Source organism: Enterobacter cloacae complex sp. R_G8 (assembly GCF_024599795.1).
GTDB classification, from domain to species: Bacteria; Pseudomonadota; Gammaproteobacteria; order Enterobacterales; family Enterobacteriaceae; genus Enterobacter; species Enterobacter dissolvens.
The window spans coordinates 1950190-2177216 of the sequence record NZ_CP102246.1 but is presented as its reverse complement, the minus strand read 5'-3'; the positions used below and the strand labels follow the sequence as shown (position 1 = coordinate 2177216).

General features: G+C 55.1%; 225 protein-coding genes, 3 tRNA genes and 4 pseudogenes (2 of these 232 only partly in view). 89 read left to right on the top strand and 143 right to left on the bottom strand.

Annotation, left to right across the window (positions count from 1 at the left end; translation table 11 throughout):
* Positions 1-77: the 5' portion of a hypothetical protein gene (locus NQ842_RS23395; protein ID WP_373692672.1), read on the bottom strand. The gene continues 82 nt to the left of window position 1, outside the view; the window shows 77 of its 159 coding nt (coding positions 1-77); it begins with the start codon at positions 75-77; its stop codon lies beyond the left edge, outside the window.
* Between the two features lie 314 nt (positions 78-391).
* On the opposite strand from NQ842_RS23395, the gene manX reads away from it, so the two are divergent.
* The 5 genes from manX (at position 392) to mntP (ending at position 4547) form a co-directional block, all read left to right on the top strand.
* Complete coding sequence (gene manX, locus NQ842_RS10345; RefSeq protein ID WP_257256805.1) at positions 392-1357, top strand: PTS mannose transporter subunit IIAB; 966 nt, start codon at positions 392-394, stop codon at positions 1355-1357.
* Between the two features lie 47 nt (positions 1358-1404).
* Entirely contained in the window at positions 1405-2205 is an 801-nt protein-coding gene (manY, locus tag NQ842_RS10340; RefSeq protein ID WP_003859914.1) for a PTS mannose transporter subunit IIC, read from the top strand.
* A gap of 12 nt (positions 2206-2217) precedes the next feature.
* A complete protein-coding gene (locus NQ842_RS10335; protein WP_006175979.1) occupies positions 2218-3069 on the top strand; it encodes a PTS mannose transporter subunit IID in 852 nt (283 codons plus the stop codon).
* A gap of 54 nt (positions 3070-3123) precedes the next feature.
* Positions 3124-3582: a DUF986 family protein gene (locus tag NQ842_RS10330; RefSeq protein ID WP_014832369.1), complete on the top strand. Its 459-nt coding sequence runs from the start codon at positions 3124-3126 to the stop codon at positions 3580-3582.
* 398 nt (positions 3583-3980) lie between these two features.
* Positions 3981-4547 carry a manganese efflux pump MntP gene (gene mntP / locus NQ842_RS10325; protein ID WP_047360894.1) on the top strand — a complete coding sequence of 189 codons (567 nt, stop codon included), beginning with the start codon at positions 3981-3983 and terminating at the stop codon, positions 4545-4547.
* Here mntP and rlmA read toward each other — a convergent pair.
* From rlmA to mgrB, 7 genes and pseudogenes are all read right to left on the bottom strand, one after another.
* Positions 4544-5359 carry a 23S rRNA (guanine(745)-N(1))-methyltransferase gene (gene rlmA / locus NQ842_RS10320; protein ID WP_014832371.1) on the bottom strand — a complete coding sequence of 272 codons (816 nt, stop codon included), beginning with the start codon at positions 5357-5359 and terminating at the stop codon, positions 4544-4546. The two genes, mntP and rlmA, sit on opposite strands and share 4 nt — an antisense overlap.
* Before the next feature lie 67 nt (positions 5360-5426).
* Positions 5427-7127: a peptidoglycan glycosyltransferase FtsI gene (gene ftsI, locus NQ842_RS10315; RefSeq protein ID WP_047360896.1), complete on the bottom strand. Its 1701-nt coding sequence runs from the start codon at positions 7125-7127 to the stop codon at positions 5427-5429.
* Between the two features lie 238 nt (positions 7128-7365).
* The gene (cspE, locus tag NQ842_RS10310) at positions 7366-7575 is read right to left on the bottom strand and encodes a transcription antiterminator/RNA stability regulator CspE (protein WP_001062678.1); all 210 of its coding nucleotides are present in this window, start codon (positions 7573-7575) and stop codon (positions 7366-7368) included.
* 12 nt (positions 7576-7587) lie between these two features.
* Positions 7588-7732: pseudogene (locus NQ842_RS10305) on the bottom strand (DUF2627 domain-containing protein).
* Between the two features lie 525 nt (positions 7733-8257).
* Positions 8258-9247, bottom strand: coding sequence for an MBL fold metallo-hydrolase (locus NQ842_RS10300; protein ID WP_096927423.1), 990 nt, complete (start codon positions 9245-9247; stop codon positions 8258-8260).
* A gap of 23 nt (positions 9248-9270) precedes the next feature.
* Positions 9271-9561 (bottom strand): YebO family protein, encoded by a 291-nt coding sequence (locus NQ842_RS10295; protein ID WP_047360898.1) that lies wholly within the window; start codon positions 9559-9561, stop codon positions 9271-9273.
* A 74-nt stretch (positions 9562-9635) separates the two neighbouring features.
* Complete coding sequence (gene mgrB / locus NQ842_RS10290) at positions 9636-9779, bottom strand: PhoP/PhoQ regulator MgrB (RefSeq protein ID WP_013096124.1); 144 nt, start codon at positions 9777-9779, stop codon at positions 9636-9638.
* A 159-nt stretch (positions 9780-9938) separates the two neighbouring features.
* Here mgrB and NQ842_RS10285 point away from each other — a divergent pair, with 159 nt between their 5' ends.
* Positions 9939-10178 (top strand): YobH family protein, encoded by a 240-nt coding sequence (locus NQ842_RS10285; protein WP_013096123.1) that lies wholly within the window; start codon positions 9939-9941, stop codon positions 10176-10178.
* Between the two features lie 66 nt (positions 10179-10244).
* On the opposite strand, the gene kdgR is transcribed toward NQ842_RS10285, so the two are convergent.
* Positions 10245-11036: a DNA-binding transcriptional regulator KdgR gene (gene kdgR, locus NQ842_RS10280; RefSeq protein WP_014832375.1), complete on the bottom strand. Its 792-nt coding sequence runs from the start codon at positions 11034-11036 to the stop codon at positions 10245-10247.
* Positions 11037-11214: 178 nt separating this feature from the next.
* Here kdgR and NQ842_RS10275 point away from each other — a divergent pair, with 178 nt between their 5' ends.
* Entirely contained in the window at positions 11215-12588 is a 1374-nt protein-coding gene (locus NQ842_RS10275) for an MFS transporter (protein ID WP_014832376.1), read from the top strand.
* A 51-nt stretch (positions 12589-12639) separates the two neighbouring features.
* Here the strand turns inward: NQ842_RS10275 and htpX are convergent, their stop codons facing one another.
* The 4 genes from htpX to NQ842_RS10255 all read right to left on the bottom strand — a co-directional run bounded on the left by htpX (position 12640) and on the right by NQ842_RS10255 (position 17063).
* Positions 12640-13521, bottom strand: coding sequence for a protease HtpX (gene htpX / locus NQ842_RS10270; protein WP_010432647.1), 882 nt, complete (start codon positions 13519-13521; stop codon positions 12640-12642).
* A 193-nt stretch (positions 13522-13714) separates the two neighbouring features.
* On the bottom strand, positions 13715-15763 hold the full coding sequence (gene prc, locus NQ842_RS10265) for a carboxy terminal-processing peptidase (RefSeq protein ID WP_047360899.1): 2049 nt from the start codon (positions 15761-15763) through the stop codon (positions 13715-13717).
* A 19-nt stretch (positions 15764-15782) separates the two neighbouring features.
* Positions 15783-16469 carry an RNA chaperone ProQ gene (gene proQ / locus NQ842_RS10260; protein WP_014832378.1) on the bottom strand — a complete coding sequence of 229 codons (687 nt, stop codon included), beginning with the start codon at positions 16467-16469 and terminating at the stop codon, positions 15783-15785.
* A gap of 96 nt (positions 16470-16565) precedes the next feature.
* The gene (locus NQ842_RS10255; protein WP_047360901.1) at positions 16566-17063 is read right to left on the bottom strand and encodes a GAF domain-containing protein; all 498 of its coding nucleotides are present in this window, start codon (positions 17061-17063) and stop codon (positions 16566-16568) included.
* A 132-nt stretch (positions 17064-17195) separates the two neighbouring features.
* Here NQ842_RS10255 and yebS point away from each other — a divergent pair, with 132 nt between their 5' ends.
* From yebS to NQ842_RS10235, 4 genes are all read left to right on the top strand, one after another.
* Positions 17196-18479 carry a membrane integrity lipid transport subunit YebS gene (gene yebS, locus NQ842_RS10250; protein ID WP_014832380.1) on the top strand — a complete coding sequence of 428 codons (1284 nt, stop codon included), beginning with the start codon at positions 17196-17198 and terminating at the stop codon, positions 18477-18479.
* Positions 18448-21081, top strand: coding sequence for a PqiB family protein (locus tag NQ842_RS10245; protein WP_046888043.1), 2634 nt, complete (start codon positions 18448-18450; stop codon positions 21079-21081). Before yebS ends, NQ842_RS10245 begins: the two co-directional genes overlap by 32 nt.
* Positions 21082-21157: 76 nt before the next feature.
* Positions 21158-22600 carry a 16S rRNA (cytosine(1407)-C(5))-methyltransferase RsmF gene (gene rsmF, locus NQ842_RS10240; RefSeq protein WP_125364650.1) on the top strand — a complete coding sequence of 481 codons (1443 nt, stop codon included), beginning with the start codon at positions 21158-21160 and terminating at the stop codon, positions 22598-22600.
* 105 nt (positions 22601-22705) lie between these two features.
* Positions 22706-22945 (top strand): YebV family protein, encoded by a 240-nt coding sequence (locus tag NQ842_RS10235; protein ID WP_046888041.1) that lies wholly within the window; start codon positions 22706-22708, stop codon positions 22943-22945.
* Positions 22946-22978: 33 nt separating this feature from the next.
* Here the strand turns inward: NQ842_RS10235 and pphA are convergent, their stop codons facing one another.
* Entirely contained in the window at positions 22979-23623 is a 645-nt protein-coding gene (pphA, locus tag NQ842_RS10230) for a protein-serine/threonine phosphatase (RefSeq protein WP_125364651.1), read from the bottom strand.
* A 167-nt stretch (positions 23624-23790) separates the two neighbouring features.
* On the opposite strand from pphA, the gene NQ842_RS10225 reads away from it, so the two are divergent.
* Positions 23791-24723: a VirK/YbjX family protein gene (locus tag NQ842_RS10225; protein WP_257256804.1), complete on the top strand. Its 933-nt coding sequence runs from the start codon at positions 23791-23793 to the stop codon at positions 24721-24723.
* A gap of 683 nt (positions 24724-25406) precedes the next feature.
* A complete protein-coding gene (locus NQ842_RS10220) occupies positions 25407-26522 on the top strand; it encodes an acyltransferase (RefSeq protein WP_176216289.1) in 1116 nt (371 codons plus the stop codon).
* 759 nt (positions 26523-27281) lie between these two features.
* Here NQ842_RS10220 and NQ842_RS10210 read toward each other — a convergent pair.
* From NQ842_RS10210 to yobA, 3 genes are read right to left on the bottom strand one after another with little or no spacing between them, the layout of a single operon-like run.
* Positions 27282-27620: a YebY family protein gene (locus NQ842_RS10210; protein WP_014832387.1), complete on the bottom strand. Its 339-nt coding sequence runs from the start codon at positions 27618-27620 to the stop codon at positions 27282-27284.
* Between the two features lie 16 nt (positions 27621-27636).
* Complete coding sequence (gene copD / locus NQ842_RS10205) at positions 27637-28506, bottom strand: copper homeostasis membrane protein CopD (protein ID WP_063426239.1); 870 nt, start codon at positions 28504-28506, stop codon at positions 27637-27639.
* 1 nt (position 28507) lies between these two features.
* Positions 28508-28879 carry a CopC domain-containing protein YobA gene (yobA, locus tag NQ842_RS10200; RefSeq protein WP_182382049.1) on the bottom strand — a complete coding sequence of 124 codons (372 nt, stop codon included), beginning with the start codon at positions 28877-28879 and terminating at the stop codon, positions 28508-28510.
* Positions 28880-29016: 137 nt separating this feature from the next.
* On the opposite strand from yobA, the gene NQ842_RS10195 reads away from it, so the two are divergent.
* The 3 genes from NQ842_RS10195 to exoX all read left to right on the top strand — a co-directional run bounded on the left by NQ842_RS10195 (position 29017) and on the right by exoX (position 30693).
* Entirely contained in the window at positions 29017-29247 is a 231-nt protein-coding gene (locus tag NQ842_RS10195) for a DNA polymerase III subunit theta (protein ID WP_013096102.1), read from the top strand.
* A gap of 109 nt (positions 29248-29356) precedes the next feature.
* Positions 29357-30007, top strand: a complete 651-nt coding sequence (locus NQ842_RS10190; RefSeq protein ID WP_047360910.1) for a carbon-nitrogen hydrolase family protein — start codon at positions 29357-29359, stop codon at positions 30005-30007.
* A 23-nt stretch (positions 30008-30030) separates the two neighbouring features.
* The gene (exoX, locus tag NQ842_RS10185) at positions 30031-30693 is read left to right on the top strand and encodes an exodeoxyribonuclease X (RefSeq protein ID WP_013096100.1); all 663 of its coding nucleotides are present in this window, start codon (positions 30031-30033) and stop codon (positions 30691-30693) included.
* Here exoX and ptrB read toward each other — a convergent pair.
* Positions 30690-32750 (bottom strand): oligopeptidase B, encoded by a 2061-nt coding sequence (gene ptrB, locus NQ842_RS10180; RefSeq protein ID WP_047360911.1) that lies wholly within the window; start codon positions 32748-32750, stop codon positions 30690-30692. The two genes, exoX and ptrB, sit on opposite strands and share 4 nt — an antisense overlap.
* A gap of 85 nt (positions 32751-32835) precedes the next feature.
* On the bottom strand, positions 32836-33486 hold the full coding sequence (locus NQ842_RS10175; RefSeq protein WP_257256803.1) for a tellurite resistance TerB family protein: 651 nt from the start codon (positions 33484-33486) through the stop codon (positions 32836-32838).
* Positions 33487-33656: 170 nt separating this feature from the next.
* On the opposite strand from NQ842_RS10175, the gene purT reads away from it, so the two are divergent.
* The gene (gene purT, locus NQ842_RS10170; RefSeq protein WP_257256802.1) at positions 33657-34835 is read left to right on the top strand and encodes a formate-dependent phosphoribosylglycinamide formyltransferase; all 1179 of its coding nucleotides are present in this window, start codon (positions 33657-33659) and stop codon (positions 34833-34835) included.
* A gap of 41 nt (positions 34836-34876) precedes the next feature.
* On the opposite strand, the gene NQ842_RS10165 is transcribed toward purT, so the two are convergent.
* From NQ842_RS10165 to zwf, 3 genes are all read right to left on the bottom strand, one after another.
* Positions 34877-35518 carry a bifunctional 4-hydroxy-2-oxoglutarate aldolase/2-dehydro-3-deoxy-phosphogluconate aldolase gene (locus NQ842_RS10165; RefSeq protein WP_014832394.1) on the bottom strand — a complete coding sequence of 214 codons (642 nt, stop codon included), beginning with the start codon at positions 35516-35518 and terminating at the stop codon, positions 34877-34879.
* A 39-nt stretch (positions 35519-35557) separates the two neighbouring features.
* Entirely contained in the window at positions 35558-37369 is a 1812-nt protein-coding gene (gene edd / locus NQ842_RS10160; protein ID WP_046888030.1) for a phosphogluconate dehydratase, read from the bottom strand.
* Between the two features lie 234 nt (positions 37370-37603).
* Positions 37604-39079: a glucose-6-phosphate dehydrogenase gene (gene zwf / locus NQ842_RS10155; RefSeq protein ID WP_014832396.1), complete on the bottom strand. Its 1476-nt coding sequence runs from the start codon at positions 39077-39079 to the stop codon at positions 37604-37606.
* A gap of 357 nt (positions 39080-39436) precedes the next feature.
* On the opposite strand from zwf, the gene NQ842_RS10150 reads away from it, so the two are divergent.
* Positions 39437-40306, top strand: a complete 870-nt coding sequence (locus NQ842_RS10150) for a MurR/RpiR family transcriptional regulator (RefSeq protein WP_014832397.1) — start codon at positions 39437-39439, stop codon at positions 40304-40306.
* A 140-nt stretch (positions 40307-40446) separates the two neighbouring features.
* Complete coding sequence (gene pyk, locus NQ842_RS10145) at positions 40447-41889, top strand: pyruvate kinase (protein ID WP_013096092.1); 1443 nt, start codon at positions 40447-40449, stop codon at positions 41887-41889.
* Between the two features lie 40 nt (positions 41890-41929).
* Here pyk and lpxM read toward each other — a convergent pair whose 3' ends face one another.
* The 3 genes from lpxM to znuA all read right to left on the bottom strand — a co-directional run bounded on the left by lpxM (position 41930) and on the right by znuA (position 45301).
* Positions 41930-42901: a lauroyl-Kdo(2)-lipid IV(A) myristoyltransferase gene (gene lpxM / locus NQ842_RS10140; RefSeq protein ID WP_014832398.1), complete on the bottom strand. Its 972-nt coding sequence runs from the start codon at positions 42899-42901 to the stop codon at positions 41930-41932.
* A gap of 120 nt (positions 42902-43021) precedes the next feature.
* The gene (mepM, locus tag NQ842_RS10135; protein ID WP_257256801.1) at positions 43022-44341 is read right to left on the bottom strand and encodes a murein DD-endopeptidase MepM; all 1320 of its coding nucleotides are present in this window, start codon (positions 44339-44341) and stop codon (positions 43022-43024) included.
* A 15-nt stretch (positions 44342-44356) separates the two neighbouring features.
* Positions 44357-45301, bottom strand: a complete 945-nt coding sequence (gene znuA / locus NQ842_RS10130) for a zinc ABC transporter substrate-binding protein ZnuA (protein ID WP_257256800.1) — start codon at positions 45299-45301, stop codon at positions 44357-44359.
* Between the two features lie 77 nt (positions 45302-45378).
* Here znuA and znuC point away from each other — a divergent pair, with 77 nt between their 5' ends.
* Together znuC and znuB are read left to right on the top strand one after the other, a co-directional pair.
* Positions 45379-46134, top strand: coding sequence for a zinc ABC transporter ATP-binding protein ZnuC (gene znuC, locus NQ842_RS10125; protein ID WP_014832401.1), 756 nt, complete (start codon positions 45379-45381; stop codon positions 46132-46134).
* Positions 46131-46916: a zinc ABC transporter permease subunit ZnuB gene (znuB, locus tag NQ842_RS10120; RefSeq protein WP_046888027.1), complete on the top strand. Its 786-nt coding sequence runs from the start codon at positions 46131-46133 to the stop codon at positions 46914-46916. Before znuC ends, znuB begins: the two co-directional genes overlap by 4 nt.
* 58 nt (positions 46917-46974) lie before the next feature.
* Here the strand turns inward: znuB and ruvB are convergent, their stop codons facing one another.
* From ruvB to aspS, 6 genes are all read right to left on the bottom strand, one after another.
* On the bottom strand, positions 46975-47985 hold the full coding sequence (gene ruvB / locus NQ842_RS10115; protein WP_013096086.1) for a Holliday junction branch migration DNA helicase RuvB: 1011 nt from the start codon (positions 47983-47985) through the stop codon (positions 46975-46977).
* An 8-nt stretch (positions 47986-47993) separates the two neighbouring features.
* Positions 47994-48608 carry a Holliday junction branch migration protein RuvA gene (gene ruvA, locus NQ842_RS10110; protein ID WP_014832403.1) on the bottom strand — a complete coding sequence of 205 codons (615 nt, stop codon included), beginning with the start codon at positions 48606-48608 and terminating at the stop codon, positions 47994-47996.
* 81 nt (positions 48609-48689) lie between these two features.
* On the bottom strand, positions 48690-49211 hold the full coding sequence (gene ruvC, locus NQ842_RS10105; RefSeq protein WP_014832404.1) for a crossover junction endodeoxyribonuclease RuvC: 522 nt from the start codon (positions 49209-49211) through the stop codon (positions 48690-48692).
* A gap of 34 nt (positions 49212-49245) precedes the next feature.
* On the bottom strand, positions 49246-49986 hold the full coding sequence (locus NQ842_RS10100; RefSeq protein WP_008500447.1) for a YebC/PmpR family DNA-binding transcriptional regulator: 741 nt from the start codon (positions 49984-49986) through the stop codon (positions 49246-49248).
* A gap of 27 nt (positions 49987-50013) precedes the next feature.
* Positions 50014-50457: a dihydroneopterin triphosphate diphosphatase gene (gene nudB / locus NQ842_RS10095; protein ID WP_014832405.1), complete on the bottom strand. Its 444-nt coding sequence runs from the start codon at positions 50455-50457 to the stop codon at positions 50014-50016.
* Position 50458: 1 nt separating this feature from the next.
* Positions 50459-52231, bottom strand: a complete 1773-nt coding sequence (gene aspS, locus NQ842_RS10090) for an aspartate--tRNA ligase (RefSeq protein ID WP_014832406.1) — start codon at positions 52229-52231, stop codon at positions 50459-50461.
* 263 nt (positions 52232-52494) lie between these two features.
* Here aspS and NQ842_RS10085 point away from each other — a divergent pair, with 263 nt between their 5' ends.
* From NQ842_RS10085 to cmoB, 5 genes are read left to right on the top strand one after another with little or no spacing between them, the layout of a single operon-like run.
* Positions 52495-53061 (top strand): hydrolase, encoded by a 567-nt coding sequence (locus NQ842_RS10085; protein WP_257256798.1) that lies wholly within the window; start codon positions 52495-52497, stop codon positions 53059-53061.
* Complete coding sequence (locus NQ842_RS10080) at positions 53058-53876, top strand: DUF72 domain-containing protein (RefSeq protein WP_046888025.1); 819 nt, start codon at positions 53058-53060, stop codon at positions 53874-53876. Before NQ842_RS10085 ends, NQ842_RS10080 begins: the two co-directional genes overlap by 4 nt.
* A gap of 50 nt (positions 53877-53926) precedes the next feature.
* Positions 53927-54322 carry an MAPEG family protein gene (locus tag NQ842_RS10075; protein WP_013096077.1) on the top strand — a complete coding sequence of 132 codons (396 nt, stop codon included), beginning with the start codon at positions 53927-53929 and terminating at the stop codon, positions 54320-54322.
* A gap of 40 nt (positions 54323-54362) precedes the next feature.
* Positions 54363-55106, top strand: coding sequence for a carboxy-S-adenosyl-L-methionine synthase CmoA (gene cmoA / locus NQ842_RS10070; RefSeq protein ID WP_013096076.1), 744 nt, complete (start codon positions 54363-54365; stop codon positions 55104-55106).
* Complete coding sequence (gene cmoB, locus NQ842_RS10065) at positions 55103-56074, top strand: tRNA 5-methoxyuridine(34)/uridine 5-oxyacetic acid(34) synthase CmoB (RefSeq protein ID WP_014832409.1); 972 nt, start codon at positions 55103-55105, stop codon at positions 56072-56074. The genes cmoA and cmoB overlap by 4 nt, the downstream gene beginning before the upstream one ends.
* 204 nt (positions 56075-56278) lie before the next feature.
* Here the strand turns inward: cmoB and cutC are convergent, their stop codons facing one another.
* Complete coding sequence (cutC, locus tag NQ842_RS10060) at positions 56279-57022, bottom strand: copper homeostasis protein CutC (protein WP_182382038.1); 744 nt, start codon at positions 57020-57022, stop codon at positions 56279-56281.
* Positions 57023-57100: 78 nt separating this feature from the next.
* Entirely contained in the window at positions 57101-57661 is a 561-nt protein-coding gene (locus tag NQ842_RS10055; RefSeq protein WP_050860134.1) for a VOC family protein, read from the bottom strand.
* A gap of 239 nt (positions 57662-57900) precedes the next feature.
* On the opposite strand from NQ842_RS10055, the gene argS reads away from it, so the two are divergent.
* Complete coding sequence (gene argS / locus NQ842_RS10050; RefSeq protein WP_248059755.1) at positions 57901-59634, top strand: arginine--tRNA ligase; 1734 nt, start codon at positions 57901-57903, stop codon at positions 59632-59634.
* Positions 59635-59673: 39 nt separating this feature from the next.
* Here argS and NQ842_RS10045 read toward each other — a convergent pair whose 3' ends face one another.
* The 16 genes from NQ842_RS10045 to NQ842_RS09970 all read right to left on the bottom strand — a co-directional run bounded on the left by NQ842_RS10045 (position 59674) and on the right by NQ842_RS09970 (position 78041).
* On the bottom strand, positions 59674-60813 hold the full coding sequence (locus tag NQ842_RS10045; protein ID WP_063412860.1) for a glycoside hydrolase family 105 protein: 1140 nt from the start codon (positions 60811-60813) through the stop codon (positions 59674-59676).
* Between the two features lie 4 nt (positions 60814-60817).
* Positions 60818-62401 carry an MFS transporter gene (locus NQ842_RS10040; protein WP_047360931.1) on the bottom strand — a complete coding sequence of 528 codons (1584 nt, stop codon included), beginning with the start codon at positions 62399-62401 and terminating at the stop codon, positions 60818-60820.
* A gap of 259 nt (positions 62402-62660) precedes the next feature.
* A complete protein-coding gene (locus tag NQ842_RS10035) occupies positions 62661-63053 on the bottom strand; it encodes a flagellar protein FlhE (RefSeq protein ID WP_014832416.1) in 393 nt (130 codons plus the stop codon).
* Entirely contained in the window at positions 63053-65131 is a 2079-nt protein-coding gene (gene flhA, locus NQ842_RS10030) for a flagellar biosynthesis protein FlhA (RefSeq protein WP_014832417.1), read from the bottom strand. Before flhA (NQ842_RS10030) ends, NQ842_RS10035 begins: the two co-directional genes overlap by 1 nt.
* Positions 65124-66272: a flagellar biosynthesis protein FlhB gene (gene flhB / locus NQ842_RS10025; protein WP_013096066.1), complete on the bottom strand. Its 1149-nt coding sequence runs from the start codon at positions 66270-66272 to the stop codon at positions 65124-65126. Before flhB (NQ842_RS10025) ends, flhA (NQ842_RS10030) begins: the two co-directional genes overlap by 8 nt.
* A 145-nt stretch (positions 66273-66417) precedes the next feature.
* On the bottom strand, positions 66418-67062 hold the full coding sequence (gene cheZ / locus NQ842_RS10020) for a protein phosphatase CheZ (RefSeq protein ID WP_013096065.1): 645 nt from the start codon (positions 67060-67062) through the stop codon (positions 66418-66420).
* A 10-nt stretch (positions 67063-67072) separates the two neighbouring features.
* A complete protein-coding gene (gene cheY / locus NQ842_RS10015) occupies positions 67073-67462 on the bottom strand; it encodes a chemotaxis response regulator CheY (protein WP_008500431.1) in 390 nt (129 codons plus the stop codon).
* 17 nt (positions 67463-67479) lie between these two features.
* A complete protein-coding gene (locus NQ842_RS10010) occupies positions 67480-68529 on the bottom strand; it encodes a chemotaxis response regulator protein-glutamate methylesterase (protein ID WP_014832418.1) in 1050 nt (349 codons plus the stop codon).
* On the bottom strand, positions 68526-69392 hold the full coding sequence (cheR, locus tag NQ842_RS10005; RefSeq protein WP_014170664.1) for a protein-glutamate O-methyltransferase CheR: 867 nt from the start codon (positions 69390-69392) through the stop codon (positions 68526-68528). The genes NQ842_RS10010 and cheR overlap by 4 nt, the downstream gene beginning before the upstream one ends.
* Before the next feature lie 19 nt (positions 69393-69411).
* On the bottom strand, positions 69412-71013 hold the full coding sequence (tap, locus tag NQ842_RS10000) for a methyl-accepting chemotaxis protein IV (protein WP_046888020.1): 1602 nt from the start codon (positions 71011-71013) through the stop codon (positions 69412-69414).
* Positions 71014-71057: 44 nt separating this feature from the next.
* The gene (gene tar / locus NQ842_RS09995) at positions 71058-72725 is read right to left on the bottom strand and encodes a methyl-accepting chemotaxis protein II (protein ID WP_257256796.1); all 1668 of its coding nucleotides are present in this window, start codon (positions 72723-72725) and stop codon (positions 71058-71060) included.
* Positions 72726-72810: 85 nt separating this feature from the next.
* On the bottom strand, positions 72811-73773 hold the full coding sequence (locus tag NQ842_RS09990; RefSeq protein ID WP_257256795.1) for a spore coat U domain-containing protein: 963 nt from the start codon (positions 73771-73773) through the stop codon (positions 72811-72813).
* Complete coding sequence (locus NQ842_RS09985; protein ID WP_046888018.1) at positions 73770-76154, bottom strand: fimbria/pilus outer membrane usher protein; 2385 nt, start codon at positions 76152-76154, stop codon at positions 73770-73772. Before NQ842_RS09985 ends, NQ842_RS09990 begins: the two co-directional genes overlap by 4 nt.
* A complete protein-coding gene (locus NQ842_RS09980; RefSeq protein WP_014832423.1) occupies positions 76130-76891 on the bottom strand; it encodes a molecular chaperone in 762 nt (253 codons plus the stop codon). Before NQ842_RS09980 ends, NQ842_RS09985 begins: the two co-directional genes overlap by 25 nt.
* A 16-nt stretch (positions 76892-76907) precedes the next feature.
* Complete coding sequence (locus NQ842_RS09975; RefSeq protein ID WP_046888016.1) at positions 76908-77456, bottom strand: spore coat U domain-containing protein; 549 nt, start codon at positions 77454-77456, stop codon at positions 76908-76910.
* Positions 77457-77468: 12 nt separating this feature from the next.
* Positions 77469-78041, bottom strand: a complete 573-nt coding sequence (locus tag NQ842_RS09970) for a spore coat protein U domain-containing protein (RefSeq protein WP_046888015.1) — start codon at positions 78039-78041, stop codon at positions 77469-77471.
* Positions 78042-78470: 429 nt separating this feature from the next.
* Between NQ842_RS09970 and NQ842_RS09965 the strand changes: the two genes are divergently transcribed.
* The gene (locus NQ842_RS09965) at positions 78471-79730 is read left to right on the top strand and encodes a dicarboxylate/amino acid:cation symporter (RefSeq protein WP_047360936.1); all 1260 of its coding nucleotides are present in this window, start codon (positions 78471-78473) and stop codon (positions 79728-79730) included.
* 104 nt (positions 79731-79834) lie between these two features.
* Here NQ842_RS09965 and cheW read toward each other — a convergent pair whose 3' ends face one another.
* From cheW to flhD (NQ842_RS09935), 6 genes are all read right to left on the bottom strand, one after another.
* The gene (gene cheW / locus NQ842_RS09960) at positions 79835-80338 is read right to left on the bottom strand and encodes a chemotaxis protein CheW (protein WP_013096054.1); all 504 of its coding nucleotides are present in this window, start codon (positions 80336-80338) and stop codon (positions 79835-79837) included.
* A 19-nt stretch (positions 80339-80357) separates the two neighbouring features.
* Complete coding sequence (gene cheA, locus NQ842_RS09955; RefSeq protein WP_118282866.1) at positions 80358-82394, bottom strand: chemotaxis protein CheA; 2037 nt, start codon at positions 82392-82394, stop codon at positions 80358-80360.
* A 4-nt stretch (positions 82395-82398) separates the two neighbouring features.
* Entirely contained in the window at positions 82399-83328 is a 930-nt protein-coding gene (motB, locus tag NQ842_RS09950; protein WP_014832428.1) for a flagellar motor protein MotB, read from the bottom strand.
* Complete coding sequence (gene motA / locus NQ842_RS09945; protein ID WP_008500417.1) at positions 83325-84212, bottom strand: flagellar motor stator protein MotA; 888 nt, start codon at positions 84210-84212, stop codon at positions 83325-83327. The genes motB (NQ842_RS09950) and motA (NQ842_RS09945) overlap by 4 nt, the downstream gene beginning before the upstream one ends.
* 123 nt (positions 84213-84335) lie before the next feature.
* Entirely contained in the window at positions 84336-84914 is a 579-nt protein-coding gene (gene flhC, locus NQ842_RS09940) for a flagellar transcriptional regulator FlhC (RefSeq protein WP_013096051.1), read from the bottom strand.
* Positions 84915-84916: 2 nt separating this feature from the next.
* Positions 84917-85267: a flagellar transcriptional regulator FlhD gene (flhD, locus tag NQ842_RS09935; RefSeq protein ID WP_013096050.1), complete on the bottom strand. Its 351-nt coding sequence runs from the start codon at positions 85265-85267 to the stop codon at positions 84917-84919.
* Between the two features lie 796 nt (positions 85268-86063).
* On the opposite strand from flhD (NQ842_RS09935), the gene uspC reads away from it, so the two are divergent.
* Positions 86064-86492 (top strand): universal stress protein UspC, encoded by a 429-nt coding sequence (gene uspC, locus NQ842_RS09930; RefSeq protein ID WP_014832429.1) that lies wholly within the window; start codon positions 86064-86066, stop codon positions 86490-86492.
* A gap of 15 nt (positions 86493-86507) precedes the next feature.
* On the opposite strand, the gene otsA is transcribed toward uspC, so the two are convergent.
* The 5 genes from otsA to araF form a co-directional block, all read right to left on the bottom strand.
* Entirely contained in the window at positions 86508-87932 is a 1425-nt protein-coding gene (otsA, locus tag NQ842_RS09925) for an alpha,alpha-trehalose-phosphate synthase (RefSeq protein WP_014832430.1), read from the bottom strand.
* Complete coding sequence (otsB, locus tag NQ842_RS09920; RefSeq protein ID WP_046888011.1) at positions 87907-88710, bottom strand: trehalose-phosphatase; 804 nt, start codon at positions 88708-88710, stop codon at positions 87907-87909. Before otsB ends, otsA begins: the two co-directional genes overlap by 26 nt.
* 176 nt (positions 88711-88886) lie before the next feature.
* Positions 88887-89867, bottom strand: coding sequence for an arabinose ABC transporter permease AraH (gene araH / locus NQ842_RS09915; protein ID WP_014832432.1), 981 nt, complete (start codon positions 89865-89867; stop codon positions 88887-88889).
* A gap of 14 nt (positions 89868-89881) precedes the next feature.
* Positions 89882-91396 carry an L-arabinose ABC transporter ATP-binding protein AraG gene (gene araG, locus NQ842_RS09910; RefSeq protein ID WP_013096045.1) on the bottom strand — a complete coding sequence of 505 codons (1515 nt, stop codon included), beginning with the start codon at positions 91394-91396 and terminating at the stop codon, positions 89882-89884.
* A 71-nt stretch (positions 91397-91467) separates the two neighbouring features.
* Positions 91468-92457: an arabinose ABC transporter substrate-binding protein AraF gene (araF, locus tag NQ842_RS09905; protein ID WP_014832433.1), complete on the bottom strand. Its 990-nt coding sequence runs from the start codon at positions 92455-92457 to the stop codon at positions 91468-91470.
* A 799-nt stretch (positions 92458-93256) separates the two neighbouring features.
* Here araF and NQ842_RS09900 point away from each other — a divergent pair.
* Entirely contained in the window at positions 93257-93760 is a 504-nt protein-coding gene (locus tag NQ842_RS09900) for a non-heme ferritin-like protein (RefSeq protein ID WP_014832434.1), read from the top strand.
* A 156-nt stretch (positions 93761-93916) separates the two neighbouring features.
* Positions 93917-95260, top strand: coding sequence for an anaerobic C4-dicarboxylate transporter (locus NQ842_RS09895; RefSeq protein WP_163280447.1), 1344 nt, complete (start codon positions 93917-93919; stop codon positions 95258-95260).
* Between the two features lie 48 nt (positions 95261-95308).
* Here the strand turns inward: NQ842_RS09895 and NQ842_RS09890 are convergent, their stop codons facing one another.
* The 3 genes from NQ842_RS09890 to NQ842_RS09880 form a co-directional block, all read right to left on the bottom strand.
* Entirely contained in the window at positions 95309-95560 is a 252-nt protein-coding gene (locus NQ842_RS09890; RefSeq protein WP_014832436.1) for a DUF2766 family protein, read from the bottom strand.
* A 107-nt stretch (positions 95561-95667) separates the two neighbouring features.
* On the bottom strand, positions 95668-95751 hold the full coding sequence (gene azuC, locus NQ842_RS09885) for a stress response protein AzuC (RefSeq protein WP_014832437.1): 84 nt from the start codon (positions 95749-95751) through the stop codon (positions 95668-95670).
* Positions 95752-95874: 123 nt separating this feature from the next.
* On the bottom strand, positions 95875-96513 hold the full coding sequence (locus NQ842_RS09880; RefSeq protein ID WP_014832438.1) for an RpiB/LacA/LacB family sugar-phosphate isomerase: 639 nt from the start codon (positions 96511-96513) through the stop codon (positions 95875-95877).
* Between the two features lie 255 nt (positions 96514-96768).
* Here NQ842_RS09880 and NQ842_RS09875 point away from each other — a divergent pair, with 255 nt between their 5' ends.
* Together NQ842_RS09875 and ftnA are read left to right on the top strand one after the other, a co-directional pair.
* Positions 96769-97107 carry a YecR-like lipofamily protein gene (locus NQ842_RS09875; protein ID WP_257256794.1) on the top strand — a complete coding sequence of 113 codons (339 nt, stop codon included), beginning with the start codon at positions 96769-96771 and terminating at the stop codon, positions 97105-97107.
* A 195-nt stretch (positions 97108-97302) separates the two neighbouring features.
* Positions 97303-97800: a non-heme ferritin gene (ftnA, locus tag NQ842_RS09870; protein ID WP_014832440.1), complete on the top strand. Its 498-nt coding sequence runs from the start codon at positions 97303-97305 to the stop codon at positions 97798-97800.
* 36 nt (positions 97801-97836) lie between these two features.
* Here ftnA and NQ842_RS09865 read toward each other — a convergent pair whose 3' ends face one another.
* Entirely contained in the window at positions 97837-98178 is a 342-nt protein-coding gene (locus tag NQ842_RS09865; RefSeq protein ID WP_063411525.1) for a hypothetical protein, read from the bottom strand.
* Positions 98179-98426: 248 nt separating this feature from the next.
* Between NQ842_RS09865 and tyrP the strand changes: the two genes are divergently transcribed.
* Positions 98427-99638, top strand: coding sequence for a tyrosine transporter TyrP (tyrP, locus tag NQ842_RS09860; protein ID WP_257256793.1), 1212 nt, complete (start codon positions 98427-98429; stop codon positions 99636-99638).
* A gap of 33 nt (positions 99639-99671) precedes the next feature.
* On the opposite strand, the gene NQ842_RS09855 is transcribed toward tyrP, so the two are convergent.
* The gene (locus tag NQ842_RS09855; RefSeq protein WP_014832443.1) at positions 99672-100340 is read right to left on the bottom strand and encodes a YecA family protein; all 669 of its coding nucleotides are present in this window, start codon (positions 100338-100340) and stop codon (positions 99672-99674) included.
* A gap of 424 nt (positions 100341-100764) precedes the next feature.
* Between NQ842_RS09855 and NQ842_RS09850 the strand changes: the two genes are divergently transcribed.
* The 5 genes from NQ842_RS09850 to NQ842_RS09830 all read left to right on the top strand — a co-directional run bounded on the left by NQ842_RS09850 (position 100765) and on the right by NQ842_RS09830 (position 105771).
* The gene (locus NQ842_RS09850) at positions 100765-101886 is read left to right on the top strand and encodes a branched-chain amino acid ABC transporter substrate-binding protein (protein ID WP_014832444.1); all 1122 of its coding nucleotides are present in this window, start codon (positions 100765-100767) and stop codon (positions 101884-101886) included.
* A gap of 99 nt (positions 101887-101985) precedes the next feature.
* Positions 101986-102900 carry a branched-chain amino acid ABC transporter permease gene (locus NQ842_RS09845; protein WP_014832445.1) on the top strand — a complete coding sequence of 305 codons (915 nt, stop codon included), beginning with the start codon at positions 101986-101988 and terminating at the stop codon, positions 102898-102900.
* 11 nt (positions 102901-102911) lie between these two features.
* Positions 102912-104186, top strand: a complete 1275-nt coding sequence (livM, locus tag NQ842_RS09840; RefSeq protein WP_257256792.1) for a high-affinity branched-chain amino acid ABC transporter permease LivM — start codon at positions 102912-102914, stop codon at positions 104184-104186.
* Positions 104183-105058 (top strand): ATP-binding cassette domain-containing protein, encoded by an 876-nt coding sequence (locus NQ842_RS09835; RefSeq protein WP_257256791.1) that lies wholly within the window; start codon positions 104183-104185, stop codon positions 105056-105058. Before livM ends, NQ842_RS09835 begins: the two co-directional genes overlap by 4 nt.
* Positions 105055-105771, top strand: a complete 717-nt coding sequence (locus tag NQ842_RS09830; RefSeq protein WP_014832448.1) for an ABC transporter ATP-binding protein — start codon at positions 105055-105057, stop codon at positions 105769-105771. Before NQ842_RS09835 ends, NQ842_RS09830 begins: the two co-directional genes overlap by 4 nt.
* An 82-nt stretch (positions 105772-105853) precedes the next feature.
* Here the strand turns inward: NQ842_RS09830 and NQ842_RS09825 are convergent.
* The 6 genes from NQ842_RS09825 to uvrY form a co-directional block, all read right to left on the bottom strand.
* Positions 105854-105940: transfer RNA gene (locus NQ842_RS09825), tRNA-Leu, on the bottom strand.
* 11 nt (positions 105941-105951) lie between these two features.
* A tRNA-Cys gene (locus NQ842_RS09820) sits at positions 105952-106025 on the bottom strand.
* Between the two features lie 46 nt (positions 106026-106071).
* Positions 106072-106147: transfer RNA gene (locus NQ842_RS09815), tRNA-Gly, on the bottom strand.
* Between the two features lie 152 nt (positions 106148-106299).
* The gene (pgsA, locus tag NQ842_RS09810; RefSeq protein WP_046888002.1) at positions 106300-106848 is read right to left on the bottom strand and encodes a CDP-diacylglycerol--glycerol-3-phosphate 3-phosphatidyltransferase; all 549 of its coding nucleotides are present in this window, start codon (positions 106846-106848) and stop codon (positions 106300-106302) included.
* 56 nt (positions 106849-106904) lie between these two features.
* Positions 106905-108737: an excinuclease ABC subunit UvrC gene (gene uvrC / locus NQ842_RS09805; RefSeq protein WP_013096027.1), complete on the bottom strand. Its 1833-nt coding sequence runs from the start codon at positions 108735-108737 to the stop codon at positions 106905-106907.
* Entirely contained in the window at positions 108734-109390 is a 657-nt protein-coding gene (gene uvrY / locus NQ842_RS09800) for a UvrY/SirA/GacA family response regulator transcription factor (protein WP_013096026.1), read from the bottom strand. The genes uvrC and uvrY overlap by 4 nt, the downstream gene beginning before the upstream one ends.
* 467 nt (positions 109391-109857) lie before the next feature.
* Here uvrY and NQ842_RS09795 point away from each other — a divergent pair, with 467 nt between their 5' ends.
* Positions 109858-110082, top strand: a complete 225-nt coding sequence (locus tag NQ842_RS09795; protein WP_014832453.1) for a DUF2594 family protein — start codon at positions 109858-109860, stop codon at positions 110080-110082.
* 65 nt (positions 110083-110147) lie between these two features.
* On the opposite strand, the gene sdiA is transcribed toward NQ842_RS09795, so the two are convergent.
* The 16 genes from sdiA to NQ842_RS09715 all read right to left on the bottom strand — a co-directional run bounded on the left by sdiA (position 110148) and on the right by NQ842_RS09715 (position 126743).
* Positions 110148-110870 (bottom strand): transcriptional regulator SdiA, encoded by a 723-nt coding sequence (gene sdiA / locus NQ842_RS09790; protein WP_014832454.1) that lies wholly within the window; start codon positions 110868-110870, stop codon positions 110148-110150.
* Between the two features lie 221 nt (positions 110871-111091).
* Complete coding sequence (gene tcyN / locus NQ842_RS09785) at positions 111092-111844, bottom strand: L-cystine ABC transporter ATP-binding protein TcyN (protein ID WP_047360947.1); 753 nt, start codon at positions 111842-111844, stop codon at positions 111092-111094.
* The gene (gene tcyL, locus NQ842_RS09780; RefSeq protein ID WP_013096022.1) at positions 111841-112509 is read right to left on the bottom strand and encodes a cystine ABC transporter permease; all 669 of its coding nucleotides are present in this window, start codon (positions 112507-112509) and stop codon (positions 111841-111843) included. The genes tcyN and tcyL overlap by 4 nt, the downstream gene beginning before the upstream one ends.
* A 21-nt stretch (positions 112510-112530) precedes the next feature.
* Positions 112531-113517 carry a D-cysteine desulfhydrase gene (dcyD, locus tag NQ842_RS09775; RefSeq protein ID WP_014832456.1) on the bottom strand — a complete coding sequence of 329 codons (987 nt, stop codon included), beginning with the start codon at positions 113515-113517 and terminating at the stop codon, positions 112531-112533.
* Between the two features lie 107 nt (positions 113518-113624).
* Entirely contained in the window at positions 113625-114425 is an 801-nt protein-coding gene (gene tcyJ, locus NQ842_RS09770) for a cystine ABC transporter substrate-binding protein (protein WP_014832457.1), read from the bottom strand.
* Between the two features lie 86 nt (positions 114426-114511).
* On the bottom strand, positions 114512-115063 hold the full coding sequence (gene fliZ, locus NQ842_RS09765) for a flagella biosynthesis regulatory protein FliZ (RefSeq protein ID WP_014832458.1): 552 nt from the start codon (positions 115061-115063) through the stop codon (positions 114512-114514).
* Between the two features lie 54 nt (positions 115064-115117).
* On the bottom strand, positions 115118-115837 hold the full coding sequence (locus tag NQ842_RS09760) for an RNA polymerase sigma factor FliA (protein WP_013096018.1): 720 nt from the start codon (positions 115835-115837) through the stop codon (positions 115118-115120).
* Positions 115838-115986: 149 nt separating this feature from the next.
* Positions 115987-116724, bottom strand: coding sequence for a bifunctional 2-polyprenyl-6-hydroxyphenol methylase/3-demethylubiquinol 3-O-methyltransferase UbiG (locus NQ842_RS09755; RefSeq protein ID WP_046887999.1), 738 nt, complete (start codon positions 116722-116724; stop codon positions 115987-115989).
* A complete protein-coding gene (locus tag NQ842_RS09750; RefSeq protein ID WP_063411531.1) occupies positions 116721-117173 on the bottom strand; it encodes an N-acetyltransferase in 453 nt (150 codons plus the stop codon). The genes NQ842_RS09755 and NQ842_RS09750 overlap by 4 nt, the downstream gene beginning before the upstream one ends.
* Complete coding sequence (locus NQ842_RS09745) at positions 117170-118135, bottom strand: hypothetical protein (RefSeq protein WP_063426108.1); 966 nt, start codon at positions 118133-118135, stop codon at positions 117170-117172. The genes NQ842_RS09750 and NQ842_RS09745 overlap by 4 nt, the downstream gene beginning before the upstream one ends.
* Positions 118129-119091 (bottom strand): glycosylase, encoded by a 963-nt coding sequence (locus NQ842_RS09740; protein WP_047360951.1) that lies wholly within the window; start codon positions 119089-119091, stop codon positions 118129-118131. Before NQ842_RS09740 ends, NQ842_RS09745 begins: the two co-directional genes overlap by 7 nt.
* A gap of 1 nt (position 119092) precedes the next feature.
* Positions 119093-119791 carry a WbqC family protein gene (locus NQ842_RS09735; protein ID WP_046887995.1) on the bottom strand — a complete coding sequence of 233 codons (699 nt, stop codon included), beginning with the start codon at positions 119789-119791 and terminating at the stop codon, positions 119093-119095.
* 12 nt (positions 119792-119803) lie between these two features.
* Positions 119804-120958: a DegT/DnrJ/EryC1/StrS aminotransferase family protein gene (locus NQ842_RS09730; RefSeq protein ID WP_050860085.1), complete on the bottom strand. Its 1155-nt coding sequence runs from the start codon at positions 120956-120958 to the stop codon at positions 119804-119806.
* A gap of 3 nt (positions 120959-120961) precedes the next feature.
* Positions 120962-124297, bottom strand: coding sequence for a bifunctional class I SAM-dependent methyltransferase/glycosyltransferase (locus NQ842_RS09725; RefSeq protein ID WP_257256790.1), 3336 nt, complete (start codon positions 124295-124297; stop codon positions 120962-120964).
* Positions 124298-124324: 27 nt separating this feature from the next.
* Positions 124325-125743 carry a hypothetical protein gene (locus NQ842_RS09720; protein WP_257256789.1) on the bottom strand — a complete coding sequence of 473 codons (1419 nt, stop codon included), beginning with the start codon at positions 125741-125743 and terminating at the stop codon, positions 124325-124327.
* A gap of 163 nt (positions 125744-125906) precedes the next feature.
* A complete protein-coding gene (locus NQ842_RS09715) occupies positions 125907-126743 on the bottom strand; it encodes a flagellin (protein WP_014832468.1) in 837 nt (278 codons plus the stop codon).
* Between the two features lie 380 nt (positions 126744-127123).
* On the opposite strand from NQ842_RS09715, the gene fliD (NQ842_RS09710) reads away from it, so the two are divergent.
* Genes fliD (NQ842_RS09710) through amyA form a run of 4 tightly spaced genes read left to right on the top strand, consistent with a single transcriptional unit; the run spans position 127124 to position 130915 of the window.
* On the top strand, positions 127124-128575 hold the full coding sequence (fliD, locus tag NQ842_RS09710) for a flagellar filament capping protein FliD (RefSeq protein ID WP_014832469.1): 1452 nt from the start codon (positions 127124-127126) through the stop codon (positions 128573-128575).
* Between the two features lie 15 nt (positions 128576-128590).
* Positions 128591-129001 carry a flagellar export chaperone FliS gene (fliS, locus tag NQ842_RS09705; protein WP_014832470.1) on the top strand — a complete coding sequence of 137 codons (411 nt, stop codon included), beginning with the start codon at positions 128591-128593 and terminating at the stop codon, positions 128999-129001.
* Positions 129001-129375, top strand: a complete 375-nt coding sequence (fliT, locus tag NQ842_RS09700; RefSeq protein WP_014832471.1) for a flagella biosynthesis regulatory protein FliT — start codon at positions 129001-129003, stop codon at positions 129373-129375. The genes fliS (NQ842_RS09705) and fliT (NQ842_RS09700) overlap by 1 nt, the downstream gene beginning before the upstream one ends.
* A 52-nt stretch (positions 129376-129427) precedes the next feature.
* Complete coding sequence (gene amyA, locus NQ842_RS09695; RefSeq protein WP_096927447.1) at positions 129428-130915, top strand: alpha-amylase; 1488 nt, start codon at positions 129428-129430, stop codon at positions 130913-130915.
* A gap of 388 nt (positions 130916-131303) precedes the next feature.
* Here the strand turns inward: amyA and yedD are convergent, their stop codons facing one another.
* Positions 131304-131717, bottom strand: a complete 414-nt coding sequence (yedD, locus tag NQ842_RS09690; protein ID WP_014832473.1) for a lipoprotein YedD — start codon at positions 131715-131717, stop codon at positions 131304-131306.
* A 75-nt stretch (positions 131718-131792) separates the two neighbouring features.
* A complete protein-coding gene (fliE, locus tag NQ842_RS09685) occupies positions 131793-132107 on the bottom strand; it encodes a flagellar hook-basal body complex protein FliE (protein ID WP_014832474.1) in 315 nt (104 codons plus the stop codon).
* Between the two features lie 228 nt (positions 132108-132335).
* Between fliE (NQ842_RS09685) and fliF (NQ842_RS09680) the strand changes: the two genes are divergently transcribed.
* From fliF (NQ842_RS09680) to rcsA, 14 genes and pseudogenes are all read left to right on the top strand, one after another.
* Positions 132336-134015: a flagellar basal-body MS-ring/collar protein FliF gene (gene fliF / locus NQ842_RS09680; protein WP_014832475.1), complete on the top strand. Its 1680-nt coding sequence runs from the start codon at positions 132336-132338 to the stop codon at positions 134013-134015.
* Entirely contained in the window at positions 134008-135006 is a 999-nt protein-coding gene (gene fliG / locus NQ842_RS09675; protein ID WP_014832476.1) for a flagellar motor switch protein FliG, read from the top strand. The genes fliF (NQ842_RS09680) and fliG (NQ842_RS09675) overlap by 8 nt, the downstream gene beginning before the upstream one ends.
* Entirely contained in the window at positions 134999-135709 is a 711-nt protein-coding gene (gene fliH / locus NQ842_RS09670) for a flagellar assembly protein FliH (RefSeq protein ID WP_047360956.1), read from the top strand. The genes fliG (NQ842_RS09675) and fliH overlap by 8 nt, the downstream gene beginning before the upstream one ends.
* Positions 135709-137079: a flagellar protein export ATPase FliI gene (gene fliI / locus NQ842_RS09665; RefSeq protein ID WP_014832478.1), complete on the top strand. Its 1371-nt coding sequence runs from the start codon at positions 135709-135711 to the stop codon at positions 137077-137079. Before fliH ends, fliI (NQ842_RS09665) begins: the two co-directional genes overlap by 1 nt.
* 21 nt (positions 137080-137100) lie before the next feature.
* Complete coding sequence (gene fliJ / locus NQ842_RS09660) at positions 137101-137544, top strand: flagellar export protein FliJ (RefSeq protein WP_013097733.1); 444 nt, start codon at positions 137101-137103, stop codon at positions 137542-137544.
* Positions 137541-138776, top strand: a complete 1236-nt coding sequence (gene fliK / locus NQ842_RS09655) for a flagellar hook length control protein FliK (protein WP_192544496.1) — start codon at positions 137541-137543, stop codon at positions 138774-138776. The genes fliJ (NQ842_RS09660) and fliK overlap by 4 nt, the downstream gene beginning before the upstream one ends.
* Before the next feature lie 106 nt (positions 138777-138882).
* Positions 138883-139353 carry a flagellar basal body-associated protein FliL gene (gene fliL / locus NQ842_RS09650; protein ID WP_014832480.1) on the top strand — a complete coding sequence of 157 codons (471 nt, stop codon included), beginning with the start codon at positions 138883-138885 and terminating at the stop codon, positions 139351-139353.
* Positions 139354-139357: 4 nt separating this feature from the next.
* Positions 139358-140362 (top strand): flagellar motor switch protein FliM, encoded by a 1005-nt coding sequence (gene fliM, locus NQ842_RS09645; RefSeq protein ID WP_014832481.1) that lies wholly within the window; start codon positions 139358-139360, stop codon positions 140360-140362.
* Entirely contained in the window at positions 140359-140772 is a 414-nt protein-coding gene (gene fliN / locus NQ842_RS09640; protein ID WP_008500318.1) for a flagellar motor switch protein FliN, read from the top strand. Before fliM (NQ842_RS09645) ends, fliN (NQ842_RS09640) begins: the two co-directional genes overlap by 4 nt.
* A 2-nt stretch (positions 140773-140774) precedes the next feature.
* Positions 140775-141149 carry a flagellar biosynthetic protein FliO gene (gene fliO / locus NQ842_RS09635; RefSeq protein WP_013097737.1) on the top strand — a complete coding sequence of 125 codons (375 nt, stop codon included), beginning with the start codon at positions 140775-140777 and terminating at the stop codon, positions 141147-141149.
* A complete protein-coding gene (gene fliP, locus NQ842_RS09630; RefSeq protein ID WP_013097738.1) occupies positions 141149-141886 on the top strand; it encodes a flagellar type III secretion system pore protein FliP in 738 nt (245 codons plus the stop codon). Before fliO (NQ842_RS09635) ends, fliP (NQ842_RS09630) begins: the two co-directional genes overlap by 1 nt.
* A gap of 10 nt (positions 141887-141896) precedes the next feature.
* A complete protein-coding gene (gene fliQ / locus NQ842_RS09625; RefSeq protein WP_008500315.1) occupies positions 141897-142166 on the top strand; it encodes a flagellar biosynthesis protein FliQ in 270 nt (89 codons plus the stop codon).
* A gap of 7 nt (positions 142167-142173) precedes the next feature.
* Positions 142174-142975, top strand: a pseudogene (gene fliR / locus NQ842_RS09620) (flagellar biosynthetic protein FliR).
* 279 nt (positions 142976-143254) lie between these two features.
* The gene (gene rcsA / locus NQ842_RS09615) at positions 143255-143878 is read left to right on the top strand and encodes a transcriptional regulator RcsA (protein ID WP_013097740.1); all 624 of its coding nucleotides are present in this window, start codon (positions 143255-143257) and stop codon (positions 143876-143878) included.
* A gap of 100 nt (positions 143879-143978) precedes the next feature.
* On the opposite strand, the gene dsrB is transcribed toward rcsA, so the two are convergent.
* Positions 143979-144167 carry a protein DsrB gene (gene dsrB / locus NQ842_RS09610; RefSeq protein WP_013097741.1) on the bottom strand — a complete coding sequence of 63 codons (189 nt, stop codon included), beginning with the start codon at positions 144165-144167 and terminating at the stop codon, positions 143979-143981.
* Positions 144168-144418: 251 nt separating this feature from the next.
* Here dsrB and yodD point away from each other — a divergent pair, with 251 nt between their 5' ends.
* Positions 144419-144646: a YodD family peroxide/acid resistance protein gene (gene yodD / locus NQ842_RS09605; RefSeq protein WP_013097742.1), complete on the top strand. Its 228-nt coding sequence runs from the start codon at positions 144419-144421 to the stop codon at positions 144644-144646.
* A 299-nt stretch (positions 144647-144945) separates the two neighbouring features.
* Positions 144946-145746: a mannosyl-3-phosphoglycerate phosphatase-related protein gene (locus NQ842_RS09600; RefSeq protein ID WP_050861359.1), complete on the top strand. Its 801-nt coding sequence runs from the start codon at positions 144946-144948 to the stop codon at positions 145744-145746.
* On the opposite strand, the gene dgcQ is transcribed toward NQ842_RS09600, so the two are convergent.
* The 3 genes from dgcQ to NQ842_RS09585 form a co-directional block, all read right to left on the bottom strand.
* The gene (gene dgcQ, locus NQ842_RS09595) at positions 145731-147431 is read right to left on the bottom strand and encodes a cellulose biosynthesis regulator diguanylate cyclase DgcQ (protein ID WP_047360961.1); all 1701 of its coding nucleotides are present in this window, start codon (positions 147429-147431) and stop codon (positions 145731-145733) included. The genes NQ842_RS09600 and dgcQ overlap by 16 nt on opposite strands.
* Positions 147432-147504: 73 nt before the next feature.
* Positions 147505-147687: a YodC family protein gene (locus NQ842_RS09590; RefSeq protein ID WP_014832486.1), complete on the bottom strand. Its 183-nt coding sequence runs from the start codon at positions 147685-147687 to the stop codon at positions 147505-147507.
* 78 nt (positions 147688-147765) lie between these two features.
* On the bottom strand, positions 147766-148683 hold the full coding sequence (locus NQ842_RS09585) for a DUF808 domain-containing protein (RefSeq protein WP_014832487.1): 918 nt from the start codon (positions 148681-148683) through the stop codon (positions 147766-147768).
* 172 nt (positions 148684-148855) lie between these two features.
* Between NQ842_RS09585 and yedA the strand changes: the two genes are divergently transcribed.
* Complete coding sequence (yedA, locus tag NQ842_RS09580) at positions 148856-149770, top strand: drug/metabolite exporter YedA (protein ID WP_014832488.1); 915 nt, start codon at positions 148856-148858, stop codon at positions 149768-149770.
* On the opposite strand, the gene NQ842_RS09575 is transcribed toward yedA, so the two are convergent.
* The 4 genes from NQ842_RS09575 to drpB form a co-directional block, all read right to left on the bottom strand.
* Positions 149730-150233, bottom strand: coding sequence for a very short patch repair endonuclease (locus NQ842_RS09575; protein WP_014832489.1), 504 nt, complete (start codon positions 150231-150233; stop codon positions 149730-149732). The genes yedA and NQ842_RS09575 overlap by 41 nt on opposite strands.
* Positions 150214-151629, bottom strand: coding sequence for a DNA cytosine methyltransferase (locus NQ842_RS09570; protein ID WP_063425890.1), 1416 nt, complete (start codon positions 151627-151629; stop codon positions 150214-150216). The genes NQ842_RS09575 and NQ842_RS09570 overlap by 20 nt, the downstream gene beginning before the upstream one ends.
* Before the next feature lie 61 nt (positions 151630-151690).
* The gene (locus NQ842_RS09565; protein WP_125364630.1) at positions 151691-152392 is read right to left on the bottom strand and encodes a phosphohydrolase; all 702 of its coding nucleotides are present in this window, start codon (positions 152390-152392) and stop codon (positions 151691-151693) included.
* A gap of 51 nt (positions 152393-152443) precedes the next feature.
* Positions 152444-152713: a cell division protein DrpB gene (gene drpB, locus NQ842_RS09560; protein WP_014832492.1), complete on the bottom strand. Its 270-nt coding sequence runs from the start codon at positions 152711-152713 to the stop codon at positions 152444-152446.
* Positions 152714-153145: 432 nt separating this feature from the next.
* On the opposite strand from drpB, the gene NQ842_RS09555 reads away from it, so the two are divergent.
* Positions 153146-154219, top strand: a complete 1074-nt coding sequence (locus tag NQ842_RS09555) for a porin (protein ID WP_257256787.1) — start codon at positions 153146-153148, stop codon at positions 154217-154219.
* Positions 154220-154275: 56 nt separating this feature from the next.
* On the opposite strand, the gene NQ842_RS09550 is transcribed toward NQ842_RS09555, so the two are convergent.
* A complete protein-coding gene (locus NQ842_RS09550) occupies positions 154276-155139 on the bottom strand; it encodes an N-acetylmuramic acid 6-phosphate etherase (protein WP_083021064.1) in 864 nt (287 codons plus the stop codon).
* 163 nt (positions 155140-155302) lie between these two features.
* Here NQ842_RS09550 and NQ842_RS09545 point away from each other — a divergent pair, with 163 nt between their 5' ends.
* The gene (locus NQ842_RS09545) at positions 155303-156919 is read left to right on the top strand and encodes a sensor histidine kinase (RefSeq protein WP_046888988.1); all 1617 of its coding nucleotides are present in this window, start codon (positions 155303-155305) and stop codon (positions 156917-156919) included.
* A complete protein-coding gene (gene dcuR / locus NQ842_RS09540) occupies positions 156916-157635 on the top strand; it encodes a two-component system response regulator DcuR (RefSeq protein WP_046888987.1) in 720 nt (239 codons plus the stop codon). The genes NQ842_RS09545 and dcuR overlap by 4 nt, the downstream gene beginning before the upstream one ends.
* On the opposite strand, the pseudogene NQ842_RS09535 reads toward dcuR, so the two are convergent.
* Both NQ842_RS09535 and NQ842_RS09530 read right to left on the bottom strand, forming a co-directional pair.
* Positions 157616-158476, bottom strand: a pseudogene (locus NQ842_RS09535) (FAD:protein FMN transferase); the annotation flags it as partial. The gene dcuR and the pseudogene NQ842_RS09535 overlap by 20 nt on opposite strands.
* 196 nt (positions 158477-158672) lie before the next feature.
* Positions 158673-161455 (bottom strand): annotated as a pseudogene (locus tag NQ842_RS09530) (flavocytochrome c).
* Between the two features lie 608 nt (positions 161456-162063).
* On the opposite strand from NQ842_RS09530, the gene NQ842_RS09525 reads away from it, so the two are divergent.
* The gene (locus NQ842_RS09525) at positions 162064-163572 is read left to right on the top strand and encodes an anion permease (RefSeq protein WP_257256786.1); all 1509 of its coding nucleotides are present in this window, start codon (positions 162064-162066) and stop codon (positions 163570-163572) included.
* 55 nt (positions 163573-163627) lie between these two features.
* Positions 163628-165277 (top strand): class I fumarate hydratase FumA, encoded by a 1650-nt coding sequence (gene fumA, locus NQ842_RS09520; RefSeq protein ID WP_014832500.1) that lies wholly within the window; start codon positions 163628-163630, stop codon positions 165275-165277.
* Here fumA and NQ842_RS09515 read toward each other — a convergent pair.
* Positions 165266-166174 (bottom strand): LysR family transcriptional regulator, encoded by a 909-nt coding sequence (locus NQ842_RS09515; RefSeq protein ID WP_257256921.1) that lies wholly within the window; start codon positions 166172-166174, stop codon positions 165266-165268. The genes fumA and NQ842_RS09515 overlap by 12 nt on opposite strands.
* 88 nt (positions 166175-166262) lie before the next feature.
* Here NQ842_RS09515 and NQ842_RS09510 point away from each other — a divergent pair, with 88 nt between their 5' ends.
* The 3 genes from NQ842_RS09510 to NQ842_RS09500 all read left to right on the top strand — a co-directional run bounded on the left by NQ842_RS09510 (position 166263) and on the right by NQ842_RS09500 (position 169992).
* On the top strand, positions 166263-167561 hold the full coding sequence (locus NQ842_RS09510; RefSeq protein ID WP_257256785.1) for a serine hydrolase: 1299 nt from the start codon (positions 166263-166265) through the stop codon (positions 167559-167561).
* Between the two features lie 339 nt (positions 167562-167900).
* Positions 167901-169199, top strand: a complete 1299-nt coding sequence (locus NQ842_RS09505) for an MFS transporter (RefSeq protein ID WP_257256784.1) — start codon at positions 167901-167903, stop codon at positions 169197-169199.
* A gap of 1 nt (position 169200) precedes the next feature.
* On the top strand, positions 169201-169992 hold the full coding sequence (locus NQ842_RS09500) for a substrate-binding domain-containing protein (RefSeq protein ID WP_373371739.1): 792 nt from the start codon (positions 169201-169203) through the stop codon (positions 169990-169992).
* On the opposite strand, the gene NQ842_RS09495 is transcribed toward NQ842_RS09500, so the two are convergent.
* From NQ842_RS09495 to flgB, 20 genes are all read right to left on the bottom strand, one after another.
* On the bottom strand, positions 169964-170866 hold the full coding sequence (locus NQ842_RS09495; protein WP_014832505.1) for a LysR family transcriptional regulator: 903 nt from the start codon (positions 170864-170866) through the stop codon (positions 169964-169966). The two genes, NQ842_RS09500 and NQ842_RS09495, sit on opposite strands and share 29 nt — an antisense overlap.
* Positions 170867-170967: 101 nt before the next feature.
* Positions 170968-171489, bottom strand: coding sequence for a chemotaxis protein CheW (locus NQ842_RS09490; RefSeq protein ID WP_014832506.1), 522 nt, complete (start codon positions 171487-171489; stop codon positions 170968-170970).
* Complete coding sequence (cheA, locus tag NQ842_RS09485) at positions 171486-173423, bottom strand: chemotaxis protein CheA (RefSeq protein WP_257256783.1); 1938 nt, start codon at positions 173421-173423, stop codon at positions 171486-171488. The genes NQ842_RS09490 and cheA (NQ842_RS09485) overlap by 4 nt, the downstream gene beginning before the upstream one ends.
* Positions 173410-174315, bottom strand: coding sequence for a flagellar motor protein MotB (gene motB / locus NQ842_RS09480; protein ID WP_257256782.1), 906 nt, complete (start codon positions 174313-174315; stop codon positions 173410-173412). The genes cheA (NQ842_RS09485) and motB (NQ842_RS09480) overlap by 14 nt, the downstream gene beginning before the upstream one ends.
* Positions 174312-175208, bottom strand: coding sequence for a flagellar motor stator protein MotA (motA, locus tag NQ842_RS09475; protein ID WP_257256781.1), 897 nt, complete (start codon positions 175206-175208; stop codon positions 174312-174314). Before motA (NQ842_RS09475) ends, motB (NQ842_RS09480) begins: the two co-directional genes overlap by 4 nt.
* A gap of 84 nt (positions 175209-175292) precedes the next feature.
* Positions 175293-175868 (bottom strand): flagellar transcriptional regulator FlhC, encoded by a 576-nt coding sequence (gene flhC / locus NQ842_RS09470; protein ID WP_257256780.1) that lies wholly within the window; start codon positions 175866-175868, stop codon positions 175293-175295.
* Positions 175869-175870: 2 nt separating this feature from the next.
* Positions 175871-176221 carry a flagellar transcriptional regulator FlhD gene (gene flhD / locus NQ842_RS09465; RefSeq protein ID WP_013097770.1) on the bottom strand — a complete coding sequence of 117 codons (351 nt, stop codon included), beginning with the start codon at positions 176219-176221 and terminating at the stop codon, positions 175871-175873.
* A gap of 350 nt (positions 176222-176571) precedes the next feature.
* Positions 176572-177297 carry an RNA polymerase sigma factor FliA gene (gene fliA / locus NQ842_RS09460; protein WP_257256779.1) on the bottom strand — a complete coding sequence of 242 codons (726 nt, stop codon included), beginning with the start codon at positions 177295-177297 and terminating at the stop codon, positions 176572-176574.
* Positions 177298-177455: 158 nt separating this feature from the next.
* Positions 177456-179081, bottom strand: a complete 1626-nt coding sequence (locus NQ842_RS09455) for a methyl-accepting chemotaxis protein (RefSeq protein ID WP_063425925.1) — start codon at positions 179079-179081, stop codon at positions 177456-177458.
* A gap of 51 nt (positions 179082-179132) precedes the next feature.
* Positions 179133-180044, bottom strand: a complete 912-nt coding sequence (flgL, locus tag NQ842_RS09450) for a flagellar hook-associated protein FlgL (RefSeq protein ID WP_063412392.1) — start codon at positions 180042-180044, stop codon at positions 179133-179135.
* Positions 180045-180054: 10 nt separating this feature from the next.
* Positions 180055-181692: a flagellar hook-associated protein FlgK gene (gene flgK / locus NQ842_RS09445; protein WP_257256778.1), complete on the bottom strand. Its 1638-nt coding sequence runs from the start codon at positions 181690-181692 to the stop codon at positions 180055-180057.
* A 93-nt stretch (positions 181693-181785) separates the two neighbouring features.
* A complete protein-coding gene (gene flgJ / locus NQ842_RS09440; protein ID WP_257256777.1) occupies positions 181786-182712 on the bottom strand; it encodes a flagellar assembly peptidoglycan hydrolase FlgJ in 927 nt (308 codons plus the stop codon).
* Positions 182712-183839: a flagellar basal body P-ring protein FlgI gene (locus NQ842_RS09435; protein WP_043951663.1), complete on the bottom strand. Its 1128-nt coding sequence runs from the start codon at positions 183837-183839 to the stop codon at positions 182712-182714. Before NQ842_RS09435 ends, flgJ begins: the two co-directional genes overlap by 1 nt.
* A gap of 1 nt (position 183840) precedes the next feature.
* Positions 183841-184527, bottom strand: a complete 687-nt coding sequence (locus NQ842_RS09430) for a flagellar basal body L-ring protein FlgH (RefSeq protein ID WP_014832517.1) — start codon at positions 184525-184527, stop codon at positions 183841-183843.
* 62 nt (positions 184528-184589) lie between these two features.
* On the bottom strand, positions 184590-185372 hold the full coding sequence (gene flgG / locus NQ842_RS09425) for a flagellar basal-body rod protein FlgG (protein ID WP_063412396.1): 783 nt from the start codon (positions 185370-185372) through the stop codon (positions 184590-184592).
* Positions 185373-185391: 19 nt separating this feature from the next.
* Positions 185392-186129 (bottom strand): flagellar basal body rod protein FlgF, encoded by a 738-nt coding sequence (locus NQ842_RS09420; RefSeq protein ID WP_014832519.1) that lies wholly within the window; start codon positions 186127-186129, stop codon positions 185392-185394.
* Between the two features lie 9 nt (positions 186130-186138).
* Positions 186139-187326: a flagellar hook protein FlgE gene (flgE, locus tag NQ842_RS09415; protein WP_257256776.1), complete on the bottom strand. Its 1188-nt coding sequence runs from the start codon at positions 187324-187326 to the stop codon at positions 186139-186141.
* Positions 187327-187352: 26 nt separating this feature from the next.
* Positions 187353-188060, bottom strand: coding sequence for a flagellar hook assembly protein FlgD (locus NQ842_RS09410; RefSeq protein WP_163280580.1), 708 nt, complete (start codon positions 188058-188060; stop codon positions 187353-187355).
* An 8-nt stretch (positions 188061-188068) separates the two neighbouring features.
* Complete coding sequence (flgC, locus tag NQ842_RS09405) at positions 188069-188473, bottom strand: flagellar basal body rod protein FlgC (RefSeq protein WP_014832522.1); 405 nt, start codon at positions 188471-188473, stop codon at positions 188069-188071.
* A gap of 6 nt (positions 188474-188479) precedes the next feature.
* Entirely contained in the window at positions 188480-188890 is a 411-nt protein-coding gene (gene flgB / locus NQ842_RS09400; protein ID WP_014832523.1) for a flagellar basal body rod protein FlgB, read from the bottom strand.
* A gap of 248 nt (positions 188891-189138) precedes the next feature.
* Between flgB and flgA the strand changes: the two genes are divergently transcribed.
* From flgA to NQ842_RS09385, 3 genes are all read left to right on the top strand, one after another.
* Positions 189139-189837, top strand: a complete 699-nt coding sequence (flgA, locus tag NQ842_RS09395; protein WP_118282889.1) for a flagellar basal body P-ring formation chaperone FlgA — start codon at positions 189139-189141, stop codon at positions 189835-189837.
* Between the two features lie 69 nt (positions 189838-189906).
* Positions 189907-190200 carry a flagellar biosynthesis anti-sigma factor FlgM gene (gene flgM / locus NQ842_RS09390; protein WP_014832525.1) on the top strand — a complete coding sequence of 98 codons (294 nt, stop codon included), beginning with the start codon at positions 189907-189909 and terminating at the stop codon, positions 190198-190200.
* Between the two features lie 17 nt (positions 190201-190217).
* Positions 190218-190661, top strand: coding sequence for a flagella synthesis protein FlgN (locus NQ842_RS09385; protein ID WP_118282890.1), 444 nt, complete (start codon positions 190218-190220; stop codon positions 190659-190661).
* A gap of 142 nt (positions 190662-190803) precedes the next feature.
* Here NQ842_RS09385 and fliT (NQ842_RS09380) read toward each other — a convergent pair whose 3' ends face one another.
* Genes fliT (NQ842_RS09380) through fliD (NQ842_RS09370) form a run of 3 tightly spaced genes read right to left on the bottom strand, consistent with a single transcriptional unit; the run spans position 190804 to position 193081 of the window.
* A complete protein-coding gene (gene fliT / locus NQ842_RS09380; protein ID WP_063425949.1) occupies positions 190804-191124 on the bottom strand; it encodes a flagellar protein FliT in 321 nt (106 codons plus the stop codon).
* A complete protein-coding gene (gene fliS / locus NQ842_RS09375; protein ID WP_045292589.1) occupies positions 191117-191524 on the bottom strand; it encodes a flagellar export chaperone FliS in 408 nt (135 codons plus the stop codon). Before fliS (NQ842_RS09375) ends, fliT (NQ842_RS09380) begins: the two co-directional genes overlap by 8 nt.
* A 45-nt stretch (positions 191525-191569) precedes the next feature.
* Complete coding sequence (gene fliD, locus NQ842_RS09370) at positions 191570-193081, bottom strand: flagellar filament capping protein FliD (RefSeq protein WP_063425951.1); 1512 nt, start codon at positions 193079-193081, stop codon at positions 191570-191572.
* 300 nt (positions 193082-193381) lie between these two features.
* On the opposite strand from fliD (NQ842_RS09370), the gene NQ842_RS09365 reads away from it, so the two are divergent.
* Entirely contained in the window at positions 193382-194860 is a 1479-nt protein-coding gene (locus tag NQ842_RS09365) for a flagellin (protein WP_063425953.1), read from the top strand.
* A gap of 208 nt (positions 194861-195068) precedes the next feature.
* A complete protein-coding gene (locus NQ842_RS09360; protein ID WP_063425956.1) occupies positions 195069-196586 on the top strand; it encodes a flagellin in 1518 nt (505 codons plus the stop codon).
* Positions 196587-196770: 184 nt separating this feature from the next.
* Here the strand turns inward: NQ842_RS09360 and NQ842_RS09355 are convergent, their stop codons facing one another.
* The 3 genes from NQ842_RS09355 to NQ842_RS09345 form a co-directional block, all read right to left on the bottom strand.
* Entirely contained in the window at positions 196771-196917 is a 147-nt protein-coding gene (locus tag NQ842_RS09355; protein ID WP_182447881.1) for a hypothetical protein, read from the bottom strand.
* 392 nt (positions 196918-197309) lie between these two features.
* On the bottom strand, positions 197310-198473 hold the full coding sequence (locus tag NQ842_RS09350; protein WP_118282891.1) for a methyl-accepting chemotaxis protein: 1164 nt from the start codon (positions 198471-198473) through the stop codon (positions 197310-197312).
* A 112-nt stretch (positions 198474-198585) separates the two neighbouring features.
* A complete protein-coding gene (locus NQ842_RS09345) occupies positions 198586-199077 on the bottom strand; it encodes a DoxX family protein (RefSeq protein WP_063412770.1) in 492 nt (163 codons plus the stop codon).
* 456 nt (positions 199078-199533) lie between these two features.
* Here NQ842_RS09345 and NQ842_RS09340 point away from each other — a divergent pair, with 456 nt between their 5' ends.
* Both NQ842_RS09340 and NQ842_RS09335 read left to right on the top strand, forming a co-directional pair.
* The gene (locus NQ842_RS09340; protein WP_118282892.1) at positions 199534-200346 is read left to right on the top strand and encodes a transcriptional regulator; all 813 of its coding nucleotides are present in this window, start codon (positions 199534-199536) and stop codon (positions 200344-200346) included.
* Positions 200312-200836, top strand: a complete 525-nt coding sequence (locus NQ842_RS09335) for a hypothetical protein (RefSeq protein ID WP_014832534.1) — start codon at positions 200312-200314, stop codon at positions 200834-200836. The genes NQ842_RS09340 and NQ842_RS09335 overlap by 35 nt, the downstream gene beginning before the upstream one ends.
* A 3-nt stretch (positions 200837-200839) precedes the next feature.
* On the opposite strand, the gene fliR (NQ842_RS09330) is transcribed toward NQ842_RS09335, so the two are convergent.
* From fliR (NQ842_RS09330) to fliF (NQ842_RS09270), 13 genes are all read right to left on the bottom strand, one after another.
* A complete protein-coding gene (fliR, locus tag NQ842_RS09330; RefSeq protein WP_257256775.1) occupies positions 200840-201619 on the bottom strand; it encodes a flagellar biosynthetic protein FliR in 780 nt (259 codons plus the stop codon).
* Entirely contained in the window at positions 201619-201888 is a 270-nt protein-coding gene (gene fliQ, locus NQ842_RS09325) for a flagellar biosynthesis protein FliQ (RefSeq protein WP_014832536.1), read from the bottom strand. The genes fliR (NQ842_RS09330) and fliQ (NQ842_RS09325) overlap by 1 nt, the downstream gene beginning before the upstream one ends.
* A 9-nt stretch (positions 201889-201897) precedes the next feature.
* Positions 201898-202596, bottom strand: coding sequence for a flagellar type III secretion system pore protein FliP (gene fliP / locus NQ842_RS09320; RefSeq protein ID WP_063412776.1), 699 nt, complete (start codon positions 202594-202596; stop codon positions 201898-201900).
* A gap of 29 nt (positions 202597-202625) precedes the next feature.
* A complete protein-coding gene (gene fliO, locus NQ842_RS09315) occupies positions 202626-202997 on the bottom strand; it encodes a flagellar biosynthetic protein FliO (protein WP_063412766.1) in 372 nt (123 codons plus the stop codon).
* Entirely contained in the window at positions 202997-203380 is a 384-nt protein-coding gene (gene fliN / locus NQ842_RS09310) for a flagellar motor switch protein FliN (protein ID WP_014832539.1), read from the bottom strand. Before fliN (NQ842_RS09310) ends, fliO (NQ842_RS09315) begins: the two co-directional genes overlap by 1 nt.
* A gap of 7 nt (positions 203381-203387) precedes the next feature.
* Positions 203388-204380 carry a flagellar motor switch protein FliM gene (gene fliM, locus NQ842_RS09305; RefSeq protein WP_257256774.1) on the bottom strand — a complete coding sequence of 331 codons (993 nt, stop codon included), beginning with the start codon at positions 204378-204380 and terminating at the stop codon, positions 203388-203390.
* A 5-nt stretch (positions 204381-204385) separates the two neighbouring features.
* On the bottom strand, positions 204386-204892 hold the full coding sequence (locus tag NQ842_RS09300; protein WP_257256773.1) for a flagellar basal body-associated FliL family protein: 507 nt from the start codon (positions 204890-204892) through the stop codon (positions 204386-204388).
* A 129-nt stretch (positions 204893-205021) separates the two neighbouring features.
* Positions 205022-206083, bottom strand: a complete 1062-nt coding sequence (locus NQ842_RS09295; RefSeq protein ID WP_257256772.1) for a flagellar hook-length control protein FliK — start codon at positions 206081-206083, stop codon at positions 205022-205024.
* On the bottom strand, positions 206080-206529 hold the full coding sequence (gene fliJ / locus NQ842_RS09290) for a flagellar export protein FliJ (RefSeq protein ID WP_046888404.1): 450 nt from the start codon (positions 206527-206529) through the stop codon (positions 206080-206082). The genes NQ842_RS09295 and fliJ (NQ842_RS09290) overlap by 4 nt, the downstream gene beginning before the upstream one ends.
* Before the next feature lie 12 nt (positions 206530-206541).
* Positions 206542-207906 (bottom strand): flagellar protein export ATPase FliI, encoded by a 1365-nt coding sequence (gene fliI, locus NQ842_RS09285; protein WP_083021039.1) that lies wholly within the window; start codon positions 207904-207906, stop codon positions 206542-206544.
* The gene (locus tag NQ842_RS09280) at positions 207903-208607 is read right to left on the bottom strand and encodes a flagellar assembly protein FliH (protein ID WP_257256771.1); all 705 of its coding nucleotides are present in this window, start codon (positions 208605-208607) and stop codon (positions 207903-207905) included. The genes fliI (NQ842_RS09285) and NQ842_RS09280 overlap by 4 nt, the downstream gene beginning before the upstream one ends.
* On the bottom strand, positions 208594-209580 hold the full coding sequence (gene fliG / locus NQ842_RS09275) for a flagellar motor switch protein FliG (RefSeq protein ID WP_257256770.1): 987 nt from the start codon (positions 209578-209580) through the stop codon (positions 208594-208596). Before fliG (NQ842_RS09275) ends, NQ842_RS09280 begins: the two co-directional genes overlap by 14 nt.
* On the bottom strand, positions 209580-211259 hold the full coding sequence (gene fliF, locus NQ842_RS09270) for a flagellar basal-body MS-ring/collar protein FliF (protein WP_050860224.1): 1680 nt from the start codon (positions 211257-211259) through the stop codon (positions 209580-209582). The genes fliG (NQ842_RS09275) and fliF (NQ842_RS09270) overlap by 1 nt, the downstream gene beginning before the upstream one ends.
* A 265-nt stretch (positions 211260-211524) precedes the next feature.
* Here fliF (NQ842_RS09270) and fliE (NQ842_RS09265) point away from each other — a divergent pair, with 265 nt between their 5' ends.
* From fliE (NQ842_RS09265) to NQ842_RS09230, 8 genes are read left to right on the top strand one after another with little or no spacing between them, the layout of a single operon-like run.
* Positions 211525-211848, top strand: coding sequence for a flagellar hook-basal body complex protein FliE (gene fliE / locus NQ842_RS09265; protein WP_046888399.1), 324 nt, complete (start codon positions 211525-211527; stop codon positions 211846-211848).
* 16 nt (positions 211849-211864) lie between these two features.
* The gene (locus tag NQ842_RS09260) at positions 211865-212719 is read left to right on the top strand and encodes a CheR family methyltransferase (RefSeq protein WP_248059796.1); all 855 of its coding nucleotides are present in this window, start codon (positions 211865-211867) and stop codon (positions 212717-212719) included.
* Entirely contained in the window at positions 212716-213792 is a 1077-nt protein-coding gene (locus NQ842_RS09255; RefSeq protein WP_014832550.1) for a chemotaxis response regulator protein-glutamate methylesterase, read from the top strand. Before NQ842_RS09260 ends, NQ842_RS09255 begins: the two co-directional genes overlap by 4 nt.
* Entirely contained in the window at positions 213782-214168 is a 387-nt protein-coding gene (gene cheY / locus NQ842_RS09250) for a chemotaxis response regulator CheY (protein WP_050860226.1), read from the top strand. Before NQ842_RS09255 ends, cheY (NQ842_RS09250) begins: the two co-directional genes overlap by 11 nt.
* Before the next feature lie 5 nt (positions 214169-214173).
* Entirely contained in the window at positions 214174-214812 is a 639-nt protein-coding gene (gene cheZ, locus NQ842_RS09245) for a protein phosphatase CheZ (RefSeq protein ID WP_257256769.1), read from the top strand.
* 18 nt (positions 214813-214830) lie between these two features.
* Complete coding sequence (gene flhB, locus NQ842_RS09240; protein ID WP_014832553.1) at positions 214831-215976, top strand: flagellar biosynthesis protein FlhB; 1146 nt, start codon at positions 214831-214833, stop codon at positions 215974-215976.
* Positions 215976-218069 carry a flagellar biosynthesis protein FlhA gene (flhA, locus tag NQ842_RS09235; RefSeq protein ID WP_083021035.1) on the top strand — a complete coding sequence of 698 codons (2094 nt, stop codon included), beginning with the start codon at positions 215976-215978 and terminating at the stop codon, positions 218067-218069. The genes flhB (NQ842_RS09240) and flhA (NQ842_RS09235) overlap by 1 nt, the downstream gene beginning before the upstream one ends.
* The gene (locus NQ842_RS09230) at positions 218066-218473 is read left to right on the top strand and encodes a flagellar protein FlhE (RefSeq protein ID WP_014832555.1); all 408 of its coding nucleotides are present in this window, start codon (positions 218066-218068) and stop codon (positions 218471-218473) included. The genes flhA (NQ842_RS09235) and NQ842_RS09230 overlap by 4 nt, the downstream gene beginning before the upstream one ends.
* A gap of 37 nt (positions 218474-218510) precedes the next feature.
* Here the strand turns inward: NQ842_RS09230 and NQ842_RS09225 are convergent, their stop codons facing one another.
* Positions 218511-219167, bottom strand: a complete 657-nt coding sequence (locus NQ842_RS09225) for a class I SAM-dependent methyltransferase (protein WP_257256768.1) — start codon at positions 219165-219167, stop codon at positions 218511-218513.
* A gap of 54 nt (positions 219168-219221) precedes the next feature.
* Positions 219222-220427, bottom strand: a complete 1206-nt coding sequence (gene traF / locus NQ842_RS09220) for a conjugal transfer protein TraF (protein ID WP_257256767.1) — start codon at positions 220425-220427, stop codon at positions 219222-219224.
* Between the two features lie 278 nt (positions 220428-220705).
* Here traF and NQ842_RS09215 point away from each other — a divergent pair, with 278 nt between their 5' ends.
* The gene (locus NQ842_RS09215; protein WP_014832558.1) at positions 220706-221248 is read left to right on the top strand and encodes a chorismate mutase; all 543 of its coding nucleotides are present in this window, start codon (positions 220706-220708) and stop codon (positions 221246-221248) included.
* A 228-nt stretch (positions 221249-221476) separates the two neighbouring features.
* Positions 221477-222274: a DgsA anti-repressor MtfA gene (mtfA, locus tag NQ842_RS09210; protein ID WP_046888392.1), complete on the top strand. Its 798-nt coding sequence runs from the start codon at positions 221477-221479 to the stop codon at positions 222272-222274.
* Here the strand turns inward: mtfA and NQ842_RS09205 are convergent.
* Positions 222271-223482: an MFS transporter gene (locus NQ842_RS09205; protein ID WP_192544489.1), complete on the bottom strand. Its 1212-nt coding sequence runs from the start codon at positions 223480-223482 to the stop codon at positions 222271-222273. The genes mtfA and NQ842_RS09205 overlap by 4 nt on opposite strands.
* A gap of 138 nt (positions 223483-223620) precedes the next feature.
* Here NQ842_RS09205 and NQ842_RS09200 point away from each other — a divergent pair, with 138 nt between their 5' ends.
* The 3 genes in view from NQ842_RS09200 to iucC are tightly spaced (each overlapping or abutting the next) and all read left to right on the top strand, a layout consistent with a single transcriptional unit that may run on beyond the window.
* On the top strand, positions 223621-225363 hold the full coding sequence (locus tag NQ842_RS09200; protein ID WP_257256766.1) for an IucA/IucC family siderophore biosynthesis protein: 1743 nt from the start codon (positions 223621-223623) through the stop codon (positions 225361-225363).
* The gene (locus NQ842_RS09195; protein ID WP_257256765.1) at positions 225363-226310 is read left to right on the top strand and encodes a GNAT family N-acetyltransferase; all 948 of its coding nucleotides are present in this window, start codon (positions 225363-225365) and stop codon (positions 226308-226310) included. The genes NQ842_RS09200 and NQ842_RS09195 overlap by 1 nt, the downstream gene beginning before the upstream one ends.
* Positions 226307-227027: the 5' end (the start) of an aerobactin synthase IucC gene (gene iucC / locus NQ842_RS09190; RefSeq protein ID WP_306672649.1), read on the top strand. Its footprint extends 1022 nt past the window's final position; the window shows 721 of its 1743 coding nt (coding positions 1-721); the start codon lies at positions 226307-226309; its stop codon lies beyond the right edge, outside the window. The genes NQ842_RS09195 and iucC overlap by 4 nt, the downstream gene beginning before the upstream one ends.

Here is a 227027-nt window from a genome sequence, read left to right as displayed (position 1 = left end):
GTCGATACGTGACGAGGATCGCCGGTGAAAAAGGCGCGAAGTGGCCTGGTAGATGACTGACGTCGGTGACGGTCCATATAGTGGGCTGTAGCCCTATACTCCTGATCATTTAAACGGAGGCTAAACATATCAGAGACAATAGGTTTTTAGCAAAGATTTACGTTCCTTTGCAAAAACGCGAAAAGGCGAAATATGTGTTGAGTAATTTCTGATTTTCGAAACCTAAATTACGGATCTTCATCACATAAATTATTTTTTCACTATCTAAAATAATTCGCGGAAGTCTTAGCTTTTTAACTCTAACCCTTATCTGAATCGATTCGGTTCGCCAATACGATTCTCAGTACGTCTGTCTGGCAGACGTATTAATGATAATAAAAGGAGGTAGCAAGTGACCATTGCTATTGTCATAGGCACACATGGTTGGGCTGCAGAGCAGCTACTCAAAACAGCAGAGATGCTGTTGGGCGGGCAGGAAAACGTCGGCTGGATCGATTTCGTTCCCGGTGAAAACGCCGAGACGCTGATTGAGAAATACACGGCTCAACTGTCGAAGCTGGATACCAGCAAAGGCGTGCTGTTTCTCGTTGATACATGGGGAGGCAGTCCGTTCAACGCTGCCAGCCGCATTGTCGTCGATAAAGAGCACTATGAAGTTGTCGCAGGGGTCAATATCCCGATGCTGGTGGAAACCTTCATGGCACGCGACGACAATCCGGGTTTTGATGAGCTGGTCGCCCTGGCTGTCGAAACCGGCCGCGAAGGCGTGAAAGCACTGAAGGCGCAGCCGGTTGAGAAACCCGCGCCGGTAGCTGCCGCAGCGCCAAAAGCCGCAACACCCGCAAAACCCATGGGCCCGAACGATTACATGGTTATCGGCCTTGCGCGTATCGATGACCGTTTGATCCATGGTCAGGTGGCCACGCGCTGGACAAAAGAGACCAACGTTCGACGCATTATCGTGGTCAGCGACGAAGTAGCCGCCGACACAGTGCGTAAAACTCTCCTCACCCAGGTTGCTCCTCCGGGCGTTACCGCGCACGTGGTGGATGTCGCCAAGATGATCCGCGTTTACAACAACCCGAAATATGCCGGTGAACGCGTCATGCTTCTGTTCACTAACCCGACAGACGTCGAGCGCATTGTTGAAGGCGGCGTGAAAATCACCTCCGTTAACATTGGTGGTATGGCTTTCCGTCAGGGCAAAACGCAGGTCAACAACGCGATTTCAGTCGATGCGAAGGATATCGAGGCATTCAACAAGCTGAATGCTCGCGGTATTGAACTGGAAGCCCGTAAGGTTTCCACGGACCCGAAACTGAAAATGATGGATTTGATCGGCAAAGTTGGGAAATAAGCCCGCGCCGGTTTTTCACATAAAGCTTATGCAATAGGAGAAGTACAATGGAGATTACCACTCTTCAGATTGTGCTGGTGTTCATCGTCGCGTGTATTGCGGGTATGGAATCCGTACTTGATGAATTTCAGTTCCACCGTCCTCTGGTGGCCTGTACGCTGATTGGTGCCGTTCTCGGTGATATGAAAACCGGTATCATCATCGGTGGTACCCTGGAAATGATCGCCCTCGGCTGGATGAACATCGGTGCGGCAGTTGCGCCCGATGCCGCGCTGGCGTCCATTATTTCGACCGTGCTGGTTATTGCCGGTCATCAAAGCATTGGTGCCGGTATCGCACTGGCTATTCCGCTGGCCGCAGCAGGCCAGGTACTGACCATTATCGTTCGTACTATCACCGTGGCTTTCCAGCATGCGGCGGATAAGGCGGCCGAAAACGGCAATCTTACGGCGCTCTCCTGGATCCACGTCTCGTCCCTGTTCCTGCAGGCGATGCGTATCGCTATTCCGGCCGTTATCGTCGCTATCTCCGTGGGGACCAGCGAAGTTCAGGGCATGCTCAACGCGATCCCTGAAGTGGTTACCAGCGGTCTGAACATCGCCGGTGGTATGATCGTGGTGGTCGGTTATGCGATGGTCATCAACATGATGCGCGCAGGCTACCTGATGCCATTCTTCTACCTGGGCTTCGTGACCGCCGCCTTCACCAACTTCAACCTGGTTGCTCTCGGTGTGATTGGTGCGGTGATGGCGATTCTCTACATCCAGCTCAGCCCGAAATATAACCGCGTTGCGGGTGCCCCAGCGCAGGCTGCTGGCAATAACGATCTCGATAACGAACTGGACTAACAGGTGAGCGAAATGGTTGATATGACTAAAACTACCCCTGAGAAGAAACTCACTCCGGGTGATATTCGTGGCGTGTTCATCCGTTCTAACCTGTTTCAGGGTTCATGGAACTTCGAACGTATGCAGGCCCTGGGCTTCTGCTTCTCCATGGTACCGGCGATCAAACGCCTCTATCCGGAGAACAACGAAGCACGTCGTCAGGCGATTAAGCGTCACCTGGAATTCTTTAACACCCATCCTTACGTAGCAGCTCCGGTTCTGGGCGTTACCCTGGCGATGGAAGAGCAGCGTGCAAACGGCGCAGAGATTGACGATGGTGCCATCAACGGTATCAAAGTCGGTCTGATGGGGCCGCTGGCAGGTGTAGGTGACCCGATCTTCTGGGGTACGGTTCGCCCGGTCTTTGCCGCGCTGGGGGCGGGTATCGCGATGAGCGGCAGCCTGCTCGGTCCACTGCTGTTTTTCATCCTGTTCAATGCGGTGCGCCTGCTGACCCGTTACTACGGCGTGGCGTACGGTTACCGTAAAGGGGTGGATATCGTTAAAGATATGGGCGGTGGCTTCCTGCAAAAACTGACTGAGGGGGCGTCAATCCTCGGCCTGTTTGTGATGGGGGCACTGGTTAACAAGTGGACGCACGTGAACATCCCACTGGTGGTTTCGACCATCACCGGACAGGATGGGCAAACCCGTGTCACTACCGTGCAGACCATCCTCGACCAGCTGATGCCAGGCCTGGTGCCGCTGCTGCTGACCTTCGCCTGTATGTGGCTGCTGCGTAAGAAAGTCAACCCACTGTGGATCATCGTTGGCTTCTTCGTCATCGGTATCGCGGGCTACGCTGTCGGCCTGCTGGGTCTGTAAGAACGTGCATTAACTGCCGGGGGCTTGCCCCCGGTTTTTTTATCTGGAGGATGAATGACTGTCACGGATATCGTACTGGTTTTGTTTATTGTTGCCCTTCTTGCTTACGCCATCTATGACGAGTTCATCATGCCCCGCCGCCACGGCGAGACGCTGCTCACCCTTCCCCTTTTGCGACGCGGGCGCGTTGATGCGTTTATCTTCGCGGGCCTCGTTGCCATTCTTATTTACAATAACGTGACCAGTCATGGTGCAATATTAACCACATGGTTATTATGTGCGCTGGCATTAATGGCGATCTACCTGTTCTGGATCCGCGTGCCCAAAATCATTTTTAAAAGCCGCGGATTTTTCTTTGCCAATGTATGGATAGAATATAACCGCATTAAAGAGATGAATTTATCCGAAGATGGCGTGCTGGTCATGCAATTAGAACAGCGCCGCCTGCTTATCCGGGTTAAAAATATTGATGACCTGGAAAAGATATACAAATTACTCCTTAAAACTCAATAAGTTAAAATTATAGCATTGGCTATATTTTGTGTTTCTTTTCGCGTACACAATATAGCCAGAGCTATATTCCGTTCTTTAATTTACCTCTATTTATTAACGATATATTCACGCTTAAATCTAAATGAAAATCGTTATCAACAACCCAATAAAATAATAGCCCACCGTTGTTGTTTTATATTCTCAAAATATGTTAAGGTTGCGCCCGTCGTTGGGGAGTAGCTAATTTCCTGTTCGCAGGAAATGTACGTGTCAACATACTCGTTGAAAAACGTGGCGCGTACGGATCGTTTTCCGCACAGTGTGGGCGAGACGGTCAGGCGAGACCATAGATACATCAACTGCTGTTTACTGGGGGCAGTGATGTGTCATATGGATATCCTCCCGGTCTGGACGCTTGTATGAATATCTCCGCCACACTTCTTCTCGCTTTCGGCATGTCCATGGATGCTTTCGCGGCTTCCATCGGTAAAGGCGCCACTCTGCACAAACCCAAATTTTCTGAAGCGCTGCGCACAGGTCTGATATTCGGTGCTATCGAAACGCTAACGCCGCTTATCGGCTGGGGCCTGGGTATGCTGGCCAGCCAGCTGGTGCTGGAGTGGAACCACTGGATAGCATTTGTCCTGCTGGTGTTCCTCGGCGGACGAATGGTGATTGAAGGGTTTCGTGGTAGCAGCGAGGAAGATGAAGAGCCTCTGCACCGCCACGGTTTCTGGCTGCTGGTCACCACCGCGATTGCCACCAGCCTTGATGCCATGGCCGTCGGTGTTGGCCTGGCCTTCCTGCAGGTGAATATTATTGCCACCGCGCTGGCCATCGGTTGCGCCACACTGATCATGTCCACCCTGGGAATGATGGTTGGCCGCTTTATCGGCCCGCTGCTGGGTAAGCGAGCCGAGATCCTGGGCGGGATCGTGTTAATCGGCATTGGTGCCCAAATTCTCTGGGCACACTTCGCCGCTTAGTCTTCGCGCTGCCAGCAGTGGATGCTGAAATCCGTCTGGCAGCGAAATGTTGAGTGCGCCGCCAACGTCTCCCACACAGCCGGTTTTGCCCGCCATGCAAACGGCGTCATTTGCAGCAACGCCACGGCCTCATTCCCTTTCAGGTCCATCTCATACGCGACGGTATGTTCCTGCCTGAGCACAAAACCAGCCAATTGTTCTGAATGGGGGGCATGCAGGCGAACATCGTCATAAATCAGCCCTTTCAGCTCCATCAGGTGACGTGGGCCAGGCGTGACGGTTATCACCCATCCACCGGGTTTCACCACCCGCGCCAGTTCCTCTGCCTTGCAGGGAGCATAAATACGCACGACGGCATCCATGCTGGCATCATCAAACGGCAGCCGGTGGCTCGACGCCACACAGAACATCACCGCCGCATAGCGTTTAGCCGCGGCGCGAATCGCCACTTTCGACACATCCAGCCCCATCGTTTGAGCGCCCTTCTCGCGCGCAATCTCCGCAAACCTTGCGGTGTAATACCCTTCCCCGCAGCCGATATCCAGCAAAGCCGACGCATTATCCGCGAGATTTTCACCGAGCAGCTGCGCGACGGTTTCCCGGAGTGGCTGATAGTGCCCGGCATCCAGAAATGCGCGGCGCGCCTGCATCATCTCAGCGCTGTCGCCCGGATCGCGGGAGCGTTTATGCTGCACCGGCAGAAGATTCACATACCCTTCTTTCGCCATATCAAACTGATGTCCCTGCGGACACGCATAACTTTTCTCAGAACGCGTCAGGCGCGCGTGACAAAGGGGGCAACTGAAGGGCATGACAACTCCGGGGCATAAACCAAAGGGCGAAGTGTACCGCTATTCGCCCCGTTATAAAACGTCAGGGTTATCGCATGACGATAAGGTGGCCGGAATCCGCCGGCAGGCCATCCGGTTTCACGTTCTCCAGGCGCAGCACATTCCCCATGATCTCACTGAAAACGGGCGCTGAAACGGCCCCCCCATAATAGGCTCCGTTCTGCGGATCGTTTATGACCACCACCAGTGCAAAACGCGGGTCGCTGGCAGGGGCAACGCCTGCGGTATAGGCGACATATTTATCGACGTACTTGCCACTGTCATCAATCTTCTTCGCTGTACCGGTTTTGACCGCCACACGGTAATCCCGTACCGCGGCTTTAACCCCTCCGCCGCCCGGAAGCGCCACGCTTTCCATCATGTGTTCCACTTCATGCGCGATCTCTTCTGGCATGACTCTGTGGCCTATCACCGGCGGGTCGATACGGGTGATTGAGAGCGGACGCTCCAGCCCATACCCTCCGATGGTGGCGTAGACGTGCGCCAGCTGAAGTGGTGTCACCATCAGGCCGTAGCCGAAAGCAAACGTTGCCCTGTCAAGTTGACTCCAGAATTTACGCTGCGGCAGTAGCCCTGAGCTTTCTCCCGTTAAACCAAGTCCGGTATTTGTGCCAAAGCCAAAATTCCGGTAGGTGTCGATAAGATGCTGGATGGGCATTGCCAGAGAGAGACGGGATACGCCGGTGTCGCTCGATTTTTGCAGGATCCCGGTCATCGTCAGTTCCGGGTAGTAACCCACATCGCGGATACGGTGACCGTCAAGGATATACGGATGGGTATCAATGACGCTGTCTGGCTGGACCAGGCCCTGCTGTAATGCCGTCATCAGGACCAGCGGTTTGACGGTAGAGCCGGGTTCGAAGGTATCGCTAATCGCACGATTACGGAAATCGTTTAACGTTGCACCTTCACGGTTGTTAGGGTTGAAATCGGGGTAGCTCGCCATGGCGAGTATTTCCCCGGTGGGGATATTGATCAGTACCGATGCACCCGACTCGGCTTTATTCCAGGCCACCGCATTATCAAGCGCATCCTCGGTAATGGTTTGTAGCCGCTCGTCAATGCTCAACTGGATATTATGTGCGGGTACCGGCGCCACTTCCGTCAGGTTTTCCACCACGTGCCCATAGCGGTCTTCCCTCACCTGCCTGACTCCGGCCTTACCCATAAGTTGCGCGTTGAAACTCTTCTCTACGCCTTCAATGCCCTGACCATCAATATTGGTGAAACCAATAAGGTTTGCGGCCACATGACCTGCCGGATAGAAACGGCGGGACTCATCACGCAAATTGATACCCGGCAAATTCAGTTTATCGATCCACTGCGCCTGAGCAGGATCGACTTGCCGGGCAAGATAGATGAATCGCCCCTGCGGATTACTGTTAATGCGCGATGCCAGCGTGCTGAGGGAGAGATGCAGCGCACTGGCCAGCGCCTGCCAGCGGTCATCAAACCCAACACCACCTTTCGCCAGCACTGTTTTGGGGTCTGCCCACACGGCTCTGACAGGCACACTCACCGCCAGTGGTCGGCCTTCACGATCCATGATCATCCCGCGCGGGGCATCAATCGCCACCTCACGCAGCGATCGCATATCTTCCTGCTTCACCAGATTGTCAGGTTTAATAATTTGCAGCCAGGCAACGCGCCCGAGCAAAAATGCAAGACTACAAAAAATAGCAAAACAGAGCAGCGCAAACCGCGCCGGGGTGAAACTCCCGGCACTCATTATTATTTTCTTCTTCACCTGAACCCCAGGACTGTTAAACAACGCCCTGATTTAACGGGAAAAGCCGCTGTGATGGGGGGAAAACAGTGCTAATAATGTCGTAGCTTTGCAACAAGTTACTAACAGGGGAAAGAGATAGTAATATTTTGAAAGATAAGGCATATAAAAAAGCCCCGCGATAAGCGAGGCTTTATGTCTGAGAGTGAAGTGCTACGCGCTTCAGTCAGCAGCGGTTCGATCAGATAGCCGTTACGTTAACTGCAGCTGGGCCTTTCTGGCCGTCCTGAATTTCGAACTCAACGTTCTGGCCTTCAGCCAGAGTTTTGAAGCCGTTACCCTGGATTGCAGAGAAGTGTACGAACACGTCTTTGCTGCCGTCAGCAGGAGTAATGAAACCAAAACCTTTAGACTCGTTGAACCACTTAACTTGACCTTTAATCTTTGCCATTTGCAAAATTCCTTAGAGTGTTTTCTTAGCCCGCAGGCATTGACTGAGATAAAACTGAGACATTACTGCTTGAGGCACTAATATAAGGTTCGGCAGAGAAGCGGTATTCAACGACAACGTGTTTACTCAGGACTTCTTTACTGAAAATGCCACACATAAACAGAACTGTACCTCGTTTGACCCAAAACGTGTTATCACACACTATGTTTAATATGGCAAGCCATTTTTAAACATGTCTCGATCCGCCGCACAAATTCGAACACTGACTGTAAGGATTTGCACAATTATGCGCACCACTTCCAGGCAGGCTCACGTCCTTATACAGACTCAACGTTGCTTTCACACCCGCTGTAATCTAAGACTTTTTTAACATAGCTCAATCATTACAATGCGTCCAGCAACCTACGAAAGAAAGCCGGAAACAGTGATTGATTTAGAACATTTTGTGAAAAGTTATGCTCAAATCATTGTAACGCGGCTGTATTGTTACAAACAAAATACACTGCTAATAAACCCGGCTCAACTGGGTTAAAAATCACCAGATAATAAAAACGTTATGCACCAAAATAATGAAATTTTTATGACTCTGCCTCAAAAGAAGGCAAGCAAAACGTTTCGATAAAAATAAAAAATGCGTGAGTGGCTTTAATAGCAGAATATATGCAACAAATCGTCGCTTCGCTTACAAGGATAAATATTCACCAATTTTCAGTATCCTGAAGGAATTATTAACCGGTGCTAAATTAACAAGCGCGTCAGTTAACTCTCTGACGGGTTCATCAAGGGATTCATCCGCCAGTTCAAACACGCCCCAGTGGATGGGAAACGCTAACGGGCTACCCAGTTGCTGCCACAAAGCGACAGCAGACTGCGGATCCATGTGGTGTACCGCCATGAACCATCTTGGTGCATAGGCGCCAACCGGCAACGCGGCGGCGTCAATTTTTCCCAGCCGTTCCGGGATCAAAAGCAGCTCCGGGGTATAACCCGTATCGCCGCTAAACCAGAAACGTCGTTGACGACCTTCAAAGACCCAGCCACACCACAGGGAGCGATTGCGGTTCCAGAATGTTCGCATACTCCAGTGCTGTGCCGGCACGGCGGTCAGGGTTATCCCCTGCCAGGTGATACTCTGCCACCAGTCGAGCTCAACAATGCGCCTTGCTCCCCGGCGGCGAAACCACTGTGCAAGACCTAACGGCACGAAGAAACTGACGTCCGGAAAGCGCTTCAGGATACGGCGAATGGTCGCGTGATCAAGGTGATCGTAATGATTGTGGGAGATAACCACTGCATCAAGCTGCGTGAGTTGTTCCACAGAGAGAGCGGGAGGCGTTCTGCGCAAGGGGCCCAGGAACGGTACGGGAGAGGCGCGCCGGGAAAACACCGGGTCGGTGAGAAGAGTATTGCCGCCCATTTGCAGCAGCATACTCGCATGCCCCAGCCACCATACCCCATCTTCAAGGGGTTGATTTAGCGCGACAGGTTGCCACCACTGGTGGATAAACGCCTCATAACCGAGTGCCGGAGGTTTAGGCAAACCGGCCTCTTTACGCGCTTTACGCCAGCGATCAAGGTCACCGGGCTGATGCCCACCAGGTTGGGTATTCTGAAAACCGTTCGGGGTGTGGTGTTTCAGGGAGGGGTCATACCAGGGATTTTTCCAGACCACAACCGCCTCCCAGGACAGAAAGATTAACGCTCAGCCACCAGACGGATAAAATCGTCTTTGTCGTCGCTCTCTTCGGCGACGGTTTCTTTTGCCGCGTCTTTCTCTTCCGGTTCGTTAGCCTCGCACAGTCGGCGTAACAGCGCATTCTGACGCTTTTGCTGATCGAGCAGCGCTTCCAGCAGTTCGATCTGCTCGTTAGTCCGTGAGCTCGCGCGGTTCACGAAAAACCAGATGACGAGCCCCACCACCAGAACAATGACAGAGACCATCAGGGATGCCATATTCATCAGCCCTGAATTCAGTAACTCACCCATTTCACCACCTCAATAAAAAAACGCATTTTACCACTGGCGCGAAGGAAGGAAATCACCTTAAGAAAAAATGCCTGTTACCACGGAATAAACTTATTGATTGCGCAAACGCCGCTAAAAAACTGTACATCCTGATCGCACATCACATTGATCGTCTGCGTCCACAACACCACGCATGCAATCAGCACGATAACCAGAATTACCCAGCGTATTTTTTTCACTCCACACTCCGTCTTAACATCTGTTGCATACAGGTTATCACGGTTATCTTAAACAAGGACTAACTGTAACGCCTGTAAGCCCTTTTCAGAATCATGCACTTGTTTCATAGAGTAAACCGTTTAGTCTTGAGGCATGACAACAAAGATAAAGAGGCAATGATGCATTTAATCATTCGAACAATTATTGCACTGGCCGTAGTCTGGATTGGCCTTTTGTTAACCGGATATGGTGTGCTTGTGGGAAGCACCGAAAACGCTGCTGGATTAGGCATCCAGTGTAAATACCTGACCGCACAGGGAATGAGCACAGCACAGTACCTGCATTCTGATAGTGGGATCATCGGTTTAACCAACTGTCCGGTCCTGCGTAAAACCTCCGTCGTCATTGATAATGGTTAATGACCCTTTTTTACAACTGATAAAAAAACGCCGCAATGTCTGCGGCGTTTTTCATGCTAAGGGCAATTAAAACGGATATTCGTTATAGCCCATCTGCTCAGAAATCTTACGCGCGGCGGTATGGAGAATAGCAACATACTCATGCAGACGCTCTTCTGAAAAGCGCAGCGTCGGGAAGGAGATACTCAGGCCCGCAATCACCACACCGAAGCGGTCGAATACCGGCACACCAATACAGCGCAGCCCTTCTTCCTGCTCTTCGTTATCTTCGCCGTAGCCCTGCTCACGTACCTTATCGAGCACCGTTAACAGTTCATCCGTGCTGGTGATAGTACGCTGAGTGCTACGTTTATACTCCACACCATCGAGGATCTGCTTCACTTCTTCACGATCGCGCCATGCCAGCAGCACTTTACCGATAGCGGTACTGTACAGCGGATTGCGGCGACCAATGCGGGAATACATGCGCAGGTTATACATTGAGTCAATTTTATGGATGTAAACGATGCTGTCTTCATCCAGCGCCCCCAGGTGAATGGTCTCTTTAGTCAGGCGAGAGAGCTCACGCATCTGGATATCTGCACTACGAACCAGGTCAACGTTTTGCAGCGCACGGGCGCCTAATTCGAACAGTTTTAGCGTCAGAGAATACTTTTCAGACTCGCCTTCCTGTGCGACATAACCCAGTGACTTCATGGTTTGCAAAAAGCGATAAACGGTGCTTTTCGACATCATCACACGCTGCGACAATTCTGTAATACCAATTTCACGCTCTTCTCCGAGCGCCTGCAGGATGCCAAACACCTTCAGCACGGAAGAAACAGAATCGGGTTGTTTATCCAAATCTGCAATTGCCATTCATCACCTCATAGAGAGTGTTTTATAAAAATCAGAACCGGTTTTTATTATAAATTCCCGTCATGCTACCTGCAATCAATCCGCGTTTACTTCGTTACAAATCTGCGACATAAAGCGCTGTTAACGGTGCTAAAATAGTTACCTTGAGAATAATTTCACACTGAGCTATTTATTCACCATGGAAAAAAAACTGCCCGATGGTCTGCCTTTACCCCAGCGGTATGGCGCTATCGCTACGATTATCATCGGTATTTCGATGGCCGTACTCGACGGCGCAATTGCCAATGTTGCCCTGCCCACCATTGCCAGCGATCTGCATGCCTCACCCGCCAGCTCTATCTGGATCGTTAACGCCTATCAGATAGCGATCGTGGTGTCATTGCTCTCTTTCTCTTTTCTGGGGGATATGTTCGGCTACCGACGGGTCTATCAGTGCGGGCTGGCGGTGTTTACCCTGACCTCGCTGTTCTGTGCCCTCTCTGATTCGCTGCATACTCTGACGCTGGCACGCATTGCGCAGGGTTTTGGTGGTGCGGCACTGATGAGTGTCAATACCGCATTGATCCGCTTAATTTATCCCCAACGTCATCTGGGACGGGGAATGGGGATTAACTCCTTCATTGTGGCAGTATCTTCGGCGGCCGGGCCGACAATTGCGGCGGCCATACTGTCTGTCGCCTCATGGCAATGGCTGTTCGCCATCAATGTACCGCTGGGTATTATTGCCCTCTTCTTTGCCCTGCGCTATCTGCCGGGGAACGGCCCCAGAAGCATCATGCCCCGTTTTGACATCGCCAGTGCGGTGATGAATGCGCTGACCTTTGGCCTGCTGATTACAGCCCTGAGCGGCTTTGCGCAGGGTCAGTCCATTTGGCTGACCGCCACAGAAATCGCAGCCCTGCTGGTGATTGGCGTCTTCTTCGTTCGCCGCCAGCTCTCGTTACCGGTGCCGTTACTGCCCGTCGATCTGTTACGCATTCCCCTGTTTTCACTCTCAATATGCACGTCAATTTGTTCGTTCTGCGCCCAGATGCTGGCCCTTGTCTCTCTGCCTTTTTTCCTGCAGAGCGTAATAGGACGTTCTGAAGTGGAGACCGGACTCCTGCTCACCCCGTGGCCGCTGGCGACGATGGTGATGGCACCGCTGGCAGGTTATCTCATAGAGCGCGTACATGCAGGATTACTGGGCGCGCTGGGGCTGGCGGTGATGGCGGCAGGCCTGTTTGCGCTGGCACTGCTTCCATCGTCACCCACAGATCTGGATATTATCTGGCGCATGATCCTCTGCGGAGCCGGTTTTGGCCTGTTCCAGTCGCCGAATAATCACACCATTATCACCTCCGCACCGCGCCATCGCAGCGGAGGAGCCAGTGGCATGTTGGGTACCGCTCGCCTGCTGGGACAAAGCACCGGTGCGGCACTGGTCGCCCTGATGTTTAACCTCGCCGGGCAAAACGGTAATCACCTTGCGCTCATTACCGCAGGCACACTGGCCACCCTTGCCGCGATCGTCAGCGGCCTGCGCGTCACTCAGCCCAGCGTGCAGGCATAAAAAAAGCCGGGTGGAGTTGCCTCCAGCCCGGCTCATGTTCAACCTTCAGTGTTACTTCAGGTATTCCCCGCTACGCAGCGCTTCAATACGTTTATCCAGCGGCGGGTGAGACATAAACAGCTCGCTCAACGATTTTGATTTACCGTTGATGCAGAATGCCATCATGCTGTTCGCTTCCTGCGGCTCGTAGCTGGTTTTCAGACGCTGCAGGGCAGCAATCATCTTCTCACGACCTACCAGTTTCGCAGAGCCGGCATCCGCGTGGAATTCACGGTGACGGGAGAACCACATGGTGATGATGCTGGCCAGAATGCCGAACACCAGCTCCAGAACCATCGATACCGCGAAGTAGATCAGCGGGTTACCGTTGCTCTCTTCACCTTCATCGCGGTTACCCCCCATAAAGCCAGCCGCAATCTGTGCCAGAATACGGGAAATAAAGATAACAAAGGTGTTCACCACGCCCTGAATCAGCGTCATGGTCACCATGTCACCGTTCGCGATATGGCTGATTTCGTGCGCGATAACCGCTTCGGCTTCGTCACGGCTCATGTTTTGCAGCAGCCCGGTACTTACCGCAACCAGTGACGCATCGCGACGGGCACCCGTGGCGAAGGCATTAATATCCGGCGCATGGTAAATGGCAACCTGCGGCATGGCGATCCCGGCTTGCTTAGATTGCTGAGCCACCGTATTCATCAGCCACTGCTCCATATCGTTACGCGGCTGTTCAATAACCTCACCACCTACCGACTTCAGCGCCATCCACTTCGACATCAGCAGTGAAATAAATGAGCCACCAAAACCAAACAGCAGCGCCATAATCAACAGACCCTGAACGCTACTCGACTGAATTCCTGTCAGGCTTAGCACGAGCCCGAAAACCACCATCACCGCAAGGTTGGTGAGCAGGAAGAGCGCGATTCGCATCATAATTTTCTTTTAACCTCAGTTTAACAAAACGCACTATGCGATTACCCACATCGTATGGGTATTGTGGCTATTTTCAAGCATACGGCGGGCGTAAGTCACCAGAAAGACACAACTTTACACAATTGGAAATCTGCCTGACGGAAGGATGCAGAACAAAAAGAAACAGGCACAATTTCTTGTGCCTGTTGGGAGATTATTTAGCCGGAGCGGGTTGCTCGGCGGGCTTCTCTTTTTCCAGATTCGCCAGGTCAAGCGCGATATGGACCGTCTCGTCCAGGTACGGATCCGGCTCCTGGTAATCTTTAGGCAGATCGTCCAGTTTTTTGAGCAGAGGCTTGCCTTCACGTTTGAAGCGATCGTTGATACGCGCCAGACGCGTTGCGTCATCCTCATTGTTCTCTTTCTCACGCTGAGCGTAGTTCAGAGAAACAATATTCCTTTTTTCTTTCAGAGCATTGAAACGCGCAATGTCCTTCATGATGTACTGGAATTCAGGATCTTTCGCGATGCGCTCGTTATGGTCTTTCAGCAATTGCGGACCAAACTGCGTCATATCACCGGCTTTCACGTATGTCGCGGCATTGATGCTGTCCCACGGCAACGCGTTATCTTCAAACTTCTCGCCCGTTTCCGTCTCTTCCGTGCCTGTCGGCATCATGATATCTGGCGTCACGCCTTTACGCTGCGTACTGCCGCCATTCACACGGTAGAACTTCTGAATGGTGTACTGGACAGAGCCCAGCGCAGGCCATTCCGGACGCAGCATCTGATCGTAGATACGATTCAGGGAACGATACTGTTGAACGGTACCTTTACCAAAGGTCGGCTCGCCAACAATCAGCGCGCGGCCATAATCCTGCATTGCCGCGGCAAAGATTTCAGACGCTGACGCACTGAAGCGATCGACCAGCACCACCAGCGGGCCTTTGTAGTAGACCACGCCATCATTGTCGGCATCTTCACGGACTTTACCGTTGTTATCGCGTACCTGCACCACCGGACCAGACGGGATAAACAGGCCAGACAGAGAAACGGCTTCTGTCAGCGCACCACCTCCGTTGCTGCGCAGATCGATGATCACGCTGCTGACATTCTGCTTCTCAAGCTTCTGCAGCTGCACTTTCACATCATCGGTCAGCCCTACGTAGAAGCCAGGGATATCAAGTACACCCACCTTCTCTTTACCGACGGTTTTCACCGACATTTTCACCGCGCGGTCTTCAAGGCGAATACGCTCACGGGTCAGGGTAACGATACGGGTTTTGGTGCCTTTCCCGGCAGGCAGAATTTCAAGACGAACTTTGCTGCCTTTCGGACCTTTGATCAGCGCAACCACATCGTCCAGACGCCAGCCGATGACATCCACCATGTTCTGCCCGGTTTGGCCTACACCGACAATACGATCGCCTACGCTTATCGCTTTGCTTTTTGATGCCGGGCCACCCGCAACCATGGAGTTGATCACCGTGTAATCGTCGTCCATCTGCAGCACCGCGCCGATACCTTCCAGAGACAGGCTCATTTCGGTATTGAACTGTTCGGTGTTACGCGGGGAGAGATAGTTGGTATGCGGGTCGATTTCGTGGGCAAAGGCGGTCATTGCCAGCGAGAAAACATCTTCGCTGTTGGTTTGCGCCAGGCGACGAATGGCAAACTTGTAACGGCGCGTCAGCGTGTCACGGATCTCTTTCTCATCTTTGCCAGTGAGCTTGAGACTCAGTTCGTCGTACTTCACTTTGCTGTCCCACAGGGTGTTCAGCTCGGCTTCGTCTTTCGGCCAGGGCGCCTTACTGCGGTCCAGATTAAAGGTGTCGTTGCCGGTAAAGTCCATAGGACGTTCCAGCACTTTCAGCGCATACTGATAACGTTCAAAGCGGCGCTTTTGTGCCAGGTTATACAGATCGTAGAACAGATCCAGCTTGCCGGAACGCAGCTCATCACCAACGTCGGATTTACGTTTTGCGAACTGCTCGACATCGCTGGCGAGCAGTACGTTATGGCTGTAATCCAGCAAGTTCAGATAGCGGTCGAAGATTTTGGCCGAAAAGGCCTGATCGAGATCGAACTGACGATAGTGCGAACGGGTGAAACGTGACGTCACACGCTCGCTCACCGTCGCGTGCTGCGTCTCTTCCTTGAGAACCGGAATTTGATCAACACGCGTAATATCGTCCACTGCGAAAGCATGACCTGTTATGGCAAACAGGCCCGCCAGCGCGGTGAGCTTAAAAAAAGTGTTCATGCCAGGCTTGGCCTCCGTTTCAGAACAACAAGTGTTCTGCGCGTACAATCATTGACATACCAGAAGTCAGCTGTACACGAACGCCATCTTTGGTGATTTCCAGTACGGTGGCGTCCATTGCATTGTTACCCGCTTTTACCTTCAGTGCCTGACCCACGCTCAGGGCGTTGATGTCTGAAACCGGAGTGTGGCGCTGCTCTTCACGAGGTGCGCGAGGGGCTTTAGCTGCTGGTTTGTCAGCACGCGGTTTGCGATCGTTATTTTCGTTGCGACGCGGTGCAGGACGCGGCTTACGTTCACGACGAGGCGCTTCTTCCTGGCCGTTTGCCGCAGCGGCTTCGCGTTTTTTCGCCTGCTGTTCTGCACGTTGTGCCTGAACGCGTGCTTTGGCTTCTTCTAGCTGCTTACGCGCGTGCTCTACGTGCTGCTCGTCCAGCTCACCACATGGGTTGCCGTCAAGATCCACACGGGTCGCGCCCGGTTTGATACCGTACAGGTAACGCCAGCTCGAAGTATAAAGACGTAAGGCGGAGCGCAGCTGAGTTTTGCTGAGGTTCATTTCCCCCTCAACGCGTGCCACCAGATCCTGAAAAATACCGACTTTCAGGGGACGAGCTTCGCCTTCAGCGCTGAAGCACTGTGGGAAACGCTCGGCCAGAAATGCGATAACTTCTTTACTGCTATTCAACTTAGGTTGATTTTCCATGAAATTTCCTGATTACAACGGACGTTGCCAACAAGCGCAGGCATGAACAGGCGTCATTATAATGACGCTATCAGTAAATGCTACGTTATCCGTTGATTATCCTGCGACGCTCGCAAAGAATTTTTGATAATCGGTTGCTGCAAGAACGTTTTCCAGATTCGCCACCAGCTCGCGCAGCCCCTGTTCGTCCTCGATTGTAAAGCGACTGAAGGCCGTACTGTCGATGTCCAGAACGCCAATAATCTGATTTTTTACCACCAGCGGCAGCACGATTTCAGAATTACTGGCGGCATCGCAGGCGATGTGACCGTCAAACGCGTGAACGTCCTCTACACGCTGCACCGCATTTTTGGCGACAGCCGTTCCGCATACGCCGCGTCCCACAGGGATACGCACGCAGGCGAGTTTCCCCTGGAAAGGCCCCAGCACCAGCGTTTCGCCTTCAAGAAGGTAAAAACCGGCCCAGTTTACCTCGGTCAGACGTTCAAAGAGTAATGCACTTGTATTTGCCAGAGTGGCTAAGAAGCTGGTCTCACCCGCCATCAATGCCTTAAAATCGCGGTTCAGATCCGCGTAGAATTCTGTTTTGTTCATTCTTCAATCACTTAGTTGTCTTACAAAATTACCGCATAGCCTATTAAAATAAGCATTAAATGCGCTCATGCTCAAGATGAATCCGTTCATGAGTTAATATAACGTTCAACAATACTTATTTGTGCGCAACCGATGGCCTTAAAAACAACCAAAATCACGCCGACAAAAAAGATAACTGTCCATACGGTAAGCGAAGCTTTGCCTCGTGCACATTATCAGCGTTGCCCCCAGTGCGATACGCTTTTTATGTTGCCGAAGATGAAATCGCATCAAAGCGCCTTTTGTCCCCGCTGCGATGCCAAAATTCGTGACGGGCGCGACTGGTCATTAACCCGCCTCGCCGCCATGGCAGTCACCATGCTGCTGTTGATGCCCTTTGCCTGGAGCGAGCCGCTATTGAAGCTCTACCTGCTCGGCGTGCGTATTGATGCCAACGTGCTGCAGGGGATCTGGCAAATGACGCGCCAGGGCGATCCGGTGACCGCAGCCATGGTGCTTTTTTGCACCGTTGGCGCGCCGCTGGTCCTGGTCGCGGCGATTGCCTATCTGTGGCTCGGCAATATTCTGGGGATGAACCTGCGACCGGTGTTGCTGATGCTGGATAAACTCAAAGAGTGGGTCATGCTGGATATCTATCTTGTGGGTGTCGGCGTGGCGTCAATCAAAGTACAGGACTACGCGTTTCTGCAGCCAGGCGTCGGACTCTTTGCATTTATCTGTCTGGTGTTGCTCAGTATCCTGACGTTAATCCATCTGAACGTTGAGCAACTCTGGGAACGTTTTTACCCTCAGCGCCCTGCCACACGCCCGGATGAAAACCTCCGGGTCTGTCTGGGTTGCCACTACACCGGGCTGCCTGACGCGCGCGGCCGCTGTCCACGTTGCCATATTCCTTTGAGGCTGCGGCGCAACAACAGCCTGCAAAAGTGCTGGGCCGCACTGATTGCCTCTTTGGTATTCCTGATCCCTGCCAATATGTTGCCGATTTCCATTATTTACGTGAATGGTGCACGCCAGGAAGATACCATCCTCTCCGGCATTATCTCTCTTGCGCACAGCAATGTAGGGGTGGCGGCAATTGTGTTTATCGCCAGTATTCTGGTGCCGTTTACCAAAGTGGTGGTGATGTTTACCCTGCTTATCAGCATTCACTTTAAATGTGAGCAAGGGTTACGTACCCGTATCCTGCTCCTGCGCTTTGTCACCTGGATTGGCCGCTGGTCGATGTTGGATCTGTTCGTGATTTCGTTGATGATGTCGCTGATTAACCGCGACCAGCTACTTGCTTTTACAATGGGACCCGCAGCTTTTTATTTCGGCTCTGCGGTGATATTGACTATTCTTGCTGTGGAATGGCTGGATAGCCGCTTACTTTGGGATGCACATGAGTCAGGAAACCCCCGCTTCGCCGACTGAAGCGAGAATTAAAACAAAACGCCGCATTTCGCCATTCTGGTTGCTGCCTGTCATCGCCCTGATGATTGCAGGCTGGCTTATCTGGACGAGCTATGAAGATCGCGGAAGCACCATCACCATTGATTTCCAGTCCGCCGACGGCATTGTGGCCGGACGTACCCCCGTGCGTTTCCAGGGGGTGGAAGTGGGTACCGTGCAGGATATCTCCCTTGGAAAAGGGCTGAATAAAATTCAGGTACGGGCCAGCATCAAATCCGATATGCAGGACGCGCTGCGCAGCGAAACGCAGTTCTGGCTGGTCACGCCGAAGGCCTCTCTGGCCGGGGTGTCCGGGCTGGATGCGCTGGTTGGCGGGAACTATATCGGCATGATGCCGGGTAAAGGTGAACCGCAGGATCACTTTGTTGCGCTTGATACACAGCCGAAATACCGCCTCAATAACGGGGATCTGATGATCCACCTGCAGGCACCCGATTTAGGGTCACTGAACAGCGGCTCGCTGGTGTACTTCCGTAAAATCCCGGTGGGCCGGGTTTATGATTACGCCATCAACCCCAACAAGCAGGGCGTGACCATCGATGTGTTAATCGAGCGTCGCTTTACCAATCTGGTGAAAAAAGGCAGCCGTTTCTGGAATGTGTCGGGCGTGGATGCTGACGTAAGCCTCAGCGGTGCGAAAGTGAAGCTTGAAAGCCTGGCGGCGCTGGTCAATGGCGCGATTGCCTTTGACTCCCCGGAAAATTCCAGCCCTGCCACCGCAGATGACACGTTCGGATTGTATGCCGACCTGGCGCATAGCCAGCGTGGGGTGATCGTCAAACTTGCTCTGCCTGATGCCAAAGGGTTAAAAGCCGGTTCTACGCCGCTGATGTATCAGGGGCTGGAGGTCGGTCAGCTCACCAAAATGACGCTCAATCCGGGCGGTTCCGTAACCGGGGAGATGACGGTTGACCCAAGCGTAGTGGATCTTCTGCGCGAGAAAACGCGTATTGAAATGCGCAGCCCGAAACTGTCTCTGAGTGATGCCAGCATCAGCAGCCTCCTGACAGGCAGTACCTTCGAGTTGATCCCCGGCGAAGGCCAGCCCAGCAACACCTTTGTGGTTGCCCCGGCGGATAAAGCCCTGCTGCAAAAACCCGGCGTGGTGACCATTACGCTGAATGCGCCGGAAAGCTACGGTATTGAAGCCGGTCAGCCGCTGATCTTACACGGCGTGCAGGTCGGTCAGGTGCTGGAGCGTACGCTGTCGGAAAACGGGGTGAGCTTCTCCGTCGCAATCGATCCGCAATACAGCAACCTGGTGCATGGCGACAGCAAATTCGTGGTTAACAGCCGCGTTGACGTCAAGGTCGGGCTGGACGGCGTAGAATTTCTCGGCGCCAGTGCCAGCGAGTGGGTGAACGGCGGGATCCGCATCCTGCCTGGCAATAAAGGCCCTGTTCGTGACAGTTATCCGCTGTATGCCAATCTGGATAAAGCCATTGAAAACAGCCTGAGCGATCTGCCGACCACCACGCTGACGTTGAGTGCGGAGACGCTGCCGGACGTACAGGCAGGCTCGGTCGTGCTGTATCGCAAGTTTGAGGTTGGTGAAGTGATCACCGTTCGCCCACATGCAGACGCCTTTGATATCGAACTGCACATCAAGCCGGAATATCGCAAGTTGCTTACGCCAAACAGCGTCTTCTGGGCCGAAGGTGGAGCAAAGGTTCAGCTTAACGGCAGCGGGTTGACCGTGCAGGCCTCCCCGCTCTCCCGCGCGCTGCGCGGGGCGATTAGCTTCGATAATCTGCCCGGCGCAGGCGGCAATATGCGCAAGGGTGACAAGCGCATCCTCTTCCCGTCAGAAACCGCTGCACGTGCGGTTGGCGGGCAAATTACTCTGCATGCCTTCGACGCCGGGAAGCTGGCGGAAGGAATGCCCATCCGCTACCTGGGCATTGATATCGGACAGATCCAGAAGCTGACGCTGATCACCGCACGTAACGAAGTGCAGGCCACCGCGGTGCTTTATCCCGAATACGTTCAGACGTTCGCCCGGACAGGCTCGCGTTTCTCGGTTGTAACGCCGCAGATCTCGGCCGCAGGCGTTGAGCATCTCGACACCATCCTGCAGCCGTATATCAACGTCGAACCCGGTCGTGGCAACGCGCGTCGTGATTTTGAGTTGCAGGAAGCTACCATCACCGACTCGCGCTATCTTGATGGTCTGAGCATAGTGGTGGAGGTACCGGAAGCTGGCTCGCTTAGCATCGGCACGCCAGTCCTGTTCCGAGGTATTGAAGTGGGAACGGTGACCGGCCTGACGCTCGGGACCCTCTCCGACCGCGTGATGGTGGCGTTACGCATCAGCGATCGTTACCAGCATCTGGTGCGGAATAACTCGGTGTTCTGGCTGGCCTCCGGCTATTCGCTGGACTTCGGCCTGACGGGTGGCGTGGTGAAAACCGGCACCTTCAACCAGTTTATTCGCGGTGGTATTGCTTTTGCCACGCCGCCGGGTACACCGCTGGCGCCAAAAGCACAGCCGGGTAAACACTTCCTGCTGCTCGAAAGCGAACCTAAAGAATGGCGCGAGTGGGGAACCGCCCTGCCGCGTTAATCTCAGGGCTCCGGTGTCAACGCGCCGGAGCCTTTATGTTACACTGCGCACCTGAACTTTTCCCTGTGGTGTGCCCGTGGCTCAAAACTCCGTATATCTTCCTGAACAATTCCTGGCGCAGATGCGCGAGGCGCTTCCTTCTCACCTCTCGTTAGATGATTTTATCGCCGCCTGTCAGCGACCGTTACGCCGAAGTATTCGCGTCAACACGCTGAAAATCAGCGTCGCCGATTTCCTTACGCTGGTATCCCCCTACAACTGGCAGCTTATGCCGGTGCCGTGGTGTGAAGAGGGTTTCTGGATCGAACGGGAGGACGAAGCATCACTGCCGCTGGGCAGTACCGCCGAGCATTTGAGCGGCCTGTTTTATATTCAGGAAGCCAGCTCAATGCTGCCGGTTGCTGCGCTGTTTGCCGATGGCAACGCCCCTGAACGGGTCATGGATGTCGCTGCCGCCCCCGGCTCAAAAACCACGCAGATTGCCGCCCGCATGGCTAACCGCGGGGCCATTCTTGCCAATGAGTTTTCAGCCAGCCGCGTCAAGGTACTGCATGCCAACATCAGCCGCTGCGGCATTCAGAACGTCGCTCTGACACATTTCGACGGTCGCGTGTTTGGCGCCGCCTTGCCGGAAACATTTGACGCCATTCTGCTGGATGCACCCTGCTCCGGTGAAGGTGTGGTACGCAAAGATCCCGATGCCTTAAAAAACTGGTCAGTCGAAAGCAATCTCGATATCGCCGCGACGCAGCGCGAACTGATTGACAGCGCGTTTCATGCCCTGCGTCCGGGCGGCACGCTGGTTTACTCCACCTGCACATTAAACCGTGATGAAAACGAAGACGTCTGCCTGTGGCTGCAAGCGCAATACCCCAATGCGGTTGAGTTTCTGCCACTGGATGATTTGTTTGCCTCGGCCAAAGACGCCATCACCCCGGAAGGTTTCCTCCACGTCTTCCCGCAGATTTATGACTGCGAAGGTTTTTTTGTCGCCCGTCTGCGTAAAACTGCCGCCATCACCCCGCTGCCTGCACCAAAATTTAAGGTCGGTAATTTCCCCTTCACACCGCTGAAACGCCGTGAAACAGAACAGGTCACCACCGCGGCCCGCAAAGCCGGACTGATCTGGAACGACGATCTCCACCTCTGGCAGCGTGATAAAGAGATTTGGCTTTTCCCGGCGAACATTGAGCCGCTTATCGGCAAAGTCCGTTTTTCCCGAATCGGGATCCGCCTGGCGGAAGTACATAACAAAGGGTATCGCTGGCAGCACGAGGCGGTCATTGCGCTTGCCAGCAGTGAAAATACGTTCGCGCTGACGCATCAGGAAGCTGAAGAGTGGTACCGGGGCCGCGATGTGTACCCAGAAGCCCCCCCTTCTCAGGATGATGTCGTGGTGACGTACCAGGGATACCCGCTGGGACTGGCAAAGAAAGTGGGTTCGCGCCTGAAAAACAGCTATCCGCGCGAGCTGGTGCGCGATGGTCGCCTGTTTACCGGTAACGATCGCGCTGACTAAAAAAAGCGCACTTTTTTACTGGCGAATTTGCTCTCCTTGTCTACTATCAAAAATGGATGGCCAAACTGGTCATACCAGATTTTGACAACACACCCGGAGAGCATTATGACGAAAACCAGCGTGCGTATTGGCGCTTTTGAAATCGACGATGCAGAGTTGCGCGGCGAAGCCCAGGGCGAGCGAACGTTAAGTATTCCCTGCAAATCCGATCCGGATTTGTGCATGCAACTGGATGCCTGGGATGCCGACACCAGCGTTCCGGCGATTCTTGATGGAGAACACTCAGTCCTGTACCGCGAGCATTACGATAGCAAAACCGATGCCTGGGTCATGCGTCTTGCCTGACCAGAGAGAACCCGCCCGAAGGCGGGTTATTTATTACTGCAGCTGCGCCAGCGTGAAATAACCGTCAAACACCGCGCCGGTATCAATGTAGTGCAGGTTGTGAAAATCATATCGCTTATCCACGGGCGTATGACCGAACCAGAAATGATCCGCACCGCAAATCCCCTGCCCTCTGCCTGCCATAAATCCCATTAACCGATCCCGATCCCATAGCACCCGCCGGGCATCGACCGGTTTTTGCCAGACATATTCCGCTGCCGGATAATCGGCATGGGCGATCACATTCAGACCGTTTGCGCAGGAGATCTCAATGATATGCGGCAACTGTCGGCATGCTTCGAATAATGTCATTGCCTGCTGTTGCTGGAGGTCATCAAGACGCGTAAACCAGATCCCCCCATTGAGCGTCCATAGGGCGAAATCATTATTATCCAGGCTGTCGACTGCCATTTGTTCATGATTACCCCGTACTGCACGAAACCATTTTTCATTGATGAGCTGTAAGCACTTAACGCTATCTGGGCCACGATCAATCAAATCCCCCACGGAGATAAGCAAATCCTCATAAGGATTAAAGTGACGGCGTTTCAGTTCGTCCAACAGCCACTGATAGCAACCGTGTATATCGCTCACAACCCAGACGTGACGCCACTTACTACCATCGATTCGCTGATACATAAGGCCTCCCTGAATAAGTATAGCTGCATCAGAAATTGCCAATGTCAGCGCCGGATATCACAAAGCCAAACAAACAGTAAACCAAACGGAAATAAAGATCCTTGCACTATTAATCCTTTTTTATTGGCCCTTTAGAATAAGCACTAAATAAAAAGAGAGGTTTCAACGTGTCCAATACTCACCTGCATAACGATGTGCTTTTTCCACATCGCACACATATTATTTCCGACCTGGTCAACGGAAAATGCGTTCCGGGCCCTATCTGGAAAAAGCGTGAGTATCGACTGAAGTTCCTGTTACGCTCGCTTTTGTTCTGGTCTTCTACCCGACGCATGCTGGAGGCACTCTCTGGCCGGGATGATTTCGACCGACTGTTGGCCTCGCAAATTACGTTACCCAGTAAAACCCACCGCCAGTATTTAATGCGCGGTCTGAATGCCGGCGACCGTGCTGACGCGATCGTCAGCCACTACCACTGGATCGATGGTCTGAAAGACTCTTCCCTCGCCCATGCGCTGACCAGCCCTCTGGAGCAGCCTGTGGTGCAGTTCAGGGCTAAAAATGAGGTGCTCTATACTGTCAGTGCCTCCTCTGCCCATAAAGCCGAGCGCGAAGGTGAAAGCACGTTGTGGCTGCGCGATGACAAAAATACCTTGCTCGCAAGCCTGACTTTTAGCGTTGCACGCAGCGCGGGGCAACGGGTACTGGTGATCGGTGGGCTTCAGGGGCCACGCCGCGGCGTCAGTCGCGATGTGATAAAACAGGCCACCCGCGCCTGCCACGGCCTGTTCCCAAAACGCGTTCTTATGGAAGTCATTTTCCAGCTGGTCGCGCAGTCCAATATCCGCGCTATTTATGCCGTCAGTGATGAAGGGCATGTTTTCCGCGCGTTGCGTTATCGCCTGAGCAAAGGTCGCCATTTCCACGCCAGCTACGATGAGTTTTGGGAAACGCTGGACGGCAAAAAACGCTCAACTTTCTGCTGGCAGCTGCCGCCAGAGATGGCACGTAAATCCCTGGACGAGATTGCCAGTAAGAAACGGGCCGAATACCGCCGCCGCTTTGAGCTGTTGGATCAGATCCAGGCTTCAATGCAATAACGCTTTTAAATGTGTCTCTTCTTCCTGCTGCATACAACATTGGTCAACCAGGACTGTATTCTTTGCCTGTTTTAATATGGCTGAAACAGGCATGGATACAGCGTCTCTTCTGACTAAATGGTTATATAATATCATTATTTAATCTCACTTTGACCAAAATGAAATCGAGTACAATTTCTGTATCCATCTCAGCCTTTTTCTTCGATGTTTCAGTTTCCTGAATTTTCGAAATCGAAAACATGAGATAAATGCCTTACTCATTCTTCTTTATTGTTTTAAATTTCGGTCTTTGGAATGAGTGAAACAAATATCATCATCAGTTCAGTATACTTAACGCAAATGCGAGCATCTTCTTCTATTTATTATATTTCATTTTACCGAATCCTACCCTTATAAATCCATACTTAATCCCCCAAATTATAATTTTACTTGCATAACTATTTCTACCTAATCTATCCATTAGATTGCCATCTATTTTTTATCTTATTTGCGTAGGTATTGCACATAAACAGGAGTAGATTATCCAGTATGCATTTTCTTTCAAAACTATCATTACAGTCATCTCAAAACAGTTTTATTAATTTACTTTTTGCACCCAAGAAAATCCATGTTATAATAGCATAGTTAGTTGCTAACAAAAACACAAAAAAGAATATGCAAATATTTTTGCGAGGGCTCACTTGGTGGTAAATAATAAGAATCACGACATTGAATTTTTACGTGCGATCGCTATTGCATATGTATTTCTTGCTCACATCCCTTCTTTGCTCTCACCAGATTCATTTTATTTCCAAATATTTAACATTAGTAGATTTGGAAGTGGTGTTGACCTGTTTTTTTGTGTTTCAGGTTTTATTGTAACAAGAAGTCTGTTAGTAAAGGGAATACATTCAATGAGTGGTATTACTTTTATTAAAGAAACAAAGGAATTTTATATTAAGAGGATGTGGCGACTATTGCCAGCTGCGTTTTTTTGGATTATTGCATCGCTCATCCTTGCGGTTGCGATGGAAAAGACCCACGCATTTCTTCCAATTGAAAAACTGCTAACATCGGCTCTATTTTCAGTAACACAAACACAAAATTTTTACTTTTTATCATGCAGAGATAACGGTACATGTGGTAATCTTGGTATTTACTGGAGTCTATCATTAGAAAATCAATTTTATCTCCTCCTTCCTATACTTCTTTTCACCTTTAACAATAAAAAACTGTGTTTATTAATGGCTGTAGTGTTTGCCGTTCAGTTTTTTATACCCAGAACACTAAATAACCATACACCTATTGGCTGGCCATTAAGGACAGATGCTATGGCACTAGGAGTAATTATAGCTGTATTAAGCTTAAAAAATAGAATTGCATCTGTAGATTTACGTTTGTTTTCCAATCCTATAATTTCGTCATCATTCCTAATATTAATGTGTTTTTTTCTCGCTATATTTACCAAGCCTGAGCCGGTAATATTTTTTCAAACTGGCCTTACGGCACTAGCGTCTGGCTGTTTAGTTTTCATAGCCAGCTTTAATAAAAATTATTTTTGCAAAAATAAACATTTTATGATGATAACTGATTATATTGGTTCACGTTCATATTCACTTTATCTAACACATGTCATTGCATTATCTGTCACAAGGGGATTATTTATGAATGGCAGTATTGACTATACTAATATGGGCACCATCATTCGATTGTCTTTTTTCTTTGCTTTGACCTTCGCCTTGACAGAATTTAGTTATCATTATATTGAAAATAAGTACAGATATTATTGGAAAAGGCATGCAAAAGCTGGTCATTATTAATTTTTCAAAATTCTAATCATCATAATATTAATCCGAATTTAGTCAAGGGAGAATACTCCTCCCTTTATAATCTCTGAGAGTATTATAAGCTCATTATAGTTATAACAACCTTACACTGAGTCAACAACCACTTGCCTTCTGCACCCCTCCCCCATCTCTCTCGCGATGCCGCATCAAATGCTCATTCAGATAAATTTACATCTGGATCATGATGCCAGGGAAGAAACCTGTTGTTAATCTTTAGAAATCTTACCTGCGTATCCGCAGTGAGTAGGGGATCGATCAGTTTACGTTTTTCGCTGTGCTCCGAAGACAGGTGAGGAGGCTCTACGAAACGGAGCGCGGAGAGGAATTTGCTCAACGTTTACTCGGCCACAAAAATTTAACAATGACCAAAAAATACCTGGACGCACGCGGTGCAGAGTATGTTATGGTTTAGACAGGATATGGAATATTCGAGTAATTTTCGGGGGATTTCGTGTTGAGACCGAAAAAACCTTTGAGAAACATATAGATAAAAAGAGACCGAATACGATTCCTGTATTCGGTCCAGGGAAATGGCTCTTGGGAGAGAGCCGTGCGCTAAAAGTTGGCATTAATGCAGGCTAAGTCGCCTTGCCTTTTAAGAATAGATGACGACGCCAGGTTTTCCAGTCCACAGTAAAAGCGGTCGGAAAAAAAGCGTCAAAACATCAATAAAAATGAAAAACCGCAGTGCTTTCGCAAGCAGCTGCGGTTTTTTTTACTGGGAACCGGAAACTAGCAGAGCTTGTCGGCGCGTTCGATAAACGGAGCAAGGCTCATCTTCTGCCCGGGGCTGGACGGATCGTCAATCTGGATAACGCTGATGGGCTGCCCGCTGCTCTTACCGCTGGCAACCTGCTGCTCGGCCACGTCGTTTAACGGGTACTGTACCAGCGTGCTTGGGTTGATGGCATACAGCGCATGACCCGGACGACAGGTCAGCATCACCTCTTCGCGATTGAACGCCCATTTATCCTTACCCACTTCAAAACGGCTGACGGTGATAACCTGTGGTGCCGCCAGAGCGCTCCCCGTACAGGCCATCAATAAGAGAGAGAGTACTGTCTTTTTCATATGCTATTTAACCTTGTCAAAAGGGTTCCCAGGTCGCGAACAGGCTGACCGTTGCCAGCACCAACGCTCCCAGCACCACCTCTGCCTGTGTCATCCTGATAAAAATCTGTTGCTCGCGCCCGATGTGGGCACTAAACCGTGGCACCAGAAAATACCGATTCGCCAGCGCAATTACCACCATCAATGCCACCAGCGCACATTTGAACAACAAAAGTTGTACGTAACCCGTCTGCCAGGGCACCGTGATGCCCAGAATAAAGAGCCCATTGATCGCGCCGGTAAGCACTACCCCCGCTACGGCATAATGCCCCACGCGAGAGAAGCGCATCATGGTATAGATTGCCGCAGTCTGCCAGCGTCCTTTCGCCAGATGCATGCAAAACAGCAGTGGCAGGAGACCGCCAACCCAGGTGGCGGCACACAGCAGATGCAGTGCGTGATTAATGCGCTGCATCGCCCCCACGGCGCCATCGTTCATCGCCGCATGCCCCACGCCTGCCAGCAGGACAAATTGCCCCATTGCGAGCAGCAATAATCGCGATCCTTTTTGTGGCGCAAGCCACGCGGCACAGGCGGTGATTACGGCCAGGATAATTTGCCACAGCCAGACGCCACCAAACTGCGTTGCCAGCACGCTCTGCCAGACGTCCGGATTAAACACATCCCCCCAGCCGTTGCCCATTAGCCCCGCCTGGATCATGAACATCAGGAACGCCGACAACAGACTGACCAGAGACGCAATCTGCTGCTGCGCCTGAAAACGCCGGGTCATCAGACGGTGCAGGGAAGAAGGGGCAAACCAGACGCTATAGAGCGCATTACCAAAAATTAGCATCAGCGCGCCGAAATGGATAAAGCGCAACCCCACGTAGATGAAGGCCAGCATGTTATTTCACGCTGAAGTGATAGCTGCCTTTGGTTTTGTGACCATCAACCGAGACCACATGCCAGTCAACCTGGTACGTGCCGGTCACCAGCGTCTGCGCCAGCGGAACATTGAGCTGGGCCTTATTCTGCACGTCACGCTGAATATGGCCGGTTTTAACCACGTTTCCTTGAGCATCCTTCACCACCACACCGCTGAATGCCGGTTCAATGCCTTCGGAAAATGTCAGGGTAAGCGTCTGAGGGGCTACCACCTGACTATCGGCTGCCGGGATTTGCTGTTGAAGGTGCGCGTGCGCCAGCGCCGGGCTCGCGGTGACGGAAGAGAAGAGAAAAGCCAGCGCGCATACCGCGCGGGAAGCGGATAAACCCATCGCAATCATTCCTTTTTGTTATGTCTGTATGATAAAGAATAACGCTGTATAATAATCGAGTCGAGGATCATCCCACCTCCGCTTGTCATCGTCGCGCAATCGCGGTAACGTTGCCGCCGCATAAAAAGGAGAAGGTAATGAAGATCAATCTGGCTGCCCTTCCTCAGGACGAGATGGATAAAGTGAATGTCGATCTCGCTGCCGCAGGTGTCGCGTTTAAAGAGCGTTACAACATGCCAATCGTGGCAGAAGTGGTGGAACGCGAACAACCCGCCCATCTGCGCGACTGGTTTCGCGAACGCTTGATTGCCCACCGACTCGCGTCGGTTAATCTCTCTCGTTTACCGTACGAACCAAAAGTGAAATAAGCTTAACGACTCGTTACACTTCCTTACGCGGAATATGCCAGGATAAGAAAACCCTGATTAAATTAGGTGTACTCTTAAATCCTGCGACTCTGTGTATAAGGAAGTCACGATGTCACAATGGAATATTGCCGCCGCCCAGTATGCCGGGCAGCATCACAGTGTAGATGACCACGTAGCACACCATCTCCGTTTCGTTGCAGAAGCGGTACAACAGCAGTGCGACCTCCTGGTCTTTCCTGAACTCTCGTTAACAGGACCGGGAACGACGGACTTACCTCCCCCACCCAATGACGGACAGCTTGCCCCCTTGCTGACCGCCGCATCGCTTTACCGGATTACCATCATTGCCGGTCTGCCCCTGGATCTGAATGGTCAGCGCGTAAAAGGCCTCGCCCTGTTTTCACCGTCCCGGCATGGCATCCTGCGCTACCCTCAGGGGAGCGGTGCCAGCCTGGTTCCGGGTGATAAACAGCTGACGATTATTGATACACATGCCGATTCCCCCAATCTGGATCCGCAGGCGACGCTGTTTACCAGCTGTCAGTCGGTGGGGGATAACCGCTGGCGTCAGTCCATCAGCACGTTACAGCGCTTCGCACATAAGTATGCCATTGCGGTGTTAATGGCGAACGCCCGTGGGGGTAGCGCGTTGTGGGATGAAAAAGGCCAGCTGATCGTCCGTGCGGATAAGGGCGAGCTATTATTGACCGGATCTCTGGGCCGACAGGGTTGGCAAGGCGATATCATTCCTTTAGGCTAAGCGTTTTAGCTCAGGAGCGTTCAATGCTGCGCGTCATCGATACCGAAACTTGCGATCTTCAGGGCGGAATAGTGGAGGTGGCGTCTGTTGACGTCATTGACGGAAAAATCGTCAACCCAATGAGCCATCTGGTGCGTCCCGACCGCCCGATTAGCCCGCAGGCGATGGCCATTCATCGCATTACCGAATCGATGGTGGCGGATAAACCCTGGATTGAAGAGGTCATTCCGCACTATTACGGTAGCCCGTGGTATGTCGCGCACAACGCCAGCTTTGACCGCCGGGTACTGCCCGAGATGCCCGGCGAATGGATTTGCACCATGAAGCTGGCGCGTCGTCTGTGGCCGGGGATCAAATACAGCAATATGGCGCTGTATAAGTCCCGTAAGCTCAGTGTCAGAACGCCCGAGGGGCTGCACCATCACCGCGCCCTGTACGACTGCTATATCACCGCGGCGCTACTCATAGATATTATGAATACCTCTGGCTGGACGCCGGATGATATGGCGACCATTACTGGGCGACCGGCGCTGCTGACCACCTTCACCTTTGGCAAATACCGCGGCAAAGCGGTGTCCGATATCGCCGATAAAGATCCGGGCTATCTGCGCTGGCTGTACAACAACCTCGACAAAATGAGCCCGGAGCTGCGCTTAACGCTCAAGCACTATCTGGGTGAAGCTTAATTCCCGGCACGGCCTGGTAGCGTTTCCTGCGCCAGGCCAATCAAAAAGGCATACTCCAGCGCGACCCCTTCATACGATTTAAATCGCCCCGATTTCCCGCCGTGTCCGGAGTCCATGTCAGTACAGAGAAGCAACAGGTTGTTATCGGTTTTCAGCTCACGCAGTTTTGCCACCCATTTCGCGGGCTCCCAGTATTGCACCTGCGAATCGTGCAGGCCGGTAGTCACCAGCATGTGCGGATAGGCTTTAGCTTCCACATTATCGTACGGACTGTACTCTTTCATGTAGCGGTAATAGATCTCGTCCTGTGGATTCCCCCACTCTTCAAACTCACCGGTGGTCAGCGGAATGGACTCGTCCAGCATCGTGGTGACCACGTCGACAAACGGAACCTGCGCGACAATTCCCTTAAAGCGATCGGGACGCTGATTGATGACGGCTCCCATCAGCATGCCACCCGCACTGCCGCCCATGCCAAAGCAGAGCTGCGGATCGCCATAGCCCTGCTCTATTAGCGCATCGCAGACGTCGAGGTAGTCATTGAAGGTGTTTTTCTTTTTCAGGAATTTCCCGTCTTCATACCAGTGTTGCCCCAGTTCACCGCCGCCGCGCACATGGGCGATAGCGAAAACAAAGCCGCGATCGAGCAGGCTCAATCGGCTACTGCTGAAATCGGCATCCATGCTTGAGCCGTAGGATCCATACCCGTAGACCAGGATCGGGTTTTTCCCTTTCTGGAAATGCGTCTTGTGATAGACGAGCGAGACGGGCACCTCAACGCCATCCCGGGCAGTGACCCACAGGTGTTCGCTTCGGTAGTTATCAGAATCAAACCCCTTAACCTCAGACTGCTTAAGGACCTGACGTTGTCCGGTCTCCATGTCCAGCTCAAACAGCGTATCCGGCGTGGTCATTGACGAGTAGCCATAGCGCAAGCGGGACGATTCCGGCTCGGGATTAAACCCAATCCACGTGACATAGGCCGGATCGTCGAACGCGATCCCGATGACTTCCCGCGTTTTGCGGTTAATTTGCCGCAGGCTGGTCAGCCCCCGCTGGCGCTCTTCTACCACCAGCCAGTCGGTGAAGAGAGTAAACCCTTCGAGCATTACCTGATCCCGTGCAGGAATGAGCACTTCCCACTTCCGTTCATCACGCACTTTGGTTTTATAAAGGCCAAAGTTTTTGCCCTCACGGTTAGAGCGCAGGTAAAAGCTGTGCTGGAAGTGATCCAGGCTGTACTCATGATCTTTGCGACGGGGCAGAAAACAGAGCGGCTGTGCATCAGGCAGTTCGGCATCCAGGAGCAGAACTTCAGAAGTGGTCGCGCTGGCGAGGAAGATGATCACATAGTGGCGTGACGACGTTTTATGCAGACTGACATAGAACGTTTCATCTTTCTCTTCGTAGACCAGCTCGTCATCATCCGCACTGGTGCCGACGGTATGACGCCATACCTGATAAGGCAGCAGCGTGGAGGCATGTTTCTTCACGTAGTAGACGGTTTCGGAATCATTCGCCCAGACAAAATCCGGCGAAACGTTCGCAATCATCTCCGGGTACCAGTTCCCGGTTTCCAGATTGCGAAAACGCAGGCCGTATTGACGACGGGAGAGGTAATCTTCCGCCAGCGCCATAATGGCGTTGTCGGGTGAAACCGACATGCCCCCCAGCGTATAAAACTCGCTGTGGGCAGCACGCTGGTTGGCATCCAGCAAAATATCCCATTCATCCCACTCGGCGCTTAACACCGACTGACGCTGATAGATGGGATATTCATTACCTGGCTCGTAGATATGGCGATAACGATAGCCGTTTTTGGTCCAGGGTGCGGAGACATCGCGCTGGGGAATGCGCTGCACCATTTCATTCAGCAACTGATCCTGCAGCGCCTGCTGGCTGGCCATGACCTTGCGGCCATAGTCATTTTCCGCGTGCAAATAGTCGAGCACCTCTGGCCGGGAACGCGAATCGTCCCGCAGCCAGTAATAGTTATCTATACGCGTATCGCCATGCGTGGTGATCGCATAAGGAGTACGTCGGGCTTTTGGTGGCATGTCATGCTTCTTTTGAGTTTTACACCCTATAAGGTTGGCAAAACACGCGCATGATGCAAGCGAAACATGACCGCGACGGTGACAGTTAACCCGCTAACGCCTGTTTTTGCTCCCTGATATCCTTCTCAATGCCCTCGCGCACGTCCTGAGGGATCTTCAACGCGTCGCCGAGGGCGTTGAGGTAGCTGCGCTCCATAAAGTGGTCAATATCAATGGCGGCACAGCTTAAGAAATAGAGTTCAAGCGCCTCCTCCTCATTCTTTACGCTTTGCGCAAGGCGCTGCGGATCCAGCGGCTGTTCGATGGCCTGAGACACCAGCGCTCTGCCCTGCTCTTCCACACCGGCCTCCCGCAGCTGCTGCTCAATCGCCGACCGTTCTTTCTCGTCGATATGCCCGTCACTTTTCGCCGCAAAAACCAGTGCAAGGATCAGCCGTTCAGTGCGCAGGTCCAACGGTGACGTGTGTTGACCATAATCGGGTTCATCGCTATGTGCGGTTCGTACTCTGTCCTTGTATTTGTTCCACAGAACAGTACCCGCGATGGCTCCGCCACCGGCCAGTAACGCGCCGGTGCCATATTTTGCCAGCAATTTGCGCGAGGATTTATTCGCCACCAGCAGGCCCGCCAGCCCGCCGATCGCCCCGGGGACCAGCAGTTTGCTCAGCCCCTGATCGCCGGATGGCGATGTTTTCTGCCCTAACAGTGATTGCAATTGATTTAACCAGCCTGACATGGTGTCCCTCACTTAACGGTGTACATATTCCACAGCCTAAGCGAGCAGGCGTCAGGAAATGTCTGGAGGGACTAAAGAAGCGCAAATTTCTTGCCTGTGCACTGGCCCCGATCAAGACAGACGCAAACGTTTTCGTTTATACTGCGCGCAACTTTTTCAGGGGGATTGTTATGACTCGTTTAGGAACCGCGCTGCGACCTGCGGCGACGCGTGTGATGCTGTTGGGATCGGGTGAACTGGGTAAAGAGGTCGCCATTGAGTGCCAGCGTTTAGGCGTGGAAGTCGTTGCGGTAGACCGCTACGCGGATGCACCCGCCATGCACGTCGCCCACCGTTCTTATGTGATTAACATGCTGGATGGCGCTGCCCTGCGCGAGCTGATTACGCGTGAGAAACCGGATTTTGTCGTACCGGAAATTGAAGCCATCGCCACCGACACGCTAATTACCCTTGAGCAGGAGGGCCAGCGTGTCGTGCCCTGCGCGAAGGCCGCAAAGCTGACCATGAACCGCGAAGGCATTCGTCGCCTGGCGGCGGAAGAGCTGGGATTGCCCACCTCACCCTATCGTTTTGCTGGCGATAAAGCCGAGTTCCTGCAATCCGTCGACGAGATCGGTTTCCCATGCATCATTAAACCCGTCATGAGCTCCTCCGGTAAAGGTCAAAGCTTTATCCGTGACAGCGGCACACTGGACAAGGCGTGGGATTATGCCCAACAGGGCGGTCGCGCCGGAGCCGGTCGCGTGATTGTTGAAGGCGTGGTGAAGTTTGATTTCGAAATTACCCTCCTGACCGTCAGCGCCGTTGATGGCGTCCATTTCTGCGATCCGATTGGGCACCGTCAGGAGGATGGCGATTACCGTGAATCCTGGCAGCCGCAGCAGATGAGCGCCCTGGCGCTGGCGCGCGCGCAGGAGATCGCCCGTAAAACGGTGCTGGCGCTGGGCGGTTACGGCCTGTTTGGTGTGGAGCTGTTTGTCTGCGGTGATGAGGTGATTTTCAGCGAAGTCTCTCCTCGCCCGCACGATACCGGGATGGTGACCCTGATTTCGCAGGATCTCTCCGAGTTCGCCCTGCACGTGCGTGCTTTCCTCGGCCTGCCAGTTGGCGGTATCCGACATTACGGCCCGGCCGCCTCGGCGGTGATCCTCCCGCAGCTGACCAGCCAGAACGTCACCTTTGATAACGTTGAAGGCGCGGTTGGGGCAGGTCTGCAGGTTCGCCTGTTCGGGAAACCGGAGATTGACGGTACGCGTCGTCTGGGTGTGGCATTAGCCACCGGCGATAACGTGGATGATGCCGTCGCAAGCGCTAAAGCCGCCGCTGCCGCGATTCGCGTTAACGGATAAAAAAACGGGCCAGATGGCCCGTTTTTCATGATGGGAGATTCTTACTGCTTCGCGCCTTCAACCGCTTCGCGAGCCAGTCTGGTGATGCGGTCCCAGTCGCCCGCTTCCAGCGCATCCGCCGGCACCAGCCAGGAGCCGCCGATGCACAGCACGCTTTTCAGCGCCAGGTAATCACGGTAGTTGGCCGGAGAGATGCCGCCCGTCGGGCAGAAGCGCACCTGAGAGAATGGACCTGCAATCGCCTGCAGCGCTTTGGTGCCGCCGTTGGCTTCAGCCGGGAAGAATTTGAACTCTTTCAGGCCGTAGTCCATGCCCAGCATCAGTTCAGAGACAGTGCTGATGCCCGGGATCAGCGGGATGGTGCCCTCGGTTGCCGCTTTCAGTAGCGAATCGGTCAGACCCGGGCTGATGGCAAACTGCGCGCCCGCTTCAGTCACTTCAGCCAGCTGTTTTGCGTTCGTAACGGTACCCGCACCAATGATGGCATCCGGCACGTCTTTAGCGATGGCGCGAATCGCGTCCATCGCGCAGGCGGTACGCAGGGTCACTTCCAGAACGCGAACGCCACCCGCAACCAGCGCTTTCGCCATCGGTACCGCGTGCTCCAGTTTGTTCACCACGATAACCGGCACAACGGGGCCAGTGGTCAGGATTGCTTCTGCACTTGTTTTCCAGTTTTTCATCAGAGTTTTCTCTCGCCAGATCGATAAAATCAAGTCGTCTTAAAACGTAATACAGGTTGCGCCCTGCTCCGCGCCGGAGAGTTTCTCACGCAGCGCGCCAAACATTTCGCGTCCGGTTCCCACGCGCGATGCGCTCAGGTCGGGAATATGGGGCTGACGGGCCGCCAGCTCGGCTTCGTCCACCAGCAGGGTTAACTCACCTGTCTGACCATTGACGCGGATGATGTCGCCGTCACGCACCTTAGCCAGCAAACCACCGTCATACGCTTCAGGCGTTACATGGATGGCTGAAGGCACTTTACCTGAGGCACCCGAGAGGCGTCCATCGGTGACCAGTGCAATTTTGAAACGGCGGTCCAATAATACACCAAGTGGTGGCATAAGTTTATGTAATTCTGGCATCCCGTTCGCTTTGGGTCCCTGATGACGTACGACCACCACGCAATCCTTATCAAGGAGGCCCGCATCAAAGGCAGGTAAAACATCATGCTGGCTCTCAAAGACCACTGCCGGGGCTTCAATCACCTGGTTCTCTTCCGGTACGGCGGAAGTTTTCATCACCGCGCGTCCCAGGTTGCCGCTCAGCACTTTGGTGCCGCCGTGGCGTGAGAACGGTTGTTCGAAGGTAGCAATAACCTGCGGATCGAGAGAGGCGCTCGCCCCGTCACGCCAGTCCAGCTCACCGTTGTTCAGCCATGGCTCCAGGGTATAACGCTGCAGGCCAAAGCCCGCGACGGTGTTCACATCTTCATGCAGCAGACCGCCCTTCAGCAGCTCACGCATCAACACCGGTACGCCTCCGGCGGCCTGGAAGTGGTTAATGTCTGCCGGACCATTCGGATACAGGCGCGCCATCAGCGGCACCACGGAAGAGATGTCGGAGAAATCATCCCAGTTAATCAGGATGCCCGCCGCACGGGCCATCGCCACCAGGTGCATGGTGTGGTTGGTTGAGCCACCCGTTGCCAGCAGGGCCACGATGCCATTGACGATCACTTTCTCATCGACCATTTTACCCAGCGGCATCCACTCATTGCCGTTCCCGGTCAGACGCGTCACCTGACGAGCGGCGGCTTCGGTCAGGGCCTTGCGCAGCGGGGCATCGGGTTGAATGAAGGAGGAGCCCGGAAGCTGCATCCCCATAAATTCCACCACCATCTGGTTGGTGTTGGCCGTGCCATAGAAGGTACAAGTGCCCGGCGCATGGTAAGAGGCAGCTTCCGCTTCCAGCAGCGCCTGACGGTCTGCTTTACCTTCGGCATAGAGCTGACGGATACGCACTTTTTCTTTGTTTGGCAAACCGCTGGCCATCGGACCTGACGGCACAAAAATCGCCGGAAGATGACCAAACGACAGCGCCGCCATGGCGAGCCCCGGGACAATCTTGTCGCACACGCCAAGGTACAGTGCGCCATCGAACATGTTATGCGACAGGCCTACCGCTGCAGACATGGCGATCACTTCGCGACTCAACAGCGACAGTTCCATCCCGTCCTGGCCCTGGGTCACTCCGTCACACATGGCCGGCACACCTCCCGCGACCTGGCCCACCGCATTCACGCTGTGCAGCGCTTTACGGATGATGTCCGGGTACACTTCGTACGGCTGATGCGCGGAGAGCATGTCGTTATAGGAGGTAATGATAGCGATATTGTTACGCAGCATGCTTTTCAGCGATGCTTTATCGGCAGGCTGGCAGGCGGCGAAACCGTGTGCCAGGTTGCCGCAGGCCAGTTGCGAGCGGTGGACGGTGTCACTCTTTGCTTGTTCAATGCGGGCGAGGTAGGCAGAACGCGTCTCTTTCGAGCGCTCGATAATGCGTTGTGTTACGCGTAACAATGTCGGATTCATAAAAGCTCCTCTAATTTATCTGTCCGGGCTCGGGAGTTTACAAAGTCGCTGGCAGTTGTTAACAACGCTGAAACGCTTGCTGTCCGGAGCTCAGGGGCAAAATCGCTTCCGGCAGTGTAATAAAAAAAGCCCCGCGGGTGAATCCACGCGGAGCTTAAAAGTATAAAAATTGTGCCACTAGCTGTGTTAGATCATGTTACCGGTAAAATAACACCTTCGGGCTAGAGGATTATCTTACTCAAACTCGTTCCAGGAGCGGCCATCACGGGTGATCATCGCCACGGAGGCGACAGGTCCCCAGGTGCCCGCCTGATACGGTTTTGGCGGATCCTGATCGGCAGCCCAGGCTTCGGTGATGGAGTCGACCCATTTCCACGCCTCTTCCACTTCGTCGCGACGTACAAACAGCGCCTGGATACCGCGCATGGTTTCCAGCAGCAGGCGCTCGTAAGCATCCGCCAGGTGCGTTTGATTGAAGGTCTCGGAGTAGCTCAGATCCAGTTTGGTGGTCTGCAGGTTGTGCTTGTGATCCAGCCCCGGTACTTTGTTCAGGATCTGGATATCCACACCTTCATCCGGCTGCAGACGGATAGTCAGTTTGTTCTGCGGCAGCTCCTGCCAGGACTCTTTAAACAGGTTCAGCTCAGGGTTTTTGAAGTAAACGACAACTTCAGAGCATTTGGCTGGCAGACGTTTACCAGTACGCAGGTAGAAAGGCACACCCGCCCAACGCCAGTCATCGATATCCACGCGGATCGCCACAAACGTCTCGGTGTTGCTGGACTTGTTCGCGCCCTCTTCTTCGAGATAGCCAGGGACTTTTTTGCCCTGCGCAAACCCGGAGGTGTACTGGCCACGCACCGTCTTCTCACGCACGTTAGAACGGTCGATACGGCGCAGTGATTTCAGGACTTTCACTTTCGCGTCGCGGATGCTGTCTGCGGTCAGGTCTGATGGCGGAGACATAGCGATCATGCAGAGTACCTGCAGCAGGTGGTTCTGGATCATGTCACGCATTTGGCCGGCCTGGTCAAAGTAACCCCAACGGCCTTCAATGCCCACCTCTTCGGCCACGGTGATTTCCACGTGGTCGATGGTGCGGTTGTCCCAGTTGTTAACAAACAGGGAGTTGGCAAAACGCAGCGCCAGCAGGTTCAGTACCGTCTCTTTGCCCAGGTAGTGGTCGATGCGATAGACCTGGCACTCTTCGAAGTATTCGCCGACCTGGTCGTTGATTTCGCGGGAGGTAGACAGCGAGGTACCCAGCGGTTTTTCCATTACCACACGCGCCGGTTTGGCGTTCAGATTCGCTTCGCCCAGACCTTTACAGATGGCGCCAAAGGTGCTTGGTGGCATGGCGAAATAGTTAATGGTGACCCGGTTTTTCTGATCCAGCATCTCACCCAGACGGGTAAACGCGCTCACGTCGTTCACATCCAGATTGCAGAAATCGAGACGTCCGCTCAGGGTATCCCACAAACTTTCATCAATTTTCTCTTTCATGAACGTTTCGAGCGCTTCACGCACGACTTTGGTGTATGCGTCCTTGTCCCAGTCGGCGCGCCCTACACCCAGGATACGGGTATCCGGATGAAGTTGGCCCGCTTTCTCCAGTTGATACAGGGAAGGCAGCAATTTTCGGCGTGCAAGATCGCCTTTCGCGCCGAAAATGACCAGGTCACATGCCTGGGCTGTTTGCGTTACCGCCATGTCATTCTCCTCAGTTGGATCACCTGGTGCTTCTGCCAGGTATCGTTGTAATTTTATTACAATGCACTGTACTGCTTTTACGTCATTCCCGAAACCACTAGCGCTTAACGTCGCGTGCGATACGGCGTTTTTTCACCTTTCCCGCGCCTGTGGCAGGGTACTCACGCAAAAAGCGTCGATTCTTTGTACTAAACGGGCCCGGCAAAATCCGACACCGATCAAGTAATGAAAAAAAACAACAACATTTCTTGTCGGCTGTTACCCTATAAAGAAGCCGCAGGGGTAATATCGGCTAAATCGAATCCTGATTTCATCAATCAATGAAATCGTTTCCACCCCATGAGCGCCTTGTTAACAATGAACATGCTGGAAAAAATCCAGTTTCAACTGGAACACCTTAGCAAATCCGAGCGAAAAGTGGCTGAAGTTATTCTCGCCTCGCCTGCTCAGGCGATTCATTCAAGCATCGCCGCTCTGGCGCAGGATGCAGGCGTCAGCGAACCGACGGTGAATCGGTTCTGCCGCAGCCTGGAAACGCGCGGCTTCCCTGATTTTAAACTGCATCTGGCGCAAAGTCTGGCAAATGGTACGCCCTATGTTAATCGCAATGTGGATGAAGACGACAGCGTTGATGCATACACGGCGAAAATATTTGAATCGGCGATGGCCACGCTTGACCACGTCCGTCAGTCGCTGGATATGAGTTCGGTCAATCGGGCAGTCGATTTACTGACGCAGGCCAAGCGGATTGCGTTCTTCGGCCTCGGCTCATCGGCGGCCGTGGCGCATGACGCCATGAATAAATTCTTCCGCTTCAACGTCCCGGTCATCTATTCCGATGACATCGTGTTGCAACGCATGAGCTGTATGAATTGTAGCGAGGATGACGTGGTGGTCCTGATTTCGCATACCGGGCGCACCAAAAGCCAGGTTGAACTCGCGCAGCTGGCGCGTGAAAACGATGCCATGGTCATCGCCCTCACGACCGCAGGCACGCCGCTGGCAAGAGAAGCCACGCTTGCCATCACCCTGGACGTCCCGGAAGACACGGATATGTATATGCCGATGGTCTCCCGCCTGGCGCAGTTGACGGTCATTGACGTACTGGCGACCGGATTTACCTTACGCCGGGGCGCAAAATTCCGAGATAACTTGAAGCGTGTCAAGGAAGCGCTCAAGGAATCGCGTTTTGATAAAGAATTGCTTATAAAGAGCGATGTTCCCTGATAGTAGATAACGAAGACGTAACAAATAATTACGATGTAACGATTTACGGCATTCGGTCCCCTCGCGGTTGCCTTGCAGCAGATGAAGGCCGATTCAATCTTCACGCAACACCAAAGTTGTTTCAGTCAACGGAGTATTACATGTCCAGAAGGCTTCGCAGAACCAAGATCGTCACCACCTTAGGCCCGGCCACCGATCGCGATAATAACCTTGAAAAGATTATCGCCGCGGGTGCCAACGTGGTGCGTATGAACTTCTCTCACGGCACGCCAGAAGACCATAAATTACGTGCCGACAAAGTACGTGAGATCGCGGCTAAACTGGGCCGCCATGTTGCCATCCTCGGTGACCTGCAGGGTCCAAAAATTCGTGTCTCGACCTTCAAAGAAGGCAAAGTATTCCTCAATATCGGCGATAAATTCCTGCTGGATGCCAACCTGGGTAAAGGTGAAGGCGATAAAGAGAAAGTGGGTATCGACTATAAAGGTCTGCCGGCTGACGTTGTGCCTGGCGATATCCTGCTGCTCGACGACGGTCGTGTTCAGCTGAAAGTGCTGGAAGTTCAGGGGATGAAAGTGTTCACCGAAGTCACCGTCGGCGGCCCACTCTCCAACAACAAAGGCATCAACAAGCTCGGCGGAGGCCTCTCTGCCGAAGCGCTGACGGATAAAGATAAAGCGGATATCGTTACCGCGGCGCTGATCGGCGTGGACTACCTGGCCGTCTCCTTCCCGCGCTGCGGCGAAGACCTGAACTATGCGCGCCGTCTGGCACGTGACGCAGGCTGTGACGCGAAAATCGTGGCAAAAGTTGAACGCGCGGAAGCCGTTTGCGATCAGGATGCGATGGATGATGTGATTCTGGCGTCTGACGTGGTCATGGTTGCCCGTGGCGATCTGGGTGTGGAAATTGGCGACCCGGAACTGGTCGGCATCCAGAAAGCGCTGATCCGTCGCGCGCGTCAGCTGAACCGCGCGGTGATCACCGCAACCCAGATGATGGAATCCATGATCACCAACCCAATGCCGACCCGTGCAGAGGTAATGGACGTGGCTAACGCCGTGCTGGACGGAACTGATGCGGTCATGCTTTCCGCTGAAACCGCAGCCGGCCAGTACCCGGCGGAGACCGTGGCCGCGATGGCGCGTGTCTGTCTGGGCGCAGAGAAGATCCCAAGCATCAACGTCTCTAAACACCGTCTGGACGTGCAGTTCGACAATGTGGAAGAAGCGATTGCCATGTCCGCGATGTATGCGGCCAACCACCTGAAGGGCGTCACGGCGATCATCACCATGACCGAATCGGGCCGTACCGCGCTGATGACTTCACGCATCAGCTCCGGTCTGCCGATCTTCGCGATGTCCCGTCACGAACGCACGCTAAACCTGACGGCGCTGTATCGCGGTGTGACCCCGGTTTACTTCGACAGCACCAATGACGGTGTGGCTGCGGCGCACGATGCCGTCAATCTGCTGCGCGACAAAGGCTACCTGGTATCCGGCGATATCGTCATCGTGACGCAGGGTGATGTGATGAGCACCATTGGCTCAACCAACACCACCCGCGTTTTAACCGTCGAATAATCTGCTTCAGTTTCCCTCTCCCCTCCGGGGAGAGGGACTTTTATTTCCTGGGATAGAGTTCTTTGCGCTGATACGGCTCTTTCTCGCCGGGCTTACGCGTTTTGAGCAGCTTCAGGATCCATGTGTATTGCTCCAGATGGGGTCCCACCAGCACCTCTACCTCTTCATTCATGCGGCGCGCAATGGTGTGATCGTCCGCAGTCAGTAAGTCGTCCATCGGCGGGCGAACCTCAATGCTCAGACGGTGCGTGTTGCCATCGTACACCGGGAACAGCGGGATCACGCGGGCGCGGCAAACTTTCATCAGACGGCCAATCGCCGGAAGCGTCGCTTTGTAGGTCGAGAAGAAATCGACAAACTCACTGTGTTCAGGACCGTGATCCTGATCCGGCAGATAGTAGCCCCAGTACCCCTGGCGCACGGACTGAATAAACGGCTTGATACCATCGTTGCGGGCGTGCAGGCGTCCACCAAAACGACGACGCACGGTGTTCCAGACAAAATCAAATACCTTATTTCCCTGGTTATGGAACATGGCCGCCATCTTCTGGCCCTGAGATGCCATCAGCATAGCCGGTATATCCACCCCCCAGCCGTGCGGAACGAGGAAAATCACTTTCTCGTCGTTACGGCGCATCTCATCGATGATCTCCAGCCCTTTCCAGTCAACGCGCTTAAGGACGTTCTCCGGCCCTTTCAGCGCCAGCTCAGCCATCATCGCCATGGCCTGTGGCGCGGTGGTATACATTTCGTCAATGATGGCTTCGCGCTCGGCATCGCTCTTTTCCGGGAAGCAATAGTAGAGGTTAATTTGCGCGCGGCGACGGGCACTTTTACCCATTCGCCCTGCCAGACGGCCAATTTTCCCCAGAACGGGATCGCGCACAGAGGCAGGTAACATGGCAATGCCAGCAAACGCGTAAACGCCCAGCCAGGCGCCCCAGTTACGCGGGTGGCGAAAGGATTTTTCAAACTCAGGAATGAACTCAATATTGTTTTTTTTGGTTTCCATGCTGGTTCCAGGGTCTGGTGACGCAAAATATAATGACGATAGTGTAGCGAGGCAGCGGCCCACGCACAAAAGAAAAAGCCGGCGCTTACTGACGCCGGCTTTTAAACAAAACAGAAGGTTTTAGTCGAAACGCAGCTGCGGTATAACCTCTTTCACCTGCGCCAGGTAATCGGTACGATCTTTACCGGTCAGCCCTTCGGTACGCGGCAGTTTCGCCGTCAGCGGGTTCACCGCCTGCTGGTTGATCCACACTTCATAATGCAGGTGCGGCCCCGTAGAACGTCCGGTATTCCCGGAGAGGGCAATACGGTCGCCACGTTTCACTTTCTGACCGGGTTTCACCAGCAGCTTACGCAGGTGCATATAGCGGGTGGTATAAGTGCGACCATGACGGACCGCGACATAGTACCCGGCAGCACCACTGCGTTTGGCGACAACCACTTCACCATCCCCTACTGCCAGCACCGGTGTGCCCTGCGGCATGGCGAAGTCAACGCCACGATGCGGCGCAACGCGCCCGGTAACCGGGTTCAGACGACGCGGGTTGAAGTTGGATGAAATACGGAACTGCTTCGCCGTCGGGAAGCGCAGGAAGCCCTTCGCAAGCCCGCTACCGCTGCGGTCATAGAATTTACCGTCTTCAGCACGAATGGCGTAGTAATCTTTGCCATCAGAGCGCAGACGCACACCCACCAGCTGGCTCTGCTCACGCTTGCCATCCAGCATCTCGCGGGACATCAGTACGGAGAACTCATCGCCTTTTTTCAGCTTACGGAAATCCATCTGCCACTGCATGGCTTTGATAACCGAGCTGATTTCAGCGCTGGTCAGGCCCGCATCGCGCGCGCTGGAGACAAAGCTTGCGCCTACGGTCCCTTTCATCACGCTGTTAACCCAGTCGCCCTTCTGCAATTCGCTGGTCATCTTGAAACCGTTTGCAGTGCGGTCGTAGGTGCGCGTTTCGCGACGGGACATTTCCCAGGTCAAACGCTGCAGATCGCCATCCGGCGTTAACGTCCAGGAGAGCTGTTGGCCGATTTTCAGGTTACGCAGGTCTTTATCCGCGGCGGCCAGCTGGCTGATATTCCCCATGTCGATGCCGTACTGGTTAAGAACGCTGCTCAGCGTATCACCCGTGGAGACCACATATTCATGGATCCCCGCTTCATTCTCGGTTTTATCGTCCAGCTCATCCTGCGGAATGGCTTCATCTTCCTGAGCCGCCTGATCGATAGGCTCACTGGCCTCCGGCAGCAGAGAACGGATTTCGTTCTTCTCAAGCTCGATGGTTTTGATGATCGGGGCAGAACTCGGGTGGTAAACATAGGGCCGCCAGACGGCGACCGCTAAGGTGAGAACTGTAAGCGACCCCAGCATAACACGATGGGGTCGGGGCAGATTGTTAAATGCCAGGGCGACAGAGCGGGCTATCTGTTGCACGTATTCAATTCCTCGTTAATCTCCTTTCAGGCAGCTCGCATACTGGTTCGCCAGTTGAGTGAGGAACTGTGAATAGCTCGCTTTACTCAACTGGATGTTCGTTCCTAGCGGGTCAAGGGTTCCCATGCGCACGGATGTCCCCCTGGCCACGGCTTCTACGACCGCTGGCCTGAACTGTGGCTCAGCAAAAACGCAGGACGCTTTTTGCTCAACCAACTGTGTTCTGATCTCATGTAAACGCTGCGCACCAGGCTGAATTTCAGGGTTGACGGTAAAATGCCCACGCGGGGTCAGGCCGTAGTGTTTTTCGTAATAGCCATAGGCGTCATGAAAAACGAAGTACCCTTTTCCTTTCAGCGGTGCCAGCTCGTTACCCACCTGCTTATCGGTTGCGGCTAATTGTGCCTCAAAATCTTTCAGGTTGGCGTCTAGTTTGGCTCGACTTTGCGGCATAAGTTCCACTAATTTGTCATGGATTGCAACCGCCGACAGCCGCGCTATCTCTGGGGAGAGCCAAAGATGCATATTGTACTCGCCGTGATGGTGATCCCCGTCACCTTTTTCATCATGAGCATGATGACCTTCGTGTTCGTCACCGTCGTCGTCACTCCCCTTCATGAGTAACGGTTTCACACCGGCGAGTTCGGCAATGGTGACCTGTTTAGCCTCAGGAAGCTGTTTCGCAGACTTCTGCATGAAGGCTTCCATTTCTGGCCCAATCCAGACAACTAAGTCTGCGTTTTGTAAGCGTTTTACATCAGACGGACGCAAGGAATAATCATGCTCTGAAGCCCCATCAGGCAGCAGAACCTGGGTATCGGTCACTCCATCAGCAATGGCCGAAGCAATGAATCCCAGCGGTTTAAGCGAAGCGACAACGGCCGCGTTGACATCTTGTGCTGTTGTACCCCAAAGGGCGGCGGATAATGCTGCGAAAAGAAGCGTATTTTTATGTAACATAATGCGACTAATCATCGTAATGAATGCGTGGAATGTGATATTATAACATTCGTTGACTTCTGCAAGCTTAAATTGACATGACAACTTTGGTTTCTCTTGAAAATGTTTCGGTCTCATTCGGTCAGCGCCGCGTTCTTTCTGACGTGTCGCTGGATCTGAAGCCCGGTAAAATTCTGACGCTGCTCGGTCCGAACGGCGCAGGTAAATCCACCCTTGTGCGCGTGGTGCTGGGTCTGGTAGCCCCTGATGAAGGTGTCATCAAGCGTGAAGAAAAATTGCGTATCGGCTACGTCCCGCAAAAATTACACCTCGATGCCACGCTGCCGCTGACCGTCAGCCGCTTCCTGCGTCTGCGCCCCGGAACGCGTAAAGCCGATATTCTTCCGGCGCTGAAACGTGTCCAGGCGGGCCACCTGGTGGACGCGCCACTGCAAAAACTGTCCGGCGGGGAAACCCAGCGCGTGTTACTTGCCCGGGCGCTGCTCAGCAGCCCTCAGCTGCTGGTACTGGATGAGCCAACGCAGGGTGTGGACGTCAATGGTCAGGTCGCGCTTTACGATTTAATTGACCAGCTGCGCCACGAACTGAACTGCGCAGTGCTGATGGTCTCCCACGACCTGCATCTGGTGATGGCGAAAACCGACGAAGTGCTCTGTCTGAACCATCATATCTGCTGTTCCGGCACGCCTGAAGTGGTGTCAATGCACCCCGAATTTATCTCTATGTTTGGCCCTCGCGGGGCTGAACAACTGGGTATTTATCGCCATCATCATAACCACCGCCATGATTTACAGGGACGAATTGTCCTGCGCCGGGGAAATGGACACTCATGATTGAACTGTTACTGCCCGGCTGGCTGGCCGGGATTATGCTCGCCTGCGCCGCGGGTCCGCTGGGTTCGTTTGTGGTATGGCGCAGAATGTCCTATTTCGGCGATACCCTGGCCCATGCTTCTCTGCTGGGCGTGGCCTTTGGTTTGCTGCTGGACGTCAATCCGTTCTATGCGGTGATTGTCGTTACGCTGCTCCTCGCCGCCGGTCTGGTCTGGCTGGAAAAACGCCCTCACCTCGCCATTGATACCCTACTAGGCATCATGGCGCACAGCGCCCTGTCGCTGGGTCTGGTGGTAGTGAGCCTGATGTCCAATATCCGCGTTGACCTGATGGCCTACCTGTTTGGCGACCTGCTGGCCGTGACGCCGGACGATCTGATCGCTATCGCCATCGGCGTGCTCGTGGTGCTGGGAATTCTGCTCTGGCAGTGGCGTAATTTGCTCGCAATGACCGTCAGCCCGGATCTGGCGTTTGTTGACGGGGTGAAATTGCAGCGCGTGAAGTTGCTGCTGATGCTGGTGACGGCATTAACCATCGGTGTGGCGATGAAATTCGTCGGTGCGCTGATTATTACATCGCTGCTGATTATTCCTGCGGCCACCGCGCGTCGTTTTGCCCGTACGCCGGAGCAGATGGCAGGCGTGGCGGTGATTATCGGGATGATTGCGGTCACGGGCGGATTAACCTTCTCGGCGCTCTATGACACGCCTGCGGGGCCGTCAGTGGTGCTGTGTGCCGCGGTGCTGTTTATTTTCAGTATGATGAAGAAGACCGCAAGTTGACATCGAGGGCGCTGATGCCCTCACCCTAACCCTCTCCACAGGGAGAGGGAATTAAGCATTACGGCATTGCCGGTGGCGTGATACCGAAATGATTCCACGCCCGCACCGTGGCCATACGCCCACGCGGGGTACGTTGCAGGAAGCCCTGCTGGATCAGATACGGTTCGAGTACATCTTCAATGGTCTCGCGCTCTTCCCCGATTGCCGCCGCCAGGTTATCCAGCCCGACCGGCCCGCCAAAGAATTTGTCCAGCACCGCCAGCAGCAGCTTGCGGTCCATGTAGTCAAAACCTTCAGCATCGACATTCAGCATATCCAGCGCCTGAGCAGCAATCTCGGCGGAGATGGAACCATCGTGCTTCACTTCTGCAAAGTCACGGACGCGGCGCAGCAGGCGGTTAGCGATACGCGGTGTCCCGCGCGAGCGCTTCGCCACTTCAAACGCCCCCTCTTCACTCATATCCAGCCCCATATAGCGGGCACTGCGGCCGACGATATGCTGGAGATCGGCGACCTGATAAAACTCAAGACGCTGAACAATCCCAAAGCGGTCGCGCAGTGGAGAGGTTAACGACCCGGCACGGGTGGTGGCGCCAATCAGGGTAAACGGTGGCAGATCGATTTTGATTGAACGCGCAGCCGGACCTTCACCGATCATGATATCCAGCTGGTAGTCTTCCATTGCCGGATAGAGTACCTCTTCCACCACCGGAGACAGGCGATGGATCTCATCGATAAACAGCACATCGTGAGGTTCAAGGTTGGTCAGCATCGCCGCCAGATCGCCTGCTTTTTCCAGTACCGGGCCAGACGTGGTACGCAGATTCACGCCCATTTCATTGGCAACGATATTCGCCAGCGTGGTTTTCCCCAAACCCGGAGGACCAAAAATCAGCAGGTGATCGAGCGCATCACCGCGCAGCTTTGCCGCCTGGATGAAGATCTCCATCTGGGAACGCACCTGCGGCTGGCCAATATACTCATCAAGCAACTTAGGGCGGATCGCGCGATCCACCACGTCGTCAGCCTGAATAGTGCCTGCCGATACCAGGCGATCTGCTTCAATCATCCTTTACCTCACAATGCAGCGCGCAGCGCTTCACGAATCAGAGTTTCACTGCTGGCATCCGGTTTGGCAATTTTACTCACCATTCGGCTGGCCTCCTGAGGTTTATAGCCCAGCGCCACCAGCGCGGCAACCGCTTCCTGCTCGGCATCATCATCTGACGCAGGCGCGCCCGGAGACGTCAGAACCAGATCGGCCGCCGGGGTGAACAGATCGCCATGCAGACCTTTAAAGCGGTCTTTCATCTCAACAATCAGGCGCTCTGCGGTTTTCTTACCAATGCCCGGAAGCTTAATCAGCGCGGCAGGATCTTCGCGCTCAACGGCATTCACGAACTGCTGGGCGGACATACCGGAGAGAATGGCCAGCGCCAGCTTCGGCCCGACACCGTTGGTTTTAATCAGCTCGCGGAACAGGGTGCGTTCCTGTTTGTTGTTGAAGCCGTAGAGCAGCTGAGCATCTTCACGCACCACAAACTGGGTAAAGACAATCGCCTCTTTACCCGCGTCCGGCAGCTCGTAGAAGCAGGTCATCGGCATATGGACTTCATAGCCCACGCCACCCACTTCCAGCAGCACTAACGGGGGTTGTTTTTCAATGATGATGCCTCTGAGTCTGCCTATCACGTGACGCTCCTGCGTTCTGGAAATTTATTGATTTGCGACATAATAAAAAAAGGCTGGATAAACATCCAGCCTGATTTCTCATTATCGTAACCTGCCTCGCGCCAGATTAAGTCGCGACTCGCTCATTTGCATCGCATTCTGGCTGACATGACAGTGGGTGATCGCAATCGCCAGCGCATCGGCGGCATCGGCCTGCGGATTCGCCGGAAGTTTCAGCAGCGTGCGCACCATGTGCTGCACCTGGCTTTTCTCCGCGCTACCAATCCCCACCACCGTCTGCTTCACCTGTCTTGCCGCGTATTCAAATACCGGAAGATCCTGGTTCACGGCAGCAACAATTGCCACGCCCCGCGCCTGACCGAGCTTTAACGCCGAATCGGCATTTTTCGCCATAAAGACCTGCTCGATGGCGAAATAGTCAGGCTGAAACTGGGTGATAATCTCCGTCACGCCCGCATAAATGAGCTTCAGTCGCGACGGCAAATCGTCAACTTTGGTGCGAATACAGCCACTGCCAAGGTAGGTTAACTGGCGTCCAACCTGACGGATAACGCCGTAACCGGTGACGCGTGAGCCGGGGTCAATCCCAAGGATAATCGACATCACGCGTCTCCCGTAAACGGTTTACACGCTCTCATCAGAGAGTCGCTGCAACCTCATCAGAGATCTCACCGTTGTGATACACTTCCTGCACGTCGTCGCAGTCTTCAAGCATGTCGATCAGACGCAGCAGTTTTGGTGCCGTTTCAGCATCCATATCCGCTTTGGTGGACGGGATCATGGAGACTTCAGCGTTGTCGGCTTTCAGGCCCGCCGCTTCCAGCGCATCACGTACTGCGCCCATCTCTTCCCACGCGGTGTAGACATCGATAGCACCATCGTCGAAAGTGACTACGTCTTCCGCACCCGCTTCCAGCGCCGCTTCCATGATGGCATCTTCGTCGCCTTTCTCGAAGGAGATGACGCCTTTTTTGCTGAACAGGTACGCAACGGAACCGTCAGTCCCCAGGTTACCCCCGGTTTTGGTGAACGCATGGCGCACTTCTGCAACCGTACGGTTACGGTTGTCGGACAGGCATTCAACCATTACCGCGGTACCGCCAGGGCCGTAACCTTCATAAATGATGGTTTCCATGTTCGCGTCTTCGTCACCGCCCACGCCACGTGCGATAGCACGGTTCAGGGTGTCACGCGTCATGTTGTTGGACAGCGCTTTATCTACCGCCGCACGCAGACGTGGGTTAGACGCCGGATCGCCGCCGCCCAGACGCGCTGCTGTCACCAGCTCGCGAATGATTTTGGTAAAGATCTTACCGCGCTTGGCATCCTGTGCCGCTTTGCGGTGTTTGGTGTTGGCCCACTTACTATGACCTGCCATAAAAAGTTCTCCAAAAATCGCGCCTTTTCAGGCTGCGTTAATTACAAATTCTTCAATCGCCTGCCGGTTGCTCCACGACTTGGTCAGTGCGGCGGCATCCGCCGCATCCACCCAGCGGTAGGTCAGATGTTCGGTGAACACGATCTCCCGTTCGTGGGGAAGCGCGAGACAGAACCACGATTCCGTGTTGCGCTCGATCCCCGGCGCATAGCGATGACGTAAATGGCTAAAAATTTCAAACTCCACCGTGCGCTGACAGTCCTTCAGGGTCAGTTGCTCACAAGCAACGTCAATGGTGACCTCTTCCTTTACTTCACGCGCGGCGGCCTGCGGCGCGGTTTCCCCCTCTTCCAGACTGCCGGTAACCGACTGCCAGAATTCAGGGTCGTCGCGCCGCTGCAACATCAGCACCCGCTTCGTATCTTCTGCATAAATCACTACCAGAACAGAAACGGGACGCTTATATGCCATATCAGTTTTTCTCTTCCTTTTTCACCACGTCGATACCCAGCTCAGCCAGCGCGGCCGGGTTAGCGAAGCTTGGCGCTTCAGTCATCAGACACGCCGCTGCGGTGGTTTTCGGGAAGGCGATAACGTCACGGATGTTGTCGGTACCGGTCAGCAGCATGGTCAGACGGTCGAGACCGAATGCCAGGCCTGCGTGAGGCGGCGTACCGTACTTCAGCGCATCCAGCAGGAAGCCGAATTTCTCGCGCTGCTCCTGCTCGTTAATGCCCAGAATGCCAAAGACCGTCTGCTGCATGTCACCGCTGTGAATACGCACGGAACCACCGCCCACTTCGTAGCCGTTGATAACCATATCGTAGGCGTTCGCGACCGCCTCTTCCGGTGCCGCTTTCAGCTCTGCCGCCGTCATGTCTTTAGGCGAGGTGAACGGGTGGTGCATGGCCGTCAGACCACCTTCACCGTCGTCTTCAAACATCGGGAAGTCGATAACCCACAACGGCGCCCATTTGCTCTCGTCGGTCAGGTTCAGATCTTTGCCCAGTTTCAGACGCAGCGCACCCATGGCATCGGCAACAATTTTCTTGTTGTCAGCGCCGAAGAAGATCATGTCGCCATCCTGCGCGCCGGTGCGCTCAAGGATCGCTTCGACGATTTCCGCATTCAGGAACTTCGCTACCGGGCTGGTGATACCTTCCAGACCTTTCGCCCGCTCGGTAACTTTAATATAGGCCAGACCTTTCGCGCCGTAGATCTTGATGAAGTTGCCGTAGTCGTCAATCTGCTTACGGCTAAGCGCGGCACCGCCCGGAACACGCAGGGCTGCTACGCGGCCTTTCGGATCGTTAGCCGGGCCGGCAAACACCGCAAACTCAACGGATTTCACCAGGTCAGCAACGTCCACCAGCTCCATTGGGTTACGCAGGTCTGGTTTGTCGGAGCCGTAACGACGCTCGGCTTCGGCGAAGGTCATGATGGGGAAGTCGCCCAGCTCCACGCCTTTTACGTCATTCCACAGGCTACGCACCAGCGCTTCCATCACTTCACGCACCTGCTCAGCGGTCATGAAGGAGGTTTCCACATCGATCTGGGTAAATTCTGGCTGACGGTCAGCGCGCAGGTCTTCGTCACGGAAACATTTAACGATCTGATAGTAGCGATCGAAGCCGGACATCATCAGCAGCTGTTTGAACAGCTGTGGAGACTGCGGCAGCGCGTAGAATTTGCCTTTATGAACGCGGGATGGCACCAGGTAATCGCGCGCGCCTTCCGGCGTGGCTTTGGTCAGCATCGGGGTTTCGATATCGAGGAAACCGTGGTCATCCATAAAGCGACGCACCAGGCTGGTGATTTTCGCACGGGTTTTCAGGCGCTGTGCCATTTCCGGGCGACGCAGATCCAGGTAGCGGTATTTCAGACGCGCTTCTTCAGTGTTGACGTGGTTGGAGTCCAGCGGCAGCGCTTCAGCACGGTTGATGATCGTCAGATCGGAGGCCAGCACCTCAATGGCACCGGTCGCCATATCTGCGTTGACGTTTTTCTCGTCACGCGCACGTACGGTGCCGGTGACCTGAATGCAGAACTCATTACGCAGCTCAGAAGCCAGCTTCAACGCGTCCGCGCGATCCGGATCGAAGAACACCTGAACGATACCTTCGCGGTCGCGCATATCGATAAAGATAAGGCTACCAAGATCACGACGACGGTTGACCCAACCACACAGGGTCACCTGCTGTCCGACGTGGGACTGACGCAGCTGCCCGCAATATTCTGTACGCATGAGATATCCCTTAATTAGCCGCAGGCTAAATGTCGCCTGGTATCAGGCTACTATGTCGCAGCTTTCTGTATGTCACAACTGGATGAAAAAAGGCGGCTATTATACTGGAAATTCCGCCGGACGATAAGAGCGAAGCACGGCCAGACGCACGTTTGCTGTGCTCTTATTGCGCATTCTCACAAAAATTAACAAAATTATCCGACCGATAACAGGCCATAACGTCGTAAGGTGTAACGGAAGCGATTCATTTAACTGGAGTTACCATGCTGACACTTGATGCCCGCAAAACCGCGCTGGTGGTGATTGATTTGCAGGAAGGGATCCTTCCCTTTGCCGGTGGCCCGCACACCGCTGATGAAGTCGTCAGCCGTGCCGCCCGTCTGGCAGAAAAATGCCGCGCCAGTGGCGCACCGGTGATCATGGTGCGCGTGGGGTGGTCGGGCGATTTTGCCGAAGCGTTAAAACAGCCGGTTGACGCCCAGGCACCCGCGCACGCCCTGCCGGACAACTGGTGGACGTATCCGGTCTCGCTCGGCAAACGCGACAGCGATATCGAAGTGACCAAACGCCAGTGGGGCGCCTTCTACGGCACCGACCTGGAGCTGCAGCTGCGTCGCCGCGGTATCGACACCATTATCCTGTGCGGGATCTCCACCAACATCGGCGTGGAATCCACCGCCCGTAATGCCTGGGAGTTGGGCTTTAACCTGGTGATTGTCGAAGACGCATGCAGCGCGGCTTCCGCAGAACAGCACCAGGGCAGCATGACCCACATTTTCCCGCGTATCGGTCGCGTGCGCAGCACGGATGAGATTTTAAGCGCGTTATGATGTACGTGGGCCTGCCCCAATGGTCGCACCCGAAGTGGGTGCGCCTTGGCATAACCAGCCTTGAAGAGTACGCCCGGCACTTTAACTGCGTGGAGGGCAACACCACGCTGTATGCCCTTCCCCGGGCAGAGATTGTCGAGCGCTGGCGCGAGCAGACCACGGACGATTTCCGCTTCTGCTTTAAATTTCCGGCCACCATCTCCCATACTGCCGCGTTGCGAAATTGCGGTGATTTAACCGAAGAGTTCTTTGGCCGGATGTCGCCGCTGGCAAATCGTATCGGTCAGTACTGGCTGCAGCTTCCCGCCACCTTTGGTCCGCGCGATCTGCCCGCGCTCTGGCAATTTCTTGATGGCCTGTCCCGGGACTTTACCTACGGCGTTGAAGTGAGACATCCTGAATTTTTTGCCAAAGGTGAGGTGGAGAAAGCACTCAACCGGGGTTTGCATGAGCGCTCAGTCAACCGCGTCATCCTTGACAGTCGTCCTGTTCACAGCGCCATTGCGCATAACGAAGCCATTATTGATGCCCAGCGCAAGAAGCCCAAAGTACCGGTCCACGCCATCGTAACCGCGCAGAATCCGATGGTCCGGTTTATCGGCAGCGACAATATGCAGCAAAATCAGGAGATGTTCGCCGTCTGGCTGCAAACGTTAGCGAAATGGGAACACTCCACCACGCCGTATCTCTTCTTACATACGCCGGATATCGCCCAGGCCCCCGAACTGGTCGATACACTCTGGCAGGCCTTGCAAACCGCGGTTCCGTCGGTAGGCAGCGCGCCGTCCATCCCACAACAATCTTCTCTTTTCTGAGATCACGCCATATCATAGAGACGCCATCTGCCAAAACACAGGGAGTTTGTATGGTCAGCGCGTTGTATGCGGTGCTAGGTGCATTACTGCTGATTAAATTTTCATTTGATGTTGTGCGACTTAGAATGCAGTACCGCGTCTCATACGGCGACGGGGGGTTTTCCGAACTGCAAAGCGCTATCCGTATCCACGGCAACGCGGTTGAGTACATTCCGGTGGCACTCATTTTGCTGCTGTTTATGGAGATGAATGGCGCCGAAACCTGGATGGTACACATTTGTGGCCTGCTGCTGATTGCGGGTCGGTTGATGCATTATTACGGCTTTCACCACCGCTTATTCCGCTGGCGTCGTTCCGGCATGAGCGCGACATGGTGTTCGCTTTTGCTGATGGTGCTGGCTAACCTTTGGTATATGCCGTGGGAGTTGGTTTTCTCCTTCCGTTAGCGCACAATACGCCACTTTATTTTTCCCGGATTTTTACGTTATGTCAGATCGCGACACGCTTTTTTCCGCGCCTATCGCCAGCCTGGGCGACTGGACCTTTGATGAACGGGTAGCCGAAGTCTTCCCGGATATGATCCAGCGCTCTGTTCCCGGTTATTCCAATATTATCTCTATGATCGGCATGCTGGCTGAACGCTTCGTTCAACCCGGCACGCAGGTGTATGACCTGGGCTGCTCGCTCGGCGCGGCAACGCTGTCGGTACGTCGTAACGTTCATCACGAAGGCTGTAAGATTATCGCCGTCGATAACTCCCCGGCGATGGTTGAACGCTGCCGTCGCCATATTGATGCCTGGAAAGCGGCAACCCCGGTCGAGGTGGTTGAAGGCGATATTCGTGATATCGAAATCCACAACGCCTCGATGGTCGTACTGAATTTTACCCTGCAGTTTCTGGTGCCTGATGACCGCCAGCGGCTGCTGGACAAAATTTATCAGGGCCTTAACCCCGGTGGTGCGCTGGTGTTGTCCGAGAAATTCAGCTTTGAGGACGCGACCGTCGGCGAGTTGCTGTTCAACATGCACCACGATTTCAAACGGGCAAACGGCTACAGCGAACTGGAGATTAGCCAGAAACGCAGCATGCTGGAAAACGTGATGCTGACAGACTCCGTGGAAACCCATAAAGCCCGCCTGCGCCAGGCAGGCTTCGAGCACAGCGAACTGTGGTTCCAGTGCTTTAACTTTGGCTCCCTGGTGGCGCTGAAAGCTGAGGATGCCGCATGATTGAGTTTGGTAACTTCTATCAGCTGATTGCAAAAAATCATCTCTCCCACTGGCTGGAGACCCTGCCTGCGCAGATTGCCGCCTGGCAGCGCGATCAACAGCATGGGCTGTTAAAGCAGTGGTCAAATGCGGTGGAGTTTCTGCCGGAGCTGACGCCTCATCGTCTGGATCTGTTGCACAGCGTAACGGCAGAAAGCGCAGAGCCGCTTCCCGCCGGGCAGATTAATCGCATCGAAACGTTGATGCGTAACCTGATGCCATGGCGCAAAGGTCCCTTTTCGCTCTACGGGGTGAATATTAATACCGAATGGCGCTCAGACTGGAAATGGGATCGCGTTCTGCCGCATCTCTCCGACCTGACCGGCCGTACCATTCTGGACGTCGGCTGCGGTAGCGGTTACCACATGTGGCGCATGATTGGCGCGGGTGCGCATTTAGCCGTGGGCATCGATCCGATGCAGCTGTTCCTGTGCCAGTTCGAAGCCGTGCGTAAGTTGCTGGGTAACGACCAGCGTGCGCACCTGCTCCCACTGGGCATTGAGCAACTGCCAGCCCTGAAAGCGTTTGATACCGTCTTCTCCATGGGCGTGCTGTACCACCGCCGCTCCCCGCTGGAGCATCTGTGGCAGCTGAAAGATCAGCTGGTCAGCGGCGGCGAGCTGGTGCTGGAAACGCTGGTGGTGGAAGGCGATGAAAACACCGTGCTGGTGCCGGGTGACCGCTACGCGCAAATGCGTAACGTCTACTTCATCCCTTCCGCGCTGGCGCTGAAGAACTGGCTGGAGAAGTGTGGGTTTGTGGATGTGCGTATCGCCGACGTCTGCGTAACCTCCATCGAGGAGCAACGCCGTACAGACTGGATGGTGACCGAGTCGCTGGAGCAGTTCCTCGACCCAACCGACCACAGCAAAACCATCGAAGGCTATCCGGCACCGATGCGTGCGGTATTGATTGCCACCAAGCCGTAACCTTTTAGCCGGGTGGCGGCTGCGCCTTACCCGGCCTTCTCATCGCAGGTTTTCTCCAAAATATTTCAAGTTGCAGCAAGGCGGCAACGCAGCTGCGGCTTGAAATATGAAGGAGAAAAAAAGGCCCCTGTGTAATTGGCAGGGGCCTGGTACAAGCAAGCATCATATTGGGCGACATGATGCGCGGTAAAAATCGGTACGTTGCTACACGTGATGACGTTCAATCAGCGATTTCATTTCCGCAACCGACTCTCCCTCTACACCGTAGCGTGAGTACTCATCCGCTTCAGCATCCGTCGACATAGACAACCCTGTGTTGCGATAACGCATGGGCGACGGTATCCATTTCCCGGCAGAGCTATGAAGCTCTTCCACCCCGGCGTTTAAAAACAGTTCCAGATTGCTGGCACGAACTCCCGCGCCCGCCATTATTATTGGAACACCGGAATGTGCTTTTAGTTCCGTAATTAATTGCAGTCCTTTTTCAGCAGACGACTGCTGGCCCGATGTTAAAATGCGCGCTACGCCAAGTTCTGCAAGCGTATCAAACGCTTGCAACGGGTTTTTACACATATCAAAGGCCCGGTGAAAAGTCACTGCCATCCCCTTTGCGGCATCCATCACCTGGCGCATACGCGGTACATCGACGTTGCCTGCTTCATCAAGCAGCCCCGTCACCAGCCCCGGGAATCCCAGATCGCGAACAAGGGCGATATCTTCAAGCATGGCACTGAACTCGCCCGCCGTGTAACAAAAATCACCGCCACGAGGACGAATAATGGGGTGTACCGGAACGGTGACAGCCTGACGGGCAGACTTCAACACGCCGTACGAGGGCGTTAACCCCCCTTCTTTCGGTGCCGCGCACAGTTCAATGCGGTCAGCTCCCCGCTGTTGCGCCGTCACGGCACACTCCACGCTGTAACAACAAATCTCCAGCAGCGCCATCAACACCTCCTTAAATTCCGCTTAATGTACCATCATGACACGCCGCACCCGGACGGTCTTCGCGTGTTGTCACACCGCTTACCCTTCACTGGCAACGATCTGTTCAATCGTCCAGGGGTGAAACTTCACCGTCACCTGCCCGTCAGTCACCGCCAGCGTCGGGTTTGGTAAACGCTCGCGCTCGCCTTTCGGTGAACTCGTTTTCACAAAGATGCCCGGCTTGCTCAGCCCCTCATCAGACAGCAGCGCCAGCGCGCGGGCATTCAGCGTTTCGGGCTCGCCAGGCAGCACAATTTCGATATGCTCCCAGCCTTCATGCGGGTAACGCTTCTCTCCCGGCCACGGCAGCTCAACAACGCTAAATTGCCAGTGCGCTACGCAGACCGGCTCATGCAGTTTAAACAGGCAGATAGGACGGCCGTTGATGATGTTCTCAGAGAGCAGTTCCCCGCACTGTTCAAACCCACGGCGCCAGCGCTCGGCGGTGGCGTTCTGATGACAGCGCAAGGAGATGTGATCGGCCTCAAGCGGCGCAATATCCAGACCAAGACGGGTGGCAAGTTCTGTGAACGCCTGGGTGAAGCGCGGTAAATCTGCGGAAATATCATGCAGTTCGTCAATGGATTGCCAGTTCGCCATAAGTCAGTCTCTTATTGTGTCGCAAAGCCGCTAATTTACTCTGTTGCCCCCTTTTGACCAACAGTGGAATAACGGTTTTTGTGACTGCATGATTATGCACGCCTTCTTAGCCTGGATTCTGCGCGATCTTCGCCCCCCGCAATGCTGACGCCAGAAGGCATTTGCAGTATACTCCCGCCCTAAATTCTTTAACTGGCGCGGGCGGTGGTAAGCCCGCATCAAAAACGTAAGGTATCCAGGTGAATATTCAGGCTCTTCTCTCAGAAAAAGTCAGTCAGGCACTGATTGCCGCAGGCGCGCCTGCGGATTGCGAACCGCAGGTTCGTCAGTCAGCGAAAGTACAGTTTGGCGACTATCAGGCTAATGGCGTGATGGCAGTGGCTAAAAAACTGGGCATGCCGCCGCGACAACTGGCTGAGCAGGTGCTGACTCATCTGGATCTCACCGGCATTGCCAGCAAAACCGAAATCGCTGGCCCAGGCTTTATCAACATTTTCCTTGAGCCGGCCTTCCTGGCAAGCCACGTTGACGCCGCGCTGAAATCTGACCGTCTGGGTGTAACCCAACCAGAAGCGCAGACCGTGGTGATTGACTACTCCGCGCCAAACGTTGCAAAAGAGATGCACGTTGGCCACCTGCGTTCCACCATCATCGGTGACGCGGCAGTGCGCACCCTTGAGTTCCTCGGTCACAAGGTGATCCGGGCGAACCACGTGGGCGACTGGGGCACCCAGTTCGGTATGTTGATTGCTTACCTGGAAAAACAACAGCAGGAAAACGCGGGTGAGATGGCGCTGGCGGACCTGGAAGGGTTCTACCGTGAAGCCAAAAAACATTACGACGAAGATGAAGCCTTCGCCGAGCGCGCGCGCAGCTATGTGGTAAAACTGCAGGGCGGCGATCAGTACTTCCTTGAGATGTGGCGCAAGCTGGTTGACATCACCATGTCCCAGAACCAAATCACCTACAACCGTCTGAACGTGACCCTGACCCGCGATGACGTGATGGGTGAAAGCCTCTATAACCCAATGCTGCCTGGCATTGTGGCTGACCTGAAGGCCAAACAGCTGGCGGTTGAGAGCGAAGGCGCAACGGTGGTATTCCTTGATGAGTACAAAAACAAGGAAGGCGAACCGATGGGCGTAATCATCCAGAAAAAGGATGGCGGCTACCTCTACACCACCACCGATATCGCCTGCGCGAAGTACCGTTACGAAACGCTGCATGCTGACCGCGTGCTGTACTACATCGACTCCCGTCAGCACCAGCACCTGATGCAGGCGTGGACTATCGTGCGTAAAGCCGGTTATGTTCCCGATTGCGTACCGCTGGAACACCACATGTTCGGCATGATGCTGGGTAAAGACGGCAAGCCGTTCAAAACCCGTGCGGGCGGTACGGTGAAGCTGTCCGACCTGCTGGATGAAGCGCTGGAACGCGCCCGTCGCCTGGTGGCGGAGAAGAATCCGGATATGCCAGCCGATGAGCTGGAAAAACTGGCGAACGCGGTAGGTATCGGTGCGGTGAAATACGCGGATCTCTCCAAGAACCGTACCACCGACTATATCTTCGACTGGGACAACATGCTGGCGTTTGAAGGTAACACCGCGCCGTACATGCAGTATGCCTACACCCGCGTGCTCTCCGTGTTCCGTAAAGCGAATATCGATGAAAACGTGCTGGCGAATGCGACAGTGACCATTACCGAAGATCGCGAAGCCCAGCTGGCGGCGCGTCTGCTGCAGTTTGAAGAGACACTGTCTGTGGTCGCGCGCGACGGTACCCCGCACGTGATGTGTGCTTACCTCTACGATCTGGCCGGTCTGTTCTCCGGCTTCTACGAGCACTGCCCTATTCTGTCGGCGGAAAATGAATCGGTCCGCAACAGCCGCCTGAAGCTGGCACAGCTGACGGCGAAGACCCTGAAGCTGGGTCTGGATACCCTGGGTATCGAAACCGTAGAACGTATGTAATACAAAAAACCCGGCCAACATCGCCGGGTTTTTTTATGATCAGAAGTACTTCCGCAAATACTCCGTCAAACAGAGGATCGCCATTGCCTGACCATACGGCATCGACGTCAGCGGGATCTGGCGGTAAAACGCCAGATCGCTTCCCATCCCGGTTCCGAACGACGTTTGTAGCAGCTCCCCTTCCGGCGAGATATTTTTCACTATCCCTCGAATGGCTTTCTCCGCGACATCAGCATACTCCGCCGCCACATAGCGCTTACGCACGGCTTTGAGAATACCGTAGGCAAAGCCTGCCGTGGCCGACGCCTCCAGGTAGGAGTCAGGGTCGTCGAGCAGCGTATGCCACAGGCCGCTGTCATCCTGACATGTCGCCAGCGCCGCAATTTGCGCATTGAGCACCTGCGTCAGATAGCGGCGCACGGCGTTGTTTTCCGGCAGCTCGACCAGTTCGAGGAAGTCCGGGATCACGATGGTGAGCCAGCTGTTGCCACGCGCCCAGCGGGCATGGGCAAAGTTATGGTTGCCGTCATAGTTCCAGCCGTGGAACCACAGCCCGGTCTCCCGGTCCATCAGGTTCTGCACGTGCAGCAGGAACTGGTACACTGCCTCCTCAACGTATTCCGGTTTGTTCAGCAGCTTGCCAATTTTGGCCAGCGGCAGGACCGTCATCATCAGCGTATCATCCCACATCTGCTGCGCGTTCTCTTCCGCCAGGGTAATGTGCTGCATGCCGCCGTGTTCGGTACGGGGCATCTCGTGCATCGCCCATTCCGCCCAGCTCTCCAGCCACGGCAGCCAGGCCGGGTTTTTGGTCTCTTCATAGCGGTACGCCAGCGTCAGGAACGGCGACATGGTATTGACGTTTTTGGTGGTTGCCCCTTCCGCAAAACGGTCGGCAAACCAGGCGTCAATAATATCACGCATCCCTTCATCGCCGGTCTGGCAGTAGTACTGCCAGATACCGTACAGACCGACGCCATGCGTCCACTCCCACCCTGACCAGCCTTTGGTATCTATGACGCGCCCGTCGTCCAGCCGCAGCAAAAATTCACCCGTTTTGTCATGGATATTGACCAGGTTATGCGTCACCTTCTGAATCAGCGATTTCAGCTCGTCCCTGGCGATAAAACGCTCTGGCTGACGCAGTAAGGGGCTATGTTTGACAGGCCAAACTTTCATCATCTTAACCTCTGTTGTATGTCGAATTCAGTACCGCACGTCCCTTCAGCGAAGGCGCCGCTGGTTTATTGCGATTGAGATAACCAATGTTGTTATTGCCCCACAGGGATTCGAACGGCATACCGGCCAGCATTTCCACGGTGGCGCGGGCGTGCGGGGTGGCCGCTTCAGGCATCGCATGGCCGGACGCGCGCATTTTCGCGGTCTCTTCGCGCAGCGTGCTGTGGGTTTGCAGATTGAGCCTGAAACGCAGGGAGACCAGGAAGCCGCAGAACAGCACCAGAAGGGTTCCCACGCTTAAAATCAGCAGAATGGTGTGGCTTACCTCGGCAGGCTGGGTTTTCTGACCGCTGACAAACCCGGACATCTGCATCACGATGCCCACCAGCATTACCGCACCGGCCTGAGACGCTTTTCGGGTCAGCGTCATGATGCCGGCAAAGATGCCCTCGCGACGCTGGCCGGTGATCACTTCGTCCACGTCAGCAATGTAGGTATAGGTGTTCCACGGCACATAGTTGATACCGCCGCGACCGAGACCGGCAACCGCGGAGATAAGCAACAGCAGCGCGTAAACGTCGCTCAGTCCGGCGTAATACAGCACGGCGTAAGAGAGAGAGGCCAGGCCAAACAGCACCACCACCATGCGGTAAGACGGGGCAGGTCCAAAGCGAATGCACAGCGGGATCATCCCAATCACGGCGAGGAACTGGAAGATGGCCATCGTGCCCAGCAGGTTTGACGCCATTGAGGCCTCCTGCATCAACACAAACACCACGTAATAGGTAAACACGGCGTTGAAGACGTCCTGGGCGATATATCCCCCAAGGTACATGCCCAGGTGCTGACGGAAAATCTTGATGCGCAGCGTCGAGCTTAACTCCACAAACAGGCGGTTCAGGCTCTGGCCGAGGGTCAGTTTTTTCTTCTCTTCTTCCGCGCGCAGGGCCGCTTCGGACCACTCCTCGCGCGGGCGCTCCCAGGTGAAGAACCAGACAAAGGTCAGCATCAGCGCGCACAGCACCGAGAAGACCAGGCTTGCGTAGAAGAAAGAAATCGCGTTGTCTTTCCCAAAGTGGGTCAGCAGGATCCCCGGCAGGAACGAAGCCAGGATCGCGGACATCTGCGCCATCGAAATACGCGCACCGGAGAATTTGGTTTTCTGTTTAAAGTCATCGGTCATTTCCGGTACCAGCGTTTCATACGGCACCAGAATCATGGTGTAGACGATATCGAAGACCAGATAGGTCAGCAGGTAGTACCAGAAACTCATCTCCCCAACCCACATCAGGGAGTAGCTGAAGACGCAGGGAATACCGAGCAGAATAAAGAACTTGCGGCGGCCAAAGCGTTTGCCCAGCCAGGTCGTGCCAAAGTTATCGGTCAAAAAGCCCATTAACGGGCTGACCACCGCATCCAGCACCCTTGCCGCCGCAAAAATAAAGGTTGCTTCAATCGGAGTGAGTCCACAGAAGGTTGTATAAAAATACAAAAGCCAGGCCGCCGTCAGCGCGGTGGTTCCCGCGCCGAGGAAATCCCCTGCCCCGTATGCAAGATAGTTTGCGAGTCCAATTTTTCGTGTTTTCATTGCCGTCAACCCTAATCAGTTTTAGGAGCCCCCTGTAAGCAAACCTCATCCGGGAGTTTTTACACGGCTACAGTAGAATTAACGCCCTGTGGAAACCTTTCTGTTTCTGCCATCACACCGCAGGGGTTGGCAAAAACGCAAAGAGTGTCATTACGCGCGTCACTGATTTATAAAACAGCGTTTCTTTTACTTCAAAAGGCGAGGTCATTTTTGCGAGCCCGCTATCATTATCCTTGATAACGGGCGTTGAGGCGGGCAACTAGCGGTAGTTAACGATAACGGAATTACTCTGCACCTTGAGCGCCGGGATCAAGCGTCCGCCGCCTGGCACCTCCCAGATAAAGCGTAAAGGCTCTACAGCAGGTACGCCGTTGAACGCCTGGGTGGTGCCATTCTCTCCGTCGATTTCCGTGCAGCGGCTCTGGGAGCACAGACGCACCTGCAGCCCGGCGGGCGTCGGGCCAATCAGCGTGTAGTTCCACACCACCAGGCTCATCTGACCGGACACCGGTTCAGAGGGTGCCAGCGGGCGCGACGACATCGCCACGCCACGGTTGCTGAGGGTCACGCCAATGCTGCTGGCCTGCCAGGTACCTTCTCCGGCGGCCTGCGCCACCAGCGGGAAGAGTAAGAGCATTAACCACTTACGCATTATTTACCTCCAATCGTCGCCGTCATACGAATATGGCGATTATCAGACAGCTCCAGATTCGACAGCACAACCAGCTGGTTCAGGCTACGACGCAGGAAGCGTGACAGCAGCGGACGTAGCGCATGGTTAACCAGCAGCACCGGTGGCGCCCCCAGCATCTCCTGGCGCGCCAGCGCCTCCTGAGTTTGCGCCAGCAGACGGTCCGCAAGACCTGGCTCCAGCCCGCCACCGCCCTGCAGGGCCTGCAGCAGCAGGCGTTCCAGCGGTGTATCAAGGCCAATCACCTGCACTTCACCGGTGCCCGGGAACCACTGCTGCGTGATTGCGCGGCCCAGCGCCACACGCACCACCGCCGTCAGTTCGTGCGGATCGCTTTGCAGCGGCGCATGCTCGGCGAGGGTTTCCAGAATGGTGCGCATATCGCGGATCGGCACTTTTTCATCAAGCAGGTTTTGCAGCACCTTATGCAGCGTGGTCAACGTCAGCACGCCCGGCACCAGATCTTCCGTCAGCTTCGGCATCTCCTGGCTCACGCGGTCAAGCAACTGCTGAGCTTCCTGGCGGCCAAACAGTTCTGCTGAGAACTGCCCAATCAGGTGGTTAAGATGGGTGGCCACCACGGTACTGGCTTCCACCACGGTATACCCCTGAATTTGTGCCTGCTCTTTCAGCGCGCTTTCAATCCAGATAGCGGCCAGACCAAACGCGGGATCGATAGTCTGTTCACCCGGCAGCGTACCGGCGGCTGTGCCCGGGTTAATCGCCAGCCAGCGCCCCGGATACGCATCACCGCTGCCAATCTCTACCCCTTTCATCAGAATACGGTAGCGTGCTGGCGGAAGATCCATGTTGTCGCGGATGTGCACAACCGGCGGCAGGAAGCCCATATCCTGAGCGAATTTTTTACGGATACTGCGAATGCGGCCAAGCAGCTCGCCATCCTGCTGGAAATCGACCATCGGGATCAGACGGTAACCCACTTCCATCCCCAGGGAATCTTCCAGTTGAACGTCGTTCCAGGTGGCTTCCACGGCCTGCGTGTTCTCCGGCATTTTAACCGGCACAGGTTCTGCCGCCGGTTTCATTTCGCGGCCACGCATCCACCAGGCCAGGCCCAGCAGCGCCGCCGTGAACAGCAGGAACACCAGGTTCGGCATGCCCGGCACCAGACCGAGCAGACCCAGCACCGCCGCCGCCAGCAGCATGACGCGCGGGTTGCTGAACAGCTGCCCGACCATCTGCTCACCAACGTCCTGATCGGTACTGACGCGGGTGACGATCACGCCCGCGGCGGTCGAAATCACCAGCGCCGGGATCTGGGCCACCAGACCGTCACCGATGGTCAGCAGCGTATAGCTTTCCGCCGCGTGTCCCATGTCCATGCCATGCTGCAGAACACCCACCAGCAGGCCGCCCACCACGTTAATCACCATGATGAGAATGCCCGCGATGGCATCACCACGCACAAACTTACTCGCACCGTCCATCGAGCCGTAGAAGTCCGCTTCCTGGGTCACTTCCGCACGGCGTTTTTTCGCTTCATCTTCCGCGATGAGTCCGGCGTTGAGGTCGGCGTCGATCGCCATCTGCTTACCTGGCATCCCGTCCAGCACAAAGCGCGCGCCAACTTCCGCGATACGCCCCGCACCTTTAGTGATAACCATAAAGTTGATGATAACGAGGATGACGAACACCACGATGCCGATGGCAAAGTTACCGCCCACGAGGAAGTGGCCGAACGCCTCGACCACTTTACCGGCCGCTGCCGCACCGGTATGCCCTTCCATCAGGATGATACGCGTGGACGCCACGTTCAGCGCCAGTCGCAGCAAGGTGGTAAACAGCAGAATGGTCGGGAACGCCGCGAACTCAAGGGTACGCTGGGTGAACATCGCCACCAGCAGCACCATAATGGACAACGCAATGTTGAAAGTGAAAAGCAGATCGAGGATGAATGCCGGCAGCGGCAATACCATCATCGACAGGATTAGCAGGATGAGGATCGGCCCGGCAAGGATCTGCCATTGGGTCGATTTCAGGTTGCCGGGCAGGCGCAACATTGCCACCAGATTAGCCATCAGTGTCCTTCTCGTTCATAAAATCCAGCGCAGCAGGCACCGGAAGGTTCTCAGGTTTCACAGGTCGTTGACCGCCGGCCAGACGCCAGCGTTTCAACTGCCATACCCAGGCCAGTACTTCCGCCACGGCGGCGTAGAGTTGTCCTGGGATCTGTTGTCCAATTTCAGCGTGGCGGTACAACGCTCGCGCCAGCGGCGGTGCTTCCAGTATTGGCACCCGGTTTTCCGTGCCAATCTCGCGGATGCGCAGGGCGATTAAGCCCGCCCCCTTCGCCACCACTTTCGGCGCGCTCATTTTGTTCTCGTCATACTGCAGCGCAACGGAATAGTGGGTCGGGTTGGTGACGATAACGTCGGCTTTCGGCACATCTTCCATCATCCGTCGACGGGCGGCGGCGCGCTGCATCTGGCGGATACGCCCTTTCACGTGCGGGTCACCCTCCATCTGCTTATATTCGTCGCGGATATCCTGGCGCGACATGCGCAGTTTTTTGAAGTGGCTATACAGCTGGAAGATAACGTCGAATCCCACCATCGGGATGATGCTGAGGACCACCAGCAGCGCACAGAGTCCGACCAGATTCAGCGCATTGCTCATCGCGGTAAGAGGAGATTCGCTGATAAGCCGCATCATTTCCGGCCAGTTATGCCAGAGGTAAAATCCCGCAGCACTGCCCATCAGCGCCGCTTTGAGAATGGCTTTAAGCAGTTCTGCCCCGGTCTGGGCGGAGAACATTTTCGCGATGCCCGACAGCGGGTTCAGTTTGGAAAATTTCGGTTGCAGCGATTTGGTGCTGAAGACCAGGCCGCCGAGCATCACCGGCGAGATCAGCGCAACCAGCACAACCCCGGTAATGAGGGGCAGCAGCGCGACCATGGCCCCTTTAATAAGCTGAATAATCTGGCTGAGGATAAGGTTTGGGTCGTTGACCATACTGTGGTCGAAACGTAAGCCGGCAGAGAGCATCCCCGCCAGTTTTCGGGCGAGCGACTCCCCACCCCACCAGATGATGCACACACCCACAATAAGGATCAGCAGGGATGTCAGCTCTCGGGATCGGGGGATCTGCCCTTCCTCACGCGCTTTTTCAAGTCGGTGGGGTGTGGGGGCTTCTGTTTTGTCGTCGTTCTCTTCTGCCACAGTGCATGCCCGGCCTGTTAAGTCACGGGTATCATGCCAGCGCAGCGGAAATCCAATGGCGGGAAAAGCCCGTTTATTCGGGCTCTTTTCGGTGATTCTGCGTTAACCGCCTCAGGTGCATGAGCCCCTGAGGCGGAAAGGCGTATCAGAAGCCGAGGCTGTCCAGCAGGTCGTCTACCTGATCCTGGCTTGCCACCACGCCCGCTTTGGTGGCGTCGAGTTGTGGGCCATTGAGCAGGCTTTCGTTCTCGCGTTTCGGACGTGCAGCCGGTTCCGGGATGTTCTCGAGCAGCACCATCAGCAGCTGACGTTCAATCTCCTGAATGACATCCATCATGCGCTTGATAACCTGACCGGTCAGGTCCTGGAAATCCTGCGCCATCATGATGTCCAGCAGCTGAGCGTTGGTAAAGCTGGTGTGGCCCGGTACATCACCCAGGAACTGACGGGTATCCGTCACCAGCTCGCGGGCATCCGCCAGCTCGATAGGGTTCTCAAACCACTCATCCCAGCGTTTGGTCAGCGCCTTCGCGCCCTTTTCCATCGCATCCTGGTGCGGTTGTGACGCTTCAACGCTGTTCAGCGCACGTTCAGCCGCTTGCGCGGTCATCTGCACAACATAGTCCAGACGGTCACGCGCGTCAGGAATTGCTTCCGCCGCTTCTGCGATAGCCTGGTCCAGCCCCAGTTCACGCAGGCTGTCACGCAGCATGCGTGTCAGGCTGCCGATGCGGGCAATGATATCGCTGGGCGAATGTTCTTCAACGGGTTTCATAGCAGGTTGCATCATAACCAACACCTCACATGCCGAGTTTCTCGAAGATCTTACCGAGCTTCTCTTCCAGGGTCGCCGCGGTGAAAGGTTTCACCACATAGCCGCTTGCGCCCGCCTGTGCCGCGGCAATGATGTTCTCTTTTTTCGCTTCTGCGGTCACCATCAGCACCGGCATTGAAGCCATGCCCGCGTCCGCGCGGATGGTTTTCAGCAGTTCCAGACCATCCATGTTCGGCATGTTCCAGTCAGAGATAACAAAACCAAACCCGCCCGCCTGCAGTTTGTTCAGCGCATCCACGCCGTCTTCTGCTTCTTCAACGTTGTTGAAGCCCAACTCTTTCAGCAGGTTGCGCACGATGCGACGCATGGTGGAAAAGTCATCCACAACCAAAAACTTAAGCTCTTTATCCGCCATAAAATAATACTCCTGAGTCAAATACGTATTGCCTGTCCGGCACTGATTTTCGCCAGCATCTGCTGGCTCACCTGGCTAAGATCGACCACTTCGCTCACGCCACCCATATTGATGGCTTCGCGCGGCATGCCGAACACCACACAACTTGCTTCATTCTGCGCAATCGTCCAGGCGCCAGCCTGGTGCATTGCAAGCATTCCGGCGGCACCATCGTTGCCCATCCCCGTCAGGATCACCCCAACGGCGTTGCGCCCCGCATGTTTCGCCACCGAATGAAACAGCACATCCACCGACGGACGGTGCCGGTTAACCGGCGGCCCGTCATGAATTTTGATTTGATAGTTAGCGCCGCTGCGCGCCAGCTCCATATGCTTATCGCCCGGTGCGATATAGGCATGCCCCGGGAGTACACGCTCGCCATCTTCCGCCTCTTTCACGCTGATCTGGCACAGCTTGTTCAGACGCTCCGCGAACGAGCGGGTAAAACCTGGCGGCATATGCTGAGTGATCAGAATACCCGGACTGGAAAGCGGCAATGGCTGGAGTACATGGCGAATTGCCTCTGTTCCTCCGGTTGATGCGCCAATCACCAGTAGTTTTTCCGAGCTGAGTAACGGCCCCGCCTTCAACGTTGCCGGAACAGCCGTTGGCGTGTGAGCGGCGAGTTTGGCGCGCGACGCGGTGCGGATCTTCTCGGCGATCATTTCGCTGTACGCCAGCATGCCTTCACGAATGCCAAGCTGGGGTTTGGTGACGAAATCCACCGCCCCCAGCTCCAGCGCACGCAGGGTGATTTCCGAACCTTTCCCGGTCAGGGATGAAACCATCACCACCGGCATCGGACGCAAACGCATCAACTTCTCAAGGAAATCTATGCCATCCATGCGCGGCATCTCGACATCCAGCGTCAGCACGTCGGGGTTATATTTTTTAATTAAATCCCGCGCTACCAGCGGATCCGGCGCGGTAGCGACCATCTCCATGTCGCTGTGGCTATTGATGATTTCAGTCATGATCTGGCGCATCAGCGCCGAATCATCGACAGACAATACCCTGATTTTACTCATGCTTTTTCCTTACTCAGCGCATATACCGTTTGCCCACGCAGGCTAAACTCACGCACGAGGTTGCTGAAGTTTTCCGAGTGCCCGGCAAACAGTAAACCGTCAGGCTTGAGCAACGGAACAAACCGACGCAGAATGTCCTGTTGCGTCGTTTTATCAAAATAGATCATGACGTTACGGCAGAAAATGGCGTCGAACGGCCCCGGCACGTTGTACTGCTTATCCAGCAGGTTAACCGGCGCGAATTCAACACAGTTCGCCAGCTCCTGACGCACGCGCACCAGCCCTTCATGCGGGCCGGTACCGCGCATGAAATAACGCTGTAACTGCTGAGGCGACAGCGTCTTCAGTTCATCCTGGCGATACACGCCGTTACGCGCCTTCTCCAGCACTTCGGTATCAATATCGCTGGCGTACACTTTCCAGCGTCCCGGCGCCATTCCCAGGGTATCGGCAAGGGTGATCGCCAGCGAGTACGGCTCTTCACCGGTCGAGGCCGCCGCACTCCAGACGCGATACTCCCCACTGCGGCGACGGGCGTGCTCTGCCAGCACCGGGAAGTGATGAGCTTCACGGAAAAAGGCCGTCAGGTTGGTGGTTAACGAGTTGATAAAAGCCTGCCACTCGGCGCTGTTCTGATTCGCTTCGAGCATGCTCAGGTAGCGACCAAAATCATCCAGCCCCAGCGTACGCAAGCGCCGTACCAGACGGTTGTAGACCATGTCTCGCTTATGGTCAGCAAGCACGATCCCTGCACGCTGGTAAATTAACTGACATATCCGACGAAAATGCGCGTCGGACAGCGCGAGGCGCTGTGTCATCTGCAACAATAATGACGTTTGCCCTGGGGGCATTGGTGATGTCATAGCGCCTTCTTAATTACATTCAGGATACAACTGGCACGGCCTGCGACCGCCCGACTTCTGTTACTGCTTCAACGTGCTCTTTGACATTAAATACCGCGACCAGCCCGGTCAGATGATCGGCCTGACTGGCCAGCTGATCGGTTGCCGCTGCCGCTTCCTCCACTAACGAGGCGTTCTGCTGCGTGACCTGGTCCATCTGGCTTACCGCCTGGGCCACCTGCTCAATCCCGCGACGCTGCTCATCAGACGCCGAGGCAATTTCACCCATGATGTCGTTCACCCGCGTCACGGAGGTGACAATCTCGTGCATGGTTTTCGCCGCCGTATCCACCAGGGCGGAGCCTTGCTGAACGCGGGAGACGGACTCTTCAATCAGCCCCTTGATCTCTTTCGCCGCGTTGGCGCTGCGGCTCGCCAGGTTACGGACTTCACCCGCCACCACCGCAAACCCACGCCCCTGCTCACCGGCACGCGCCGCTTCCACAGCCGCGTTCAGCGCCAGGATGTTGGTCTGGAAGGCAATACCGTCAATCACGCTGATGATGTCGCCAATTTTCTGCGAACTGGCGGCAATATCCTGCATGGTGCTGGCCACATGAGACGCCTGGTCGCCCCCCTTCTTCGCCGTCATTGCCGCCTGTTTCGACAGGTCAGACGCCTGACGGGCGTTATCGGCGTTCTGGCTTACCGTCGCGGTCAGCTGTTCCATGCTGGCCGCCGTCTGTGCCAGCGAAGCCGCCTGCTGCTCAGTGCGGGAAGAGAGATCGTTATTGCCTGCCGCAATCTCTGAGATCCCGGTGTGCATGGCATAGCTGCCCTGACGCACATCGGAGACCGTTTCCCGCAGCGATCCCTGCATGGCCTTCAGGCTGGCAAAGATCGCTGAGATTTCGTTCTTACCGTACACCGCCACCGGACGCGCCAGATCCCCCTTCGCGATACTGTCGAAGTGGCTACTGATAATGGCCAGCGGCTGAACAATCATCCTGCGCGACCAGAGCAGCGCGGCACCGGTCAGCAGCGCCGCCAGAATCACCACCACGGTAAAAATCACGCCGGACATGTGGTAGCTCGTACGGCTGCTCTCCCCTGCGCGCTGCACAAACTGGTTAATGTCCTGCTGCCAGGCGTTAAAGCTGTCATCAAACGCCGCCTGTGAGGCCTGCACCGGCGCGGTCATAAAGTCCGAGAGCTGGTTGTTCTCAAGCCAGGTCGCCTGGTGATCCAGATCGCTGTGCCACTGCTCAAAGTTCTTTTTCATAGCAGCCTTCAGCGCCTTCCCTTTTTCGCTGACATCGTCATGCGCGATGAACGTTTTGAACTGCGCGTCGGCCTGCTTAAGGCTGTTGCGCGCCGTCGCCATCAGCGCCTTGATATCATCCGGCGGATAACTCAGCGCGGTTAAGGTTCCTGCCTTGTTCAGCGCAGTGCTTGCCTGCAACAGCACGGCACGCGTTTGTGCCAGTGCGGAGCGCTGCTGATTACTCGCCTCAACTTCCTGCAAATTCTGATAACCATCGCGAAACGCCCAAAACGACAACCCGTTACTGCCAACCTGCAACACACCGCAAAGGATCAGAATCAAAAACAGTGTGGTCGAGATACGAATACGATTTAACATCCACGCTCCCATCAAGCGGCAAGCAGCCGCGGTTTAAATGTCAGTCAAAATGTTTCCCAGTTTTCATCTTGTCCGGTCGTCGCAGTGCGGGTACGCGTGACCGCCGGCTCAGCGGCTGGCGCACGATACGTGGCTTGCGGGGTGACCGTATTTCCAGCGTGTGAAGCGAGACGAAACGCCGAGACGGCCATCTTCAGACGGCTCGCCTGGTCTTCCAGCGCAGCGGCCGCCGCGGCGGACTCCTGCACCAGGGCGGCGTTTTGTTGTGTCACGCGATCCATTTCCGATACCGCCAGGGCAACCTGGTCAATACCACGACTCTGCTCATCAGAGGCAGAGGCGATTTCACCCATGATGTCCGTTACGCGGGTAACGGCATTCACGATGTCATTCATGGTCTCCCCTGCGCTTTCCACCAGCACGGAGCCGGTATCCACACGGGAAACGGAGTCTTCAATCAGGGCCTTAATCTCTTTCGCCGCGTTAGCGCTGCGGCTGGCGAGGTTACGCACTTCGCCGGCCACCACCGCAAACCCACGCCCCTGCTCACCCGCACGCGCGGCCTCAACGGCGGCGTTCAGCGCCAGGATGTTGGTCTGGAAGGCAATGCCGTCGATGACGCTGATGATGTCAGCGATTTTCTTCGAGCTGTCGGCGATTTCGTGCATGGTTTTCACCACCCCATCCACCACCCGACCGCCGCGCTGCGCCGTCTCGGACGCGCTCTCTGCCAGCTGAGAAGCCTGACGCGCGTTATCCGCGTTCTGCTTCACGGTGGCGGTGAGTTGTTCCATGCTGGCCGCGGTCTCTTCCAGCGCGGAGGCCTGTTGTTCGGTACGGGAAGAGAGATCGTTATTGCCCATCGCAATTTCGCTGGTGCCGGTGTAGATGGCATCCGTGCCGCTACGCACGTTGGCAACGGTATCGATAAGCGAACGCTGCATGTGGTCTACGCTGTTGGCCAGTTCGGTGATTTCGTTACGCCCGGAGACGGTGAGCGTTTTGGTCAGATCGCCGCCGGCAATCTCGCGGATATGGGCAATGACGCGGCCCAGTGGGTTCAACAGGCTATGGCGAATGCCGTACCAAACCGCGATCAGCACGATCACCAGCGCCAGCGCCATCACCGCCATCTGCCATTTGGCAAAGCGGTAGTCATTCTGGCTTTCCGTAAAGGCCGAGTGGTAGAGATCTGCGCTGGCTTTGGCGTATTCACCCAGCGCCGCGCCGAGCGCGTTTTGCATCCCCTGGGTCGGCTGGGCGAAATAGGCGTCCATGTTGCCGCTTTCCAGGAACTGGATAAGCTCCGTCAGACCGGCATAGTAGGCGTTGTATTTTTCATCGATATTCTGGCTCACCTGCTCCATGGCAGGCTGCGGGGTGATCTTCTTGAAGGTATCGTAATGCTTTGCGGCATCCGCAAGGGTTGCGCGGGCATTTTTCAGCAGATCGGTTTTCGCACTGCTCTGCTGATTGTTGGGATCCATCATCATGCGTGCGGAGGAGCGGCTCAGGTTGATACGCGTTTGCAGCATCAGATCCCACGTTGAGGTGAGTTCACTCTGCTGCAGGCGCAGGTCGTTTGAGGCGGCGAAACTGTCCTGATTCTGCTTTAACGACGAGAAAAAAAGCCCACCGGAGATAAGCTGAAGTAGTGCGAAAATGACCAGCACCATCATGAGCATTGTGACAACGCGGATACGGTTCAACATACAACACCTTCTCATAGATTTATTAACGGTGTTATCGGCACAGGCCACAGGAACTTTACATTTGCGAAAGGGAAAAGCGCGGGCCTTAAAACGCCACGTCTACGATCAGCGTGTCGGTGTAGGTTCCGGCGGGGGGTGTGGCTTGTGTGGTCAGGACTTTGGCGGTGTAGTTGTAGGTACGCAGTAAACCGTCGGTACTGATCTGCGACGACGTCGCGCTGGTCCAGCGCTCGGTGCCGCTGCTGCCCCAGCGGTTGGTGGTGGCTTCTTTATAGATGTCGTAACTCATGTAATTACTGCCGCTCACCATGCTACGAACGTTGTTAAGCGCGTTGGCACCATTGTTAATCCCTATGGTATAGGTACTGCCTTTGGTGCAGGTGACGGCAATCGCCTGCGAGACGGTGGGAAAACTTTGTACCAGCGGTGCGCTGTTGAAATTCACGTCCGGGGTGCTCATGGTGCTGCAATCGTTAGTGACGGTCATGTTGAGAAGGATCGTGGTGGTGGCCGTGCCGGTTTGCGGTGTCAGGCAAAGTCCGGCAGCGCCAACGGCACAAACGTTGTAATTAATGCTGAATGTCAGCAGCACCTGATACGGCCCGGCCGAGACATTCTGCCCCGGCACCGTGCGGAAATAGAGCGGAATGTTGTAGCGCTTCGACCCCAGCAGCCCGAGCAGCGTGTTCCCGCTCCAGGTATAGGCATTACCGATCTGCACTTCGCTGCTACCGCCACAGCCGGAGGCCGCGCACAGGCGCGCGGGTATGACATCGGTAATAGCCGCATTGTCCGTGCGCTTCAGGGTGGCGCGGCTGTTGGCGAAGATCGATGCCGAGGTGTAAGTCAGCGCCACCGAGTCGTTGGTAAGCAGGTTGAGGACCGTATCGCAGGCAACCACCAGCGTGCCGGTGGTTTCCACTTCCCCGGTTCCGCTCAGCGCGAACGAGGTCACGCTGCCAAACGACGCATTCACCGTACTGACGGTGCAGGCCGCGCCGCTGGCACCGGAGAAGAGCAGCAAAATCACCAGCAGAAAACGCGTCACCGTGCCTCCCGACATACCAGCGGCCCGTAGGTTTGCAGCCTGTGTTCCGGGTTCGCGCCAACGGTCAGCGTCGCCTGGCACCGTTTCCCCGTCGGGGTGATCACCTCCAGCGAATTGACGTCGCTGAGATTTTCCAGCCACGCAATCCCGTCATACCCCACCACTGCGTTGCTGCGCGAGGCGCGTCTGACCTGGCTGCCCACCGGAATAGCCTGCCCCTGCGCATCCTGCAGTATGACGCTGGCCACCCGCTCCTGCTCCATCGGGAAGTCCACCAGATAGCCACTGTGGCGGCGGATCGCGATCCGGCGCTCGGTCTCTTTCAGACGCGTATCGGCAGGCAGATTCAGGGTGTCAATGCGGTAACTGGCCGGGTAATAGGCTGATACACCGCTCACCAGCAGGTAGCCGTTGCGATTCGTTTTACCGACCGGCTGGTTCTCGTAGCTGACGGGCACATCCGGGTGACCATCGGTGCTGATCACTACAAAGGCGTCGTTGATTTTATTCGCCGCGAACAGTTCCCCGTCCATCAGCACAATGGAGCCCAGCGCCTCGCTCCACCAGGTCATCATGTCCTTTTCCCCGTAGGCCCCGCCCTGCAGTTCGATATTGTTATTACGCCAGCCCAACGTTCCCTGCTGATAATTATTCGCCCGTGACTGATGTGCCCATGCCATGTTCCAGCTCAAACCGCCATCGGAAGGCATGGAGTGGTTGTAGTTGATACGTTGCGTGCTGCCTGCCTCCGGCGTGTTTTCGAAGGTGACCGCGGCGCTGTCCCGTTCCCCAAAGGGGACCTGTAACGAGAGTGCAACCGTCCAGTCCCCCCGCTGCTGATCACGGCTTGCGGCAAGATAGAGACTGCTCGCGCCCCACAGGTTGCGGCTCCAGGAGAGGTTAAGCAGTTCCGTTTTCTGGCTGTCAAAACTCTCCACACCGATCCAGGCGGCCCCGATGTTGCCGTACTGCCCAAGATTAAAGGTCAGGGAATATTGATCGGTATTGCGGCTGAAGCTGGCGATTGGCCTGTCGTTTTCGTCATACACCGTCGGCTGGTCATAGAGGGCCAGGTTGCCAAAGCCGCGATCGCGTCGTGTATGTTGGGTCGCCAGACTAAATTCGCTGGTGCTGTACTGATAGCCCCAGGCGATCTGCCCGCCCTCATCACCGCGCATGCGGCTTTGGGTATACGCGGTATTCACAACGCCAAAGCGCCCCAGCTTCACCACCGTCCCCGCCCCGCCCAGCGCCAGCGTCTCTGCACCCTCTGCGTGTCCCTCCAGGGTCAGCCAGTCCGTTACCCCGTAGCGATACGAACCACTGCCCGCCGCCGGACCGTAGTCGAAGTTATCAATCCCGTAATTACGCCGCAGGCTACCCAGCGTGACCGCCCCATCACTCAGCCCTTGTTTGAGGAGTTCGCTGGTGACATAAAAGGGCAGCGTGGTGCTCACCTGGCGTCCCAGCGCATCGGTGGTGATCAGTACCGCATCGCCGGCCCCGTTGATATAGGGCAGATTCGTTAAGGTGAAGGGGCCCGGCTGAAGCTGCGTGGAGCCAGACCGATAGCCATTAATAAAGAGATCGACCGAGGTGGGAACCGCGGCTTCTCCGGAGAATTCCGGCAGTGGCCAGGTCACCAGATCCGGGCGCAGGGAGAAATCGCGCCCGTAGCTGATCCCGCCCATGCGCACGCTGGTGCTCCAGCTCAGGGCATCGCTGATCACATCCCCGGCTGTCCAGGTGGTGGCGTCGTCTTCGTTAGTGATTAGCAGGGTGGTGTCATAGCGAACGTAACCCGCCTGCTGGCCATTATCGCCCGCGAAATTTTTCCGCACATAACCGGTTGAAGAGAGCGAACCGCCCTCATTGAAGTAGCGGAACTCATGCCAGAGTGAGGCCTGACCGCCAACATGTTCCGTGTGGTTGGTATACAGATCGTAATTCAGCAGCGCCCCACGTCCAAAGTGAGGTTTACTTTGCGCGGTTTGCCCGCCAAAGGAGGTCACCCGGGAGGCTACCCAGTCGCGAGGAACGGTCAGGAGCAGACGCTGTCCGGCGCTGTCATACGCCACACGAACCTGTGAAAGTGACGCGAGATCCACCTCGCCTGTCGGGACATGCTCCGGCGGCAGCCCGGCGCGCAACAGGTCGGCACTGGAGATGAAGTAAGCCCCTTTGCGCTGCGTCACGGGCACCACCAGACCGGTATCGTAGTGGTTCAGCACGAGGGCAAGCTGAAAAACCGCCTCATCGTTCACCGCCCGGGCCTCGGGAGGCGGCGGTAAACTGTCATCGCCGGGTTCAGCCCAGGTGCTGGTCGTGACGCAAAGCAGGATCATCATCGCCGGTTTCAGTTGACGGGCGTCGACTGCCATTGCTCATCCCTGGCATTAATCTGCGCGCGCATCTGGTCTGGCTGCCGAATGCCGGCCGGAATGGCCCAGCTGCGGGTACTGCCCGCCAGCACGTAGCCCAGCAATCCCTCGGCAACAGGACGTTTCTGCCCGTCCTGTACCAGCGAAACCTGGCTGAGTCTGACATGGACATCGCCCCGGTTGTTCACCTCCAGGTGAGGCTGTCCGCCCTCATGCGTTACCCGCCAGCTCAACGTGCGGGTATCCACCAGCGCATGGTGTGCCCCCTCTTTGCGTGTCGGGATCCCCTGCCCATAGACAAAAAGGGGAATGGAATAACGCATCTGCAGTTTGAGGCCGATAGCCGGTTCGGCTTTGTTATCCGGCTGAGGGATTTCATCGACAATAATGCGGTAGGCCTGTTCGACCCCCACCGGAACCGTCCCCTGTTTGATAAGACGAATAAGCTGTTTGCTGCCCGCTGCGATGGTGACGATGGGCGGGCTGGCGACCACATCCTGCTGGGTGCTGTAACGTTCGAACCCGCCCTCCTGCTTCCAGCGCACAATGCGTACCTGCATGGTGGTTGGGCTGTTCCCTTGATTCTGGATCCACAGCTCCGTGGCTTTGGCGTCTGCCGCCAGCCAGGGATCGATAGGCCATAACAGAATGGTGGCGGCCGCCTGTACGTGGCCTGCCGTCACGGCCATCACCCCCAGCAGACTTCCCAGACACATGCGCCTGAAATATGCCGTCATCGTCTCTCTCCCTTTATCACCATGACAAGGTCACGGTAAGCTGATCAGAATAGGTTCCCGCCGGGCTGAACCCGGTCAATAGCGCCACGCCAAACAACGGCAGCGCGATGTTGTTGCTGTTGGTATAGGTCACCGGAATCGCCTGGTTGACCCCTATTTCGCTGTTCGCCGCAAGTGAACTGCTGCTGTAAAGCCGGTATCCCACCACGTCGTTCCCGCCGTTGCGCGTCATTCGCCGCACGGAGGCGTAATTCTGCCCGCCGTTAATGCTCATACTCAGTGCCACGCCTGGCGTACAGGCGATCGAGAGTGCCCCGTTTGGTACGAAGCTGGTGCTCACCGGGGCACTCTCCACGCCGGTATGGGTACCGAAGTTCAGCGTGCCTAGTACGCCTCCGCTGCCGGTACTCACCGCACAGCCTGGAACAATGGTTGCGCTGACCTTAAAGGACTGTGACGTGACAGCCTCAACCGTGGGCGCCAGCGCCAGCCCAACGAGCAGGGTGAAAAAAGGGCGCACGAGTCCTTCTGCGCGTTGGCGCAGACGCAAACAAGCGGTTTTCATGGCTGAATGGGTTTAGTAGGTTACGCTGACATTTATGGTGTCGGTGTAGGTTCCCGGTACCACCGTCACGCTGTTCCCACCGCCGGTGATACGCCCGTAGAGGGTGTAACTGTCCACCCCGCCTGCCGTGGACGCGATCGGCAACGCCGCGTTATTCGCCACAACGTTATTAAACCCGCTGTCGCTGTACAGGCTATAAGCCACACCCTGCGCCGTGTTGGTGGTGTTGATCAGATAGCGCGCGGGTGTCCCCGTCGTGCCAACGACGGTGCCCGGCGCAGTGGAGTTGGTATTTCCGGTTATCGCCACCGTGTAGCTGGCGGTCGTACATTGAATCGTGAAGGTATTTCCCCCGCTGGCGCCGGTCAACTGCGTCGTCAGGGTGGAAAAGGTGGCAGGATGGGTCCCGAAATCCAGTGTCCCGAAGTTAATGCCGTTTTGGGTGGGTGATCCATTAATCAGACACCCGTTTGTCAATGTCAGTGTCGCGCCGATGGTGCCACTACTGGTGACCGCCAGCGCCTGCTGGGCGGTAGTCGCGGTTAACAGGATGCCAGCGCAGGTCAAAAGGCGTTTTCTTTTCATTTACCACCCTCCAGAAGACGTCTCCGTTCACGTACAACAATTTAGTTTTAACGTTCAAGATGTTAGCCCCGCTAAATGCGCCTCCGAGGGGGTTATTGAGAATTTAGTTTATGGTTATCGCTTCGACCACCCACGTCCATTGACGTCATCCCTTTGTCTGATTGACGCATTAAGCATCTAAAAAACAGGGGCTTAGAGATTTTAAAAATGAATTTCTCAGCTTTCGCTTGAGGATATATCCATTAAAGTGTGATAAGCGTCACAATATATCGTCGGCGCATTAGCAACAAAATTAATAAAACTTAAAAAGGAGTTGTATCTACCCCCGCTTTACTTCAATTTATGTGCCAAATAATTTCCCGCGCTGTAATAAAAAATCCATATACATCGGCGCGGGCTACACCTAAAGCGCATAGAGGGTCTTTTTTCGTGGCAAGTGCAAACAAACTTACACTCTTCATCGTGATATTCATGCTGGCGGGTATTCTTTCAGGGGCGGCCATTCATGAATATGCATCAGCGGATGCCATCAAAGCGTGGTCGGATAACATTACGCTTCTCACCGATATTTTCCTGCGACTGATCAAAATGGTGATTGCGCCATTAGTCTTCAGTACGCTGACGGTCGGGATTATGAAAATGGGCGAAACCTCCACCATTGGCCGCGTAGGCGGTAAAGCGATGGTATGGTTTATCAGCTCATCGGTGCTGTCTATCCTGGTGGGGCTGTTTATTGTCACCCTGGAGCATCCTGGTAGCGGTCTGAACCTGACGATCCCCACAGAAGCGGTGGATACGGGTCTGGCCGTCGGCGGCATGACGCTCAAAGCCTTCCTCTCTCATACCATTCCGACCAGTATCGCCGGGGCGATGGCGGACAATGAAATTCTGCAGATCGTCGTGTTCTCCATGTTCTTTGGCATTGGCGGCGCGTCGCTGGGCCAGAAATTCAACGCCCCGCTGGTCGCGGCGCTGGATGTGGTGTCCCATATCATGCTGAAGGTCACGGGCTACGTGATGTATGTTGCCCCACTGGCGATTTTCGCCGCCATCTCATCGGTGATTGCCACCCAGGGTCTCGGCATTCTGCTGAACTATGCGTCCTTTATTGGCGGCTACTATGTGGCTATCCTCCTCACCTGCATGGTGTTGCTGGCGGTGGGTTATATGGTGCTGAAAAAAGAGGTGTTCCGCCTGCTCAGCATGCTGAAAGATCCGGTGCTGGTCGCGTTTACCACCAGCAGCTCCGAGGCGGCTTATCCGAAGACCCTTGAGCAACTGGAACGTTTTGGCTGCTCACGCAGCATCGCCTCTTTCGTCCTGCCAATTGGGTATTCCTTTAACCTGGTGGGCTCGATGGTGTACTGCTCTTTTGCCTCAATGTTTATCGCTCAGGCGTACAACATTCATCTGAGCTTCTCGGAAGTCACCGTCCTGATGCTGACGCTGATGCTGGCGTCAAAAGGCATTGCGGGCGTACCGCGCTCTTCGCTGGTGGTACTGGCGGCGACGATCCCAAGCTTCAATATTCCGGTAGCGGGTATTCTGCTGCTGATGGGAATCGACCACTTCCTGGATATGGGGCGTTCTGCCATTAACGTGCTGGGTAACGGGATTGCAACCGCGATGCTGTCGCAGAATGAAGGAGCGCGGGAAGCCGAAGCGGAGCTGGTAGAGCAGGAAGTGTAAGAGTACAAACGGGGTGTGGCCTGATGCCCTCATCCCAACCCTCTCCCACAGGGAGAGGGAGCAAACACAAAAAACGGCAACCTGGATTGCCGTTTTGCATTTACCTACGCTACATGGTTCGCCGCGATATCCAGCAACGCCATCTCTTCGCTGTTCAACAGCTTCTCGATGTTCACCAGAATCAACATACGCTCACCCAGCGCACCCAGCCCCGTCAGGTACTCGGTAGACAGCGTGACCGCAAACTCCGGCGCCGGACGAATTTGGTCAGACGTCAGTGAGAGCACGTCAGACACGCCATCTACCACGATACCGACCACGCGCTGCCCCAGATTGAGGACAATCACCACGGTGTTATCGTTGTACTCCACATCGCCCTGGCTGAACTTCACGCGCAGGTCAACGATAGGCACAATCACCCCACGCAGGTTGGTGACACCTTTAATAAACGCTGGCGTGTTCGCGATGCGGGTAACCTGATCGTAACCACGAATTTCCTGCACTTTCAGGATATCGATGCCGTACTCCTCATCGCCTAAAGTGAATACCAGGAACTCCTGTCCTGATGGCTCGCCCGCCAGTTTCGTTACATTACTCATACCGGTCATGTTCTTACCCTTTACTTAATCAGGCGGCTGTGTACGCCACACGTTGTTCACGATTTAATCCCTGAAGCGCCGACACGTCGACGATCAGCGCCACGCTACCATCACCCAGAATGGTGGCGGCAGAAATACCCGGCACTTTGCGGTAGTTGCTTTCGAGGTTCTTCACCACCACCTGGTGCTGACCGATCAGCTGGTCAACCAGCAGCGCGTAGCGGCGACCCGCACTTTGCAGGATCACCACGATACCCTGCGTGGCCTCTGTTTTCGCGCCATCCACTTCGAAGACTTTCCACAATTCCACCAGCGGCAGGTATTCGCCACGCACTTCGAGCACACGCTCGCCACCCGCCAGCGGATGCAGATCTTCTTCACGTGGCTGCAGTGATTCCATCACCGCATTCAGCGGCAGAATGAAGACTTCGTCCGCCACTTTTACCGACATGCCGTCGAGGATCGCCAGCGTCAGCGGCAGCAGAATACGAATGGTGGTACCCGAACCTTGCTTAGACTGAATTTCGACGTGGCCGCCCATTTCCTGGATGTTACGCTTCACCACGTCCATTCCCACGCCGCGTCCGGAGACGTCGGTCACCTGCTCAGCGGTAGAGAACCCTGGGGCGAAGATCAGCATGCCCACTTCTTCATCGGTCATGTTTTCGCTGACCGCCATCCCCTGCGAAATCGCCTTCGCCAGAATGCGCTCACGATTAAGGCCCGCACCGTCATCGGTCACTTCGATACAAATGTTCCCGCCCTGGTGCTCTGCGGAGAGGATCAGGTTACCCACCGGGGATTTGCCGGCTGCAATGCGGTTTTCCGGCAGTTCGATACCGTGGTCGAGGCTGTTACGCACCAGGTGCGTTAACGGGTCGATAATGCGTTCAATCAGGCTTTTATCAAGCTCGGTGGAGCTGCCCATCAGCGTCAGTTCAATCTGCTTATTGAGCTTACCGGCCAGGTCGCGCACCAGACGCGGGAAGCGGCTGAAGACATATTCCATCGGCATCATACGGATGGACATCACCGATTCCTGCAGATCGCGGGCGTTACGCTGTAACTGGCCCATACTGGTAATCAGATCGCCGTGCGTGACCGGGTCCAGTTCGTTAGAACGCTGGGCCAGCATTGACTGGGTGATCACCAGTTCGCCGACCAGGTTGATCAGCTGGTCAACCTTCTCCACGGCAACGCGGATACTGGTCGATTCGCTGGAGCGCGCCGCCGGTTTTTCACCGCGGCCCGGGGCGGCGGCCTCTTTCGGTACGGCTTTCAACGCCGGGGCAGCAGGGGCGACCGCAGGTGCAGCAGCCTGAGCCACAACAGCAACCTCCTCCACTGTAGCCGGGGCTTCAACGGCAACCGCTTCCGTTTCAAAGGCAATTTGATCGGCTTCGATAACAAAGCACAGCACCGCCACGATGTCATCCTGGCTGATACCGTCTTCAAGCGTCGCGGCAAGGCTGTCTTTGCCTTTCACCACGTTGCTCAGTGTCGCCAGGTTACCCAGCTCCTCTTCCAGCAGGTTGACCTCATTCTCTTTCAGGCGCGACAGCACAACGCGCAATTTTTCCGCTTTAGCAGCGGCAGGCGCTGACGCCTCAGCGGCAACCGCATCGACCACGCTCAGTTTGGCGGCAGGGACAACGGCTGCGGCGACCTCACCTTTTGCTTCCAGCGCAAGCTGGCGCAGCGCATTGCAGATGTATTCAAAGCTGGCGGCATCAGGCTCTGCCGAACTTTTATAGGCGTCGAGCTGTTCCTGCATAATATCTTTGGTTTCCAAAAACAGGTTGATAATGTCGGTATTGAGCTGCATCTCACCGCGTCGTGCTTCATCAAGCAGGTTTTCCATTAAATGGGTGGTTTCCTGCAAAATGGTAAATCCAAACGTTCCGGCTCCGCCTTTAATGGAGTGCGCGGCGCGGAAGATGGCATTAAGCTGCTCGGAGTCTGGCGCTTCAGGCACCAAATCCAGCAAATGTTGCTCCATATCGGCCAACAATTCGTCGGCTTCATCAAAGAATGTCTGGTAAAAATCGCTAATATCCATGCTCACGCTATCACCTCGGATTGGCTGGTGGCGATGTTGGAACGGCAGCCGAAGGAACGGCCCCAGGCTGTTTTAAATCGTCCAGTGACTCATTCTGACTTTCGGCGTTTTCATGCAGGATGGCCTGCTCCGCCTGCTGGTTCAGCACTAAAAGACTGATACGACGGTTGATGGCGTCATCCGGCCCGCGGTCGGAGACACGCATGGTTGCTGCCATGCCGACCACGCGCAGTACCTTGCCATCATCAAGCCCACCCGCCACCAGCTCGCGACGCGAGGCGTTGGCACGATCGGCAGAAAGCTCCCAGTTGCTGTATCCCTTTTCGCCCGTGGCATACGGGAAGTCATCCGTATGGCCTGACAGGCTGACGCGGTTTGGAATACCGTTCAGCACTGGCGCAATGGCGCGCAAAATGTCGCGCATATAAGGCTCAACCTCCGCGCTGCCGGTCTTGAACATCGGGCGATTCTGGCTATCAATAATCTGGATACGCAGCCCTTCCTGTACCAGATCGATCTTCAGGTGCGGTCTCAGCGCACGCAGTTTCGGGTCCGCTTCAATCAGCTGGTCGAGATCGCCACGCAGTTTCTTCAGACGCGCCTGCTCCATCTTTCTCTTCAACTCGTCGATGTTCGGCTCTTTTTTCACTTCACCCTGCTGCTGGGTGTAATCATCGCCGCCACCGGGGATCGGGCTGTCGCTGTTAGAGATACGCGGCCCACCGGAGACCGCAGTCGCCAGTGGCGTACGGAAATACTCCGCAATCTGGATCAACTCTTTCGGGCTGGAGATGGAGATCAGCCACATCACCAGAAAGAAGGCCATCATTGCAGTCATAAAATCGGCGTAGGCAATTTTCCAGGAGCCATGCGCACCGTGCCCATGCCCCTTATGCTTGCGCTTTTTTACGATGACGATCGGATGGGACTGGTTTTTCATGCGTCCTCAGTTGTCGTCTGTTGGTTTGGGTTTTTCACCGCACGCACGTGTTCTTCAAGCTCGATAAACGACGGACGCTCGCTGGAGTAAAGCGTTTTACGGCCAAACTCAACCGCGATCGGTGGCGCATAACCGTTGAGGTTAGAGAGCAGCGTGATCTTCACGCACTGCATCATTTTGGTGGTTTCCGCGCTCTTCTGGCGCAGAACGCTGGCCAGTGGCGAGATAAAACCATACGCCAGCAAAATACCGAGGAAGGTCCCCACCATCGCGTGGGCTATCAGCGCCCCCAGCTCTGCCGCCGGGCGATCTGCCGAGGCCAGCGCGTGGACAACCCCCATGACCGCCGCCACGATACCGAAGGCCGGCAGGGAGTCCCCCACCAGCGCCAGGCTGTTGGCCGGTACTTCGGATTCGCTCTCGTGGGTTTCGATCTCTTCGTCCATCAGCGCTTCAATTTCGAAGGTATTCATGTTGCCGCTGATGATCAGGCGCAGATAATCGACAATGAAATCCAGCATCATGGCATCCGCAAGAATGCGCGGATAGCTGGCAAAAATTTCGCTCTCTTTCGGGTTTTCGATATCCCGCTCCAGCGAGAACATCCCCTGCTGACGCGACTTCGCCATCAGGCGATAGAGCAGTGCCAGCAGATCCATATACATGCTTTTGGTATATTTCGAGCGACGGAACAGCAATGGAATAGCTTTCAGCGTCCCCTTGATCGATTTCCCGTTGTTGCCAACGATAAAAGCCCCTACCCCTGCGCCGCCGATGATAATAAGTTCAGCCGGTTGATAGAGTGCTCCAAGGTGCCCGCCGGTCATCATGTAACCGCCGAAAACTGTACCGAGAACTACCAGGTAACCTAATAAGATAAGCACGACATCATCCTTCCGCTAGTGACTATGGCAAGGACGTTCAGCTCGCAGCGTTTACCGAATTCAGGGTAAAAAAAAGCAGCGGTAATGGCTTACCGCTGCTGGAATCTTGCCCACACGTTCGGGTTAAACAGCTTGTTCGATCTGTTCATCCAGCAGTTGTGGAATAATATCGGCAGCATCCCGGGAAAGTTTACGTCTTTTTACTGCGCGGGATGGAGGCTGACATAAACTACAGGCGAAGCTGCCTGCAGGCTGATGAGCATGGGTAATAAAATTGCCATCGCAGCAGTTGCAGCGCGACAATTCAAGCATTCCGCTCTCAACAAAACGCACCAGCGTCCATGCGCGGGTCAGCGCCAGCAGGGGACCTTCTTCCTGCTGTGGGCATTGTTCAAGGTAAAGTTTATACGCTTTGATCACGGCATCAACGCCGCTACACAAACCGGTTTTGAGAAGGTACTGCCAGGCATTACAGAACATGGAGGCGTGAATGTTCTGCTCCCAGGTCATAAACCAGTCCGTTGAAAACGGCAACATTCCTTTCGGTGGAGGACTACCGCGTAACTCTTTGTACAGTTTGATGAGACGACCACGGCTCAACTGAGTCTCGCTTTCCAGCATTTGTAAACGAGCACCCAGTGTAATCAGCTCCATGGCCAACTGTATGTCACGCGCTTCCTGAACAATGCTTTTCTCGCTCATTTCTACGCTCTTTTCTTACGGGCTGCGTCATCAGGCTGGCTGATTTCGTTGAGCAAGCGGGTGGAGAGGAGAATACCGGTATGGATCTGTTGCAGATCGTCCACACGAGATTCCTGTGTCAGCCGCGTGATGGTCTGCGGATTATCGAAGCGGAACTGGCAAACCAGTTGATTCGTTTCAGCCAGTTTAACCATTTGAGGCAGGGTTAATCCGCCCAGCATGGTCGCCATCTCTTCGTTAATACCCAGACGAAACATCGCGGACGCTTTGTCCTGACTAATCAAACGCTGCGCGAGCAGTAAATATGACAAGTTGATGTCATAGATATGTTTTAGCAACTCGGATGTATGCATTTTTCCCATCCCGAATAACCAACTATTGTTTTTATGCGGAAAGACCGCACCCCGTGATGTCGCCGGGAAATCACCCGGTATTTAAAAAAAAAAGGCTAAATGCATAGTTGAATTTAGGTTTGTATTCAGCAAAACGTGCAACAACGAAACGCGGCAGCGTTTCTTACAGGTTTTATCATTTCTTACAAATAACTAAGATTTTTCCTAATTCGACGCAAACTCTACTCGTCAGTTTTGACACATACAATGCAGCCTACCCCAAATTTAAAAAAAATGTGATCCACGTCACATAATTTAAGTGAATATCATCCATAAATCCATCAGTATGACTTGTAATTTGTTCATTATTTGAACAATCGAGACCATTTTATATTCTTAATGGACGAATACTCATGCAGAAGTCTGAACCGAGGGGTCAGTGCGATTGCTTTTATGCTCATTAACGACTACCGCAACAATTCACATACTGCACATCTCAGGAGCACATTTTCATTACCTATGAAAAACATACAGTTATGCCTGAGGGGTTATAAAATTGTTTCAATGCGTGATCATTCGAATTGTGTTTATAACTCGTTAAAACGATTTAACAGCACGCGAGTGAATTTGTGTGATTTACGTTAAGTTGTTAATTTTTTTCATTTGGACGCGGTTTCCAGTTATTCTTCTTATAAGAATAATTAATGAATAATTATGAGAAGCTTCACACTATTGTCGTATTCACCTCTTGCAGAAGTGGTGATTTCGCGGTAATGCTGACGTAGACACGGTTTTTCAGACAGCTAAGGAGTGCGTGATGAGTTACGCCCATCTTCTTGTTTCTGTTGCAGTTTCACCGGAAAGTCATCAACTCGTTGCCAGGGCGGTTTCCATCGCCCGCCCGCACAATGCACGCATCAGCCTGATCACCCTTGCGGCCGAACCCGAGATGTATAATCAACTGGCTGCGCCGATGCTGGAGGATATTCGTGGGGTTTTGCAGGAAGAAACGCAGCAATTTCTGCGGGAACTGGTTGAGAAAGCGCACTATCCTGTTTATCAGACCGTCATTGCGACAGGTGAATTAAATGAGCATATTCTCAGCATGTGTCGAAAAGAGAATATTGATTTAGTGATCTGCGGAAATCATAACAAGAGCTTTTTTTCACGCGCGGCCTGTGCGGCGAAATCGATTGTCGCCTCAAGCCAGGTTGACGTGTTGTTAGTGCCTCTTGGGGGTCGTTAAACCCCCAGAGGAATATCACGCGAGTTTAGGGAATGTCGCGATCTTTTTTTGTAGAACGCCTTCGTGACTTTGCGGTTCGATATTACGCAAATCGCGAATAAAACGTGCCTGCCAGTGATTAATATCGTTCTTGCGAATCGTCTCCATCATTTCCGCATGACGGGAAATACGTTCCGTCAGCGGCATCGTCAGGGCACGGTTGAGCGCGTTCGCCACATCATCCCGGTCATAAGGGTTAACGATAAGCGCTGAGGTGAGCTCATTGGCGGCGCCCGCAAACTGAGAAAGCACCAGCACCCCCGGATCGGCCGGATCCTGTGCCGCCACATACTCCTTTGCCACCAGGTTCATCCCGTCGCGCAGCGGCGTAACGAGGCCGACGTCGGCATAGCGGAACACCTTCATCAGGATCTTACGGTCAAAATGTTGGTTCAGATAAAACAGCGGCGTCCAGCCCAGCTGGCCATAGCGGCCATTGATCCGCCCCGCTTCCGTCTCCAGTTGATGACGGATATCCTGGTAGGCCTGCACTTCCCCACGCGAGGTTGGCGCGATCTGTGTATAGCGGATTTTACCGTGGTGCTGCGGGTATTTATCCAGCAGCGTTTCATACGCCAGGAAGCGCTCCGGCAGCCCTTTGGAGTAGTCGAGACGCTCCACCGAGAAGATATTCTTCACGTGTTTCAGCTCGTTTTTAAGCTGCGCCAGCTTCGGTGGCAACGGACCAGACGCCTGCTCAGCAATCTCATCCGGCTCTATCCCAATCGGATAGACTTCGGTGTGGAACGTTTTACCCCACGCCGTATGCGTTTTCCCCCCTTTCGTCATCAGACGCGTTTTGCCTGATACCGAATCCAGGAATGCAATTCGATCATTCTCAGTCTGGAAGCCCAGAAGATCATAGTCGCACAGCGCTTCCAGCAGCTCTTCGTGCGGTGGCAGCGCGGTAAAAATTTCCGGCGTCGGGAACGGAATATGGAGGAAGAAGCCGATACGGTTGTTAACTCCCCTTTTACGCAACTCACGGGCGAAGGGAAGCAGATGATAATCGTGGATCCATAAAATATCGTCTTCCTCGATTAAAGGCAGCAGTTTATCCGCCAGCAGCGCATTGACGCGGCTGTAGCCTTCAAACGATTCTCGCTGGAATTTTACCAGGTCAAGACGGTAATGAAACGCAGGCCAGAGCACCGCATTCGAGAACTCGGAGTAGTACTCGTCATAATCTTTCTCTTTCAATGCGAATGACGCCCACGTGATGTTGCCGCGCGTCACTTTTTTGAGTGGTTTTTCTTCCTCACTGATGTCTCCACTCCAGCCAAACCACAGCCCCCCAGCGGCTTTTAAGGCACCTAATACCCCCACCGCCAGGCCACCTGCACTGGCTTTTTTATCGTCAGGCGGTGCGATACGGTTAGAGACGACGACTAAGCGACCCATAATGGTTTCCCCCCTTGTTTTGCGCTATTTGTTGTTGTTGCTGGTTAGCGATGTCAGATATCCACTGCCAGACGCTGGCCACATTTGCCAGACGCCATTCGGCTTCAGTGTCACCAGGCCCAACCTTCACGGAGATCCCTCCAGCCTGATTCACTACGCGAAACCCGGCCTCATCGGTCAGGTCATCCCCCAGAAAAACGGGCGTCCGGCCCTTGAAAGGCGGCGTTGCCATAAACGCAGCAATCGCAGCGCCTTTATTGATCCCCTTCGGTTTTAGCTCCACGACGCATTTACCCGGCTGCAGCGCCAGCTCAGGATGCGCATGCGCGACCCTGTCGGCGAGCGCAAGCACAGCCTCTTCATGCTGGGGTGCCTGACGGTAGTGCAAGGCAAAGGCCATACCTTTGGCTTCCAGCTCTGTGCCAGGCAGCTCCGCCAGCGCAGCAGAAAGCTGTACCTGCAGTTTGTTAATTAATGCGTCGGGGAGTGTAACGATGTGCGTATGATCATGGATGTCGCGGCGCTCCGCTCCGTGTACACCGGCCAGCGGAAAGTGGTAAGGACTGGCGAGCAGATCCAGCTCGGCCATTGAGCGCCCTGATATCAATGCCAGTGCTCCCTCATTCAGTTGCGAGAGCTGATGCAAATCCTGTAATACCGCCTCCGGGATAACCACCTGGTCGGGGTGCGGTTTTATCCCGGCGAGCGTGCCGTCGAGATCAAAAAAGAAAGCATAGTGTCCGGGCAGTACAGGCGGTGCGGTTAACATGTCAGCCACCCTGGTCCTCCTTACGGTTTACGAGAGGTAAACGCCTTTACCTCTTTCATAGCCATGTAAGTATAGACAGTGTGACGTCGCTCGCCATTTGACAACCGCCCCGCCAGCAGAACTGGCGAGGCGATTCAGATGTCAACTAAGGTTATTAGTTGAGCAATTTAAAGGCAGGAAAAACGTTATACGGTACGCTTCGCTTTTTGCTTGTAACGGTCGAAAATCACGGCTGCGAGCAGGATCAGGCCACGAACCACATACTGCGAGAATGGCGAAATATTCAGCAGGTTCATGGCGTTCTCCACGGTCCCCAAAATCAGGATACCGGCCACCACATATGAGATTTTTCCGATGCCACCTTTCAGGGAAACACCCCCTAAAACGCAGGCTGAGATGACGATCAGCTCGTACCCGATGGAGGTCATAGGCTGACCGCTGGTCATGCGTGACGCCAGAATAATCCCCGCCGCCGCCGAGACCAGGCCGGAAAGCACAAAGATAATGATCTTGGTACGCACCACCGGGACACCCGCCAGCCGCGCCGCTTCCTCATTACCGCCAATCGCCAGCGTATTACGGCCAAACGTGGTGCGATTAAGCAGGAAGCCGAACAGGATCAGGCAGGCCACCGTCAGCCAGATTGGCGCAGGTAATCCCAGCCAGTTCGCATAGCCCAGGGTGAAGAAGCGCTCGTCTTCAATCCCCACCGCTTTACCGTCGGAGATGATATAGGCCAGACCGCGCACTATTTGCATCGTTGCAAGCGTGGTGATCAGGGCGTTAATCTTCAGGCGGGCAATCACAAACCCATTGACCAGACCGCTGATGACGCCCAGCAGCAGACCCGCCAGCACGCCAATCCACAGGCTTTCGGTCATGTTGATCACCACGGCGGTGGTGACACCAGCACAGGCAATCACAGAGGCCACTGACAGGTCAAAATCGCCCGAGGCCAGACAGAAGAGCATCCCGCAGGCCACCATGCCGGACATGGAGATAGCCAGCCCCAGCCCTTTCATATTAATGAAGGTGGCAAAGTTGGGCACAAAGATTGCGCAGGCAACAAAGAGTGCGGCAAAGACCACCAGCATGCCGTACTGATCCCAGATGCGGCCAAAACTGAAAGCCGACTTCGGCGCTCCGGATGTAGTAACAGAGGACATCATTAACTCCTTACTCAGGCGACAGCCTGGCTAACTTTCGGCATGGCGAGGCTCAACGCCTGTTGTTCATTCGCCTGTTCATGAAGCAATTCACCGGCGATTTCCCCTTCACGCATCACAACAATGCGATCGGCGACGCCCAGCACCTCAGGCAGATCGCTGGAGGCGAACAGCACCGCCACACCGCGTTTTGCCAGCTCATAAATCACGTTATAAATTTCGTGTTTCGCCCCCACATCGATGCCGCGCGTTGGCTCATCCAGCAAAATGACCTTCATATCCTCCGACAGCCAGCGACCTAAAATCGCCTTCTGCTGGTTACCGCCGGAAAGATTCATGATCAGCTGTTCCGGGCCCGGCGTTTTGATGTTCAGCGAACGGATATGGTGGTCGGCGTTGCTCTCCTCCCAGCCGTCGTTGATCAGGCAACCGGCGCGAATAAACTTCCGCCGGGCGGAAATATTGATGTTGTCGCGGACCGAGTGCACCGGAATAATGCCTTCGGCTTTGCGGTCTTCCGGGCAGAGCATCATGCCGGCCTGAATGGCATGCGCAGGCTTCTGGATATCGACCCGCTGCCCGTCAATGGAAACCTGACCTTCGGTGATGCGTGTACCGCCAAACAGGCCTTTCATTAACTCGCTGCGTCCCGCCCCCACCAGACCAAACAGCCCGACGATTTCACCGCTGCGCACCGAGAGCGAGATCGGCGTCCGCACGCCCGGTGCTTTAACATTCTCCAGCTTCAGGCGCTCAGGACCGTATTCGCGAGGCTGCCAGTGATAGATATCCCCCAGCTCGCGGCCGACCATCGCCTGGACGAGCTGGTCGTGGTTGACCTGCTCCATGTCGGTAAACGTGCGCACGTAGCGACCATCTTTAAACACGGTGATGGCATCGCTTAAGGCAAAAATCTCTTCCATACGGTGCGAAACATACAAAATAATGCGGCCTTCTTTACGCAGCTCGCGGATCACCCGGAACAAATTCTCGATTTCACGTGCGGACAGCGAACTGGTCGGTTCGTCAAAGGCAATGATTTTGGCGTTACGCGCCAGCGCCTTGGCAATTTCAACCATCTGCCATTGGCCGATGGAGAGATATTTCAGTGGCGTCTGGGGATCGACGTCCAGGCCAAGGTGCTTCAACTGCAGCCCCGCTTCATAATTAAGTAGCGAACGATTCACCACGCCGCTTTTGTGCGGAAGCTGGCCTAAATAGATGTTTTCCGCCACCGTCATCTCAGGGATCAGGTGCAGCTCCTGATAGATGATGGCCACCCCGGCGTTGAGCGCGGCGGTGGTATCAGCAAATGCCACCTCTTCGCCACGAATGGCCAGCGTGCCGGTGGTTGGCGTGTAGTTGCCGCTGAGGATTTTCAACAGCGTGGATTTTCCGGCGCCATTTTCGCCCATCAGGGCGTGCACCTGACCGGCATAGCAGTCGAAGCTGATATCGGTCAGCGCGTTGACACCGGGAAAAGTTTTCCCGATACCGCGAAAAGAGAGATACGGATCAGACTGTCGCATAACGTCTCCGTGATTCCTGTAGTGTGTACGTCTGGCCCCTCGTGGTTCGCGAGGGGCACAATCACCGCGAATTACTTACCGCCCAGTCCTTTTTTCGCCAGCTCCTCTTTGAAGTTGTCGCGGGTGATCAGCACCACGTCGGTCACTTCAGTAAATTTCGGCGGTTCAACCCCTTTGGTGACCCAGTTGTACAGCATTTCGCTGGATTTATAGCCGTGTACGTCCGGGCTTGGCAGCAGAGAGCCGTAGAACCCGGTCGCCTGCGCTTTAGAGAGTTCACTCACCGCGTCGACGCCGTTGATGCCGATGCCGATCACATCAGGCGCTTTAAAGCCCTGACCTTCCGTGGCGCGCACGCCGCCCAGCACGGTGTTATCGTTCATGCCAACCACCAGCCAGTGTTTGACCTCCGGATGCTGAACCAGCATGGAGTTGGCAGCGTCGAAGGCCCCCGGGATATCGTTGGATTTGGTTGGGACTTTATAAATCTGTTTTTCCGGGAAGCCGGCCGCTTTCAGCGCGTCCATGGAACCGGTGGTGCGACGGCGGGCGGTATCCAGCTCGTCGGCGGTAATGGCCATCACGGCGGTCTCTTTCACATCCCAGCCGCGTTTTTGCATCTCTTTATAGAGTTCCTGGCCCTGACGTTCGCCAATTTTGGTTGCCGCCATCATGACCAACGGCACGCTGTCCATCGGTTTGCCCTTGGCATTGACGAACTGATCGTCAACCGCAATGACTTTCATGTCGTAGCCGCGCGCTTTGGCTGCAATCGCTGAGCCCAGTTTTGGATCCGGTGTACAGATAACGAAACCTTTTGCACCACTGGCCGCCAGGCTATCGATGGCGTTCAGCGTTTTTTCACCGTCAGGCACGGCGATTTTAATGACTTCAAAACCTAAATCTTTCCCGGCTTTATCGGCGAATTTCCATTCGGTCTGGAACCAGGGTTCTTCCGGCTGTTTTACCAAAAAACCGAGTTTTAAATTCTCAGCGATAGCGGATTGTGACATAACGGCAGCCAGACCGATGGCCGCCAGCGCTTTAGTAAATTTGTGCATGGTAAACTCCAGCATTAGCGTTCTTTTCTGTAGGGAATATTTGCGTGCTTCTTATTTAATCGGACTTAAAACAAGGCATTAGCGCTTACCTCGTCATAAGCGTTAGTGCTGGTGATAGTTTTAGCGGGAAATTAATCATCCATAAGAGAGCGCCATCACACCGCAGAATTACAGTAATTGCGTACATAAATTCAGCGAAAAATGACATAAAAATGGCTGGAATTGTCGGACAAATGAAACAGAGATAAGCAGAATTATCCATAAGATCAGCTAAGAAATCCCTGATAACCAGACACGCGGGCTGCGGCCGCGATGGTGGCAGGAAGATCTCCTCATCCAAATGTGTTCTGAACCCGTGTTGCGGGAAAAATGGCATCAGGCGCTATTGAATAAAATTGATTTAGCGCAATTTAATCAATGCATCATATAGTTGAAAGAGTTAATCCTGAATTATCCATTTGACCGAGTATTATTTCGACTCACTATTTCCGCCCGGCAAATATCTATAGACAAATACAAATAAAGCATAAATATCAATCAGTTAATTAAATTATGATTTATAACAACATATTGTTATTTTTGTACTATATTAAATTTTGTAATGTATGGTAAAAGCAAGCCAATTAAGAGTTTTCTTAATCCTCTCGCAGGGGTATGCTTATTTATATCGAACACAGGAAGTGAATATTCGGTCGACTTTTGTCGCTGCAGAAATGTTTTTCTGCCACTCACTCGTCTTAACCTGCCCGTTCAGGTTTTGTTACGGACATCACACCCAACAGTCTATAAGGATATTGGTATGACTACCCAAACGATGATGCAAAAACTCAATGCGCAGATGAACCTGGAGTTCTATGCGTCGAATCTGCACCTCCATTTGAGCGAGTGGTGTTCTGAAAACCGTCTCAACGGTACCGCCACTTTTTTTCGTACCCAGGCGCAGAGTAACGTCACCCATATGATGCGCGTCTTTGACTTTATGAAAGGCGCAGGGGCAAACCCTATCGTCAAAGCCCCTGATGCGATTAATGGTCACTACTCCTCGCTGGAGGAGTTATTCCAGAAAACGCTTGAAGAGTATGAGCAACGCTGTGTCACGCTGAATAAACTGGCTGATGAAGCCAGGGCACAGCATGACAGTACTACCCTGCAGTTCTTGCGCGATATGGACAAAGAGCAGCAGCAGGACGGCATACTGCTCAATGCGCTGGCGGATGAGCTCCGCAATGCACAGCTGGCCGGTTTATGCCCGGAACAGACCGACCGCCACCTGCTTGATCTGGTGACCGTACAGCACCACTAAGCATTTTCGCCTGCTCCCGTTCGGGAGTGGGCCTCTTTTCTCACAGCCAACCTTCTGCTTTTCCTGAGATTTAACAAATCAGATCTCGCTCTCATTGATTATCCATACAAAATGTAATGATTTATTTAATTACATAATTAATGACGAGGGAGCATCATGATCACCATTGAGTTTATTGTCATCCTCCTGTGCCTGCTGACAGGCACCCGTTTTGGCGGGATGGGACTCGGGTTAATAAGCGGTATCGGCCTTTTTATTTTGACGTTTATCTTTGGTCTGCAGCCCGGTAAACCCCCGGTTGATGTGATGCTGACCATCCTCGCCGTGATCGGTTGTGCGGCTACCCTGCAGACGGCAGGCGGCCTGAATGTGATGATGCAATTTGCCGAGCGCCTGCTGCGCAAACATCCTCAGCACATCACCCTCCTCGCCCCCTTTACCACCTGGATGCTGACCTTTCTGTGTGGTACCGGGCATGTGGTATACACCATGTTCCCGATTATTGCCGATATTGCCCTGAAAAAAGGGATCCGCCCGGAACGCCCGATGGCCGTCGCATCGGTGGCATCGCAAATGGCGATTACCGCGTCTCCGGTCTCCGTTGCCGTGGTGTCGCTGATATCGATCCTGGGTGCCCAGCACGGCATCGGTCACGCGTGGGGGATCCTCGAAATTCTCGCCGTGTCGGTTCCCGCCTCGCTGTTCGGCGTGACCATTGCGGCCCTGTGGAGTTTACGCCGCGGGAAAGATTTAGCCGATGACGTGGAATTTCAGGAAAAGCTGAAGGATCCGAAACAGCGTGAGTTTATCTACGGCGGAACCGAGACGTTAATGAATCAACGTTTTCCGAAACAGGCCTACTGGTCCACGTGGATTTTCTTCGCCGGGATCGCGGTGGTTGTCCTGCTTGGCGCATTGCCTGAACTGCGCCCGGCGTTTGAGGTGAAAGGCAAAATGACGGCGCTGTCGATGAACCTTGTCATCCAGATGATGATGCTCATTGCGGGTGCGGTGATGCTGGTCGCCTGTAAGGTCAATGCGGCAACCATTTCTAACGGCGCGGTATTCAAAGCCGGGATGGTGGCGATTTTCTCAGTGTTCGGGGTGGCATGGATGAGTGATACCTTTTTCCAGGCGCATCTCGACGAGCTCAAGCTGGCGCTGGAAGGGGTCGTGAAAAGCCATCCGTGGACCTATGCCATCGTGCTTTTCCTGGTCTCTAAACTGGTGAACAGCCAGGCGGCAGCGCTGACGGCCGTTGCCCCGATGGGCCTGATGCTGGGTATCGATCCGAAAATGCTGATCGCTTTCTTCCCGGCGTCGTATGGCTACTTTGTGCTACCCACCTACCCAAGCGATTTGGCCTGCATCGGTTTTGACCGTTCAGGGACAACCCGTATCGGCAAATTTATCATCAACCACAGCTTTATTCTGCCGGGGTTAATCGGGGTGAGCTGTGCATGCGCGGCAAGTTATTTGCTGGTGCAAACTTTCTTTTAAACGCTTTCCGGGCGACAGACGCTGTCGCCCTTCTCACATTGCTTAACGTTAGTGAGACTCGCCCTGCGGCGTGAATCGCAGTTCAATCAGCGCGATAGCTTTCTGGATCGCCCGAAGCGTGACCGGATCTGCCGCCGCGGGATGGCTGGTAAAATCGATGTTTTTCAGCTGGGTGGACATCTTCTCGCGCACTTCGACCGGCGCAATAACATCTAATACATCAAGGATTTGTTTGATGACCAGCTGGCATGCGACGACATCAGACACCAGCTCCTGATCGGCGCTCAGGTTTTGAGACATGGGGTTTCTCCTTATTTAAAGGCCGCCATAGTAACAAAACACGCCGCCTTTCATCTCCCTTCTGGCGATCGCAGACATAAAAAAACCTGCCGAAGCAGGTTTTTTTATCAGAACATTGCGCCTGGCGGCACGTCTTTAAATGTGTTGCAGTAGTTAGCCCACATGCTTTTCAGGATTTTGCGCAGTTTCATTGTGATGCTCCATTAACTTGTTATACAACTTTATCGTCAATGTGCCTATAATATGACCACCTTCACAAAAATCAATATTTTTGTGACTCACATCACAATTTTCTCTGCATACAGCCACGCATTTTAGCCGACAATCTCGCGCACAAAAGCCTCGATCTCTTTGTCCTGACAATTTTCAAAGAAGCACTGCTGGAAGCGCTGGCCGGATACGGCAGTTTTCACCAGCTCAGGATCGATAGCCCGTAACGTGTCCAGATAGTTCTCTTTCACCACAGCCGCTTTCACCTGATTCAGGATCCCCGCGTTACGGACCTGTGGCTCCTTACGCTCTGGCGGGTAACCTTCTCCCTTGCGCCCGGTGAACGCTTTTTCGAAAATAAAGCGTACGTTCAGCTCAGCGCCCCAGCCAAAGCCTTTGGCAAACGGCAGTGAAAGCGCGTTACCGTTGTTGATCTGAGCGAAGAGAAACGCATCCGCAGGATCGATGCAGTAGCCGCAGATCACGCCCGGGTGGATGTTCAGCGACATCAGCGCCCCCTGGCCCGTTCCACATCCCGTCACAACAAAATCAACGGCCTTCGCGTTCAGCAAAATGCTCGCCATAATGCCCAGATGGATATAGGTCAGATGATGGTCGTTCTCGTCGCTCATCCCAACGTTAAACACCGGGAACCCTTTTTCGTCGGCGACCGTTTTTAACTCTTTCAGTATCAATGGATTTTTAGCGGCCTGGCTGTTTTCCATCATCAGTGCGATTTTCATTGTCTCTCTCCTGAATGCGTTACGGGAGTGCCCGCTATGGATACGTTGTCATCATCACCCTACTATCTGACAAACGCACTTTCAAATTAAATGAAAGATTGTTTTAAAAAAATGAAGTGGGACTCACAATTTTCACCATGACAATGGCTTAACCCGCCCGTTGCAAAGAGAAAGGGTAGATTATCTGGCTATTCCAGGCATTGCACCGGACAGCGACAGGTACGATAACGTATTTCCATCTACTTAGAGCGAACCATGAAAAGAGTCTACGTTGTCGGTACGATCCTGCTGCTCGCGGGATGTAGCATCAACCGCGAGGCACAGGTGAGTAGCCTGGATGCGCCGAACGGGATAGTCCGCCTCGACTATGGTCAGGCCGCGCTGCAAAACGCCTGGTCTGATGAATATGTTAATAACGGCACCGCAACTAAAGCGTGTCAGGGCATGGGATATGCCACCGCGTCTGCCTATGGTCAGCCCATTAAAACCTGCACCCTGATTAGCGGCTCACTGTGTCTGAACGAGAGCGTCACTATCCAGTACAAATGCATGGGTTATGCTGTTAAACCGGCCTCTAATAACCCGTGGTATTAATCTGCGCTGCCAGTCCTGGCTGGCAGCCAGTAAATAAAATAATTCTCATTTATAAATATAAAAAATTGCCAATGCGTTTTATTCCCATTCGTATTTTTAAATAAGCAGATATTTATTTTACTTTTTGCATATAATTAAATAACAAATTATAGTGTCGCTCATTGTGAACCAGAAATAATAAACCGGAGCGTCACCATGCTGAAAACTGAAATGATCGACAAGCTCAATGCTCAGATGAACCTTGAGCTTTTTTCATCCCTGCTCTACCAGCAGATGAGCGCCTGGTGCAGCTATCACAGCTTTGAAGGTGCCGCCGCGTTCCTGCGTCGTCACGCGCAGGAAGAGATGACCCACATGCAGCGTCTCTTTGATTATCTGACAGATACCGGCAGCCTGCCGCGCATTGATAACGTGGCATCGCCGTTTGCGGAGTATGGCTCGCTTGATGAACTGTTCCGTGCCACTTACGAGCACGAGCAGCTAATAACCCAGAAAATTAACGAACTGGTGCATGCGGCAATGACCAGCCAGGATTATCCAACCTTTAATTTCCTGCAGTGGTATGTCGCTGAACAACACGAAGAAGAGAAGCTGTTTAAATCTGTGCTGGATAAATTGTCGCTGGTCGGTAAAACCGGTGAAGGTCTTTACTTTATTGATAAAGAACTCTCAACGCTGGATACCCAGAATTAATATCGATAGGGCGCTGACTTTCAGCGCCCTATTTTTTTACATGCAGCCAGCACAGCTCGTACAGCGCCAGTCATGCGGATTTATGGCCTGGAAAAAGTATCGATAGTTGGCCGTCTCAAGGGGAATACCCGCATCAAAGAAAACATCCGTCAGCCAGTCCACGTTTTCGATAATCCACTCATCTTCTTTTAACCCCTGTGCGAAGGTCTCATCCTCCGGATCGATTATCGAATAAATAGCCCAGGTTCCCATATCTTTCTCGCGTCGGGATTCCGGCAGTACCAGCGCCGTATTCTGCCAGCTGATGATCCAGTGGCCGTGGCATAACAAATTCCCCCCCCGACTCCAGGCCGCCGTAAATGGATTCTCTCCCACCATCAGAACCTCACTTTATTTTATATTTTGCAATTTCTGTTTAAATTACGCCTGATTTTCGCGCAATCCTATTGTCCTTATGAAGTAGGCCCTCGTATCAGAAGGATCAGTGACTTACCGGGCAGCTTATGCCCGCCAAAAGTGTAAATTTTATATTACATAGCTTGTAACGGTGATTTGACGAAATACGGCTTTTCCCTTACTCTGCGCCGCAGATTTTGTCGCGATCGTGAAGCGTTGTAGAGGAAAGCGTGAAAAACAGAACCCTGGGAAGTATTTTTATCGTCGCAGGAACGACGATTGGCGCAGGAATGCTGGCGATGCCGCTGGCCGCCGCGGGCGTCGGATTTGGTATGACCTTGTTGCTGCTGGGCACACTCTGGGCATTAATGTGTTACACCGCGCTGTTGCTGCTTGAGGTGTATCAGCACGTGCCTGCCGATACCGGGCTGGGTTCGCTTGCGGCACGCTATCTGGGCCGTTACGGCCAGTGGACTACCGGCTTTAGCATGATGTTCCTGATGTATGCCCTCACTGCCGCCTATATTAGCGGTGCCGGGGAATTGATCGCCTCCAGCGTGAACGACGGGTTCGGTTCGGGTATCACCCCGGCGACGGGGGCCATCTTCTTTACGCTCATCGGCGGCGGCGTGGTCTGTGTGGGCACCTCGCTGGTCGATCTGTTTAACCGTTTCTTGTTCAGCGCCAAAATTCTCTTTCTGATCGTAATGCTGGTTCTGCTGGCACCGCATGTTCACAAAGTCAACCTGCTGACGCTGCCGCTGGAAAAAGGGCTGGCGCTTTCCGCGATCCCGGTCATTTTTACCTCATTTGGCTTCCATGGCAGTGTGCCAAGCATTGTCAGCTATATGAACGGCGATATTCGCAAGCTTCGCCGCGTGTTTGTCATCGGTAGCGCCATCCCGCTGATCGCCTACATTTTCTGGCAACTGGTAACGCTGGGCAGTATCGATTCTTCCACTTTTATTGGCTTGATGGCGGAACACGCCGGTCTGAACGGTTTTCTGCTGGCGCTGCGTGAAGTGGTCACGTCGCCACACGTGGAACTGGCGGTACACCTGTTTGCCGATCTGGCGCTGGCCACGTCATTCCTGGGCGTGGCGCTCGGTCTGTTTGATTATCTGGCGGATCTGTTCCAGCGTCGCAATTCCGTCTCCGGTCGCTTACAGACGGGGGCGATCACCTTTCTGCCTCCGCTGGCCTTTGCCCTGTTCTATCCGCGCGGGTTTGTCATGGCGCTGGGGTATGCGGGGGTGGCGCTATCCGTCCTTGCCCTGTTGCTCCCTTCTCTGCTGGCGTGGAAAAGCCGTCAACAGCATCCCCGGCAAGGGTACCGGGTGGCGGGCGGAAAACCGCTGCTGTGCATTGTGTTTGCCTGCGGGGTGGTCATTATTCTGGTGCAATTCTTAATTGCGGCGGGAATGCTGCCGGAAGTGGGGTAAAAAAAAGGGGGCTATCAACAGCCCCTTTTTTTATCAGTGCAGGCAACAGCTCTTAAACTTCTTCCCGCTGCCGCACGGACACGGATCGTTACGCCCGACCTTTGTGCCGTTCACAATCGGTTTCTGCGCTTCCGGCTGCTGAGGGTTAGCTGACCAGTAGTCGTACAAACGCAGCGCCGCTGGCTGAATACGCTCGATGCTGGCGATGTACTCCTCTTCGCTCAGGGCATCCAGTTTCTCGCTGTGCTCTTCTGAGCCGTGAAGCGCAATGGCATCCAGATCCGCTTTCAGCTCTTCAGGCAGTGCAGACCAGTCGGTCAGCGACACGCCGCGCATATAGCCATAGCACCACTCTTCCACAACGGTGTAGCTCTGGCCGTCCACGTCGTTATAACCAAACATTGGCTCAAACTGTTCCGGGAATTCGCTCAGGCGCTCAGCAATATCGTTCATATGCTTAAAGCAGAGATCGATAAAACGGTTCATTTCACGATCGTTTTTCCAGCGCGGGATATATTTCTCGCCGCCCCATACCGCCACCAGCCAGGTGTCTGGCTCGACAACCACGGGGCCGGAAAGCACTGCCGTAAGCATGCCGTCCAGTTCGGACACGTCAATCACGGACGCATCGTCATGACCGTAAGACATTAACGTCTCTTCCAGCCACTCCATTTCGCTTTCATTTAATGGGCCTTCAGTCATTGCTGACACTCCTGATCAAAAAGGAAAGGATCCTAACACATATCGTACGCCTTTCCCGGCGGAAGTTACGCGAATTATTGCTGCAAAAACGTGCAAATCGTGACCCTTGCACAACTTATGGGCTTTATTGTTAATGAGATGTGATCTCCGCTGTAATTTCAGCGTGTCCCGCAAGGCTGCGTAAAACGGCGCTCTATACTCAACATGTCGCAACGCCGTCAATGGGTTAACCATTCTGGCAACGATTTTGCTTAATGTTCTGCACGCGACACTGCGCATGGAAACCTCGCCGTATTAAGCAGGATGCTGACTGTATCTTGTTCGTTGAATCATTTTTTTCTCGCTGGTGTTTTTGATTGGCTGCGCCGTCGGGCGTTCGGGTTTACACCGTGGTGCAAAAACCTCTTTGCTAAGGAACACAATAATGTCGCTGAAATTAATCAGAACTCCTCTTTCTCTTGTGTTGGCCGGTTGTCTGGTGACGGCATTTTCCGCCCGGGCAGATATTGTCATTGGCGTGGCCGGGCCATTCACAGGCCCCAATGCCACCTACGGCGATCAGTACTGGCACGGCGCAACACAAGCTGCAGAGGACATTAACGCCGCTGGCGGGATCAACGGTGAAAAAATTAAGCTGGTTCAGGGAGATGATGCCTGCGAGCCCAAGCAGGCCGTTGCCGTCGCCAACCGTTTAGTCGACCAGGATAAAGTCAACGCGGTAGTCGGCCATTTCTGCTCCTCGTCCACCATGCCCGCCTCCGAGGTATACAGCGACGCGGGGATCATCGCCATCACACCTGGCTCCACCAACCCGCTGATTACCGAACGCGGCATGAGCGATATGTTCCGCATGTGCGGCCGCGATGACCAGCAGGGCCAGGTCGCCAGCGATTTCATTATCGACAAGCTGAAAGCCAAACGGGTAGTGATCATTCATGATAAAGACACCTACGGCCAGGGCCTGGCGGACGCCACCAAAGCCGCACTGGCAAAACGCGGCGTGCAGGATGTGATGTACGAAGGGTTATCCCGCGGGGAAAAAGACTTTAACGCCCTGGTCACCAAAATTGGGGCGCAAAAACCGGACGTGGTGTTCTTCGGGGGCTGCCACCCTGAAGCCGGTCCGCTGGTTCGTCAGATGCGCGAACAGGGGGTGCAGGCAAAATTCTTCTCCGGCGACTGTATTGTCAATGAAGAGATGGTGACCGCGGCGGGTGGCCCTCAATATACCAACGGCATCTATATGACCTTCGGTAAAGATCCGCGCCTGATCCCGGACGGTAAAGCGGTCATTGAGAAATTCCGTGCGGGTAAATTCGAACCGGAAGGTTACACCCTCTACTCCTATGCCTCCGTGCAGGCTATCGCCGCGGCATTCAAGGCCACGGGTGGCAAGGATTCAGCCAAAGCCAGCGAATGGCTGAAGGCGAATTCGGTCGATACGGTGATGGGTAAAAAAGCCTGGGACAGCAAAGGCGATCTGAAAGTCTCTGACTACGTGGTGTATCAGTGGGACGACAAAGGTAAGTATAAGGAAGTGCCGTAACGGGACGGAGTCACGCTCAACGTCGGCAGGGCCGCCTGCCGACGCAAACAACACATCTGGCTGCGCGGGTTGCGCGGCCGTTATAAAGAGCGCGCTAAGATGAGTACATTCTTCCTGCAACAGTTAATTAATGGCTTAACGCTGGGCTCCGTCTACGGACTGATCGCCATCGGGTATACGATGGTGTACGGCATCATCGGGATGATTAACTTCGCCCACGGCGAAGTGTATATGATCTCTGCCTATCTCTGCGCGATTGGCCTGGCGCTGCTCTCCTTCTTCGGCCTGCAGTCATTCCCTCTGCTGATCCTCGGCACGCTGGTATTCACCATGGTGGTCACCGGGGTCTATGGCTGGACCATCGAACGCATTGCCTATAAACCGCTACGCAACTCCACCCGTCTGGCGCCGCTGATCTCCGCCATCGGCATGTCGCTTATCCTGCAAAACTACGCGCAACTGAGCCAGGGGCCGCGTCAGCAAGGGGTTCCCACCATGCTGGATGGCGTGATTCGTCTGCATCTGGGAGAGGGGTTCGTGCAGATCACCTATACCAAAGTATTCATTCTGCTCGCCTCCTTTGCCGGGATGCTGTTACTCACCTGGATAATCAGCCATACCCGGCTGGGACGAATGTGCCGCGCGGTACAACAGGATCGAAAAATGGCCTCCATTCTGGGGATAAATACCGACAGGATTATTTCACTGGTATTTGTCATCGGCGCGGCAATGGCCGGTCTGGCGGGTGTGCTCATTACCATGAATTACGGCACTTTTGATTTCTACGTCGGGTTTGTCATTGGTATCAAGGCCTTCACGGCCGCGGTGCTCGGGGGGATCGGCTCTTTGCCCGGCGCGATGCTCGGCGGGCTGATTCTGGGGGTGGCGGAAGCCCAGTTCTCCGGCATGGTGAACTCGGACTACAAAGATGTGTTCTCGTTTGGGCTGCTGGTCATGATCCTGATTTTTCGTCCTCAGGGGCTGCTCGGCCGCCCTGTTGTGGCCAAAGTGTGAAGGAGAAAACGATGACATCACACGGTTTCTCCCTCAAGCGCTGCCTGCTGGACGCGATGTTTTCCGGGCTGATCGCATTGATTATTTTTGGCCCGATTGCAGGCGTGGTGCTGGACGGGTATAGCTTTAACTTTGCCGGACAGCGACTGGCCTGGATGGTCGGCACAGTGATGGTTGGGCGTTTTCTGCTGAGCGCTTTTTTAAGTACCGCTGCGGGGGCCCGTTTTCAGGCGCGGTTCGAGGCCGACAGCGCGGGGGTATATGTTCGCCCGCCGGAATACAAAAGCCGCCTGCGCTGGGTTATTCCTCTGGCGATCGCCCTTGCGATCTGCTTCCCCTTTGTCGCCACCAAATACCTGTTGACGGTTGCTATCCTCGGGCTGATTTACGTCCTGCTCGGCCTCGGCCTGAATATCGTCGTGGGTCTGGCCGGACTGCTGGATCTGGGGTATGTCGCCTTCTACGCCATCGGCGCTTACGGACTGGCGTTGGGGTATCAATATCTGGGACTCGGATTCTGGAGCATGCTGCCGCTGGCGGCAATCATGGCCGCTGCCGCCGGTGCCCTGCTCGGCTTCCCGGTGCTGCGCATGCATGGCGACTACCTGGCGATTGTGACGCTCGGGTTCGGGGAAATTATCCGTCTGGTGCTGAACAACTGGCTAACCTTTACCGGCGGGCCTAATGGCGTGTCAGCCCCGCCGCCCACGTTTTTCGGTCTGGAGTTTGGTCGACGCGCCAAAGAAGGTGGCGTGCCATTTCATGAGTTTTTCCATCTGACGTACAACCCGAATATGAAGTTTATCTTTATTTACGCGGTGCTGTTTCTGGTGGTGGTGCTGGTGCTTTATATCAAGCATCGCCTGACGCGAATGCCGATTGGCCGGGCATGGGAAGCCCTGCGGGAAGATGAAATCGCCTGCCGCTCCATGGGCCTCAACCATGTGCTGGTTAAACTTTCGGCCTTTACGCTGGGCGCGTCAACGGCCGGGATTGCGGGCGTGTTCTTTGCCACCTATCAGGGGTTTGTGAATCCAACCTCGTTCACCTTTTTTGAATCTGCGCTGATCCTCGCCATCGTGGTGCTGGGCGGCATGGGCTCAACGCTTGGTGTCGTGCTGGCAGCCTTTGTGCTCACCGTGACACCCGAACTGTTGCGCAGCTTTGCTGAGTATCGCGTCCTGCTGTTTGGCATGCTGATGGTGGTGATGATGATCTGGCGTCCGCGCGGGTTGATCCGCATTAACCGCAGCGGGTTTGCCGTGCGTAAGGGCGTGGCGCCATGAACGGAACGATTTTAAGCGTAGAGCACCTGATGATGCATTTTGGTGGGATCAGGGCGCTTAATGACGTCAATCTCGACGTGCAGCGCGGCTCGATTACCGCCCTTATCGGCCCAAACGGTGCTGGCAAAACCACCGTCTTTAACTGCCTCACCGGCTTCTATAAAGCGTCCGGCGGGAGCATCCAGTTTACTGCACGCAACAAAACGACCAACGTCATTCAGGTGCTCGGGCAAAAATTCCAGCCGGGTGACTGGATAAATCCAGCACAGTTGGGGCAGCGCCTTTTCTATAAGATGTTTGGCGGGACGCATCTGGTTAACCGCGCCGGGCTGGCACGTACTTTCCAGAACATCCGCCTGTTCCGTGAGATGTCGGTCGTTGAAAACCTGCTGGTCGCACAGCATATGCGCGTTAACCGTAATTTGCTCGCCGGAATTCTCAATACTCCCGCTTACCGACGGGCAGAGAGCGACGCCCTGGACAGGGCCTTCTACTGGCTTGAGGTGGTGGATCTTGTGGAGTGTGCCAATCGCCTGGCGGGCGAGATATCCTACGGCCAGCAGCGGCGTCTGGAAATCGCGCGAGCCATGTGCACCGGACCAGAAATGATCTGTCTGGATGAACCCGCCGCCGGGCTCAACCCGGTTGAAACGCACAAGCTGAGCAACATTATCCGCTTTCTGCGCGACCACCACGGCATCACGGTACTGTTGATTGAACACGATATGGGGATGGTGATGGAGATTTCGGACGACATTTTTGTGCTCGACCATGGAGACGTCATCGCCAGAGGGAAACCCGAGCAGATCCAGCATGATGAAAAAGTGATTGCCGCGTATCTGGGCACCGATGAAAGCGAGGTCAATCTATGAGCACTCCGATGCTGGCCTTCCGCGAAGTGGACGTATTCTACGGCGTGATCCAGGCGCTGAAACAGGTAACTCTTGAAGTAAACAAAGGGGAAACCGTGGCGCTGATTGGTGCTAACGGCGCGGGTAAATCGACATTACTGATGTCTATCTTCGGCCAGCCGCGTATTCGCAGCGGGCAGATCGTGTTTTGCGGAGAGGACATCAGTCATAAATCGACCCACTATGTCGCCTCCGAAGGCATTGCCCAGGCGCCGGAAGGACGACGCATTTTTCCCGATATGACCGTGGAAGAGAACCTGCTGATGGGGACCATCCCCATTGGCAGTCAGTTTGCGACAGAAGATATGCAAACGATGTTTGACCTCTTCCCTCGCCTCAAAGAGCGGCGTAAACAGCGCGCGATGACCATGTCCGGCGGGGAACAGCAGATGCTGGCCATCGCCCGGGCGCTGATGAGCCGCCCTAAACTCCTGTTACTGGATGAACCCAGCCTCGGCCTGGCCCCGATTGTGGTGAAACAGATCTTCCAGACGCTGCGCGAACTGGCCCGCAACGGGATGACCATTTTTCTGGTGGAGCAGAATGCGCACCACGCGCTGAAGCTTTCTGACCGCGGCTACGTGATGGTTAACGGGCAGATCCGCCTGAGCGGCAGCGGTGAGGAATTGCTGGGAAATCAGGAGGTGAGGAAGGCGTATTTGGGCGGGGTGTGATATCGGATTTGCAGACACAAAAAAACCACCTTTCGGTGGTTTCACGACACTGCTTATTGCTTTGATTATTCTTTGTTTCCCATGGTAGCCGGAGTGGGACTTGAACCCACACAGCGCGAACGCCGAGGGATTTTAAATCCCTTGTGTCTACCGATTCCACCATCCGGCCAGGGAAGAAAGTGGAGGCGCGTTCCGGAGTCGAACCGGACTAGACGGATTTGCAATCCGCTACATAACCGCTTTGCTAACGCGCCGTAAAACTTTTTAAACTGACACCCGCGATTGCGCATGTCTTTAATCTGGAGCGGGAAACGAGACTCGAACTCGCGACCCCGACCTTGGCAAGGTCGTGCTCTACCAACTGAGCTATTCCCGCATGTCATCAAGTTAACTGCTAACCACTTGATTTCATTATCGTCCGGCTAACTGTGCCGCCGTTCGATGCGTTGCATTCTACTGATATGACGTGATGAGTCAACGTTATTTTTTGCATCCCCGGATCGTTTGCTGAAAATTACGGCGAAACGATCACTGTTCAAGCAAATCTCCGCGTGCCGCGTTCAAATACTGCAGCATTGACCACAGTGTCAGCACCGCGGCAACCCACAGCAGGCCGATTCCCGCCCATTCTACCCAGGCGTTCGGACGCCACAGCATCCAGACCAGCGCCGCCATCTGCGCGGTGGTTTTCACTTTCCCGATCCAGGATACCGCCACGCTGCTGCGTTTACCCAGCTCAGCCATCCATTCACGCAGTGCAGAGATGATGATCTCACGTCCGATCATGGTGGCGGCTGGCAGAGTCACCCACCAGGTGTGGTAATGTTCAGCCACCAGCACCATGGCAATAGCCACCATCACTTTATCGGCCACCGGATCAAGGAAAGCACCAAAACGGGTGCTTTGGTTCCAGCGGCGCGCCAGATAGCCATCAAACCAGTCGGTGACCGCGGCAACCAGGAAAATCAGCGCACAGGCGAACGGTGCCCAGACAACCGGCAAATAAAACGCGAGTACAAAGAACGGGATAAGCACGACGCGAAAGAGAGTGAGCAACGTAGGGATGTTATATTGCATAATGACGGTAACTATTTGTTGTCAGTAAAATTTAGCTCTATGTTGCTACAGAGCCCTCAATGTTTCAACGAGTAGTAGATCTTTTCTGCCAGCCCTTGCGAAATACCCGGCACTTTTGCAATTTCTTCCATGCTGGCGTTGAGTAGTCCTTGCAATCCGCCCATATACTTCAGCAGCATCTGGCGACGTTTTGGCCCAACGCCTTCAATGGTCTCCAGGGTACTGGTATTTTTCACCTTCGCCCGTTTTTTACGGTGGCCGCTGATGGCGTGATCGTGTGACTCATCGCGAATATGTTGAATAACATGCAGTGCCGGGGAATCCGGCGGCAGGCTAAAGCCCTCACCTTCCGGCTCGAAGAACAGCGTCTCCAGCCCGGCTTTACGATCGGCCCCTTTTGCCACCCCTAACAGTAAGGGATGGTTTTTATCCCAGCTGACATCAAGGGATTCAAAGACCGCCTTCGCCTGGCCAAGCTGCCCTTTCCCACCGTCGATCAGGATCACATCCGGGATCTTGCTCTCTTCAATGGCTTTACCATAGCGACGGCGCAGCACCTGATTCATTGCCGCATAGTCATCCCCCGGGGTGATGCCGGTGATATTGTAGCGACGATACTCTGCACGCAGCGGACCATTCGCATCAAACACCACGCAGGAGGCAACGGTCTGCTCCCCCATAGTATGGCTGATGTCGAAACACTCCATGCGTTTCACTTCCGGCAACTTCAGGAGCGTCGCCAGCGCCGTTAAACGCTGGCTGACCGTCGACTGCTGGGAAAGTTTTGTGCTCAGCGCTGTCGCGGCATTGGTACGCGCCAGCTTCAGATAACGCGCACGGTCGCCGCGCGGTTTGGTCTGGACATTCACCCGGCGTCCCGCCAGTTCGGATAAGGAATCCGCCAGCAGGGTTTTATCGGCAAGATTAAAATCAAGCAGGATCTCCGAGGGCAGCGTGCGCATCTGGCTCCCCTGCAGATAAAACTGGCCGACAAAGGTTTCAACCACTTCACCCAGCTCCGTACCGCCAGGCACTTTCGGGAAATAGCTGCGGCTGCCGAGCACTTTTCCCTGACGGATAAACAGCACATGCACGCAGGCCAGACCGGCATCAAAGGCAACACCAATCACGTCGAGATCGTCACCGGTGTTCGAAACAAACTGTTTCTCCGTCACCCGGCGCACCGCCTGGATCTGGTCGCGTATCCGCGCAGCCTCTTCAAATTCCAGTGCGGCGCTGGCCTTCTCCATACGGGCAATCAGCTGGGTCAGCACCTGATCGTCTTTACCGGCTAAAAACAGGCGCACGTACTCAACCTGCTGCGCATACTCCTCTTCACTCACCAGCCCGGCGACGCAGGGCCCCAGGCAGCGGCCAATCTGGTACTGCAGGCACGGGCGCGAGCGGTTACGGTAGACACTGTTTTCGCACTGACGAACAGGAAAGATTTTTTGCAGCAGCGCCAGCGTCTCACGCACGGCATAGCCGTTAGGAAACGGCCCGAAGTATTCACCCTTCGCATGTTTCGCACCACGGTGCATCGCGAGCCGGGGATGGGTATCGCCGCTCAGAAAAATAAACGGGTAGGATTTATCATCCCGCAACAGCACGTTATAGCGCGGCTGATAGAGCTTAATATAGTTGTGCTCGAGCAGGAGTGCTTCAGTCTCCGTATGGGTGACGGTGACATCAATATTCTGGATGAGCGCGACCAGCGCTTCAGTCTTACGGGAGGCAAGGTTGCTGCGAAAATAGCTGGAGAGGCGTTTCTTGAGATCTTTCGCCTTCCCCACGTAGATAACCGTACCGCCAGCGTCATACATGCGATAAACGCCAGGCTGGCTGGTCACGGTTTTCAGAAATGCTTTTGAATCAAATACATCACTCACTGACTTAATAACGTCTCCGCATTACACAGACCATGACGGATGGCAAGATGAGTCAGTTCAACATCACCGTGGATGTTCAGTTTACTGAACATCCGATAACGATAGCTGTTCACCGTTTTCGGGCTGAGATTCAGTTGCTCCGAAATCTCATTCACCTTCTGGCCTTTGGTGATCATCAGCATAATCTGCAATTCACGCTCAGACAAACTGGCAAACGGAGATTCGGTTTTCTCCGGCTCAATCTGGCTCAGCGCCATTTGTTGCGCAATGTCGGAAGCAATATAACGCTGGCCGGCAAAGACGGAGCGAATCGCGTTCACCACTTCCTGCGGCGCGGCACCTTTACTGAGGTAACCCGCCGCGCCCGCCTGCATCACCTTCGCAGGAAGCGGGTTTTCGGTATGCACGGTCAGCATGATGACTTTAGTGTCAACAAAGGTACGCGCGATTTTGCGTGTTGCTTCAAGTCCACCGATACCGGGCATGTTCATATCCATCAACACCACATCGGCTGAATTGGTGCGGCACCATTTTACCGCATCTTCGCCGCAGCAGGCTTCACCGGCAACTTTTATACCTTTTATATCTTCAAGAATGCGTCGTATCCCTGCGCGCACCAGTTCGTGGTCATCAACAAGAAGGACGTTGATCAAAGGGAATGTCTCCAGAATAGGGATAACGCTACTGAGTGATAATGAGGTTTATATTACCGTTTTTCCTCACAAGATTAAAACGTTAAAAAACCGGCTATTCGATTTCGCTCTCGTTTTTGGAAATTAGCCTGTACAGCAGCTGGAAAGAAAGCCCGCTCAGCAAGCGCTTGTACGGCTTTTTTTAAGCATCTGTATTCAAAAAGTTACAAAAAGCGGACACCCCTCACGGGTAAAAAAACAGTTCTCAAATTTTTGTAACAATAATTAACGGCAAGCGAACCGTCCATAAACAATTAATAATGTTCGACTGATGGGCAGTTTACTGGCAGGCGGTGTTTATGCAAATAAACAACCTGCGTAAAAGTATGAAAAACAACCGCTGCATTTTTTGGATCAGCTTGTGGTATACTCCGCCGCCTTGACTTGCATCATCGCGCGCGAGCGCTGTTTTATAACGAGGAAAATAAATGAGCACACCTGAATTTGCAACTGCGGAGAATAACCAGGAACTGGCCCAGGAAGTCAACTGTCTGAAAGCGCTGCTGACGCTGATGTTACAGGCAATGGGCCAGGCTGACGCCGGACGTGTGATCATTAAAATGGAAAAGCAAATCGCGCAGATGGAAGACCAGGCTGAGTCAGCGGTATTTGCCAATACCGTTAAGCAAATCAAACAAGCTTACCGCCAGTAAAACAAACGGCTGGATGCATTGCATTCAGCCGTTATCTCGTCTGGCACGCAGAACATTCTATCCGTTCAGATTAACCCTGTCGCCGCCGCATAACATGCAATCTGCGTCTTGTTTGGCGCATTGAATTTCTTCTGCATATTCTTCTGATGGAAGTTAACGGTATTCTCCGAGATAGAGAGAATGATCGCTATTTCCGCCGACGTCTTCCCTTCCGCGGTCCATTTCAGAATTTCACGCTCACGTTTGCTGAATTTCATTTCAGGTGGCATCACCATCTCATCTTCGAAACGCAACAGGGTGGTTAACGCCATTTGCAGCAGCATTTGCAACCGCAACTCTATTTCTTCGCTCCCTATTCCCCCCTCCAGTATGCTAGTACGAGAAACGGAGAGGAAACCGAGCGCGTGATTTGGCAGCATCAGACACTGGGTTATTCCCTTACGCAAGCCGTGGTCACGTGCGCCATTCCATAATGCCTGGGCATCCGCGAATAATTCATCCGTCCAGGGTAAATGGCCCTGAATGAAATTCTCCGGTTTCAGTACCGGATCAATGGCGAAATAATTCTCTGACTGATAATGCGCCATCCACCGTTGTGGATACGTAGCGTGAACAGATATCTTTGGCCGCGTAAATGGCACAGGATGGCGCACACAGAGTGCGTAATAATCAAATTCGAGCGCCTGAGTTTGTCGCTGTAGTTCCTGATATACCTCACTGACACAGGACAGCGCCTGAAACCGGAGGAAGCATTCCCGTCGCCAGGTGAAAAAGTCTGAATCCTTCATACTTACTAAATGAAGCCTCTGAAATGATATTCATTATTAAGGTGAATATAACCTAACACATAAAACTTATTTCTAACCACAAAATATCGGCAATAACACAATTAACTTTAGTTTTGATAAGGTTTATCTGAACTAAGCGGAATAAAAAAACATGAGAGACGACGCCGCGAGAGAATAATTTGCTCCAGAGGACAAATCTGGAGCAAATGCGCGCAAAAATGCTACTGCATAAGGAATTTTTCAAGGAATTGACGGGTTCGCGGCTGCTGAGGGTTGGCAAATAAACTTTTTGCCGGTCCCTGCTCCACAATCCGCCCCTGATCCATAAAAATGGCCCGGTCTGCCACGTCGCGGGCAAAGCTCATTTCATGGGTCACAATCACCATGGTGCGTTTTTCCTGTGCCAGCTGACGAATGGTGTTCAGTACCTCGCCCACCAGTTCAGGATCGAGCGCCGAGGTGGGCTCGTCAAAGAGGATAACATCCGGGCGCATCGCCAGCGCGCGGGCTATCGCCACACGCTGCTGTTGTCCCCCCGACAAACGACGCGGATAGCTGGTCTCTTTCCCGGCGAGCCCGACTTTTGCAAGCAACTCACGTGCGCGCGCCGTGGCTTCCTCTTTCGGTTCACCTTTGACGATCACCGGTCCTTCAATAATATTCTCCAGTACCGTCCGGTGCGGGAACAGATTGAAGTTCTGGAAAACAAACCCTACGTGCTGGCGCAACTGGCGGATCAGACCTTTTTGCTGGCTGATGGATTTACCGGTATCAATGGTGATCTCCCCGACCCGGATGGTGCCGCCCTCCGGCTGTTCAAGCAGGTTAATGCTGCGCAGCAGCGTGGTTTTCCCTGAGCCGCTCGGGCCGATAATCGCCACCACCTCACCCTTTTCAACCTCCAGATCGATTCCGTGGAGCACCGTTTGCCCGTGGAATTTCTTCACCAGGTTTTTAACGTCGATAGCACTCATTTTGGATCACGCTCCTGGCGGTTAAGCTGGTTTTCAAAGTAGTTTTGCAGGGCAGACAGCACCGTCGCCATCACCCAGTAGATCAGCGAGGCCGCGAGGTACATGGTAAACACTTCAAGCGTGCGCGAGGTGATAAGCTGCGCCTGACGGAACAGCTCCGGCACCTGAATCGTCGCCGCCAGCGAGGTGTCTTTCACCAGGCTGATAAAGCTGTTGCTGAGTGGCGGCAGCGCCACCCGCGCCGCCTGCGGCAGAATGGCCCGGCGCAAAGTCTGCCACGGTGTCATACCGATACTGGCCGCGGCTTCCCACTGCCCTTTATCAATCGACGAAATAGCCGCGCGCAGGGTTTCCGAGGTATACGCTGCCGTATTGAGCGACAGGCCAATCATCGCTGCCGGGATCGGATCCAGCTCAATCCCGAACTGCGGTAAGCCGTAGTAGATCATAAAGAGCTGCGCGATAAGCGGGGTACCGCGAAACACCGAGATATAAAAACGAGCCAGCCAGCGCACCGGCCAGACGGGTGACATACGCATTAAGGCCAGCACAAACCCGAGTACCAGGCCGAAGAACATGCCACCAATACTGAGCTGTAATGTAAACACCGCGCCTTTCAGCAGGAACGGCAGCGAATCGATAACCAGTTGAATACTTTCTTGCATTATTATTTTTCGACCTGATTTTTAGACATGAGGATGATAGGCAAACAGCGCGGGCGCCCCGCCGGTATGCACAAATAAAATCGGCCCTTCATCCTTAAAGCGTTTCTGCGCAATGCCATCAATAAGCCCGGCCATCGCTTTGCCCGTATAGACCGGATCAAGCAATATCCCCTCGAGGCGCGCCAGCAGTTTAACCGCTTCCATCCCCTCTTCGTTCGGCGTGCCGTAACCCGGCGCAAAATAGTCGTCCCAGAGCAGAATATCGGCCTTTGCCTTCAGCTCCAGCTGCCCGGCCACCGCCTGCTGCAAGCTCACCACTTTGGGTTTCTGATCTGCAACGCTGCGCGATACCGTTACACCAATCAGCTCCACCTCCGGCAGCAGTTGCTCCAGACCGACGGCCAGCCCCGCGTGCGTCCCCGCACTGCCGGAAGCAACCACCACTGAGGAGAGGCTTACCGCCCCCTCACACTGCTGAGCAATTTCCAGCGCGCTTTCCACATACCCCAGCGCACCCAGCGCATTCGACCCGCCCACTGGAATGACATAGGGACGGAAACCCTGTGCTTCCAGACGTGTGGCCAGCTCATCGAGTTGTGCGGTCGGGTCGGTTAACGCGTCGACCATTTCAACCTGGACATTAAACAGATCCAACAGCAGACGGTTTCCGTTGGTCAGGTAGTTTTCTGCCCGCGTACCGATTGGGTTTTCCAGCAATGCCACACAGTGCAGCCCGAGTTTTGCCGCCACCGCCGCCGTCTGACGAACGTGGTTGGACTGAATCGCGCCTGCGGTGATGAGGGTATCAGCCCCTTCGCGCAGTGCGTCAGCCGCCAGAAACTCCAGTTTACGCAGCTTATTGCCCCCCATTGCCATGGGCGTCACGTCATCGCGTTTAATAAAAATATCGCGCCCTAAATAGTCAGAAAATCGCGGCAGATACTCCAGCGGCGTCGGCGCGCCGATAAATTCCAGGCGGGGAAAACGCGTTAAATTCTGTAGTGACATGGGTTCTCCGGTAACTCAGACAAAATGTGATATTTTTCATTATGCACGCAGACGCGTAAGAAATAAAAAAGGCGCTTTTAAAAGCGCCTTTTTTTAACGTCACAGACTTATTTGGTGACGTCTGCCCCAAACCACTTCTCAGAAAGGGCTTTCAGGCTGCCGTCTTTTTGCATATCAGCAATCGCGGCGTCGATCGCCTTGACCAGGTCTTCGTTTCCTTTACGGATAGCAATACCGGACTCCTGACGAGAGAACGCATCACCGGCGACTGCCAGGGTGTTGTTGGTTTTCTTCACCAGATCCAGCGCCGCCAGACGGTCAACCAGGATGGCATCGATACGGCCAACGCGGAGATCCTGGTATTTTGTCGGGTCATCATCATAAGTGCGGATATCCACACCCTGAACGTTCTGGCGCAGCCACTCTTCGTAGTTGGTGCCCAGACCGACACCGACTTTCTTACCTTTCAGGTCCGCGGCAGTTTTGATTGAGCCTTCGTTACCTTTCTTCACCAGCGCCTGGATACCGGACACGGTGTACGGCGTGGAGAAGTCGTACTTCTTCTTACGCTCGTCAGAAATGGTCACCTGGTTAATCACCACATCAATACGTTTGGAGTCCAGCGACGCCAGCATACCGTCCCATTTGGTCGGTTTCAGGGACGCTTTCACGCCAAGGTGTTTCGCCAGTTCTTCCGCAAATTCCACTTCGAAACCGGTCAATTTACCGTCATCGCCCTGGAAGCTGAACGGAGGATAGGTTCCTTCCAGCCCGACCAGCAGCGTACCGCGCTCTTTCACTTTATTAAGCAGGTTCTCTGCGGCGAACGTTTTCACGCTCATGCCTGCGACCAGCGCAACGGCCATGACGCCCATCAGTGCTTGACGACCCAGAAGAGCTAATTTCATAAGTACCCCGATATAGTGGAATTTTTGAGTAGTGTAGAGAAATCGCGTGCAAGGTCAAAGGCGACTGCGCTACATCTTATTCTTTTTTAATATATATCAGAAGTTGTCCCGGCGTGGGCTTTCTGCTTTACCGCACCGGGCATTTGTACCTTATATTGTGCGTACTTGCGCAGCGCAATACGGTAGTTGTTGGTGCTGGTTGCAGGCAGCCACGGCTCCAGGTTTTCATCCAGATAACCGGTCTTGAGCAGATCGCGAGAAATATTGTTCACGGTCAGATGCTGCCCCAGGCGACGCAGGCGAACCACGTATTCGCGCACGGTACCGTGGCTCATCTCCGTTTGTTCAAACAGGAACTGTTTGAACCCGATAATATCGAAGAAGTCGCTTTGCTCTTTGCAGTGGAGATCGCCACAGAAACGGCAAAGCGCCACCCACTCTTTCTGCTCTTCGCGCCACGCGGCTTCATCCATCAACGTGTCGAGACGAGAAATCGCAATTTTATTGACGATTTCGCCACGACGAACCAGCGTGATACGATCGAGTAACTTGTTACAGTGGGCGCAATGCGTCTGGCTGTGTTTAAAGTCTTTCAGGTAGCGGCTTAAAGGCCGTCTTTTAGATTGCTGCACCGTCATGATAACTCCTGGTTGTCAATACGTTGTGCGGCATTTTTCAGGTGAATCAATCACCTATAACTTACCCAGTTTGGTTCGTAAGCGTTTAATGGCCTGGCTGTGCAGCTGGCTCACCCGCGACTCCCCCACTTCAAGAACAGCACCAATCTCTTTGAGATTGAGCTCTTCCTGATAATAGAGGGTCAACACCAGTTGTTCGCGCTCTGGTAAAGCTTCAATGGCTTCCATGACGCGCTGGCGTAAATTACCTTCCATTAAATGGTGTAACGGGTTTTCTTGCTGGTGCTCATCCGTCACCAGCTCGATGCTATCGCCATGCTCTTCGCGCCACTCGTCATAAGAGAAGAGTTGGCTATTATTGGTATCGAGCAACATCTGACGATACTCTTCAACAGGAATTCCAAGCCGTTCCGCCACTTCCGTTTCCGTCGCGTTGCGTCCCAGTTCCTGTTCCAGCTGCCCCATCGCATGCGCCACTTCGCGTGCGTTGCGGCGAACACTGCGCGGCACCCAGTCCCGGCTGCGCAGCTCGTCCAGCATCGCGCCACGAATACGCTGAACTGCGTAAGTGGTAAATGCCGTTCCTTGCAGAGCGTCGTATCGGTCAACTGCATTCAATAACCCGATACCGCCCGCCTGTAGCAGATCGTCCAGTTCCACACTCGCCGGCAAACGCACCTGGAGGCGCAATGCTTCGTGACGCACCAGCGGGACATAACGCTGCCACAGCGAGTGTTTATCCATTACACCTTCAGCGGTATAGAGTGAATTCACGATAAACAGCCCTGCGTTAGTTGAGTTATCGGCATGATTATCCGATTCTGCAGGGCGTTCAATTGGGTGAATAGTGGGTAAAATAAGGGGTTATTTGGGGGGTTACCGATGCATGTCGGGATAACATGCATCCTGCAGTAAGAATAACGTCAGCCTTTTTTACACAGCAAGAATATGCTGGAACATAAATCAGGGTATTGATGGCCTAACTCGTAGCAGCCCTCAAGATATTCCTTCGAGATGATATCTGTCTGTAAAAGTTTGTCCCACTGGAAATTAGCAAGCGCCTTGAAAAAAATACCCGTGCGATACACAACGTTGAGTCCCGCAAGACGGGCATCTCTCTCAAGCGTATCCAGAGAATAAGTACAACGATGGCCATGCTGATACTCAGCCTCCGTCACCGCACTATTATGCGAAATTAATCCCATTTTAACGGCAATCTGTCGGGACGCGGCATGCGCATTAGGACAGACCAGAAAAAAGTGTCCATCATCCGTTAGCCATTCATCATTAATGCGTTTTAAGAGGTTAACGGGATCGTCAATATGCTCCAGCACATGGGTGAGAACAATATTGTCATAACGCGCAGGAAGTTGAACATCCTCAAAGCGGGAATGGACAAACGAGACGTTTTTTCCCAGGCGCTCACGGGCGATGGTCATCGCCTCTTCGGAAGCTTCCACGCAGGTGATGGCGTTGAATTTTTCAGCCAGGCGTGCGGTAAAATCACCTTTAAAACTACCCAGCTCAAGTAAATTACCCGGCTTAAAGAACGGTGTGAACGCACGGATCATAAAAGGGTGCATCACATCAAAATCAAAGTTATAGGCATACTGATGATCGGCAGTGTCTTTGATTTCCAGATTGTAATCACGAAGGGTCATGTTGTTATCTCACTCTGCAAAGTCATGGTTATCTTTGAAGCGTTTGATCGTCCGAAGATAAATCCATGCTTTAGATATAAACGTTGCGCCGACACGTTATTCTTATCGACTTCAAGATTAATTTCAGTCACACCCAGGGACTGTAAATGTGCAATGCTTTGAATTAATAGCTGACTACCCACACCGCAATGCTGAGCGTCAGGCAAAACGGAAACATTCGTAATAAATCCCTGCTGACGCTGCGCGTTGTAATAGGCTGCAACCAGTCCGGTGAGCGTGGTGTTATGCCAGGCTTCGGTTCGCCATGCCCGCTCCGCTATTTTTTTGGCATAGTCCTGCAACGCGATTATTTCGGTAATAGACGCGACAAATAGCGGGTCACACTGATTAAAGTGTTCGACGATCTCCTCCGGTGAGGCGCGGTTCTGGCAAAACGCCCAGCAATTCATAACACCAGTTCCGCCAGGCCAAACCCTGCTTTGCCAAACGCATTACCGTTATAAAGCAAATAGACTTTTTCATCGCAGCGGAAAAGATGGGGATAGCACTGCATTTCGCTGTCCCAGTCATCCACGGACGCGAGCGACGCCATCTGGCTATCATCACGATGCCAGTGGTGTAAATCATCAGACCAGGCATAGCCCAGACGATAACCGCGCCCCTGCCCTGTGCGGAAATCGAAACACTCCCGGAAGCAAAAGACCATATGATACCGGCCATTGATTTCAATCACCGTCGGCAGCGCCTGACATTCGTCTTCCCCCAGCACCGAAGGAATGATTTGCTGGCTGTCACGCTGCCAGTGGATGCCATCGTCTGATTCCGCATGGGCAATTTTATAGATGCGATCCGGCACCGAATCCGGCGTGCGCTTTTTCCAGCCCGTGCCAAAGATGTACCACATATGGAAACGTTCACGGGTATGGATAACAAAGGCATCACCCACTAAGTGTGGCTCGTGCAATGAGGGGCCCATCACCGGCCCGGTACCGATGCGGGTGAAGTGTTCGCCATTGTCCGTACTTACCGCAAGACCAATAGCCGTATCAACCGAGACCGAAACGCGACGGTTCCACCCGGTTGTCCAGGCCATGATTTTGCCGTCGTGACGCAGAACGTTGCAGGGGAAAATACCGTGCTCGTCGAATGTGCCCAGTTCTGCAGGAGCAAGCACCGGCTCGGGACTGATGCGCAGCACCTCCCGCAGCGATTTATCCATATCCACATAGCAGACACGGCTAATAAACTTTGCTGAGTGCTCCTCCCGCTCGCGGGTGGAGAAGTAGATACGGACAAAGTCATCAAAAACCAGCGCTTGCGGGGACTGGGCAAAACCCACCCCATTTGCCAGAGGAGGAAACTGTGACGGCGAATAGATAAGCCCGTGCTTACGCCAGTTCAGGGTTAGCATAATTTGCCCTCAAGTTGTGCCAGTCCAAAGCCATAGCGCCCCACCTGATCCCCCAGATAAGCCATATAAACAGTGCCATCCAGTTCGAATACGTGTGGGTAGCTGATCATCTCGGCATCCCATCCGGAAGCAGACACATCAATGCCGGCTTTACTGTCATCCCGATGCCACGTGATCATATCCAGACTCCACGCGTAGCCGATCCGGTAACCGTTCTGTTTCCCGCGATAATGGGCGCTGTAGCGGTAGCAAAAAAACATATGGTATTTGCCGTTGGCGTAAAAGACATCCGGACTGGCCTGCGCCTCGTCCTCTTCGATACGGCTGGGGATCAGATCTTTATTCAGTTTTGTCCAGTTGATGCCATCGTCAGACGTCGCCATGCGGATCTTGTAGACCGGCTCTGCACGGCCATCCACCTGCTTCCATTTGCGACCCGCGATATAAAAAAGCTGCCACTGGTTATTGAACCTGCGAATTTTTGGCCCACTCATCACAAACGGCTCATCCGGAGAGTAACCGATTGCCGGACCCGGGCCCGCTTTTACGAAGGTCTCCCCCTGGTCATGGCTTACTGCCATGCCAATCGCCACGTTGAACGGCACCGATTCGCAACGGGTCCAGCCCGCATACCAGGCTTTTACCACGTCGTTATCGCGCATCACGGAGACGGGATAGGTTCCAAATTCGTCGAACTCTCCGTATCCCCCCAACGGGAGGATCGGTTCGCGGGCGACGCGCAACACGTGGAAGAGATCGTCACGTGCCAAATCCACCCAGGCGGAGTAGCTGACATATTTTCCCTGCTCATCGGCAGGTGGGCGGCAGGAGAAATAGACACGCACGAAATCATCAAAGATCAGCGTCGCCGGAGCCTGCGCAAACTCTTTAAGCCAGGGGCGATGAGTCACCTCCTGCGGGGTAAAGACCTTACCCAATTTTTTCCATGTAAACATATTAAATTAACTCATAACCATGCTGGAGGCGACGAACCACCTCATCGCGAGGGTTAAACATCATGACGTCAATAATCGACAGCCAGGGAATAAACGCCGCGTCAGAATGCGGGTAGTGCCACGGCTGCGGCTGGATAAATTGCAGCGCAAGCCCACGATCGACAAAATCCTGCCGGGAATAGAGCGCCATGCCCCCCGGCGGATTAATATACGTACGGGCGTTCATCACCTGACAAATATCGATGACGCGATCCTGAGACTTTAACGCGTGATTCGCCGGTAACGCAGACGAGACAATCAGCTCGCAGGAGAAGCCGAAATAATCCCGTAGCCTGGTCAGGCCCTGCCACAGATAATTAAACAGGTTATCGTCCGGGTTCTGAATAATCTCCTCAACCACCGGCATTACCGCAGAAAATGACGGTGCGTGGCGATACGCGCCGACAATCTGATTGCACAGCTTGTTGCGGTCAAACGCTGCCGAAAGCTGCCGCTCCCTGATATCCAGAAAGTCCGAGTCCTTTTTTAGCGGCAGTGAGATTAACGACTCCGTACCGCGAACCTGGATACGGTTACGGTTAATCCACCCTTTTTTCGTGTACTTGATGTTGTCATACACCACGAAAGCATCAACGGCCGCCATAAGCTGAAAATAGCCGCAGTACGGGAAAAAATAGGGTTGCATAATCGCCAGCTTCATCGATTTCCTTTCCTATCCATTGACCACCAGCGCAGGCTCTGCCGCGCGAACGGCATCGACAAACAAGCCCTGAATAATCTCTATAATGCGACGCTGATCGGCCACCGGTAGTCCGGGATAGATCGGCAGGCAAAGCACCGCATGAGAAATTTCATCGGCAACCGGGAGATGTTGTGCATTCGCCGTCGGGAAGTGGCGATACATCGGGAAGGCGCTGATAAGCGGGTAGAAATAACGCCGGGCATAGATATTATGCTTGCGTAATTCCGCATAAATCGCATCCCGGCTGACCGCCGAATCTGCGCGAATAAGTACCGGGAAATAGGAGTAATTCCATTCAATATTGCTGGCCGGTTTAATGTACTCCAGCGCCGGAAGCGCGGCATCGAGCAGTTCAACGTAACGCTGATAAATCACCGCGCGCTCCTGCAGTGCACTGTCGATATACTTTAACTGCAGCAGCCCCATGGCCGCCTGCACTTCATTCATCTTGGCGTTAATACCCGGCGCCATTACAATGGTTTCATCAGCAAAACCAAAGTTTTTCAGATAATCGATCCGCTGTTTGGTTTTGGCGTCGTGGCAAATAATGGCGCCCCCTTCGAAGGTATTAAATACCTTGGTGGCGTGGAAGCTCAGTACGGAGAGATCGCCATAATTGAGAATGCTGGCGTTATCCTGTTTGACGCCGAAACAGTGGGCCGCATCGTAAATCACTTTCAGCCCATAGGTATCGGCAATCTTCTGGATGCGTTCCATATCGCACGGAATACCGTAGCAGTGGACCGGCATGATGGCCGTCGTTTTAGGCGTAATCAGTTCTTCAATGCGGTCCGGATCGATATTAAAGGTGACAGGGTCAATATCGGCAAACACCGGCGTCAAATCATTCCACAGCAGGCTGTGAGAGGTGGCGACAAAGGAGTACGGCGTGGTGATCACTTCGCCGGTAATACGTAATGTCTGGAGCGCCGTCAGCAGTGCGAGCGTGCCGTTGGAGAACAGGCAGACATGCTTTACGCCAAGATAGGCCGCCAGCGCCTCTTCCAGTTGCTGATGGAATTGCCCGCTGTTGGTCAAAATTTTACTTTCCCACAAGGTCTCCAGGTAAGGGATGAACTCCTCAAGTGGCGGAAGAAGTGGACTGGTAACGTAGACATTTTTCATAAGTTAATCCTCTGTACCTGTTACCCGGAAACTGTGAGGTGCTTCATCAGCACACCATTTTCGCCAGGCCTCACGAAGGGCCTGCTGGAAAGGAATCGCCACATTGCTCTGCCCCTGAGGCGGGATCGTGCTCCGCATGTTCTGGCGCAGGGCATCGAGGGTTTCCAGTTGGGTTTGCCAGTGCACGGCTTTGTCGAAATAGTCCTGCTGACTGTCTGCAACAAATTCATCCAGCCCGTAGATATGCATAATCTCCAGCCCCTGGCGTGCGGGATACGTTGCCCCAGCCAGAGTCAGCGTTGGGACGCCCATCCAGATGCCATGGCTGGTGGTGGTGCCGCCGTTGTACGGGAAGGAGTCAAGCAGCATGTCCACTTCATGATGCATATGAAGATAGGCCTCCATTCCCGTGGTTTTACGGAAGATCAGCTGTTCATCCGGCACGCCCAGTGCATTCAGCTTTTTGCGGTAGCGCGCGATCATCGCGTCATCATCCATAAAACCAATCAGCAGCCGTGACGTGGCGTTATGCTGCAGAATGCGCGCCCACAGCGCGAACACCCGATCGTTCAATTTTTTAGGACGGTTAAAGCTACCGTAGGTAAACCAGCCGTTCGTCAGGGCTGGCAGCGTATTGACGTCAGGACTGGACGCATCCGGCTCGAAGAAGTTATCGAGTGGGATCGCAATCAGCTTCTCCGTGAACTGCGCGTCTATCGCCGCATTTCTGACAAACCCGGTACTGATAATGCGGTAATCCATCTGCGTCATCCCGGTCGTGCCCGGGTAGCCCAGCCAGGTGATTTGCACCGGCGCAGGCTTAAAGGCAAACGCAGGGAGTCGCGTCCCGGTGGTATGGCCCGAGAGGTCAAACAGAATATCGATCCCGTCACTGTGGATCTGTTTTGCCAGCTCAACGTTATTGAGATCGGTAACGGATAACCACTTCGTCGAGGTGCTACGGAAGTGCTCCGTGACGGCGTCATCTTTATCGAGCGTGCTATAGCCGTAGAGGGAAAACTGTTTCCGGTCCATGCCATCCCAGAATGGCCGCAGGAAGCGGCTGACGGGATGGTTGCGGAAATCGCCGGAGACAAAGCCGACGCGCAGCGGCCGTTCAGGATCCTTGCTGCCCTGCCACGGCAGCGCCAGGTCGAATTTTTCCGCCCAAGCGCTTACCAGCTCGCCATAGGCAAGATGGCGCTCAAAGAGCACCTCCGGCGAGATGGAAAAATCGTGGGTCAGAACAAACAGCAGGCTGGTGAAGCAGTCAAAATCTCCCGGCGCAAACTCAAGCGATTTTTCGAGGAAATAACGTGCTTCCGTTAGTTTCTGGTTATCACTCAGAATGATGCCCATCATTGCGAGATGCAGCGGGTTCGTGGCGTTATAACGCAAAGACTCCCTGGCACAGCGTTCAGCCATGGCCATGTTGCGGCGCGAGTGATAGACCACCGCCAGCGTATTCCAGAATGACGCGTTGTTTTTATTCAATCGCAGCAGCGCCTGGAGAATACGGGCTGAATAATGCAACTCACCTTTTTTCTGCAGCACGGTGGCCAGGTCGAACCAGATATCCTGTCCAGCAGAGTAGCGGCTCATCAGTTGACTGAGTGCCGATAAGGCCTCATCCCAGTCGCCCATCAGCAGGCTGGCGCGGGAATAGCAGCGAAGCATATGCAGATTATGGGGATCGTTTTCAATCTGTCCCCGGATGTAATCGCGCGCATCTTTTGCCAGCCCCGCGGCAATCAGGGCATTGACGTTTTTGTAAATGAGATCGATGGCGGGATCCTGTTCATCCTTCTCCCCTGCCATTATCTGCCCCTCAGCAAGTAAACCGCCCTGCTGCGATCCGACATTAAGCAGCAACAGCGTATCGATGCTGCGTTTGAGATAGTCGACATCGCCCGGGCGTAAATAATGCTGCTGTGCTCTGCGCCATGCTTCAGGGGAGCCTTTCAACAGGCCTTTCGCTTTTAGCGCAGAAAAAAGCGCGCTGCTTCTGGCCTGATTGACATTCATGCCTGCCACCGCAAATTCTCGCTCTTCCTGACTGAGGGTGACGCGCGCGCCCCACAGATTAAGCGTGACGTCAGCGTCATCGCCGGCCTGAAGGGGGGCAATGAAGGCCAGCTCACGTTCCGGTTGAACATTGTATGGCCCCGCTGAACCGGCCCAGTACAGCCCCGGAATTTGATTGAGAAACAGATCTTTCAGTGACTCAAGCACCTGCTGAGCGACATCCTCCTCCTTTTCAGGAAGACGGGTGTTGAACACCAGTTGTTCAAACGACAGGCTCAGCGGCCATGCGCCGCCAAGCAGATCGAGGATCTGCAGGGTCGTGGTATTTAGCGTTGAGAAAAACTTCCCTTCCGCGTTGGTATGCGCATTAACGACTTCACCCCGATCGTTGCGGTAACGTCTGAAATCGCCGGCCCAGTGCAGCGCGTTTAAGCGGGTAAAATCCAGCGCCGCCGCGTCAAGGGCATCATCACGGGAAAGCAGACTGACGCGCTCGCGACGGTTGACGGCAAAATCGAGATATTGCTGCGCGGCAATCGACGCCTGGCCGGATGAGACCAGAGCGTGCAGCTGATGGATTTGCTCGCTAAAGCTCTCACCCGTTTCGTACTGCGGCAGCGCATCTCCCACGTAGCGTAACCCGCAGGATGAAAGGCTATCGTTGAAGTGAATGAACTGTGCACAGGTATGCGTGGCGCCTGCCAGGATCTCAATAAGGGTGGCGTCGTCAACGCGCTCCATCGCGAGCACATGTTGTTTAATCTCGCCTTCCGGCTGGGTCAGTGCCAGATAGCTGAGCATACCGCGAGCAAATGCCACCTTCTCTTCTGACCGGCCCGCAAGACGTGCGTGGAAGGCCAGCGCATCCTGGACATACTGCGCCGCGGATCCTGGAGGGTTAAAGGTCTGGTGGATGGCAATCATGCCGTGCGCCGACAGATGGCGGCGACACCACTGCAACAGCGCGTCACGCTCTGGCATACCTGCAGGAATAAAGTCCCCGCGAATAAGAATGTAATCGAATTCTCCCGGCGACACGTTCAGCACATCGTGAAGACCTGCCGCAACCAGTTCGATATTGGCGATACCCAGACGCTGCGCCTGCCTCTGCCCCGCTGAAACAGCCTCTTCGTTACTCTCAATCCCTATCCCGACACAATCAGGCCAGGCCAGCGCAGCGGATAACAACACATCCCCCTGCCCGCAGCCTAAATCCAGGACGCGCGCGCGCTCAGGCGCCCCGGCAGGAAACTGATACAGAGCAGCGGCCGCCTGCAGGCCCGATAGCGTGAATCGATTATCTGGATACAACATACAGAGAAAGTTCCATGAGTTCAGTGGTTAGGCAAAATAGGTTTGTTGCATCGCAGCTTTGTAGTTCTGATACGCTTCGCCGCCTGATTTTTGCGTGGTCACTGTCCAGCTGAACGTGTCGTCGGTGTAGCGAATGTCGATCAGTTTCTCCAGCGGCTCGCGATGAATGGCCATCTGGTCAACCGCCGGTAGTGCATCCAGAGAAACCGAGAGTGCGACCTGATCAAGGAACCACTCCGCATTACCGCGGCGTAAATTCCAGTCAATAAAGGTGGCGACAAGCGAAAGGTATTTCCGCGAAAGCGCGCCCGGGACCGTATAGACAAAGCCCGCGGGAACCTGCTCCCACGGCGGCGCGCCGTTGCTGTAAGAGAGGACGATCTCGCTCTTCGGAAGATGTGGCGCAATATCTGACCAGTTCTTACGCACCAGACAGTCCGCATCAAGCACCATGATCGGGGACGTGAATACGCTCAGCGCATAGCTGAGGAAAACAAAACGTCTTGAGGCGTACCAGACGTTGATACCAAAAACAGGCGTAATGGTTTCGGCCGTCGCGGATATCACCATGCCCGGAAAACGCTGGTGCAGCGAATTAACGTGCGCCTTTGTCTCATCATCCGGGTTATAAAGATGCAGGTGAACGTTAAGCCGATCGCCGTTGGTGTGGTAGACAGACCCTAACAGCGTGAGGGCATGATCGAAGTAATAGCGTTTGTCGCACGCCACCAGAACCGTGGTTTTTCCGTTTTCTTCGGCAGGAAGAAGCCACGCGTAGTGCGAAAAATCAGGCTCATAGTCAGGCATTTTCAGGGCGGAAAAATCGATGAACGATTCAGGACAGCCACCCAGCTTATGAATCCCCGTGACGATCATCAGCATCGTTAACGCGTCTTCACCAATATGTTCAGGATTGGCGGTCAGCTGCTGGATAAGCGTCTGCATCTGATTAAAATCATCTTCCATCAGACACACTAACAACAATATTTTCATCACGGTTGGGGATGGATTCACCACCGCGTAGTAATTAGAAATCAGGAAGAGTGCGGCTTCAATTTCGTTAATACGGAAGAAGACCTGAATACCCGCCACCAGAAGATTAATGCTGTCGTCGTGCTGAAGCGCCTCTACCACCCAGCCGGTAATGGTGTCGCTCATCTCTTTTGAAAATGGCGTGGGCCTACCCTGATTTTTAAAATCAAACGCGGCGTTTGCGGCAGCAATCGCGCACAGCATGCGCTTAACGGCGAGCTCTTTGTCTGCATCCAGATCGGTCATGGCTTCCATGATCTGGGGTTCGAGCGTGGCAATATCGGAATTTTTATAATGCAGGATTTCGGTAACGATATGCGCAGGCAATGCATCCGTTTCCGGCAGGAAAATTAACCGTGAAAATTCGTCGCGGTAAAACTGATGCAGCGATCGTGTACGCTCGAACTTGTTCATCCCGATTCTCTTAGTAAGATTGCGATTCTTACCCATCGTACAAGGGAATATTCGGGATAATGGAAGGAACACCCCCGGGAATAATGGCTTATTTCGGAGATTGTCTGACGGGCAAAAAAAAAGTTGCTGTTTCCAGCAACCTTTTGTGAAACAGGCGCGGCGATTAACGCAGCAGAGACAGCATTGCCTGTGGAACCTGGTTTGCCTGAGACAGTACAGAAGTACCAGCCTGCTGCAGGATCTGCGCGCGAGACATGTTGGAAACTTCAGTAGCGTAGTCAGCGTCCTGGATACGGGACTGAGCAGCAGACAGGTTGTTGATAGAGTTGTTCAGGTTGTTGATGGTAGATTCGAAACGGTTCTGAATCGCACCCATGTTAGAACGCGCGGTATCGATTTTCGCGATTGCAGCGTCAGCAGCAGAGATAACAGCCTGTGCAGAGGCGTTATCGGAGATTGCAGTGCTCAGGCCAGCGCTCAGGGTACCAGAGGTGGCGTTGATCAGCGCGTTGCTGTCGATGGAGATGGTGTCGTTAGAAGAAGTACCTGCACCAACCTGAATTTTCAGCGCGGTAGATACGGAACCGTCCAGCAGTTTCTTACCGTTGAAGTTAGCTGCGCCCGCGATACGGTCGATTTCAGCCAGACGCTGGGTGATTTCAGTGTTGATGGAAGTCAGGTCAGAAGAACCGTTAGTGTCGGTAGCAGCCTGAACAGACAGCTCACGAATACGCTGTAAGTTGGTGTTGATTTCGTTCAGGTTACCTTCAGCAGTCTGAACCAGGGAGATACCGTCGTTGGCGTTACGCGCCGCCTGGGTCATACCTTTAACCTGGGAGGTCATGCGGTTAGCAATCGCCTGGCCAGCAGCGTCATCTTTCGCGCTGTTGATACGCAGACCAGAGGACAGACGCTCGATAGCAGTGCCCAGAGAAGACTGAGATTTGTTCAGGTTGTTCTGAGTGGTCAGGGACAACAGGTTAGTATTGATAACTGCCATAATTTAATTCCTTCAAAAATGGTTTCTAGGGTCGGTGCCTTAACACTCACGGCGTCTCTCACCGTCATGAAAGTTATCGACGGGTCTGAATAAGACTTTAGAAATTTCGTCAAAAAATTATTAACCCAATGATTTTAATAAATTTATAGTTATTAAACTCTACCCAGAGCGCCATCAGAAACCCTATTTTTGAGGAAATGTTTTCGCATTTTATTGTTCACGCGTTTTTCTTTTATATATGCCTCTCACGCGCCAATAGTGCTATATGGCCGTAAGGTTGAGCGCTATTCAGTCGATAATTTTTTTACCTGAAACGTAAACTATCTGCATAAGTCGCCGATAACTACCTGAAACTACCATTGGCTAAAGGAAATAAAAAAATGGCGAGTAGCTCAATCACTCTCTCTTCAGGCGCGACAATTACGAGTCTGGGCGTAGGTTCGGGTCTGGATCTGGCAACACTGTATAACAATCTCGAAACGGCTGAAAAAACCAAGCTGAACACCATCACCAATCAGCAGACCTCCTATAATGCCCAGCTGAGCGCGTTCAGTAAGTTGCAAAGTGCAATGACGTCACTGAATACCGCCACTGCAGCCCTGGGCAAAACGGATACCTGGAACGCGGCGTCTATTGGCTCGACCAACACCGCCTTCAGCGCCACGACCACGGCCGGTGCAGCGGTAGGTTCCTATAGCGTGCAGGTTAAATCGCTGGCGAAAGCCCAGGTATTAACCTCCGCCGTCCAGACCAGTGCCACCGCACAGCTGGGGGCGACCACCGGCACGACGCGTACCATCACCATCAGCCAGCCAGGCACCACCAAACCGCTGACGGTTGATCTTGCTGACGGCGACACCAGCCTGAACGGCATTGCCAGCGCGATTAACAAGGCTAACGGCAACGTCACGGCGACGGTAGTGAAGTCGAAGGACAACGAGTACACGCTGATGCTGTCCTCTAAAACCACCGGCACGGCCAATGACATGACGGTGACGGTGACCGGTGACGACACGTTAAAAGGCATTATCAGCTACGATTCAGCGACGAATACCGGCGCGATGAAGCAACAAACCGCGTCTCAGAACGCCGTGGTCACCATCAATGACATCGACATTGAACGTTCTACAAACACGATTAATGACGCGCTGCCGGGCGTGACCCTCACGCTGAAGGCAGAAAGCACCAAGAGCGAAAATTTAGATGTCACCCGCTCTACCGATGCCACCAAAAAAGCCGTGACGGATTGGGTCACCGCCTACAACTCCCTGCAGTCGACCATCGCCAGCATCACCAAATATGTGAAGGTGGAAGCCGGTGCCGATCAGTCTGCCAGCAACGGTGCACTGCTGGGTGACAACACCGTGCGTTCTGTGCAGTCACAGCTGCGCGATATGTTGACCGTCGTCCAGTCTGGCTCTTACGCGATCATGGCCCAGCTCGGTATTACCCAGGATCCTACCGTGGGTGCTGACGGCTCAATGGGTAACCTGAAAATCGACGATGCAAAACTGACAAAAGCACTGACCGACAGCCCGGAAGCGGTACAGGCCTACTTTGTTGGCGATGGTAAAACAACCGGTCTGGCCACGCAGATGGGCGCAACCCTGACCACCATGCTGAGTACGACCACCGGTAAAGAAGGGATCATCAAAAGCGCCACTGACGGTATCAACAGCACGTTGAAAACCCTGGATAAGCGCTACGACGCAATGGAAGCGAGCATCGAAGCCACGATGGCCCGTTATAAATCCCAGTTCAACAGTCTTGATACCATGATGAGTAAACTGAATAACACGGCCACCTACCTGAAACAGCAATTTAGTTCTTAGTCGTAAGGAACGTATATGTATGCACAAAATGGCGCCCGAGCTTATCAGCAGGTCGGGCTGGAAAGCGCGGTGCTAAGTGCCAGTCCGCATCAACTTGTCGTAATGCTGTTTGACGGGGCACTGAGTGCCCTTGTCCGCGCCCGGCTTTTCCTGGACGAAGGTAAAATAACCGAAAAGGGTGAAGCCTTATCGAAGGCAATCAATATTATCGATAATGGTTTAAAAGCCGGTCTGAATATGGACATCGACAGTGAATTACCAGGCAACCTTGCCGCGCTGTACGAGTACATGGTCAGACGTTTGTTGCATGCCAATCTGCGTAACGACGTGGAGGCGATTGTAGAGGTCGAAGCGCTGCTCAATAACATTGCGGATGCGTGGAAACAAATTGGTCCCAATGGTCCTTCTTCTCAGGATATCTATTGATGAATAATCCAGCGTCCGCTCTTGATAACTGGCAGGCCCTCTATAACCTCAGCCTTACCATGCTAAAACATGCTCGTTCCGGTCTCTGGGACGAGCTCATTACGCTGGAGATTTCTTATGTTCAGCTGGTAGAGAACATCTCCAAAAACCCTATATCCGAGGCACATCCATCGCAGATTGAGCAGGCACGTTTTTTACTCGAGAAGGTTCTGCAAAACGAGACCGAGTTAAAAATGTTGCTTGCCGCACGCATGGACGAACTGCGCAGCCTCATTGATCAAACCGGTAAACAGCAATCCATCACATCAACCTATGGAAAGCTGTCAGGGAATATTCTTTATCCAGAAAGTTTGACCCGCGACACACAATTATGATTTCTTCATCCATACTCCAGAAGTCAGCCAAACGGCTTCTGGAGCACGGACGATGAAAAACCCCACCCTGTTACAATGTTTTCACTGGTATTACCCTGCAGGCGGTGAATTGTGGCGAGAGGTCGCGGCATTAGCCCCCAATCTTAACGAAATCGGCATCAATATGATCTGGCTGCCCCCGGCCTATAAAGGCGCATCCGGCGGGTATTCGGTCGGGTATGATTCATACGACCTGTTCGATCTCGGCGAGTTTGACCAGAAAGGGAGCGTGGCCACCAAATACGGTGATAAAGCCCAACTGCTGGAAGCCATTGATGCGCTCAAAAGTAATGACATCGCGGTGCTGCTGGATGTGGTGGTCAACCACAAAATGGGCGCCGATGAGAAAGAGCAGGTTCGCGTTCAGCGCGTGAACGAACAGGACCGCACGCAAATCGATGATGAGATCATCGAGTGCGAAGCCTGGACCCGTTACACCTTCCCTGCCCGCGCCGGACAGTATTCGCAGTTCGTCTGGGATTACAAATGCTTCAGCGGCATCGACCACATCGAAAACCCCAATGAGGATGGCATCTTCAAAATCGTCAATGATTACACCGGCGAAGGCTGGAACGATCAGGTTGATGATGAAATGGGTAATTTCGACTATCTGATGGGCGAAAATATCGATTTTCGTAACCATGCCGTGACGGAGGAGATCAAGTACTGGGCGCGCTGGGTCATGGAACAAACCGGCTGCGACGGATTCCGCCTGGATGCGGTCAAACACATCCCCGCCTGGTTCTATAAGGAGTGGATTGAACACGTTCAGGAAGTGGCGACGCAGCCGCTGTTTATTGTCGCGGAATACTGGTCCCACGAGGTGGATAAACTGCAGGGTTATATCAATCAGGTCGAGGGGAAAACGATGCTGTTTGATGCCCCCCTGCAGATGAAATTCCACGAGGCCTCGCGCCAGGGACGGGACTACGACATGAGCCAGATTTTCACCGGCACGCTGGTGGAGGCCGATCCGTTCCACGCGGTGACGCTGGTTGCCAACCATGATACCCAGCCGTTGCAGGCGCTTGAAGCGCCGGTGGAAGCCTGGTTTAAACCGCTGGCCTACGCCTTGATCCTGCTGCGGGAAAATGGCGTGCCGAGCGTGTTTTATCCCGATCTCTTTGGCGCCAGCTATGACGATACCGGGGGAGACGGCGAAACGTACCACATCGATATGCCGGTGATTGAGCAGCTTCATGAGCTGATCCTCGCCCGTCAGCGCTTTGCCCACGGCGTGCAGACGCTGTTTTTTGACCACCCTAACTGTATCGCGTTCAGCCGCAGTGGCACCGATGAGGATCCCGGCTGTGTGGTGGTGATGTCCAATGGGGATGATGGCGAGAAGGTGATCTGCCTTGGGGAAAACTACGGCAACAAAACCTGGCGTGATTTTCTTGGCAATCGTGAAGAAACGGTCACCACCGCGGCGGATGGCGAAGGGACTTTTACCTGCAAAGGTGGAAGCGTGAGTGTGTGGGTGATTGAGGATGCGTTGTAGTTTTTGAAGAGTGCGGCCTGATACCCTCACCCACAGGGCTGAGGGATCCCCATAAATAATTCCTGCACAGACGGCCCCCTCTCCCTTTGGGAGAGGGCTGGGGTGAGGGGGAACATACGGCTGTGGAGGTCATTCCGTTCACTTTATGTTCCTTGCTACTCTGTAACAACATGACCCGTGAACGTGCCAGGGCGGCTCAATCGCCGCCGCCCTCTCGGCGCATCCATGCGCCTCGCCCCGGCCTGCAGGAAACGCCTCAGCGATTTACAGCCGGACCAGGGCATCGCTGAATGCTCTCAGTCATTCTGAGAGCAGCGTTATCGCTTATGGTTATGAATTACTGGGGAACCCTCAGCCCACAGGGAGAGGGTGCAAACACCAAAAACGGCTACGGTAGCTTACTTTCCAGCGGATTTTTGCTCAGGTAATCGGCACACTCCACCGTTGGGCGATCGACCTTCTGCAGCTCCATGCCATCATACTCCAGCACCGAGCCATCGCGCTCCAGCGGGTAGATATCCAGCTTGCTGGTTACGTTGTAATAGCTGTCTGAACGCAGCATGATTTTACCCGGCACGGCAATCACGCGCTGCCATTGACGGCAGTCCAGCGTATCGCCCTCCTCCGTCACCACCAGCGTGGCAATCGCCTCCGGGCTGACCATTTTGCTCTGCGGCCCTTTTGACTGCCAGTATCCCGCCAGATGCGCCGGAACGGGATGCTTAATCACATCCTGATAATTATCCACCTGTACGCACCCGGTGAGTGCCAGCAGCGCGCCAGCAATTGCTATTTTTTTCATCATCTTTCCTGCATTCGAAGAAAAAAATATTGTGGCATTAAAGCGCTAAGGCTGCCAGCGAAGATCGTCCAGGTCTTAGACCTGCATCCCCATCACTTCCTGATACGCAGACACCAGCTTATTACGCACCTGGATCCCCATCTGCAGAGACACTGAAGCTTTTTGCAAATCGGTCATCACATCGTTCAGCGCCACACCCGGTTCACCAAGGGTGAACTTCTCGGCCTGGGTACGCGCGGCGGTCTGGGTATCGCTGATACGGTCAAGCGCGGCATGCAACTGCCCGGCAAAACTGATGGTCGGCTGTTGATCTGCCACGTTCTGATTACGGGCCGTCATTGCCGTTGCCTGCAACTGACTGATAACCCCTTCAATGCCCTGTATAGCCATGACTCTCCCCTGGATGGTTTTTTACGCGGTCAAGACTAACAGCTTGTCAATAAGATAATGGCGGTAAATAGCGATAAAAAACCAGGTTATTTGACCCATAGAAAATCACGAATCATCAAATAATGGCTGGGCCATCAATATGGAACTTTTGTCGTGTTTGCCGACCCGGGAGTCAGTTTTGTTTCTCTACACGAATAACGTAAACCACCAGGATTTAAGAGGTGCGCAATGACTGCAACAGCATCGACAGCGCCACAAAATAAATCACTCGAGTGGATGAACCGCCTTCGCGCGAATCCTAAAATCCCGTTGATCGTGGCAGGCGCTGCCGCAATTGCGATCCTTGTAGCGATGGTCTTGTGGGCGAAAAGCCCTGATTACCGCACGCTTTACAGTAATCTTTCCGATCAGGATGGCGGTGCCATCGTCACCCAGCTTACCCAGATGAACATCCCTTATCGCTTTGCCGATAACGGGGGGGCGCTTGAGGTTCCGGCGGATAAGGTCCATGAACTCCGTCTGCGCCTGGCGCAGCAGGGTCTGCCGAAAGGCGGCGCGGTGGGTTTTGAACTGCTGGATCAGGAAAAATTCGGTATCAGCCAGTTCAGCGAGCAGGTGAACTACCAGCGTGCGCTGGAAGGTGAACTGGCCCGTACCATTGAAACATTAGGTCCGGTGAAGAGCGCCCGCGTGCATCTGGCCATGCCTAAGCCGTCGCTGTTTGTGCGCGAACAGAAATCCCCGTCGGCTTCCGTCACCGTCAACCTTGAGCCAGGCCGTGCGCTGGACGAAGGGCAGATCAGCGCGGTCACCCATTTAGTCTCCAGCGCCGTCGCCGGTTTACCGCCGGGTAATGTGACGCTGGTGGATCAGAGTGGTCATCTGCTGACCCAAAGCAATACCGCCGGTCGCGATCTGAATGACGCGCAGCTGAAATACGCCGCCGATGTGGAAGCGCGCCTCCAGCGCCGTATCGAAGCGATCCTCGGCCCGGTCGTGGGTAACAGCAACGTGCATGCGCAGGTCACCGCGCAGATCGACTTCTCTAATAAAGAACAGACCGAAGAGCAGTACAGCCCGAACGGCGATCCGGCTCAGGCGGTGATGCGTTCACGTCAGGTTAACGAAAACGAACAGGTTGGCGGTGCATACCCAGGCGGCGTGCCGGGCGCACTCTCTAACCAGCCTGCCCCGGCTAACGCGGCGCCTATTTCTACGCCGCCTGCTAATCAGCAGAACGGTCAGCAAAATCAGCAGACCACAACCTCGACGGCCAGCAATGCCGGTCCACGTACCAGCAGCCGTAACGAAACCACCAACTACGAAGTTGATCGGACTATCCGCCACACGAAACTGAACGTGGGTGATATTCAGCGTCTGTCGGTGGCCGTGGTGGTGAACTACAAAACGCTGCCCAATGGCAAACCGCTGCCGCTGACAGCTGAGCAGATGAAGCAGATCGAAGACCTGACCCGTGAAGCCATGGGTTACTCCGAGAAGCGTGGCGATAGCCTCAACGTGGTGAACTCACCGTTCAACGCGGTGGATGAGACCGGCGGTGAGCTGCCGTTCTGGCAACAGCAGGCGTTTATCGATCAGCTGATGTCCGCAGGTCGCTGGCTGCTGGTGCTGATTGTCGCCTGGCTGCTGTGGCGTAAGGGCGTCCGTCCTCAGCTGCAGCGTCGTGCAGAAGCCGAGAAAGCGGCTCGCGAACAGATGAACGCGCGTCAGGAAGTGGAAGAAGCGGTTGAAGTTCGCCTCAGTAAAGACGAACAGATGCAGCAGCGTCGTGCTAACCAGCGCATGGGCGCTGAGGTCATGAGCCAGCGCATTCGCGAAATGTCAGATAACGATCCGCGCGTCGTGGCGCTGGTCATCCGCCAGTGGATGGGTAACGAACATGAGTAATACGCTTACGGGCACCGATAAAAGCGTCATCCTGCTGATGACCATTGGCGAAGATCGTGCGGCAGAGGTGTTTAAACACCTCTCCCAGCGAGAAGTACAAATTCTGAGTGCGGCCATGGCCAACGTGCGTCAGATCTCCAACAAACAGCTGACCGAAGTGTTGTCGGAGTTTGAGCAGGAAGCCGAACAGTTTGCAGCGCTCAACGTCAACGCCAACGACTACCTGCGCTCCGTGCTGGTCAAGGCACTGGGCGAAGAGCGTGCCGCCAGCCTGCTGGAAGATATTCTGGAAACGCGCGATACCGCCAGCGGGATCGAAACGCTCAACTTTATGGAGCCGCAGAGTGCCGCCGACCTTATTCGCGACGAGCACCCGCAGATTATCGCCACCATTCTTGTCCACCTCAAACGGGGTCAGGCGGCCGATATTCTGGCGCTGTTCGAAGAGCGCCTGCGTCACGATGTGATGCTGCGTATCGCCACCTTCGGCGGTGTCCAGCCAGCGGCGCTGGCGGAGCTGACCGAAGTGCTGAACAATCTGCTCGACGGTCAGAACCTCAAGCGCAGCAAAATGGGCGGCGTGAGAACGGCGGCGGAAATCATCAACCTGATGAAAACCCAGCAGGAAGAGGCGGTCATTTCGGCGGTTCGCGAATTCGACGGCGAACTGGCGCAGAAAATTATCGACGAGATGTTCCTGTTCGAAAACCTGGTCGAAGTGGACGATCGCAGCATCCAGCGCCTGCTCCAGGAAGTGGACTCCGAGTCGCTGCTTATCGCCCTCAAGGGTGCCGAACAGCCGCTGCGCGAGAAGTTCCTGCGCAACATGTCGCAGCGTGCGGCAGATATCCTGCGCGACGACCTTGCCAACCGTGGCCCGGTGCGTCTGTCTCAGGTGGAAAACGAACAGAAAGCGATCCTGCTCATCGTTCGTCGTCTGGCAGAAACCGGCGAGATGGTAATTGGCAGCGGAGACGACACCTATGTCTAATGAGCTGCCGTGGAAGCGCTGGACGCCTGACGATCTGGCCCCTGCCCTCTCTGAATTCACCCCGGCTGTCGTCGTGTCGCCCGAGGAGGGCGACACCGACGTCGAGGTGCCTGAACTGAGCGAAGAAGAACAGCGCACGCAGATGCTGGCGCAGTTACAAATGCAGGCGCATGAGCAGGGTTTTAATGCAGGTCTGAACGAAGGCCGACAGAAAGGCCATGACCAGGGTTATCAGGAAGGTCTGGCGAAAGGGTTAGAACAGGGTATTGAGCAGGCGCGCCAGCAACAGGCGCCTCTCCATGCCCGTATGCAGCAGCTGGTCAGCGAGTTCCAGCACACCCTGGATGCGCTGGACAGCGTGATTGCTTCCCGGTTGATGCAGATGGCGCTGGAAGCAGCCCGTCAGGTGATTGGCCAGACCCCGGCGGTTGATAATTCGGCGCTGATCAAACAAATTCAGGGCCTGTTGCAGCAAGAGCCGTTGTTCAGCGGGAAACCGCAGCTGCGGGTTCACCCGGACGATCTTCAGCGCGTGGAAGAGAGCCTGGGCGCCACCCTGAGCCTGCACGGCTGGCGTCTGCGCGGTGACCCGTCATTACATCACGGTGGATGCAAAGTCTCCGCCGATGAAGGCGATCTGGATGCCAGCGTCGCCACCCGCTGGCAGGAACTGTGCCGCCTGGCGGCACCGGGAGTCGTCTGATGACCGCACGCCTCACTCGCTGGCTCAACACGCTCGATAACTTTGAAACGAAGATGGCGCAACTGCCATCTGTTCGTCGTTATGGGCGCCTGACCCGTGCCACCGGTCTGGTGCTGGAAGCCACCGGCCTGCAGCTGCCTCTGGGGGCCACCTGCGTAATCGAGCGCCAGGATGGGCAGGAAACGCGGGAAGTGGAAAGCGAAGTGGTGGGCTTTAACGGCCAGCGTCTTTTCCTGATGCCGCTTGAAGAGGTGGAAGGCATTCTGCCCGGCGCGCGCGTCTATGCGAAAAACATCATCGGCGATGGTCTGCAAAGCGGTAAGCAGCTCCCGCTCGGCCCCGCCCTGCTGGGCCGCGTGCTGGACGGCAGCGGTAAACCGCTCGACGGCCTGCCCGCTCCGGACACCACCGAAACCGGCGCGCTGATCACTCAGCCGTTTAACCCCCTGCAGCGTACCCCGATCGAGCATGTTCTTGATACCGGCGTGCGCCCGATCAACGCCCTGCTGACCGTCGGTCGCGGCCAGCGTATGGGGCTGTTCGCCGGCTCAGGGGTCGGTAAATCGGTCCTGCTCGGCATGATGGCCCGTTACACCCAGGCCGATGTGATCGTCGTGGGGCTGATCGGTGAACGTGGTCGTGAAGTTAAAGACTTCATTGAAAACATTCTGGGTGCGGAAGGCCGCGCCCGCTCGGTGGTCATCGCCGCCCCGGCGGATGTCTCGCCGTTGCTGCGTATGCAGGGGGCAGCCTATGCCACCCGTATCGCCGAAGATTTCCGTGACCGTGGTCAGCACGTGCTGCTGATCATGGACTCCCTGACCCGTTACGCGATGGCGCAGCGTGAAATTGCCCTCGCCATCGGTGAGCCACCGGCCACCAAAGGCTATCCGCCGTCGGTCTTTGCCAAACTCCCGGCGCTGGTTGAACGCGCAGGAAACGGCATCAGCGGCGGTGGCTCCATCACCGCGTTTTATACGGTGCTGACCGAAGGCGACGACCAGCAGGACCCAATTGCCGACTCCGCGCGTGCGATCCTCGACGGTCATATCGTGTTATCCCGCCGGCTGGCGGAAGCCGGACACTATCCGGCGATTGATATTGAAGCATCCATCAGCCGCGCAATGACGGCGCTGATAACCGAGAAGCACTACGCCCGCGTGCGTAACTTCAAACAACTGCTCTCCAGCTTCCAGCGCAACCGCGATCTGGTGAGCGTGGGGGCGTATGCCAAAGGCAGCGATCCCATGCTCGACAAAGCGATTACCTTGTGGCCGCAGCTGGAGGCATTTTTGCAACAAGGCATTTTTGAACGCGCCGACTGGGAAGATTCAATTCAGGCTCTGGAGCTGATTTTCCCGCAGGTGTAACACAGGTGGAGGGCGAAGGTCATGGCGCAAAACAGCGCGTTATCAACGCTGAAAGATCTGGCTGAAAAAGAAGTTGATGATGCCGCATTGCAGCTTGGCGCAATGCGACGCGGGTGCCAGCAGGCTGAAGAACAGTTGAAGATGTTAATCGACTATCAGCATGAGTATCGCACCAACCTCAATACTGACATGACACAGGGCATTGGAAGCCAGCGCTGGATTAACTATCAGCAGTTTATTCAGACGCTGGAGAAGGCGATAGAACAGCATCGCCAGCAGCTTCAGCAATGGACCCAAAAAGTCGACACCGCGCTGAATTTCTGGCGCGAGAAGAAGCAGCGGCTGCAGGCCTGGCAGACCTTACAGGACCGGCAGATTGCCGCAGCGACGCTGGCGGAAAACCGCCAGGATCAGAAAAAAATGGATGAGTTTGCCCAGCGCGCATCAATGAGGAAACCGGAATGATCACACTGCAACAACTGCTGATGACCGACAGCGACCTGTCAGGCGGCATGCAAACGGGGAAAGGCACCGACGGTGCGCAAGACTTTCTTTCTCTGCTGGCGGGCGCCTTAACGGACGCCAGCGGTCAGGGCAAAGATGCGCCGCTGACATTGGCCGACCTGAAGGCGGCGGGCAGCAAGCTGTCAAAGGTCGCGAAGGACGCCGGGGAAGAGTCTACCCTGCAGGCGAAAATTGCCGATCTGCTTGCGCGTCAATCCACGCTGACGGGCGATGAAACAGCGCAGACGACGCCGCTACAGACGCTGGTCTCCGGGCTGATGCCTGCCTCAAAGGGCGATGCCCTGAAGACGTTGACCACAGCAAATAGCGGGGATGACAGCAAAACCGAGCTGAGCGAAGAAGAGCTGGCGGGCTTAAGTGCGCTGATGGCCATGCTGCCACATCAGCAAACGCCAACGGCAGTGACCGCACCGGCGACCGGCAGTGAGGGGATCACGGCGAAATCTGCCCTGACCTCCGCAACGCTTTCGCAAAATGGTGCGCACGCGTTGAGCAGCGCGCTGACGGGCCAGGAAAAAGCACAGCCCGCTTCCGCGTATCAGGCTCAGGCGGCAAACGTCGATCCTTCCCTGCCAGCCAGCGCACCGGCCACGCCAGCCCTCGCCGTCGCGGCCGAGAAACAGGATCTCGCCAGCGTGTCGTCATCCTCAACGCCGACCGCCACCCTGGCCCCGATCGTTACCAGCCATGCGTCCGCGCAGCCTGCCGCAACCGTTGCCACCGCTCCGGTGCTGAGTCAGCCGCTCGGCACCCACGAATGGCAACAGAACCTGAGCCAGCACATCACGCTGTTTGCGAAGCAAGGACAGCAAACCGCAGAGTTGCGCCTGAACCCGGAAGATCTGGGCCAGGTGCACATTTCGCTGAAGCTGGATAATGATCAGGCGCAGCTGCAGATGGTGTCTGCGCACGGCCACGTGCGTGCCGCACTGGAAGCCGCCCTGCCGGTACTGCGTACGTCACTGGCGGAGAACGGCATTCAGCTTACGCAGAGTAGCGTCAGCAGCGAGAGCTTTGCCGGGCAGCAGCAGTCTTCGTCCCAGCAGCAACAGCAGGCGTCGCGTTCCGGCCAACATGGCGGATTTACTGAAGAGAGCGAGGAGTTACTGCCGACCCCGGCAGCCCTGCAATCCGCTGCGAGCGGCAACCGCGCCGTAGACATCTTCGCCTAAACGCCAGAGGTAGCGTGATTATCCCCGTCTTTTCCACGCTTTGACGTCAGCCGGACACGGGATAATCACCATATTAAGCTGTACCGAAACAGGAAGCTCGTATCAGATGACTGACTCCGCGATCACCAAAAAAAGTAAGCGTTCCATCTGGATCCCGCTGCTGGTGTTAATCACGCTCGCCGCCTGCGCTACCGCGGGCTATAGTTACTGGCGCATGCAGCAGAAACCTTCTACTGCTGCGGCCAAAGCCGAACTGCCACCTCCGCCGGCACCGGTGTTCTTCCCGCTGGATACCTTCACCGTCAACCTCGGTGATGCGGATCGTGTGCTGTATGTCGGCATCACGCTGCGCCTGAAAGACGAAGCCACCCGTTCCCGACTGAACGATTACCTTCCGGAAGTGCGCAGCCGTCTGCTGCTGCTGTTCTCTCGTCAGGACGCTTCGACGCTTGCCACCGATGAAGGTAAGCAAAAGCTGGTCGACGCTATTAAGCAAACGCTGGCAACCCCGCTGGTGAACGGCCAACCTAAGCAGGAAGTCACTGACGTTCTGTATACAGCCTTTATTCTGCGGTAACGACATGGGCGACAGTATTCTTTCTCAGGCAGAAATCGATGCGCTGCTCAACGGCGACAGCGATAAGAGTGATGATCCACAACCGGGTATTGGCGGCGATAACGATATTCGTCCCTATGACCCGAATACCCAGCGTCGCGTGGTACGTGAACGTCTGCAGGCGCTGGAGATCATTAACGAACGTTTTGCACGTCAGTTCCGTATGGGGCTGTTTAACCTGCTGCGTCGTAGCCCGGATATCACCGTGGGTGCGATCCGCATTCAGCCGTATCATGAGTTTGCCCGCAACCTGCCGGTGCCAACCAACCTTAACCTGATTCATCTGAAACCGCTGCGCGGCACAGGTCTGGTGGTCTTTTCCCCAAGCCTGGTGTTCATTGCGGTGGATAACCTGTTCGGCGGCGACGGGCGCTTCCCGACCAAAGTAGAAGGTCGTGAATTCACCCACACCGAACAACGCGTCATTAACCGCATGCTGAAACTGGCGCTGGAGTCTTACAGCGACGCGTGGAAGGCGATTAACCCGCTGGAAGTGGAGTACGTACGTTCTGAGATGCAGGTGAAATTTACCAATATCACCACCTCTCCGAACGATATTGTCGTCAACACCCCGTTCCACGTGGAGATCGGTAACCTGACCGGCGAGTTTAATATTTGCCTGCCGTTCAGCATGATCGAACCGCTGCGCGAGCTGCTGGTCAACCCGCCGCTGGAGAACTCACGTCATGAAGATCAGAACTGGCGTGAAAACCTGGTGCGCCAGGTTCAGCACTCTCAGCTTGAGCTGGTGGCGAGCTTTGCCGATATCCCGCTGCGGTTATCCCAGATCCTGAAATTACAACCCGGCGACGTTTTGCCGATAGAAAAACCTGACCGCATTATTGCCCATGTGGATGGTGTCCCCGTGCTGACAAGTCAGTACGGCACAATTAACGGCCAGTATGCGTTACGCGTTGAGCACTTGATCAACCCGATTTTGAATTCGCTGAATGAGGAACAGCCCAAATGAGTGACATGAACAATCCGTCCGATGAAAACAGCGGAGCACTGGACGATCTGTGGGCTGACGCGTTAAACGAGCAAAAAGCGACCCCGGCCAAAAGTGCAGCGGATGCCGTCTTCCAGCAGTTAGGCGGCGGCGATGTCAGCGGTACGCTGCAGGATATCGACCTGATTATGGATATCCCGGTTAAATTGACCGTTGAACTGGGCCGCACCCGCATGACCATTAAAGAGCTGCTGCGTCTGACGCAGGGTTCCGTCGTGGCCCTCGACGGTCTGGCCGGTGAGCCGCTGGATATCCTGATCAACGGGTATCTGATTGCTCAGGGTGAAGTGGTGGTCGTGGCCGATAAATATGGTGTGCGTATCACCGACATCATTACCCCGTCTGAGCGCATGCGTCGTCTGAGCCGTTAAGAATGAAAACCCAGGCAACAGTATCACAACCTTCTGCCGTTCCCGGCTCACCGCTGCTCCAGGTGAGCGGCGCGTTGCTCGGTATTATTGCCTTTATTCTTATCGCCGCCTGGCTGGCGAAGCGTTTTGGCCTGGCGGGTAAAACCGCCGGGACGCGCGGTCTGAAGGTCAGCGCCAGTACAACACTGGGGCCACGCGAGCGCGTGGTCATCGTAGATGTTGAGGACGCGCGGCTGGTGCTGGGCGTCACCGCGTCTAACGTCAACGTTTTACATAAACTGCCGCCCGCCCCTGCTATCAGTGACGAGCGCGCAGAAGCCCCTGCGGATTTCCAGTCCGTCATGAAGAGTTTGCTTAAGCGTTCCGGGAGATCCTGATGCGCCGTTTGTTATCCCTGACGCTCGCGGGCGTTGGCCTGTTTGCTCCTGCGGTTTATGCGCAACTGCCCGGTCTGGTTTCAACCCCTCTGGCGGGCGGCGGACAAAGCTGGTCGCTCCCGGTTCAGACGCTGGTCTTCATCACCTCGCTGACCTTCATTCCGGCGATCCTGCTGATGATGACCAGCTTTACCCGCATCATCATTGTCTTTGGCCTGCTGCGAAACGCGCTGGGTACCCCTTCCGCCCCGCCGAACCAGGTGCTGCTGGGCCTGGCCCTGTTTTTGACCTTTTTTATCATGTCGCCGGTCATCGATAAGATTTATACCGACGCCTACCAGCCGTTCAGTGAAGATAAAATCTCCATGCAGGAGGCGCTGGAGAAAGGCGCGCAGCCGCTGCGTGAATTCATGCTGCGCCAGACGCGCGAAGCGGATCTGGCTCTCTTTGCCCGCCTTTCCAACACCGGGGAATTGCAGGGTCCGGAGGCCGTTCCTATGCGCATACTGCTGCCTGCGTACGTCACCAGCGAGCTGAAAACCGCGTTTCAGATTGGCTTTACCATCTTTATCCCGTTCCTGATTATCGACCTGGTGATCGCCAGCGTGCTGATGGCGCTCGGTATGATGATGGTACCGCCGGCCACCATTGCCCTGCCCTTTAAGATCATGCTCTTTGTGCTGGTCGATGGCTGGCAGCTGCTGGTCAGTTCGCTGGCGCAGAGTTTCTACAGTTGAGGAGCGCGCAATGACGCCAGAATCGGTCATGATGATGGGCACGGAAGCGATGAAAATCGCGATTGCCGTTGCCGCGCCGCTGCTGCTTGTTGCCCTGGTGACCGGTCTGATTATCAGTATCCTGCAGGCCGCCACGCAGATTAACGAAATGACGCTCTCGTTCATCCCGAAAATCATCGCCGTGTTCGTGGCAATCATTGTTGCCGGGCCGTGGATGCTGAATCTGCTGCTGGACTACATGCGTAACCTGTTTACCAATCTGCCGTACATCATCGGCTGACGCGACGATGCTCCATTTTACCAGCGACCAGTGGGTTCAGTGGCTTGGGGTCTATTTTTGGCCCATGCTGCGCATTCTGGCGCTGATCACCACCGCCCCGATTCTCAGCGAAAAAGCGATTCCCAAGCGGGTCAAGGTGGGGCTGGGCATCATTATCACCATCATCGTTGCGCCTTCCCTGCCGCCGGTGAATATTCCAATCTTCTCAGCCAATGCGGTGTGGGTGGCGTTGCAACAGGTGATGATTGGCGTCGCGGTTGGCTTTACCATGCAGTTGGCCTTCGCCGCCGTGCGTACCGCCGGGGAACTGATCGGCCTGCAGATGGGGTTATCGTTCGCCACGTTTGTCGACCCCGGTAGCCACCTCAACATGCCGGTGCTGGCGCGCATTATCGATATGCTGGCGATGCTGCTTTTCCTGTCGTTCAACGGCCATCTGTGGCTTATCTCCCTGCTGGTGGATACCTTCCACACGCTGCCGATTGGCGAAAATCCGGTAAACAGCAACGCGTTTCTGGCGCTGACCCGTGCCGCCGGGCTGGTGTTCCTTAACGGGCTGATGCTGGCGCTGCCGATCATCACCCTGCTCCTGACCGTTAACCTGGCGTTGGGGTTACTCAACCGTATGGCACCGCAGCTGTCGGTGTTCGTCATTGGTTTTCCGCTGACGCTAACGGTCGGAATTTTATTAATGTCATTGCTGATGCCCCTTATCGCTCCCTTCTGTGAACATTTATTCGGCGAGATATTCAACCTGTTAGCGGATATTGTCAGCGAGCTACCGCGTAAATAATAGCCCCCACAGTTGATATTGTCTTTCTGAGGATATTCCTAAAATAAAACATGAAAAACATCTTCCAGGATATATCTGACGCGGTTTAATTGTTTCTAACCACCTCACAATACTTAATATTTACTTTACTTTAAGATGATTCCTGGCAAATTATACGTAACTTTACGGGATAGTGAGTCCGCCTGAAAGTCTTTGTCATGCTCACAGGTTTATTAATTTTTTCCATCCCGTATGGCTGTTTATGAGCTCTCAGGCAGATGGTGAATTATCGTTACGCATTGAGTGAGGGTATGCCATGTCAACGATCATTATGGATTTATGCAGCTACACCCGGCTAGGGTTAACCGGGTACCTGGCAAGCAGAGGGGTAAGAAAGAGAGACATCAACGACGCACACACCGTTGAGGAGCTCGCAGCCGCTTGTGATGAACTCAAACCAGGCGTGGTGTTTATTAATGAGGACTGTTTCATACACGATCCAGCCAACAGTCAGCACATTAAGCAAATCATTAATCAGCATCCTAAGACCCTGTTTATTGTCTTTATGGCGATCGCAAATATCCATTTCGATGAGTATTTGTTGGTTCGTAAAAATTTATTGATCAGTTCTAAATCGATAAAACCAGAGTCGCTGGATGACATCCTGGGGGATTATTTGAATAAGGAAGTTAAGAATGTAGGCGCGGTTAACTTACCCACCCTATCATTAAGCAGAACTGAATCAAGTATGCTGCGAATGTGGATGGCAGGGCAAGGAACTATTCAAATCTCAGACCAGATGAATATTAAAGCTAAAACCGTTTCGTCACATAAAGGAAATATTAAAAGGAAAATTAAAACCCATAATAAGCAAGTGATCTACCACGTTGTTCGCCTGACCGATAATGTGACGAACGGGATTTTCGTCAATATGCGTTAGTTGCATGAGACCTTGAGTACCCTACACGATCTCTGGCCTGGCCAGAGATTTTTGCTTTTACGGGCGCTGTCGGGCACGCAAGCGGCCACCCGACGCCTTGTTACTCTGCTTTTTCCACAAAGATGCCATCCGGATGTCCCAGTTCATTAAAGAACCAAATACCGAGCGGGTAGTCTTCCAGTGATACCAGGTACATTGTGCCTTCACTAAACTCTTCAATTGCCAGCACCACCCCCGGGCGGCGTGGCCCACCATCCGTTTTGACAGTGACCCGATCGTTGACCTTCATACGTTCCTCCTGTGGTTTTGAGCCAGTGTAGAACAAAACGTAAAAACACACATCGCCACCGGATGCGAATGGCGTTTTTATACACTAAATCATTCAAGTTGCATCAAGGCGGCAAGTCTGAGAATCCCCAGGAGCTTACTCAAGTAAGTGACTGGGGTGAGCAGACGCAGCCAACGCAGAAGCAGCTTGAAGGATGACGTGTATGTACAGTCTATACTTACCGTTGGACACGGTTGAATGAGGACCCCGTAATGAAGACCGACAAAGAGTACAGCGACACCATCAAACGCGAGGTCGAGGTGGATGTCGATGCCCTGCTGGCCGCCATCAATGAGATCAGTGAGTCAGAAGTTCGTCGTACGGATGATAATTCTGACCGGGTCATTGTTAACGGCAGGGATTATCACACCTACCGTGAACTGGCCGAGGCCTTCGAGCTTGATATCCATGACTTTAGCGTGTCTGAAGCGAATCGTTAGGGCGAAAAAAATCCCGGTCATGGGGATGGCCGGGATGAAACTTGCTTATGCAAGAAGCACTTGAAAATTCGTTACACCAGGAAATCTGATGTATTCAACACACTATCCCCAACGATTTTCGCTGACAAGCATATATTCTCATGGCGAATATACTGTTTTTTAAACCTGAATTTTTGTTATGAGCAGCGAGGTGCGCTGAATGCGGGTTTGGCGGGATCGGTTCCGACTTCGTCCCTTCCGGGAATCCTAATTTTTAGGAATATTCTTAGAAAATGACTTATCTGCGATAAGGAGCCGTTATGCCTTCACTGCAGGAGACACTGCTGGTTTTTTCCGACCTTGATGGCTCGTTGCTGGATATTCATACCTACGCGTGGCAACCGGCGATGCCCTGGCTGGATAAACTGGTGGATTTTCAGGTACCGCTCATCCTGTGCAGCAGCAAAACCGCGGCGGAGATGCTGGATCTCCAGCAGGAGCTGGGGCTGGAAGGTTTACCTTTCATTGCCGAGAACGGCGCAGTTATCCAGCCCGATGTGCGATGGGAAAAGACTCAGCGCCAGATCAGGGGAATGACCCACCGTGACATTCGCCCGTTCATCGAACAAATCCGCCTGCAGGCAGGGTATAAATTCACTACTTTTGACGATGTGGATGACCGGGTTATCAGCGAGTGGACGGGGCTGAGCCGCTATCGTTCGACGCTTGCGCGTAAACATGAAGCCTCGGTCACGCTCATCTGGCGCGACACCGATGAGAAAATGGCGCAGTTTGAAGAGGAGCTGGCGCAGCGCGGTCTGAAATGCCTGCAGGGTGCCCGCTTCTGGCACATTCTGGACGCCCGCTGCGGTAAGGACGTGGCGGTGAACTGGCTGATTGCGCAGTATCGCGAACAGGAAGGCATGATGCCCACAACGCTTGGGCTGGGCGATGGCCCAAATGATGCGCCCCTGCTCGACAGCGTCGACTTCGCGGTGGTGATCAAAGGCATTAACCGCCAGGGCATCACGCTGCGCGACGATAACCCTGCCCGGGTGTATCACACGCAGCAAGCAGGACCTGCGGGCTGGCATGAAGGGCTGGATCACTTCCTGTCCTGATCGTCCCACACCACCTGGTTGCGGCCGCGCTGTTTGGCCAGATACAGCCGGGCATCCGCAATCGACTGCAGTTGTTCGAAGTCGTAATTCCCCTTCTCCTGCGCGCAGCTGACCCCCATCGACGCGCTGATACGCAACGTCGTGCTCTTTTTCACCAGGATCTCTTTGCTGTCGATGCGTGAGCGAATGCGTTCCGCCACCGCTCTCGCCTCCTCCAGCCCGATACCCGGCAGGACCACGCAAAACTCTTCCCCGCCCACGCGCCCGGCAACGTCGTTCTTACGCAGGGCGCTGGCAATCAGCCCCGCCGCATGGGACAGCACCTTATCTCCGGCCTGATGGCCGAAACGGTCGTTGATGTTTTTAAAATGATCAAGATCGAGCTGGATAACCGATAACGGCAGCGACTGTGCCTGACATTGCTTCGCCAGCACTTTTGCCCGCTCAAACAGCGCCCCACGGTTATTCAGACGGGTGAGCGGATCGTGCCAGGCCTGCCACTGCAATGAGTGCTGGAGCGTGTACATGTTGCTGACCATCCGGCGAATCACCAGCCAGGAGATCAGCAGCATGGCGGTGAAGAGCGCCCACAGGAGCGCCAGCACGATACTGATGCTGCCGAAGTCGCCTTTTACGCCTTCATGCAGGGTATGGACCCGCAGGATAACCCCGTCAAAATGATCGAGCCGCTCCCAGCTGACAAAACGGCTGCCAAGCCGGATCCCGCCGCCGGTATCGCTCTCAATGGCATGGGCAATCTGCGCCGTTTCACGCTCATCAAAATGGTTGGCCTCGCTCGTGGATGCTTCAGAAGAGGCGATCATATTGAGCCGGGTATCGTACAGCTGATACTCCCCTTCCGCGTGGTCATCCGTCGCATCGGCCAGCAGACGTTTCATGGTATTGAGAGAAAAATCCATCGCCACCACGCCGTACCAGTAATGGTCAAAATAGATGGGTACGCTGGCGGTGATCATGCGTTCGTTGCCGGTCCAGGTTGACGGCGTGGAGATAAACCACAGCACCGCGCGCGCACGGTTGTTACGTTCCGTTTGCTGCGTAAACCAGGGCTGGGTCACCAGATGGTAATAGCGCGGGATGATATCGGCGCTCTGTGCAGGCGTATCCGTGGAGAGGTAAAACCCGGCCCGGGAGACATAGACTACCCGCTCTTCGCTTCGCATGACCGGTGAGGCCAGCCTGAGCAAATACCCCACTTCAAGCGCAGCAGACACTTCATTATCGAGAAGTTCATTGTCGCGATTGAGGAGCGTGGTTTTTTCAACAAAAGCATCCGAAACGCCGTTGATGGGCAGCGTGCGTTTTGTATCCACGGCAAGCTGCCAGAAAGGACGCGTCCGGTCTGCATTGAAGCGTGTCACCGCAGCACGCAGGACATCAAACGCCAGCGGTGTCTGGAGCGCATCGCGCATGCTCTGGCGGAAAAACAGCAGCTTATCCACGCTGAACTGGAGCTGTCTGTCCAGCGACGTGGCCACCGTCTCCAGGTGGTTGCGCTGGCTTGAGATATAGGCATCTTCCAGCACCACCACTTCTCGCCAGGTAAGGAGAGTCGAAAAAACCAGTACCACCAGAAAACAGAGATTAACAATCGCACCCGGATTGCTACGCTTATGCAGCCATTGCAGAAAAGACCGTCTTACAACAAAGGTATCACGCTGCACACATACTCCCTGATCGCTTCCTTACACCTGATACTTGATATAAAAACGCCCGGCAAGGCCGGGCGTTAAGTGATTAAGCCTTATCACGCTGTTGCCGCCCGTCACCTGGCTGAAGCTCATCTTCACGAAACGCTTCCCGCTTGATGCTGTAACCGTCATGCCACCGACATTCCACCATTCCGCTGGAATACCCGGTGACAATCATACGTGGGCCGCCCTTCTTAGGCTTAACTTCATCACTGACCAAAAAGACCATACCTGCCTCCTGTATCAGGGTGAAACTGTTTCAATTTAGACGAGGAATGACCTTTTTGCATCCTGGCGCAGGTAACAATTAGTGCGCCGTTCCGCGCATTTTTTCAACCAGCTTCACGGCAGCTACCACAATAGCCCCCACAATAAAGCCCAGCACCAGATTAAGCAGCGTGGGCAGAATGGCCGCCACCACGGCACCCTGCTCTGCCGCAAAATGTTCTATCGCATGGTGCAGCGGCGCAATACCGTGTACCACAATCCCACCGCCGACAAGGAACATCGCCAGCGTCCCCACGACAGACAGACTCTTCATCAACCATGGCGCAAGCACCAGCAGGCTTTTGCCGATACCTTTAGCTATCGCGCTCGATTTCGCCTCCAGCCAGAAGCCGATATCATCCAGTTTGACGATAAGCCCTACCAGACCGTAAACCCCTACCGTCACCAGAATGGCGATCCCGGAGAGGATCAGCACCTGATTCAGCAGCGGCGAGTCAGACACGATCCCCAGGGTAATGGCCACGATCTCCGCCGACAGAATAAAGTCGGTACGAATGGCGCCCTTGATTTTATCGCGTTCGAAGGTTTTTGGATCCTGTGCAGCCAGCGCTTCCAGACGCTGCTGACGCACTTCTGGCGTGTCATTCTTCTTACTCGCCGCGAAGGAGTGCAGCACTTTCTCTACCCCTTCGAAGCATAAAAATGCGCCACCAATCATCAGCAACGGCGTAATCGCCCAGGGAATAAAGGCGCTGATCAACAGCGCCAGCGGTACCAGAATCACCTTGTTGAGGAATGAGCCTTTCGCCACGCCCCATACCACCGGTAACTCGCGGTTAGCCCGTACGCCACTCACCTGCTGGGCATTCAGCGATAAATCATCCCCCAGAACCCCTGCAGTTTTCTTCGCCGCCAGTTTTCCCATTACGGAAATGTCGTCCAGCAACGTGGCAATATCATCCAGCAATGTTAATAAGCTACTTCCCGCCAAAATCACTATCCTTCTTTTTTTGCTAATTAAGTGAATAGTATGGAACAAAACCGAACACCCGGAAACAGGTACATCACGTCAACAAAAATTTCACAGCAACTACACAATTAAAGGGCTCGCCAGCCTGGTAGTTTTGGCGTTTACTATGAGCGAACTTTTTATTTCGTCGTGAGGGACTATGCGTTTTCGGCAACTACTACCGCTCATCGGAGCGCTCTTTTCGCTGTATATCATCTGGGGATCAACTTACTTCGTCATTCGCATCGGGGTGGAAAGCTGGCCCCCGCTGATGATGGCGGGGGTTCGTTTTCTCTCGGCAGGCATCCTGCTGATGGCCTTCCTGCTGTTACGCGGGCATAAGCTCCCTCCGCTGCGCCCGCTGCTTAATGCCGCCCTGATTGGCCTGCTGCTGCTGGCCGTCGGCAACGGCTTTGTCACCGTCGCAGAGCACCAGAACGTGCCCTCCGGGATCGCCGCAGTGGTGGTTGCCACCGTCCCACTGTTTACGCTCTGCTTTAGTCGACTTTTTGGCATCCGCACCCGCAAGCTGGAATGGCTGGGGATTGGGATTGGACTTGCCGGCATCATTCTGCTCAACAGCGGCGGCAACCTGAGCGGTAACCCGTGGGGCGCCGTGATTATTCTCATCGGCTCCATCAGTTGGGCGTTTGGCTCGGTGTACGGGTCACGTATTGAGCTGCCGTCCGGCATGATGGCGGGCGCCATTGAGATGCTTGCCGCAGGCATTGTGCTGCTGATTGCCTCCACGCTGACGGGGGAAACACTGACGGCCATGCCGGATCTGTCCGGCTTCCTGGCCGTGGGTTACCTGGCGCTGTTTGGCTCCATCATCGCGATTAATGCGTACATGTTCCTGATCCGCAACGTCTCTCCGGCGGTCGCCACCAGCTATGCCTACGTTAACCCGGTCGTGGCGGTACTGCTTGGCACGGGTCTGGGCGGTGAAGTGCTTTCGCCGGTTGAATGGCTGGCGTTGGGCGTGATTGTGTTTGCCGTGGTGCTGGTAACGCTGGGGAAATACCTGCTGCCCGCTAAGCCTGAGGGGGTGCCGTGTCAGGTGGAGAAACCGTAAACGGATGAATGCCCTGAGTGTCGATCTGCGCGGTCTGACCGCCGCCGCAGATCCACTCTTCCAGCCGGTCGCTCAGATCCCGATCGTTCAGTTTCAGTCTGCCGCGTAGCGCACATTCCCACACCACCAACACCCGCCATCCCTGTTCGACCAGCGTGGTGATATCGCGCTGGTCACGCAGGACGTTCTTGCCAATCTTCTCCAGCCAGAAATCGGTGCGCGTGGCCGGGACTTTGAACAGGTAACAATTGTGCCGGTGCCAGAAGCAGCCGTGGGTAAAGATAATGCACCCATAGGCGTCGATAACGAAATCAGGACGCCCGGCAAGTGAGGCATCCTGCACCCGAAAGTCAAAACCCGCTTCGGTCAGTAACGCGGCCAGGCGTTTCTCAATCGCCGTATCACGCGTGCCAATGGCACGCATGTTTTTACTGCGCGTCGCCTTATTGTGCACATCCGTCATTGACGGCCTCACTCTGGCGCAGGGCAACCGCCTGTTGAATGCGTGAAGCCAACAGTTTTGCCACTGCCGCAAAGGCGGGAACCACCACGGAGTTGCCAAACTGTCGGTACGCCTGGGTATCTGAGACCGGAATGCGGAAGCTGTAACCCTGCGGCGTCTCAAACCCCATTAACCGCGCGCATTCGCGTGGGGTTAAGCGACGTGGACGATGGCGCTGGTTTTCAGGGTTGTCGAAATCTTTCTCACCTAACGCCTTATCCCAGCCCCGGTCGATCAGGATCTCTGCACCGTCTTTGTAATAGCGCGCGGACAGGGTGCGGGTCACACAGTGCGGATCGTTCGGGTTGACCATGCCAAAACCAAAACCGTTGCCTTTTGCCTGATGTTTTTTGGCATAGCGATAGAGGTACTTCCAGAGCACTGGCGTCAGGATAAATTTCGCGTCCACCGCGGGCTCAAGAAGATCGGCCACGGACGGACGGCGCGCCGGATACAACGACGGAATATCGCGCAGGGTAAAATCGCCTTTCAGATTGAGATCGCGGCGGAACCCGACCAGCACAATACGTTCCCGGTGCTGGGGCAGGAAGTGTTTACCATCAATGATTTTCGGATCATCGGCGCCCGTGTCCTCTGAATCCGCCACGTCGTAGCCCAGCTCATCCAGCGTCTGCATGATAATGCGGAAGGTTTTGCCGCCGTCATGGCTCTTTAAATTCTTGACGTTTTCCAGCACAAAAATGGCCGGACGGCGGGCATCGATAATGCGGACCACATCAAAAAACAGCGTTCCCTGGGTATCGCAGGCAAAACCGTGCGCGCGTCCGAGGGCATTTTTCTTCGATACGCCAGCGAGGGAAAATGGCTGGCACGGAAAGCCCGCCAGCAGCACGTCATGTGCCGGGATGTTCTGGCGAATATGTTCTGCGGCCTCTTCATCGCTCACGCCGCTTTTGTGGCTCAGCGTAACATCGCGGATATCGGCGTTGAACCGATGCGCATCGGGGTCACAATACCAGTTGGCTTTATAGGTGCGGACCGCATGTTTGTTCCACTCGCTGGTAAACACGCACTGACCGCCGATGGCTTCAAACCCGTGTCGAATCCCTCCGATACCGGCAAACAGATCGATAAAGCGGAAGGCATAATGGGGATGCGCGGCGGAAGGACGCGGAAGCAACGTTTGCAGATAACGAAACTCGCCGTCGCTCAGGCGATGTCCTGCCCGCTCGCTGGTGATAAGTCTCTTAATGATTGCCGGACTCCAGTGGCCCTCACCGTGTGCCACCAGCTGGTTTGCCAGGGTTTTAGCATCGTAGATATCCAGCAACTGGCGCAGCAGCGCCTGCACCGAAGCCGTTGATTTCACAGCCTGCTCTGGCGCGGGTTCACTCACAGATCGATTTTCCTGCATTCTTTTAACCGGACAATAAAGACTGAAAACAGATTACCACAGTTCATTCGTGCAAACTGCGACGGAAGCGGCTCAGTACCTGGCTATCCAGCCCCAGGCAGTCACCCTGTAGTTCGGCACTCAGTTTTGCCATAAACTGGATGAGAAAATCGGCGTTGTGGCGTGCCAGCTCGCGCCCCATTTCTGTTTGCATTGTATCAGGCAAGCGCAGCAGCTTGGTCTGAAAATGGTCGAGGGCAAACGCCCGGTCATCAAGGGTTCGCGCGTCGGCAAAGGGATCAACTGCGTCAAAAAGCGGCACGCCCAGCGCCCCCGAAACGGCAAACACCCGCGCCAGGCCAATCGCCCCTAACGCTTCCAGCCGGTCAGCATCCTGCACAATTTTGGCTTCCAGACTCTGCGGCGCAATACTGGCGCTGAAGCTGTGCGCCTCAATGGCATGCGCCACGGCGGCATAATGCGCTGCGGGGAAGTCCGGGAAATCGCGGTGCAAAATGTCACGCGTTTTACGCGCCGCCAGCTGCGATGACTGGCTGCGCTCAGGATGGTTTTTCGGCAGGCTGACAATATCGTGGAAATAGCATGCGGCCAGGATCACCAGTGGCTCCACCGCCTGGTTGGCCATGATTTTTTGTGCCGTCATCCAGACACGACGAAAGTGCGAAATATCATGCGCGGTGTCGTCGGTTGTGTGGTTTTCCCCGAGCCAGCGCTCAAATCGATGCTGCCACTGCGTAAGTTCCATCATCACATCCTGTCGTCAAAATGGCTACGATAGCAACTTTCCCCGCCGCTATCACGGGTTGTCCTGACGGGGACGGGTGTACCACGCAATCGCGCCCAGGATCAGGCCGACCGTGCCCAGCACCAGAAACCCCAGCAATGCCCCAAGCCATTTGCCGCTGGTTGACCCCAAATCCCCTTCCACTGCCGTATTCGGCAGCGACGGTATCTTACTGATAACCCAAACGTACCGCGCCATCGCCCAGACAAAGTAACCGCAAAAAGCGTAGAACACCCACAGGGCCAGTTTGCCTCCCAGGCTGCGTTCGATTTTTCGTTCCATCTTTGACTCCACGGTCACCGCAGTACCGTTTGCACATGCTTACATTGATTTTGTGATAATTGTCACATTTTGGCATTAAACCCTGTGCTGTGTGAAGGTTTCTGACACGCAGTTTGCGTTAAGTTGATCTTGTGCAAGTTTGCAGAAGAGGATACCTGGCGAGTGTTTAGTACGCAGAAATATAATTAAGGTTAATAATAGAATTTATAAAATAACCACGAAAAATACTTAACAATAATTAACCAAAATATATTTCAAATTATAATTCACGAGAAAAATAAAGCGACACTTAGAAATATTTGGTAATATTTTTACCTATTTAATTACATTTATTATTGAACTTAAACCCCCTCTCCTGGAATAGTATCGACGCTGTAGTTACGGAGCGTGATTACATATATTCATATAAATTATCTCTAAAGGGAATATATAATGAAAAGAAAAGCATTGGCTATTCTTGTACCCGCGTTATTAATGGCTGGCGTAGCAAATGCCGCTGAGATTTACAATAAAGGCGGTAATAAAGTCGATTTCTACGGAAAGATGGTTGGCGAACGCATCTGGTCCAACACTGATGAAAGCAACAGTGAAAATGAAGATACGTCATATGCCCGTTTTGGCGTAAAAGGCGAAACGCAAATTAATAGCCAACTGACCGGTTATGGCCAGTTTGAATACAATATTGATGCAAGCCAGCCCGAAGGTAAACAGGATGAGAGCACGCGTCTGGCTTTCTCTGGTCTGAAATATGCGGATTACGGTTCATTCGATTATGGCCGAAACTATGGCGTAGCTTATGACGGCGCGGCGTACACCGATATGCTGGTTGAATGGGGTGGTGATTCCTGGGCTGCCACGGACAACTTTATGACTCAGCGTACCAATGGCGTTGCGACCTACCGTAACACCGATTTCTTCGGTATGGTTGAAGGTCTTAACTTTGCTGTTCAGTATCAGGGTAAAAATGACGACCGTGATCTTTTCAAAGCAAACGGCGATGGTTACAGCATGTCTGTAAATTATAACCTTGATGGCTTTGGTTTCGTGGGTGTCTACGGTAAATCCGATCGTACCGATGAACAAACAGCTGATCATTATGGCGACAATGCTGAAGTATGGGCACTGTCTGCAAAATATGATGCAAATAGCGTTTATGCTGCGGTGATGTACGGTGAAACCCGTAATATGACTAAAGTTGGATATAACGCCTTCGCCAATAAGACCCAAAACGTTGAAGCCGTTGTTCAGTATCAATTCGACTTTGGTCTGCGTCCATCCCTGGGCTACGTATATTCACAGGGTAAAGATCTGTATGCCCGTAATGGCTATAAAGGCGTTGACGCTGACCGCGTAAATTATATTGAAGTGGGTACCTGGTACTACTTCAATAAAAACATGAACGTTTATACTGCCTATAAATTTAACCTGCTGGACGAAGAAGACGGTGCCATCACTGGCAACGCAACTGACGATCAGTTCGCGATGGGTATTGTTTACCAGTTCTAATCCCTCAAAACACCAAAGGCCGCTATCGCGGCCTTTTTTTATTCCTGCGCTCTCTATTACGGCGCTTCCTGCAACGCCACCCGAATAAACCCGTTATTCTGCGCAAGCAATTCATGCGCTTTCCAGGCATCCAGCCCGGTCAGCACCATCAGCACCGCCGTTTTACAGTTATGGTTACAGCTCTCCAGCGCGGCTTTTGCTACCGCGCGGGTGCATCCCCCCGCTTCCATCACAATCGCGATTTGCCGTTCGGCCCACTGGGTGCTGCTCGCCTCCAGATCCACGCGCAGATTGCTGTAAACCCGCCCGGTGCGGACGGCCAGCCCGGTGGTGACCATAGAGAGGATCATCTTTTGCGCGATTGCCGCTTTGGTATTCAGATAGCCGGCCACCACATCCGGTCCCAGCTCTGGCGCAATTACCATACTCGCCAGCTGCGCCGCTTCGCTTTGCGCATTATCGGTAATCACCGCCACCGGTGAACCGAGCGACCACGCATGCCGCATGGCGCCCCAGACCCACGGCGTTTTTCCGCTTACGGTGACCGCCAGCATCATATCGTGCTCGCCAAAGTTAATCGCCTGCAGGTCGGCAACGCCGCGCTCGTAGCTTGTCGCCTCGTCGCCCGCCGTGATGGCAATCACCGGGGTTTTACCCGGGGCATACTCATCCGCCGCCTGTTTTGCCACACAGCCGGACGGCCCCGCGCCAACCATAACCAGACGCCCCCCGTGGCTCAGGGTCGCGGCGGCGTTATCCACCACACGGGCAATAATGGGTAAAAAAGGGGTGATTGCAGCGGAGATAAGTGCATCATCCTGGTGAATGACTTTCAGCATGTCCAGCGTGGACAATCTATCGATATTCATCGTGCTGGCGTGCCGTCTTTCCTTGACCGAACCGGTAAGCATAATGCTCATAAACAGCCTCCTTATTATGAGTACCCACACACTATAAAGTGTTTTATATGGATGACATGCGAGGAGGGTCACGAAAAGCGGACCAAATGCATGCTTTTACATAGCTTTAAGAAAAGCGCGTCATCGGCGATAATTACCCTTTCTTCTTCATCGCGGAGTGTTGATGAGCGATTTGCAGCCTTTCCCCCAGACGCGCAAGCGCCCCATGAAACTGAACACGCTGGTCACGTTGATGGTGTGCGCGATCATCGGTTCAGTGCTACTGGTGGTCTTTGCGCTCTATTCGGTGCAGATCACCCGGGCAACCCGCGATGATGTCAAAGACACCGCACTCGGCATTGCCCGCACCCTCGCCGATAGCCCCGAGATACAGCGCGGCCTGATGCAGGCACCGCAGGAAAATATTATTCAGCCTATCGCCCAGGCGGTGACGAAACGAAACGATCTGCTGTTCACCGTGGTGACCGATATGCGCGGGATCCGCTATTCTCACCCGAACGAGGCGCTGCTGGGGCTGCATTTTATCGGCGACGATCTGAACCCGGCGCTGGAAGGTAAGGAGAACGTCTCCGTTAACCGGGGCGCGCTCGCGGAAGCCCTTCGCGTATTTACGCCCGTGTATGACAGCCAGCACGAGCAGATCGGCGTGGTGGTGGTCGGCATTTCGCTTAAAAAAGTGGAAGACCAGATCGCCCGCGGGCGACTGAACGCCGTCTGGACCATTTTGTTCAGTATCTTTATGAGCTCTATGGCGATCTGGGGGCTGGTTCGCGTTCTGAAACGCATCCTGTTCGGGCTGGAGCCGTACGAAATCTCCGCCCTGTTCGAACAGCGTCAGGCGATGCTGCAGTCGCTGCGTGAAGGGGTGTTAGCGGTCGATATTCATGGCCGCGTGACGATGATTAACCACACCGCCAGAGAGATACTGCTCCTGCCCTCCGGCAAGCAGACCGAAAACGCCAGTGCGCCCCTGCTGGCCAGCCTGCGCGAGGTGTCGAAGACGGGCATCGCACGCCAGGATCAGGAGATCAGCTGCAACGGGCGGCTGCTGCTGTGTAACATGGTGCCGGTGAAAAGCCAGGAGCGGGTGATCGGGGCTATCACCACCTTCCGCGACAAAACCGAAATCAGCCAGCTGATGCAGCGTATCGACGGCATGGTGAATTACGTCGACGCCCTGCGCGCCCACACGCACGAGTTTATGAACAAACTGCACGTGATCCTGGGCCTGCTGCATATCAAGCGCTACGACAAGCTGGAAGAGTACATTCTGCAGACGGCACATAATTATCAGACGGACATCGGCGCTATCCAGAGTAAGGTGAAATCCCCGGTGATTGCCGGGTTCCTGCTGGGTAAAATCAACCGGGCGAAAGAAGCGGGGATCACCCTCACCCTGGCGGATGAGTGCCAGATACCGGATACCGCCAACGAAGAGCAGGTCGCGGTGCTGGTCACCGTACTCGGTAACTTAATTGAAAACGCACTGGACGCGATGGAAGGCCAGCCGGAAGGCGAAATCAGCCTGCTGCTGCACTATCAGAATGGCTGGCTCAGCTGTGAAGTCAGCGATGACGGCCCGGGAATTGATCCCGCGCAGCTGGAGACTATTTTTACTAAAGGCTTCTCAACAAAAGGTGAAAACCGGGGCGTTGGGCTGTTCCTTGCCCGCCAGCAAATTCAGAACCTGGGCGGTGACATCACCGTCGAATCTGAACCTGGCGTATTTACCCAATTTTTTGTTCACATCCCCTGGGATAGCGAGAGGAATATCGCGTGATAAATGTATTAATTGTCGATGATGACGCCATGGTAGCCGACCTCAACCGTCTGTACGTCAACCGTGTTGATGGCTTTAGCTGCTGCGGCGTCGCCTCCACGCTGAACCAGGCCGAGGCCATTATTAACAACCCTGCCCAGCCGGTCGATCTGGTGCTGCTGGATGTCTACATGCAGCAGGATAACGGGCTGGATCTGCTGCCGGTGATCCGCGCCTCTGGTCGCCCAATCGATGTCATCATGATCTCTTCGGCCGCCGACGCCGCAACCATCCAGACCTCTATCCATTACGGCGTGGTGGATTATCTGATTAAACCGTTCCAGTTCCCGCGCTTTGAAGAGGCCCTGAACGGCTGGAAGGCAAAGCACAACCTGATGGGGTCGCACCAGTATTATGAGCAGGCGGACGTCGACAGGCTGATCCACGGCGGGGCGCCGGAGCTGGCAGACAGCAAAAAGCTACCAAAGGGGTTAACGCCGCAGACGCTGCGCACCATCTGCCAGTGGATTGACGCCCACCCGGAGACCGAGTTTTCCACCGATGACCTCGCCAGTGCAGTCAATATCTCGCGCGTCTCCTGCCGCAAGTATCTGATCTGGCTGGCGCAAATCAATATCCTGTTCACCAGCATTCATTACGGTGCCACCGGGCGTCCGGTGTATCGTTACCGTCTCCAGCCCGAGCAGACAGGCCTGCTCAAACAGTACTGTCAGTAACGCGATAGCTGTTATCCAACAAGGTAAAGCGGAAGTGGTGCGCTGAAGAGAGCACCACTTCTTTTGTTTTGGTCACGAAGATCGCTTCAATATCAGGGCGCGAGCGCAGCACCGCGCAGCCCTTCTCCACGCCCATACCGTACATCAGCGTGGTCCAGATATCCCCGTCAATGGAATCGTTTGAAATGATGGTCACGCTGTCCAGTTCGTTATCCAGAGGATACCCGGTGCGCGGGTCCAGGATATGGTGATAGCGTTTGCCGTTTTGTTCAAAGTAGCGCTCATAGGTTCCCGACGTCACCACGGAGCGATTCTCTACCGTCATCGCGCCGATCAGCGCATCACCGGCAAACGGCTTTTTCAGCCCCACGCTCCAGCCCCCTTCCGGTGAGCCCAGCGTCTGGATATTGCCGCCGAGGTTGATCAGCCCGAGTTCAGCGCCCTCTTTACGCAGGTAATCCCGCACCCTGTCGGCGATATAGCCTTTGGCGATGGCCCCCAGATCAATCTCCATCCCTTTTCGGGTTAAAAACACGCTACTGCTGGCCTCGTCCAGCACCACATCCTCAGGACGGGTAATCGCCAGCAACGCGGCAATATCATCGGCTGGCGGCACGCTGTCGCCGCGAAAGCCAATTTTCCAGCGTTTCACCAGCGGGCCGATGGCCAGGTTAAACGCGCTGTCTTTAAGCACGCTTGCCGCTTTCGCGCAGCGAATCAGCTCAAACACCGGACGGCTGACGGCAACCGGATGCTGACCGGCCGCATGGTTGATATCCATCACCTGCGAATGCGCACGGTTAACAGTAAGCAGGTCTTCGTACTGTTTGATCAGGCGAAATACGCGGGACGCGAGGGCTTCGTCATGGGAAAAGAGTTTGAGGAGGATGGGCGATCCCATCAGGACGGCGGAATAACTGTAAACGCGATGGTCATCAGGCATAGCATGAGTCCTCAGATGTAGCCCCGGCAAGCACCGCGCCGCCGGGGAAAATGCCGGATAACGCTGCGCGTCTCCGGCATACAACACAGGGGTCTTACTGCTTTTTCGAACGCATAGCCGCCTGATGTCCTGCAAGCGTACCAAAAATAATGATATCTGCCACCGCGTTACCGCGCCGATACGGTTACCGCCGTGGATCCCACCGACCACTTCACCGGCCGCGAACGCCCCTGGCAGCACGTTATGGTTGCTGTCCAGCACGCAGGTTTCGGTGTTGATGGTCACGCCGCCCATGGTGTGGTGCACGCCCGGCGCAATCTGAATGGCGTAGAACGGCCCTTCGTTGATAGGCGCACGCAGCGCGGTGGTACGGCCAAAATCGTCATCGTGCTGTTTTTCAACGAAACCGTTGTAGCGTTCCAGGGTCGCCAGGAAAGCGTGGTAATCCATGCCCAGCGCTTCGGCCAGGGCTTTTGGCGAGCTGGCGCTGGTCACAAAGCCTTTGGCGATATACTCATCCGCGGCTTTGTTTTTGGCACGAACGTGCTCGTCAAAGACGATATACGCGTATTTCTCCGGCAGCGCGATGATTGACGCCGAGACTTTATCGCGGGTTTCCATCTCATTGAAGAAACGGTTCCCCTGCTGGTTGACCAGAATCGCCCCGCCCCCACGAATGGATTCAGAAATCAGGTACGAGGTTTTCTGCTCAACGGTTGGGTGGATCTGGATCTCACCCATATCAACCGTACCGGCACCGATGCGTTCCAGCAGCGCGATACCTCCGCCTGTTGCCCCTTTGTGGTTGGTGGTGACAAAACCTTCCAGGTCGGGGCGGTATTTCACCACCATCTGGCTGTTGGCGCTGAAACCACCGGTGGCGACAATCACGCTTTTGGTGGTCACGGTGAGGGTTTCGTTCTCTTCTGTGGTCAGACGCACGCCGGTCACTTCGCCGTTTTCGAACAGGATGTCGCTGACGGACGTATCGAGCATCACCTCAATGTTGCGTTTGTTGACGTTACGCACCAGGCCGCTGATCAGATAGCCGCCTACCGCGGAACCGTCTTTTGGACGGTGCGTACGGTCAATGCTCATCCCACCGGTGGTGGTGATGTCATTCAGCATAATGCCGCGAGTTGCCAGCCATTCAATCGCCTGTGGCGCATTCTCCACGAAGCGGCGCAGCAGTTCCGGGTTGTTCTTGTTACCGCCCCCTTTCAGGCTCTCCTGGTAGAACAGCTCTTTGCTGTCCTGGATCCCTTTCACCCGCTGGAAGCGCGTCTCGGCGGCATTCATCCCGGCAGAAGCTTTGATGGTGTTACCGCCGATGGTTGGCATCTTCTCAACGATCAGCACGCTCGCGCCTTCATCGTGGGCCTGAATGGCTGCGGCCAGACCGGCACCGCCGCTACCAACGACCACCACATCCACACTGCGGGTCGCGTTCGGGTCAGCGCCCTCTTCTGCCGCCAACGCTTTGCTGGATTTCAGCATCGCTTTAGAGACCGCTTTTTTCACCGCTTCACTCTGGCTGGTTGCACCCGTGATGGCATCCACGTGCGGGGTGTTGGCATCCAGAATGCGGGTACGGATCTCTTCAAAGCTGGTGACAAACTCAACGTCTTCGCTCGGGCCAGACGCCAGCGCAATATCGGCGATGCGATCGGTTTCCAGGCTGACGTTGATCACCAGCTCGTTAACATCGTCCTGCACCTTTTCAGTGAACATGCCCGGTTTGAATTTTGATTCGCCCATGCTCATGTCGCGGATCATCGCTTCCACCAGCGAGAAGCGCCACAGCGGTTCAGGAATGCTCAGTTCTTCGCGTTTGGTGCTGTCCATAAACAGCTCCAGGTTTTCACCTGCCGCGATCCGGTCGGTCCAGTCCGGGTAAGCGATAGTCGCGCGACCCACGGCGATCAGGTCATAACCATGATCCAGCGCCTCATTGACGTCCGCGGCATTCACCACGCCGCCGACCCCCATCACCGGAACCTGAGCCAGGGTATCAGAACGCATGGCGCAATATTTTTCGATGAGCGGGGTTGGGTCCTGCGTATCAACAATCGAAGGACGCAGGGTCGCCCCCACGGAGAAGTGCAGATAATCCACACCGCGCGCCGCCAGTTTTTCCAGCAGGTACATGGTGTCTTCAAAGCGGATGCCCGGGACTTCCAGCTCTTCAGGGGAGAAACGGTAGCCAATAATGAACGCGTCGTCCGCGTACTGACGCACCATTTTGTGCGTGATATCCAGCACCGCCAGCGGGAATTTAGCCCGGTTATCGCGGCTGCCGCCCCACTCGTCGTCGCGCTGGTTTGAGTTCGGGGAGTAGAACTGCTGAATCAGGTAAGTGTTGGCCCCGTGAATTTCAACCCCGTCGAAACCGGCCTGGATGGCACGGCGAACGGCTTCACCAAACTTGCCGATCATGCCTTCCACTTCTTCGCCGGTCAGGGCAACCGGCGTAGCAGCCCCGTCGCGCGGCGCGGCAACGGCGCTTGGGCCAACCGGCGTGCGGCCACCGATCAGTTTCGGATCGACCATACGGCCGCCGTGGTAGATCTGCAGCAGGGCTTTCGAGCCTTTGGATTTAATGGCGTCCGCGATTTTCGCCAGTCCGGCGATTTTCTCGTCGTTGTCGATACCAATCGCGCCGGGGAACGCAAGACCGAGGTCATCGATAAAGCAGCATTCAACGATAATGGTACCAATGCTGCCGGAACGGGCCCGGTAGTACTCCACCAGCTCGCTGGTGACCGTGCCGTCGTAATAGCCGGTACAGGTGGTCATGGGGGCCATTAACAAACGGTTTTTCAGTTCAGTGCCATTCGGTAATGTGAAGGGGCTCAGAATACGTTCGTTAGTGCTCATAATTGAAACTCCAAACTTTAAAAATTAAGAATTCGGTATCGGATTGATTTTTTATTTCGTCGTTATTTGCCGATGTCATGATATTAATATAATGATTTTTTTAGTTTCTAAAGTTATTACGTTAGTTAAAAAACTATTTAATCCCTGCGATAACACAAATAACACATTGGTGTTAGTGATTGTAATTCAGCTATTCACAATAATTTAAACTTCGTTAAATTAACAATGGTAAAACCACTTCACCACAAGGAGGTGTAATCATTATAAATCAACAACATAAAAAACAGAAAAATACTGAATTGTTAAAAAATTGATAAATTCAATCCATAATATACGTAATACCCACATACGCCAGAGTGGTTATTAATAAAAGCACAAAAATAACACTGCAATTCTCTTTTTTTGATCCCGATCAATAGTTATGGCATCCAAAAGCGCAATATAAAAACATCATCAATTTTTAATTTAGCGCAAACAAAAATGCGTTAAATCGCTATTACTGAAAATACAAAACAGCACCTTAAATAACTAAAAAAAGCAAAGAAACTTAAGAAAGCAATTTTGTTTTTCAGTGCGACCGAATTTTTGACAACTTAAGACGTGAAACTATGAATACAAAAACTGCTGTAAGGCCCCCTGTGGCGACCCAGGCATCAAATGGGAAAGCAAAACGACTGCTGATGATGGCATTGCCCGTCATCGTCGCCGTCCTGCTGCTGTTTGTTCCGGTACCGGAAGGACTGCCGCCTTATGCGTGGCACTACTTCGCTATCTTTGTCGGCGTGATCGTCGGCTTAATCTTTGAACCGCTGCCGGGTGCGGTGATCGGTTTGACCGGCGTGGTGGCGATTGCGCTGTGCAGTCAGTGGGTGCTGTTCAGCCCTGAACAGCTGGCCGACCCGAAATTCAAGCTGGCGGGTGCCTCTTTTAAATGGGCGGTCAGCGGGTTTGGTAACTCGACCGTGTGGCTGATCTTCGGTGCCTTCATGTTCGCGGCTGGCTATGACAAAACCCGCTTCGGCCGCCGTCTGGCGCTGATTCTGGTGAAATATCTCGGCCGTCGCAGCCTGACGCTCGGTTACGCCATCACCTTCGCGGACCTGCTGCTGGCACCGTTTACGCCGTCCAACACCGCACGTAGCGGCGGGACCATCTACCCGATTATCGCTAACCTGCCGCCGCTGTATGGTTCAAAACCAAACGACCCCAGCGCGCGTAAAATTGGTTCGTACCTGATGTGGGTGGCGATCACCGCGGCCTGTATCACCAGTTCGATGTTCCTCTCCGCCCTTGCGCCGAACCTGCTGGCACTGGCGCTGGTGAAAAGCACGGTAGGGATTGATATCTCCTGGGGTACCTGGTTCCTTGCCTTCCTGCCGCTGGGCATCCTGCTGATTCTGACCATGCCGCTGCTGGCCTACTGGTTCTACCCGCCAGAAGTCAAAGTGAATAATGAAGTACCGCTGTGGGCAACCCGTGAGCTGGAAAAACTGGGCAAACTGTCCCGCAATGAAATTCTGCTGCTGGTGTTCGTGTGCTGTGCGCTGCTGATGTGGATCTTCGCCGCCGCGTGGATTGAACCGGCGATGGCAGCCCTGCTGATTGTGGGTCTGATGCTGTGGACAGGCGTGCTGGAGTGGAACGATATCACCGGCAATAAAGCCGCGTGGAACACCTTCGTCTGGTTCGCCACCCTGGTTGCGCTGGCGGATGGCCTCTCCTCTACCGGCTTTATCAGCTGGCTGGGTAAAGAAGGCGGCCTGTTAATGAGCGGTATTTCTCCGGGCGTCGCCACCATCGTACTGCTGCTGGCGTTCTATCTGCTGCACTACCTGTTTGCCAGCACCACCGCGCACACCACCGCGCTGCTGCCGGCGATGCTGACCATCGCCTCCACTATTCCGGGCATGAATATGGAAGTGTTCGTCCTGCTGATGGTGACCTCGCTGGGTGTGATGGGGATCATCACCCCGTACGGTACCGGCCCAAGCCCGATTTACTACGGTAGTGGCTACCTGCCAACCAAAGACTACTGGCGCCTGGGCACTATCTTCGGTGCCATCTTCCTGGCGGCCCTGCTGCTGATTGGTTATCCGTGGATGTCCATGATGTTCTGATTCCTGACCGCCGGACTTCTCCTCCGGCGGTTTTATTTTTGTGGAGCAATACGCTATGTCAAACAAACCGTTTTACTACCAGAACCCCTTCCCGCTTTCCCATGACGACACCGAATACTATCTGCTGACCAAAGAGCACGTCTCCGTTGCTGAGTTCGACGGTCAGGAAGTCCTGAAAGTCGAGCCAGAGGCGCTGACGCTGCTGGCGCAGCAGGCGTTCCACGATGCTGCGTTTATGCTGCGTCCTTCCCATCAGAAACAGGTCGCCGCCATTCTTAACGATCCGGAAGCGAGCCAGAACGATAAGTACGTTGCCCTGCAGTTCCTGCGTAACTCTGAAATCGCCGCTAAAGGCGTGCTGCCAACCTGCCAGGATACCGGTACAGCGATCATCATGGGTAAAAAAGGCCAGCGCGTCTGGACCGGCGGTGGCGATGAAGCAGCGCTGAGTCAGGGGGTGTACAACACTTACATCGAAGACAACCTGCGCTACTCCCAGAACGCTGCGCTGGATATGTATAAAGAGGTGAACACCGGCACCAACCTGCCTGCGCAGATCGACCTCTACAGCGTCGACGGCGACGAGTACAAATTCCTCTGCATGGCGAAAGGCGGCGGTTCAGCCAACAAAACCTACCTCTATCAGGAAACCAAAGCGCTGATCACCCCGGCGAAGCTGAAAAACTATCTGGTGGAGAAAATGCGTACCCTGGGTACCGCGGCCTGTCCGCCTTACCATATTGCCTTCGTGATTGGCGGAACCTCTGCAGAAGCGACGCTGAAAACGGTGAAGCTGGCCTCCACCCGCTACTACGACGCCTTGCCCACCGAGGGGAACGAACACGGCCAGGCGTTCCGCGATGTTCAGCTCGAACAGGAACTGCTCCAGGAAGCGCAGAATCTGGGTCTGGGTGCGCAGTTTGGCGGTAAATACTTCGCTCACGATATCCGCGTGATCCGCCTGCCGCGCCACGGTGCCTCCTGCCCAATCGGCATGGGTGTCTCCTGCTCCGCCGACCGTAACATCAAGGCGAAAATCAACCGCGACGGGATCTGGATTGAAAAACTTGAACACAACCCAGGTCAGTACATTCCTGAATCGCTGCGCCAGCAGGGCGAAGGCGACGTGGTCAGCATCAACCTCAACAAGCCGATGAACGAGATCCTTGCGCAGCTTTCCGCGCACCCGGTCTCTACCCGCCTGTCGCTGAACGGCACCATCATCGTGGCGCGTGATATCGCCCACGCGAAGCTGAAAGAGCTGCTCGACAACGGCGAGGAACTGCCGCAGTACGTTAAAGACCATCCGATTTACTACGCGGGCCCGGCCAAAACGCCGGAAGGTTATGCCTCCGGCTCCCTCGGCCCAACCACTGCAGGCCGCATGGACTCGTATGTGGATTTACTGCAGTCCCACGGCGCGAGCATGATCATGCTGGCCAAAGGCAACCGCAGCCAGCAGGTGACGGATGCCTGCCACAAACACGGCGGTTTCTACCTGGGCAGCATCGGTGGCCCGGCGGCGGTGCTGGCGCAAAACAGCATCAAGAGCCTGGAGTGCGTGGCGTACCCGGAACTGGGAATGGAAGCCATCTGGAAAATCGAAGTGGAGAACTTCCCGGCGTTTATCCTGGTGGATGACAAAGGTAACGACTTCTTCCAGCAGATCCAGAACAAACAGTGCCAGGGGTGTTCACAGCGCTGAGTGTTTCCAGAGTGCCGGTAGCCGCGACAACATGTGATTGATCCGCTCACGCTTGTCGCTCCCCGGCTTCCAGATAGTGACCATCGTCTGACTAATCCCCTGGCTGCCCACTTCGGTGGGCAGCCTTTTTACGTTCTTCCACTGCGTCGCATGAAGATGGGTCGGCAAAAAACCCCAGCCACAGCCCTGCTCCAGCAGGCCGCGCAGCATCTCAATTTCATTAGTAAAAAGGGTATGCCCGGCAATTTGCAGACGACGGGCAACCGGTTCATCTGACGCGGCATGCATAACCACCTGCGGAACCAGAGAGAGATCGAGCAGCGAAACCGGCGTGGCAACCTTCGCAAAAAGCACGTCTGCGGCGTAAAAATCCATGTCGATGGCTCCCAGAGCCCGCCACTCCATCTCATTACCCACGCTGCGGTTGCGCGCCTGGCAGATACCTAAATCCGCCTCTCCGCTCGCCAGCAGGGCTTCCGCCTCATCACGCGACGCGCTGGTCAGGCTCAGGCGTATTTTTTGTGCCGCCATCTCTGCAATCAGCGCCTGCAGAAAAGCCCGGGGAGTGAACGGATCGTAAACAAGGGCAATGTCCTGCGTCGCGCTTGCCGGCACCGCTCTGGCAAAGGCCTCAAAGGCTTTCACCTGGCGCATCAGCAGGTGCGCCTGTCGCTGGAGCTGTTCCCCTTCAGGCGTTAAGCGCACGCTGCGTCCCTCGCGCAGGAACAGGGCATACCCCAGCCCGTCCTCAAGAAAATCGATCAGATCGCGCAGGGTCGTACGGTCTTTACCGAGCTTAATGGCCGCCTTCATCAGGCTGCCGTGCTCTGCCACCGCGGTAAACGCCTCCAGCTGGGCAAATGAATAGACTATCGCCACCTCTCCCTCCCGTGCCATTTCCGGGGGATTTTCCCCCATAACCCGTTTTTTATTATAGGTCGCGGCTTCTTAAACTGAAGCCCTTCCTGAACCAAACGAGATAAACATGAAAAACAAAACGTTAAACCGCACCCTGCTCGCCGCGCTGGTGGTCAGCAGTCTTTTATCCCCTGCCGTTATGGCTGCCTGTCACGGCACCGATCTCAACCCCTGCCCTGCGCCGTTTGACGCAACCCTTCCCGACACGCACAGCATGCTGACCTGGAGTCAGGCGGATCGCGTGGTGGGTTTTCGTAACGACTATCGCAACTACGCGGGCGATGTTTTCCGCCACGGTAACGCCACGCCGCTGCTGGCAGCAGAGAAACCGCTTACCGACGCCCGCTATCAGGTCGATGGCAAGACGTATAACCTGCAGGACTACCTGAAACGCCAGAACGTCAGCGGCATGCTGGTGCTGAAGGACGGCAAAATTGCGTGGAAGTATCTGGGTGAAGGCAATACCGATTCCACGCTCTGGACATCCCGTTCGGTGGGGAAATCCGTGGTCTCTGCGCTGGTCGGAGTTGCCCTTAAAGAGGGTAAAATTCACTCCCTCGACGACCTAATCACCCGTTACGAACCCGATTTAAAAGGCACGGCGTGGGATGGCGTGACGCTGAGACAGCTGATCACTCACACCTCTGGCGTGGCGTGGAACGAAGACTACACCAACCCACAGTCTGATTTCGCGCAGCTTACCGAATGCGAAGCGAAGCCGGGCACCTACGACTGCGTGCGAAAGCTGGTGAAGGGGTTACACCGGGAACACCCGGCCGGAGAAAACTGGTCTTATTCATCGGGTGGCGCGTGGCTACTGGGTGACGTGCTGGAGCGCGCCACCGGCATGACGCTGGCGGCATACCTGGAGAAAAGCATCTGGCAACCGTACGGGATGGCGAGCGATGGCGTATGGCATGCCTACCGTAAAGGCCAGCACGATGTCGGGGCGCACGGCTTTAACGCCACGCTGGAAGACTGGGGCCGCTTCGGCGAGTTTATCCTGCATAACGGTACGCTTCCTTCGGGCAAACAGATCCTGCCTGACGGCTGGGTGAAGGCGTCGTCAGAGTGGACGCAGGCGAAAGGATCCGTGTCTGACGCGCATCCGAAAGGGTTGTACGGCTATCAGTGGTGGAATAACGAGATGCCCGCCACGGCCACAGACGTCAAGCCCGCGGTAGAGGATTCCCTGACAGATTCACTCTGGGCGCTGGGGATTTTTGGCCAGATGATTATGGTGAATCAAAAGGAAAACCTGGTGATTGTCCAGTGGTCCACCTGGCCGCAGGCGGAGCCGTCATTCAGCGCCCAGCCGCTGGAAGCGTCGCTGATGTTTAGCGCGATTGCGCAGGCGCTGCGCTGAATACAGTACTCTGCCAGTTTCGCCCGGCGGCGCTACGCTTGCACGGCCTACAAAATTCGTAGGTCGGGTAAGCGAAGCGCCACCCGACAAGAGCAGCAGCTATTCTGCCCTTCTGCGCGATATCACAAAATAGCGATATCAGCCACTTAGCATTAGATGGTGAATAAAAAATCAATGAATTGTTAAGTTATTGTTGGATAGGTAAATCCTGGTCAACGTCCTGTCATTGATGCGCAGCACGCATCAGTTCATGCGTGATTTGCGCTTATTAATTTCCGTTTAATGCGCCAGTTTTCAAAAACAGACGGACAACACGTCAATAATAAACTGGAGACGACCATGATTTCCTCAACCCCACCTGCAACCGTTCGCGCAAGAGCGGGCGCGATACTTCGCGTCACCTCGGGCAATTTCCTTGAGCAATTCGACTTCTTCCTGTTCGGGTTCTATGCCACCTACATCGCGCATACCTTCTTCCCGGCGAGCAGTGAATTTGCGTCGCTGATGATGACCTTCGCCGTCTTTGGCGCAGGCTTCTTAATGCGCCCCATCGGCGCGATTGTCCTCGGGGCTTACATCGACAAGGTGGGTCGCCGTAAAGGGTTGATCACCACCCTGTCGATTATGGCGGCCGGCACCTTCCTGATTGTGCTGATCCCCTCTTATGAGAGCATCGGCCTGTGGGCACCGCTGCTGGTGCTGGCGGGACGCTTGCTGCAGGGCTTTTCCGCCGGGGCGGAGCTTGGCGGCGTGTCGGTCTATCTGGCTGAAATTGCCACGCCGGGCCGCAAAGGCTTCTTTACCAGCTGGCAATCCGGCAGTCAGCAGGTGGCGATTATGGTGGCCGCCGCAATGGGCTTTGCGCTGAACGCGATGCTGGAAGAGAGCGCCATTCGTGAATGGGGCTGGCGGATCCCGTTCCTGTTCGGCTGTCTGATTGTGCCGTTTATCTTCTTCCTGCGCCGCAAGCTGGAAGAGACCGAGGAGTTCCGCACCCGCCGTCACACGCTGGCGATGCGTCAGGTCTTTACCACCCTGCTGGCGAACTGGCCGGTTGTGGTCGCGGGCATGCTGATGGTGGCCATGACCACCACCGCGTTCTACCTGATCACCGTCTACGCGCCTACCTTCGGCAAAAAAGTGTTAATGCTCAGCGCCTCCGACAGCCTGCTGGTGACGCTGCTGGTGGCCATCTCTAACTTTATCTGGCTACCGGTGGGCGGTGCCCTGTCGGACCGCTTCGGTCGTAAACCGGTGCTGATTGCCATGACCCTGCTGGCGCTGGCGACCAGCTATCCGGCCCTGACGCTGCTGGCTAACGCCCCCAGCTTCTCCATGATGCTGAGCGTACTGCTGTGGCTCTCATTCCTCTATGGCCTCTACAACGGCGCGATGATCCCGGCCCTGACGGAGATCATGCCGGTTGAGGTGCGTGTCGCCGGTTTCTCACTGGCGTATAGCCTTGCCACCGCGATCTTCGGCGGGTTTACGCCGGTCATTTCAACGGCCCTGATTGAGTACACCGGCGATAAAGCCTCGCCGGGTTACTGGATGAGCTTCGCGGCGGTCTGCGCACTGCTGGCAACGCTTTATCTCTATCGTCGCAGCGCGATGAATCTGCAGGTACAGAGAGGATAATATGCACACATTTGTACGTTCAGGACTGACCGGGCTGGTGTTGATGGCCACCAGTGCAGGCGCGCTGGCCCAGGAGGTGACGGTCATGATTTCAGGCGGTTTTAAGGCCGCGCTGGAAAAACTCGCCCCCGAGTATGAAGCCCGGACGGGCGACCATATCGTGCTGATCCCGGGGCCGTCGATGGGACAGACGCCGCAGGCGATCCCCAACCGGCTGGCGCGCGGTGAAAAAGCAGACGTAGTGATTATGGTCGGTGATGCGCTGGCGCACCTGGCGAAGGACCGGATGGTCAAAGAAGGTTCGCGCGTTGAGCTGGCGGATTCCCCCATCGGCGTGGTGGTGAAAGCCGGCTCGCCGGTGCCGGATATCGCCACGGATAGCGCGCTAAAACAGACCCTGCTTAAGGCGAGCACCATCGCCTACTCCGACAGCGCCAGCGGCCGGTATGTGCAAACGGAGCTCTTCAAAAAGCTGGGGATTGAAGCCCAGGTCAAGGGGAAAGCGCACAAGGTGGAGCGGATCCCGGTCGCCTCTGAGGTGGCGAAAGGGAAATACGCCGTGGGTTTCCAGCAGGTCAGCGAGCTGTTACCCGTGCCCGGCGTAACCTTTGTCGGCAAACTGCCGGATAACCTGCAATACATCACCCGTTTTGCCGGCGCGGTCACCGCTCATGCGGAGCACCCTGCCGAGGGGAAAGCCCTGCTGGATTATCTCGCTTCAGCAAACGCGCAGGAGACCATCACCGCCACCGGGATGATCCCCGTCACTCCGCGGCGCGATAACGCGCAGTAATGAGGGTTTCCAGCTCAGCGGCAATCCACGACTGAATACGCCCGCTGCGCCGGATCAGCCCGACAGTGCGTTTGACCTCGGGCTCGGTCAGCGGAATATGCGTCAGGAAGGAGTGCTCAGAGTGCGGCATTGACATGGCGGGGACGGCAGCAATGCCTATCCCCGCCTCGACCATTCCCAGCATCGTGGTGACGTGGCGCGTCTCGCAGATCCCCGGACGCTCCGGCTTAATGTGGCCGAGCATCTGATCGAGCAGATTCCGGTTCCCCGACGTAATGTCCAGGCTGATGTAATCCTGCTGATAAAAGGTCTGCCAGGTCAAACTTTTGCGCCCCGCCAGCGGGTGATCGCGACGACACGCGGCGACATATACATCCTCCACCAGCGGAATAAAGGTGAGATCTGGCTGAAGGCTTCTGGCAAAACAGATGCCAAAATCCGCCTGCCCGCTGGCCACCGCGTCAATGACGTTGCCCGCACTGCTGTCGATAAGCTTAATGCGCACGCGCGGATAGCGGCGGTGAAACTGGCGGATCACCTCCGGCATAAAATGGCAGGCCGCCGACGGCACGGTGGCGACGGTAATCAGCCCGGTGCGCTCCTCGCTCACCTTGTCGATATCCGCCAGCATCGATTCCACGTTTTCCAGAAGCTGCCCGCAGCGGTCGGCAAAGGTTTGCCCGAAGAGCGTCAGCGTCACGCGCCGGGTGGTTCTGTCGAACAGTTTCGCGCCGACGGCGGTTTCCAGCTTTTCAATACGGCGGCTTAAGGCGGACTGAGAGATACAGATAGATTCTGCGGCGATACGGAAGTTACCGTACTCCACCAGCGCTCTGAAGGCATAAAGATCGTTGAGGTCGAAATTGACGGGCATAGATTCTGGCAATCCTTAGCGCTTTCTGGAAACTCGGACATTCATAATAACGACTTATGAATCAGCGGCAACCTCTGCCGCTGATGTATGTCCGGAAAGCGCTACACTGCTCCGTGGGAGTCGCTGTGCGACGCCGCCACGGCATCCACCAGCGCCAGTTCCTCACGGCTCAGCAGCATCTCAATATTCACCAGAATAATCATTCGACTGTCGAGCACCCCCAGCCCAAGCAGGTAGCGGCCAGAGAGCACCGAGGCCACGTCCGGGGTCGGCTTGATGTTATCCACGTCAATCGACAGCACGTCCGCCACACCGTCAACCACGATACCCACCACGCGATCGTTCAGATTGAGCACGATAACCACCGTTTTATCGTCCTGTGACGGGTCGGGCAGATCGAAGCGCACGCGCAGATCGACAATTGGCACAATCACGCCGCGCAGGTTGGTCACGCCGGTAATAAAATTCGGCGCGTTCGGGATCCGCGTCAGGCGATCGCAGCCGCGGATCTCCTGCACTTTGAGAATATCAATGCCGTACTCTTCATCGCCCAGGCGGAATACGAGGTACTCCTGAGCGATGGCGTCGGTTGCGGCGGGTTTACTGGCGGTTGCTACAGTCATGCGTTTACCCCCTCCCTCTGGGGTTGTGGCGCGTTGAGCGTTGAAAGCTCAACCACATCAAGGATCAGCGCCACGCTGCCATCCCCGAGGATGGTGGCAGCGGAGACGCCAGGCACTTTGCGATAGTTATGTTCAAGGTTCTTCACCACCACCTGCTGCTGGCCGATAAGCTGATCGACCCACAGCGCATAGCGGCAGCCCGCGCTTTGCACGATAACCACAATGCCGTCGTCGGCAGGGGCTTCACCCGCCACCGAGAGACGCTGGCGCAGCAGCACCAGCGGCAGATATTCGCCGCGCACCTGCAGCAGGCGCTCTTCGCCGACAAAGCGGCACAGCATGTCGTCGGTCGGTCGCAGCGACTCCATCACCGCGCCCAGCGGCAGAACGTAAATCTCGTCCCCCACCTTCACCAGCATGCCGTCGAGGATCGCCAGCGTCAGCGGCAGAATAATGCGGATGGTGGTCCCGGCCCCTGGCGTCGAGAGCACGTCCACGTGGCCGCCCATCGCCAGAATGTTGCGTCGCACTACGTCCATGCCGACGCCACGCCCGGAGACATCCGTCACGCTCTCGGCAGTAGAGAAACCGGCGGCGAAGATCAGCATCCACACGTCGTCATCACTCATGGTGTCGCTGATGGTCATCCCCTGAGAGCGGGCTTTGGCGAGGATCTTCTCCCGGTTCAGCCCCGCCCCATCGTCGCTGACCTCAATCACGATATTGCCGCCGTGGTGTTCGGCAGAGAGCGTCAGGTTCCCGGTCACCGGTTTGCCTTTTGCGGCACGCACCTCTTTCTCTTCAATACCGTGGTCAAGGCTGTTACGCACCAGGTGGGTCAGCGGGTCAATAATGCGCTCGATCAGGCTCTTATCCAGCTCGGCGGAACCGCCTTTCAGGGTCAGTTCGACCTCTTTATTCAGGCGAGCGCCCAGGTCATGCACCAGACGCGGGAAGCGGCTAAAGACGTAATCCATCGGCATCATACGGATGGACATCACCGACTCCTGCAGCTCGCGGGTGTTGCGCTCCATCTGCGCCACGCAGCCGGAAAGCAGATCGTAACTGGCCGGATCAAGGGTTTTCGACAGCTGTGAAAGCATTGCCTGGGTGATAATCAGCTCACCGACCTGGTTGATGATCTGGTCGACTTTACTCACCGCCACGCGAATACTGCCCGACTCCTGACTGGCCGGACGCGGTGCAGGCGGCGCTTTTTTGACAACAGTCTCTGGCACCGCAACTGGCGTCTGTACCGGCGGTGTGGCTTGTGCAGGGCGGACGTCGATCTGCTTGCTGTCGAGCACAAAGCAGAGCACGGCGGTGATGTCATCCGCCGAGGCGGTGGTCCGCAGCGTGACGGTCATGCTGTCTGACGTTGCCTCAACGTCGTTAATCTCGCCCATATTGCTCAGCTCGTCGCGCAGCGTCGTCTGCTCGCGCGCCCCGACGTTACGCAGGGTCACCACCAGCGAGGTTTCCGTTTCCTGCGCCGTGCTGGCTGGCGCGGGCGCGGGGGCCGGTGTCACCGCTGGCGTCGTTGGCTGCTGACCTTCAAGGGCAATCTCCCTCAGGGCTTCACAGATATAGCGATAACGGGCTTCATCAGGCTCCTGCGAAGACTGATAGGCTTCCAGCTGCGCTTGCATAATGTCCTTACATTCCAGAAAAAGGTTGATGATTGAGCGACTGAGCGTTCTCTCCCCTGCCCGCGCCTGGTCAAGGAGGTTCTCCAGCAGGTGGGTCGTCTCCTGTAATGCGGTAAAGCCAAAGGTGGCCGCGCCCCCTTTCAGCGAGTGGGCGGCACGAAAGATGGCGTTCAGTTGCTCCTGATCCGGCGCCGCCACGTCAAGCTGCAGCAACTGCTGTTCCATTTCGGCCAGCAGCTCTTCCGCTTCGGTAAAGAAGATCTGCGAAAAATCATTCATGTCCATCGGTATAGCCCTGCACGTTTTGCAGATTGATATCGCTCAGCACGCTGTCTGCACGCTGAGCCTGCGTATCTTCCAGACGGATCTCCTGCTCTTTCGAGCGGCTGAGGACCAGAATGCTGATGCGGCGGTTCACCGCGCTTTCCGGCGGCGTGTTCTCCAGCGGCATCCGGCTGGCGGTGCCGATCACGCGTAAGAAGCGCTCATCGTTAAGGCCGCCCCGGACTAATACCCGGCGGGCGGCATTCGCGCGCCCGGCAGAGAGTTCCCAGTTGCTGTAGCCGCCGTCGCCACCGGCATACGGCAGCGAGTCGGTGTGCCCTGTCAGGCTCAGCGCGTTCGGCAGCTCCTGCAGCAGCGGCACCAGCGCCTGCAGAATGCCGTTCATGTAGGATTCCGGCAGTTCGCTGCCGACGCGGAACATCGGGCGGTCCTGCGAGTCGGTGATCTGGATCAGCAGACCGTCGTTGGTGAGGTTGAGCAGAATGTTGGATTTAAAGTTATTCAGCCGCGGATCGGTTTCGATCATCTTCTGCAGCTTCTCTTTCGCCTGCTTCAGGCTTTCAAAACGCTTGTGTTTATCGATACTGGCAATTTGTCCTTTAAACACCTCACCCTGCCGCTTCAGAATGTCATCCCCTCCCCCTGGAATGACACTGTCGCTCAGGCTGGTTTTATCGCCGTTGGCCATCGAGGGTTTCAGCGGCATGCGGAAGTAATCGGCAATCAGTTCCCTTTCCATATCCGTGGACTGCGCCAGCAGCCACATCACCAGAAAGAACGCCATCATGGCCGTCATAAAATCGGCATAGGCAATCTTCCATGTCCCACCGTGATGGGCATGTTTTTTCTTCTTACGCTTACGTGAAATGATGACAGGGGTGACGTTCTTCATGCTGCGTTGTCCGTCGATTTGGTTTTCAGCGTGGCGTTGGATTTCACATCGCGCACGTGCTCTTCCAGCTCTTCAAACGACGGGCGTTCGCTGGTAAAGATGGTTTTACGACCGAACTCCACGGCAATCTGCGGCGCATAGCCATTAAGGCTGGAGAGCAGCGTGACTTTAATACACTGGAGGACTTTGACCTGGTCAGAACTCTTCTGGCGCAGCAACGTCGCCAGCGGTAAGACAAAGCCATAGGCAATCAGGATCCCGAGGAAGGTGCCCACCAGCGCGTGGCCAATCAGCATTCCCAGCTCCGCCGCCGGACGATCCGCCGCCCCCAGGGCGTTCACCACCCCCATCACCGCCGCCACAATGCCGAATGCCGGAAACGCGTCGCCTACGGTATTCAGGCTGTGGGCGGGCACTTCCAGCTCTTCCTCGCAAGTTTCGATCTCTTCGTCCATCAGGGCTTCGATTTCATGGGAGTTCATGCTGCCGCCAATCATCAGGCGGAAGTAGTCGAGGATAAAGTTGGCGAGCATTGGGTCGCTCATGAGGCGGGGATAGGCGCTGAAAATATCGCTGTTCTGCGGATCTTCGATGTCCTTTTCCAGCGACATCAGCCCATGAACGCGGCTCTGGGAGAGCAGCAGGAACATCAGGGCCATCAGATCCATATACACCGCTTTGTTATAACGCTTTCCGACAAAGACCTTAACCAGCGCTTTCCCCGTTGCTTTCAGGGATTTGACGTTGTTGCCGACAATAAACGCCCCCACCCCGGCACCGCCGATAATCAGCAATTCCAGCGGCTGAAACAGCGCCATCAGGTTACCGCCGGACAAAAGAAAACCACCAAAAACGGTCGATATGACAACAAGATAGCCAACAATAACTAACACAATTTCTCCTTTTCGGTACTTTGACCGATGCCGGGAGCCCCGGCATCAGGTAAACGCCATCTTGCGCACAGCCCCCGTCAGCGGTTACGCCGTCATAATTTCCGGCGCGGCGAACTTACCCAGAAGTCCGGTATTGCTCACCTGGGATTTTTTAAGCGCGCGCGACGGCGGACTGCACAAGCTGCAGGTAAATGGGTTTTTAATAAATTCCGTGGTGACGACAAAACCGCCGCCGCAGACGCTACAGGCCTTACGCGAAATAATACCGCAGTCGATAAAGCGTAATAATGTCCAGGCACGCGTCAGACCCAGCACCGGCTTCTCATCGGAACAGGTGCTGCACTGCTCCAGATAAAGACGATAGGTCTTCATCAGCGTTTCAATAGGACGCCCCTGCTCGGTTTTTTTCAAATACAGATAAATGTTATAAAACATGGAAGAGTGAATATTCTGCTCCCATGACATAAACCAGTCTTCTGAAAATGGCAGCATGCCTTTTGGCGGAGGACAGCCGCGTAATTCTTTATATAAGCGAAGCAGCCGACGGCGACTCAGCGACGTTTCCGACTCCAGCACCTGCATTCTCGCGCCCAGAGAAATTAATCCCATGGCGATATTTACTTCATCAATTTCCTGCAGCAGACTTTTTTCACCACACATGATTATGCCTCCTCCGCGGTAATGGCATCTTCTTCACTTAAGGCGTTAAGAAGATTGGTCGACAAAATAATGCCGGTGTGAATCTGCTGCAGCGCTTCAATACGCGAATCTTTGGTCAGATTTTCAATTACCACTTCATCATCAACGCGCAGACGACAAATAAGCTGATTAGTGGTGGCCAGTTTCATCAATTGTGGTAGCGAAAGTTCTTTCAGATTATCAATTGTCCCTTCAGACAATCCAAGGCGAAAACCCGCCGCAAACTTATCCTGACGAATCAACTGCTGAGCCAGTAGTAAATAGGATAAATTAATGTCATGGATATTTTGCAGATACTCATCAAAATTGGACACAGGCGAAAACCCCCAATGTTATTCAGCCAACAACTGGCTTGTCAGTTTAGATAATTAACGTTTCCGAACTGATGCAGAGAGTCTTTTGGTATTGATATTCACTAAGGTAAGTCACTCTTCCTGAGTAAATGAGTCAATGCCAAAGGAGGCTGCATCTCAAAACTGGCAAAATCATAAACACTAAGCATTTTCCGAACAAGCGACAGAAATTCCCCCAAATCCATAATTTGATGTTAACCAACTGATTTAAAAAGTTAAAAAAGCATCATTAAACGTTGTTAAACCCTTACTTTAATGATTAAACACGTTTTCAAAAATTATTGCTCGCAAAAAATGTTAATACAATGTAATTATTGTGATGCTGATTCAATACGACCTCTTAACCTTTTTATCGCCAGACTATGCAACTGACTTACCCGTGTTTCAGTAATACCCAATACCAGCCCAATTTCTTTCATGTTCATGTCCTGAACATAATAGAACTGCAATAACAGCTGTTCTCTTTCCGGGATATACTGAATATGTTCGATGATCTGTTCTGTCAGGTTCTGCTTGATAGCATCATGTAACGGATTAAGCTTTTCATTCTCCTCATCGCTCATCTCCCAGCTGTCGGCGTAATTCTCCTGCAACTCATCAACCGAATACATCTGGCTGGAATTATTATCTGCCAGCATCTGCTGGAATTCCTGCAATGAGACACCCATGCGCTCAGCAATTTCAGACTCGGTGGCTTCCCCCCCCTTTTCTTGCTCGATTTGCTGAATAAGTGCGACAATTTCCCGCGTATGGGTTCGTACCCGACGCGGAACCCAGTCACTTTCTCTCAGCTCATCTAACAGTGCCCATTTCACCCGCTGGGTGATCCATGCGCTCAGAGTGACCCCTTTTTTGGGATCGAAGCTCTCTACTGCACTTAAAAAACCTATTGAGCCAGCCTGAATTAAATCATCCAGTTCTACACTGGCAGGAAGTCGCTTATGTAAACGCAATGCTTCCTGCCGCACCAGATAATGATACTTAGACCAGACTACCGATTTATCTTCCAGCCCTTCGGCCGTATAAATACCATCCACGATTACATTCCACCCAATCATCTCTTCGAGAATTATCCGGTGAAATGGCGCATTCAAATAGGGCAATAAGACTTTAGAAAAATGCGCATACTGTTAATTCGCTTTTATTCACCCGCAATTTAACAAAACCGCGTAATTAATAGCGGTAATTAACAAGATTAAAAGGTTTCCCACTGGGCCAGGTCAGGTTCTTTTTGACGCTGCGGCTTATTCGCCTGCACGGTCACGTTCGTCACGGTGCTCTCGTGATTCAGCCGGAATTGCGCCACCAGTTTCTCCAGCGCATCGGACTGTGCTTCCAGTTCCCCCGCCGCCATCGCCGCTTCTTCCACCATCGCCGCATTCTGCTGGGTCACCAGATCCATTTCATTGACCGCCTGCGAAATCTGGTTGATACCCGCGCTCTGCTCGTCAGACGCGGAGGTGATTTCGCCCATGATCTGCGTCACCTGTGCAACAGAGGTCACAATTTCCTGCATCACCGTGCTGGCCTGTCCGACCTGACGTGAACCGGTATCAATATTACTCACGCTAGTGTTGATCAGCTGGTTGATCTCTTTGGCCGCATCGGCGCTGCGTTTTGCCAGGTTGCGCACTTCTTCTGCCACCACCGCAAAACCACGCCCCTGCTCACCTGCTCGCGCCGCTTCCACCGCCGCGTTCAGGGCCAGAATGTTCGTCTGGTTGGCAATGCTATCGATCACGCCGTTGATATCGGCAATCTGGCGCGAGCTGGTCGTTATTTGCGCCATGATCTGCTCAAGGCTCTGCATCACCTCTCCGCCGTTATGGGCATTGGCGCTGGCACTTTCCGCCAGTTCACGCGCCGCATGGGCGTTATCGGCATTCTGACGCACGGTGGTTTTAATCTGCTCCATGCTGGCCGCCGTCTCCTGCAGCGCTGCCGCCTGCTCTTCGGTGCGGGAGGAGAGATCGTTGTTGCCGTGGGCAATCTCCTGGGCGTTGGTGTGAATACGCTGCACGCTGTCGCGGATCCCAAGAATAGTACTGGTCAGGGAGGTACGCATCGTCTCCAGCTCAGTCAACATATGGCCGATTTCATTCTGGCTGCCAGCCTCAATAGGCTGACTGAGATCGCCCGCGGCCACACGACGCAGCATCTCAACCGTGGTCTCCATACGACGCACCAGGGTATGGCGCAGCCAGTAACGCACGGCGAGCAGCAGCCCGACGGCCAGAATCAGCACAGCAATCCCGACACCCAACATAATCTGGTAGCCACGCTCGGAGGCATGAATATAGCTTTCACTCATGCGAGCGCTGGCATCCGTATACTGATCGACCTTATTACGCAGCGCGGTGCGCAGCTCCATATCGTTTTCCAGCGAGCCGGTATAGCCAGCCGGGTTTTGCAGGTAACCCAGCTTAACGTTGGCAACTTTATACACCTCGTTAAACGCCGCGTTCACTTCAGCCGCCAGACGGCTCTCTTCTTCGGTATTAAACGGCGAGGCCATAAACGCATCCATATTTTGGCGCGCAAGTTTCAGCACATTCACCGTATGTCTGGCGACATTTTCAGAAACCGGATTACCCAACGCTGCCTGCAGCATCAGCCCGTTGGTATTGGCCATGACCGCACTGATGTTATAAGCCGCATCGCGCATCTGATCGTTATTATCTGAAGCCACCACAATGCGTTTAAAATTATTGTTATTGGAGACGGCGTCATAAACAGAATAGGCCGTTACGCCAAACAGCATCATCGCAAACAAACCAATAATCAGGCTGATTGCGCTATAAATTTTGAGTTTCGTTAACATAGATTTTCACCGGCCGTATATGGCCGGTGCCTGTGGGAGTCAATTAAACGGTTAACTGGAGGACATAGTAAAGAGGTTCATCGACTGCATTTTTTTGTAGACGAACATCGACGCATTAAAGGCCAGCTCTGACATCTGCGATTCCGACACCAGCGTTACCAGCTTGCTGGTATCAGAACCGATGGCGTTCTGCACTTTCACAATGGTGTCGTTGATCAGCACCGCACCGGAGAGATCCAGAGCATCAAGCTGCTGCAGGTTGGTCCCGATTTCGGCCTGGGCCTTACCCAGACGGTTAATACCCTCATCCACTGCCAGGCTTGCAGCGCTGAGAGCGGCTTCGAGGTTCTTGTCGTAATCAGCACCGTCAGGGTCAGCGGTCAGCGCGGCCACGGCATCATTCAGCACCATGAAAATGTCGCCGAAGACCTCCTTACCCAGATGGCTGACCTGCATTTCAGTTCCGTCAGCCACGGTTTGCCTGCGCGCTTCGTCTCCACCACGGTAATTACCCACGTCATCAAACGCGGGGGTATCGGTCTTAAAACCAGAGAAAATATAGTTTCCACTGGCGTCGCGGTTATTCGCTAAGTCGAGCAAATTGGCACGGATGCCTTTGATCTCCTCTCCCAACGCCTTACGATCCTCCGCTGAGTAGGTACCGCTTTTCGCCGCAATAATTTTTTCCTTCAGCGTCGTGGTTAATAAATTCCCCACCCCATTAAGAATATTATCCTGATGCTCCAGCGCACCGCGTGCCAGGGAGCGCACGCTGCTGTACATCTCCAGCTTTGCCAGCGCGTCCTGCTGCTTCACCGCGTCGGTTGCGGCAGCCGGATCGTCCGACGCTTTCAGCAGCATTTTGCCTGCCGACATGCGCAAATAAACATCATTGCTTTGGCTCATGCGCTTCGTCATGGCCTCCGCGCTATTTTTATACATATACAGCGTACTTAATCGCATCATCGGTTCCTTATCGGATAGACAGCAGGGCATCAAACATATCGGTAGCGGTTTTCAGCAGTTGCGCGTTGGCGTTGTAATACTGCTTAAACATATCCAGGTTGATGTACTCTTCGTCCATATTGACGCCAGAGAGGGCCTGCTTGGTGTCGTACTTGGTCTGGAAATCCGTTTCGGCGCTGGCAAGCTCAGATTTCACGCCGCGCGCATGGTCACCAATGGTTCCCACCAGGCTGGCATAGGCTTCAGTTAACGTGTTTTCACCAATCAGCTTTTCATCCTGAATTTTGCGCAGCGCATCGAGGTTCTTATTATCACTCGGACCGCCATCTTTATCCCCCGCTGTCGCAAACTCCTGTGCGCTGGCGATGTTGCGGGTTATCCCTTCCGCAGCACCTGCCATCGGGTTAAGGGTGAAGGTGTCGCCATTGGCAAACCCTCCCCCTGATACATCGATCTCAATTCCGTTAAAGCTAAGCGTACCCCCAACGACAGTAGCCGAGACATCACGTCCATCAGCGCCTTTGACGGTCCATCCACCCGCACCATCACTGATGAGGGTATAATTTTCCGATGTCACCTTTTTGTAATCGGTGACGGTTATCCCCTCAAGCTTGCCGGTCCCGGTGTTTTTCGCGTTGGCATAGGCTTTGATATCTGCCAGGGAGAAGAGATCCCCACCCGGTTTTCCGTCTGGCGTATAGCCCTGCGCATGCTGCTCGTTCATGCGGTTCGCCATTTTAAAGGCGATCTGATCCAGCTCCTGACGGGCAACGGTCAGGTCTTCGTTACGGAATTTAAACAACCCGCCCAGGCGACCTTTGGTGATGCTGCTTTCATCCAGCGGCGAGGCTTTACCGTTCGCATCCACGTAGGAGACGATGGTTTTATTGGGATCGCTATCCGAGAGCGAGGTTTGCAGCTTATACGCTCTGTCCCCGGAAACCAGCGGACGACCGTCAGACAGGAGCACGTCAACCCGACCCGAGGTTTTGTCTTCGGTCACCGTGATCCCAATGTGTTCGCTCATCTTTTCCAGCAGCGCATCGCGCTGGTCGAGCAGGTCGGCAGGCGGAGCGCCATTCCCCTGGGCACGTTCCAGCTGTTTGTTCAGCTCCGCCAGCTGCTGGGTGTAGCTGTTAATATCTTTGGTGCTCTGTTCGATCTGGGTGTTAGTGCTCTTTTCCAGCGCGGTCAGGCGCCTGGCGCTGGCGTTAAAACGATTCGCCAGCGTACCCAGGGAGGTGTAGACCGCGACTCGCCCCGGAGGATCAGACGGATCACTGCTCAGATTTGCCATGGCCGTAAACATATCGTTCATTGAGACCGAAACGTTATCGGACTCGTCGGCCAGCATATTATCGATGTCCGCCAGCTGTTCATTTCGCCCCGCGAGTGCGGCGAAGTGAGAAAGTGATCCGCGCAACTGATTGTTGGCAAACGCGTCGTACGCACGCTCGACACCACCGGCGCGTGCCCCGTAACCGAAAAAGCCCTGCCCGGTAGTCATGCCGCCCAGTTCGCCGATGATCAGGCTGCGGCGGCTGTAGGTGCCGGACAGGCCATTGGTCAGGTTATCGCCCGTCACGCGCAGTGCCGCCTGTGCAACGCTCAGGCCGCCTCTCGCCAGGTTAAATAAGTTATTCATAAGATCCGGATATTCCCTGTTTGCAGGCCCGGGTTCGCGTCCGGGCCAGAAAGTTCATGTCTCTGCTTATTTCATCGGTGATTAGAAAATTCTCTAAAAAATTTTATCGAGATCGTGTTTATAGGCATTCACACCCTGCTGAATATCGCCTTTCACCTTCTGAATAATGGTGATGAGCTTTTTGGCGTACGCCGGGTCGGTCGCATAGCCGCCCGCCTGCAGCGCCTTCGCCCCCTGCTCTGGCGAGCCGGACTGCACCACGCCGCGATAGCGCGGATTTTTTGTCAGCAGCTTCGCGTAGTCCGCCAGTGCATGCTCGTACGAGTCGTAGACGCGGAACGCGGCTTTCACCTTCTGCTTCACACCGTTGAGGTATTCGGTGGTGGTGATCTCGGTAGTTTTGCCGCGCCAGTCGCCGGTCGCTTTGATGCCGAACAGGTTGTGGCTCGGTCGGCCATCCGCCGCCGGGATTTCGCGCTTGCCCCAGCCGGACTCCAGCGCTGCCTGGGCGAGGATCAGGTGCGGATGCAGCCCGCTTTGCTGCGCGGCCGCCTGGGCCGGGCGCAGCAGACGGGCAATAAACGGATGCGCCCCTTCCGCCGGTTTAGCGAACGACACCGGCGCAGGCAGGCGAAGTGGCCCGGTGGCCGGCGCCGAAGCAAGATCCGGTCGTATAAAGTCGCGTCCCGGCGTGCTCACCGTTGCGGCAGGTGCCTCACGCTCGCCGCCCAGCTGGCGGACGATAAGATCGGCAAAGCCGAGCTGACCACTCCCGGCAATATTCTGTGCAACCTGCTGATCGTGCATGGCGGTGTACATCTCGGAAGACTGGCTGCTCAGCAGATCGTCCTTAAAGGTGGCATCGCGCATGCTCTTCATCATCATCTGCACGAAGATGCCCTCCATCTGCTTTGCCGCCGCTTTCAGTGCGCCGGGCGCTTGCCGCCCGGCCTCCCGTTTTAAGGTATCCAGCGAACGGACATCAAAGGCGGGCTGATCGAGCTTGTCGAAGGCGTTCATCAGTTCACCTCCAGCTTCGCCCGCAGACAGCCGGCGTTTTTCATTGCCTGTAAAACCGACATCAGCTCGTTTGGCGTGGCACCCAGGCTGTTCAGTGCACGGATCACCGCGTTCAGATCGGTACTGCTGCGCACGTGCTGCAGCGAACCGCCGCTGTCGCGCACCGAGATATCGGTCTGCGGTACCACCACCGTCTCCCCGCCGCCAAATGGCGTATCGGGCTGGCTGATAATGTTGTTCTGCATGACCTCTACCGTCAGCGAGCCGTGCGCCACCGCGCAGGAGTCGAGCGAGACGTGGCGGTTCATCACCACCGAGCCGGTACGCGAGTTCACAATCACCTTCGCGTCCTGCACGTTCACCCGTAGCGGAATGTCCTGAATGTCGGCCAGGAAACGCACGCGGGACGGACCGTCCGGCGGCGCGAACAGGCGCACGGTGCGGGCATCTTCCGGTATCGCCGCCCCGCCGCTGTAGCGCTGGTTAATGGCATCGCTGACCTGCTGCGCCAGCGAGAAGTCAGTCTCGTTGAGCTGCAGGCGCACAATGCTCTGGGTGGCGAAATCGTTCGGCACTTCCCGCTCCACGGTCGCTCCGCCGCTGATACGTCCGCCGTTAAGCTGGTTCACCTGCACACGGCTGCCGCCCGATTGCGCGCCCGCACCGGAGATCAGAATGTTGCCCTGGGCAATGGCGTAGATCTGGTTATCCGCCCCTTTCAGGGGGGTCATCAGCAGCGTACCGCCGCGCAGGCTTTTGGCGTTGCCCACCGAGGAGACCACAATGTCCAGCTTGTCGCCCGGACGGGCAAACGGCGGCAGCTCGGCGGTGACCATCACCGCCGCGATATTTTTCAGCTGCATATTGGTGCCCGCCGGAACGGTGATCCCCAACTGCGAGAGCATGTTGTTCAGGCTCTGGCCGGTGAACGGCGCCTGCATGGTCTGGTCGCCGGTCCCGTCAAGACCGACAATCAGGCCGTAGCCCATCAGGGAGTTGGAACGCACGCCCTGCACCGTCGCCAGATCGCGGATACGTTCCGCGTGTACCACTTTAGGTACCGCCAGCGTCATGCCGTAGAGCAGGATGCTGAGAAAAAACAGGATAGATTCTTTTTTCATGGTCATATCAGAAAGGAGAAAGGTTCAGGAACAGGCGTTGCAGCCAGCCCATGTTCTGCGCTTCGTTGATGTAGCCGTTGCCGACATACTCAATGCGAGCGTCCGCCACCTGGGTGGACGGCACGGTATTGCTGCCGCTGATGGTGCGCGGGTTCACCACCCCGGAGAAGCGGATGAATTCGGTGCCCTGGTTGATGGCGATCTGCTTCTCACCCACCACGCCGAGGTTGCCGTTGGGCAGCAGCTCTTTCACGGTCACAGTGATGGTGCCGGTAAAGGTGTTGCGCGCCGCCGCGCCGCCCTTGCCTGCGAAATCATTTTTGCCTTCGGCTTCAAAATCCGCTTTGCCATCGCCCAGCCAGCTGTTGAGTTTTGAGGGTACCGCAATCAGCCCCATACCGGCCGATCCATTACGGTTGGCACTGGCGGAGGAACTTTTGCTGGCGCTCACGTTCTCCTGCAGCAGGATGGTCAGCGTGTCGCCCACGTTACGCGGGCGGCGGTCTTCAAACATCGGCTGATAGCCGTAGTTCATCCCCTGCCCGGCCTGAAACAGTGAGCCGCCGGTCGCTGCCGGTGCCATCGGTAATGGTGTTGCCGTTGTCGGACCTTCAACAAGGGGCTTTTGCATAATGTGCGCGCAGCCGCCGAGCAGCAGCGTGCTTGCCAGCAGCGCGGCCGCCGGAATGTGCATAGACAATATTTTCATTTCAGTGTCGATAAAATGTCTGGCCGCGCGAGCGGCCAGAGAGAGGATTACAGCTGGGAAAGGCGCTGCAGCATCTGATCCGATGCCGACACCGCCTTACTGTTGATTTCGTAAGCGCGCTGCACCTGAATCATGGTCACCAGCTCTTCCGCCACGTTGACGTTGGAGATTTCCACGTAGCTCTGCTTCAGGGTGCCCGCACTCTCCATGCCCGGGTTCAGCTCGTTCGGCGCGCCGGAGGACTGGGTCTCTTTGTAGAGATTGCCACCGATGCTTTCGAGACCCGCATTGTTGACGAAGGTGGTCAGCGTCAGCTGGCCAATCTGCTGTTCTTCCGCCTGACCCGGCACCTTCACGCTGACAATACCGTCACTGCCGATATTCAGTTTGGTGGCATCCTGTGGGATCACGATCCCTGGCTGGATCGGGTAGCCTTCGGCATTCACCAGCTGCCCGTCCGGGCTTTTCGAGAAGTGGCCGTCACGGGTGTAGGCGGTGCTGCCGTCCGGCATCTGCACCTGGAAGAAGCCTTCACCTTCGATGGCGACATCGTACTCATCCCCGGTTGGGTTCATGTTGCCCTGGGTGTGAATACGCTGGGTGGAAACCGGACGCACGCCGGTGCCCAGCTGCAGACCGCTTGGCAGAGTGTTCTGCTCGGTCGCCTGCGCGCCAGGCTGACGCATGTTCTGATAGAGCAGATCCTGAAACACGGCGCGCTGACGCTTAAAGCCGTTGGTGTTGACGTTCGCCAGGTTGTTGGAGATAACGTCCATATTGAGCTGCTGTGCTTCCAGCCCGGTTTTTGCGATCCATAAAGAACGAATCATAGTGACTCCTTGCGCGGCCTTAGCTCACGCTTAATAGCTGGTTGGCCTTCTGGGCGTTTTCGTCGGCGGTGCGGATCACCTTCATGTTCATGTCGAAGCCGCGGGAGTTGGCGATCATCTGCGTCATGGCCTGTACCGGGCTGACGTTGCTGCCTTCGATGGCCTCCGGCGTCAGGCGCAGGGTTTCGTCCTGCGCCAGCATCTCGCCGCCCGCGGTGCGGAACAGTCCGTCATCGCCGTGAACCATGCTGTTCATCTCCGCGTTGACCAGCTTGAGGCGACCCACCGGCACCAGCATCGTCGGGTCATCGCCCATGCCGAGCGCCGAGACGGTACCGTCGCTGCCGATGGTGACGTGCGACTGCGGCGGTACTTCCAGCGGCCCGCCGTCGCCCATCAGCGGACGGCCGTTGACGCTGAGCGCCCCATCCTGATCCACCTCGATAGCGCCGTTGCGGGTGTAGCCTTCGCTGCCGTCGTCCATCGCTACCGCCAGCCAGCCGTTCTGCGGCAATGCCACGTCGAGGCTGCGGCCGGTATGGGTAATCGGCCCCATGGTGGTGTCGTGAAACGGCGTTGACTCCGCCACCAATGCGCGGGTGCGCAGGCTTTCCCCTTCGATGGGTACGGAACGAAACGCCGCCAGCTGGGCGCGAAAGCCTGCGGTGGAGCTGTTTGCCAGATTGTTTGAGGTGACCGCCTGGCGGTTGAGCGCCGCATTGGCGGCACTCATGGCGGTATAGATAGCGCGATCCATCGTTCAGCCTTAACGCAGGTTAACCAGCGTCTGCAGCACTTCAGACTGGGTTTTGATGGTTTGTGAGTTGGACTGGTAGTTGCGCTGGTAGACGATCATGTTGACCATCTCGTCGCCCAGGTTCACGTTGGAAGATTCCAGCATGCCGCCTGTGATATCGCCAAAGCTGCCAGTACCGGAGGTACCGAGGAACGGCTGGCCGGACTGCGCCGTCTCAGCCCACAGGTTGTTCCCCTGCTGCGCCAGACCGCCCACGTTGGCAAAATCGGCCAGCACTACCTGCGCCACGGTCTGACGTTTGCCATTGCTGTAGATGGCGATCACTTCGCCGGTGTCGCTCACTTCATAAGCGTTGAATTTACCCGGCGCCTGACCGTCGATCTCTCCCACCAGGACCTGCATATCCCCGGCATTTTGGGTGAGTCCCGTCAGATCCAGCTTAAGCTCCAGTGCTGCCGAGCCATTATAGGGTTTGCCTTGGACGGTCATTTCCGCCGCACCCACGATATTGCCGCTGGTGTCAAAACTCAGATCAATGTTGACCATACCATCAGAAGAGGTGGAGTCCTCGGCATACGCTTTCCATTGTCCTTCTGCCGTATGGACAAAATAGACTTTAACCGCGTGCTTATTCCCCAGGCTATCGGTCGCCTGAATTTCGCTGGTGTAGTTGTAGGTTTTATCGTCATCCTTGTTGAAGGCGTCGGTGATGATCTTTTCATCTGACTTCAGGTTACCCTTCAGCGTTCCGTTCTCAGACGCCGCCGCAGGCATATCGTCTTTAGGAATTTGAATCGGTCCCACCTGGGCACCCGGGTTAATCACGCCGTTTGTCGCCTGGTAGCCGGTTAAAAGCATGCCGTTTGTTTTGTTGATAATAAACCCGCTCTCATTCTCCTTAAACTGGCCGTTGCGCCCGTAGAACACGCTGCCCGCCTCGTCGACCATGCGGAAAAAACCGTTGCCATTGATCATCATATCCAGCGCCGAACCGCCCGTCGCGGGTCCGCCCTGGCCAAAATTCTGGTCCACACCCGCAACCTGTACCCCCATCCCCGTCGCACCCGCGAAGATATCGGCAAATGACACGGAGCCTGCTTTAAACCCCACGGTCTGTGAGTTGGCAATGTTGTTGCCCACCACGTCCAGCGCTTTTGCTGCGGCACTCAGGCCGCTAAGACCTTGTGAAAAACCCATAATTAATTTCCAGAAAGTAAAAAAGATTATTTTTGAATGACGTAAACATCGCCCATCGAAATCGGATCGTGGTCCAGCAGGTGCAGAATCGGTCCGCTCGGACTCATGGTGACCCCCTTCACCTGCTCCTGAATCAGGCCGTAGACTTCCGGCTTATCGCCTTCTGCGTTACTGGCCGTAAAGGAGAGGGTATATTCGCGATCGCGCGGCGGCCCCGGCTCAGGCTTGAAGTTTTCCAGATCGTCGAGGTTGTAGGTGTTCATCCCCTGCTTGACGTTTTTCAGCTCGGCGGTGTAGGCATTCCCTTCGCTGTCCTCCAGCGTGACGGTCACCGTTTCGGCATCTCCCGACAGGGCGAAGTGGAAATCGTCCGAACCGCCCGGCTGTTCCACCCCTTCCTGGGTGATGCCAATACCTGATTCGCCAAAGGAGACTTTCGCCTCCCCTTCGATCAGCACGCTGCGCCCTATCCAGGAGGAGGCGCTCATGCTGCCAAGCTGGACCATCATCGCCTGCACGCCGGCCACGGAGCTGTTGAGTTTCTCGACACCCGCCGCCATGTTGAACTGCGCCAGTTGTGAAGTGAGCTGGTTGTTGTCCATCGGGTTGGTGGGATCCTGGTTTTTCATCTGCGCCACCAGCAGCGTCATAAACTGGTTCGACAGATCCGCCGCGCTGTTGCCGGTACCGGTGTCACCTGCGCCGCTGTTGTTGTTAATCGAAGAGACCGCCATATTCGTCCTTACTGACCAAGCGTGAGTGTTTTCAGCATCAGGCTTTTGGCGGAGTTCATCACTTCCACGTTGGCCTGGTAGCTGCGTGAGGCTGAAATGGTGTTCACCATCTCGTTCATCACATTGACGTTGGGCATGCGTACATAGCCCTGTTCATCCGCCATCGGATTACCTGGCTCATACACCAGGCGATCCGGGGCGCTACTCTCCACCACGTCGCTGACCTGTACGCCGCCAATCTCCTGACCGACCTGGTTGTCGACCTGAAACACCACCTGACGGGCGCGGTACGGCTGACCGTCCGGCCCCGCCACGCTGTCGGCGTTGGCCATATTGCTGGCGCTGACGTTGAGGCGGCGGGATTGAGCCGCCATCGCCGAGCCTGAAATATCAAATACGCTAAAAAGCGACATCGTTTATTACCCCTGACTGAGCACAGTCATCATTTTCTTAATATCCGCGCCCAGGAACGTCAGTCCCGACTGATATTTCACGGCGTTATCCGCAAAATTGACGCGCTCACGATCCATATCCACGGTATTGCCGTCGGCACTCGGTTGGTCCGGTATGCGATAAAGCAGTTGACTGTCGTCAAACGGCATCGCTTTACCTTCAATATGCTTATTTGACGTTAAGGCCAGTGATACGGGTGATTTCGCCATGGTGTTATTTTCCATGGCGTTTTTTAACTGCTGAGTAAAATCAATATCTCGCGCCTGGTAGCCAGGGGTGTCGGCATTCGCAATATTTGAAGCCAATATATCCTGACGGCGCGACAGCAAACCTAACGCCTGCTGTTGAAAGCGAAAGGCGTCATCAAGTTTATTCATGACAACAGGACTCCTGTCTCGCGTTATTTAAACTGCGATAGTGTAGTCAGCACGGGTGAAATATCACACTGCGAAGACCCGACAGAAATAAGCCTATTTAGGGAAATAGAAATAATGAAGAGTGCGTTAAAACGTCGATGAATTTAAATGGCGACAAAAGTGTCATTATTTAAGGCAATAAAAGACCCGACTCTGCGTATATAATTTAGCCACCTTTTATAGAGTAAATTTTTTATTAAGGCAATAAGATGACGCTCCGATTATTCAGCACGGCGGTAGCCGTCTTGCTCTGTTCTGCCTCCGCTGCAGCCAGCGTGCCATCTGACCAGACGGCGAAGCAGCGCCTGATGCTTAAGCTGGACGCCCTGATCAAACAGCCCGAGAGCGGCAGCGAGATTGTGCGCACCGCGACCCTGCTCGCTACCCCGGCACAACTGGCTGCCGTGTGTGAGAACCCGGATCTGAGCCTGGTGGGGCGCGATAGTCGTCTGACCGGCAAACGCACGGTGCTGGCCCAGTGCGGCGCACGTCGGCACTTTTTGCCGGTGCGCATTAGCGCCCAGGGCACCTGGTGGATTGCCAGCCAGAGCCTGCCCGGTGGCGCGATTGTGCAGCGCAGCGACATTGAGCCCGTTACCGGCATTCTGGACAACCAGCCCGGCGGCTTAATCTTTAACGCCGACGCGATTATTGGTCAGCGCCTCACGCGCGCCATCGACGCCGGTAAACCGTTGTTAGAAAACCAGCTGCGCCAGCAGTGGCGGCTGCGTGCCGGGCAGACGGTGGACCTGGTCACCACCGGTTCCGGCTTTCGTATTCGCAGCCAGGGCAAGGCGCTGAATAACGCGTCGGTGGACGACGTATTGAAGGTAAAAACCTCGGGCGGACGCACCGTGAGCGGCAAAGTCGGTGCTGACGGACAGGTGATGATCATTTCTCAACAATAAATTTTAGGTTTTCTGTGAATCACCGATGAAAGAAGTATTGAGTATATAAATTGATTTGCGAGGACAACCATGAGCATCAACAGCAGCCAGACCACCGCGCCGATTGCGAAAATCGCCCCGACTCAGGATCTGCGCGCCCGTACGCAGCCTCAGGAACGTGACGCTGCCGCAACACGTTCAGACAAGCGCGACAATACGAACGTCACCCTGAGCGAATTAACCAAAAAGATCCAGACCGACGACAGCCGCGATGTGGATTACGCGCGCGTCAATGAACTTCGCGCCGCGCTGTCGACAGGTACTCTGCGCATTGAACCTGAGAAAATTGCTCAGGCGATGGTGCAGGACATGTTTCAGTTTTAATTGTTAACAGGCCCCTTATGGACAAGCTTTATCCGATACTCACGCAGATGAAAACGTCTCTGGATGAACTGGAGGCGATCATGATTGAAGAGGTCAATCAGCTCAACCGCACGCAGATCAACCCGGTGTCGCTGCAGGTGCTGGCCGACAACAAAAACCAGCTGCTGACGACGCTCCAGTATTACGACGACATGCGCCGCCAGCAGGAGCAGAGCTGTGGCACAGAAGCCCCCTACCCGGGGCTCGGTAAGCTGTTTGCCAGCTGGCAGCAGGTGCATGAGAAGGTGCGCAGCACCAAGGCGCTGAATCAAAAGGTGGAATCACTGCTGCAAAGTCATATGAAGAAAAATCAGCATATCCGCAAGGCTATCGACCATGTGGGTCATGCAAACGCGCTCTATGGCCCGGCAGGAGAATCCAGCCAACTGCCTTCTGGCCGCAAGTACAACATCAGTATCTGATCGTTCCTGTCTGCGTTGTCCTCTTTTGCCCACCTCTGGTGGGCTTTTTTTTGGAAAAAAGGCAGACCTGCACCAGAGGTAAAAACCGCACAGAACAATCCCCTCTCCCTTGAGGGAGAGGGTTAGGGTGAGGGGGGAGAATTTAAACAGCCGTGTAGGCTTTATTCATCGTGCGGGATTTACGCATGGCGGAGAGTTCGGTGCTGATGGTGGTCAGACGGCCCTGAATAGCCTGCGTTAACAGGGCGTCGTGCTCCAGCAGCGTCGCCAGTTGAGCGCTGACGGGCGCTTTGTTGTGCTGTGCCAGCAGGGTTAAATCGATATCACACAGCGTTCTCATTCCCATGGTGTACGCCACAGACTCGTCAAGAAACAGATCCCATTCGCCAACCTCAGCCTGCTGACGCAGCTTCGTGTTGCTGATAAGCAGTTCTTCAATCAGCGCGATGATGTCCTTATCCATGTTTCACCTGCTTTTGCTGTGGCGCAATGGCCTGCCAGGTTTCCGCCATGCCGGTCATCAGGGCGATGAGGTGCGGCAGCTTTTCGCCGGATTTGTTGAGATTTGCCTCCAGCAACGTGCGCGAAATATACTCGTACAGACTCTCCAGCTCTTCGGCGATTTTCCCGCCCTTCTCGTGGTCCAGCCCGGCGCGCAGGCCGTTGTCGATAATATTGATGGCGCGGGAAATCATCTCACCGCGTCGGGCGATATTGCCGGACTGGAAATAAATCTCCGCCCGCTTCATGGCGTTGATCGCCCCGTCGTAGAGCAGGACGATCAGCTGGTGCGGCGTGGCACCGGTGATCTGGCTGTCCAGTGAGACAGCGGTGTAGGCACTGTTGCCCGTTTTGGTGTACATCGTCAAATCCTGCCGGGCAGCGAACTGCCCGGTGTTGTTTGAAAGTTAAATCAAGCCCGCCAGAGAACTCTGTAATCGGGAATTCATGCTATTCATATCACTCATGGCTTTATCCAGACGCATATACTCTTTTTCTCTGCGCAGCATGGCCTCTTCGATACGTTTTTCAACCGCAGCAATCTGTTTACCGACACGGGTATCCTGCTCACGCAGCGACTTGAGGTTGACGTTAATCGCCCCTTCATCACGCGGAATAGAATCGCTGTCGCCGAGGTAGGTTTTAAACACATCCTCTAAACGTTCCTTAAGCCCCTGCGCCTCTCCCTTACCAAGAAACAGCGCCTCCACCTCTTCGGGGTTATTTTTCAGGGCTTCATCCAGCTTTTTATTATCGATGCTTAAAACCCCGAGGGTGCCGCTACGCTCCTCCCCCGGCTTCACCTCTTCAAACTTTACCGCGATCCCCAGCATCCCCAGTGACTGGATAACTTCGCTGGCCTCACCGTAGTTGCCGGATACGGTTGATTTGAGCTGGCTGCTCAAACGACGTAGCGTACCGTCACTGAACAGTGCGCCATTATTGGGATCCTGAATCGGCAGTGAATCCGAGTTGGTGTTATTATCAGGGGCTTTATATTTGGTTACAGACGCTGCCGTGTTGAGATAGGCATTATAATTTTTAACAAATTCTTCAATCAGACTCTTCACTTTCGACGTGTCGGCGGTGATCGCGAGAGTTTCTGGTTTGAACTCATCTTTACTGTCTTTTTCAGAGACTTCACGGAGTTCAAGCGTGATCCCGGTAATGGCATCGGTGATGGTATTTGCGCTGCGTTCAACCTTCTCACCATTGATACGAATGAGAGCGTTATCTGCAGGCGTCACCTGCGCAGGTTTAGTAGGATCATAGCCGGGTTCGCCTGGCTGATTAGATTCTGCCCCGGCAGATTTCAGCACATCGTTAAGTGTGTCATCACCTACAACCTCAATCTGCATCTCTCCGTCTTCACCTGTTTTTTTCGAGGTGAACACCAGTTTAAATTTATCGCCTTCGGCGGGCATCACCTGCGCTGTGACATCGCCGTTTTTGTCGTTCACTTTTTTGGCTATCTGAGCAAGAGAGGTTTCATCATCTTTCAGCACGACCTCCATTGTCTTTCCACCGGTCGTAATTTTCAGCGTACGCTGACTCACCGAGGTATCGCCAAGCTGTTTACTTTGGCTATCCTGTACCGAAGAGGAAAGCTGATGCGCCCTTGCCAGTCGTTCAACAATGACAGAATAGCTGTTGGGGATCGCCCCTTTACCTGCCGTTGCCTTGAAGGACTTATTATCACCAACGCTGACACCGTTAAAACCTTCTTCCTCCAGTTTTTCCATATTCTTTTTTAGGGCATCCAGCGAATTGCTAATACTGCCCCAGGCAGAAATCTTCCCCTGATAGCTGCTCTGCTTTTGCAGATAGGGGTTCAGTTTCTGCATCTGGCCTTCACGCTCTTTCGACAGCCATTCGTCAAAAGGTAAGCCGGACCCAACACCCATGAAATTAACAGCCATAAATCTACTCCGTAATAAATGATTATCCGATATTCATTGTCATCGGTAATTTCATCGATCAGTTTAATTTTTTGCATAATCGCGAACAATCTCATCAGGTAAAAAACACATACCTTTGCGCTTATTAATAGATTGATTTTACGATTCGAAGAAAAGACCACAATACTGATGCTATTTCCTTTAATAACAAAAAAGACAGAAAAATAATTTAGCCAATTTTTAATTCCTCCGATGAATGAGTTATGCGAGGCAACGAACGCATATCTCATACGTTAGTTATCAATTTAAAAGGATATCAATATGGCCCAGGTCATTAATACCAACGCCCTGAGTTTGATGGCTCAGAACAACCTGAATAAATCCCAGTCTTCTCTGGGTACCGCTATTCAGCGCCTCTCCTCTGGTCTGCGTATTAACAGCGCAAAAGACGATGCGGCAGGTCTGGCAATCTCTAACCGCTTCACCTCTACCGTGCGTGGCCTAACCCAGGCAGCGCGTAACGCCAACGACGGCATCTCCCTGGCGCAGACCACCGAGGGCGCACTGCAGGAAGTAACCGAGAACTTACAGCGTATCCGTGAGCTGACCGTTCAGGCGAAAAGCGACACCAACTCCGCAGATGACCGTGCGTCTATCAAAAAAGAGATCACTGCCCGTCTGGAAGAGATTGGCCGTATCTCCAAAACAACTAACTTTAACGGCGTCAACGTTCTGGACGGCTCCCGCGAATCGCTGACCATTCAGATTGGCGATAAAGATGGCCAAACTATTGATATCAACCTGCCGAAGATGGACCTCTCTTCCCTGGGTCTGGAAGCTTTTGGTAAAGACTTCGAAAAGATTATCGATGGTTCGCCGAAGGATTCTGAGTTTACAGTTGCGGGTACCGATCGTTCCACCACGCCAGCCGCCTTTGATGTCGGCCTCGGAACAGCAGCGCAATATACTTTAGATGCAACAGAAAAGGCTAAATTTGCTACCGCTGCTGGTATTGCTGTAGCCGATCTGGAAGTCAGAACGGTGGATGACGGCAAAGGTAATCTGCGTTTCTTTGCTATCGATAATAACAATAAAGATAAATCTGTCGAGTTAGATGTTTCATTTAAGGCCAATGCCGCCGGTACGGCAGCAGAACTGGATGGTGCGATTACCAAAAAAGATGCAATCACCGAGCTCGATAAAGATATCCTGAAAAATGGCGTTAAAACGCTAACCGATATTGAATCTGCAGGCGTTGGTAGCACAATTCCGGCTGTTGGCGGCGACGTAGAGCTGGATCAGGCTGCTCTTGACAAAATTTCACAGGACCTTTTTGCAGGCAAAGACGCAGCAACGTCTGGAATGCAAATATTCAGTGCCAAAGATGATGGCGGAAATACTAAGCTGTTTGCGATGGATAAAGACGGTACCATCACAAGCTTTACCTGGGATCCTGCGACAGCGGGTGGTACCGCTACAGCGGTAGCCGCAACAGAGCAGGAAAAGCACGCCATCCTGAAAGATTCTAGCCAGCTGCTGGATAAACTGGATAAAGCGATGACACAGGTGACCAACTTCACCGCCGATCTGGGTGCGATCCAGAACCGCTTTGGCTCTATCATCGCTAACCTGAACACCACGGTCATCAACACCTCTGAAGCGCGCTCCCGCGTGCTGGACGCGGACTTCTCCGTGGAAGTATCAGCCATGAGCCGCGCGAACATCCTGCAGTCTGCCGGTGTGTCCGTTCTCGCCCAGGCAAACCAGGTTCCGCAGAACGTCCTGTCCCTGCTACGTTAATCTGTATTGCCTTTATATCATTATGTTGCCCTCCCTTGCGGGGGGCTTTTTTATATCCCTATCTTGTCATTGAGGTAATACGCAAAAGGTTACCCACAAAATATTTCAGTGATTCCGTTTATCTCCGATGAAAAAAATATGCGCACACATTCACGCGTATTTTTATTGGCAAATGCCAGACAGCTTTAACAACTAAAAGGATATTGATATGGCCCAGGTCATTAACACCAACGCCCTGAGTTTAATGGCTCAGAACAACCTGAATAAATCCCAGTCTTCTCTGGGTACCGCCATTCAGCGCCTCTCCTCTGGTCTGCGTATTAACAGCGCAAAAGACGATGCAGCAGGCCTGGCAATCTCTAACCGCTTCACCTCTACCGTGCGTGGCCTGACCCAGGCAGCGCGTAACGCCAACGACGGTATCTCCCTCGCGCAGACCACCGAAGGCGCGCTGCAGGAAGTAACCGAGAACTTACAGCGTATCCGTGAGCTGACCGTGCAGGCGAAAAGCGATACCAACTCCAAAGATGACCGTGACTCCATCAAAAAAGAGATCACCGCGCGTCTGAGTGAGATCCAGCGTATCTCTGACACCACCAATTTCAACGGCGTTAACGTTCTTGATGGTTCACGTGAAAAGCTGACCATTCAGATCGGCGATAAAGATGGTCAGACTATCGACATCGACCTCACCCAGATGGATATCAAAACGCTGGGCCTGGAAGACTTTGACCTTGAGTTCTCGAAAATTACCGTTTCTATGGGCAAAGGTGAAGTGGAAGTGCCGCGTATTGGCGATACGCCAAGCGAGATTACTGGTCCCATCGACGTAGGCCTGGCCGAGGACTGGGCGTTTGAGGATGCCGACCTGACAACAATTGCCCAAAAGATCAATGCAGGTTATGACCAGAACGATATTGAAGTATATAGCGAAGGTACAGGGGCCGACCAAAAATTTTATATCAAAGATGTGAATGATGATGAAATTTATGTCGCAGACCTGACGTTCAAAGACGATACTGCGCCACCAACCAAATCGGTCCTGGATACAGTGACTCTCGATACCACCGCAGGTAAACTCACCACTCTCGAAAAAGATATCTTCGATAATGGTGGAAGCACGCTAAACGTCACCGCAGCCACCATCAAAGATGGCCTGACCAGCATCACCAACGACAATGGCGATAATGTTGACCTCACCGAAGATCAGATGAACGAAATCGCTGCCCTGTTTGGCGCAGATGCAACTGCAGCAGGCCTGCAGATGGAAATCTTCTCTGACGGTAATGATCATTACGCTGTAGATAAGGATGGCAACATCAAGAAGTTCTCCCTTGATAATGCAGACAGCAATAAAGTCGTTGAAGACACCACGGCAATCAGCGCGATTGATCAAAACAAGATCCTGCAAAGCTGGTCAACCACTACAGCCCCAGATTATCCAGACGTGGCCGACGGTCTGCTTAAGAAGCTAGACGATGCCATGACCCAGGTAACCAACTTCACTGCTGACCTGGGTGCGATTCAGAACCGCTTCGGCTCGATCATCGCTAACCTGAACACCACGGTCATCAACACCTCTGAAGCGCGCTCCCGCGTGCTGGATGCGGACTTCTCCGTTGAAGTTTCTGCCATGAGCCGCGCGAACATCCTGCAGTCTGCCGGTGTGTCCGTTCTCGCCCAGGCCAACCAGGTTCCGCAGAACGTGCTGTCCCTGCTGCGTTAATCTGCGTTACCACCTCACTATTATTACGCGCGTGACTCACGCGCGGTTGCCCTCCCTGGTGGAGGGCTTTTTTGTTTTTGTGCTCTGTGCGCATTGCCCGGCGGCGCTGCGCTTGCATGGGCCTACAAGGATCAACGCAAACGTAGGTCGGGTCAGGCGCAGCCGCCGCCACCCGGCAAGGGTTTTAAGACGGGAGGTAAGGCTCCTTCACATAATCCGCCAGCAGGTACACCCTATCGTGCAGTAATCCCCTCAACGCGATGTTCATCTCCTGCGGCAGGGTGTTTCCCAATATTGCCTGTGGCAGCGCCTGCGCATAGTGAACCGGCATAAGCGTGTCCTGCCAGCCGTCCGGCATGCACGACGGCGCGGCGTCACGAGCAATGCGTTGCTGGAGAAATCGTCGCGAGAGAAAGAAGAAAGTGCGGACAGAATCGTCATATGAAAGCCTTCGGAGAGATGAGAAATGAATCACAAGGAGCAAACCTGCAGGTCGCTTCGGTACCGCCTTGTATTTTCAGGTTCTCACGCCCGGCTGCGGATATTGCCGCAACGCGGGCACTTTACGTTGGGATAGAAACGAATAACAGGATAAATCACGTATTACAGAGGGTGACTTGTGGGATTGCGAGGCGGCTTCCAGATTTGTGCCGGGTGTCGGCTACGCCTTACCCGGCCGATAAAATCCCCGAAAGTGGGCCGGGTAAGCGCAGCGCCACCCGGCTAGCTGCCTGTGCGCTGAAGTAAAGTATTCGCGACCGTATAAACCTCTTCAATCAGCACGCTGTTATTCTGCGTGACCGAGGGCGCCCCGCTTTGCGCCTGCATCATCGCGTCGTCAATCAGCGCCCGAAGCTCTTTTGAAGAGCGGGCGCAACGGCTCGCCAGATTGCGTGACTCGACGGCAAAAACACCCTCTTCGTTGTGCAGCGAGTAGCTATAGGCACGGCTCGCCAGCTGCACCAGCGCGCCGCTACAGTCGGCGATCTGCAGCGCGGCATCATGCAGGGCGTTCATCGCCTGAACCACGCCGGTGGTGCTTTCACTCAGCATGGCGAGGAGATTACCGTTCGCTTCAGGTACCCGCAGCAGACGCTCATTTTCCTCAGCAATCGCGCTGGCTGCCCGCGCAATCATGCTTACCTGCTCGCCAATCTCCTGCATCAGCGGCGGCAACGGCGCACCCTGCTCGGTTTTCAGCTGTGACGGCAGCTCTTCGTTGAGTCGGGAAAGGTGGAGGTTCAGACTGCGCAGCAGCGTCAAGGTGGAGACCAGCAGCAAGGCCGCCAGCGGCCACGGCTTATGCAGGAGTATGCCAGGGCGTTCGCCCATCCGACGGGTGGGAACATCAATGGCCACAAGCCACGATGTCTCAGCGACAGGCGTCACCACCAGCGTGTGCTCGCCGCTGGCGCTGCGAAAACGGGTATGCCGTAACCCTCCGCCCGGCTGGGCCAGCAGCCCACGCAGTGGAACCGCCATCGGCAGGCTGGCATCGTTAAGAGATTGCACCGTCGGCGCACCAGCGGCATCACCGATGATGCGCCCGGTGTTATCCACCATCCAGGCGCGGCCGCCAAGGCGCTCGCCGATCTCTTTGACCAGTGAATTGAAGAACTGACGGCTGGAGCCCGTCTCTTCGCCGGGATCGGTATCGCCCGGCGCACTTTTATCCAGCGCAAAGCTTTTCAGGGTGACCACACTTTCGGTCACTGAGCGCTGCTGCGCTTCAACCCTGTCGAGCTGTTCACGTAACTGGGTTGCCAGAGCATCAACCTGCGTACGCAGACGCTGCCCCTCGGTACGAATAAACCAGGGCATGACCCCAGCCTGCACCAGAATCACCAGGGTAATAAAAATAACGACTAAAATAACGATAAAAACCATGACAACAGCCCTGTTCTTTTAACGGCAGCACAACGCTACCTCTACAGGGCTATTTTATTATGCAGGCGTCAGTAAATATGCTCTTCAAACCGTTGATAACCGCACACTTGTGTTACTCCTCCACAAAAACAATTTTGCGCACATTATCCCAGCGTTTCACCAGCCAGCCGTCAAGACTACACAGCGTGCCGCCCCAGGTCAGGGGAAGCAGACAGAGCACGATATACAGCGTCTCGGGCAGATAAAAGAGCCAGCTCAACCAGGCAATCAAATTAAGCCCGTGCGGAATGGTATAAATACCAATAGTTGCCAACGCCACGGTGCTGATCATCATCAGTACCAGCGCGCTAACGCGGCTGAATAACCCGAGCGTCAACAGCAGCCCCATGCTGCATTCCAGAAAAGAGACGATGACCGCCATTACGTCCGGGAAAGGGATCCCCGCGTCGTGCAGGGTATCCACCATCAGCAGCTGGTTTTCCGTTACGAATAATTTATTAAACCCGGCGGTAAAGAAAAATATTCCGACGACCAGACGACAGATAAATACGGGAAACATGGCGGGCAGATCGGACGTTTGCATAAAACGCTTAACAGATACCATCGGTCATCCTTGTAAAGAAAATAAAATACTGTGTAATAAATTCAATATCCTGTCTTTACTCAGTATAAATTTGCTGACCTCATTCGCAACCGCCCCGGCCCCATTCCCAACACAATTAATAAATATATACAGATTAAAAATTATTAATTTGAAATAATAACGGCGTCTCATTATCAACGCTACGGATGCCCCACCTCCGCCATCACAACTGCAAGTGATTGGTTTTAATATAATTAAAGTAAAACACTCCTAAGCATTACTTTTTACAGGGTTAATAAAAGCCCGATTAATAACCTTAATCCTGTTAAGGCTGTTATTAGGTAGTGGTTGCAAAAATATGACGTAAGACATAAAAAGCATGTCGCTCTGGCCTTCGGCTAGCAATACCGTGCATTCATTACTATTAATTACACTAGCCAGAAGCGATGTCCATTACACCAGAAGAATCAAATAACTATGCTAAACCCTATCGCGATTGGAACGTCACTAACGCTGGATGTACAGACCCGAGAACTTACCCGGACGGATACGCAAGAGACCGTTACCCTCCCCCAGAGCGCGTGCCTGTGTCTCGCCGCACTGGCCGAGGCGCAGGGTGAGGTCCTTTCCCAGGAACAACTCATGGAGATCGGCTGGCGTAGCGCCGGGGTAGAAGTCACGGACAACAGCGTACGGGTGATGATCACCAAACTGCGCCGCGCGTTTACTCAACTGAACCTGCAGGAAGCCATCACGCTCATCGCCGTGACGCGCAGCGGCTATCGCCTGCTGGTGCGGGAGGCGAGCAGCGAACTGCCACAAGCGGAACCCCTGCCCCTGGAGGATGAACCGATACAGGCCGATACACCAGAAGCACCACCGGCTGTTACGCACCTTCCTGCCCGCGCCCGCAATGCGCTCAGGCAAAAGATCGGTGTCACTCTGGCGGGCGTACTCGTTGGGCTGGCGATTGCGCTGCTCCTGCGCGGGATGTTCGACTTTACCCCGCAGCCGGTTCACTTTGTGCGCTGGAACGGGCCCGGCGTGCCGCCCGGCACACAGGTGATGGTTCAGCAGGATAAACAGTCGCAGCAAGCGCTGATTGAATCCACGCTGCAAACCTATACCCGTCACGTGCTGGACCGCCGTCCCAACGAAAAACCGGCCGCCGTGCTGTACGTCACCACCGGCTCTGAAAAAATGAGCCAGTTCCAGGGGCTTATTGCCTGCCAACAACCCTTTAAGGATTCAGGGAATGACTGCGAATCGTTCTATTTTCGCCTTTATTAAATCCCCGCTTACCCTGCTGTTTGTGGGCGGGATGGTCGCCGGGCTGGGCGGTATGGCGCTGTACGGGTTTAAAACCACCGCGTACGCCTCGCAGTGTATTGCCCCCACCTCCTACTACGTGATAGAGGACGACAACAACGCGACGCTGGCACGGGGTATCTACCGCTCCTATCGCGACGGTCTGTTCAGCGGGCATACCACCTATATCGGCACTATCAGCCACTTCAGGGACGGCAAGCGCGACGGACTTCCCAAAGCGGTGAACCGTGAAGTGCGTTACGACGTAGACGTGTCGGGCAAACGGATCCATCTGACCGTCACCAGCCAGCACCGCAAGCTCGGTGGCCAGACCGCGGATAAAGACGTGACCGACTATATCTTCCCGCAGATTAAACCGGGTGAAGTGGCCACCAGCACCGTGTATCTGCTGGACGATAAAGTGCTGGCCTCCGGCACGGAAACCGTCGCCCGTATCGCCTGCATGAACTGAGGGTTACACCAGCGCCTGAATCAGGCCGGCAAGGGTATCAAACCCGGTGGCCATCAGGCGCTCATAGAACGGGGCCAGCGTTTCGGCAATCAGGAACAGCGCCAGCATGCCGAAGGTGAGCGTCAGCGGGAAACCAATCACGAAGATGGAGAGCTGTGGCGTCAGGCGGTTTAACAGTCCGAGGATAAAGTTGATGCACAGCAGCAGGGCGATAATCGGCAGTCCCAGCATCAACCCCTGGCTGAAGATGAGCCCCGCGTGGGTGACCAGGTACATAAACCCGCCCGCATGCAGCGGCGTGGCGTCAACCGGCAGCGTCTGGAAGGTCTCCGCCAGCAGCGCCAGCAGCCAGAGATGGCCGTTAAAGGCGAGGAACAGCAGCGTCACCAGCAGGTTGAGAAAACGCGAGATCACCGGGCTGTTGCCAGCCCCGGGGTCGAAGAAGGTGGCGAACGACAGCCCCATCTGCATACCGATGATCTCACCGGCCATGCGCACAGCGGCAAACAGCAATTGCAGCGTCAGCCCCATCGCCGCGCCGATAATCACCTGTTTGGCCAGCACCCAGACGCCTTCCCAGGAGTAAAGCCCCACCTGCGCGTCGGACAGCGTGCCGCCGAGCAGGATCGCCGTCAGCAGCGCCAGGCACGCGCGCAGCCGGGCGTTGATCGCCTTCTCGCCAAACACAGGGGCAACGTGCAGCAGCGCGGCAATGCGCACCATAATGAAAAAATAGTGACTGACCAGCCCGTAAAGCTGGTCGAGAGGAAGTCCGAAGGCCATCAGCCGATCACGTAGGGAATGCTGGCGAACACCGCACGGGTGTATTCAATAAAGATTTTCATCATCCACGGGCCAAGCGCCACCGCGACGCCGACAATCATCAGGATTTTTGGGATGAAGGTCATGGTCATTTCGTTGACCTGGGTGGCGGCCTGCAAAATGCTGATGATAAGACCGGTGACCAGCGCGGCCACCAGCAGCGGGCCTGATACCATCAGTCCCACCTTGATCGCCTGCATGCCAATCACCATTACGCTTTCCGGGGTCATGGGTCTCTCCTAACTGTAAAAGCTCTGGGCCAGCGAACCCACCAGCAGCTGCCAGCCGTCGACCAGCACAAACAGCATCAGCTTGAACGGCAGCGCAATGGTGGTCGGCGGGACCATCATCATCCCCAGCGCCATCAGGATACTGGCGACCACCAGGTCGATAATCAGGAACGGAATAAAGATGGTGAAGCCAATCTGGAAGGCGGTTTTCAGCTCGCTGGTGATAAACGCCGGCACCAGAATGCTGAGCGGCACTTCTTCCGGCGAGGCGATATCCGGCGTCTTCGCGATACGGGCGAACATCGCCAGATCGCTTTCGCGTGTCTGGTCGAGCATGAACGCACGCAGCGGTTTCACCCCTTCGGTGAGCGCCACCTCCATGGTGATTTTATTTTCCTGCAGCGGCTGCCAGGCTTTTTCGTAGATCTGGCTGAACACCGGCGACATCACAAAGAAGGTCAAAAACAGCGACAGCCCCACCAGCACCTGGTTGGGTGGCGCGGTGGGTGTGCCGAGCGCGTTACGCATTAACCCCAGCACAATGATGATGCGGGTAAACCCGGTCATCATCAGCAGTACGGCAGGGATAAAGGTAAAGCCGCTCAGCAGCAGCAGGGTTTGTACCGGCAGCGTCCAGCCCCCTTCCCCGGAAGGCTGGCCGAGGGTGATGTCAGCGTTGGCCGCCAGCGCACCGGCGGCAGGCAGCATCAGGGCGATCGCCAGCAGCAGACGAAGGCTCACTGCTCACCTCCCGGACGGTATTTCTGGCGCAGCTTTTCCAGCATCAGCGGAAAGGTCGCCGCCGGCGCGGTGGTCTGCGGGGCGTTTTCCGGGCGCGGCTGGGTGGCGAGGCAGGTAATCTGCGAGGCGGTAACGCCCAGCACCAGACGCTGTTCGCCCACGTCAACCAGCACCAGGCGCTCGCGCGGCCCCAGCGACTGGGTCGCCACCAGGGTCATGTTGCCCTGAGCGTCGTTCAGCCGACGCGCCAGCCCGCTGCGGCGGGCGGCCCAGGCCATCACCACCATCAGCAGGATAATCAACGCCAGCGCGCCGCTGACCGTCATCAGCACCGAGCCAGTGGCAGGAAGGGAGTCAGTGGCGTTCATCAGCGGCTCAGACGGTGCATACGCTCAGACGGGGTGATGATATCCGTAATACGGATGCCGAACTTATCGGAGACCACCACCACTTCACCCTGCGCAATCAGGTAACCATTGATCAGAATATCCAGCGGTTCCCCCGCCAGCCCGTCCAGCGATACCACCGAGCCCTGGCTTAAACGCAGCAGCTCCTTGATGGTCATTTTGGTGCGTCCCAGCTCCACGGTCATTTTTACCGGAATATCCAGGATCAGGTTCATCTCGTCAGAAAATTGCGGTGCAGCCATGGTGTCGGTAATTCCCGCCGCGTGCTGTTCGGTCATCGCCTCACCCCACAGATTATCAATGGACTGATCGTCAGAACCCGATGAGGTGTTCATATCGCTCATGGGGAAATTACTCCTTGTTTAATGAAAGTAATGAAGGCTGAATCATCTGCTCGACCTTCAGGGCATATTGATTGTTCACGGCACCGTATTTGGCCGTGAAGACCGGTACGCCACCGACGCTGGCCTCGATAAACTCCTGCTTATCAAGCGCGATGATGTCGCCTTTTTTCATCTGCATGACGCTGGAAAGCCGGGTGCCGATATCGGCGAACCGTGCCGTGAGCTCCAGCTCGGTTTCCCGCATCTGGCTTGCCAGCAGGCCGCGCCAGTGGGAGTCCTCATGGCGTGAGTTGTCCATCGGCGGGTTACTCAGCAACTCGCGCAGCGGCTCGATGGTGCTGAAGGGAATACAGATATTAAACTCCCCGCGATGCGAGCCGATCTCCACCGAAAACGGCGTGGTGACCACCACGTCATTCGGCGATGAGGTGATATTGGTGAACTTCACCTGGATTTCAGAGCGGATGTACTCCGTTTTGATTTTATAGATCGAACTCCAGGCAAATTCGTACGCCTCGCGCGCCATCGACAGCATGCGGTGGATCACGCGCTGTTCAGTGGGCGTAAACTCACGGCCGTCGGCCTTGGTCGGGAAACGACCGTCGCCGCCAAACAGGTTATCCACGGCCATAAACACCAGCCCCGGCGAGAACGCCATCAGCGAGGTGCCGCGCAGCGGGTTAAGGTGCAGCAGGTTCAGGTTTGTCGGCACCGGCAGGTTGCGGGCAAACTCGTGATACGGCTGGATCTTAATGTTCCCAGCGGTAATGTCCGGGCTACGGCGCAGCAGGTTAAACAGCCCCATACGGAACTGACGGGCAAAACGCTCGTTAATAATTTCCAGCGAATGCAGACGTTCGCGAATGACCCGGCGCTGGGTATGCGGATCGTAGGGTTTGATCCCCGGGTCTGCCCCATTGTTTTGACGATCGCTGTTGCTCTCCACATCGGCATTGAGCAAACGGTCGATCTCATCCTGAGATAAAAAGCTGTCAGCCATAATAATTACCGCAGAATAAATTCGTTAATAAGCACGTCAGTGACGCGAATGGACTGGTTAAATGCCAGCGGTTTATCGAGCTCACTCTGAATATTGGTAATCAGGCGACGCTTTCCTTCATCCGTCGATAACTCGTCATAGGTCTGGTGAGTAAGCAACATAAATAAGCGGCTGCGATATTCCGGCAAATATTTTTCCAGCACCGCCAGTGATTTCTGTTCTGCCACGCGAATGGACAAGCCCAGATACAATACCCGATCCGATTCGTTCGCCGTCGGCTTCAGGCTCACGGTAAAGGTATTCATTGAAGCGTACAGCGGCTCAACCTGTACCGGCGCCGGTGTTGCCTGCACTTCCCCTTGCGCAACCTCTGCTGCCGGTTTCGCAAATTTCATTTCCCAGAACAGGTAGCCGGAAAATCCGCACGCCGCAACGGCAGTCAAAAACATGAACGTCATCAGAAGCGAGCGAGACCCTCCGCCGCTGGCGACCTTTTTATTTTTATTACTCATTGAACGTACACCTGATAAATAAGAGAGGGCAGCGGACTACCCTCGGGTCAATATGGCGGACATTGTAGTCCATATCATCATCCTGATAATCAGGTGATAAAATTTCATTCCTGAAGCTAATTCGCCACTTCAGGCAAAGGTATTTATTCCGTATATATTTCCGGGGGTGGTGGTTAATAAGGTCGGCACGATCTCCTCTTCCATCAACGGCTCTTCCCCTTCCTGCGCGCCGTGCTCGTCACCCGATGCGTTCTGGCCCTGCTCACCGGCGGCAAACTGCTGCCCTTCCGCGCTCACGTTTGCCTGGCCGAGCTGAATACCGGATTCCGCCATCGCGGCACGCAGCTGCGGCATGGCCTGCTCCATGACGTGACGAATATGCGCATGTTCGCTGACGATATGGATCTGCGCCTGATCCTGCTGCATACGCAGGGAGATCTGCAGCGACCCCAGCTCTTCCGGGTGCAGGCGGATCTCCGCGCTGTGCAGCCCGTTACGGCTAAAGATAGCGATATGCTGGCTGACTGACTGCTTCCACTCCGGCGTTTCCGGCGGATGGTTGACGGTGACAACCTGCTGCGGTGCATGCGCCACACTGGTGCGTACGGCGGCCGGCAGCGCCACGGCGCTCACCGATGAGCTCGCAGGCACGTCTGCCGTGATTATCGCCTCACTGCTCACCGCTGCGGGCTGCGCCGTCAGCGGTGCGGCATTTGCCGCTGGCGTGTTCCCGGCGGCGGCCATCAGGGGAGACACCGTTTTGCCTTCTCGCGCCGGGGTTTGGCCACTCACTATGCCCTCTGCAGGTTTAACCGGCTCTGCTCCGGTGACGCTGCGGGTCACCAGCTGTTGCAGTTGCCACTGCGGGCTCTCTTTACCCTCACCGTCGGTGAGTGAAACCCCGTTCAGGGCCTCTGCCAGCCCCGGCGGCGCGGCGAGCAGCATACCGTCGGCATCCGTTACCGGTGCGTCGTCGGCAAGCTGTTGCGGCAGTAAATCTGCGGACAACCCCGCCAGTGCGGATTGCGGCAGTGCTACCAGCGCCTGGGGGTCAAGCTCCGGGAAAAGCTGCGCCAGTTCCGCCAGCTTGTCATCCAGCGCCAGGCTGAAGCCTTCGTCTGCGAGCAACCCGGTCTTCGGTTTGCCCTGCACTCCGCCGCCCAGTAGCAGGGCGGCAATATCAATGTTCATAGCCTTTCTCTCTTTTGTCCGGCACGCTGAGCAAATTCATCCATCAGCTTTTGTTCATGTCGGCTCTGAACCACGGCCTGCGCCGTCGCCCGGCGTTCAATCAGGGTTTCAAACGCGTTCAGGCGCTGCTTGTTCTGCACCCAATTCTGCTTCACCTCGTCTACCGCCTTTTCGCAGGCGTTAACGTGGCCTTCCTGCTGCTTCACCACCTGTTTCAGCGACAAAATAAACGACTGGTGATTCACCAGATCTGCCACTGACATACCGCCGCCCATCATTCCCTGACGCAGGGACTGCTGGTACTCCTGCTCATAGTGCTGCAGCTGTTCGTGCTGGGTCATCGCCTGCTGGAGCTGCTGCTGCGCCCCACCCAGCGCGCGGGTGGTCTCGGTCAGCGTCTCCTGCGCCATATCGCGCAGCAGCGTCATGGGGTTTTTCACGTTCATCGCGCCTCCGGATTAGTCCTTGATGTCCGGGAAGAGCCCGGTCAGAGCGCGAACGGCGTCGTCATAGCCGCTGCGCTCGTGGATTGCCTGATGGAGGAACGCCTCCAGCGACGGGTATTTGTCGATAGCCTGATCCAGCATCGCGTCGCTCCCTTTGACGTACGCCCCCACGCTGACCAGATCGCGGTTGCGCTGATACGCGGAAAGCAGCTGTTTAAAACGCTGCACCTTGCGGTACTGGGCATGCGGGATAAGCTCGGTCATGGCGCGGCTGATCGAAGCTTCAATATCGATCGCCGGATAGTGCCCCGCCTCAGCAAGACGACGCGACAGCACGATATGGCCGTCGAGGATCGCCCGCGCGGAATCGGCAATCGGATCCTGCTGATCGTCCCCTTCGGTCAGTACGGTATAAAACGCGGTGATTGAGCCGCCCCCCTTCACGCCGTTACCGGTGCGCTCGACCAGCGCAGGCAGACGGGCAAAGACCGACGGCGGATAGCCTTTGGTCGCGGGCGGTTCGCCAATCGCCAGGGCCACTTCACGCTGCGCCATGGCGTAACGGGTCAGGGAGTCCATGATCAGCAGCACGTTGAGGCCGCGCTCGCGAAAATCTTCCGCGATGCGCGTCGCGTAAACGGCCCCCTGCATACGTAAAATCGGCGAGACGTCGGCCGGGGCGGCGACAACCACTGCACGCGCCAGCCCCTGCTCGCCGAGGATATTCTCGATAAAATCTTTTACCTCGCGGCCACGCTCGCCAATCAGCCCCACCACGATGACATCAGCGGTAGTGAAGCGGGCCATCATGCCGAGCAGCACGCTTTTGCCGACGCCGGAACCGGCGAACAGGCCCATACGCTGCCCGCGCCCTACCGTCAGCAGGCCGTTGATGGCCCGCACACCGACGTCGAGCACGTTTTTAATCGGATCGCGGTGCAGCGGGTTAAGCGTCGGGGTAAACAGCCCCGCCGCCGGTTTCCCCGGCGCAGGTCGGCCATCCAGCGGACGGCCCTGGGCATCCAGCACGCGACCCAGCAGGTGCGGGCCAACGGGCAGTTGCTTACCCGCGTGGTTGTCACTTTGCAGGGCGTAAATGCGCGCCCCCGGCAGAATGCCGTCGACATGCTCCAGCGGCATCAGGAACAGCGTCTGGCCGTTAAAGCCCACCACTTCGCTCTCAACCGGGATAATCCCCTGTTCCGTCTGGCGCTCAACGATGCACAGGGCACCGATTGGCAGCTTCAGCCCCACAGCTTCCATCACCAGCCCGGTGGCGCGCGTCAGCTTGCCGTACTGGCGAAAATCGGGCACCTGGGTGAGTTTCTCCTCCACCCGGTCGAGGGCCGATAGCCATGTTTTTAACTGCTGGCTCATTGCGAGAGCTCCTCGCGCGCCAGCTGACAGAGTGCCTGCCAGCGGGTTTCCATGCTGGCATCCACCTCCACATCCGGGGAAACTATCCGGCAGCCCCCGGCGGCCAGGCTCGCGTCGCGGTGAAGCTCCCAGCCCATCGCGGTGAGCGTTTCACCCAGCGCCGCCTGCACCGCCGCAAATGCGTCCGGGCTGACATACAGCTGGATGGTGCCGTGCAGCAGCGCGTCCTGCTGCATCAGGCTGCGGATCTGCGTGACCAGAGCATGGTTATCTGCCACACGAGACGAACCGTAGAGTTGCTGCACCGCTGTCAGGGACAGCTGCACCAGACGCGCGGGGATCAGCCCTTCGAGGTTTTCCAGCGCCAGCTTAAAGTTGCTGACCCACGTTTCTGCCTCGCGCAGCTTCGCCTGCTGCTCCACACGCGCCTGCTCCACGCCCTGGGCATACCCGGCGTCGCGGCCCTCTTTCAGCCCGGCCTCATAACCCTGTTTGCGGCCCTCTTCCTGGCCCTGCTGCTGCCCCTGGGCAAACCCCTGCTGTTCCGCCTGCTTGCGCAGACGTGCCAGCTCGGCTTTCAGCTGCGCCTCAGACTGGGTGTTATCCAGCGTGGGTAGCGGGGTGTCCTGCGGCTCACCCAGCAGGTTTTCAGGCTGCCAGGCGCGCCATCCTGTGGCGTTATGTTCATCAAACGTAGGCATCGTCGCTGCCTCCAATCAGGATCTCGCCGGACTCGGCCAGACGACGCACCACGTTGAGGATGGTCTTCTGTTCGGCTTCCACCTGCGACAGACGCACCGGGCCACGGGAGGCCAGATCGTCGGTCATCAGCTCGGCCTGACGGCGCGACATATTGCGGAAGAACTTCATGCGCAGTGGCTCGTCGGCCCCTTTCAGTGCGATGATCAGCGTTTCGCTCTCGATCTCCTGCAACAGGCGCTGGATGCTGCGGTCTTCCACATCCACCAGATTTTCGAACAGGAACATCTCGTCGATGATCTTCTGCGCCAGCTCGCCGTCGAACTCGCGTACCGCCTCGATGGCCGCCTCTTCCTGCTGAGATTTCATCAGATTGAGGATCTCGGCCGCCGGACGGACGCCGCCCATTTTGCTGCGCTTGAGGTTCTGACCGTGCAGCAGGTTGTTGAGCACTTCCGTCAGCTCCTGCAGCGCGGCAGGCTGTACCCCGCCGAAGGTGGCAATACGCAGCATGATGTCGTTACGCTCACGATCGTCGAATTTACCCAGCACGTCCGCCGCCTGGTTACGCTTAAGGTGGACCAGGATGGTGGCGATGATCTGCGGATGCTCTTCGCGGATAAGGTCGAACACCGCCTGCGGATCCATAAAGTTGAGCGTTTCGATGCCGTTGGTGCCCTGGTGGGTATCCAGCAGATCTTCCAGCAGCGAGGAAGCGCGCTCTTCGCCCAGCGCCTTGACCAGCACGCTGCGCAGATAATCGTTGGTGTTGAGGCTCAGCGCCGCATATTCGCTGGAGTCTTTCTTAAACTCCTCCAGCACCATGGCCATCTGGTCGTGGGTGAAGCCCGCCATGTTGACCATGGAGCCACTGATCTGCTTCACCTCGTGGGCGTTGAGGTGCTTGAACACCTCCGCCGCCAGGACATCTCCCAGCGTCAGCATGACGATGGCGCTTTTTTCTGAGGCATTCATTATTTCGGCTCCTTACTCATCCACTGGCGGATCACGAGGGCAATAACGCGCGGCTCCTGCTCTGCCAGCTCACGCAGCTGTTGACCATTGAGTTCCGTATCCACCCGCTGCTGGGCGCGGTCGCGGTTGCTTTTCTCCGCGGCACGTTTTTTCGCGGCAATCTCTTCTTCCCGCGCCTCTTTTTCCATCTCCAGACGGCGCAGGGTGGTCTCCTGGTGGCGAACCCAGGCAGGCTGAACCAGCTTGCGCCACATGACCCAGGCGATAATGGCGATGACCAGATAGCGGGCGATAGCCATCAGCAACGCGTAGAAGCGATCCTGCTCCCAGAACGGCGGAACCGGCTCTTCCACCACGCCGTTAAAGGCGGAGTTGAGGATGTTGACGCTGTCGCCACGGCTGGCGTTATAGCCAATCGCCTCTTTGACCAGCGCGTTAATGCGGGTCAGTTCGGCCTCGCTAATCGGCCCCGGTTTGCCCTCTTCCCCCTGCGGCAGATGGTTTATCACCACCGCCACGGACAAACGCTGAATGCGCCCCACGCTGGATTTGGTGTGCGTAAGGGTGCGATCCACCTCAAAGTTGGTGGTCTCGTCACTGCGGTTGTTGTACGGCTGCGCCGTCTCACGGCTGGCGTTGTTGCCGGTGGTTTTCTCTTTCTTATCATCCACTGGCGTGTTCAGCGGCTGGGTGATGGGCGCGGTCGCCGGTGCGGGAGGCGTGTTGCTCAGCGCGCCCGGTACGCCGCTGGCACCACGACGGTTACCCTGCTCGGCCAGGCTGGCCTGACGACTGCGGATCGCCATTTTTTCAGGGTCGCTGTTCGGCTGATACTGCTCCTGCGTCTGCTCCTGCTCGGTGAAATCAATCTGCGCGGTCACCTGGGCGCGGATGTTTTCATCCCCCACCAGCGGGGCCAGAATGCGCTGGATGCGCTGCTGGTAGTCGCTCTCGATTTCATTGGTGTATTTCAGGTGCGCGGTCTGCAGGCCGCGCAGGCCGCTTTGGGTCAGGAGGTTGCCGCGCTGATCGACAATGGTCACGCTCTCTGCGGCCAGCCCGGTCACCGCGCTGGAGATAAGATGGGTGATCGCCACCACCTGGCTGTCGTCCAGGGTGCGGCCCTGCAGCAGGTTAACGGTGACGGACGCAGTCGGTTTTTTCTGTTCGCGGACAAACATCGACGGTTTTGGCGTGGCCAGATGCACGCGCGCGCTCTGGATCGGGCCGAGATTTTCAATGGTACGCGCCAGCTCGCCTTCCAGGGCGCGCTGGTAGTTCACCTGCTCGGTGAACTGGCTGACGCCAAATTTCTCCTGATCGAGCAGTTCAAAGCCCACGCCGCCGCCTTTCGGCAGCCCCTGCTGGGCCAGCTTCATGCGCACCTCATGCACCTGCGATGCCGGGACCATGATCACGCCACCCGGCGTGTCGATGCGGTAAGGGACATTGAGCTGCGACAGCTGCGCCACGATGGCGCCGCCTTCTTCATCACTGATATTACTGAACAGCACCCGGTAATCCGGCTCCTTTGCCCAGAACATTAACGCGATGATGACGGAAAGCGCCGCAGCGCCGCAAATCACCAGCAAAAGCTTCGGGCTGCCGCGAAGTGAGGACAGCATCGATTTAATTCGCTCTGCCGGATTGTTGGTTAACTCATTTAGTGTGGCACTCATGCCGTATTCCTGTATGAAATAGCACGCATCCGCGATGCGCGTCAGCTCACGAAATTCGCGAGAGTGATGTCGACGATTTCAAAAATATAAGAATTTTTCAGGCGGGCATTATCGTCTGAAAGGCATTTTTTTTAAGGATAAATAAGCTCAAAGTTCTGTCGGCTTATTGGATTTTCTGAGGTTTTTAAACGCGTGTTAAGCTGTCGACGTTTAAAAGATGTGCAACAAACCGCCGTTTTTATCTTAATTACCAGGAATAAAAAGAATGTCAGCGACATTAATGCGTGGCGTACTCGATCAAATTCAAACCCAGGCGCAGCAGGTCAGCGGCCCGTCTCACCGACTGCACACTTCGCGCGGCGAGGCCCCTGCCTTTTCTGACGTTTTATTTAACAGCATTAACGAAATAAATAAAACCCAGGTTGAGGCAAAGAGCAAAACACAGCAATGGATGTCTGGAAGTAGCGATATTGCCCTGAATGACGTGATGCTGGCGATGCAGAAATCGTCTATTTCATTCAGCTTTGGTATGCAGGCACGAAATAAGATGATTAGCGCCTATCAGGAAATAATGAATACGCCGGTTTAAGGTCTGATCCCCTTCTATGAGTGAAATTAACAGCACGCCTGCACGCTTATCCCTGAATACGCTTTCACTGACTGACAGCGAATTACAGCGTGTCGGGAAATTAATCTATAAGCGCGCCGGCATTGTCGTTAACGCGCAAAAGCGAGAGATGATTTTTAATCGTCTCTCCCGTCGCGTGCGCACGCTGGGGCTGGCCTCGTTCAGCGAGTATATCGCCCTGCTTGAGTCGCACTCTGAGCATCCGGAATGGCAGAACTTTATCAACGCGCTGACCACCAACCTGACCTCCTTTTTCCGCGAAGCGTATCACTTCCCGATCCTCGCGGAACATGCGCGCCAGCGCGCTAACGGCTACCGCGTCTGGTGTACTGCCGCCTCAACAGGGGAAGAGCCCTGCTCTATCGCCATGACGCTCAATGAGCAGTTGGGCGCGTCGGTGGCCGGACCGCGCATCTGGGCGTCGGATATCGACACCGAGGTGCTGGCTAAGGCCGAAGCGGGCGTCTACCGGTTGAGCGATCTGGACTCGCTGACGCTGGCGCAAAAGCGTCACTATTTTCTGCGCGGGGCGGGCGACAACAGCGAGTGGGTGAAAGCCCGACGGGAACTGCTGTCGGCCATTCACTACCAGCAGCTGAATTTACTCGATGAAAAGTGGTCCGTTCCCGGGCCGTTCGACGCCATTTTCTGCCGTAACGTGATGATTTATTTCGACGCGCCGACGCAGCAGCGTCTGTTGCAGCGTTTTGCGCGTCTGCTTAAGCCGGGTGGCCTGCTGTTTGTCGGCCATTCGGAACATTTTAACCACACACATATTCCGCTGCGCCTGCGGGGGCAGTCGGTGTATGAACTGACGGAGGCCACACGGTGAAGGCGATTCGTGTGCTGGCGGTCGATGATTCCGCCCTGATGCGCAACATGCTCAGCGCGGTGGTCAATCAGCAGCCGGATATGGAAATGGTCGGCACGGCGCCGGACGCGTTTATTGCGCGCGAGCTGATTAAACAGCTTAACCCGGACGTGCTGACGCTGGATATCGACATGCCGCGAATGGACGGGCTGGAGTTTCTCTCCCGCCTGATGCGCCTGCGCCCGATGCCGGTGATTATGGTCTCCTCCCTGACCACCCGGGGGTCGAAAGCCACTATGACCGCGCTGGAGCACGGTGCGGTGGATTTTTTGCCCAAGCCGGAGCACCGCGGCGCCGAGAACATCGACAGCTGGAGCCAGCTGGTGGTGGAGAAGATCCGCGTCGCGGCTCGCGCGAGGCTGGCACAGCATAACCCCGACGTCAGACCGATCCTCGCCGGTATTCCCGTGCGCCAGCAAAGCATCATCGCCATCGGCGCGTCTACGGGCGGCACGGAGGCGCTGCGCCGGGTGCTGATGCCGCTGCCGGTCAGCACACCGGGGATTGTGATCGCCCAGCACATGCCTGCCGGTTTCACCTACTCCTTCGCCCAGCGGCTTGACTCGCTGTGCCAGATTGCCGTGCGGGAGGCGCAGGATGGCGAACCGGTGCGCCCGGGAACCGCCCTGATTGCCCCGGGCGATCGCCACATGGAGATCCTCTGCCAGGACAATGGCTACCGGGTCAGGCTCAGCGATGCCCCGCCGGTGAACCGCCATCGCCCGTCGGTGGATGTGCTGTTTGACTCCGTGGCGCGTCAGGCCAGCAAACACGCCACCGCCGCCCTGCTGACCGGCATGGGCGCGGACGGCGCGCGCGGTCTGCTGCACCTGCGCCAGACCGGCGCCTTTACCCTCGCGCAGAGCGAAGCCACCTGCGTGGTGTTCGGCATGCCGCGTGAGGCGATTGCGCTGGGCGCGGCGAAAAAGGTCGTCGATCTCGACGATATCAGCCAGTGCTTACTGGACAGTTTTCATAAACATAAATTATCCAAAACCGACTCACGTTCAGGAGATCTCCCCCATGTCGGATAAAAATTTGCGTTTTCTGGTGGTAGATGACTTCGCCACCATGCGACGCATCGTACGAAACCTGCTGCAGGATCTGGGCTACAAGCACATTGACGAGGCCGAAGACGGCCAGGACGCGCTCAACAAGCTGCGCACCAGCGACTTCGATTTCGTCGTCAGCGACTGGAATATGCCCAATATCGACGGTCTGGAGCTGCTGAAAACCATCCGCAGCGATGCGGCGATGGCAAAACTGCCGGTCCTGATGGTGACTGCAGAAGCGAAGAAAGAGAACATCATCGCGGCCGCTCAGGCGGGGGCCAATGGTTACATCGTTAAGCCGTTTACCGCTGCCACGCTGGAAGAAAAGCTCGGCAAAATCTTTGAAAAACTCGGGTAACCCTTATGAACTCCCCGTTAAACATGCAGGCGGATAACGCCACAGAGATTTTTGTTCGCATTGGACAGCTGACCCGTCTGCTGCGCGACAGCATGGCTAACCTCGGTCTGGAACAGGCGATTATGGAAGTCGCGGACGCGTTTCCGAACACCCGTGACCGCCTGAACTACGTGGTGGGTAAGACCTCCCAGGCCGCCGACCGGGCGCTGACCAGCGTCGAGGTGGCGCGCCCGCTGCAGGAAGGGCTGAGCGATAACGCCAGCGCACTGAGCGCGCGCTGGGACGCCTGGTTTGAAAACCCGCAGCCGCTGGAGGATGCCCGCGAGCTGGTCAAAGCCACCCGCGCCTTCCTGCACGACGTGCCGGAGAAGACCCAGCAGACCAACCGCCAGCTGACCGAAATCATGATGGCGCAGGATTTCCAGGATCTCACCGGTCAGGTGCTGCAAAGCCTGATGCACGTGATTGAGACCGTCGAGAAAGAGCTTATCAGCGTGCTGGTGGAAAACATGAACGAACGCGACGCCAGCGCCGCCGCCGGTGACGCGCATCTGAAGAACGGTCCGCAGATCGATACCCGCGCCGAAGGCATTGTGGCGTCTCAGGAGCAGGTGGACGATCTGCTGGAGTCACTCGGCTTCTAATCCCGCCGGGCGAATGTCATGTCAGAACAAAACGACAGCGAAAAAACAGAAGACCCCACACCCCACCGAAAGCAAAAAGCGCGCGAAGAGGGACAGGTTCCCCGCTCGCGCGAGCTGACGAGCGTCCTGATGCTGCTGGCAGGCTGGGGATTGCTGCTGGTGGCGGGCGGCTGGCTGGCGAAACAGCTGCAGCATCTGCTGCATAACGGCTTAACGTTTGACCGGCTGTTAGTCAGCGACCCGCAGCAGATGCTGCATCACGCCGGAGCGCTGCTGGGTATCGCCTTTCTGGCCCTGCTGCCGTTTGTGGGCGGGCTGTTTTTGACTGCCGTCGCCACGCCGTCGCTGATTGGCGGCCTGAATATGAGCGCCAAAGCCCTCAAATTTAACGTCAAAAAGCTCAATCCGATCAGCGGCATCAAACGCCTGTTTTCCGGGCAGATGGTATCGGAGATGGTGAAGAGCATTCTGAAGGTGATGCTGGCGGGCATCGGCGGCGGGCTGTTTTTGTGGTTCAACAAAGGGAAATTTATCAGCCTGATGTATGAACCGCTGCGCCTGGCACTGGGGGATATCAGCGCCCTGCTGATGGGCTGCATGCTGGTCATTATTTTATCGCTGATCCCGATGGTGGCGTTCGACGTGGTTTACCAGCTCTGGAGCAACTTCAAGAAGCTGCGCATGAGCCTGAAGGAAATCAAAGACGAATTCAAAAATCAGGAAGGCGACCCGCTGATTAAAAGCAAGGTTCGCCAGTTGCAGCGTCAGATGGCGCAGCAGCGAATGATGACCGACGTCCCCACCGCTGACGTGGTGGTGAATAACCCGACCCACTATTCGGTCGCCCTGAAGTACCAGGAAGGTGCCATGGGCGCGCCGATGGTGGTTGCCAGCGGTAGCGGGCTGATTGCCCTGCGCATCCGTGAACTGGCCGAAGAGAACCGGGTCCCTATGCTTGAGGCGCCGCCGCTGGCGCGCGCCCTGTATCGCCATTGTGACCCCGGCACACCGGTTCCCGCCGAGCTGTATAGCGCGGTGGCGGAGGTGCTGGCCTGGGTTTATGGCCTTAAGCGCTGGCGTAAGGGCTATGGCTTACGTCCGCTGACACCTAAAGATCTTCCCGTTCCGGCGGGGATGGATTTTGCACAAGAGAGTAGAGAGTGATGGCCAATATCGCCACCAAATTACGATTACCCAACATGAAGGAGACCCAGTGGCAGGTGCTGGCCGGGCCGGTACTGATCATGACCATCCTCGCGATGATGATCCTGCCGCTGCCGACCTTTGTGCTGGACCTGCTGTTTACCTTCAATATCGTGCTGTCGATCATGATCCTGCTGGTCGCCATGTTTACCCAGAATACGCTGGAGTTTTCGGCGTTCCCGACGGTGCTGCTGTTCTCCACCCTGCTTCGTCTGGCGCTGAACGTCGCCTCAACGCGCGTGATCCTGATGAACGGCCATACCGGCTCGGAAGCGGCGGGCCAGGTGGTAGAAGCCTTCGGCCACTTTCTGGTGGGCGGTAATTTCGCCATTGGTATCATCGTGTTCATCATTCTGATCATCATTAACTTTATGGTGATCACCAAGGGTGCGGGACGAATTGCGGAAGTGGGCGCGCGTTTTTCTCTCGACGGGATGCCGGGCAAGCAGATGGCGATTGACGCCGATCTCAATGCCGGACTGATCGGCGAAGAAGAAGCCAAGCGCCGCCGTAAAGAGGTGACGCAGGAGGCCGACTTCTACGGTTCGATGGACGGTGCGAGTAAGTTTGTGCGTGGCGATGCCATCGCCGGGCTGCTGATTATGGCGATCAACATTATTGGTGGTCTGGTGATTGGCGTGATGCAGCACGACATGTCCGTGGGAGTGGCCGGTGAAACCTATACCCTGCTGACCATCGGTGATGGTCTGGTGGCGCAGATCCCGGGTCTGGTGATCTCCACTGCGGCCGGTGTGGTCGTGACCCGCGTGGCGAACGATCAGGATGTGGGCGAGCAGATGGTGGGCCAGCTGTTTACCTCTCCGCGCGTGATTGTGCTGGCGGCGGGCGTGATTGGTCTGCTGGGGCTGATCCCCGGCATGCCGAACTTCGTCTTCCTGCTGTTTACCGCCACGCTGCTGGGCGTCGCCTGGTGGCTGCGCGGCCGCGAAGGTGAAGCGAAAAAAACGGGTGGAGCGCAGGCTGACGCCGACGCGGCGGAAGCCGAGGTGGCGCAGGTGCACGAAGCCACCTGGTCTGACGTACAAATGGAAGATACCCTGGGTCTGGAAGTGGGCTATCGCCTGATCCCGATGGTGGATCACGAGCAACAGGGCCAGTTGCTGACCCGCGTGCGCGGCATCCGCAAGAAGTTTGCCCAGCAGATGGGCTTCCTCCCGCCTGCCGTGCATATTCGTGACAACCTGGATCTGGCGCCGACGCACTATCGTATTCTGCTTAAAGGGGTCAACATTGGTTCGGGTGAAGTGCAGCCGGATCGCTGGATGGCAATCAACCCCGGCTGCGCCGAGGGCGAAGTTCCCGGCACGCCGTGCACCGAACCCACCTTTGGTCTGCCAGCCCTGTGGATCGATGAAGTCCACCGCGAACTGGCGCAGACGCTGGGCTACACGGTGGTGGATCCGAGTTCGGTGGTGGCAACGCACCTCAACCATCTGATCACCACCCATACCGAGGAGCTGTTTGGTCGCCAGGAGGCGCAGCAGTTGCTCGACCAGATCACCAAACATTCACCGAAACTGGTGGAAGATTTGATCCCAGCGGTCATCAGCCTGACCACGCTGCATAAGGTGCTGCAGAATCTGCTGGCCGAGCGCGTGCCGATCCGTGATATGCGCACCATCATCGATACGCTGGCGGAGTTTGCCACCGCCCAGAGCGATGCCGATGAGCTGACCACCCGCGTGCGGGCGCGTCTTTCCCGGGCAATCACCCAGCAGTGGTTCCCGGGCGAGGACGATATTCAACTGATTGGGCTGGATCTCTCCCTGGAGCAGCTGTTGATTCAGGCGACCCAGAGCGGCAGCGCGATTGAGCCGGGGATAGCTGAAAACCTGATGAAGCAGACCGAACAGGCGCTGCAGCACCAGGAAGGTTTAGGCGCGCCGCCGGTGCTGCTGGTGAACCCGGCCCTGCGTCTGATGCTGTCGCGCTACCTGCGCCGCATCTTCCCGCAGCTGGCGGTCCTTTCCAGCCAGGAGATCAACACCCAGCGCAACGTGCGGATGACGTATCTGATTGGAGGTAAAGGATGAGGAGAGCAGGACTTGCGCTGCTGCTGGTTTCACCACTGGCGATGGCGGCGGACGGTTCATGGAGCGCCAGCAGCTTCGGCGGCACGATGACCCGGGGACAGGTGGTACTGAAAAGCAAACCGGTGCAAAGCCCCTCTCCCCTGCCCGCAGGCGCCGTCGCTTCTCGCGTACACTGGAAGATTCAGACGAACGGCCTGACCCCAGCCGGGTTTCGCATTCGCCTGTGCAGCGCCACCCGCTGCCTGACGCTGCCCGGCTTTGCCGGGGAGCTGCCCCTGCCTGCCGGGATGCCGGCAGGCGGGCCGTTTCGTTTTGAGTATTATTCCGTGGCGGGAGGTCGCCTCGACACACCGCTGACCGTGCTGAAAAATCAGGTCACGGTGAGTTATCGCAACCGGGGTTAAGCGTATCACCCACGTTACCGTCGGTGATGCGCCTGACTCATTTTTTACGTTCAGCTTTAAAGAGTGCAACTTTCCCTTCAACGGTGATCTCCACATCATGAAAATAACGGGAGAGGAGAGAGGCTAACGCCTCTGCGCTGTCGGTTCGGTTACAAAAGATGCCTTTTTTATTATAAATGTCCATCAGTTTTCGCCCGAACATATTGTGACCCGCATCGTCACCCAGAATAGTCGCGCCAAATAAACGCCCTTCTTTTGTTAATGCTGCACTGGCATGGGCAATCACCTCAGCTTTATCGTGCATTTCGCCGGGCAGGCAATGGAGCAGATAAAACATCGACACGGAGTCAAATTGCTCTCGCAAATGCGGTGGATAAGGATTGAATACGTCATGCAATATGGACTCCTTTACTCTTCCTCTGCCCACACGTGCATTCGCCGCCTCCAGACTTGAAATATTCAAATCCATAAGCGAGATAGTGCAGAAACCTGGCGTAAACGTCAGATAATATCCGGTGCCGACTCCCACATCGAGGTGGTTATTTTTCATGTTATTTCTGAAATGAGGAATCAGATGTCGCTCGGTAGCGCATTTCCAGGCATAGCGATTGGAAACGCGCAGTACCCACCAGTCATAGAGTTTCAGGGAAAGTGGGTTATAGGCTTTTATTCCGTCACGTGTTTTTGTACTCATAAGCTCTCCTGCGCGAGCGGTGCAGTAAAAAGGCCACATTATGTGGCCTTTTATTTAGAAGAAGAAAGTAAATTGCGCGACACCGCCTATCGTGCGGTCACGACCGGTAATAGCGGTTAAGTCAAACTGCATGGCGTCACCGGCTGAAAGCCCCACCCCGCCCGTGACGACGCGGCGGTCGTTACCACGCATATCAAGGCGATAACCCGCCCGCAACTGGATCCAGTCTGCCGTGCGCCATTCAGCACCAAACGCCGCGTACTGATTTTTGTCGACATACTGGAAATGGCTGACCGGCGTCAGATCAATATCGGCACCTAACGTCACTGGCCCCGTTTGCCATGCGGTACCGGCGGTAACCTGCGGACGAATAACAAAAGCAGGCTGATAGCCGTTCACCTCACGGGTTTTCACGCGGTTTTCAAACAGGTTTTGCGCCGACAGCGCCACCATCCAGCCCGGTGTCGGTGAGGCAAAGAAACCGGCGTCGATATTGGCACTCATGGTTTGATGTTGCCAGTTACCATCGCGCAGATCGGAGGAGTCATAGTTGTTAATGGCGACGTTGTAATTCCACGTTTCGATACGCTGGATCTTCGGCGTGATCCCCACGCCCATCGACATATCGCCCACGGTAAACGGATGCGCAATCGACACGCCGTATTCCGTCACCAGTGCGGCCATGCCTTCGGCGCGAGAGGTTAATTTATCCAGATCGTCTTTCACGGGAATAATTGACCCGTTGGCAACCCCTTCCAGATAGTCCAGATCGCTCTGGCTCACTAACGCGCGCGCATTGCCTTTGGCCCAGGTGTTTATGGATAACGCAATGGGAAGTGAATCATCAGGCACAGCAAGCACCATCGCCAGCCCGACATTTGCGTAGGCATTTTCCCCGTAGAGGCCTGACACAATATCGCCCAGCTTGCCTGCGGCTTCAGCTTCTGTACCGGTGCCCAGGGCGCTTTCCAGCGTATCCCAGGCTGATTTGACGTCATCAAAACCATCAATCAGGTTTGCCGAATCGCTGACCTGCACACCGATGGAGGGGGCAATCAGGGTGATAGTGTCCTGTGAGCGCGAGGTTGCAAGTAGTGCCGGGTTCACTAACGGTGCCGCACCAAAATGTGCTGACGCCACGCCGGTGCCACCCATTGCAGTGCTGCGCGCATCAAAGCCGTTATAAGACGCCGAGGCAAAAGGGGTTGCAACGCTAAAACCTGCCAGTAACAGGCTGCGCAAAATAATATTTTTTTTCATTTTATTCCCAGAGTAATATTGAGCGGTGTGTCAGGGTGCTCATTGCGTGTGATATAAATTGCTCTTTATCATGCTAGCAAAAAGTTCATTCTGTTTATTTGGCGATAACCTCAAAGACATTTCCGCTATTGATGACTTTATTCATCAGGATTTTTTATTTCCCGCCCCATTCCCTGAAATGCTTACAATTATGATCGTTTATTAACGTTATAAACGATTGCCTGTAATAAACAGACTGCGATAATAGTTTCTCAACTTATCTTTGCGGGAGAATAACCGTGCGCTATTTCGCCGTTGTGGTTTCATCAATTTTAATGTGTGGTTCATCGCTGGCCACCTCCGTGAACGCCGCAACCCTTCCTGAGCTGGCAGAGGCATTAAACACGCGATTCGAGGTGATGAAGGATGTGGCAGGTTATAAGGCGGCGAACCACCTTCCCATTGAGGATCTCCCTCGGGAAAAAAATGTTCTCCTGAAAGCACAGGACGCTGCCCGTGACGTCATGCTGGATCCGCAGAGTATTGATGCGTTTATCCAGACACAGATGGCTGTCAGTAAAAATATCCAGTATCGCTATCTTGATCGCTGGCGTTTGCAGCCTGAAAAAGCCTGGCAACCCCGTCCCCTGACAGAAGTGAGAGCACAAATTCTTGAACTCGATAGCACCATTCTGAACCTGATTAGCCGTCAAATCCTGACCGGTGGCGGATTTGGTGAAGAGCAGGACCGCACGCTGTCCGGGTTGCTGAGCGATAAGCAGATCTCAGCGCTGGAGAAAGCACAGCTGATTGACGCGCTCGGGAAGATTAAGCGTCGATAGCTGTCCTGGGGCCCCGTTCGGCCATGTTTTCTGCCAGGGATGTTCTCAATGGGATTCTTGTCACTGAAAGGAAACGGGATAAGTGTTTGAATAATGGCAGAGAGGCTGGCCTCTTCTGCCATTCCGACATCTCTACGTTTTGTAGTTGCCTTCATGCCGGGTTCTTTGGCATGTTAACCTAACCTGACCTTTCCATTTTGTTCACGTGACGAGTTTGCGAGCACAGCGATGATTAAGTGGCCCTGGAAATCAAATGACGCTGGTCAACATGTGGCGCTGCCGTGGGATGACGCGCTGGCGATCCCCGTGCTGGCCAACCTCCAGCCGGATGAACAGTCAAAGCTGATTCAACTGGCAGATCGCTTTTTGCAGCAAAAGCGGCTGGTCCCGCTGCAGGGGTTTGAGCTGGATGCACATAAAAGTGCACGTATCGCCCTGCTGTTCTGCCTGCCGGTGCTCGAACTGGGTATCGAGTGGCTGGATGGTTTCCACGAAGTGCTGATCTACCCCGCGCCGTTTATCGTTGATGACGAGTGGGAAGATGATATTGGTCTGGTGCATAACCAGCGCGTGGTGCAGTCCGGGCAAAGCTGGCAGCAAGGACCCATTATCCTCAACTGGCTGGATATTCAGGACTCATTCGATGCCTCTGGCTTTAACCTGATCGTTCACGAAGTGGCGCATAAGCTTGATACCCGCAACGGCGATCGCGCCAGCGGTGTGCCGCTGATCCCGTTGCGTGAAGTCGCCGGTTGGGAGCACGACCTGCATGCGGCGATGGAAAACATCCAGGATGAGATTGACCTTGTCGGGGAAAGCGCGGCCAGCATTGATGCCTACGCGGCAACCGATCCGGCCGAGTGTTTTGCGGTGCTGTCAGAGTATTTCTTCAGCGCCCCGGAGCTGTTCGCCCCGCGTTTCCCGGCCCTGTGGCAACGTTTTTGTCATTTTTATCAGCAGGATCCCTTGCAGCGTTTGCGGCAAAGTGAGGAGTCCGGCAGCCACGCCTCCCGCCAGGTCCACTAAGGCCTTCCGACAGGGGGACGCTCAACCGACCGTACCCCTAAGCTCAGGGCTAGAAACAGCAGCGCCATCGCCCAGGCGGCCACGATTAAAAACGTTTCACCGAACATGCGCGTCACCAGCGGCACCAGCAACGCGCTGAGGCCGTAGCCCAGGGTATGGCTGGTGGCGATCACCCCCGCCCCTTTGCCTGTCGTTAACCTGTCGTTCAGCAGCAGCTGATATCCGGGCGTTGCCATCGCCGCTCCCAGCGAGGTGATGACGATCCCCACATAGAACAGCACCACATCCGCGAGACACATCACCCCAAGCCCGACCACCATCAACACCGCGGCCAAGCAAAGTAACGTCATCGGGCGAAAGTGCTGCGGACGCACCACCAGAAACTGGGCAGCGAGCGTTGCCAGCGCGGCCAGGCTCAGCAGCAGCGCAACGTGATGGCTGATTTGCGCCGCATTGCCGTCCAGCAACGGACTGAGATGGGGTGACAGACCAAGCTGCATCAGGCTCACCAGCGCGGCAAGCAGCAGCGCCAGCATAAGATAAGGCAGCATTGATACCTGCAGCCGCGTCGCCTGCTGCGCCACTGGCGGTAAAGGCGGATCGGCCACTTCACGTAGCACCATCAGCAGGGCAATCAAGGGCGCTATCGCCATCAGCCACAGCGGTGCCACCGGATTAACGCTGAGCATCAGTGCAGCCAGCGGCGGCCCCAGCAGACGCCCGCAGCTGAGGCCCGAGCTTATCGTCGCCAGCGCGGCCATTCTTTTCTCCAGACCCGCACGCTGAATGGCCCATGTCTGGGCCGCCGGCACCAGACCGGAGACCGTCAGGCCGTACAGGGTGCGCGAGAGGATAAGCCCTGCCAGCCCCCAGGCGGCATTGAGCATCCCGTTCGCCATTGCCCAGACCACCAGCGCCATGACGAAGAAACTTGCCAGATAGCCGCTCAGCGAGGCCAGCATCACGCTTTTACAGCCGTGCCGCTCGCTCTGGCGTCCCCACCAGGGCGAAGCCGGTAAAAAGAGCATCGAACCGAACATCAACAGCCCTGCCCAAACGGAGAGCGATAGCCCGGTCATCGTAACCAGCTGCGGCAGCATGACCAGCAAACCGTTTTGCCCGATCCCCAGTAAACCGGCACACAACGCCAGAGGCCAGTTCGCTTTCGGGGTGAGATTGTCGGTCAGGGTGTCGGAAAGTGAGCGCATAGAATTGTGAACATAGTGTCAATAAATGTGTGGAAATCATGAAGTTTATGCAAACAAATATTGCAAAAATAGTTGCGACTGTAAACAGAATGAATATCATAACGAGAATTATTATCAGTCATGGAATGAGGTACATCTATGCGTACTCTGCCCCGCTCTGCCGGTACAGACGTTGCGGCCCAGTGTTTTTTAAACGCCCTGTTGCGCGAAACGAAGGACTGGCGCTATCTCCCCGCTACCGCTGCGGATGAGGTATCGCAGATCCATATCCCGCTCTCGCAAACCCAGGCCATCCGGGTTTCAGTACACTATTTCTCCCCAACCCAGCATCATCAGTACCGCTTCCCGGCAACGCTCATCCAGACCGACAGCGACCGTAGTGACGCCGTCACTTTCCCTCAACTGGTTGATTTAATTCTTGAAAAACCCTCTGTAAAAGGCTCGCTGGATGCCGATACGCTGGCGCGCTTTAAGCAGCGCGCCCTCGAAAGCCATGCCCATACCTGGCAGGCGATCGACTTGCGTCACAACTGGGCAAACCTGCGCGACACACCGCTGACGTTCGCCAAGGCGGAACAGGCGCTGCTGGTCGGCCATGCATTCCATCCGGCCCCGAAGTCACACGAGCCGTTTAACGAAGCCGAAGCACGCCGCTATTTGCCCGATTTTGCCTCCCGTTTCCCGCTGCGCTGGTTTGCTGTTGAGAGCGAACTGATCGCCGGCGAGAGCCTGAACGTCTCCCTGCGTGAACGTCTGCTGCGCTTCGCAGCCCAGAGCGCCCCTGAACTGCTCGGTCATTTCACCGACACCCGCTGGCTGCTGCCGATGCATCCGTGGCAGGCGGAGTACCTGCTCGGTCAGGACTGGTGCCAGCGACTGGTGGCGAAGGGAGCGCTGCAGGATCTGGGCGAAGCGGGCGCGCAGTGGCTGCCCACCAGCTCCTCCCGCTCGCTGTACAGCGAAACCAACAGCGACATGATTAAGTTTTCCCTGAGCGTGCGCCTGACCAACTCGGTGCGCACGCTGTCGGTGAAAGAGGTTAAGCGCGGGATGCGTCTGGCGCGTCTGGCGAAAACGGCGCGCTGGCAGGAACTCCAGGCGCGCTACCCGACCATGCGCGTGATGCAGGAAGACGGCTGGGCCGGTCTGCGCGACGAAAGCGGCACCATTCAGGAAGAGAGCCTGATGGCCCTGCGCGTGAACCTGCTGTTTGATACGCCGGATACGCAAACCAACGTGCTGGTGAGCCTGACGCAGGCCGCGCCGGACGGCGGTGACAGCCTGCTGGCGGCTGCGGTCCGCCGTCTGAGCCAGCGTCTGGATCTCCCCCTCGCCCAGGCCGCGCGCTGCTGGCTGGACGCCTATTGCGACCGCGTTCTCCTTCCGCTGTTCAGCGCCGAAGCCGATTACGGTCTGGTTCTGCTGGCACATCAGCAAAACATTCTCGTGGAGATGCAGCAGGACTTCCCGGTCGGGCTTATCTACCGTGACTGCCAGGGCAGCGCCTGGACCGAAGGGGCCGACGCGTGGCTGAAGGAGGCAGGGGAAAGCGAGGTGGAAAACCGCTTCGGCGAGAGCCAGCTGCTGCGCTACTTCCCGTATTACCTGCTGCTGAACTCCACCCTTGCCGTCACCGCCGCCCTCGCCGCCGCAGGTTTCGACAGCGAAGAGAGCCTGATGTCACGGGTGCGTGACGCGCTGGCAGACCTGCGCCAGACCGCGAAGCAGACCCGCTGTCTCGACTATGTGCTCGACAGCCCGACGTGGAACTGCAAAGGCAACTTTTTCTGCTACCTGCACGATCGCAACGAAAACACGATTGTCGATCCGGCAGTGATTTATTTCGACTTTAGCAACCCGTTTTACAAGGAGAAGGCGTGATGGCTAACGCGAATATCGTCCATTCCGGCTATGGCTTTCGTTGCACCGCAACAGACAGGTCCCTGCCGCTGACCTTCGGCCTCGACGGCAGCGCGGTGCTGGAGCGCCTGCGCGATATCCCGGACGGCTGGCTGGTCGAGGCGCTGGATCAGCTGTTTGTCGCCGCCCCGGCGCTGACCGGCATCACGCTGCCGTGGGCAGCCTGGCAGGATGAACCGCAGGCGCAGACGTTATTCGCGCTTGCCAGCGGCGATTATCTGGCCCGTGAGACCTTCTGGCAGCTGCCGCTGTGGCTGCAGGGGGAGCGTCCGCAGGCCAGCGGTGGCATGCAGTTCGATGAGAGCCGTCAGCTTTACTTCCCGCTGCGCCCTCACCGTCCGCAAGGGGAAGTTTATCGCCGTTACGATGCACAAATTAAACGCACCCTGAGCTTCCGCGTGGCCGACGTGGCGCTGGACGGTGAGCGTTTTACCCAGTGGATGAACAACCCGCGCGTCAACGCGTTCTGGGAGATGGCCGGCCCACAGGAAGAGCAGGAAAACTACCTGCGCCGTCAGCTCGACTCGACGTACTGCTACCCGGTTATCGGCTGCTTTGACGATCAGCCGTTCGGCTATTTTGAGCTCTACTGGGCCGCAGAAGACCGTATCGGACGCCACTATCGCTGGCAGCCGTTTGACCGTGGGCTGCATATGCTGGTCGGCGAAGAGAACTGGCGCGGCGCGCAGTATATCCGTAGCTGGCTGCGCGGTCTGAGCCACTATCTGTGGCTGGATGAACCGCGCACGACGCGCATTGTCGCCGAGCCGCGATTCGACAACCAGCGCCTGTTCCGCCATCTGGCTTCCGCTGGTTTCGAGACTGTCAAAGAGTTCGACTTCCCGCATAAACGTTCGCGCCTCATCATGAGCGAGCGTCACCGCTTCTTCAGCGAGGTGGGACTGTGAACGCACTCTGGCAAAAAGTGAACCGCGAGATGGTGGCGAAGATCCTCGCCGAGCTGGAATACGAACGCACCCTGAGCGCCGAACCGCTGGCCGCTGATCGCTGGCAAATCACCATGGGCAGCGAAACATGGCAGTTTCGCGCCACACGCGGCATCTGGGGCTGGTTACATATCGATCCCGCCAGTCTGACCACCAACAGCGGAGCCGCCGTGGAAGCGGAAAGCGCGTTTCTGCAGCTGGCGACGGTGCTGGAGATGAGCGACGCGCAAACGGCAGAGCATCTGGAAGATCTTTACGCCACGCTGCGGGGCGACATGCAGCTGCTGCAGGCGCGAGAGACGCTTGATGCCGACGCGCTCATTCATCTCGACCCGGACGAACTGCAGTGTCTGATGAGCGGCCATCCCAAGTTCATTTTTAACAAGGGACGCCGCGGCTGGGGGCTGGATGCGCTGCGCCAGTACGCGCCAGAATACCGTGGCCGTTTTCGCCTGCACTGGGTTGCCGTGCAGCGCGAGCATCTGGTCTGGAGCAGCGATGTCGATTGCGATATCAACACCCTGCTGGCCAGCACCATGGACAGTGCCGAGCGCGCACGCTTTGACGCCCGCTGGCAGACGCTTAAGCTTGACGACAGCTGGCTGCCGGTGCCGCTGCACCCGTGGCAATGGCAGCAAAAAATTGCCGTCCATTTCCTGGGGCAGCTCGCGCGCGGTG

What these genes read in the sequence shown, in the direction of transcription:
- tcyJ (WP_014832457.1), bottom strand. Translation starts at nt 114,425, where the DNA reads ATGAAATTAGCTCTTCTGGGTCGTCAAGCACTGATGGGCGTCATGGCC.
- flhA (WP_014832417.1), bottom strand. Translation starts at nt 65,131, where the DNA reads ATGGCTAATCTGGTGGCAATGTTGCGCCTGCCCGGCAACCTGAAATCG.
- NQ842_RS09225 (WP_257256768.1), bottom strand. Translation starts at nt 219,167, where the DNA reads ATGAGTACAAAAACACGTGACGGAATAAAAGCCTATAACCCACTTTCC.
- tcyN (WP_047360947.1), bottom strand. Translation starts at nt 111,844, where the DNA reads ATGAGTGCTATCGACGTTAAAAACCTGGTGAAGAAATTCCACGGGCAA.
- fliR (WP_257256775.1), bottom strand. Translation starts at nt 201,619, where the DNA reads ATGGCCTTCGGACTTCCTCTCGACCAGCTTTACGGGCTGGTCAGTCAC.
- NQ842_RS09890 (WP_014832436.1), bottom strand. Translation starts at nt 95,560, where the DNA reads ATGTCTCAAAACCTGAGCGCCGATCAGGAGCTGGTGTCTGATGTCGTC.
- NQ842_RS09865 (WP_063411525.1), bottom strand. Translation starts at nt 98,178, where the DNA reads ATGGTGGGAGAGAATCCATTTACGGCGGCCTGGAGTCGGGGGGGGAAT.
- mntP (WP_047360894.1), top strand. Translation starts at nt 3,981, where the DNA reads ATGAATATCTCCGCCACACTTCTTCTCGCTTTCGGCATGTCCATGGAT.
- exoX (WP_013096100.1), top strand. Translation starts at nt 30,031, where the DNA reads ATGCTGCGCGTCATCGATACCGAAACTTGCGATCTTCAGGGCGGAATA.
- fliM (WP_014832481.1), top strand. Translation starts at nt 139,358, where the DNA reads ATGGGCGACAGTATTCTTTCTCAGGCAGAAATCGATGCGCTGCTCAAC.
- pyk (WP_013096092.1), top strand. Translation starts at nt 40,447, where the DNA reads ATGTCCAGAAGGCTTCGCAGAACCAAGATCGTCACCACCTTAGGCCCG.
- NQ842_RS10085 (WP_257256798.1), top strand. Translation starts at nt 52,495, where the DNA reads ATGCTGACACTTGATGCCCGCAAAACCGCGCTGGTGGTGATTGATTTG.
- NQ842_RS10235 (WP_046888041.1), top strand. Translation starts at nt 22,706, where the DNA reads ATGACGAAAACCAGCGTGCGTATTGGCGCTTTTGAAATCGACGATGCA.
- edd (WP_046888030.1), bottom strand. Translation starts at nt 37,369, where the DNA reads ATGAATCCGACATTGTTACGCGTAACACAACGCATTATCGAGCGCTCG.
- NQ842_RS09230 (WP_014832555.1), top strand. Translation starts at nt 218,066, where the DNA reads ATGAGGAGAGCAGGACTTGCGCTGCTGCTGGTTTCACCACTGGCGATG.
- NQ842_RS09855 (WP_014832443.1), bottom strand. Translation starts at nt 100,340, where the DNA reads ATGACTGAAGGCCCATTAAATGAAAGCGAAATGGAGTGGCTGGAAGAG.
- fliF (WP_014832475.1), top strand. Translation starts at nt 132,336, where the DNA reads ATGACTGCAACAGCATCGACAGCGCCACAAAATAAATCACTCGAGTGG.
- NQ842_RS09335 (WP_014832534.1), top strand. Translation starts at nt 200,312, where the DNA reads ATGACTGCGAATCGTTCTATTTTCGCCTTTATTAAATCCCCGCTTACC.
- azuC (WP_014832437.1), bottom strand. Translation starts at nt 95,751, where the DNA reads ATGAAACTGCGCAAAATCCTGAAAAGCATGTGGGCTAACTACTGCAAC.
- NQ842_RS09365 (WP_063425953.1), top strand. Translation starts at nt 193,382, where the DNA reads ATGGCCCAGGTCATTAATACCAACGCCCTGAGTTTGATGGCTCAGAAC.
- NQ842_RS09555 (WP_257256787.1), top strand. Translation starts at nt 153,146, where the DNA reads ATGAAAAGAAAAGCATTGGCTATTCTTGTACCCGCGTTATTAATGGCT.
- traF (WP_257256767.1), bottom strand. Translation starts at nt 220,427, where the DNA reads ATGAAAAAAAATATTATTTTGCGCAGCCTGTTACTGGCAGGTTTTAGC.
- NQ842_RS09355 (WP_182447881.1), bottom strand. Translation starts at nt 196,917, where the DNA reads ATGCCGGTTCACTATGCGCAGGCGCTGCCACAGGCAATATTGGGAAAC.
- pphA (WP_125364651.1), bottom strand. Translation starts at nt 23,623, where the DNA reads ATGTATCAGCGAATCGATGGTAGTAAGTGGCGTCACGTCTGGGTTGTG.
- fliD (WP_063425951.1), bottom strand. Translation starts at nt 193,081, where the DNA reads ATGGCTGTTAATTTCATGGGTGTTGGGTCCGGCTTACCTTTTGACGAA.
- cheZ (WP_013096065.1), bottom strand. Translation starts at nt 67,062, where the DNA reads ATGATGCAACCTGCTATGAAACCCGTTGAAGAACATTCGCCCAGCGAT.
- flgB (WP_014832523.1), bottom strand. Translation starts at nt 188,890, where the DNA reads ATGAATAAACTTGATGACGCCTTTCGCTTTCAACAGCAGGCGTTAGGT.
- motB (WP_014832428.1), bottom strand. Translation starts at nt 83,328, where the DNA reads ATGAAAAACCAGTCCCATCCGATCGTCATCGTAAAAAAGCGCAAGCAT.
- cheY (WP_050860226.1), top strand. Translation starts at nt 213,782, where the DNA reads ATGTCGGATAAAAATTTGCGTTTTCTGGTGGTAGATGACTTCGCCACC.
- cheA (WP_257256783.1), bottom strand. Translation starts at nt 173,423, where the DNA reads ATGGACATGAATGATTTTTCGCAGATCTTCTTTACCGAAGCGGAAGAG.
- fliL (WP_014832480.1), top strand. Translation starts at nt 138,883, where the DNA reads ATGACTGACTCCGCGATCACCAAAAAAAGTAAGCGTTCCATCTGGATC.
- fliG (WP_014832476.1), top strand. Translation starts at nt 134,008, where the DNA reads ATGAGTAATACGCTTACGGGCACCGATAAAAGCGTCATCCTGCTGATG.
- NQ842_RS09715 (WP_014832468.1), bottom strand. Translation starts at nt 126,743, where the DNA reads ATGGCAGTTATCAATACTAACCTGTTGTCCCTGACCACTCAGAACAAC.
- NQ842_RS09795 (WP_014832453.1), top strand. Translation starts at nt 109,858, where the DNA reads ATGAGCACACCTGAATTTGCAACTGCGGAGAATAACCAGGAACTGGCC.
- fliI (WP_083021039.1), bottom strand. Translation starts at nt 207,906, where the DNA reads ATGAGCCAGCAGTTAAAAACATGGCTATCGGCCCTCGACCGGGTGGAG.
- fliS (WP_045292589.1), bottom strand. Translation starts at nt 191,524, where the DNA reads ATGTACACCAAAACGGGCAACAGTGCCTACACCGCTGTCTCACTGGAC.
- fliN (WP_014832539.1), bottom strand. Translation starts at nt 203,380, where the DNA reads ATGAGCGATATGAACACCTCATCGGGTTCTGACGATCAGTCCATTGAT.
- fliO (WP_063412766.1), bottom strand. Translation starts at nt 202,997, where the DNA reads ATGAACGCCACTGACTCCCTTCCTGCCACTGGCTCGGTGCTGATGACG.
- NQ842_RS10175 (WP_257256803.1), bottom strand. Translation starts at nt 33,486, where the DNA reads ATGTCAGGCTGGTTAAATCAATTGCAATCACTGTTAGGGCAGAAAACA.
- NQ842_RS09550 (WP_083021064.1), bottom strand. Translation starts at nt 155,139, where the DNA reads ATGAGCATTATGCTTACCGGTTCGGTCAAGGAAAGACGGCACGCCAGC.
- purT (WP_257256802.1), top strand. Translation starts at nt 33,657, where the DNA reads ATGACTCGTTTAGGAACCGCGCTGCGACCTGCGGCGACGCGTGTGATG.
- NQ842_RS09575 (WP_014832489.1), bottom strand. Translation starts at nt 150,233, where the DNA reads ATGACGGATGTGCACAATAAGGCGACGCGCAGTAAAAACATGCGTGCC.
- rlmA (WP_014832371.1), bottom strand. Translation starts at nt 5,359, where the DNA reads ATGCCCTTCAGTTGCCCCCTTTGTCACGCGCGCCTGACGCGTTCTGAG.
- lpxM (WP_014832398.1), bottom strand. Translation starts at nt 42,901, where the DNA reads ATGGAAACCAAAAAAAACAATATTGAGTTCATTCCTGAGTTTGAAAAA.
- manY (WP_003859914.1), top strand. Translation starts at nt 1,405, where the DNA reads ATGGAGATTACCACTCTTCAGATTGTGCTGGTGTTCATCGTCGCGTGT.
- NQ842_RS09845 (WP_014832445.1), top strand. Translation starts at nt 101,986, where the DNA reads ATGAGTACATTCTTCCTGCAACAGTTAATTAATGGCTTAACGCTGGGC.
- fliE (WP_014832474.1), bottom strand. Translation starts at nt 132,107, where the DNA reads ATGGCTATACAGGGCATTGAAGGGGTTATCAGTCAGTTGCAGGCAACG.
- NQ842_RS09525 (WP_257256786.1), top strand. Translation starts at nt 162,064, where the DNA reads ATGAATACAAAAACTGCTGTAAGGCCCCCTGTGGCGACCCAGGCATCA.
- NQ842_RS10285 (WP_013096123.1), top strand. Translation starts at nt 9,939, where the DNA reads ATGCATTTAATCATTCGAACAATTATTGCACTGGCCGTAGTCTGGATT.
- NQ842_RS09500 (WP_373371739.1), top strand. Translation starts at nt 169,201, where the DNA reads ATGCACACATTTGTACGTTCAGGACTGACCGGGCTGGTGTTGATGGCC.
- fliD (WP_014832469.1), top strand. Translation starts at nt 127,124, where the DNA reads ATGGCGAGTAGCTCAATCACTCTCTCTTCAGGCGCGACAATTACGAGT.
- NQ842_RS09545 (WP_046888988.1), top strand. Translation starts at nt 155,303, where the DNA reads ATGAGCGATTTGCAGCCTTTCCCCCAGACGCGCAAGCGCCCCATGAAA.
- livM (WP_257256792.1), top strand. Translation starts at nt 102,912, where the DNA reads ATGACATCACACGGTTTCTCCCTCAAGCGCTGCCTGCTGGACGCGATG.
- dcyD (WP_014832456.1), bottom strand. Translation starts at nt 113,517, where the DNA reads ATGTCACTACAGAATTTAACGCGTTTTCCCCGCCTGGAATTTATCGGC.
- cmoA (WP_013096076.1), top strand. Translation starts at nt 54,363, where the DNA reads ATGTCAGATCGCGACACGCTTTTTTCCGCGCCTATCGCCAGCCTGGGC.
- flgC (WP_014832522.1), bottom strand. Translation starts at nt 188,473, where the DNA reads ATGTCGCTTTTTAGCGTATTTGATATTTCAGGCTCGGCGATGGCGGCT.
- NQ842_RS10040 (WP_047360931.1), bottom strand. Translation starts at nt 62,401, where the DNA reads ATGAAAACACGAAAAATTGGACTCGCAAACTATCTTGCATACGGGGCA.
- NQ842_RS09725 (WP_257256790.1), bottom strand. Translation starts at nt 124,297, where the DNA reads ATGTTGTATCCAGATAATCGATTCACGCTATCGGGCCTGCAGGCGGCC.
- NQ842_RS09200 (WP_257256766.1), top strand. Translation starts at nt 223,621, where the DNA reads ATGCGTACTCTGCCCCGCTCTGCCGGTACAGACGTTGCGGCCCAGTGT.
- NQ842_RS09970 (WP_046888015.1), bottom strand. Translation starts at nt 78,041, where the DNA reads ATGAAAAGAAAACGCCTTTTGACCTGCGCTGGCATCCTGTTAACCGCG.
- NQ842_RS09895 (WP_163280447.1), top strand. Translation starts at nt 93,917, where the DNA reads ATGATCACCATTGAGTTTATTGTCATCCTCCTGTGCCTGCTGACAGGC.
- NQ842_RS10190 (WP_047360910.1), top strand. Translation starts at nt 29,357, where the DNA reads ATGTCACAATGGAATATTGCCGCCGCCCAGTATGCCGGGCAGCATCAC.
- flgL (WP_063412392.1), bottom strand. Translation starts at nt 180,044, where the DNA reads ATGCGATTAAGTACGCTGTATATGTATAAAAATAGCGCGGAGGCCATG.
- NQ842_RS10275 (WP_014832376.1), top strand. Translation starts at nt 11,215, where the DNA reads ATGGAAAAAAAACTGCCCGATGGTCTGCCTTTACCCCAGCGGTATGGC.
- aspS (WP_014832406.1), bottom strand. Translation starts at nt 52,231, where the DNA reads ATGCGTACAGAATATTGCGGGCAGCTGCGTCAGTCCCACGTCGGACAG.
- pgsA (WP_046888002.1), bottom strand. Translation starts at nt 106,848, where the DNA reads ATGCAATATAACATCCCTACGTTGCTCACTCTCTTTCGCGTCGTGCTT.
- NQ842_RS09385 (WP_118282890.1), top strand. Translation starts at nt 190,218, where the DNA reads ATGGACAAGCTTTATCCGATACTCACGCAGATGAAAACGTCTCTGGAT.
- rcsA (WP_013097740.1), top strand. Translation starts at nt 143,255, where the DNA reads ATGTCAACGATCATTATGGATTTATGCAGCTACACCCGGCTAGGGTTA.
- NQ842_RS09435 (WP_043951663.1), bottom strand. Translation starts at nt 183,839, where the DNA reads ATGACCATGAAAAAAGAATCTATCCTGTTTTTTCTCAGCATCCTGCTC.
- NQ842_RS09350 (WP_118282891.1), bottom strand. Translation starts at nt 198,473, where the DNA reads ATGGTTTTTATCGTTATTTTAGTCGTTATTTTTATTACCCTGGTGATT.
- flhD (WP_013096050.1), bottom strand. Translation starts at nt 85,267, where the DNA reads ATGCATACATCCGAGTTGCTAAAACATATCTATGACATCAACTTGTCA.
- fliH (WP_047360956.1), top strand. Translation starts at nt 134,999, where the DNA reads ATGTCTAATGAGCTGCCGTGGAAGCGCTGGACGCCTGACGATCTGGCC.
- NQ842_RS09260 (WP_248059796.1), top strand. Translation starts at nt 211,865, where the DNA reads ATGAGTGAAATTAACAGCACGCCTGCACGCTTATCCCTGAATACGCTT.
- NQ842_RS09975 (WP_046888016.1), bottom strand. Translation starts at nt 77,456, where the DNA reads ATGAAAACCGCTTGTTTGCGTCTGCGCCAACGCGCAGAAGGACTCGTG.
- ruvB (WP_013096086.1), bottom strand. Translation starts at nt 47,985, where the DNA reads ATGATTGAAGCAGATCGCCTGGTATCGGCAGGCACTATTCAGGCTGAC.
- NQ842_RS10330 (WP_014832369.1), top strand. Translation starts at nt 3,124, where the DNA reads ATGACTGTCACGGATATCGTACTGGTTTTGTTTATTGTTGCCCTTCTT.
- NQ842_RS10045 (WP_063412860.1), bottom strand. Translation starts at nt 60,813, where the DNA reads ATGAAAGTTTGGCCTGTCAAACATAGCCCCTTACTGCGTCAGCCAGAG.
- kdgR (WP_014832375.1), bottom strand. Translation starts at nt 11,036, where the DNA reads ATGGCAATTGCAGATTTGGATAAACAACCCGATTCTGTTTCTTCCGTG.
- ftsI (WP_047360896.1), bottom strand. Translation starts at nt 7,127, where the DNA reads ATGAGTGCCGGGAGTTTCACCCCGGCGCGGTTTGCGCTGCTCTGTTTT.
- fliE (WP_046888399.1), top strand. Translation starts at nt 211,525, where the DNA reads ATGTCAGCGACATTAATGCGTGGCGTACTCGATCAAATTCAAACCCAG.
- flgM (WP_014832525.1), top strand. Translation starts at nt 189,907, where the DNA reads ATGAGCATCAACAGCAGCCAGACCACCGCGCCGATTGCGAAAATCGCC.
- NQ842_RS09740 (WP_047360951.1), bottom strand. Translation starts at nt 119,091, where the DNA reads ATGTTTACATGGAAAAAATTGGGTAAGGTCTTTACCCCGCAGGAGGTG.
- NQ842_RS09600 (WP_050861359.1), top strand. Translation starts at nt 144,946, where the DNA reads ATGCCTTCACTGCAGGAGACACTGCTGGTTTTTTCCGACCTTGATGGC.
- NQ842_RS09985 (WP_046888018.1), bottom strand. Translation starts at nt 76,154, where the DNA reads ATGGCAGTCGACGCCCGTCAACTGAAACCGGCGATGATGATCCTGCTT.
- fliQ (WP_014832536.1), bottom strand. Translation starts at nt 201,888, where the DNA reads ATGACCCCGGAAAGCGTAATGGTGATTGGCATGCAGGCGATCAAGGTG.
- fliS (WP_014832470.1), top strand. Translation starts at nt 128,591, where the DNA reads ATGTATGCACAAAATGGCGCCCGAGCTTATCAGCAGGTCGGGCTGGAA.
- NQ842_RS09590 (WP_014832486.1), bottom strand. Translation starts at nt 147,687, where the DNA reads ATGGTCTTTTTGGTCAGTGATGAAGTTAAGCCTAAGAAGGGCGGCCCA.
- flhC (WP_257256780.1), bottom strand. Translation starts at nt 175,868, where the DNA reads ATGTGTGGTGAAAAAAGTCTGCTGCAGGAAATTGATGAAGTAAATATC.
- flgK (WP_257256778.1), bottom strand. Translation starts at nt 181,692, where the DNA reads ATGAATAACTTATTTAACCTGGCGAGAGGCGGCCTGAGCGTTGCACAG.
- fliN (WP_008500318.1), top strand. Translation starts at nt 140,359, where the DNA reads ATGAGTGACATGAACAATCCGTCCGATGAAAACAGCGGAGCACTGGAC.
- copD (WP_063426239.1), bottom strand. Translation starts at nt 28,506, where the DNA reads ATGCTGGCCTTCATCTACGTGGGGTTGCGCTTTATCCATTTCGGCGCG.
- fliJ (WP_046888404.1), bottom strand. Translation starts at nt 206,529, where the DNA reads ATGAACGTGAAAAACCCCATGACGCTGCTGCGCGATATGGCGCAGGAG.
- NQ842_RS09300 (WP_257256773.1), bottom strand. Translation starts at nt 204,892, where the DNA reads ATGAGTAATAAAAATAAAAAGGTCGCCAGCGGCGGAGGGTCTCGCTCG.
- tcyL (WP_013096022.1), bottom strand. Translation starts at nt 112,509, where the DNA reads ATGCAAGAAAGTATTCAACTGGTTATCGATTCGCTGCCGTTCCTGCTG.
- ptrB (WP_047360911.1), bottom strand. Translation starts at nt 32,750, where the DNA reads ATGCCACCAAAAGCCCGACGTACTCCTTATGCGATCACCACGCATGGC.
- flhC (WP_013096051.1), bottom strand. Translation starts at nt 84,914, where the DNA reads ATGAGCGAGAAAAGCATTGTTCAGGAAGCGCGTGACATACAGTTGGCC.
- NQ842_RS10075 (WP_013096077.1), top strand. Translation starts at nt 53,927, where the DNA reads ATGGTCAGCGCGTTGTATGCGGTGCTAGGTGCATTACTGCTGATTAAA.
- NQ842_RS09730 (WP_050860085.1), bottom strand. Translation starts at nt 120,958, where the DNA reads ATGAAAAATGTCTACGTTACCAGTCCACTTCTTCCGCCACTTGAGGAG.
- tap (WP_046888020.1), bottom strand. Translation starts at nt 71,013, where the DNA reads ATGTTAAATCGTATTCGTATCTCGACCACACTGTTTTTGATTCTGATC.
- fliM (WP_257256774.1), bottom strand. Translation starts at nt 204,380, where the DNA reads ATGGCTGACAGCTTTTTATCTCAGGATGAGATCGACCGTTTGCTCAAT.
- amyA (WP_096927447.1), top strand. Translation starts at nt 129,428, where the DNA reads ATGAAAAACCCCACCCTGTTACAATGTTTTCACTGGTATTACCCTGCA.
- NQ842_RS10055 (WP_050860134.1), bottom strand. Translation starts at nt 57,661, where the DNA reads ATGGCGAACTGGCAATCCATTGACGAACTGCATGATATTTCCGCAGAT.
- zwf (WP_014832396.1), bottom strand. Translation starts at nt 39,079, where the DNA reads ATGGCGGTAACGCAAACAGCCCAGGCATGTGACCTGGTCATTTTCGGC.
- htpX (WP_010432647.1), bottom strand. Translation starts at nt 13,521, where the DNA reads ATGATGCGAATCGCGCTCTTCCTGCTCACCAACCTTGCGGTGATGGTG.
- yedD (WP_014832473.1), bottom strand. Translation starts at nt 131,717, where the DNA reads ATGAAAAAAATAGCAATTGCTGGCGCGCTGCTGGCACTCACCGGGTGC.
- yebS (WP_014832380.1), top strand. Translation starts at nt 17,196, where the DNA reads ATGGCCTTAAAAACAACCAAAATCACGCCGACAAAAAAGATAACTGTC.
- yedA (WP_014832488.1), top strand. Translation starts at nt 148,856, where the DNA reads ATGCGTTTTCGGCAACTACTACCGCTCATCGGAGCGCTCTTTTCGCTG.
- NQ842_RS09280 (WP_257256771.1), bottom strand. Translation starts at nt 208,607, where the DNA reads ATGCCTACGTTTGATGAACATAACGCCACAGGATGGCGCGCCTGGCAG.
- NQ842_RS09430 (WP_014832517.1), bottom strand. Translation starts at nt 184,527, where the DNA reads ATGCACATTCCGGCGGCCGCGCTGCTGGCAAGCACGCTGCTGCTCGGC.
- NQ842_RS09455 (WP_063425925.1), bottom strand. Translation starts at nt 179,081, where the DNA reads ATGTTAACGAAACTCAAAATTTATAGCGCAATCAGCCTGATTATTGGT.
- NQ842_RS10165 (WP_014832394.1), bottom strand. Translation starts at nt 35,518, where the DNA reads ATGAAAAACTGGAAAACAAGTGCAGAAGCAATCCTGACCACTGGCCCC.
- fliI (WP_014832478.1), top strand. Translation starts at nt 135,709, where the DNA reads ATGACCGCACGCCTCACTCGCTGGCTCAACACGCTCGATAACTTTGAA.
- NQ842_RS09830 (WP_014832448.1), top strand. Translation starts at nt 105,055, where the DNA reads ATGAGCACTCCGATGCTGGCCTTCCGCGAAGTGGACGTATTCTACGGC.
- NQ842_RS09420 (WP_014832519.1), bottom strand. Translation starts at nt 186,129, where the DNA reads ATGGATCGCGCTATCTATACCGCCATGAGTGCCGCCAATGCGGCGCTC.
- fliG (WP_257256770.1), bottom strand. Translation starts at nt 209,580, where the DNA reads ATGAATGCCTCAGAAAAAAGCGCCATCGTCATGCTGACGCTGGGAGAT.
- flhA (WP_083021035.1), top strand. Translation starts at nt 215,976, where the DNA reads ATGGCCAATATCGCCACCAAATTACGATTACCCAACATGAAGGAGACC.
- cheY (WP_008500431.1), bottom strand. Translation starts at nt 67,462, where the DNA reads ATGGCGGATAAAGAGCTTAAGTTTTTGGTTGTGGATGACTTTTCCACC.
- yodD (WP_013097742.1), top strand. Translation starts at nt 144,419, where the DNA reads ATGAAGACCGACAAAGAGTACAGCGACACCATCAAACGCGAGGTCGAG.
- NQ842_RS09880 (WP_014832438.1), bottom strand. Translation starts at nt 96,513, where the DNA reads ATGAAAATCGCACTGATGATGGAAAACAGCCAGGCCGCTAAAAATCCA.
- tar (WP_257256796.1), bottom strand. Translation starts at nt 72,725, where the DNA reads ATGTTGAACCGTATCCGCGTTGTCACAATGCTCATGATGGTGCTGGTC.
- NQ842_RS09205 (WP_192544489.1), bottom strand. Translation starts at nt 223,482, where the DNA reads ATGCGCTCACTTTCCGACACCCTGACCGACAATCTCACCCCGAAAGCG.
- NQ842_RS10010 (WP_014832418.1), bottom strand. Translation starts at nt 68,529, where the DNA reads ATGAGTAAAATCAGGGTATTGTCTGTCGATGATTCGGCGCTGATGCGC.
- NQ842_RS09495 (WP_014832505.1), bottom strand. Translation starts at nt 170,866, where the DNA reads ATGCCCGTCAATTTCGACCTCAACGATCTTTATGCCTTCAGAGCGCTG.
- NQ842_RS10150 (WP_014832397.1), top strand. Translation starts at nt 39,437, where the DNA reads ATGAACATGCTGGAAAAAATCCAGTTTCAACTGGAACACCTTAGCAAA.
- NQ842_RS09980 (WP_014832423.1), bottom strand. Translation starts at nt 76,891, where the DNA reads ATGACGGCATATTTCAGGCGCATGTGTCTGGGAAGTCTGCTGGGGGTG.
- cheW (WP_013096054.1), bottom strand. Translation starts at nt 80,338, where the DNA reads ATGACCGGTATGAGTAATGTAACGAAACTGGCGGGCGAGCCATCAGGA.
- NQ842_RS09340 (WP_118282892.1), top strand. Translation starts at nt 199,534, where the DNA reads ATGCTAAACCCTATCGCGATTGGAACGTCACTAACGCTGGATGTACAG.
- NQ842_RS10210 (WP_014832387.1), bottom strand. Translation starts at nt 27,620, where the DNA reads ATGAAAAAGACAGTACTCTCTCTCTTATTGATGGCCTGTACGGGGAGC.
- dsrB (WP_013097741.1), bottom strand. Translation starts at nt 144,167, where the DNA reads ATGAAGGTCAACGATCGGGTCACTGTCAAAACGGATGGTGGGCCACGC.
- NQ842_RS10335 (WP_006175979.1), top strand. Translation starts at nt 2,218, where the DNA reads ATGGTTGATATGACTAAAACTACCCCTGAGAAGAAACTCACTCCGGGT.
- otsA (WP_014832430.1), bottom strand. Translation starts at nt 87,932, where the DNA reads ATGGGTCGCTTAGTCGTCGTCTCTAACCGTATCGCACCGCCTGACGAT.
- araH (WP_014832432.1), bottom strand. Translation starts at nt 89,867, where the DNA reads ATGTCCTCTGTTACTACATCCGGAGCGCCGAAGTCGGCTTTCAGTTTT.
- araG (WP_013096045.1), bottom strand. Translation starts at nt 91,396, where the DNA reads ATGCGACAGTCTGATCCGTATCTCTCTTTTCGCGGTATCGGGAAAACT.
- NQ842_RS09515 (WP_257256921.1), bottom strand. Translation starts at nt 166,174, where the DNA reads ATGGCACGGGAGGGAGAGGTGGCGATAGTCTATTCATTTGCCCAGCTG.
- fliK (WP_192544496.1), top strand. Translation starts at nt 137,541, where the DNA reads ATGATCACACTGCAACAACTGCTGATGACCGACAGCGACCTGTCAGGC.
- cheZ (WP_257256769.1), top strand. Translation starts at nt 214,174, where the DNA reads ATGAACTCCCCGTTAAACATGCAGGCGGATAACGCCACAGAGATTTTT.
- yobA (WP_182382049.1), bottom strand. Translation starts at nt 28,879, where the DNA reads ATGGGTTTATCCGCTTCCCGCGCGGTATGCGCGCTGGCTTTTCTCTTC.
- ftnA (WP_014832440.1), top strand. Translation starts at nt 97,303, where the DNA reads ATGCTGAAAACTGAAATGATCGACAAGCTCAATGCTCAGATGAACCTT.
- NQ842_RS10035 (WP_014832416.1), bottom strand. Translation starts at nt 63,053, where the DNA reads ATGCGTAAGTGGTTAATGCTCTTACTCTTCCCGCTGGTGGCGCAGGCC.
- nudB (WP_014832405.1), bottom strand. Translation starts at nt 50,457, where the DNA reads ATGGCATATAAGCGTCCCGTTTCTGTTCTGGTAGTGATTTATGCAGAA.
- cmoB (WP_014832409.1), top strand. Translation starts at nt 55,103, where the DNA reads ATGATTGAGTTTGGTAACTTCTATCAGCTGATTGCAAAAAATCATCTC.
- drpB (WP_014832492.1), bottom strand. Translation starts at nt 152,713, where the DNA reads ATGGAACGAAAAATCGAACGCAGCCTGGGAGGCAAACTGGCCCTGTGG.
- NQ842_RS10080 (WP_046888025.1), top strand. Translation starts at nt 53,058, where the DNA reads ATGATGTACGTGGGCCTGCCCCAATGGTCGCACCCGAAGTGGGTGCGC.
- sdiA (WP_014832454.1), bottom strand. Translation starts at nt 110,870, where the DNA reads ATGAAGGATTCAGACTTTTTCACCTGGCGACGGGAATGCTTCCTCCGG.
- NQ842_RS10245 (WP_046888043.1), top strand. Translation starts at nt 18,448, where the DNA reads ATGAGTCAGGAAACCCCCGCTTCGCCGACTGAAGCGAGAATTAAAACA.
- NQ842_RS09490 (WP_014832506.1), bottom strand. Translation starts at nt 171,489, where the DNA reads ATGACTGTAGCAACCGCCAGTAAACCCGCCGCAACCGACGCCATCGCT.
- mtfA (WP_046888392.1), top strand. Translation starts at nt 221,477, where the DNA reads ATGATTAAGTGGCCCTGGAAATCAAATGACGCTGGTCAACATGTGGCG.
- fliP (WP_013097738.1), top strand. Translation starts at nt 141,149, where the DNA reads ATGCGCCGTTTGTTATCCCTGACGCTCGCGGGCGTTGGCCTGTTTGCT.
- flgG (WP_063412396.1), bottom strand. Translation starts at nt 185,372, where the DNA reads ATGATTCGTTCTTTATGGATCGCAAAAACCGGGCTGGAAGCACAGCAG.
- NQ842_RS09410 (WP_163280580.1), bottom strand. Translation starts at nt 188,060, where the DNA reads ATGGCGGTCTCTTCGATTAACAACAACAGCGGCGCAGGTGACACCGGT.
- NQ842_RS09295 (WP_257256772.1), bottom strand. Translation starts at nt 206,083, where the DNA reads ATGAACATTGATATTGCCGCCCTGCTACTGGGCGGCGGAGTGCAGGGC.
- NQ842_RS09750 (WP_063411531.1), bottom strand. Translation starts at nt 117,173, where the DNA reads ATGAATTGCTGGGCGTTTTGCCAGAACCGCGCCTCACCGGAGGAGATC.
- fliQ (WP_008500315.1), top strand. Translation starts at nt 141,897, where the DNA reads ATGACGCCAGAATCGGTCATGATGATGGGCACGGAAGCGATGAAAATC.
- cutC (WP_182382038.1), bottom strand. Translation starts at nt 57,022, where the DNA reads ATGGCGCTGCTGGAGATTTGTTGTTACAGCGTGGAGTGTGCCGTGACG.
- fumA (WP_014832500.1), top strand. Translation starts at nt 163,628, where the DNA reads ATGTCAAACAAACCGTTTTACTACCAGAACCCCTTCCCGCTTTCCCAT.
- NQ842_RS09745 (WP_063426108.1), bottom strand. Translation starts at nt 118,135, where the DNA reads ATGCTAACCCTGAACTGGCGTAAGCACGGGCTTATCTATTCGCCGTCA.
- fliT (WP_063425949.1), bottom strand. Translation starts at nt 191,124, where the DNA reads ATGGATAAGGACATCATCGCGCTGATTGAAGAACTGCTTATCAGCAAC.
- NQ842_RS09195 (WP_257256765.1), top strand. Translation starts at nt 225,363, where the DNA reads ATGGCTAACGCGAATATCGTCCATTCCGGCTATGGCTTTCGTTGCACC.
- NQ842_RS09510 (WP_257256785.1), top strand. Translation starts at nt 166,263, where the DNA reads ATGAAAAACAAAACGTTAAACCGCACCCTGCTCGCCGCGCTGGTGGTC.
- uspC (WP_014832429.1), top strand. Translation starts at nt 86,064, where the DNA reads ATGAGTTACGCCCATCTTCTTGTTTCTGTTGCAGTTTCACCGGAAAGT.
- NQ842_RS09755 (WP_046887999.1), bottom strand. Translation starts at nt 116,724, where the DNA reads ATGACCCTTCGTGATTACAATCTGGAAATCAAAGACACTGCCGATCAT.
- NQ842_RS09720 (WP_257256789.1), bottom strand. Translation starts at nt 125,743, where the DNA reads ATGAACAAGTTCGAGCGTACACGATCGCTGCATCAGTTTTACCGCGAC.
- NQ842_RS10100 (WP_008500447.1), bottom strand. Translation starts at nt 49,986, where the DNA reads ATGGCAGGTCATAGTAAGTGGGCCAACACCAAACACCGCAAAGCGGCA.
- NQ842_RS09360 (WP_063425956.1), top strand. Translation starts at nt 195,069, where the DNA reads ATGGCCCAGGTCATTAACACCAACGCCCTGAGTTTAATGGCTCAGAAC.
- flhB (WP_014832553.1), top strand. Translation starts at nt 214,831, where the DNA reads ATGTCAGAACAAAACGACAGCGAAAAAACAGAAGACCCCACACCCCAC.
- fliJ (WP_013097733.1), top strand. Translation starts at nt 137,101, where the DNA reads ATGGCGCAAAACAGCGCGTTATCAACGCTGAAAGATCTGGCTGAAAAA.
- NQ842_RS10255 (WP_047360901.1), bottom strand. Translation starts at nt 17,063, where the DNA reads ATGAACAAAACAGAATTCTACGCGGATCTGAACCGCGATTTTAAGGCA.
- znuB (WP_046888027.1), top strand. Translation starts at nt 46,131, where the DNA reads ATGATTGAACTGTTACTGCCCGGCTGGCTGGCCGGGATTATGCTCGCC.
- NQ842_RS09565 (WP_125364630.1), bottom strand. Translation starts at nt 152,392, where the DNA reads ATGGAACTTACGCAGTGGCAGCATCGATTTGAGCGCTGGCTCGGGGAA.
- flgJ (WP_257256777.1), bottom strand. Translation starts at nt 182,712, where the DNA reads ATGAACGCCTTCGACAAGCTCGATCAGCCCGCCTTTGATGTCCGTTCG.
- fliO (WP_013097737.1), top strand. Translation starts at nt 140,775, where the DNA reads ATGAAAACCCAGGCAACAGTATCACAACCTTCTGCCGTTCCCGGCTCA.
- flgA (WP_118282889.1), top strand. Translation starts at nt 189,139, where the DNA reads ATGACGCTCCGATTATTCAGCACGGCGGTAGCCGTCTTGCTCTGTTCT.
- znuC (WP_014832401.1), top strand. Translation starts at nt 45,379, where the DNA reads ATGACAACTTTGGTTTCTCTTGAAAATGTTTCGGTCTCATTCGGTCAG.
- prc (WP_047360899.1), bottom strand. Translation starts at nt 15,763, where the DNA reads ATGAACACTTTTTTTAAGCTCACCGCGCTGGCGGGCCTGTTTGCCATA.
- NQ842_RS09850 (WP_014832444.1), top strand. Translation starts at nt 100,765, where the DNA reads ATGTCGCTGAAATTAATCAGAACTCCTCTTTCTCTTGTGTTGGCCGGT.
- ruvC (WP_014832404.1), bottom strand. Translation starts at nt 49,211, where the DNA reads ATGTCGATTATCCTTGGGATTGACCCCGGCTCACGCGTCACCGGTTAC.
- NQ842_RS10195 (WP_013096102.1), top strand. Translation starts at nt 29,017, where the DNA reads ATGAAGATCAATCTGGCTGCCCTTCCTCAGGACGAGATGGATAAAGTG.
- cheR (WP_014170664.1), bottom strand. Translation starts at nt 69,392, where the DNA reads ATGACATCACCAATGCCCCCAGGGCAAACGTCATTATTGTTGCAGATG.
- motB (WP_257256782.1), bottom strand. Translation starts at nt 174,315, where the DNA reads ATGAAGAACGTCACCCCTGTCATCATTTCACGTAAGCGTAAGAAGAAA.
- NQ842_RS09505 (WP_257256784.1), top strand. Translation starts at nt 167,901, where the DNA reads ATGATTTCCTCAACCCCACCTGCAACCGTTCGCGCAAGAGCGGGCGCG.
- NQ842_RS09875 (WP_257256794.1), top strand. Translation starts at nt 96,769, where the DNA reads ATGAAAAGAGTCTACGTTGTCGGTACGATCCTGCTGCTCGCGGGATGT.
- fliZ (WP_014832458.1), bottom strand. Translation starts at nt 115,063, where the DNA reads ATGACGGTGCAGCAATCTAAAAGACGGCCTTTAAGCCGCTACCTGAAA.
- araF (WP_014832433.1), bottom strand. Translation starts at nt 92,457, where the DNA reads ATGCACAAATTTACTAAAGCGCTGGCGGCCATCGGTCTGGCTGCCGTT.
- NQ842_RS10295 (WP_047360898.1), bottom strand. Translation starts at nt 9,561, where the DNA reads ATGGGTGAGTTACTGAATTCAGGGCTGATGAATATGGCATCCCTGATG.
- flgE (WP_257256776.1), bottom strand. Translation starts at nt 187,326, where the DNA reads ATGGGTTTTTCACAAGGTCTTAGCGGCCTGAGTGCCGCAGCAAAAGCG.
- znuA (WP_257256800.1), bottom strand. Translation starts at nt 45,301, where the DNA reads ATGTTACATAAAAATACGCTTCTTTTCGCAGCATTATCCGCCGCCCTT.
- fliT (WP_014832471.1), top strand. Translation starts at nt 129,001, where the DNA reads ATGAATAATCCAGCGTCCGCTCTTGATAACTGGCAGGCCCTCTATAAC.
- NQ842_RS09735 (WP_046887995.1), bottom strand. Translation starts at nt 119,791, where the DNA reads ATGAAGCTGGCGATTATGCAACCCTATTTTTTCCCGTACTGCGGCTAT.
- NQ842_RS09345 (WP_063412770.1), bottom strand. Translation starts at nt 199,077, where the DNA reads ATGGTATCTGTTAAGCGTTTTATGCAAACGTCCGATCTGCCCGCCATG.
- proQ (WP_014832378.1), bottom strand. Translation starts at nt 16,469, where the DNA reads ATGGAAAATCAACCTAAGTTGAATAGCAGTAAAGAAGTTATCGCATTT.
- cspE (WP_001062678.1), bottom strand. Translation starts at nt 7,575, where the DNA reads ATGGCAAAGATTAAAGGTCAAGTTAAGTGGTTCAACGAGTCTAAAGGT.
- fliF (WP_050860224.1), bottom strand. Translation starts at nt 211,259, where the DNA reads ATGAGTGCCACACTAAATGAGTTAACCAACAATCCGGCAGAGCGAATT.
- NQ842_RS09835 (WP_257256791.1), top strand. Translation starts at nt 104,183, where the DNA reads ATGAACGGAACGATTTTAAGCGTAGAGCACCTGATGATGCATTTTGGT.
- NQ842_RS09900 (WP_014832434.1), top strand. Translation starts at nt 93,257, where the DNA reads ATGACTACCCAAACGATGATGCAAAAACTCAATGCGCAGATGAACCTG.
- fliP (WP_063412776.1), bottom strand. Translation starts at nt 202,596, where the DNA reads ATGCTGCCTGCCGCCGGTGCGCTGGCGGCCAACGCTGACATCACCCTC.